The 225,245-nt window shown below is 37.5% G+C and carries 232 protein-coding genes, 1 other RNA gene and 1 pseudogene; 37 read left to right on the plus strand and 197 right to left on the minus strand.

Annotated elements, in window-relative coordinates; translation table 11 throughout:
- Positions 1-367 precede the first annotated feature (367 nt).
- The 9 genes from K9B36_RS09615 to K9B36_RS09655 all read right to left on the minus strand — a co-directional run bounded on the left by K9B36_RS09615 (position 368) and on the right by K9B36_RS09655 (position 11,059).
- Positions 368-1,567 (minus strand): toxic anion resistance protein, encoded by a 1,200-nt coding sequence (locus tag K9B36_RS09615; RefSeq protein WP_223701839.1) that lies wholly within the window; start codon positions 1,565-1,567, stop codon positions 368-370.
- A gap of 16 nt (positions 1,568-1,583) precedes the next feature.
- Positions 1,584-2,207 carry a 5-bromo-4-chloroindolyl phosphate hydrolysis family protein gene (locus K9B36_RS09620; protein WP_223701840.1) on the minus strand — a complete coding sequence of 208 codons (624 nt, stop codon included), beginning with the start codon at positions 2,205-2,207 and terminating at the stop codon, positions 1,584-1,586.
- Positions 2,208-2,390: 183 nt separating this feature from the next.
- On the minus strand, positions 2,391-3,806 hold the full coding sequence (locus tag K9B36_RS09625; RefSeq protein ID WP_223701841.1) for an NAD-dependent succinate-semialdehyde dehydrogenase: 1,416 nt from the start codon (positions 3,804-3,806) through the stop codon (positions 2,391-2,393).
- A 98-nt stretch (positions 3,807-3,904) separates the two neighbouring features.
- Positions 3,905-5,107: an MFS transporter gene (locus K9B36_RS09630; RefSeq protein WP_223701842.1), complete on the minus strand. Its 1,203-nt coding sequence runs from the start codon at positions 5,105-5,107 to the stop codon at positions 3,905-3,907.
- A gap of 212 nt (positions 5,108-5,319) precedes the next feature.
- A complete protein-coding gene (locus tag K9B36_RS09635; RefSeq protein ID WP_223701843.1) occupies positions 5,320-5,985 on the minus strand; it encodes a phosphatase PAP2 family protein in 666 nt (221 codons plus the stop codon).
- Between the two features lie 81 nt (positions 5,986-6,066).
- On the minus strand, positions 6,067-7,992 hold the full coding sequence (locus K9B36_RS09640) for a vWA domain-containing protein (RefSeq protein ID WP_223701844.1): 1,926 nt from the start codon (positions 7,990-7,992) through the stop codon (positions 6,067-6,069).
- Positions 7,993-8,002: 10 nt separating this feature from the next.
- Positions 8,003-8,866, minus strand: coding sequence for an ATP-binding protein (locus K9B36_RS09645; protein ID WP_223702063.1), 864 nt, complete (start codon positions 8,864-8,866; stop codon positions 8,003-8,005).
- A 156-nt stretch (positions 8,867-9,022) separates the two neighbouring features.
- Positions 9,023-9,805, minus strand: a complete 783-nt coding sequence (locus K9B36_RS09650; protein WP_223701845.1) for a TerC family protein — start codon at positions 9,803-9,805, stop codon at positions 9,023-9,025.
- A gap of 321 nt (positions 9,806-10,126) precedes the next feature.
- Positions 10,127-11,059 carry a YVTN family beta-propeller repeat protein gene (locus K9B36_RS09655; protein ID WP_223701846.1) on the minus strand — a complete coding sequence of 311 codons (933 nt, stop codon included), beginning with the start codon at positions 11,057-11,059 and terminating at the stop codon, positions 10,127-10,129.
- Between the two features lie 194 nt (positions 11,060-11,253).
- Here K9B36_RS09655 and K9B36_RS09660 point away from each other — a divergent pair, with 194 nt between their 5' ends.
- Both K9B36_RS09660 and K9B36_RS09665 read left to right on the plus strand, forming a co-directional pair.
- Complete coding sequence (locus K9B36_RS09660; protein ID WP_223701847.1) at positions 11,254-12,615, plus strand: MATE family efflux transporter; 1,362 nt, start codon at positions 11,254-11,256, stop codon at positions 12,613-12,615.
- Positions 12,616-12,726: 111 nt separating this feature from the next.
- Positions 12,727-13,113: a hypothetical protein gene (locus tag K9B36_RS09665; protein ID WP_223701848.1), complete on the plus strand. Its 387-nt coding sequence runs from the start codon at positions 12,727-12,729 to the stop codon at positions 13,111-13,113.
- Between the two features lie 942 nt (positions 13,114-14,055).
- On the opposite strand, the gene K9B36_RS09670 is transcribed toward K9B36_RS09665, so the two are convergent.
- Together K9B36_RS09670 and K9B36_RS17060 are read right to left on the minus strand one after the other, a co-directional pair.
- Entirely contained in the window at positions 14,056-14,559 is a 504-nt protein-coding gene (locus tag K9B36_RS09670) for a Type 1 glutamine amidotransferase-like domain-containing protein (protein WP_399201675.1), read from the minus strand.
- Positions 14,534-14,728, minus strand: coding sequence for a Type 1 glutamine amidotransferase-like domain-containing protein (locus K9B36_RS17060; protein WP_399201677.1), 195 nt, complete (start codon positions 14,726-14,728; stop codon positions 14,534-14,536). The genes K9B36_RS09670 and K9B36_RS17060 overlap by 26 nt, the downstream gene beginning before the upstream one ends.
- Positions 14,729-15,052: 324 nt before the next feature.
- On the opposite strand from K9B36_RS17060, the gene K9B36_RS09675 reads away from it, so the two are divergent.
- The gene (locus tag K9B36_RS09675; RefSeq protein ID WP_223701849.1) at positions 15,053-15,634 is read left to right on the plus strand and encodes a hypothetical protein; all 582 of its coding nucleotides are present in this window, start codon (positions 15,053-15,055) and stop codon (positions 15,632-15,634) included.
- A 135-nt stretch (positions 15,635-15,769) separates the two neighbouring features.
- On the opposite strand, the pseudogene K9B36_RS17090 reads toward K9B36_RS09675, so the two are convergent.
- The 20 genes and pseudogenes from K9B36_RS17090 to K9B36_RS09780 form a co-directional block, all read right to left on the minus strand.
- A pseudogene (locus tag K9B36_RS17090) lies at positions 15,770-16,194 on the minus strand (WapI family immunity protein).
- A gap of 88 nt (positions 16,195-16,282) precedes the next feature.
- Positions 16,283-16,726, minus strand: coding sequence for a hypothetical protein (locus tag K9B36_RS09690; RefSeq protein WP_223701852.1), 444 nt, complete (start codon positions 16,724-16,726; stop codon positions 16,283-16,285).
- A 133-nt stretch (positions 16,727-16,859) separates the two neighbouring features.
- Entirely contained in the window at positions 16,860-17,702 is an 843-nt protein-coding gene (locus K9B36_RS09695) for a tyrosine-type recombinase/integrase (RefSeq protein ID WP_223701853.1), read from the minus strand.
- 422 nt (positions 17,703-18,124) lie between these two features.
- Positions 18,125-19,870 carry a UvrD-helicase domain-containing protein gene (locus K9B36_RS09700; RefSeq protein ID WP_223701854.1) on the minus strand — a complete coding sequence of 582 codons (1,746 nt, stop codon included), beginning with the start codon at positions 19,868-19,870 and terminating at the stop codon, positions 18,125-18,127.
- Positions 19,867-21,915, minus strand: a complete 2,049-nt coding sequence (locus K9B36_RS09705) for an ATP-dependent nuclease (RefSeq protein WP_223701855.1) — start codon at positions 21,913-21,915, stop codon at positions 19,867-19,869. The genes K9B36_RS09700 and K9B36_RS09705 overlap by 4 nt, the downstream gene beginning before the upstream one ends.
- 407 nt (positions 21,916-22,322) lie before the next feature.
- Positions 22,323-23,474, minus strand: a complete 1,152-nt coding sequence (locus tag K9B36_RS09710) for a homogentisate 1,2-dioxygenase (protein WP_223701856.1) — start codon at positions 23,472-23,474, stop codon at positions 22,323-22,325.
- Positions 23,475-23,491: 17 nt separating this feature from the next.
- Entirely contained in the window at positions 23,492-24,403 is a 912-nt protein-coding gene (locus tag K9B36_RS09715) for a fumarylacetoacetate hydrolase family protein (RefSeq protein WP_223701857.1), read from the minus strand.
- Between the two features lie 22 nt (positions 24,404-24,425).
- On the minus strand, positions 24,426-25,034 hold the full coding sequence (locus tag K9B36_RS09720; RefSeq protein WP_223701858.1) for a flavin reductase family protein: 609 nt from the start codon (positions 25,032-25,034) through the stop codon (positions 24,426-24,428).
- Between the two features lie 6 nt (positions 25,035-25,040).
- Positions 25,041-26,135: a histidinol-phosphate transaminase gene (gene hisC, locus K9B36_RS09725; RefSeq protein WP_317889870.1), complete on the minus strand. Its 1,095-nt coding sequence runs from the start codon at positions 26,133-26,135 to the stop codon at positions 25,041-25,043.
- Between the two features lie 443 nt (positions 26,136-26,578).
- Entirely contained in the window at positions 26,579-27,697 is a 1,119-nt protein-coding gene (hppD, locus tag K9B36_RS09730; RefSeq protein ID WP_223701860.1) for a 4-hydroxyphenylpyruvate dioxygenase, read from the minus strand.
- Between the two features lie 120 nt (positions 27,698-27,817).
- The gene (gene lpdA, locus K9B36_RS09735; protein WP_223701861.1) at positions 27,818-29,251 is read right to left on the minus strand and encodes a dihydrolipoyl dehydrogenase; all 1,434 of its coding nucleotides are present in this window, start codon (positions 29,249-29,251) and stop codon (positions 27,818-27,820) included.
- Positions 29,252-30,487 carry a dihydrolipoamide acetyltransferase family protein gene (locus K9B36_RS09740; RefSeq protein WP_263399323.1) on the minus strand — a complete coding sequence of 412 codons (1,236 nt, stop codon included), beginning with the start codon at positions 30,485-30,487 and terminating at the stop codon, positions 29,252-29,254.
- An 11-nt stretch (positions 30,488-30,498) separates the two neighbouring features.
- Complete coding sequence (locus K9B36_RS09745) at positions 30,499-31,494, minus strand: alpha-ketoacid dehydrogenase subunit beta (protein WP_223701862.1); 996 nt, start codon at positions 31,492-31,494, stop codon at positions 30,499-30,501.
- Positions 31,494-32,561: a pyruvate dehydrogenase (acetyl-transferring) E1 component subunit alpha gene (pdhA, locus tag K9B36_RS09750; RefSeq protein ID WP_223701863.1), complete on the minus strand. Its 1,068-nt coding sequence runs from the start codon at positions 32,559-32,561 to the stop codon at positions 31,494-31,496. Before pdhA ends, K9B36_RS09745 begins: the two co-directional genes overlap by 1 nt.
- 18 nt (positions 32,562-32,579) lie before the next feature.
- The gene (locus K9B36_RS09755; protein WP_223702065.1) at positions 32,580-33,686 is read right to left on the minus strand and encodes a Leu/Phe/Val dehydrogenase; all 1,107 of its coding nucleotides are present in this window, start codon (positions 33,684-33,686) and stop codon (positions 32,580-32,582) included.
- Between the two features lie 49 nt (positions 33,687-33,735).
- Positions 33,736-34,146 carry a thioesterase family protein gene (locus K9B36_RS09760; RefSeq protein WP_223701864.1) on the minus strand — a complete coding sequence of 137 codons (411 nt, stop codon included), beginning with the start codon at positions 34,144-34,146 and terminating at the stop codon, positions 33,736-33,738.
- 231 nt (positions 34,147-34,377) lie between these two features.
- Entirely contained in the window at positions 34,378-35,172 is a 795-nt protein-coding gene (locus tag K9B36_RS09765) for an ABC transporter ATP-binding protein (RefSeq protein ID WP_223701865.1), read from the minus strand.
- Complete coding sequence (locus K9B36_RS09770) at positions 35,150-36,172, minus strand: ABC transporter permease (protein ID WP_223701866.1); 1,023 nt, start codon at positions 36,170-36,172, stop codon at positions 35,150-35,152. Before K9B36_RS09770 ends, K9B36_RS09765 begins: the two co-directional genes overlap by 23 nt.
- 35 nt (positions 36,173-36,207) lie before the next feature.
- Positions 36,208-37,206 carry an ABC transporter substrate-binding protein gene (locus tag K9B36_RS09775; RefSeq protein WP_223701867.1) on the minus strand — a complete coding sequence of 333 codons (999 nt, stop codon included), beginning with the start codon at positions 37,204-37,206 and terminating at the stop codon, positions 36,208-36,210.
- Positions 37,207-37,475: 269 nt separating this feature from the next.
- Positions 37,476-38,423, minus strand: coding sequence for an NAD(P)H-dependent flavin oxidoreductase (locus K9B36_RS09780; protein WP_223701868.1), 948 nt, complete (start codon positions 38,421-38,423; stop codon positions 37,476-37,478).
- A gap of 108 nt (positions 38,424-38,531) precedes the next feature.
- Between K9B36_RS09780 and K9B36_RS09785 the strand changes: the two genes are divergently transcribed.
- The gene (locus K9B36_RS09785; protein ID WP_223701869.1) at positions 38,532-39,044 is read left to right on the plus strand and encodes a gamma carbonic anhydrase family protein; all 513 of its coding nucleotides are present in this window, start codon (positions 38,532-38,534) and stop codon (positions 39,042-39,044) included.
- A gap of 413 nt (positions 39,045-39,457) precedes the next feature.
- Here K9B36_RS09785 and paaX read toward each other — a convergent pair whose 3' ends face one another.
- The 15 genes from paaX to K9B36_RS09860 form a co-directional block, all read right to left on the minus strand.
- Positions 39,458-40,333, minus strand: a complete 876-nt coding sequence (gene paaX / locus K9B36_RS09790) for a phenylacetic acid degradation operon negative regulatory protein PaaX (protein ID WP_223701870.1) — start codon at positions 40,331-40,333, stop codon at positions 39,458-39,460.
- 103 nt (positions 40,334-40,436) lie between these two features.
- The gene (locus K9B36_RS09795; protein ID WP_223701871.1) at positions 40,437-41,645 is read right to left on the minus strand and encodes an acetyl-CoA C-acyltransferase; all 1,209 of its coding nucleotides are present in this window, start codon (positions 41,643-41,645) and stop codon (positions 40,437-40,439) included.
- 16 nt (positions 41,646-41,661) lie between these two features.
- A complete protein-coding gene (locus K9B36_RS09800; RefSeq protein ID WP_223701872.1) occupies positions 41,662-42,516 on the minus strand; it encodes a 3-hydroxyacyl-CoA dehydrogenase in 855 nt (284 codons plus the stop codon).
- A 76-nt stretch (positions 42,517-42,592) separates the two neighbouring features.
- Entirely contained in the window at positions 42,593-44,110 is a 1,518-nt protein-coding gene (locus K9B36_RS09805) for an aldehyde dehydrogenase family protein (protein WP_223701873.1), read from the minus strand.
- A gap of 25 nt (positions 44,111-44,135) precedes the next feature.
- Positions 44,136-44,909, minus strand: coding sequence for an enoyl-CoA hydratase-related protein (locus K9B36_RS09810; protein WP_223701874.1), 774 nt, complete (start codon positions 44,907-44,909; stop codon positions 44,136-44,138).
- 11 nt (positions 44,910-44,920) lie between these two features.
- Entirely contained in the window at positions 44,921-45,700 is a 780-nt protein-coding gene (locus K9B36_RS09815; protein ID WP_223701875.1) for an enoyl-CoA hydratase/isomerase family protein, read from the minus strand.
- The gene (locus K9B36_RS09820) at positions 45,693-46,001 is read right to left on the minus strand and encodes an EthD family reductase (RefSeq protein ID WP_223701876.1); all 309 of its coding nucleotides are present in this window, start codon (positions 45,999-46,001) and stop codon (positions 45,693-45,695) included. Before K9B36_RS09820 ends, K9B36_RS09815 begins: the two co-directional genes overlap by 8 nt.
- A 140-nt stretch (positions 46,002-46,141) precedes the next feature.
- Positions 46,142-46,633 carry a 1,2-phenylacetyl-CoA epoxidase subunit PaaD gene (gene paaD, locus K9B36_RS09825; protein WP_223701877.1) on the minus strand — a complete coding sequence of 164 codons (492 nt, stop codon included), beginning with the start codon at positions 46,631-46,633 and terminating at the stop codon, positions 46,142-46,144.
- 74 nt (positions 46,634-46,707) lie between these two features.
- The gene (paaC, locus tag K9B36_RS09830; protein WP_223701878.1) at positions 46,708-47,529 is read right to left on the minus strand and encodes a 1,2-phenylacetyl-CoA epoxidase subunit PaaC; all 822 of its coding nucleotides are present in this window, start codon (positions 47,527-47,529) and stop codon (positions 46,708-46,710) included.
- The gene (gene paaB, locus K9B36_RS09835) at positions 47,526-47,873 is read right to left on the minus strand and encodes a 1,2-phenylacetyl-CoA epoxidase subunit PaaB (RefSeq protein ID WP_223701879.1); all 348 of its coding nucleotides are present in this window, start codon (positions 47,871-47,873) and stop codon (positions 47,526-47,528) included. Before paaB ends, paaC begins: the two co-directional genes overlap by 4 nt.
- A 15-nt stretch (positions 47,874-47,888) precedes the next feature.
- A complete protein-coding gene (gene paaA / locus K9B36_RS09840) occupies positions 47,889-48,857 on the minus strand; it encodes a 1,2-phenylacetyl-CoA epoxidase subunit PaaA (RefSeq protein ID WP_223701880.1) in 969 nt (322 codons plus the stop codon).
- 86 nt (positions 48,858-48,943) lie between these two features.
- Positions 48,944-50,260 carry a phenylacetate--CoA ligase family protein gene (locus K9B36_RS09845; protein ID WP_223701881.1) on the minus strand — a complete coding sequence of 439 codons (1,317 nt, stop codon included), beginning with the start codon at positions 50,258-50,260 and terminating at the stop codon, positions 48,944-48,946.
- Positions 50,261-51,694: 1,434 nt separating this feature from the next.
- Positions 51,695-52,360, minus strand: coding sequence for a bacillithiol biosynthesis deacetylase BshB2 (gene bshB2 / locus K9B36_RS09850; protein WP_223701882.1), 666 nt, complete (start codon positions 52,358-52,360; stop codon positions 51,695-51,697).
- Between the two features lie 34 nt (positions 52,361-52,394).
- A complete protein-coding gene (locus tag K9B36_RS09855) occupies positions 52,395-52,739 on the minus strand; it encodes a YojF family protein (RefSeq protein WP_223701883.1) in 345 nt (114 codons plus the stop codon).
- 271 nt (positions 52,740-53,010) lie between these two features.
- Positions 53,011-53,610 (minus strand): alpha/beta hydrolase, encoded by a 600-nt coding sequence (locus K9B36_RS09860; protein WP_223702066.1) that lies wholly within the window; start codon positions 53,608-53,610, stop codon positions 53,011-53,013.
- 250 nt (positions 53,611-53,860) lie between these two features.
- Here K9B36_RS09860 and K9B36_RS09865 point away from each other — a divergent pair, with 250 nt between their 5' ends.
- Complete coding sequence (locus tag K9B36_RS09865) at positions 53,861-54,358, plus strand: Hsp20/alpha crystallin family protein (RefSeq protein WP_223701884.1); 498 nt, start codon at positions 53,861-53,863, stop codon at positions 54,356-54,358.
- Positions 54,359-54,509: 151 nt separating this feature from the next.
- Here K9B36_RS09865 and K9B36_RS09870 read toward each other — a convergent pair whose 3' ends face one another.
- Positions 54,510-55,631, minus strand: coding sequence for a hypothetical protein (locus K9B36_RS09870; RefSeq protein WP_223701885.1), 1,122 nt, complete (start codon positions 55,629-55,631; stop codon positions 54,510-54,512).
- Positions 55,632-55,755: 124 nt separating this feature from the next.
- On the opposite strand from K9B36_RS09870, the gene K9B36_RS09875 reads away from it, so the two are divergent.
- Complete coding sequence (locus tag K9B36_RS09875) at positions 55,756-56,487, plus strand: ZIP family metal transporter (RefSeq protein ID WP_223701886.1); 732 nt, start codon at positions 55,756-55,758, stop codon at positions 56,485-56,487.
- Positions 56,488-56,526: 39 nt separating this feature from the next.
- On the opposite strand, the gene K9B36_RS09880 is transcribed toward K9B36_RS09875, so the two are convergent.
- The 3 genes from K9B36_RS09880 to deoD form a co-directional block, all read right to left on the minus strand.
- Positions 56,527-57,384, minus strand: coding sequence for a M15 family metallopeptidase (locus K9B36_RS09880; protein ID WP_223701887.1), 858 nt, complete (start codon positions 57,382-57,384; stop codon positions 56,527-56,529).
- A 162-nt stretch (positions 57,385-57,546) separates the two neighbouring features.
- A complete protein-coding gene (locus K9B36_RS09885; RefSeq protein WP_223701888.1) occupies positions 57,547-57,948 on the minus strand; it encodes a secondary thiamine-phosphate synthase enzyme YjbQ in 402 nt (133 codons plus the stop codon).
- Between the two features lie 60 nt (positions 57,949-58,008).
- Positions 58,009-58,713: a purine-nucleoside phosphorylase gene (deoD, locus tag K9B36_RS09890; protein ID WP_223701889.1), complete on the minus strand. Its 705-nt coding sequence runs from the start codon at positions 58,711-58,713 to the stop codon at positions 58,009-58,011.
- A 326-nt stretch (positions 58,714-59,039) separates the two neighbouring features.
- On the opposite strand from deoD, the gene K9B36_RS09895 reads away from it, so the two are divergent.
- Positions 59,040-59,183: a hypothetical protein gene (locus K9B36_RS09895; RefSeq protein WP_223701890.1), complete on the plus strand. Its 144-nt coding sequence runs from the start codon at positions 59,040-59,042 to the stop codon at positions 59,181-59,183.
- A 57-nt stretch (positions 59,184-59,240) separates the two neighbouring features.
- Here K9B36_RS09895 and K9B36_RS09900 read toward each other — a convergent pair whose 3' ends face one another.
- Positions 59,241-59,555 carry a hypothetical protein gene (locus tag K9B36_RS09900; RefSeq protein ID WP_223701891.1) on the minus strand — a complete coding sequence of 105 codons (315 nt, stop codon included), beginning with the start codon at positions 59,553-59,555 and terminating at the stop codon, positions 59,241-59,243.
- Positions 59,556-60,032: 477 nt separating this feature from the next.
- On the opposite strand from K9B36_RS09900, the gene K9B36_RS09905 reads away from it, so the two are divergent.
- On the plus strand, positions 60,033-61,178 hold the full coding sequence (locus K9B36_RS09905; protein ID WP_223701892.1) for a DUF2515 family protein: 1,146 nt from the start codon (positions 60,033-60,035) through the stop codon (positions 61,176-61,178).
- A gap of 110 nt (positions 61,179-61,288) precedes the next feature.
- Here K9B36_RS09905 and K9B36_RS09910 read toward each other — a convergent pair whose 3' ends face one another.
- Positions 61,289-61,462, minus strand: a complete 174-nt coding sequence (locus tag K9B36_RS09910) for a YozD family protein (RefSeq protein WP_223701893.1) — start codon at positions 61,460-61,462, stop codon at positions 61,289-61,291.
- Positions 61,463-61,652: 190 nt separating this feature from the next.
- On the opposite strand from K9B36_RS09910, the gene K9B36_RS09915 reads away from it, so the two are divergent.
- Positions 61,653-61,811, plus strand: coding sequence for a hypothetical protein (locus tag K9B36_RS09915; RefSeq protein WP_223701894.1), 159 nt, complete (start codon positions 61,653-61,655; stop codon positions 61,809-61,811).
- Here the strand turns inward: K9B36_RS09915 and K9B36_RS09920 are convergent.
- Positions 61,800-62,507, minus strand: coding sequence for a hypothetical protein (locus K9B36_RS09920; protein ID WP_223701895.1), 708 nt, complete (start codon positions 62,505-62,507; stop codon positions 61,800-61,802). The genes K9B36_RS09915 and K9B36_RS09920 overlap by 12 nt on opposite strands.
- Before the next feature lie 767 nt (positions 62,508-63,274).
- Here K9B36_RS09920 and K9B36_RS09925 point away from each other — a divergent pair.
- The gene (locus K9B36_RS09925; RefSeq protein WP_263399325.1) at positions 63,275-63,466 is read left to right on the plus strand and encodes a DUF6440 family protein; all 192 of its coding nucleotides are present in this window, start codon (positions 63,275-63,277) and stop codon (positions 63,464-63,466) included.
- Between the two features lie 190 nt (positions 63,467-63,656).
- Here the strand turns inward: K9B36_RS09925 and K9B36_RS09930 are convergent, their stop codons facing one another.
- The 9 genes from K9B36_RS09930 to K9B36_RS09970 all read right to left on the minus strand — a co-directional run bounded on the left by K9B36_RS09930 (position 63,657) and on the right by K9B36_RS09970 (position 71,252).
- Entirely contained in the window at positions 63,657-63,875 is a 219-nt protein-coding gene (locus K9B36_RS09930) for a YozE family protein (protein ID WP_223701896.1), read from the minus strand.
- Positions 63,876-64,050: 175 nt separating this feature from the next.
- Positions 64,051-64,776 (minus strand): polymer-forming cytoskeletal protein, encoded by a 726-nt coding sequence (locus tag K9B36_RS09935; RefSeq protein ID WP_223701897.1) that lies wholly within the window; start codon positions 64,774-64,776, stop codon positions 64,051-64,053.
- An 18-nt stretch (positions 64,777-64,794) separates the two neighbouring features.
- The gene (locus K9B36_RS09940) at positions 64,795-65,451 is read right to left on the minus strand and encodes a hypothetical protein (RefSeq protein WP_223701898.1); all 657 of its coding nucleotides are present in this window, start codon (positions 65,449-65,451) and stop codon (positions 64,795-64,797) included.
- Positions 65,452-66,087 (minus strand): YhbD family protein, encoded by a 636-nt coding sequence (locus K9B36_RS09945; protein ID WP_223701899.1) that lies wholly within the window; start codon positions 66,085-66,087, stop codon positions 65,452-65,454.
- Positions 66,088-66,325: 238 nt separating this feature from the next.
- Entirely contained in the window at positions 66,326-67,750 is a 1,425-nt protein-coding gene (locus tag K9B36_RS09950) for a DHA2 family efflux MFS transporter permease subunit (RefSeq protein ID WP_223701900.1), read from the minus strand.
- Positions 67,751-67,787: 37 nt separating this feature from the next.
- Positions 67,788-68,528, minus strand: a complete 741-nt coding sequence (nfsA, locus tag K9B36_RS09955; protein WP_223701901.1) for an oxygen-insensitive NADPH nitroreductase — start codon at positions 68,526-68,528, stop codon at positions 67,788-67,790.
- A gap of 17 nt (positions 68,529-68,545) precedes the next feature.
- Complete coding sequence (locus tag K9B36_RS09960; RefSeq protein WP_223701902.1) at positions 68,546-69,889, minus strand: NtaA/DmoA family FMN-dependent monooxygenase; 1,344 nt, start codon at positions 69,887-69,889, stop codon at positions 68,546-68,548.
- 177 nt (positions 69,890-70,066) lie between these two features.
- Positions 70,067-70,492: a MarR family winged helix-turn-helix transcriptional regulator gene (locus tag K9B36_RS09965; protein WP_223701903.1), complete on the minus strand. Its 426-nt coding sequence runs from the start codon at positions 70,490-70,492 to the stop codon at positions 70,067-70,069.
- A gap of 400 nt (positions 70,493-70,892) precedes the next feature.
- Entirely contained in the window at positions 70,893-71,252 is a 360-nt protein-coding gene (locus K9B36_RS09970) for a winged helix-turn-helix transcriptional regulator (RefSeq protein ID WP_223701904.1), read from the minus strand.
- A gap of 221 nt (positions 71,253-71,473) precedes the next feature.
- Between K9B36_RS09970 and K9B36_RS09975 the strand changes: the two genes are divergently transcribed.
- Both K9B36_RS09975 and K9B36_RS09980 read left to right on the plus strand, forming a co-directional pair.
- Positions 71,474-72,214 carry an NADPH-dependent F420 reductase gene (locus K9B36_RS09975; protein ID WP_223701905.1) on the plus strand — a complete coding sequence of 247 codons (741 nt, stop codon included), beginning with the start codon at positions 71,474-71,476 and terminating at the stop codon, positions 72,212-72,214.
- A gap of 820 nt (positions 72,215-73,034) precedes the next feature.
- Positions 73,035-74,057, plus strand: a complete 1,023-nt coding sequence (locus K9B36_RS09980; protein ID WP_223701906.1) for a DUF3231 family protein — start codon at positions 73,035-73,037, stop codon at positions 74,055-74,057.
- A gap of 1,124 nt (positions 74,058-75,181) precedes the next feature.
- Here the strand turns inward: K9B36_RS09980 and K9B36_RS09985 are convergent.
- From K9B36_RS09985 to msrA, 11 genes are all read right to left on the minus strand, one after another.
- Positions 75,182-75,466 carry a YokU family protein gene (locus K9B36_RS09985; RefSeq protein WP_223701907.1) on the minus strand — a complete coding sequence of 95 codons (285 nt, stop codon included), beginning with the start codon at positions 75,464-75,466 and terminating at the stop codon, positions 75,182-75,184.
- A 2-nt stretch (positions 75,467-75,468) separates the two neighbouring features.
- The gene (kamA, locus tag K9B36_RS09990) at positions 75,469-76,872 is read right to left on the minus strand and encodes a lysine 2,3-aminomutase (protein WP_223701908.1); all 1,404 of its coding nucleotides are present in this window, start codon (positions 76,870-76,872) and stop codon (positions 75,469-75,471) included.
- A gap of 356 nt (positions 76,873-77,228) precedes the next feature.
- Positions 77,229-78,632, minus strand: a complete 1,404-nt coding sequence (locus K9B36_RS09995; RefSeq protein ID WP_223702068.1) for a sigma-54 interaction domain-containing protein — start codon at positions 78,630-78,632, stop codon at positions 77,229-77,231.
- A gap of 36 nt (positions 78,633-78,668) precedes the next feature.
- Positions 78,669-79,535: a putative beta-lysine N-acetyltransferase gene (gene ablB, locus K9B36_RS10000; RefSeq protein WP_223701909.1), complete on the minus strand. Its 867-nt coding sequence runs from the start codon at positions 79,533-79,535 to the stop codon at positions 78,669-78,671.
- A 144-nt stretch (positions 79,536-79,679) separates the two neighbouring features.
- On the minus strand, positions 79,680-80,948 hold the full coding sequence (locus K9B36_RS10005) for a peptidase (RefSeq protein WP_223701910.1): 1,269 nt from the start codon (positions 80,946-80,948) through the stop codon (positions 79,680-79,682).
- A 47-nt stretch (positions 80,949-80,995) separates the two neighbouring features.
- Positions 80,996-81,649, minus strand: coding sequence for a 3-oxoacid CoA-transferase subunit B (locus K9B36_RS10010; protein WP_223701911.1), 654 nt, complete (start codon positions 81,647-81,649; stop codon positions 80,996-80,998).
- On the minus strand, positions 81,619-82,335 hold the full coding sequence (locus K9B36_RS10015) for a 3-oxoacid CoA-transferase subunit A (protein ID WP_223701912.1): 717 nt from the start codon (positions 82,333-82,335) through the stop codon (positions 81,619-81,621). The genes K9B36_RS10010 and K9B36_RS10015 overlap by 31 nt, the downstream gene beginning before the upstream one ends.
- 13 nt (positions 82,336-82,348) lie before the next feature.
- Positions 82,349-83,683: an aspartate aminotransferase family protein gene (locus K9B36_RS10020; RefSeq protein WP_223701913.1), complete on the minus strand. Its 1,335-nt coding sequence runs from the start codon at positions 83,681-83,683 to the stop codon at positions 82,349-82,351.
- Between the two features lie 246 nt (positions 83,684-83,929).
- Positions 83,930-84,076, minus strand: coding sequence for a YjcZ family sporulation protein (locus K9B36_RS10025; protein ID WP_223701914.1), 147 nt, complete (start codon positions 84,074-84,076; stop codon positions 83,930-83,932).
- Between the two features lie 123 nt (positions 84,077-84,199).
- On the minus strand, positions 84,200-85,684 hold the full coding sequence (locus K9B36_RS10030) for a methyl-accepting chemotaxis protein (RefSeq protein WP_223701915.1): 1,485 nt from the start codon (positions 85,682-85,684) through the stop codon (positions 84,200-84,202).
- A 160-nt stretch (positions 85,685-85,844) separates the two neighbouring features.
- Positions 85,845-86,813, minus strand: coding sequence for a peptide-methionine (S)-S-oxide reductase MsrA (msrA, locus tag K9B36_RS10035; protein WP_223701916.1), 969 nt, complete (start codon positions 86,811-86,813; stop codon positions 85,845-85,847).
- Positions 86,814-86,965: 152 nt separating this feature from the next.
- Between msrA and K9B36_RS10040 the strand changes: the two genes are divergently transcribed.
- A complete protein-coding gene (locus K9B36_RS10040) occupies positions 86,966-87,895 on the plus strand; it encodes a CobW family GTP-binding protein (RefSeq protein WP_223701917.1) in 930 nt (309 codons plus the stop codon).
- Positions 87,896-88,332: 437 nt separating this feature from the next.
- Here K9B36_RS10040 and K9B36_RS10045 read toward each other — a convergent pair whose 3' ends face one another.
- Complete coding sequence (locus tag K9B36_RS10045) at positions 88,333-88,548, minus strand: hypothetical protein (protein ID WP_223701918.1); 216 nt, start codon at positions 88,546-88,548, stop codon at positions 88,333-88,335.
- Positions 88,549-88,738: 190 nt separating this feature from the next.
- Here K9B36_RS10045 and K9B36_RS10050 point away from each other — a divergent pair, with 190 nt between their 5' ends.
- Positions 88,739-89,065, plus strand: a complete 327-nt coding sequence (locus tag K9B36_RS10050; protein ID WP_223701919.1) for a MerR family transcriptional regulator — start codon at positions 88,739-88,741, stop codon at positions 89,063-89,065.
- Positions 89,066-89,211: 146 nt separating this feature from the next.
- Positions 89,212-89,460 (plus strand): DNA alkylation repair protein, encoded by a 249-nt coding sequence (locus tag K9B36_RS10055; RefSeq protein ID WP_223701920.1) that lies wholly within the window; start codon positions 89,212-89,214, stop codon positions 89,458-89,460.
- Between the two features lie 63 nt (positions 89,461-89,523).
- Here the strand turns inward: K9B36_RS10055 and K9B36_RS10060 are convergent, their stop codons facing one another.
- Positions 89,524-90,318: an alpha/beta fold hydrolase gene (locus K9B36_RS10060; RefSeq protein WP_223701921.1), complete on the minus strand. Its 795-nt coding sequence runs from the start codon at positions 90,316-90,318 to the stop codon at positions 89,524-89,526.
- A 170-nt stretch (positions 90,319-90,488) separates the two neighbouring features.
- Between K9B36_RS10060 and K9B36_RS10065 the strand changes: the two genes are divergently transcribed.
- On the plus strand, positions 90,489-91,232 hold the full coding sequence (locus K9B36_RS10065) for a DUF4397 domain-containing protein (RefSeq protein WP_223701922.1): 744 nt from the start codon (positions 90,489-90,491) through the stop codon (positions 91,230-91,232).
- A 117-nt stretch (positions 91,233-91,349) separates the two neighbouring features.
- Here K9B36_RS10065 and K9B36_RS10070 read toward each other — a convergent pair whose 3' ends face one another.
- From K9B36_RS10070 to K9B36_RS10085, 4 genes are all read right to left on the minus strand, one after another.
- On the minus strand, positions 91,350-91,484 hold the full coding sequence (locus K9B36_RS10070; protein ID WP_223701923.1) for a YjcZ family sporulation protein: 135 nt from the start codon (positions 91,482-91,484) through the stop codon (positions 91,350-91,352).
- 45 nt (positions 91,485-91,529) lie between these two features.
- Positions 91,530-91,622, minus strand: a complete 93-nt coding sequence (locus K9B36_RS10075; protein WP_223701924.1) for a YjcZ family sporulation protein — start codon at positions 91,620-91,622, stop codon at positions 91,530-91,532.
- Positions 91,623-91,793: 171 nt separating this feature from the next.
- Positions 91,794-92,384 (minus strand): YpmS family protein, encoded by a 591-nt coding sequence (locus K9B36_RS10080; RefSeq protein ID WP_223701925.1) that lies wholly within the window; start codon positions 92,382-92,384, stop codon positions 91,794-91,796.
- Between the two features lie 11 nt (positions 92,385-92,395).
- On the minus strand, positions 92,396-93,316 hold the full coding sequence (locus K9B36_RS10085; protein ID WP_223701926.1) for an SGNH/GDSL hydrolase family protein: 921 nt from the start codon (positions 93,314-93,316) through the stop codon (positions 92,396-92,398).
- 181 nt (positions 93,317-93,497) lie between these two features.
- Between K9B36_RS10085 and K9B36_RS10090 the strand changes: the two genes are divergently transcribed.
- Positions 93,498-93,641 carry a hypothetical protein gene (locus tag K9B36_RS10090; RefSeq protein WP_223701927.1) on the plus strand — a complete coding sequence of 48 codons (144 nt, stop codon included), beginning with the start codon at positions 93,498-93,500 and terminating at the stop codon, positions 93,639-93,641.
- Positions 93,642-93,699: 58 nt separating this feature from the next.
- Here K9B36_RS10090 and K9B36_RS10095 read toward each other — a convergent pair whose 3' ends face one another.
- The 5 genes from K9B36_RS10095 to K9B36_RS10115 form a co-directional block, all read right to left on the minus strand.
- Positions 93,700-94,287, minus strand: a complete 588-nt coding sequence (locus K9B36_RS10095) for an SCO family protein (protein ID WP_223701928.1) — start codon at positions 94,285-94,287, stop codon at positions 93,700-93,702.
- Between the two features lie 534 nt (positions 94,288-94,821).
- Positions 94,822-95,958, minus strand: a complete 1,137-nt coding sequence (locus tag K9B36_RS10100) for a Ger(x)C family spore germination protein (protein ID WP_223701929.1) — start codon at positions 95,956-95,958, stop codon at positions 94,822-94,824.
- On the minus strand, positions 95,948-97,066 hold the full coding sequence (locus K9B36_RS10105) for a GerAB/ArcD/ProY family transporter (protein WP_223701930.1): 1,119 nt from the start codon (positions 97,064-97,066) through the stop codon (positions 95,948-95,950). Before K9B36_RS10105 ends, K9B36_RS10100 begins: the two co-directional genes overlap by 11 nt.
- Positions 97,067-97,078: 12 nt before the next feature.
- Complete coding sequence (locus K9B36_RS10110) at positions 97,079-98,554, minus strand: spore germination protein (protein ID WP_223701931.1); 1,476 nt, start codon at positions 98,552-98,554, stop codon at positions 97,079-97,081.
- 93 nt (positions 98,555-98,647) lie between these two features.
- A complete protein-coding gene (locus K9B36_RS10115) occupies positions 98,648-99,625 on the minus strand; it encodes a nucleoside hydrolase (RefSeq protein WP_223701932.1) in 978 nt (325 codons plus the stop codon).
- Positions 99,626-99,941: 316 nt separating this feature from the next.
- On the opposite strand from K9B36_RS10115, the gene K9B36_RS10120 reads away from it, so the two are divergent.
- Together K9B36_RS10120 and K9B36_RS10125 are read left to right on the plus strand one after the other, a co-directional pair.
- Positions 99,942-100,205, plus strand: a complete 264-nt coding sequence (locus K9B36_RS10120) for a hypothetical protein (RefSeq protein ID WP_223701933.1) — start codon at positions 99,942-99,944, stop codon at positions 100,203-100,205.
- A gap of 921 nt (positions 100,206-101,126) precedes the next feature.
- Positions 101,127-101,639: a PCYCGC domain-containing protein gene (locus K9B36_RS10125; RefSeq protein ID WP_223701934.1), complete on the plus strand. Its 513-nt coding sequence runs from the start codon at positions 101,127-101,129 to the stop codon at positions 101,637-101,639.
- A 205-nt stretch (positions 101,640-101,844) separates the two neighbouring features.
- Here K9B36_RS10125 and K9B36_RS10130 read toward each other — a convergent pair whose 3' ends face one another.
- The 15 genes from K9B36_RS10130 to K9B36_RS10200 form a co-directional block, all read right to left on the minus strand.
- Positions 101,845-102,687: a DegV family protein gene (locus K9B36_RS10130; RefSeq protein WP_223701935.1), complete on the minus strand. Its 843-nt coding sequence runs from the start codon at positions 102,685-102,687 to the stop codon at positions 101,845-101,847.
- 195 nt (positions 102,688-102,882) lie between these two features.
- Positions 102,883-103,134 carry a DUF2535 family protein gene (locus tag K9B36_RS10135; RefSeq protein WP_223701936.1) on the minus strand — a complete coding sequence of 84 codons (252 nt, stop codon included), beginning with the start codon at positions 103,132-103,134 and terminating at the stop codon, positions 102,883-102,885.
- Between the two features lie 91 nt (positions 103,135-103,225).
- Entirely contained in the window at positions 103,226-103,897 is a 672-nt protein-coding gene (locus K9B36_RS10140; protein WP_223701937.1) for an SOS response-associated peptidase, read from the minus strand.
- 17 nt (positions 103,898-103,914) lie between these two features.
- The gene (iadA, locus tag K9B36_RS10145) at positions 103,915-105,090 is read right to left on the minus strand and encodes a beta-aspartyl-peptidase (protein WP_223701938.1); all 1,176 of its coding nucleotides are present in this window, start codon (positions 105,088-105,090) and stop codon (positions 103,915-103,917) included.
- Between the two features lie 123 nt (positions 105,091-105,213).
- Entirely contained in the window at positions 105,214-105,924 is a 711-nt protein-coding gene (locus tag K9B36_RS10150) for a lysophospholipid acyltransferase family protein (protein WP_223701939.1), read from the minus strand.
- An 11-nt stretch (positions 105,925-105,935) separates the two neighbouring features.
- On the minus strand, positions 105,936-106,430 hold the full coding sequence (locus K9B36_RS10155) for a dihydrofolate reductase (RefSeq protein ID WP_223701940.1): 495 nt from the start codon (positions 106,428-106,430) through the stop codon (positions 105,936-105,938).
- Positions 106,427-107,221 carry a thymidylate synthase gene (locus K9B36_RS10160; protein WP_223701941.1) on the minus strand — a complete coding sequence of 265 codons (795 nt, stop codon included), beginning with the start codon at positions 107,219-107,221 and terminating at the stop codon, positions 106,427-106,429. Before K9B36_RS10160 ends, K9B36_RS10155 begins: the two co-directional genes overlap by 4 nt.
- A 106-nt stretch (positions 107,222-107,327) precedes the next feature.
- Positions 107,328-108,083 (minus strand): anthrax toxin lethal factor-related metalloendopeptidase, encoded by a 756-nt coding sequence (locus tag K9B36_RS10165; RefSeq protein WP_223701942.1) that lies wholly within the window; start codon positions 108,081-108,083, stop codon positions 107,328-107,330.
- Positions 108,084-108,629: 546 nt separating this feature from the next.
- Positions 108,630-109,220, minus strand: a complete 591-nt coding sequence (locus tag K9B36_RS10170; RefSeq protein WP_223701943.1) for a YpjP family protein — start codon at positions 109,218-109,220, stop codon at positions 108,630-108,632.
- A 407-nt stretch (positions 109,221-109,627) separates the two neighbouring features.
- Positions 109,628-109,762: a YuzL family protein gene (locus K9B36_RS10175; RefSeq protein ID WP_223701944.1), complete on the minus strand. Its 135-nt coding sequence runs from the start codon at positions 109,760-109,762 to the stop codon at positions 109,628-109,630.
- 74 nt (positions 109,763-109,836) lie between these two features.
- The gene (locus tag K9B36_RS10180) at positions 109,837-110,613 is read right to left on the minus strand and encodes a class I SAM-dependent methyltransferase (RefSeq protein WP_223701945.1); all 777 of its coding nucleotides are present in this window, start codon (positions 110,611-110,613) and stop codon (positions 109,837-109,839) included.
- Between the two features lie 76 nt (positions 110,614-110,689).
- Positions 110,690-111,124 carry a BrxA/BrxB family bacilliredoxin gene (locus K9B36_RS10185; RefSeq protein ID WP_223701946.1) on the minus strand — a complete coding sequence of 145 codons (435 nt, stop codon included), beginning with the start codon at positions 111,122-111,124 and terminating at the stop codon, positions 110,690-110,692.
- A gap of 15 nt (positions 111,125-111,139) precedes the next feature.
- Positions 111,140-112,261 carry a conserved virulence factor C family protein gene (locus tag K9B36_RS10190; protein ID WP_223701947.1) on the minus strand — a complete coding sequence of 374 codons (1,122 nt, stop codon included), beginning with the start codon at positions 112,259-112,261 and terminating at the stop codon, positions 111,140-111,142.
- 211 nt (positions 112,262-112,472) lie between these two features.
- A complete protein-coding gene (locus K9B36_RS10195) occupies positions 112,473-114,377 on the minus strand; it encodes an ABC-F family ATP-binding cassette domain-containing protein (protein ID WP_223701948.1) in 1,905 nt (634 codons plus the stop codon).
- A gap of 2 nt (positions 114,378-114,379) precedes the next feature.
- Entirely contained in the window at positions 114,380-115,009 is a 630-nt protein-coding gene (locus K9B36_RS10200; RefSeq protein WP_223701949.1) for an HD domain-containing protein, read from the minus strand.
- A gap of 220 nt (positions 115,010-115,229) precedes the next feature.
- Between K9B36_RS10200 and K9B36_RS10205 the strand changes: the two genes are divergently transcribed.
- Positions 115,230-115,472: a hypothetical protein gene (locus tag K9B36_RS10205; protein WP_223701950.1), complete on the plus strand. Its 243-nt coding sequence runs from the start codon at positions 115,230-115,232 to the stop codon at positions 115,470-115,472.
- 2 nt (positions 115,473-115,474) lie between these two features.
- Here K9B36_RS10205 and K9B36_RS10210 read toward each other — a convergent pair whose 3' ends face one another.
- From K9B36_RS10210 to K9B36_RS10235, 6 genes are all read right to left on the minus strand, one after another.
- A complete protein-coding gene (locus tag K9B36_RS10210) occupies positions 115,475-116,317 on the minus strand; it encodes a DegV family protein (RefSeq protein ID WP_223701951.1) in 843 nt (280 codons plus the stop codon).
- A 42-nt stretch (positions 116,318-116,359) separates the two neighbouring features.
- The gene (locus tag K9B36_RS10215; protein ID WP_223701952.1) at positions 116,360-117,220 is read right to left on the minus strand and encodes an amidohydrolase family protein; all 861 of its coding nucleotides are present in this window, start codon (positions 117,218-117,220) and stop codon (positions 116,360-116,362) included.
- A 151-nt stretch (positions 117,221-117,371) separates the two neighbouring features.
- Positions 117,372-117,848: a glutathione peroxidase gene (locus tag K9B36_RS10220; protein WP_223701953.1), complete on the minus strand. Its 477-nt coding sequence runs from the start codon at positions 117,846-117,848 to the stop codon at positions 117,372-117,374.
- A gap of 126 nt (positions 117,849-117,974) precedes the next feature.
- Positions 117,975-119,666 carry a formate--tetrahydrofolate ligase gene (locus tag K9B36_RS10225; protein WP_223701954.1) on the minus strand — a complete coding sequence of 564 codons (1,692 nt, stop codon included), beginning with the start codon at positions 119,664-119,666 and terminating at the stop codon, positions 117,975-117,977.
- Between the two features lie 232 nt (positions 119,667-119,898).
- Complete coding sequence (locus tag K9B36_RS10230; protein ID WP_223701955.1) at positions 119,899-120,597, minus strand: AIM24 family protein; 699 nt, start codon at positions 120,595-120,597, stop codon at positions 119,899-119,901.
- Between the two features lie 11 nt (positions 120,598-120,608).
- Positions 120,609-121,289 carry a class I SAM-dependent methyltransferase gene (locus K9B36_RS10235; protein WP_223701956.1) on the minus strand — a complete coding sequence of 227 codons (681 nt, stop codon included), beginning with the start codon at positions 121,287-121,289 and terminating at the stop codon, positions 120,609-120,611.
- A gap of 127 nt (positions 121,290-121,416) precedes the next feature.
- Between K9B36_RS10235 and K9B36_RS10240 the strand changes: the two genes are divergently transcribed.
- The 3 genes from K9B36_RS10240 to K9B36_RS10250 all read left to right on the plus strand — a co-directional run bounded on the left by K9B36_RS10240 (position 121,417) and on the right by K9B36_RS10250 (position 122,569).
- A complete protein-coding gene (locus K9B36_RS10240) occupies positions 121,417-121,647 on the plus strand; it encodes a DUF3892 domain-containing protein (protein ID WP_223701957.1) in 231 nt (76 codons plus the stop codon).
- Positions 121,648-121,660: 13 nt separating this feature from the next.
- Positions 121,661-121,804: a hypothetical protein gene (locus K9B36_RS10245; RefSeq protein ID WP_223701958.1), complete on the plus strand. Its 144-nt coding sequence runs from the start codon at positions 121,661-121,663 to the stop codon at positions 121,802-121,804.
- 153 nt (positions 121,805-121,957) lie between these two features.
- The gene (locus tag K9B36_RS10250; RefSeq protein ID WP_223701959.1) at positions 121,958-122,569 is read left to right on the plus strand and encodes an FMN-binding negative transcriptional regulator; all 612 of its coding nucleotides are present in this window, start codon (positions 121,958-121,960) and stop codon (positions 122,567-122,569) included.
- 770 nt (positions 122,570-123,339) lie between these two features.
- On the opposite strand, the gene K9B36_RS10255 is transcribed toward K9B36_RS10250, so the two are convergent.
- Together K9B36_RS10255 and K9B36_RS10260 are read right to left on the minus strand one after the other, a co-directional pair.
- Positions 123,340-125,514 (minus strand): DNA topoisomerase III, encoded by a 2,175-nt coding sequence (locus tag K9B36_RS10255; RefSeq protein ID WP_223701960.1) that lies wholly within the window; start codon positions 125,512-125,514, stop codon positions 123,340-123,342.
- A 96-nt stretch (positions 125,515-125,610) separates the two neighbouring features.
- Positions 125,611-125,859, minus strand: a complete 249-nt coding sequence (locus K9B36_RS10260; protein WP_223701961.1) for a hypothetical protein — start codon at positions 125,857-125,859, stop codon at positions 125,611-125,613.
- Positions 125,860-126,056: 197 nt separating this feature from the next.
- On the opposite strand from K9B36_RS10260, the gene cspD reads away from it, so the two are divergent.
- Together cspD and K9B36_RS10270 are read left to right on the plus strand one after the other, a co-directional pair.
- On the plus strand, positions 126,057-126,257 hold the full coding sequence (cspD, locus tag K9B36_RS10265) for a cold-shock protein CspD (protein ID WP_223701962.1): 201 nt from the start codon (positions 126,057-126,059) through the stop codon (positions 126,255-126,257).
- Positions 126,258-126,541: 284 nt separating this feature from the next.
- Positions 126,542-126,811 (plus strand): DUF2564 family protein, encoded by a 270-nt coding sequence (locus K9B36_RS10270; RefSeq protein WP_223701963.1) that lies wholly within the window; start codon positions 126,542-126,544, stop codon positions 126,809-126,811.
- A gap of 22 nt (positions 126,812-126,833) precedes the next feature.
- On the opposite strand, the gene K9B36_RS10275 is transcribed toward K9B36_RS10270, so the two are convergent.
- Together K9B36_RS10275 and K9B36_RS10280 are read right to left on the minus strand one after the other, a co-directional pair.
- Positions 126,834-127,022, minus strand: coding sequence for a zinc-finger domain-containing protein (locus K9B36_RS10275; protein WP_223701964.1), 189 nt, complete (start codon positions 127,020-127,022; stop codon positions 126,834-126,836).
- 17 nt (positions 127,023-127,039) lie between these two features.
- Positions 127,040-127,693 (minus strand): reverse transcriptase-like protein, encoded by a 654-nt coding sequence (locus tag K9B36_RS10280; protein WP_223701965.1) that lies wholly within the window; start codon positions 127,691-127,693, stop codon positions 127,040-127,042.
- A 185-nt stretch (positions 127,694-127,878) separates the two neighbouring features.
- On the opposite strand from K9B36_RS10280, the gene K9B36_RS10285 reads away from it, so the two are divergent.
- Positions 127,879-128,268 carry a reverse transcriptase-like protein gene (locus tag K9B36_RS10285; RefSeq protein ID WP_223701966.1) on the plus strand — a complete coding sequence of 130 codons (390 nt, stop codon included), beginning with the start codon at positions 127,879-127,881 and terminating at the stop codon, positions 128,266-128,268.
- Positions 128,269-128,297: 29 nt separating this feature from the next.
- Here the strand turns inward: K9B36_RS10285 and K9B36_RS10290 are convergent, their stop codons facing one another.
- Together K9B36_RS10290 and K9B36_RS10295 are read right to left on the minus strand one after the other, a co-directional pair.
- Complete coding sequence (locus tag K9B36_RS10290; RefSeq protein WP_223701967.1) at positions 128,298-128,570, minus strand: DUF6123 family protein; 273 nt, start codon at positions 128,568-128,570, stop codon at positions 128,298-128,300.
- Between the two features lie 61 nt (positions 128,571-128,631).
- On the minus strand, positions 128,632-129,123 hold the full coding sequence (locus K9B36_RS10295; RefSeq protein ID WP_223701968.1) for a divergent PAP2 family protein: 492 nt from the start codon (positions 129,121-129,123) through the stop codon (positions 128,632-128,634).
- A 100-nt stretch (positions 129,124-129,223) separates the two neighbouring features.
- Between K9B36_RS10295 and sspL the strand changes: the two genes are divergently transcribed.
- Positions 129,224-129,367, plus strand: coding sequence for a small, acid-soluble spore protein L (sspL, locus tag K9B36_RS10300; protein ID WP_223701969.1), 144 nt, complete (start codon positions 129,224-129,226; stop codon positions 129,365-129,367).
- A 221-nt stretch (positions 129,368-129,588) separates the two neighbouring features.
- On the opposite strand, the gene K9B36_RS10305 is transcribed toward sspL, so the two are convergent.
- From K9B36_RS10305 to K9B36_RS10345, 9 genes are all read right to left on the minus strand, one after another.
- Positions 129,589-130,461, minus strand: coding sequence for a 5'-3' exonuclease (locus tag K9B36_RS10305; protein WP_223701970.1), 873 nt, complete (start codon positions 130,459-130,461; stop codon positions 129,589-129,591).
- Positions 130,462-131,903: 1,442 nt separating this feature from the next.
- Positions 131,904-132,038 (minus strand): hypothetical protein, encoded by a 135-nt coding sequence (locus K9B36_RS16885; protein WP_263399326.1) that lies wholly within the window; start codon positions 132,036-132,038, stop codon positions 131,904-131,906.
- Positions 132,039-132,110: 72 nt separating this feature from the next.
- Positions 132,111-132,956, minus strand: a complete 846-nt coding sequence (locus K9B36_RS10310; protein WP_223701971.1) for a sulfurtransferase — start codon at positions 132,954-132,956, stop codon at positions 132,111-132,113.
- Positions 132,957-132,971: 15 nt separating this feature from the next.
- Positions 132,972-133,232, minus strand: coding sequence for a YpbS family protein (locus K9B36_RS10315; RefSeq protein ID WP_223701972.1), 261 nt, complete (start codon positions 133,230-133,232; stop codon positions 132,972-132,974).
- 210 nt (positions 133,233-133,442) lie between these two features.
- Positions 133,443-134,177 (minus strand): nucleotidyltransferase domain-containing protein, encoded by a 735-nt coding sequence (locus tag K9B36_RS10325; RefSeq protein ID WP_223701974.1) that lies wholly within the window; start codon positions 134,175-134,177, stop codon positions 133,443-133,445.
- A 12-nt stretch (positions 134,178-134,189) separates the two neighbouring features.
- On the minus strand, positions 134,190-137,885 hold the full coding sequence (locus tag K9B36_RS10330) for a dynamin family protein (RefSeq protein WP_223701975.1): 3,696 nt from the start codon (positions 137,883-137,885) through the stop codon (positions 134,190-134,192).
- A 431-nt stretch (positions 137,886-138,316) separates the two neighbouring features.
- The gene (locus tag K9B36_RS10335; RefSeq protein ID WP_223701976.1) at positions 138,317-138,883 is read right to left on the minus strand and encodes an isoprenylcysteine carboxyl methyltransferase family protein; all 567 of its coding nucleotides are present in this window, start codon (positions 138,881-138,883) and stop codon (positions 138,317-138,319) included.
- A gap of 4 nt (positions 138,884-138,887) precedes the next feature.
- Positions 138,888-139,967, minus strand: coding sequence for a type III polyketide synthase (locus K9B36_RS10340; protein WP_223701977.1), 1,080 nt, complete (start codon positions 139,965-139,967; stop codon positions 138,888-138,890).
- A 202-nt stretch (positions 139,968-140,169) separates the two neighbouring features.
- Positions 140,170-140,703 carry a GNAT family N-acetyltransferase gene (locus tag K9B36_RS10345; RefSeq protein WP_223701978.1) on the minus strand — a complete coding sequence of 178 codons (534 nt, stop codon included), beginning with the start codon at positions 140,701-140,703 and terminating at the stop codon, positions 140,170-140,172.
- A gap of 167 nt (positions 140,704-140,870) precedes the next feature.
- On the opposite strand from K9B36_RS10345, the gene K9B36_RS10350 reads away from it, so the two are divergent.
- Positions 140,871-141,329: a chemotaxis protein CheX gene (locus tag K9B36_RS10350; RefSeq protein ID WP_223701979.1), complete on the plus strand. Its 459-nt coding sequence runs from the start codon at positions 140,871-140,873 to the stop codon at positions 141,327-141,329.
- 132 nt (positions 141,330-141,461) lie between these two features.
- Here the strand turns inward: K9B36_RS10350 and K9B36_RS10355 are convergent, their stop codons facing one another.
- The 13 genes from K9B36_RS10355 to K9B36_RS10415 form a co-directional block, all read right to left on the minus strand.
- The gene (locus K9B36_RS10355) at positions 141,462-142,973 is read right to left on the minus strand and encodes a carboxypeptidase M32 (RefSeq protein WP_223701980.1); all 1,512 of its coding nucleotides are present in this window, start codon (positions 142,971-142,973) and stop codon (positions 141,462-141,464) included.
- Positions 142,974-143,107: 134 nt separating this feature from the next.
- On the minus strand, positions 143,108-145,039 hold the full coding sequence (locus K9B36_RS10360; protein WP_223701981.1) for an ATP-dependent DNA helicase: 1,932 nt from the start codon (positions 145,037-145,039) through the stop codon (positions 143,108-143,110).
- 1,225 nt (positions 145,040-146,264) lie between these two features.
- On the minus strand, positions 146,265-146,459 hold the full coding sequence (locus K9B36_RS10365; RefSeq protein WP_223701982.1) for a hypothetical protein: 195 nt from the start codon (positions 146,457-146,459) through the stop codon (positions 146,265-146,267).
- A 92-nt stretch (positions 146,460-146,551) separates the two neighbouring features.
- A complete protein-coding gene (locus tag K9B36_RS10370) occupies positions 146,552-146,743 on the minus strand; it encodes a hypothetical protein (protein WP_223702069.1) in 192 nt (63 codons plus the stop codon).
- A 68-nt stretch (positions 146,744-146,811) separates the two neighbouring features.
- A complete protein-coding gene (locus tag K9B36_RS10375; protein ID WP_223701983.1) occupies positions 146,812-147,957 on the minus strand; it encodes a THUMP domain-containing class I SAM-dependent RNA methyltransferase in 1,146 nt (381 codons plus the stop codon).
- 379 nt (positions 147,958-148,336) lie between these two features.
- Positions 148,337-148,728, minus strand: an RNA gene (gene rnpB, locus K9B36_RS10380) — RNase P RNA component class B.
- Positions 148,729-148,790: 62 nt separating this feature from the next.
- A complete protein-coding gene (gene gpsB / locus K9B36_RS10385; RefSeq protein ID WP_223701984.1) occupies positions 148,791-149,096 on the minus strand; it encodes a cell division regulator GpsB in 306 nt (101 codons plus the stop codon).
- A gap of 239 nt (positions 149,097-149,335) precedes the next feature.
- A complete protein-coding gene (locus K9B36_RS10390) occupies positions 149,336-149,902 on the minus strand; it encodes a DUF1273 domain-containing protein (protein ID WP_223701985.1) in 567 nt (188 codons plus the stop codon).
- A 358-nt stretch (positions 149,903-150,260) separates the two neighbouring features.
- Complete coding sequence (locus tag K9B36_RS10395) at positions 150,261-150,662, minus strand: spore coat protein (protein WP_223701986.1); 402 nt, start codon at positions 150,660-150,662, stop codon at positions 150,261-150,263.
- A 340-nt stretch (positions 150,663-151,002) separates the two neighbouring features.
- Entirely contained in the window at positions 151,003-152,274 is a 1,272-nt protein-coding gene (locus K9B36_RS10400) for a ribonuclease H-like domain-containing protein (RefSeq protein WP_223701987.1), read from the minus strand.
- A 13-nt stretch (positions 152,275-152,287) separates the two neighbouring features.
- Positions 152,288-154,555 carry a DEAD/DEAH box helicase gene (locus tag K9B36_RS10405; RefSeq protein ID WP_223701988.1) on the minus strand — a complete coding sequence of 756 codons (2,268 nt, stop codon included), beginning with the start codon at positions 154,553-154,555 and terminating at the stop codon, positions 152,288-152,290.
- Positions 154,556-154,717: 162 nt separating this feature from the next.
- On the minus strand, positions 154,718-154,924 hold the full coding sequence (locus K9B36_RS10410) for a cold-shock protein (protein WP_223701989.1): 207 nt from the start codon (positions 154,922-154,924) through the stop codon (positions 154,718-154,720).
- 191 nt (positions 154,925-155,115) lie between these two features.
- Positions 155,116-157,026, minus strand: coding sequence for a lysylphosphatidylglycerol synthase domain-containing protein (locus tag K9B36_RS10415; RefSeq protein WP_223701990.1), 1,911 nt, complete (start codon positions 157,024-157,026; stop codon positions 155,116-155,118).
- A 146-nt stretch (positions 157,027-157,172) separates the two neighbouring features.
- Between K9B36_RS10415 and K9B36_RS10420 the strand changes: the two genes are divergently transcribed.
- A complete protein-coding gene (locus K9B36_RS10420) occupies positions 157,173-157,649 on the plus strand; it encodes an Hsp20/alpha crystallin family protein (RefSeq protein WP_223701991.1) in 477 nt (158 codons plus the stop codon).
- A gap of 232 nt (positions 157,650-157,881) precedes the next feature.
- Here the strand turns inward: K9B36_RS10420 and K9B36_RS10425 are convergent, their stop codons facing one another.
- A complete protein-coding gene (locus K9B36_RS10425; RefSeq protein WP_223701992.1) occupies positions 157,882-158,031 on the minus strand; it encodes a hypothetical protein in 150 nt (49 codons plus the stop codon).
- A 173-nt stretch (positions 158,032-158,204) separates the two neighbouring features.
- Between K9B36_RS10425 and K9B36_RS10430 the strand changes: the two genes are divergently transcribed.
- Positions 158,205-158,390, plus strand: coding sequence for a hypothetical protein (locus K9B36_RS10430; RefSeq protein WP_223701993.1), 186 nt, complete (start codon positions 158,205-158,207; stop codon positions 158,388-158,390).
- Positions 158,383-158,631: a sigma-G-dependent sporulation-specific acid-soluble spore protein CsgA gene (locus tag K9B36_RS10435; RefSeq protein ID WP_223701994.1), complete on the plus strand. Its 249-nt coding sequence runs from the start codon at positions 158,383-158,385 to the stop codon at positions 158,629-158,631. The genes K9B36_RS10430 and K9B36_RS10435 overlap by 8 nt, the downstream gene beginning before the upstream one ends.
- Before the next feature lie 171 nt (positions 158,632-158,802).
- Here K9B36_RS10435 and K9B36_RS10440 read toward each other — a convergent pair whose 3' ends face one another.
- Positions 158,803-159,384: a YppG family protein gene (locus K9B36_RS10440; RefSeq protein ID WP_223701995.1), complete on the minus strand. Its 582-nt coding sequence runs from the start codon at positions 159,382-159,384 to the stop codon at positions 158,803-158,805.
- A gap of 286 nt (positions 159,385-159,670) precedes the next feature.
- Between K9B36_RS10440 and yppF the strand changes: the two genes are divergently transcribed.
- Complete coding sequence (gene yppF, locus K9B36_RS10445; RefSeq protein WP_223701996.1) at positions 159,671-159,865, plus strand: YppF family protein; 195 nt, start codon at positions 159,671-159,673, stop codon at positions 159,863-159,865.
- A gap of 100 nt (positions 159,866-159,965) precedes the next feature.
- A complete protein-coding gene (locus tag K9B36_RS10450) occupies positions 159,966-160,127 on the plus strand; it encodes a hypothetical protein (protein WP_223701997.1) in 162 nt (53 codons plus the stop codon).
- Positions 160,128-160,211: 84 nt separating this feature from the next.
- Here K9B36_RS10450 and K9B36_RS10455 read toward each other — a convergent pair whose 3' ends face one another.
- From K9B36_RS10455 to K9B36_RS10475, 5 genes are all read right to left on the minus strand, one after another.
- Positions 160,212-160,568, minus strand: a complete 357-nt coding sequence (locus tag K9B36_RS10455) for a YppE family protein (protein WP_223701998.1) — start codon at positions 160,566-160,568, stop codon at positions 160,212-160,214.
- 388 nt (positions 160,569-160,956) lie between these two features.
- Complete coding sequence (locus K9B36_RS10460; protein WP_223701999.1) at positions 160,957-161,484, minus strand: hypothetical protein; 528 nt, start codon at positions 161,482-161,484, stop codon at positions 160,957-160,959.
- A 109-nt stretch (positions 161,485-161,593) separates the two neighbouring features.
- The gene (locus K9B36_RS10465; RefSeq protein WP_223702000.1) at positions 161,594-162,118 is read right to left on the minus strand and encodes a GrpB family protein; all 525 of its coding nucleotides are present in this window, start codon (positions 162,116-162,118) and stop codon (positions 161,594-161,596) included.
- Positions 162,119-162,543: 425 nt separating this feature from the next.
- The gene (locus tag K9B36_RS10470) at positions 162,544-162,804 is read right to left on the minus strand and encodes a hypothetical protein (protein WP_223702001.1); all 261 of its coding nucleotides are present in this window, start codon (positions 162,802-162,804) and stop codon (positions 162,544-162,546) included.
- Positions 162,805-163,159: 355 nt separating this feature from the next.
- Positions 163,160-164,179, minus strand: coding sequence for a DUF2515 family protein (locus tag K9B36_RS10475; RefSeq protein ID WP_223702002.1), 1,020 nt, complete (start codon positions 164,177-164,179; stop codon positions 163,160-163,162).
- A gap of 98 nt (positions 164,180-164,277) precedes the next feature.
- Here K9B36_RS10475 and recU point away from each other — a divergent pair, with 98 nt between their 5' ends.
- Both recU and K9B36_RS10485 read left to right on the plus strand, forming a co-directional pair.
- On the plus strand, positions 164,278-164,877 hold the full coding sequence (gene recU, locus K9B36_RS10480; RefSeq protein WP_223702003.1) for a Holliday junction resolvase RecU: 600 nt from the start codon (positions 164,278-164,280) through the stop codon (positions 164,875-164,877).
- Between the two features lie 43 nt (positions 164,878-164,920).
- Positions 164,921-167,545 carry a transglycosylase domain-containing protein gene (locus K9B36_RS10485; protein ID WP_223702004.1) on the plus strand — a complete coding sequence of 875 codons (2,625 nt, stop codon included), beginning with the start codon at positions 164,921-164,923 and terminating at the stop codon, positions 167,543-167,545.
- A 174-nt stretch (positions 167,546-167,719) separates the two neighbouring features.
- On the opposite strand, the gene K9B36_RS10490 is transcribed toward K9B36_RS10485, so the two are convergent.
- The 19 genes from K9B36_RS10490 to K9B36_RS10580 form a co-directional block, all read right to left on the minus strand.
- Positions 167,720-168,229 (minus strand): YpoC family protein, encoded by a 510-nt coding sequence (locus K9B36_RS10490; RefSeq protein WP_223702005.1) that lies wholly within the window; start codon positions 168,227-168,229, stop codon positions 167,720-167,722.
- On the minus strand, positions 168,229-168,882 hold the full coding sequence (nth, locus tag K9B36_RS10495; protein ID WP_223702006.1) for an endonuclease III: 654 nt from the start codon (positions 168,880-168,882) through the stop codon (positions 168,229-168,231). The genes K9B36_RS10490 and nth overlap by 1 nt, the downstream gene beginning before the upstream one ends.
- Positions 168,883-168,965: 83 nt before the next feature.
- Positions 168,966-169,673 carry a DnaD domain-containing protein gene (locus K9B36_RS10500; protein WP_223702007.1) on the minus strand — a complete coding sequence of 236 codons (708 nt, stop codon included), beginning with the start codon at positions 169,671-169,673 and terminating at the stop codon, positions 168,966-168,968.
- Between the two features lie 215 nt (positions 169,674-169,888).
- Entirely contained in the window at positions 169,889-171,181 is a 1,293-nt protein-coding gene (gene asnS / locus K9B36_RS10505; protein WP_223702008.1) for an asparagine--tRNA ligase, read from the minus strand.
- A gap of 347 nt (positions 171,182-171,528) precedes the next feature.
- Entirely contained in the window at positions 171,529-172,716 is a 1,188-nt protein-coding gene (locus K9B36_RS10510; protein ID WP_223702009.1) for a pyridoxal phosphate-dependent aminotransferase, read from the minus strand.
- A 22-nt stretch (positions 172,717-172,738) separates the two neighbouring features.
- On the minus strand, positions 172,739-173,212 hold the full coding sequence (locus K9B36_RS10515; RefSeq protein ID WP_223702010.1) for a cell wall elongation regulator TseB-like domain-containing protein: 474 nt from the start codon (positions 173,210-173,212) through the stop codon (positions 172,739-172,741).
- Positions 173,213-173,225: 13 nt separating this feature from the next.
- The gene (locus K9B36_RS10520) at positions 173,226-173,396 is read right to left on the minus strand and encodes a YpmA family protein (protein ID WP_223702070.1); all 171 of its coding nucleotides are present in this window, start codon (positions 173,394-173,396) and stop codon (positions 173,226-173,228) included.
- 393 nt (positions 173,397-173,789) lie between these two features.
- Positions 173,790-174,629: a ComEC/Rec2 family competence protein gene (locus K9B36_RS10525; RefSeq protein ID WP_223702011.1), complete on the minus strand. Its 840-nt coding sequence runs from the start codon at positions 174,627-174,629 to the stop codon at positions 173,790-173,792.
- Positions 174,630-174,808: 179 nt separating this feature from the next.
- A complete protein-coding gene (locus K9B36_RS10530; RefSeq protein ID WP_223702012.1) occupies positions 174,809-177,406 on the minus strand; it encodes an exonuclease domain-containing protein in 2,598 nt (865 codons plus the stop codon).
- Positions 177,407-177,531: 125 nt separating this feature from the next.
- Positions 177,532-177,915: an aspartate 1-decarboxylase gene (panD, locus tag K9B36_RS10535; RefSeq protein ID WP_223702013.1), complete on the minus strand. Its 384-nt coding sequence runs from the start codon at positions 177,913-177,915 to the stop codon at positions 177,532-177,534.
- 141 nt (positions 177,916-178,056) lie between these two features.
- Entirely contained in the window at positions 178,057-178,899 is an 843-nt protein-coding gene (gene panC, locus K9B36_RS10540) for a pantoate--beta-alanine ligase (protein WP_223702014.1), read from the minus strand.
- Positions 178,899-179,735, minus strand: a complete 837-nt coding sequence (gene panB / locus K9B36_RS10545) for a 3-methyl-2-oxobutanoate hydroxymethyltransferase (protein ID WP_223702015.1) — start codon at positions 179,733-179,735, stop codon at positions 178,899-178,901. The genes panC and panB overlap by 1 nt, the downstream gene beginning before the upstream one ends.
- A gap of 377 nt (positions 179,736-180,112) precedes the next feature.
- A complete protein-coding gene (locus K9B36_RS10550; protein WP_223702016.1) occupies positions 180,113-181,099 on the minus strand; it encodes a biotin--[acetyl-CoA-carboxylase] ligase in 987 nt (328 codons plus the stop codon).
- A complete protein-coding gene (locus K9B36_RS10555) occupies positions 181,084-182,277 on the minus strand; it encodes a CCA tRNA nucleotidyltransferase (protein WP_223702017.1) in 1,194 nt (397 codons plus the stop codon). Before K9B36_RS10555 ends, K9B36_RS10550 begins: the two co-directional genes overlap by 16 nt.
- A gap of 189 nt (positions 182,278-182,466) precedes the next feature.
- Positions 182,467-183,615, minus strand: coding sequence for an N-acetyl-alpha-D-glucosaminyl L-malate synthase BshA (gene bshA / locus K9B36_RS10560; protein WP_223702018.1), 1,149 nt, complete (start codon positions 183,613-183,615; stop codon positions 182,467-182,469).
- Positions 183,616-184,326, minus strand: coding sequence for a bacillithiol biosynthesis deacetylase BshB1 (gene bshB1 / locus K9B36_RS10565; RefSeq protein ID WP_223702019.1), 711 nt, complete (start codon positions 184,324-184,326; stop codon positions 183,616-183,618).
- Entirely contained in the window at positions 184,310-184,738 is a 429-nt protein-coding gene (locus K9B36_RS10570; RefSeq protein ID WP_223702020.1) for a methylglyoxal synthase, read from the minus strand. Before K9B36_RS10570 ends, bshB1 begins: the two co-directional genes overlap by 17 nt.
- An 18-nt stretch (positions 184,739-184,756) precedes the next feature.
- Positions 184,757-185,560 carry a 4-hydroxy-tetrahydrodipicolinate reductase gene (gene dapB / locus K9B36_RS10575; RefSeq protein ID WP_223702021.1) on the minus strand — a complete coding sequence of 268 codons (804 nt, stop codon included), beginning with the start codon at positions 185,558-185,560 and terminating at the stop codon, positions 184,757-184,759.
- Positions 185,557-185,952, minus strand: a complete 396-nt coding sequence (locus K9B36_RS10580) for a nucleotide pyrophosphohydrolase (RefSeq protein WP_399201729.1) — start codon at positions 185,950-185,952, stop codon at positions 185,557-185,559. The genes dapB and K9B36_RS10580 overlap by 4 nt, the downstream gene beginning before the upstream one ends.
- Positions 185,953-186,046: 94 nt before the next feature.
- Here K9B36_RS10580 and K9B36_RS10585 point away from each other — a divergent pair, with 94 nt between their 5' ends.
- Positions 186,047-186,922 carry a YitT family protein gene (locus K9B36_RS10585; protein WP_223702023.1) on the plus strand — a complete coding sequence of 292 codons (876 nt, stop codon included), beginning with the start codon at positions 186,047-186,049 and terminating at the stop codon, positions 186,920-186,922.
- Positions 186,923-187,890: 968 nt separating this feature from the next.
- Here K9B36_RS10585 and K9B36_RS10590 read toward each other — a convergent pair.
- The 38 genes from K9B36_RS10590 to K9B36_RS10775 all read right to left on the minus strand — a co-directional run bounded on the left by K9B36_RS10590 (position 187,891) and on the right by K9B36_RS10775 (position 224,687).
- A complete protein-coding gene (locus K9B36_RS10590) occupies positions 187,891-188,565 on the minus strand; it encodes a zinc metallopeptidase (RefSeq protein WP_223702024.1) in 675 nt (224 codons plus the stop codon).
- A 293-nt stretch (positions 188,566-188,858) separates the two neighbouring features.
- Positions 188,859-189,653 (minus strand): sporulation protein YpjB, encoded by a 795-nt coding sequence (ypjB, locus tag K9B36_RS10595; RefSeq protein WP_223702025.1) that lies wholly within the window; start codon positions 189,651-189,653, stop codon positions 188,859-188,861.
- Between the two features lie 200 nt (positions 189,654-189,853).
- Positions 189,854-190,450: a DUF1405 domain-containing protein gene (locus K9B36_RS10600; protein ID WP_223702026.1), complete on the minus strand. Its 597-nt coding sequence runs from the start codon at positions 190,448-190,450 to the stop codon at positions 189,854-189,856.
- Positions 190,451-190,582: 132 nt separating this feature from the next.
- Positions 190,583-191,377, minus strand: a complete 795-nt coding sequence (locus tag K9B36_RS10605; RefSeq protein ID WP_223702027.1) for a menaquinol-cytochrome c reductase cytochrome b/c subunit — start codon at positions 191,375-191,377, stop codon at positions 190,583-190,585.
- A 37-nt stretch (positions 191,378-191,414) separates the two neighbouring features.
- A complete protein-coding gene (gene qcrB, locus K9B36_RS10610) occupies positions 191,415-192,089 on the minus strand; it encodes a menaquinol-cytochrome c reductase cytochrome b subunit (RefSeq protein WP_223702028.1) in 675 nt (224 codons plus the stop codon).
- Between the two features lie 3 nt (positions 192,090-192,092).
- Entirely contained in the window at positions 192,093-192,602 is a 510-nt protein-coding gene (locus K9B36_RS10615; RefSeq protein WP_223702029.1) for a QcrA and Rieske domain-containing protein, read from the minus strand.
- 322 nt (positions 192,603-192,924) lie between these two features.
- Positions 192,925-193,380: a YpiF family protein gene (locus K9B36_RS10620; RefSeq protein WP_223702030.1), complete on the minus strand. Its 456-nt coding sequence runs from the start codon at positions 193,378-193,380 to the stop codon at positions 192,925-192,927.
- A 293-nt stretch (positions 193,381-193,673) separates the two neighbouring features.
- Positions 193,674-194,210, minus strand: a complete 537-nt coding sequence (locus K9B36_RS10625) for a ReoY family proteolytic degradation factor (protein ID WP_223702031.1) — start codon at positions 194,208-194,210, stop codon at positions 193,674-193,676.
- Positions 194,211-194,241: 31 nt separating this feature from the next.
- A complete protein-coding gene (locus K9B36_RS10630; protein WP_223702032.1) occupies positions 194,242-195,501 on the minus strand; it encodes a tetratricopeptide repeat protein in 1,260 nt (419 codons plus the stop codon).
- A 93-nt stretch (positions 195,502-195,594) separates the two neighbouring features.
- Positions 195,595-196,488 (minus strand): hypothetical protein, encoded by an 894-nt coding sequence (locus K9B36_RS10635; RefSeq protein WP_223702033.1) that lies wholly within the window; start codon positions 196,486-196,488, stop codon positions 195,595-195,597.
- A 624-nt stretch (positions 196,489-197,112) separates the two neighbouring features.
- Positions 197,113-198,399 carry a 3-phosphoshikimate 1-carboxyvinyltransferase gene (gene aroA / locus K9B36_RS10640; protein ID WP_223702034.1) on the minus strand — a complete coding sequence of 429 codons (1,287 nt, stop codon included), beginning with the start codon at positions 198,397-198,399 and terminating at the stop codon, positions 197,113-197,115.
- 22 nt (positions 198,400-198,421) lie between these two features.
- Positions 198,422-199,531: a prephenate dehydrogenase gene (locus K9B36_RS10645; protein ID WP_223702035.1), complete on the minus strand. Its 1,110-nt coding sequence runs from the start codon at positions 199,529-199,531 to the stop codon at positions 198,422-198,424.
- A 56-nt stretch (positions 199,532-199,587) separates the two neighbouring features.
- The gene (gene hisC / locus K9B36_RS10650) at positions 199,588-200,682 is read right to left on the minus strand and encodes a histidinol-phosphate transaminase (protein WP_223702036.1); all 1,095 of its coding nucleotides are present in this window, start codon (positions 200,680-200,682) and stop codon (positions 199,588-199,590) included.
- Between the two features lie 9 nt (positions 200,683-200,691).
- Positions 200,692-201,501 carry a tryptophan synthase subunit alpha gene (gene trpA, locus K9B36_RS10655; protein WP_223702037.1) on the minus strand — a complete coding sequence of 270 codons (810 nt, stop codon included), beginning with the start codon at positions 201,499-201,501 and terminating at the stop codon, positions 200,692-200,694.
- Positions 201,485-202,693 (minus strand): tryptophan synthase subunit beta, encoded by a 1,209-nt coding sequence (gene trpB / locus K9B36_RS10660; protein WP_223702038.1) that lies wholly within the window; start codon positions 202,691-202,693, stop codon positions 201,485-201,487. Before trpB ends, trpA begins: the two co-directional genes overlap by 17 nt.
- A complete protein-coding gene (locus K9B36_RS10665; protein WP_223702039.1) occupies positions 202,668-203,333 on the minus strand; it encodes a phosphoribosylanthranilate isomerase in 666 nt (221 codons plus the stop codon). Before K9B36_RS10665 ends, trpB begins: the two co-directional genes overlap by 26 nt.
- The gene (gene trpC / locus K9B36_RS10670) at positions 203,326-204,090 is read right to left on the minus strand and encodes an indole-3-glycerol phosphate synthase TrpC (RefSeq protein WP_223702040.1); all 765 of its coding nucleotides are present in this window, start codon (positions 204,088-204,090) and stop codon (positions 203,326-203,328) included. The genes K9B36_RS10665 and trpC overlap by 8 nt, the downstream gene beginning before the upstream one ends.
- A complete protein-coding gene (trpD, locus tag K9B36_RS10675) occupies positions 204,080-205,105 on the minus strand; it encodes an anthranilate phosphoribosyltransferase (RefSeq protein ID WP_223702041.1) in 1,026 nt (341 codons plus the stop codon). Before trpD ends, trpC begins: the two co-directional genes overlap by 11 nt.
- On the minus strand, positions 205,098-206,609 hold the full coding sequence (trpE, locus tag K9B36_RS10680) for an anthranilate synthase component I (RefSeq protein WP_223702042.1): 1,512 nt from the start codon (positions 206,607-206,609) through the stop codon (positions 205,098-205,100). The genes trpD and trpE overlap by 8 nt, the downstream gene beginning before the upstream one ends.
- 317 nt (positions 206,610-206,926) lie before the next feature.
- A complete protein-coding gene (aroH, locus tag K9B36_RS10685) occupies positions 206,927-207,292 on the minus strand; it encodes a chorismate mutase (protein ID WP_223702043.1) in 366 nt (121 codons plus the stop codon).
- A 92-nt stretch (positions 207,293-207,384) separates the two neighbouring features.
- Positions 207,385-208,479: a 3-dehydroquinate synthase gene (gene aroB / locus K9B36_RS10690; protein ID WP_223702044.1), complete on the minus strand. Its 1,095-nt coding sequence runs from the start codon at positions 208,477-208,479 to the stop codon at positions 207,385-207,387.
- Complete coding sequence (gene aroC, locus K9B36_RS10695) at positions 208,463-209,635, minus strand: chorismate synthase (RefSeq protein WP_223702045.1); 1,173 nt, start codon at positions 209,633-209,635, stop codon at positions 208,463-208,465. The genes aroB and aroC overlap by 17 nt, the downstream gene beginning before the upstream one ends.
- A 243-nt stretch (positions 209,636-209,878) precedes the next feature.
- A complete protein-coding gene (locus tag K9B36_RS10700; protein ID WP_223702046.1) occupies positions 209,879-210,664 on the minus strand; it encodes a CheR family methyltransferase in 786 nt (261 codons plus the stop codon).
- A gap of 257 nt (positions 210,665-210,921) precedes the next feature.
- Positions 210,922-211,368 carry a nucleoside-diphosphate kinase gene (gene ndk, locus K9B36_RS10705; protein ID WP_223702047.1) on the minus strand — a complete coding sequence of 149 codons (447 nt, stop codon included), beginning with the start codon at positions 211,366-211,368 and terminating at the stop codon, positions 210,922-210,924.
- 110 nt (positions 211,369-211,478) lie between these two features.
- Positions 211,479-212,441: a heptaprenyl diphosphate synthase component II gene (gene hepT, locus K9B36_RS10710; protein WP_223702048.1), complete on the minus strand. Its 963-nt coding sequence runs from the start codon at positions 212,439-212,441 to the stop codon at positions 211,479-211,481.
- A gap of 18 nt (positions 212,442-212,459) precedes the next feature.
- Positions 212,460-213,173 carry a demethylmenaquinone methyltransferase gene (locus K9B36_RS10715; RefSeq protein WP_223702049.1) on the minus strand — a complete coding sequence of 238 codons (714 nt, stop codon included), beginning with the start codon at positions 213,171-213,173 and terminating at the stop codon, positions 212,460-212,462.
- Between the two features lie 5 nt (positions 213,174-213,178).
- Positions 213,179-214,009, minus strand: coding sequence for a heptaprenyl diphosphate synthase component 1 (locus K9B36_RS10720; RefSeq protein WP_223702050.1), 831 nt, complete (start codon positions 214,007-214,009; stop codon positions 213,179-213,181).
- A gap of 395 nt (positions 214,010-214,404) precedes the next feature.
- Positions 214,405-214,626, minus strand: a complete 222-nt coding sequence (gene mtrB / locus K9B36_RS10725) for a trp RNA-binding attenuation protein MtrB (RefSeq protein WP_223702051.1) — start codon at positions 214,624-214,626, stop codon at positions 214,405-214,407.
- A 28-nt stretch (positions 214,627-214,654) separates the two neighbouring features.
- A complete protein-coding gene (gene folE, locus K9B36_RS10730; protein ID WP_223702052.1) occupies positions 214,655-215,221 on the minus strand; it encodes a GTP cyclohydrolase I FolE in 567 nt (188 codons plus the stop codon).
- A 135-nt stretch (positions 215,222-215,356) separates the two neighbouring features.
- The gene (locus K9B36_RS10735; RefSeq protein WP_223702053.1) at positions 215,357-215,629 is read right to left on the minus strand and encodes an HU family DNA-binding protein; all 273 of its coding nucleotides are present in this window, start codon (positions 215,627-215,629) and stop codon (positions 215,357-215,359) included.
- A 428-nt stretch (positions 215,630-216,057) separates the two neighbouring features.
- Positions 216,058-217,536 (minus strand): stage IV sporulation protein A, encoded by a 1,479-nt coding sequence (gene spoIVA / locus K9B36_RS10740; protein WP_223702054.1) that lies wholly within the window; start codon positions 217,534-217,536, stop codon positions 216,058-216,060.
- A 248-nt stretch (positions 217,537-217,784) separates the two neighbouring features.
- Positions 217,785-218,513 (minus strand): hypothetical protein, encoded by a 729-nt coding sequence (locus K9B36_RS10745; RefSeq protein ID WP_223702055.1) that lies wholly within the window; start codon positions 218,511-218,513, stop codon positions 217,785-217,787.
- A gap of 230 nt (positions 218,514-218,743) precedes the next feature.
- On the minus strand, positions 218,744-218,947 hold the full coding sequence (locus K9B36_RS10750; RefSeq protein WP_223702056.1) for a DUF2768 domain-containing protein: 204 nt from the start codon (positions 218,945-218,947) through the stop codon (positions 218,744-218,746).
- Positions 218,948-220,216: 1,269 nt separating this feature from the next.
- The gene (locus tag K9B36_RS10755; RefSeq protein WP_223702057.1) at positions 220,217-221,257 is read right to left on the minus strand and encodes an NAD(P)H-dependent glycerol-3-phosphate dehydrogenase; all 1,041 of its coding nucleotides are present in this window, start codon (positions 221,255-221,257) and stop codon (positions 220,217-220,219) included.
- A 19-nt stretch (positions 221,258-221,276) separates the two neighbouring features.
- Positions 221,277-222,587: a ribosome biogenesis GTPase Der gene (gene der / locus K9B36_RS10760; protein WP_223702058.1), complete on the minus strand. Its 1,311-nt coding sequence runs from the start codon at positions 222,585-222,587 to the stop codon at positions 221,277-221,279.
- Positions 222,588-223,013: 426 nt separating this feature from the next.
- The gene (locus K9B36_RS10765; RefSeq protein WP_223702059.1) at positions 223,014-223,199 is read right to left on the minus strand and encodes a capping complex subunit for YIEGIA; all 186 of its coding nucleotides are present in this window, start codon (positions 223,197-223,199) and stop codon (positions 223,014-223,016) included.
- A gap of 1 nt (position 223,200) precedes the next feature.
- Entirely contained in the window at positions 223,201-224,085 is an 885-nt protein-coding gene (locus K9B36_RS10770) for a YIEGIA family protein (protein ID WP_223702060.1), read from the minus strand.
- Positions 224,082-224,687: a YphA family membrane protein gene (locus K9B36_RS10775; protein WP_223702061.1), complete on the minus strand. Its 606-nt coding sequence runs from the start codon at positions 224,685-224,687 to the stop codon at positions 224,082-224,084. Before K9B36_RS10775 ends, K9B36_RS10770 begins: the two co-directional genes overlap by 4 nt.
- A 122-nt stretch (positions 224,688-224,809) precedes the next feature.
- On the opposite strand from K9B36_RS10775, the gene K9B36_RS10780 reads away from it, so the two are divergent.
- Positions 224,810-224,944: a YpzI family protein gene (locus K9B36_RS10780; protein ID WP_223702062.1), complete on the plus strand. Its 135-nt coding sequence runs from the start codon at positions 224,810-224,812 to the stop codon at positions 224,942-224,944.
- The last annotated feature ends 301 nt before the right edge of the window (positions 224,945-225,245 follow it).

The following is a 225,245-nucleotide window of genomic DNA, read 5'->3' on the forward strand; positions in this document are numbered from 1 at the left end:
TCCATGGGCTTACCTGCTTTTCATGTACTTTCTTCGCCTTTATTGGTACATCATCCACCGGATCATCTGCTTTTCATGTACTTTCTTCGCCTTTGTTGGTACATCATCCAGAGGTTTCCCTGCTTTTCATGTACTAACTTCTCCCTTGTTGGTACATCATCCATCGGCTTCCCTACTTTTCATGTACCTACTTAACTCCCAAAGGTACAGAACCTTCAACTACCATGTTGGTCACTTTCCCGTAAATGTCACATAAGGGGTCGACTGGGCTGTCGTAGCATTAATTCTTACACTCTTTTGTTTACCAAAACAAAAAAGACTTGCGAAGGGTTTTGATAAATCCCTCTGCAGCCTTTTCTAGTATAGTCTAAGACTTCTTTTTCGCTTTTGATCGAATATCCAGGAGTTTGTTTTTCAATTCGTTTTCCATAAGAACAAGTTCTTGTTCGACTTGTTCGCGCTTTTGGCGGCCATCTTGTTGAATTTGTAACGTTTCTTCTAGAGTCTCAATTAAATTCTCCTGGGTTTTCTTTAAGGTTTCGATATCAACCAGTCCACGCTCGTTTTCTTTTGCTGCTGAAATAGTGTTTTGCTTTAACATCTCAGAGTTGCGAAGCAAAAGTTCGTTGGTTGTTTCTGAAACATTTCTTTGCGTGTCTACTGCTTTTTGCTGGTTGTATAATGAAACTGCAATAACTAATTGGTTCTTCCAAAGAGGAATAGCCGTTAGGATGGAGGACTGAATCCTTTCCACAAGTGTCTGATTTGTATGCTGAATCATTCGGATTTGTGGTGCCATTTGCAATGTTATTTGCCGGCTTATTTTTAAATCATGAGTTCTTTTTTGTAAACGGTCGGCAAATTGCATCATATCACTGACTGCTTGAACATCCATTTGGTTATTAGTGGATCGTGCTTTTTTCTCTAATTCAGGAACTAATATATTTTCAATGTCGTCCAATTTGTGTTCTGCCGCAGCAATATAAACATTTAGGGCTTGAAAGTAATCTTTATTTTTATCATAAAGAGATTCCAACATGATATTGTCGCGTTGCAGCACCTTTTTAAAGCTTTCGAGCTGATCGGCAATTTTATCGATTTCAAAGCCGATTTTTCGGTATTTGGCAAAAAGTTGATTAACGGAGTTATTTACTGAACCAAACAGTTTTCCAAAGAAACCCTTTTTCTGAGGTTCTAATTCTCCTGGTTTCACTTCTTTAATTTTCTTCATTAAATCGGATACTACTTCTCCCACAGGGCCGGCATCCTTAGCTTGAACATGTGAAAGAATGGAATTTGAGAAGCTTGATAGCTCGTTTTGAGCAGTAATACCATAGGAAGATATAGCTTGTTGATCGGTTGGATCAATTTGCTTCGCTATTTCCATCGCTCTTAATTTAAGATCTTCAGATAAAGTATCCATTACTTTCTCTTTATAGGGCGCTGCTTCTTTTTCTTGTTGTGGAGCAAGTTCATGTTCCAGTGTTGGAGTAGAAAAAGGATTATTCAAAAGATCATTTAAAGTATCTTGTTTCATTTTTTCTTCTAATTTTTCATCGTTTTTCATTATTTCACCTCATAAGCTACTTCTTTTCTATGGTAAGTGTATTTTGATTCATAAGTTTAATTTCTGTATTCAAGTTATGCATATCCCCCGAAAGAACCGTCATTAGTTCTTTTTCCATACTGCGTTCTAGCTGTTTTAGAGTATTCTCAGTTTCTCTTAAGGCAGCTGAAACTTCATGTGTGCGGACGGGCTGAGAAAGTAGGTGCACGTACTTTTCTGCAATAATAGCAGATGAATCGAGATGTTGTTGGATAAACTTTTGAGCGGTACGATATCGTATAGGTTCATTTTCTACCATTTTAATAACCTTTAAAGATATTTTGTAAAGCTTGGTTATATTTTGATATACAAAAATAGAACGAACTTTGAATCGAGTGCTATTCAACTTTTTGACTTTCACCTTGGCTTCTCTAATTTGTGCAAGAACATACTTTTTTTCTTCGCGCTCTATCTTGTCTATTTCATCATTGGGCAGTAATTTCCTTTTTAACAGAACATGACTAAGCAAGAAAACACCAGTAGCTCCAAGTAGTGCGAAGACTATTTGATTGCTTATGGCAAAGAAAATAAGAACAAACGTAACAATGGATATATTGGTGGAAGCAATAAAAATAAAAGCTTGTTTAAAAAATCGTTTCAACTCTCACCACTCCTTAGCCTGTTTTTCAGGCTTCCTTGGTATTGATACTATTTTATACGATTAGAATCGCAAAAGGTTTCATTTATACTCTTACTTCTATTATATATGATGAAAGCCATAAGAAAAAGCCTAACCATTAGTGAGTTTCACTAGGGAAAGGCTGGGAGATGAAAATTTAAGTTTCTAGATACCTATTGATACATATTTAACTTCAAGATATTCTTCTAAACCATGGTGCCCACCTTCGCGGCCAATTCCGCTTTCTTTTATTCCACCAAATGGTGCTTGTGCGGAAGATGGCGCTCCATCATTCACTCCTATAATTCCGTAATCTAATTTTTCCGACACTCGGTACACTCTTGCTATACTTTCTGTATAAAAATATGCGGCTAGACCATAAGGGGAATTGTTTGCTCTTTCTAGCACTTCTGTTTCTTCTTTAAATGTACTGATTGGTGCAACCGGACCAAATGTTTCTTCATGCATGCATAGCATATCATCCGTGACATTGGTGAGTACGGTAGGCTCAAAAAGCGTGTTATTGATCACTTCTCCTCCATATGATACAACCGCTCCCTTCTGCTTGGCATCCATTATATGATTTTGAACTTTTTCTAATGCATCACTGTCAATTAGTGGACCTATTTCTGTTCCTCTCTCCATTCCATTTCCTATTTTCAGCTTGGAAACTTCTTTAATAAATAGAGAGGTAAAGTCTTCTACTATATTTTCATGCACATATATTCTATTGGCACATATGCACGTTTGACCTGCATTACGAAATTTAGATGCTATTAAACCTTGAACAGCCTTTTTCAAGTTTGCATCTTCAAAAACTATAAATGGGGCGTGTCCGCCTAATTCCAATGATAGGTTTTTCACTGTATCTGAAGCCATTTTCATTAATTTCTTTCCTACTTCAGTAGAGCCGGTAAATGTCAGTTTTTTTACTTTTGTGCTGTTCATTAACGTTTTTCCAATCGTACTAGATTTCCCCGTGATTACCTGTAGAACACCTTTAGGAATCCCTGCTTCATGAGCATACTTTGCAAGTAGTAGCGCTGTTAGAGGTGTTTGGCCCGCAGGTTTTACAATGACAGTGCAACCTGCTGCCAAGGCTGGTGCTACCTTTCTTGTAATCATGGCTGCCGGAAAATTCCAAGGAGTAATAGCGGCCACCACACCCACCGGCTGCTTTTGAACCAAAAGTCTTTTATTAGAATGAGTTGCTGGTATTGTTTCGCCGTACACCCTTTTTCCCTCTTCCTTGTACCACTCAACAAAACTGTTCGCATACATAACCTCACCAAGTGCCTCTTTAAATGGTTTGCCCTGTTCTTTTGTCAATGTTTCGGCTATTTCTTTTTTATTTTCATCTAATAAGCGACACCATTTCTCTAAAAGCTCTGCTCTTTCATATGCAGTAGTTTCTCTCCATGTATGAAATGCTTCTGAAGCATAATCGATTACTTCATAAAGCTGGTCTTCCTCAATACTTGGAACGGTTGCTATGGCCTCCCCAGTTGCTGGGTTTATCACCTGTATTTCCTCTGATCCATCCTTCCATTCTCCATTTATGTACATTGAGTATTTCTCCATATTTCGCCCTCCTATTTTACTCACATTTCTATGCTGTTGATTATATATTCATTGTGCTTAATGTATTCCCCTTTTTTATAGCAAAAAAACACCTAGACTTAAGGTGTTTTTTGTACTGGAATTGCTATTTCCTGTCTTAAAATTTTAAAAGCATAAATGATAACCAATGTTAAGGAAAGAAACCCGAAAATCAACGCCATCACCTGTAATCCGATGGTATCAAGAAATAAACCAGTGCATAAGAGGACAACCTGAAATAAGACTCTGTCAAGCATATTTCGGAAGGAGAAAAATCTTCCGTGATATTCTTTTGGTATTTTTGTTTGGAAAATTGTCGCAGCGATAGGAAAAAAACACCCTACAGCCAAGCCAAAGACACCAAAGGAAATCAGTGACATCATTTTAATATCAGCAAAAAATAAAGAAAGATGTGCAACACCAATTAAACTTGCGAAAAGAAACATAAGCTGAATCATGTTTTGTTCATTGGAGATTTTTTTCACAGCGAACGCTCCAATCATAAAACAGACACCTTCCACAGTGTAAATTAAACTTTTAATCGTTTGATCATCTTGTATTTCGCTAATATTGATTACCATCAGATTGAAACCGCCAATAAATAATATCGGCACAATGGTCAGGATTAAAACAGTTAAGGCAATTGGAGTATCTTTGAGAACAGGTAAAACTTCTTTGAAGCTCCCCGAACCCTTTCCACCCTTTATTTGACCATTAGCTGTTTCTTCTTTAAAATCAAGAAGAAAAGTTAAGAGAAAGAGAACACCATAAGCTACCATCGATGCTAAATATAACGAGGTTAAACTCACTATAATTAACATTGCTCCTGCAAGAGCGGTACCTGCTATTCTGGAAACGGTGGATACATTCATATGGACACCGTTCATTTCCAAAAGATCTTTATCTGCTACAACTAACGGAATTGCGGTTTGTAATGCAGGAAAATAAAAGGCAGCTGAAATTTGGATAGTAATCATAAACAAGATCATTAAGAAGATGGACTGATATTCAATAGCTAAAAACATAAAACAAACACTGAACATTCGGCCAAGGCCCGAGTATAACATAACCTTCTTTTTGCTATATGAATCAATGATTTTACCAGCCCATGGCCCTACCAGTACACCAGCAAGTAAACCAACGAACAAGATAAGTGCTTTAGCGAAGTCTGAGGGTACGTGTGATTGCATGAACTCTAGATTTCCAATGATACCTGTCCATAGGCCAATGCCAGCGATAAACTCGCCCACCAAGATAATCCAGACATTTTTGTTTTTCCACATGGATGTGTACTCCGTTCTACTTTTAATAGGCTTTGAAAAGTTAATTAGTTGTTGAATGTGAATGTTCCAATACTAAATTCAAGAGGTAAAATTTCTGTGATATGCAATTATTTTAAGGAGAATTCCAACCACAAAATCGGTGATTTACAGAGCCATTTCAATAAGTAAAATCATACCATGCTCGAAAGCTTTTCGCTACACGAAATTTTATATTATTTAGCACGACTATATTCTATATGAGTTCTTTGATAACCAATTCCTTTTTCTCCATATAACTTAATCCAGACACCTATTAGTAAGGTAACCCAAGCAGCACCGGCAGTAAAACCAGCAAGTACGTCTAAAGGATAATGGACTCCTAAAGATATCCGGCTTAGTCCTATAAGTAGGATTAAGATTACTGTGAAAAAGGTTATAAATAATTTTATCTTATGGAACTTAGAGATTGCTATAAATAAAATTGCAATTATACTGTAAAAGGCAAAAGAATTCATGGAATGACCGCTTGGAAAACTGTAGAAGCTCGCGTACTCCAAATGCTCTAGACTTGGTCTGTCTCGAACATAAATACTTTTCAAGATTGTGTTAAATAACCTTACACCTAATAGATTTATCCATAGTAACATAATTGGATGATAATATTTCTTATACAATAAAAAAACAGTTAGAACAATCAAAGCTGGGTAAAAGAAATTTCTCGATCCTAAAAAGGAGAAAAAAATAAAAAATCCATCTACTTCTCCGTACCGGTACAAAGCTTCACCAATATTACCATCCAGATTCTCAACCCCCTTGAATGTAAGGCTAAAACCAATGGTAAAAAAGAACATACTTAATAAAAAGCTAGTAATAAACAGTTTCTTAGGCTGAAAAGTCAAATAAATTTCCTCCATTTCTGTAAAAAAAACTAACCCTGACTATGTAATGCTTCATAGTTAGCGTTAGCTTAAATGAAAAATTTATAAACTTTTCAACAATAGCTTTTTCAGTAGTGGAAATAAGACATCAGGTAGTTCTCCTATATCTGGTACGAGAATACTATATTTTCCATACATATTTTGGATCGTTTTTACCTGACTTTCTTCAATTTCCCCATTTGCCAAGAAAACATTGATTACTTCGATGCCTTTTTTCCTAGCCTCTGTTACTGCTTGATGGGTATCTACTATTCCATTTTGTTCGTAATTCATTGCTGCAGGTTCTCCATCAGAAAAGACCAACAAGAATTTTTGTTTTTCATTCCTAAGGCTCACTCTTTTTGCCATATGGCGGATTGCATAACCGTCTCGATTGTCCTCTTCAGGCTCTAATTGAAGAATTTGAGGACCGGAACTGCGTTCTCTACTAGAAGAGAAATCAATGACCGTTTTAAAATAATTCGGCTGGCTTATGGCCGTAGCATCATTCGTATCTTCCCAAAAACCTACTACTTCATGAGGAACATTTACTGATTTAAGTGCTTCATGAAACAGAGTGATTCCAAATTTCGTTTGTGTCATTTTGTCATGCATTGATGCAGAACAATCTACAAGCAAGGAAAATACAGCATCTATTTCTATAGAAGGGTTGTCTTTCTTATAAAACATTTTTGGATTATCCTCAATAAACCAAGGTAACAATTTTTTGCTTAAACGCCCAAAAGCTAAATCGCTTCTGGGAAGAATTTTCTTATGTTCTAATGTTTTTTGAATCAACTGCTTTAGTTTTTTCTGATAAGAAGAAACAAATAGCTTATATTCCTCATACTCTCTCTTATGTTCTAATGGGACAGGTGTAGGACTGAGAAAGATTGAATAGGCAAATTTATTTTCTTTGCCAAACTCAGTGGAAGTTCCGCCTTCTTTTTTCTCTTCCTCATGAACGGTGTCCATTGCTTCGAATTGGGAATAGTCGTTTTTCTTTGTTTGTTTACTTGCCCCCTGGACAACCCCCATTGCCTGATCTCCGTCTTCTCCTTCTCGCCCGCCTTCTCCCATCAGGTCCATTTTCGTACCTTGTTCCAAATCAAACTGTAAAAAACTGTTTGAATTAGCCTCAGATTCTCTGTGCCATGTCGGCATTTTTTCTTCATGTATGTCTTCCTCTGAGGATTTGTCCTTTTCTTTTTTATCATTATTCTTTAAAGGGCTTTTTCTTTTCAATTCATCAAAAGTCAAACCTTCACTCATTTCTTCAAACTCTGTGAAGTCCGGCAATTGAAAGTACATGTTCAGCATGTCTTTCTCGAGAAATTCTTCTAATACTTCTAGGATAATATTGCAAATCTTTTCAATACTATTTGTAGACTCGGCAAGATAGGCTTTGGATGCCTCCTCCCTAATGAAAGGAAGTGCCAGATCAATCGGTTCAGTTATATGTGGAATTTCCTCTAATGGGTTATCTGTTGTTAATAGTAAAAAGAGCAGATTGTACAATGCGTCACATGAAATATTTCGGTCTAAGTTTACTTTCAGCTGACTTCTAAAGTATTTTTGATATTCCGATCTTCTTGTCATAAAAGTAGCTATCATGCCAGGTCTTTCGCGTTTGCAGATTTCTTCAAGCCTCAAATCCTCTAATAGCATGAAAAGCTGACGGGCAAAGCTGCTTAGATTAGTATTCTTATGTTTTACCACATACCGTTTTACCACTGTAAAATCTGTATGTGGAATGGTTCCCACACTTCGCAAGTATACATCACTTTTTAATCCTTCTACCTTTTCATATGGCGGATGATTGTCCCAGAATAAACTGATAAACAACTTATTTTGGTAAGGATTATAGTAGGATTTATAGGCATAGTCAACTTCTAATTGCCCTTTTTTAGACAAAGAAACTGCCAAGTCTGCAAGCTCCATAAATAAAAACGAATCAATCTTTTTATCATTAAAGACAATTGGCCTCAATGTTTTTCCCTCATTTGAATAAAGTTTGCGCAACATTCATGATTGCTGCTTTTTCCCGTTCATCTTCTAGTTTTTCCACTATTCCTCGCTTGATCGCTCGAAGGGGTGGCAAATAGACGCTTAAGTCACAAGTATCTAATAAGGCTCTGACGGATGCGGCCTCTTCGGATAATTGTCCGTTTTTTACGAGTGCAATCAGATCTGAAGACAGGGTAACATATTTCATTAACATCTGCTGATCCTTTAAAAGTGATTGCTCCTTAAGCACCTGCAATAAAACTTCTCCCTGTATATATGGAACATCTATAACAACAAACCTATTTTTTAATGCTTCATTTAGTGGTACCGTCCCTACATATCCCTCATTTATTGCGGCAATTACACCAAAGTCCTTGTTTGCTGTGACTACCTCTCCTGTAAATGGATTGGTAATGGTTTTCCGGTAATCAAGCACACCATTTAGTATAGGGAGTGTTTCAGGCTTAGCCATGTTCACTTCATCAATATAAAGTAGGTGACCTTTTTTCATTGCTTCTATAACAGGGCCAGGTACAAACTCTATGGATGCTTTGCCCTCCACGTTCTGAATCGTTTTAAATCCCAATAATGCCTCTGCATCTAAATCCACCGAACAATTGATGCTATGCATTGGCTGATGAAAAATAGCTGACAACGTTTCAGCTAACTTTGTTTTTCCAGAACCTGTTGGTCCCTTTAGCAAAACGTTTTTCCCGAGCGACAAAGAAATTATTGCATCAAACAGCAGGCTATCATCAACAGCTGTGAAGCCTTTCTTGCCGATTAAGCTCGAATGAGTATGTGTTAACGCATTTTGATTAATTTTCTCTTGGACATTAATTGGCAAATTATTCATTGTAAACAAATTATTTAGCTCCTTTTATAAGCATTAAATGTATTATTATTTAGTATAAACATTAATTAGAAAAAAGCTGCTGACAGAGTTAGTCAACAGCTTTTTATTATAACAATATTTATTATAGTCTTAAAGGATTAAGGTTTGACGCATTGACTATTTTATACTGTCTACTTCTTTAATAACTTTGTTCTTACCTGATACAATCCAACCTCCTGCAGCAATCCCGATTAAGACAATCCAGAACATTGTCTTAAATAATGGGGAATGAGGGAAATGGTATGGTAATACTCCTACACTTGGATGTGCCAGGGTAAAAATCAAAAGCTTAAACCCTCCCCAACCTACAATAAGGAAAGCTGCTGTCTCTAAACTTGGGCGTTCTTTTAATAGTTTAACAAACAAGGTAGCAGCAAATCGCATGATAACTACCCCGATAAATCCACCAAGGAAGATGATGATAAACTGACCGCCATCAATACCTCCAATTTGAGGTAAATTAGTCTTTGGAAGTGTTAATGCTAAAGCAAATGCTGCAAGAATAGAATCCACTGCAAATGCAATGTCAGCAAGTTCTACTTTCAAAACAGTAAACCAAAATCCTGATTTTTTTTCTGGTTTGTCTAGTGCTGCTGCATGTTCTGCTCTTCTCACAACTATCTTCCGCCAAATATGATTTAATGCAATAAACAATAAGTATGCTGCACCTAGAGCTTGCACCTGCCATATAGTAACAATAAAAGAAATGACAAATAAAGACCCTAATCTAAATACAAGTGCACCTGCCAAACCATAAAATAAAGCGCGCTTTCTTTGTTCTTCTGGTAAGTGCTTAACCATGATGGCTAAAACCAATGCGTTATCCGCCGCAAGTATACCTTCAAGTCCAATGAGGACAAGGAGTACCCAGCCATATTCTAATAATAATTGAAGTTCCATCTCTTCTATTCTCCTCCTCATACAAAAGCTATTACCTAGGCAAAGGTCTTTTCATTAAGCTCTTTTCGTAAAGATTGTTGCTTTAAGCAACAATCTTTGCGAAAACAGCCTTTCATTAAACATAAAAAGACCTTTGCCTAGAACTGTCTCCAGTTCAGGCAAAGGTCTTGCTAACAACATGAAAGTTGCCAATAAAGCCGGTGACTATTTAAAGTCACGTAATGACGGCAATATTGTTTTCATAGCTACTCCCCTTTGACGGGCTTGTAAGTAATTTGGTATATTAATATATTCCTATTTTAGTGACAGACCAACAAACTGTCAAGCTAAATTTTCACCAACAGTTAGCAAGGCAATTCCATCTGGATGTATACCAGCTTTTATTTTATCGATTTCTTCTAATGTATTCATATCAATAATAGAAATGTCATTTGTTTTGTTATTTGCAACATAGGCTATTGTACCGTCCTTATTGAAAACAGTCCCTCCAGGCCATACTCCAACACGAATCCTTTTAATCTCCCAAGGCTGAACCGTTCCATTTAGTTTATGTTCCGTATCAATGATCGAAAGGTCTCCGGATTCTCTATTCGGGATCAGAGCAAACCTTCCATCTGGAGAAAAGACAAGCCTAACAGGAATACTACCAATCCGACGTTTAAATTTAATTTCATAGGTTTCTGTATCGATCACATACAGTGTTCCATCTTCTTGATTTGCAACGTATAGATCTTTTCCATTAGGATGTGCTGCCATTCCCTCTGGACCCTTTCCTACAGGAAAATGACTCAGTATCTCTTCCCTATCATTATCGATTACAGTCACATTATGACTTCCTATGTTCGGTATGTATACTTTGTTTCCGTCTGCCGACAGGGCTACCATATGTGAATGTTTCTGGTTGGTGGAAATAACTTTAGTAATTTCATCTGTTTTTGTGTTAATGATAAATACCTTTTCACTATAGGTAGAAGCCAAATATAACTTTTTACCATCCTGTGATAAACCTAAACCATGAGGAAACTGAAAATCCGGGTGTTCTATTCTTTTTTCTATTTCAAATGTTTCATTATTTAAGATATTTAACTTGTTACCTTGAGAGCATGTTATATACGTCTTCTTACCATCTTGGGACACTATAAGTTCATGGGGATTAAAATCTGTTTCTATTCTTCTGACCGTTTCCTTTGTTTCTGTTGAGATAACGGATACAGTATCTTCATCTTTATTTAACACTAATAAATATTCATTCATGCAAAAGTCACTTCCTTATAAGTTATCATCGTACCTTTTAAACTATATCATATTATTTAAAATACAAACATTATTCAGACTTTTATATAAGATATAACCTACCGGAACAATCCAAGTTAAACAAAGGAGCCTCCTTTAAAAAGGTGTGTTATAATCACATAGATTATGACTAAGCTGAAGGATTGTGGCGCAGAATGAACCAAGTTTTTACCTATCAAGAAAGAATCAAATTATTTATTAAAATTGTCATTCCTATACTGGTTACTCAACTTGGACTTTTTTCCATGAATTTATTTGATATTATGATGACAGGAAATGTGGGGCCGAGCGATCTAGCGGGTGTAGCGATAGGCTCCGGATTATGGGTACCCATTTACACAGGCTTAAGCGGTATACTTTTATCCATCACACCTATAATTGCGCATCTAGTAGGAGCAAAGAAAACAGAAAGTGTTCCTTTTTCAATTACTCAAGGGATGTATGTTGCACTTGCCATGAGTTTGATAGTGTTAGGATTAGGCGCTGTATTAGTTCAGCCTATTTTACAAGGAATGAATTTAGAGGAAGAAGTCCGCTATGTAGCTAAGTACTATCTGGTTGCATTAGGATTTGGAGTTATCCCTCTTTTTGGCTATACTGTCCTGCGCTGTTTCATTGATGCGCTTGGTCATACGAGAATTTCGATGATCATTACTCTCCTATCTCTTCCTATTAATATAGTTCTAAATTATATACTTATTTTCGGTAAGCTTGGACTGCCTGCTCTTGGTGGAATAGGATCAGGGATAGCATCTGCTATTACTTATTGGTTAATTATGCTAATCTCCTTGTATATCGTGCTAAAGAAGAGACCTTTTACTCAATTTCAACTCTTCCAAAAGCTATACCCTATATCCTTAAGCAAATGGAAAGAGATCCTTGTGATTGGAGTGCCAATCGGGTTGTCAATATTTTTTGAGACAAGCATTTTTTCTGCTGTTACGTTATTAATGAGCTCTTTTGATACAGTGACTATTGCATCTCATCAAGTGGCATTGAATTTTGCATCTTTACTCTATATGGTCCCACTTAGTATTTCGATGGCATTAACGATATTGGTCGGCTTCGAAATTGGTGCGAAAAGAATTAAGGATGCTAAACAATATACACTTATCGGGGTTATTGCAGCAGTGCTTCTTTCATCTGTATGTGCTATTTTGCTTTATATCTTCAGGTCTGAAGTAGCATCATTATATACAAAAGATCCAGAAGTGATAACATTAACGACTTCCTTCCTTCTTTATGCAATTTTCTTTCAACTTTCAGATGCAATTGCAGCTCCAATCCAGGGAGCATTGCGAGGATATAAAGACGTTAATATAACATTTCTATTAGCATTAGTGTCTTATTGGTTTATAGGTCTACCAGTTGGTTATCTGTTAGCCAATTATACGAGCTACGGAGCATTCGGTTATTGGATAGGACTAATCATTGGACTTGCTGCAGGTGCCATAGGCTTAACATGGCGCTTGTTAAAGATACAAAAAATCTATCAATTAAAAAACGCTGCAAACTAGTTTTTGCCTTTTGAATCAGAGTATTCTTATAGGAATATTTGAAGGAATATGTAGTTATTTGTCGAAAAAAGTAGAAAGATAATTAAACTACTTTTTTTGAGGAGAACTTATATGAATAAAGCTGATGCTACTAAAGTGTGTTCTGTACTCGATTATTTTCAAAGGGAATTTAATATATTAATGGAACTTCTATCTACTTACAACCACTCTGAATATGGAGAGAAAGCTACTATTCAAAACCATGTAAAAAAGCAATTCCAGCATATAAAAATTGAATTAAAGAAACAAATTAAAGTACTAATTGAATTTGATTCCAATATTTTAGTAGTGGACTACCTTCTTCCACCACTCTGTGTAGCCTTTGCATATTTGCAGGATGTTGGTCTAAATCGAATTAATCCAAATAGTATCCATAAGGTTTCTCAATTAACAGTTAAAGCGAATGATTATTTAACAAAATACTATGCTCAACTAAAAAATGAACATTTGCAAAAATGAATCCAATTACTGGTATTAGAATATGTGCTGCTCATTTGATTTTAAAAGACCAGTTTTCTCAACTTACTTTGAAAAAGGTAACATTTAAACCCATCCTTATATTTTTATTGAGGATGGGTCTTTCATTTACTCTAAAAAAATATATTCATTTCTTACGCCCAATTGCTGAATAATGTTGAAAAATGCGAAAGAGCTGCAATATATGGAACTTCAGTTATTTTACTAAAACACCTGATAGTTTAATTATACTTATCCTTTCGTGAGTAAATTGATATTAACAAACTTATGAAAAGACCTATCGTTAAAAAAATAAGTAACAAGGATGAATGAACATCGTTCCACATAAGTTTAATAATCGCAAACAATAGTATGGCAACTAAGTATGGAATAAACAATAATCTAAAATGTAATTTCTTTTCACTTTTTTCCACTAAAGAAACACCCCCATTTTTAAAAATATACACAGTCTTAAATTGAATTCTATTATTCTGTTAACCTATTACTGAATAAAGTTCAATCTGGACTCTTCCGCTAAACTGCCAATTACTTTATGTAGAAACCTTCATAATCTCTTCTTAATTTTAACATAGATATCCAATTTTCTTTTAAGTGGTGTTCCACTATCTGACCCTAAAAATAAAAAGAGCGCTGATCCCTGTTCTGGGATAGCGCCCGTCAGCTGCACAATGGTCTTCCTATTTATGTACTGATTTTTTGAGTCAACTAAGATACTCTCTCCATTCACTCCAAACTTTCATATAGCTACTAAAATCCTCAGGATGTACTTTAATGCATACACCAATACGGAAATACAGTTGAAAAATCACCTCATCTACAAGGCGTTCTTTTGTGAAAGGTGCATTGTCTTTCCATAGTGCAAATAATCGAAGCAGCGTTTCAATATTCAGGCTATCTGGAGATGAGCAGAAAGCATACGTAAAATCATATAACACTTAAGTATATTGTATTTATCTCATCTTCAATAATTTCACCATTTACACATTTAACAATATAAGATTTTGCTTTTGGTCTAGAGCTAACTGAATTAGATAGTGTTTCATTAACAAAATGAAGAGCTGCACCATCATCAACTGCGTATCCTTCTTTCATTTTTCCTTCTAAGACTAACTGGTGATATGAAGACCTTCTTTTATTCTCCCCATCATAATGCGGACATTTACTTCCCTTCAAAAAGCCTAAACATTCAAGTTTATACAACGGTGCATTTAAGGGGTCTGTTAATCCTTCTTCAAACCAACATATTGCACCAGCACTTAGTCCAGCAAGTATAATTCCTTTTTCATAAGCCTTTTTAAGAACTTGGTCCACTCCCCATTCCTTCCACAAAAGAAGCATATTTCTGGTATTTCCTCCTCCAACATAAATAATATCTTGCTCAAGAATAAATTTTTCTAAGTCTTTAAAATCCGGTAAAATCCGGTTCAAATAAAGATAAGTGTGAAGGAGTGCAAGGAAGAAGCTTAAATGCTTTATAAAATCTTTCTATATAATTTGATTGGTCTCCGCTAGCGGTTGGAACAAAACACACCTTGGGTAAGTCTTTTTTTATTTGAGCTAAAATATATTTATCAAGTAGTAGGTTTTCTGGTTCCATAGAAAAACCCCCACCACCCATTGCAATAATCTGTCTCAATCTTTCACCCCATCTGTATGAATTTCATAATAATTACAGTAATCATGATTTCCATACTCTTTTTTTATCGCTACTTAACTTAATACCAATTATTTCAAATCCATACCATTAACTCAATAATAATTTCACAAAAAAAGAAGCTTACATTGTTCCATATAAGCTCCAGATTGCTGAAGACTCGGACTCAAGATATCTCTTTTTTTCTAAGACTATTTGTAATATGCTTAAGAATAATTTATGTTATCATTTTAATATAAATATCAATAAAGGAGCCTATTTACTATTATGCAAACAATTCAAGCTAAGGTAGAAGTTACTCTTAATGATTGCGTGCAAATGATGAGACATAACCCTGCCACAAGGTTTGGTTACTGGTTGCTAGTTTTAAGTTTCCCTCTTCCTGGAATATTTGGTTATTATTTAGCAAGAGATGCTATTGTAGAATCAGCAACCAGTGCTAAACATCTTGCTAAACTTAACAATGATTATATTTTGCTTACAATTATTATAAGTATTGCTTGGCTTGCATTAATAATATTTTCGTGGAGATTTGTGGAAAAATATCTCGGGTCTACGATGTATGAAACTCACAAAAAGAAAAATGCTATGTTTCTCAATATACTTTTTGATAAGGACAGTCGAAAATTTATCTTTAATGGTAGGGATAAGGAAAAATATAAAAATAACCCTAAAATAAAAATTATTGCAACACCTGATAACTACATATTTTATTTAGGAAGAGGACTATATCCAGGTAAACTATTCCTGCCGAAAAATCGAGTTGAATCACAAACATTAATTACTCAAGAAATCATTCGTATATTAGATAAAGAAGAGAATATTTCAATTAAACATAAAAAAAAATGACATTGAATTGACGCTCTGAACAGAAGTAAAAAAGGTTCAGTTTTCAGTCTTAATTTAAATCCTGCTAATTCTTAAGAAAGGAAAGGAGCGATTCACTATGCAGCAATCGCTCCTAGATAATTGAATAACTAAGGCTTACCTATTTACTGGATATATTTTAATTATATCCTCTAATTCTTTAATCAAATTCTCTAGATAAGATTGGTTTGATACAAATTCGAATGTTAGTACTGCACCACTTCCTGCTGGATACCAAGTCTCTCCAGACCAATCAATATGCCCTAACTTATTCATTACACCTTCAAAATGTATAAAGCTATCTAAATTTTTCAAGATAGCTTTTCCCGATAAATGCTTATGCATCAACTTTAAGTCACTAACAAATCCCTAATATCATCTGTTCTTAAACTTGCATTAAAATCAACATAATACCCTGGAATTTCAACTTTCACATTTGAAATAACCCAATTCCCATCCCAATAATCGGAACTGTCTGGATGTTCACGACTTAACACTTCTATTTCTACTTTAGTTTTCTCTCCTAATAGTCGGAACTTCACTTTACCACCTCAAACTTTCAACCTTTTAACTTGAGTCCTTGTTGAATTGCCATTTTTTGTCTATATTTCCTATTTAGTGGAATAAGGCTTAATCTGCCTTATTAATGTAATTGTGTAATCTTTGATATTCATCTAAAGGAAATTCATAATTTACCCACGATTTTTTATACCCCTTTATCCCGTGCTTTTTTAACAATTTACTTATCGATTTAACAACAACAGTTAATAAATCATCTAATAAGCATTGTTCTTGAAATACAACTGCTTCATTTTTATTCACAATAGTTATAAATACATTTTTGTCATCTTGCGTCTCAAATTTCCAAACTGTTCTTTCAGGTTCTTGCTCCATAATAAAGGAACTTTTTTTCTGAGGATAAGGAACACATTTGGGAGTAATTATTAATAACGATTTTAACAAATCATTTAATGCATCCGTTAAATAACTTGCAATAAAATTAAACTTTTTATTATTTATTTTAAGATAGCCCCTTGCCCACCCAGTACCTGATAACTGATAATCAAATTCCATAAAATCCTCCACAGTTCCTTATTCAACAATCCTGCCCGATTGCTTAATACCAATTATTTCAAAAACAAGTGATAAACTCAATCTTTTATTTTCATTAAATATAAAAAATCACGCTCAATCTCGAACGTGATTTTTAAAAGTATTTGCTGTAGAGATCTTTTCGTAACTTCCCACTTAGCTGAGCATAAATTCTCGTTGTTTCGCTTTTTTCATGGCCTAATAAACTCTGTATTACTTCTAGGGGAGCCCCGTTGTTAATCATATGTGTAGCGTAGCTATGCCTTAGCTGATGTGGATGAATGCTCTTTTTAATCCCTGCTCCAGATGAAATACGCTTAATGATGTATCTTATTAAGTCGATACTCATTCTTCTCTTAGGTCTTCTCTCCGTTATGAACAAACACGGGTCCTGATCATCTCGCTCATCGAGATATCTCATCAACCACAAGGAGCAACGAGTATTAAAATAAACCTCCCGTTCTTTATTCCCTTTTCCATGAACGATGACCGAATTTGAGGCGAAATTGATATCATCACGATTAAGCTTAACAACTTCGCCAATACGGCAACCAGTTGAATAAAAGAATTCAAACAACGCATTCTCCATAGCATTTTGACAGGATTCACGTAGATGTTCAATTTCAAGTTCAGTGAGGAATTTTGGTATTCGTTTCCCTAGCTTAGGTTCTTTCAACTTAGCTGCAGGATTCTTTTTTATAAACCCTTCGTCATTTGCCCATTTAAATAATGACCTAATACATCGAACTCTATGCCCCAAACTAGAGGGTTTTAAATGTGTGCTTCCCTTGATCAAATATTCTTTTAACTGATCTGTGTTCAGTATGTTCAGGTCGATATCTCCAAAGTAGCGCAACAACATATTATATTGAAAACAATAGGTTTTTAATGTTAGCGGTGAATACCCCTCTATCTTTTTATCAAGCTGGTATTTCTCCCAAACTTGTGACAATAACATCTACACCACTCTCCTAGTTTACAAACCAATTAATCTTAAGAAAAGTATTGACTAGAAAAGTAGGTTTTATACGATTTTATTCAACAATCTAGTGGAATGGTTTAGTTTAGGATAGTACATAGAGGTTGGGAAACATAGGAAAAGGCGCTTTCGCTACTACTTAAAAGCGCCCGATTGCTGAAGATCTTTCTTCTAATTTAATAGTATCGTTGTACTGTGTAGTAAATGAGTTTGTTTATAAGTTTTTATTTTATTGACCCAGATTTTTTAAAGATCTCTATCTTTATTTTAACACCTTCATGGTCTAACGATTTTTTTAACTCATATACTTTTCTTTACTGATAATATTTACTTATTTTTATTTTCATGAATGTTTTTCCATTTTCCTTCTAAATAATTTTGTTAACGTTAGGTAACTAAATTCAAACTAATTCAGGTATTTTAGATAAGTCTTCCACTTTTATTTTATATTTTTCTTCTATTAACTTTTGATGTTTCTTTAGCAATTTAGAAAACACAATGAACAATCGACTTTCCGCTCGGCTCAATCCAACATAATAAATCCTATGTTCCTCATCATTTTCTAAATCAGGGTTGATTAGAAAATCCAACGAATTAGGGATTAATAAAACATTTTCAAATTCGTCACCTTTTGCTTTATGAATAGTACGATGATCACTAATGTCCTCTTTTAAATTTATGCATATTGAGAGATGTTTGTATGAATTAGTATTATAGAAATCTTTAGCCGCACCAGCTTTGAAACCAGCCATTGAAATATGTGGTTTCAAAATATTATAAAACTCCATAATCGCTTTAGATTCATAATTACTATACGTGTTTAATAATACCTGAATTAACGCAATAGATTTGTTAACTTGATCTTTCTCGGATAACCCCGTGAAAAGTACTTTCATTTTTTCTAATGCATTCTTATAATCACCAATCCGCGCAAATTCCACTGACTCTATAGAATTGATTATTATTTTTGGTCTATCCGGATTACTATCAGACTCTTGTAATTTAATTAAAAGTTTAGAATCTATTCCATCTAAAGAAACCATTGACTTCATTGCATTAGCTGTAGAATTATCTCTAGAAAGCGTATGGATTACGGTATCCTCTCCATACAAATCCTTAATTCTTTTATAAGCGTCTATATTATCCCCGATAAATAATACAGGCACATCCTCATCAATATATTTATATTTATCTTGCATAATATCTTTCCGAACAAGATTTAGTAAGTCAATAATTTGATTTGAACTACGCCTATTTTCTAGGATTTGATATTCTGCCATGTTGTCTAATTGGAAGTTATTAAATTCTTCTATATTTGCACCTTGAAAGGCATAAATAGACTGCGCTGGATCACCTATAACACCAACGATTGTTTCCTCTTTTGCTATCAACTTTACGATTTTTGATTGTATAGGGTTTGTATCTTGAACTTCATCTAAGAAGAAGTATGGAAATTTTGCTCTTAAAACTTTTAATATAAATGGATTTTTTGTAATTAATACATAACTAAAAAATAAAACATCATCGTGATCAATCCTACCTTTTGCCCAACTTAACTTTTTATAACATAGCAAATCATCTTCTAAGATTTCCGCTACTTTACTTATAGAACCAGCTTTATCTTTCTTGCCAACTAATTTCAAATACCCATCAGTATCAAACTTATACTCTAAATTCGAAAGCCACACCCATAAAGAGTTTTTCTTAACATCCATAAACAGTAATTGTCTTAACGAATTAGGCGGCTTCAATTCTGATACACGGCAATGATTTTCTAACCAATTTTCAACAGTAGAACGTCGAGGTAATACGGTATCATGTCCATTGACCTTTTCTACATTCACTTCAAATTCATCAGCAATTAGAAATAAATACGGCTTAATAACATGCTTATATAAAAAACTATGAATTGTCGATACTTCTACTCTATTGGCTATATTAGTACCAAGCCTTTTCAAAATCGTTTCAACAGCGATGTTTGTATATGTAACACAAGCTATTTTACGAGTCTTTTGTAATCTTAAAGAATTTTTAACTGTATTTTTTATATGGTTAACTAACCAATGCGTTTTTCCTGCACCTGGCCCGGCTGTAACTTTAAAATGTTGTTCTAACTCAATACAATCGCTAGATGAAATTGTAATCAATTTTCACACACCCATTCTATAGCTTCTTTAATATAGTCTGGGACAATAAAATCTATATAAGCGTCCGTACCTAATCTAGCCAAATTGCCTTCCAATATATATGCTAATTCTAAAGCATTAACACCTTTACCAACCGAATTTAAATATCTAGCAGCTATTAATGCAATTTTTTTATCAACCTCTGTCCAATTTAAATCGCCGTGTTTTAAGGCACCTATAATTCTAACGTTTTCTTTTGAATTACTTAATTGACTATAAAGCTCATCAATTCCTTTTCCTTCCTTAAATAGTTTCATCAAATTTTTTATTTCTTCCTTGTTTGACATTGAATCAGTTACTAATTCTTCAAGTGTTGCGTTGAAACGTGCTAAATCATATTCAAGGGTTTTACCCTGCATTCCATCTTGCAAATAGAATTTTATATTAGATGAACATTCTAATTCTAGCTGATTAATTTTATATTCGTATTTTTCAGGCTCTATATTCATCTCAAATGGATAGCATTTTTTATAAGATGGTTTTTCAGTTGTAATGTCTCTTCTTTCTGGATCCCTATCAGTAATACAAACTACTTTTCTATTAATTGCAGCTGAATTATTTGTGTTAAATAAATTTAAGAAATGATCAAAGTATTTTCCACCTACATTTATTACTGCAACATGATTATCCTCTAGAGACTTCCCTACATATTCGGCAAAAATGGACATTAACAATTGCTCCGCTAATCCTTCTACTAAAATAAGTTTTTCAGCAAAAAGCATATTAGATTTTGTAGCGTCTAAAAATCTTTGTACATACTTTTTACTTTCTTCATTAGTTCCAAAAACTTTACCTGGATAACTAACATGCGTATCACTACCGGCTTTATATAAACAAATTAATTCGTCTAGATTTAATGCTCCCGTTATATGAGTTGAATGGGTTGTTACAAATATTTGACGTACCTTTGTATCTTTTAAATTCTTTTTTAAAAACTTTAATAGCTGTCTTTGCATTGAAGGATGTAAATGCGCTTCTGGTTCTTCTATTACAAGCATCGGAAAGACTTTAGCGTTGTTTCCTAAATACGTTTCGCTCGCATTGACTTGCATTTTTGCCAATAATAAAGACATGAAAATCAAATTATTATATCCAAGTCCATTATGAGTTATAGGCAATTGAATTCCTGTTTGATACTCCACAATTAGTTTAAGCGCTGAATAAAGTTCAATATCGGTGATGCTACCTGCAAAATTTGGCTCTGCATTATCGAAGGATGCACCTATATCTTTTGAATAAGATAAAATTTGTTTCTTCCCTTCTAACATCCTTTCATTCAGTGATTCCATTAACTTCCTTGCTTGTTCTTCGAATTCCATTTTTTTATCTTTAATTTTTCGTTCTTTGTCCTCGTTATCTAAGCCTTCATTAGATTTAATATCAAAGTCCATAAAGAAGTCCAAAACGTTTTTTAACAGCGTATTTTTACCACTAAACATGTCCCTCTCGACATCCCTAATGGCATCTAAAAATTGAAAGTCGAACTTCTTCAAATACTCGCTATCTACTGTAATTTGATTTTCTAAATTTCCACCATAAATTTTGTATGTATATAAACGTAAAAAATTTCTATCGATAATCTCCCAAGCTTCTATTATAGAAGTTGAAGTAGATTGCATTCTTTCGTAATCTTCGTGGTATTTTAGTGGGAGACAAAATTCATAATGTATTTTTGCCTCATAAGGCTCTTCCAACTTAGTTAGCCATTGACTTACAATGACTAAGTCATCTCCCATTAGTTCTTCTTTGTCCTCTTGAGTAAGAGCGATTGAAATATTGACAATAGGGGGCTGTAGTTTCAATTCTTCTAACGAAATTGTTTTATTAAAGTCATCTATGGCTAAATTCTTTTTTATAGATGGATCAAATATCAATGCCATAGCTTTTAATAAATTGGATTTCCCGGCATTATTATGACCGATAATGACGTTTACACCATCGTTAAATTCAATTATATTGGACCTGAAATTCTTATAATTTTTAATTTCTATGTTAGAAATGTACATCCTTCTAACAACTCCTTTCTATTATTGATATTTATCTAATACTCCACTTCTATTATAAGATACATTGTAAATAAATGTTTATAAATAAAAGGAAGCACATCTTAGTTCTCTAAAACATGCTCCCCTAATATTGCTTATTATATTTTGCAAGCTTCGATTCATACGCATAGAGGCAACGGGACGGTTCTTGTTGTTTCGAAAACAGTAGAACCGTCCCATGCATTCTATATTTTTGGCACAGTATGGTTGTACTACACAATATAAGAATTACTCAACAATCTGGCCCGATTGTGGAAAAAAAGAAAAATAGAACTTTTATCTTTATCCTGAAATTTACTAATAACGAGAGATAAACCACAAAGAAAAATCAAGCTCTTGGCAGCTTGATTTTTTTCGCTTTTAATATTTTATTTTTCTTTCCACGTAAACATGTAATTTTTATCCTCTATCTTATGTGCCTTCTTGACAACCTTTAGTGGTTTAAAGGTGTCGATCATAACTGCCAGTTCCAATGTCTCCTTTTTTCCTATACTTGCTTCTGTTGTACCTGGATGTGGTCCATGTGGTATTCCAGAGGGATGAAGTGTAATGGATTCTTTTTCAATACCTTTGCGGCTCATAAAATTACCCTCTACATAGTATAGCAATTCATCGCTGTTGACATTGCTGTGATAGTAAGGAGCTGGAATTGCTTCTGGATGGTAGTCATATAGTCTAGGAACAAAAGAACACACTACAAAATTATGACCTTCGAATGTCTGATGTACAGGGGGTGGCTGATGAACACGACCGGTTATCGGTTCAAAATCTTCTATATTAAATACCCAAGGATATAAATAACCGTCCCAGCCGACAACATCTAATGGATGATGTCCAAGAACATGAGAATGCATGTATCCTCGGGACTTTGTCAGCACTTCAAACTCTCCCTTTTCATTGTAGGTTTCCAGCTTATCTGGCCCCCGCAGATCCCGTTCGCAAAATGGACTATGCTCTAACAGTTGACCATACTCATTTCGGTATCGCTTCGGAGTCGTAAGTTGGCTAAAGGATTCGATAAACAATACCTTTGTTTCTTCGGACGGCACAAATCGATAGATGGTGCCGATTGGAATGATTACATAGTCACCCGCTCGATAACTTAAGGTCCCGAACATTGTTTCTATTTTTCCAAATCCATAATGGATAAAAAGCATTTCATCTCCATCGCCATTGCGATAATAATTGGTCATTGCTTCTGTTACTAGCGCGGTCCCAATCAACAAATCACTATTTCCTAACAAGTATTCTCTTGCATCAATTGCATTTCCCTTTTTTTGAACAGCTTTAGTCATCAAGTGGCGATGGTTAAGTGCAGATTGTTCTTCATACTCAGGTAAGTAACTGTACAGCACCTCAGACTTAACAACCTCCGTCGGTAAATAATGATGATAGAGAATCGATTGTGAGCCTGAAAACCCTTTTGTACCCATTACTTGTTCGCGGTAAAGTGTGCCATCCTCTTTTTTAAACATCGTATGCCTTTTATGGGGGATACTTCCCATTTGACGATAATACATTTAACCACCTCATAACATTATTTAATAGTGTTCACTAATGACCCTAACCCTGTTATTTCAAGCTCTACTTTGTCTCCTGACTCTAACCATCGATGTGTTTCTGTACCGAGCTCCAATATACAGCCCGTTCCAACCGTACCCGAGCCTATTACCTCACCAGGATATAAAGTAACCCCAGCGGATGCCCGCTCAATCATTTTATTAAAAGAATAATAGATTTGCTGAAAATTTCCTTCAGAAAGCAACTTGCCATTGACCGATGCCTTCATCGTTATATTATATTTGCCATCCTTTTTGTAAGCTTCCAATTCATCCTTTGTTATAATTGCAGGACCTAGAGAGGTCGCAAAATCCTTGCCTTTTGCAGGTCCTAAACCTACCTTCATTTCTTTTGCTTGAAGGTCCCTTGCACTCCAGTCGTTCATAATGCAATAACCGAAGATATAAGAATCTGCATCTTCAGCTGATATATCCTTTCCTTCTTTGCCTATAATACAGGCAATTTCCAGTTCATAGTCAAGAGACTGGCATTGATCAGGTACTGAAATAATATCGTCTGGTCCTTTAATTGCCAGATGATTTGTAAAGTAAAATACAGGAAATTCATACCACTCCGGTACTACCTCTAACCCTCTTCTTGCTCTGGCTGTCTTTACATGATCTTCAAAAGCGTAGAAATCACGTATACTGACAGGTCTCGGGATTGGAGCTAAAAGGCGCACTTCACTTAGCGGATATTTTCCTAACGGATTCTCCAAAGCGTTTAACTTTTCAATTAAACTTGAATAGTCTTCATGCTTGACGATAAATGCTAGGAGATCTGCTGGAAGTTCTCCTTCTGAAGCTTCGTACATATCGATAACAAAATCACCGTCCAGCCACCCTGCCCTTTGTTCGCCACCTTTTCTTTTAAAAGTAATATATTTCACAGAATACTCACTCCCTTTTCGATTATTTTCGAAGGAGCTCAAACATATCAGTTGTCGCTCTGGTGTACATACTTCCTGCCATTCTTCCTACAGGATTCAGCTTTTCCATATTTATTTTTCCATCAAAATAAAGGTCGTCTGCAACATGAATCATTTCAACTTTACCGATAACGAGGCTACCAGATCCAGGCTCTTCTCCAAAATGTAAGACCTGATGTAATGTGCATTCTAGTTGAACATGACTCTCTTTAATCCTTGGTGAGGAGATAGCTTGGCTGCTCACTTTTGTAAAACCTGCTTCAGTAAATTCGTCAACTTGCATTGGAAATTCAGTCGCAGTGATATTCATTTTATCGACGATTTCCTCGCTTACAATATTAATAACAAATTCCCTTGTACTTTCTATATTAAGAAGTGTGTCTTTTTTAGATCCATCACTTCCTCTTCTCATAGGAGAAAAACAAACTAGCATTGGATCTGCACTAATAGCCGTAAAGAAGCTGAATGGAGCGATATTTGCTATTCCTTCGTTATTTAATGAAGAAACTAGCGCAATCGGTCTTGGCAGGATGGAACCTACTAATAATTTATATGCATCTTTCCATTCAAGACTGCTTGGTTGTACATTCACAATCGATCACCTACACTTTGCTGCGATTTTTAGAGATTGAATAAAGTGTTGATTGTCTTCCATGGAACCTATTGTCACTCTTATCGATTCCGGATATCCTAAAACAGACCCAGAGCGGACTAAAATACCAAATTTTAATAATTCATCTCTTATTTGATCAGCATTTTCATTCATATGTATCATCAAAAAATTTGCTTGTGTTGGAAAAAAAGTATAGCCCAATGCCGTTAATTCTTCCTCTAAAAACAAACGACCTTCTTCGTTACGTGCCACACAGTCATTTCGAAATTTCTGATCTTCCAGTGCAGCGATAGCAGCCTCTTGTGCCATCTTATTTACATTGAAAACCTCTTTTACTTTTGTTAATTCAGTTTTAATAGAGGAATCCATCAATCCATAACCAATCCTTAAACCAGCAAGACCATATACTTTAGAAAATGTTCTTAAAATTACCAGATTGCTATAAATTTTTAATAGTGGAAGCGACTGTAAATAACCCGGGCTTGTTGCATACTCGTAATATGCTTCATCAAGAACTATTAATATATGATCTGGAACTTGATCAATAAATCTAGCTAACGTCTTCGAGTCCACTATGGTACCTGTAGGATTATTAGGATTACAAACAAAAATTATTTTTGTCTTTTCCGTAATAGCCGCAAACATACCCTCCAAGTCATGAACACCGTTCTTAAGTGGAACTAGAACTGGGTTCCCACCCTCAATAGTGACATTGGTTTTGTACCTAGGAAAGGTGATTTGAGCCATGATCGCTTCATCTTCTGTATTCAAGTAAGCTTTAATCAATAGTCGAATAATTTCATCTGAGCCGTTTCCTATAAAAAGGTGATCAGGATTAATTTCAAGAAAATCTGCCAGTTTGGAAGTAAGAATTTTAGCAGAACCGTCCGGGTAGGTATATAGATATTCTAAGCTATTCATCAAATGGTGCTTTACCTGTTCTGAGCATCCAAATACATTCTCAATTTCTGATAAATTCCTAATACGTGACAAACCGAGTTCTTGTTGAATATCCTCCATGCTTTTACTCAAAGGATAGGCAGTTACCATCTGAAGAATATTTTTACTTTGTACTTTCACCGCCAAAATCCCCCCATTAAATAATTTAAGTCATAACTGAAAAAAGTTTAGTTTCTTTTTCAACTCCCTGTTCCTTTCCGTTCTAGGTGATCGCTTTCCGCGGGGCGGTGCGGGAGCCTCCTCGGCTGCGCCTGCGGGGTCTCCCGTCTACCGCTATCGCCCGCAGGAGTCGATCACCTGCCACTCCAATACACAGGGTGGACCACTCTATATGATGCAATTATTAATATTCTTTCTGAAGAAAATTTTTTACATATATTCTACTCTGAAAATAGCAAGGGTACTCTTTTAACTCCGTACTGTTTCCCTTTCCGGTGTTCGCATTTCTAAAGGCTTTCAGGAAGGGTCTCCTAAGCACAGCGATGTAACCTTTTATTAAAAAGAGCCTAGCGTTTTAAAAAAAGAGAGGCAGTGGCTATCTACCTCTCTTAACTAAAGTGACCCTATAAATTCCCTCTTAATTCCTGTTCTCTTTCAATGGATTGGAACAATGCTTTGAAGTTTCCTTCTCCAAATCCTTTGGCGCCTTTACGTTGTATCACTTCAATGAATAGTGTCGGACGGTCTACAATAGGTTTAGTGAAGATTTGAAGTAAATATCCTTCATCATCTCGGTCTACAAGAATACTTAATTCTCGCAGCTTTGAAATTTCTTCATCAATTTCTCCTACTCTCTCTGACAGCATTTCATAATATGTGTCAGGAGTATTAAGGAATTCTACACCGTTTTCTTTCAGTTTACTTACCGTCTGGACAATATCTTCTGTCAGTATCGCGATATGCTGTACACCTGCTCCATTATAGAATTCAAGGTATTCTTCGATTTGAGACTTTCTTTTCCCTTCTGCTGGCTCATTGATTGGAAACTTGATTCGTCCACCATTATGCATAACTTTGGACATTAAAGCGGAATATTCCGTGTTGATATCTTTATCTGTAAAATGAGTCATTTCTTTAAAGCCCATTACTTTTTCATAATAAGCAACCCATTCTTCCATTTTTTCCACATTTCCTACAACATGGTCAATTCCGATAATTCCGGCATCCTTAACAAGTGTAGTAGTTTTATATGCCTTAAATCCAGGCATGAACACACCCTTATAATTTTTACGTTCTACTAGAGTATGTATGGTATCACCATAAGTACCTATTACTGCTTTTTTGAGTGTTCCTTGTTCATCAGTTAAATCCTGTGGAGGTTGTATAGCTATTGCTCCTCTTTCTACTGCAACATTGTAAGCCTTTTCAACATCATCCACTAAAAGAGCAATGTCTTTGACTCCGTCTCCGTGTTTTTTTACGAATTCGGATATTTTTGTATCTTGCTTTAAAGAGCCCGTAAGCACAAGACGGACATTTCGCTGCTTTAATACGTATGATACAGTTTCTCTATTACCTGTTTCCAAGCCAGAGTATGCAATTGGCTCAAAACCAAAAGTAGTAGTGAAAAAATGAGCTGCTTGCTTGGCGTTGCCCGTATAGATTTCTAGATAATCCACATCTCTGACAGGGAAGAAATCTTCAACCTGATTTTGATTTTGCATGGTCTTTTCAACGTTCATTTAGTTTCCCTCCAAATATACTGAAATATATTTCTATTCTGAATTCACTATAATCTATTCGTTCCATTATTAGCAAGAGTTCCATTTAAAGCTAGAATGCTTTGACGCATCAAAGGATAGTTATATAGATACTTTCTGTTTTTTGGTTACCGGTGCTTTGTGAATCGCTTGTGATGATAAATCCTCTACTGACTCTAAAAGACTTTCATTTATGCTAGGATGCGGGTAAAGAGGAAATAATAAATCTTCTTCTCTTCCCACCATTTCAAGAGCCAAGCTTCCAGAAGAAATAAGCTCCATCGCACCGGATCCCATTATATGAATGCCAAGAATGATACTTGAACCTTCTTCACTGATTGTTTTTACAAAGCCTTCTTTTTGTCCAAGTATCGAGGCATAGCCACTTGTCTTTAACGTGGATTCTCCTACCTTTATTTCATATCCTGCTTCTTTAGCTTGTTCTTCCGTTAATCCGATGGAGGCAATAGGTGGGATGGTATGCACCACTCTCGGGACAAAAGTATGATTATACTCTGATGAAATTCCTGCCAGGCTTTCCGCTGCAACTTTCCCCTGCTTTATCGCCTTCACTGCTAGAGTAGGACCAGCAGTTGCATCACCAATAGCATATATATGGGCTTGATTAGTCTGACAAGCATTATTAATTTTAATCCATCCATTTTGATCAGTCTCAATTCCTGCCCTTGTCATGCCTAAGTCTTCAAAATTCATCTCATTTTCAGAAGCGATAAAAAAATGGGAAGCCTGCATAACGTTTGTTTCTTCATTAGCAATCTTTAACTCGATTTCCCAACTTGCTCCATTAAAAGATGCATTTTCAACTGTTGCTCCCTTAATCAACTTTATCTTTTGCTTCTTTAGTTGTCTTGTTAACTCTTTTGTGATGGAAGAATCAAATGTAAAAGATTCATGATTAAAAGGTAAAATAATCGTTACCTCGGAACCCAATTTACGAAAGCTCATTGCAGCTTCAAGTGTAATATCATCTGATCCAAAAAGAACTAGATGAGATGGCATTTCTTCCAACTTCCATATCGATGTAACCGTTAAATGGTTATCTTTTATATCAAGCAAAGGCTTTTTCTGGCAGCCTGTGGCGATAATTGCATGCTTAAATCTATAGGTATCATACTGATGACCACTTTCTACCCCAAGCTTTTCAGAGGATATAAAAGTAGCGTTTCCTTTTACAACTTCGATTCTATTTGCTTTACAGAGGGCTTTTATTCCTTCCTTTAATTGACGAATCGTCGTTTCTTTGTACTCCTGGAGAGTAGCAAGATTAAAGGTTGCTTGACTTGTATCTATTCCCATATTTTTCATTGGGGTTAGTTGGTGAAACTGTTGTGCAGCTGCGGTGTGGACTTTAGAGGGAATACAGCCCTCATTTAAACAGACTCCACCTAGTTCATCCTTTTCAATAAGGGTCACTTGTAGTCCCAATTGTGCTGCACGAATAGCTGCATGGTATCCACCAGGTCCGCCACCGATGATAATTAAATCTCTTTCTTGCGTTAATTCCCCTACTACCATTTACACCAGCTCCAACAAGATTAATTTAGGCTCTTCGAGTAACTCTGTTAGTCGGTTCGTAAAGGCAACAGCTGTTCCTCCATCCACTACCCGATGATCAAAGGACATGGAAATATTCATGATCGACCTGATTACAATCTCATCCTGATCATTCACAACAGGACGCTTTTTCGTTTTATGGAAAGAGATTAATCCCACTTCCGGTTGATTTATAATGGGAGTCGCTCCGATACTGCCACCAAGCGGGCCTACATTGCTAATGGTAAAAGTTCCCCCAGAAATATCGGCTAACACAAGTTTGTTGTCCTGCGCCTTTTGAGTGAGCCGTTTTAGTTCACCATGTATCTCCTTTAATGATTTACGTTCAACATTTTTAACCACAGGAACAATCAGACCTTCACTTGTATCAATCGCGACTCCAATATGATGCTCATCAATAAGTTCAATCAATGAATCCTTCTCATTCAAGCGAGAGTTAAAAATCGGAAACTCCTTTAAAGTAATGGAGATTGCTTTTACAAATAATGCAGTTGCAGAAACACTCTCCTCCTTCGCTTTCCATAGATTACGGATTTCAATTATGTTTGTAACATCAATTTCTTCAAAATGGGTGCAATGTGGAATCGTAACAAGGGATTGTGCCATTTTATTAGCTATCTGTTTTCTTCGACCTTTAAAAGGGATAGTCGTGGTTTTAACATTTGGTTCGCCTGATTCCACCTCTTGCTTGTTGAAAGCTGGCTCTTGTGTTTGCGAATGACTATTTGTGGAAAAAGATAGAACATCTTCGTCTGTTATTCTCCCAGCTGGTCCTGTTCCTTGTACCTGCTCGATATTAACTCCATTTTCCCTTGCTAGCTTTCTAGTATATGGAGATGCCATAATTCTTTTTACTTGTTTCTCTTCTTGTGAGTGAAGGACTTTGCTCTGGGTGCTTTCTATTGTACTTATTCCTGCTTGCTCTTTGGTGGCAGCCGCTTCCTGTGTTGCGCTGATAGAAGAGTCTGTTTCTAAGAGAAAGATAGTCGTACCTACACTTATCGTTTGACCTTCAGCAACTTTAATTTCCTTAATGATACCTGAGTATGGTGCAGGAATTTCAGCAGTCATTTTATCTGTTTGAACCTCTACCAACGGTTCGTCTGAGTTAACATGGTCCCCAGGTTTGACGAAAAAAGATAAAATATCTGCTTGTGTCATCCCTTCCCCTATATCATGAAGTTTTACTTCTATCATTTTTATTCCTCCTAAAACTTCATTACTCTTTCAATTGCAGCAATTATTCTTTTGCTTGTTGGCAGGTAATAGTCTTCAAACCCGAAATATGGAACAGGAACATCAAATCCTGTAACACGTTCTACAGGAGCTTTTTGAAATAAAAAGGATGTATCATTGATAATAGCCATAACATCACCACTTACACTTGTTGCAGCATGAGCTTCATGGACGACAATGGTTCTTCCAGTTTTTTGAACAGATTCTGAAATAATGTCTTTATCGATTGGATATAAGCTGCGCAGGTCTATGACTTCACAGCTTATTCCCTTCGTTTCCATTTGCTTTGCTGCCTCTAAAGCAACCGGAATCATGGCACCCCAGGCGATAATTGACACATCGTCACCTTCTTTACAGCGTTTACCTTTGCCTATTTCCACTGTATATTTTCCTTCGGGAACTTCCTCTCTTACAGATCGGTAGCAGCGCATCGGCTCAAGAAACAACACAGGATCTGGATCTTCTATTGCTGCTATCATAAGTCCTTTAGCATCATAAGGGTTTGAAGGGCAAACTACTTTAATTCCAGGCATATGTGTAAAAATGGCTTCGGTGCTATCAGAATGAATTTCCGGAGCTCTAACCCCCGCCCCATAAGGTGCACGGATGACCATCGGAGCTGTGAAATGCCCCATTGTTCTGGCTCTTAAACGGGAGGCATGTGTCATAATCTGTTCGTATGCCGGATAAATAAATCCCAAAAATTGAATTTCCACAACCGGCCGAAAACCATTGATTGCCATACCGATTGCTGCTCCTACAAAGCCGGCTTCGCTTAAAGGTGTATCGATTACTCGGTCTTCCCCAAACTTTTCTTGTAGTCCCTCTGTTGCCCGGAACACTCCGCCGTTTAGGCCAATGTCTTCCCCCATCAGCAGAACATTTTCATCTGCCGCTAACATTGTATCAAGACCGTCTGTAATGGCCTGTACCATCGTTAATGTGTTTGTCTTTACTGCCGTCTGCATTAGTTTTCACCTCTTAACACATGAAGAAGATCCTGCTTTTGCTGTTCTATTCCCCATGTTGGTTTTTCAAAGACATAATCGAACATATCAGCTGGATTTGCTTTCGGAAACTTCTCCATTTCCGCAATTGCCGCATCTATCTCTTCTGAAGCCTCTAGCAGCCACGCTTCTTTTTTTGTTTCGTCATACCAGCCATTGTTCTTCATTAATCTTTCTAGCCGAAGTATAGGATCGGTTTCTTTTTTCCTTGCTTCACTTTCAGATTGATTACGATATTTAGTTGGATCATCCGCTGTTGTGTGTGCTCCATATCTCCATGTAACTGCCTCGATAAGTGTAGGACCTTCCCCATTTCTTGCACGTTCTAAAGCTTGCATAGTATAAAAATACACTGCGAATATATCATTCCCATCAATTCGATATCCTGGAATATCATAGGCTAGTGATTTTTGTGCGATAGTAGAAGTTTTCATCTGTTTTGACATTGGGACAGAAATCGCAAAAAAATTATTTTGATTAAAAAAGACGACAGGGGCATTTAACACGCTCGCAAAATTCAGCCCTTCATGAAAGTCACCTTCTGAAGTTGCTCCATCTCCGAAGTAAACAATACTCGCATTTTTCGTGCCTTTTCTCTTCTCGGCGTAAGCTGCTCCTACTGCATGCGGAAGCTGTGTTGCAATCGGGATTCCAGGAGGAAATACTTTTTTCCCTTTTTCCGGAATGCATCCTTCGTTTCTGCCATTCCAAAACAAAAGTATATTACGAATGGAATGACCAAAAGTCATCGTTGCACCATGGTCACGGTAGGATGGGAACAACCAATCATCCTGTTCTAATGCAAGAGCTGAGCCAACCTGTGCAGCCTCTTGCCCTTCGTATGGAGCATAAGTTCCAATACGACCTTGCCGCTGTAAACTTATCGCCTTTTTATCAAAAGTACGAATCCGTAACATATTTTTATAAAAAGCATCTGCTAGTTCTTTTGTAATTTGGGATTGGTATTCCTCCATTACAAGATTTCCGTTCACATCCACCATTTGTTTGATTGGAAAATCATTTTCCATCCTATTCCCCTCCATCTGTTAAACTCGGACAGACCATTTTGGACGTTTCGAGTGGGTAAAGAAGCTATTGCGTCTAGTTCGGTTTGCGAGACGTTGTTCACAAAAATTATCCGCCGCTTCGACTGTAGTAATATTCAATTTCTCCGCTTCCCTATATACATCCATTAGAGAGTTATATATCGCTTTCGTTTTTCTTAGAACTCTTTCTTTGTTAGGTTCATAGAGTTCATCGGCCACCTGAATCAATCCGCCCGCATTCACGATATAATCTGGTGCATAGAGGATTCCTTTTTTCTGAAGCATTGCACCGTGGTGAGTTTCAATTAACTGATTATTCGCAGAACCTACAACTGCTTTTACCTTCAACTGTTCAATCGTATTATCATTAATGATCCCGCCCAGAGCACATGGTACAAATACATCCGCTTCTACTGAATATATTTCATCTCCACTTACTACTTTAATGCCAGCACCCAATTCTTTTGCTTTAAGGACAAGTTCATTTATTGCTGTTTCATTTATATCAGATACAACTAGATCTGCTCCGGCGTGAAGAAGCTGCTCAGCAACTTTTGATCCTACTTTTCCTAATCCTTGAATGGCATAAGTTTTACCGTAAAGGTTTTTTGAACCCCATATTGTAAGATTGGTAGCTTCTATACCGTAAATGACACCTTGAGCTGTTGGTACAGAAGAGTCTCCGCTACCACCATATACTTCGTCCACTCCAACAATACAATTGGTTTCCTTTAATGAATGAACAAAATCCTCTGGTACAGTTCCCATATCAGTGCCTGTATAAAAGCGTCCATTTAAAGATTCTACAAATTGTCCAAACGCACGGAATAATTCAGGAGATTTGTCTTTCGTGGGATCACCAATTATAACTGCCTTGCCTCCACCAAAATCTACGTCGGCTGCCGCACATTTATATGTCATTCCTTTTGAAAGACGTAAAACATCGAACAGAGCTGCATCTACAGATTCGTAAGGTTGCATCCGGCATCCGCCTAATGCAGGACCGAGTGTAGTATTATGTATAGCAATAATGGCTTTTAAACCTGTGTCAGGATCGTTACAAAAAACTACCTGCTGATGATTTTGAATTTTATCAAACATTTCCATTCCCTCCACCCCAGAAGTAAGCGTTTTCAATTCTGTCATCTTTATCACCCTAGTTCTCTCGTATTTGTGAACTATTACTTATTAATCTGCTTATTTTACTTTTTGTAAGTACTATTTGTGTAACTTCACCAGTACCGACTGTCTTTTCAGAATCATTCACATGAACCTCAGTTTTTAACACATTTTGATTACATGATATTACTTTCGCTTGAATTTCTAACATGCTGCCTTCTGGTGCAGGAGATACATGATTTACAGTAACTTTCGCTCCCATTCCTTCTTCCTCTTCCTTTAAATAGGGAAGAAGAAGCTGCCTGGAAACCCATTCCATATGATAAACCATCATAGCAGTAGAATAGACGGGGTGTACCACTTCACCTTCAAATTGGGCAAACATTTCCTTTGTTACTTTTACATTCATACTAAATTTCATTCCTACTGTTAGACCAGGCTTCATCATATTTCACCCCAAAACGTATAACGTTTATTTAACGCTATAATAACATTACGTTAAATGAACAGTCAATGAATTGTAACAATTTTTTAAATAATCATTTCATTCGGTTAATTGAATATTAAAGAGACGGTCCGCTACCGTGTAAATCACTGATACCTTGTTTTTAACACATGATATTTTGAGCCCAAAAAAAGGAACAGGACGGATGAATATCCGCTCTCTATTCCTGTAAGATTACGATAATAACGCGCGATCGTTAGCCATTTGTTGACCTCTAATACGCTGAAATTCCTTTAGCAGCGTTTCGATTGTTAAAGATTTCTTGTCTTCTTCTTCTACTTCTAAAATAATTTGCCCTTTATCCATCATAATTAATCGATTACCGAGGTCCAAAGCCTGTTGCATATTATGGGTAACCATCAGTGTCGTTAATCCTGTATCCGCAACTATTTGCTTTGTGATGTTAGTTATTAACTCTGCACGCGAGGGATCTAAAGCTGCAGTATGTTCATCTAATAAAAGAATCGATGGCTCTGTGAAGGTTGCCATCAAAAGGGAGAGCGCCTGTCTTTCTCCCCCGGATAATAAGCCAACTTTTGCCGTTAACCTGCTTTCTAAACCAAGATGCAAAGAGGATAATACTTCTTTAAAATACTCTCTTCTTTGCTTCGTAACTCCTCTTCTTAATGAACGGGTTTTGTTCCTAGAATAGGCCATTGCAAGATTTTCTTCAATGGTCATAGAAGGTGCTGTTCCTGCCATCGGATCCTGAAAAACTCTTCCTATAAATCTTGCTCGTTTATGCTCTGACATGTAAGTCACATTTTTTCCATCTATCTCAACATTTCCAGTATCAGGTGTAATCACTCCTGATATCATGTTCATTAATGTTGATTTTCCCGCACCATTACTGCCAATAATTGTAACAAAATCCCCTTTTTTCAAGGTAAGGTTTACGTTGTCCAATGCATTCTTCTCATCTAAAGTACCTTCATTGAAAACTTTATTAATCTGAGTTAAGTGAAGCACGCCGTTCATCCTTTCCACTTGGAGGATCAAAAGATTGGAGTTGTATCATTTTTTTCTTTTTACGTTTTCTTTCCCTGTAACTTTCCATTACTTTCGGAGTTATTAGCGCAATAATAACAATGGTAGCTGTGATTATTTTCATGTCCCCTGTTTCGAGAAACTCGACCCGAAGAGCAAGTGTGATAACGATCCGATAGATAATTGCTCCACCGATTACAGCAAGTGTAGTCCTTGCAATGGATTTTGTTCCAAACAAAGCCTCACCAATAATAACGGAGGCAAGTCCAATAATAATCATTCCGATACCCATACCAACATCTGCAAATCCTCCGTGTTGAGCAATCAGAGCACCAGAGAAAGCAACCATTGCATTGGATACACCTAAACCGAGAATCACCAATCCATTGGTGTTTGCCGAGAAACTTCGAATCATTCGCTTGTTGTCACCTGTTGCTCTTATCGCCAGCCCGATTTCGGTTTTTAAGAACCAATCTGTTAAGAATTTAATAATCAAGGTAACAATTATCATGACAAAAATGACGCCCCATGTTCGTGGAGCATAGTCTCCTATACCGATAGCAACAAAAATATTATTAAGGAAGCTATCTATACCTGTACTACTCCACCATTCGCGCAAATGGGTGAAGAAAGTGTCTGTGTTCAGCATGGGGATATTCGATTTTCCCATAATTCTTAAATTAATAGAATATAAGGCAATCATCATTAATATTCCAGATAAAAGGGCATTTATTTTTCCAAAAGTATGTAATGCTCCTGTTATACATCCTGCTAAAAAACCAGCTAGCATCGCAACGACAGTGGCTAATACAGGATTTACTCCATTGACTATCATTGTTGCTGCAACAGCAGCTCCTGTTACAAAACTACCATCTACGGTTAGATCCGGAAAATCAAGGACCCTAAAGGATAGGTACACCCCTAGGGCCATGATTGCGTAGATGATTCCTAACTCAAATGAACCAAAAAGAGCGGTAATCATAAAGAATCATCTCCTTGTTATATTGAACTTACTTTTTATTCGCCATCAAAAAACTCAGCAATATCAGACCAAGAATCTTTCACTTCTACTCCTTGTGATTCGGCAGCCTTCTTATTAATGACTAGCTTAAAGTTTTGTGGATAAGCTACTGGAATTTCAGATGCCTTTTTTTCTCCCTTCAGGATTTGAACAGCCATAAGTCCTGTTTCATAACCTAAGTCGGAATAGCTGAATCCGCTTGCTGCCACAGCTCCTAGTTCCATAGAGTCAAGCTCTCCTGCAAAAAGAGGGATTTTCTCATCATTTGCTACCCCTACCACTGTTTGGAAAGCAGAAACAACAGTATTATCAGTAGGAATGTAAATTGCATCCACTCTTCCTATCATTGATTCTGCAGCTTGTTTCACTTCTGCAGAGTTAGAAACAGAAGCTTCTACTAGTGTTGCACCCTTTGCTTCTGCTACTTCTTTGATGCTTTCCACTTGAACAACAGAATTCTGTTCGCCGGCGTTGTACAATACTCCTATTGTTTTAACTCCCAATTCCTCGATCATAAAATCAATGGTGCTTGAAAGCGCTTCTGGATGCGTATCAGATGTACCTGTAATATTCTCACCTGGCTTATCAAAAGACTCTACCAGATCTGCACCGACAGGATCTGTTACGGACGTAAAGACAATCGGAATCTCTTTTGTTGCCTGCAAGGCACTTTGCGCACTTGGAGTTGAGTTGGCAAAGATTAAATCAACTTCATCTGCGACAAAATTTCCTGCGATTGTTTGGCTATTGCTCATTTCTCCTTGCGCTATTTGTACATCAAACTCGAGATTTTCACCCTCTATGTACCCATTCTCCTCAAGGGCCTTTTTAAAGCCTTCAAACGCTGCATCCAACGATGGATGCTCCACTATCTGAGTTACTCCTATGACTACCTTTTCCTCTCCACCGTCACCAGAGGTGTTAGAGCCGCAACCCACGAGAAGCATAAAACAGGCAGCTAGTAGAAAAGCAGACTTCCAATTAATTTTTTTCATAAATATCCCCCTTTGTTTTATTCAAAAGCAAGATTGATAGGTATACCAATATGCTTTTAAAACGAAATCACTGAAAACGTTTTCAATATCACGTGTTGTAATGCAAAAATTGCATTTCGTATTTTCAACGTTATATTAACACTCCTTTTTATTTAGTGTCAATATATTCTAAAAATTTAATATATTTTGTTTTTAAAAATAAATTCATTACTTTCAAATGAAAATATTATTTTTTGCAAAATAAAAAACTTCTTTTAGAAAGAAGTTTTTTATATGAGATGAGTAGCTCTCTGTAGTTCACTTTTTGCTTCATGAATAATATTTTCGAATAATTCTTTTACGCTTGGAATCGTTGTAATCAAACTGGAAATCTGTCCACCATTGAGAAAGCCTTCTTGGAGCTTCCCTTCTAATGCACCAAATTTATGCTGATTTTCAGTAGTTAGGCTGTTGAACTCCTCTAGACTGATACCCTCTGCCTCTTTTTGCAGAAGATATTCTGCATAAGGAGTTCTTAAAACTCGTCTGACTCTCCCAACTGTTCGACCAACTATGACGGTTCCTTTATCATCCGCTGTGACAATTGTATTTTTATATGCTTCATGGACGGGTGCTTCTTTCGTCGCAATCAGGCGTGTCCCCATCTGAACTCCTGATGCCCCAAGAGCGAGTGCTGCGGCTAATCCCTTGCCATCCGCAATTCCACCAGCCGCTGCTATAGGAACAGTCACACTTTCAGCGATTTGTGGTATTAAAGCGAAGGTTGTCGTTTCCAAATTTGAGTTAATCCCTGCAGCTTCATATCCTTCTGCTACGATAATATCTGCCCCTGCCTTTTCTGCCTTCACAGCTTGCTTAGGAGAAGCAACTACACAGATTACGTTAACTCCATGCTCCTTTAATTTTGGAATATAAGGAGAAGGATTACCAGCTGATAAGGAAACAGTTGAAATTTTATATTTAACAACCAATGAAAGAACCTCTTTGACATAAGGAGAAACGCTTAAAGCTATATTTATTGCGAAAGGTTTATTGGTTAGTTTCTTAGTTTCTTTAATTATTTCCTCTACTTCATCTGGAAGCATCGTTCCTGCACCAATCGTTCCTAACCCGCCAGCATTGGAAACAGCTGCAGTCAGCGGTGCATTACTTATATTTCCCATACCACCTTGAATGATTGGAACCCGTATTCCTAAAAGATCTACTAATTTATTCATCTATTATTCCACCCTTCGTAAAAATAATGTTATACTAATTTTAATATTTAGACAACATCAAGAAAAGGTTCACTGTTAAAATTATTAGTTAGAAAGGGGAAATTTTATATGCTATATCGCTATGGTGGAAAAGCACCAAAAGTGGACGATTCCGTTTATATTGCACCAGGGGCTCATCTAATTGGGGATGTAACGGTGGAGGAAGAATCAACTGTTTGGTTCAACGCCGTGCTTAGAGGAGATGAAGGGCCCATACATATTGGTAAAAGATGCAGTATCCAAGATAATGTTACAGGTCACTTATATGAAGGCTTTCCTCTTACTATCGAAGACGAGGTAACCGTTGGGCATAACGCAATCCTTCATGGTTGTACCATAAAAAAACGTTGTATCATCGGAATGGGAGCTACCATATTGGATGGAGCAGAAATTGGGGAAGAAAGTATCATCGGCGCCAACACATTAATACCTTCCGGGAAAAAGATCCCTCCCCGTTCCCTTGTCGTAGGATCGCCAGGAAAAGTAATCCGTGAAATAACAGACAAAGATGTCGAGCTTATCCAATTATCCATTGACACCTATGTACAAAAAGGAAAAGAATATAAAGCGGAATTAACTTAACCTGTTTTAAACCATTTATCTTGGAAAAGGTTTTTTATTGAATGTCAGATCTTCTAATAGTTAATGCAGCGCCGCAAACTTCTGCGGGAGTTAGAAGATTAGATTTGATAATAGTACTTCCCCAGCTGATGATTGGAGCAAAAGGCGTAGACTCCGCGTCCGGCCGCGGTAGGCTGGAGACCCCGCAGGCCTAGCCGAGGAGGCTCCAGCACCGCCCAGCAGAAAGCGTAGCCTTTTGCGGAAATCAACAGCGGTGTATAGTCCTTTAAAACTTAACTCACCCTCCCCGCAGTTCACTTCGCCTATAGCAGAAATACAGAAGTAAACATATGGGCTAAATCAAAATAAAAAGAAGAGAAAAGGTTCTATCACAATCCCTCTCTTCTTTTTCAATTAGCTAAAAGCTCTCCACATTATTCCAACATATATGGATGATCCATCACATCATACTTTTTATCTTTAAAGCTCAGCTCATTTCCATCTTCAAATACTCCCTCAAAAAAGCGGGAAGCAGGTTCTGCCAGCTCTTTATAGTAATCACTGAATAAAGAAGCTGCATGCCCTCCAAGCCACATCTCCGGTAACAATTCCTCAGGAAGACCAGGATCTACGAAAAGAAACTTCCTATACTCATGCACAAGCTTCGTTCTTTCTACAAAGCATTCTGCATCTGTCATTTGCCCTTTTTGAAGCTTGCTTTTATCAATCGTGTATTTTTGACTGTACACCTGTATAAATTCCTGATACTTTCCGTTGATTTCTTGAAGATCCCAGCTTTTAACTACAAGTCTATTATTTTCATGCGGGCCTTTGTAATCGGAAACGAAAAAGTCAACATATTCTTCTATTCTATACTTGGCTATAAGATCTTGAACCTGTTTCTCCAATGCATTTGGAGAAATCCAACAGCTATTGGAGAGTGTCCCAAAGCCACTCCATACCAGCTCTTTTCTAAGCTCATCCCGCACACTGCGAATTTCTTCTGGAATAGAATACATAAGAATACGCCATTGTCCGTCCCAGCTATCTGACTTTAACTTGAAAATCCGCTTTGCTGCTTCTTCGATTCTTTTTACACCTTGCTCCGTAAGAAAATAATAACTTTTATTTCCCTTTTTCTCAGCCTGCACCCAGCCTTGTTTATTCATTCGCGAAATAGCCGCTCGGACTGCTTGGTCATTATGACCAAACTCTTTTAGCAGGCGGATTAAGCTTCCAATCCATATTTTATTGCCGTAGTGCCTTATATAGTCGCCATATATGGTGAAAATCATCGACCTTGTGTTCATTGCCTACATCCTCTTTCTATCTGAAAAATCTCTTCTTATTACACTTTTTTCATTTTATCAGATTAACGCGTTATAGGAAACAAAAAAACCATAGAGAGCTTCCCTATGGTTTTTCAAAACGTTCAACAATGGTCGCAACTCCTTGCCCAACTCCTACGCACATCGTTGCAAGTCCAAACCGAAGTTCTCTTTTGTTCATTTCATGTACCAGGGTGGTTAGAATTCTAGCTCCACTTGCACCCAGAGGATGACCAAAGGCAATTGCCCCGCCATTTACATTTACAATATCAGGGTCTAATCTAAGCTGACGGATGCATTCTATTGATTGAGAAGCAAAGGCTTCATTTAGTTCGATCAGGTCCAAGTCTTCTACCGATAACTTTGCTCTTTGAAGCGCTTTTCGTGTTGCGAAAATCGGTCCAATTCCCATAATGGACGGGGTGAGTCCAGCTGATGCGGAAGTCACATACCTTGCCAGCGGTGTTAAGTTTAATTCTTGTGCTTTTTCAGCACTCATTAATAGAAGCGCAGATGCTCCATCGTTTACGCCAGATGCGTTACCTGCTGTAACCGATCCATCGTGAAAGAGCGGGCGAAGACTTTCTAATTTTTCTAGAGTAGTCTCGGGTCGCGGATGCTCATCTCGATCTACCACAATTTCATTTCCTTTTCGGTCGTGATAAATGACAGGTATTAATTCCTCCGCAAAGCGATTCGATTGGATTGCTTTTTGAGCCTTTTGCTGGCTATTATAGGCAAATAAATCTTGATCTGCTCGAGTAATATTAAATTCTTTTGCGACATTCTCTGCCGTTTGAGGCATTGTATCAACGCCAAATTGTTTTTCCAGCTTTTTGTTAACAAACCTCCACCCAATCGTGGTATCGATCAGCTCCATGTTTCCACGAGGGTATTCTATCTCTGGTTTTCCCATGACAAAAGGAGCTCTTGTCATGCTTTCTGTGCCCCCTGCAATGAAAATATCGCCTTCACCTGCAATAATGGCTCTTGCTGCAAAATTAACTGCATCCAGCCCAGAACCACATAAGCGGTTTATCGTAGTTCCTCCTACTTCCACAGGCAACCCAGCCAATAGTCCAGACATTCTTGCCACATTGCGATTATCTTCACCTGCCTGATTAGCATTGCCGAAAACGACTTCTTCAATCTCTTGAGGAAGGACAGCCGGGTTTCTTTTGATTAGCGCTTTAATAACTATGGCTCCAAGATCATCAGGACGGATTGATTTTAAAGCTCCTTTATATCTACCAATCGGTGTCCGGCATGCATCTACTATTACTACTTCTCTCAAAAGCTCCACCTTCTTTCTATTCGCTTACCGTATAATCATAAACGCCTTTTCCACTTTTTCTGCCAAGCCTTCCCGCCTTCACATATTTCTCCAAAAGTGGAGCAGGACGGTATTTCTCTCCAAGCTTTTCATGAAGATATTTTAAATTATTTAAGCGTGTATCAAGTCCTACAAGATCACCCAGTTCAAAGGGACCCATCGGATAATTCAAACCAAGCTTTATCGCTTTATCAATTTCCTCAGGTGTTCCAACACCTTCCTGAAGCATATAAAATGCTTCATTTCCTACCAGAGCGCTGATTCTACTTGTAACAAAACCGGGAAATTCATTGACTACAACCGTTTCTTTGCCCATTTTTTCCGAAATCGACCGGATACTATTTGCCGTTTCATCACTTGTCTCTAAGCCTCTAACGATTTCTACCAGCTTCATTTTATGTACAGGGTTAAAGAAATGCATTGCAATTACTTTATCAGGACGAGAGGTGAAACTTCCTATTTCAGTTGGGCTCATAGTAGATGTATTGGAAGCAAATAGACAATGAGAAGGAGAAAGACGGTCTATCCGCTCAAATACAGATTTTTTAATGTCGATATTTTCAGGTACCGCTTCAATGATAAGATCCGCATCTTTAACTACCTCTTCTAAGTTAATAGAATAGTAAAGGTTTTCTTTAATTAGAGAAGCGGTGGTTTCCGATATCTTCCCTTTTTCCAGCCCCTTGTTAACAATAAGTTGTACTTCTTTTCTGGCACTGTCTAATTGTTCTTCTTTCACATCTACCACTGTTGTGGAAAAGCCGCCAAGTGCACTTACATACGCAATACCTCTTCCCATAACCCCTGATCCAATTACAACAATATTCTTCATCTTGTTCACGCCTCTCCTTAGTTCCATTGTAAAAAAAAGCAAAGGGAGCTCTACCCTTTGCTTTTCGATTTTATACTCACACACCAAATGGATTTAATGGACGATTGCCAAAATAGGAAACAATACTCTTCGTTTCTGTGTAAAGATCCAATGTCTCAATACAAAGTTCACGACCGAAACCTGATTGCTTATAGCCACCAAAAGGTGTTCCAGGGAATGCTGAGAACGGGCAATTGACCATCACAATACCTGCTTGAATTTGCTTTGATACCCTTGTTGCGCGAGCATAATCTGTTGTCCAGATAGCGGAACCTAAACCATATTCACTATCATTTGCCAGTCTGATAGCTTCTTTCTCATCACTGAACGGCATCACAACAACCACTGGTCCAAAGATTTCTTCTTTAACGACTTTCATGTCATGGTTAACACCTGTAATGATAGTTGGTTCATACCAAAAGCCGTTTTCGTACCCTTCCACATTAGCAACCTTTCCACCAAGAGCGATGGTAGCTCCTTCTTCTTTTGCAGATTGCACGTATCCATCGATGACATCTAGTTGCCCTTTATTAATAATCGCTCCGATATGGGTTTCCTTTGCAAAAGGATTACCAAGAGAAAGCTTTTTCGCTTTTTCCACAAATTTCTCCATGAAAGATTCATAGATATCCTCGTGAACATATAAACGAGAACGTGCTTCACAAGACTGCCCTGTGTTATAGAAAATACCAAATAAAGAACCGTCTACCGCCGCATCGATATCGGCATCGTTAAATACTAGACTCGGAGATTTGCCACCAAGTTCAAGAGTTACTCGCTTAAGCGTTTGAGATGCTTTTGCCATAATATCTTTCCCAATAGGGGTGGATCCTGTGAATGCTACTTTATCCACATTAGGATGCTCAACTAAATAGTTTCCTACCTCCGAGCCAGCTCCCGGAATAACATTGACAACTCCTTCAGGAACCCCTGCTTCGATACATATTTCACCTAGGACGATGGCTGTAAGAGGTGTTAGTGTTGCTGGCTTCACCACTACCGAACAACCTACCGCTATAGCAGGAGCCACTTTCCATGCTGCCATCATTAAAGGATAGTTCCATGGGATAATTTGTGCACAAACACCTACAGGTTCTTTTTCAGTAATGTTCTGAAATTGACCTGGTACATTGTTGACCGCTCCACGGTGACCAACAATAGCGCCTGCGTAAAATTCAAAGTCCTCGATAGCTTGCATAACTTGACCTTGAGCTGCAGAAAGAGACTTCCCTGTATCAAGAATCTCCAATTCTACTAGCTCATTGAATCTTGACCGCATAATAGAAGCGATTTTATTCAATGTTCTTGCACGTTTATTTAAAGGGAATAGCTTCCATTTACCTTTATCGAATGCATGACGCGCTGCTTCGACTGCTTTTTCTGCATCTTCTTTTGATGCTTTAGCAATCGTTGCAACGGGTTCACCTGTAGCAGGATTATAGGTTGTGAATGTTTCGCCGCTGCTGCTATCCATTCTTTGCCCATTAATAATTAGCTGATATGCTTCACGCTTCATTTCAAGCTGTTCTAATTTTGCCTCTTTCACTGTTCCCATCTTCTTTCATCCCCTTTTCCAAAAATTATTTTCCTTCAAAGACTGCTTTGCGCTTCTCGATAAACGAAGTTACACCTTCTTTATGATCAGCAGTTAGACCTGCAATTCTTTGGCCATTTGCTTCTTGCTCGAGGTATTCGTCATAATCCATTTCCCAGCTTGCCTTTATAGAACGTTTAATCAGTCCAACCGCTTTAGTAGGCATGCTAGCTAATCTTTCTGCGAATTCTCTTACTTCTTGGTCCCAATTTTCCTGACTGATAACTTTTGTTGCAAGACCCAGTTCCTTTGCTTCCTGGGGACGAATTTTTTCTCCCAGAATAGCAATCTCTAATGCTTTTGCGGTTCCTATTAATTTTGGAAGAAAATACAGATTTCCGGAGTCCGGTATTAACCCTACGTGGATAAAAGCTTGAACAAAACTAGCTTTTTCAGAGACGAGACGAAAGTCACACGCTAGCGCGAGACTGAAACCAGCCCCTGCTGCTACACCATTAACGGCTGCTATTACTGGTTTTTCGAAACGTGCAAGCTCTTTCATCATCGGACCATAACGGTTTCTGAGTACCTCTCCATGGTCCATGTTTTCATCCACTTCTGAAAGATCCTGGCCAGATGAAAAGGCTCTGCCTTCTCCTGTTATAACGAGAGATCTAACATCCTGATCTAAGCCAGCCTGCTTAATGGCCTTTTGAATTTCTTTGTTCATTTGTTCTGTAAATGCATTTAAATTATTTGGTCTGTTTAAAGTAATCCACGCTACACGATTCTCTATGGAGTAGGTTATTGTTTCAAACATAGCATTCCCCCCTATTCTCCTTCAAAGTTAGGCTTTCGTTTCTCTTGAAACGCCCGCATTCCTTCTTTTTGATCTTTAGAAGCAAATAAAAGATAGAAATTCTTTCTTTCATATTGCATCCCTTCATAGATGGAGTAGTCTACTGCCTTTAAAACTGACTCTTTTATTAAACGAAGGGAAAGAGGTGCTTGTTTAGCTATCTTGTTTGCAAACTTCATCGTTTCTTCCTGCAGCAGTTCTTTCGAGACAACACGATTGATGACACCGTAGTGCAAAGCTTCTTTTGCACTCATTCTTTCGCCAGTCAGGAGCCACTCCATTGCTTTTGATTTGCCCATCAATTTTGTCAATCTCTGAGTACCCCCAGCTCCTGGCATAACACCAAGGCTGATTTCCGGAAACCCGAATTCAGCGTCATGTGCTGCGAATAAAATGTCACAGCATAAAGCTAATTCAAAGCCTCCGCCCAGTGCAAAGCCTTGGACTGCACCTATTATTGGCTTTTTAACCCATGCAAGGCGATCCCAATCAGTAAATTGGTTTAACAGTTCCAGTTCGATAGCAGTTGCATTTGACATTTCATCAATATCTGCTCCGGCTGCAAAGGCTCTACCATTCCCTGAAAGAACAATAACTTTCACATTATCATCCCGGTCAAAATCCTCTATCGCTCTCACAATTTCAGCAACCATCGGACGGTTTATCGCGTTTAATACTTTGGGACGATTTAATGCAACGACCCCAATCGAACCTTGAGTCGAAACTTCAATTAATTCGTACCTATTATTCATTCACTTCTTCACCAATCATCAGTGTTACCAGATCACCGGCAAAGCTCATTAAATCTTTGCCTGATGCTTTAGCTTCATCTGTTCTCATAGCCTGTTTCAGTGCATCATGGCTATCATAGTACATTTCACACATTAGATAATATTTTCCTTCCCCACCCATCGGACTGCCTACCACTTTTGTTACTTCCATTTTGCGAAGACCAGGAATCTTTTGAGTTATTGGTCCATGAGTTTCAAAATAATACTGATCAAATGCCTCTTTGTTTTCAGGGTGCTTGTAAAGTGCGATTAGTTTTACCATTTAATATCTCTCCTTTTATATGTAGTAAGCCTAAAAGAATAGTTTCTCTTAAGCTTTTAAAACTAGATTCACATAAGACTATTTCATATTCATTGTTCTACTTCTTTGTAATTTGTAACAAATGAGCTTTACAATTGAGCTTACATTAAAGTAGATACTGGTTTCATTGCCTCAAATGGATTTTTGCACCCTTTGCAGTATAAAATGCTGCGACAGGCTGTCGGACCGAAAATATTCTCCAATGTAGTATACGTAGAGCCACAAAAAGGACAATCAACATGCCACTTGCCCGATTCATCCATAACAGGTGGTGGCGCAATACCAAATTCCTTTAGTTTTGCTCTGCCTACTTCAGAAACCCGATCCGATGTCCATGGGGGCTGATAGATAAATTCCACTTCTATTTTATGAAAGAGTGATAGACTAGCTATCGCTTTTTTTACATTACTTTTTATAATATCCAGTGCAGGACACCCCATAAAGGTTGGCAGCATCTTTACTATTACACTATTTTTTGTTACATTAACCTCTTCTACCATTCCTAACTCAACGACACTGACAGAATCGATTTCGGGGTCTTTTACTGATTGGAGTTGTTCCCATACTCTTTGTTGTATTTCTTTTTCCAGCATGTTTTCATCATTCCTTTGTTTTGAGTAAAGGGCTCCCTCAATATTGTACGCGGTTTCTCTTTTTCTATTACCTTCTACCAGGTTGCATTCACGTTACTGCTGTATACTTCACTTAAAGTTAGAAGAGCTGCATCCAAATCTTTTGTGTGCTCCCCTTTTCTTCCATCTCCATTTTTCATTCCCATCTGATCTGGAAACTTGAAATCCACACTTTCAAAAACATCTGTCATAGAAGAGACAAATCTCTGGCGAATGAACTCTTCTGATTCAATCAAGCCATATTCTGATATGCGGACTGCATCTGGTCCTAGAGATAACACTCCATTGAAGTCCTCCATTACCAACGTTATAGCAGCTTTCATTTTATTTTTCGCGATTGTATTTGCTGTACATAACTGGGTAAACCACGTTTTCCAGTGAAGCTGGTGATAGTAAAGCTCCATATTTACTTTTACAGCTACATGTTTTAAAGGTTCATAGGATGAGTTTTTAAGAGACTCTATTTTTATTTTCTTAGCTTGTGTGTAGAAATAATGTCTAACTACTGTAAAAGCCCAGTCATATTCTGGTTCAGATAGGTAGGTTCCAGGCCCGTTCACTTTTTCTAAAAGAACGGCATTTACCCGGTTCTCAGCCTTTCTCGCATGTGCAAGGGCATCCACTTCTCCACATCCGAGGTCTTCTAACAGCTGATAAAACATCGTTGCATGACCCATTGTATCTTGATTAATAGAAGAAAATGCAACGTCTTCTTCAATATGAGGGGCAAGACCTAGCCATTCAGATCCTCTGAAAGCAATCATAAAATCGTCATCGGCAAGCTGAAACAACAGCTGTGTTAAAGCTTTATAATACTCATTATCTTTTTTTGCCTCTTCAACGGTTGTAATCGTCATTCCTTTAGTTTCCCTCCCCACGACATAATCTCTTTTTCATCTAACATTCCTTGCTCATAGTGGCGCCATTTCTTTTTTAAATACCCATATCCCTTTGTGTTTCGATATTCTTTGTTATCCAGTCTTTGTAAGCTTTCACGCTCTTCTTGTGTCATTTTTCTCATATTCGAGCGTTTTACAACCCATATATCCACAACCGGCTCTCTTCTCATAAAGTTTTCCTGAGCCATTACTAACGCCAATTCTTCGTTTGGTGCCAGTAAGCTAAATTGATATTGCATTGGAGATGTAGGAGTTCTCTTGCTAAACACTTCGAATTCCTGGTAAAATCCCTTACTGCTCAATCCTGCTCCCCCTTTTTACCCTGCATTCATATCGGAGCTTAAAGCTTCGCGAACCCATGCATTGTTTTCATGTGCTATCACTCGAAGGCGAAGGCGCTCTTTTGATTTAGGACCATTATTCTTAATGATTTCTTTAAACCGGCTCCAGTCCGGCTGTTGATAAATCCATTTTTGCTCTTGTTCACTATAGTGCATGGTTTGATCAGGAATAGTTAAGCCCAAAGATAGTACTCGAGGCACATATTTCGTAAAGAAATCTTGTCGCAGCTCTTCATTGCTTTTTGTTCTAATCTTGTATTTCATGGTTATATCCTGCTTGGATGTTCCAGTGGTAGAGGCATCAGCAGGTCCGAAGAACATTAACAATGCTTCCCACCAGCGGTTAATGGAATCCTGGATCATCGCTCGCTGCTCTTCTGTTCCTTCAGCGAGTGCCATAATAATTGCCTCTCCATGTTGAGCGTGAAAAACTTCTTCAGCACAGATTCGTTTTAAGGCACGGGCATAAGGTCCGTACGACGCACTTAACATATTGGTTTGTGAGATGATGGCAGCTCCATCAACCAGCCATCCAATTAATCCGGCATCTCCCCAAGTTGGAGCTTCCATATGAAAGACATTATGAAACTTTAAATCTCCTGAAAAAAGATCTTGCATAATATCTTCTCGTGTCTTGCCATATGGTACCATCAGATCTTCTGTAACTCTGAGTAAAAGTTGGCCATGACCCATTTCATCCTGGACTTTTGCCATAATCCCAAGTTTTCTTTTTAAAGTAGGAGCTTTTGGAACCCACTCTTTCTCTGGAAGCGCTCCCATAATTTCGCTGATTGCATGCATACTTATTAATTTAATCAGCGTTTTTCGATATTCCTCAGGCATCCAATCGTCTGCCTCAATCTTTTCATCTGCATTAATGCGAGCGATGAAATGCTCATATTTTTCCTCTTCCGTTAAGCGGTCAAACGAAATATCGTTTGTCATGTTACCGCCTCCTATTTCTATAACGTTTATTTAACGACATTATAATATAATGTTATATATTAATCAACTCTGAAATTTCTGATTTTTCATACTGGTACTCGTTTATCTATTATTCTTACCGCTTTTCCCTCTGAACGGGGAATAGAACCGGGCAGCACTACCTTTGCACGAACAGCTATAAAACAATTGTCTTTTATTACTTGCTCCAACTGATTTGCGAGTGCGACTCTCATTTTTTCGATCAATAACTCACCTGCTCCATTAACCTCCTTTTCTTTCATTTCTACCATAATTTCCAGACTATCTAGATTCTTTTCCTTTGATAACAACAATTGATAATGAGGGGCAAGTTCTTCTATTGTTAGTATTTGATGCTCTATTTCAGATGGAAAAACATTCACTCCACGGATAATGATCATGTCATCCACCCTGCCTTTTATCCGTGACATCTTCATGGTCGTTCTGCCACACACACACTTTTCTTTCCAAATTGACGCTATATCTCCTGTACGATACCGAATAATCGGTAAAGCCTCTTTAGTTAAACTAGTAAAAACCAGTTCTCCATCTTCTCCTTCTGGAAGATTTCTTTTCGTTTTGGGATCAATTACTTCTACGAGGAAATGATCTTCGGCTATATGCAATCCATCTTGTGCCTCATGGCATTCCTGTGCTACTCCCGGTCCAAGCACTTCACTTAAACCGTAAATATCACATGCTTTAATATTCAGTTTATTTTCCAAGATTCTTCTCATCTTCTCAGACCATGGTTCAGCTCCGAAGATTCCATATTTTAAGGATGTGGTTGACGGAATAATACCCAACTCCTCCATCTTTTCGATAATAGTCAATACATAAGAAGGTGTACCGCAAATAACAGTAGGCTTAAAATCGTCAATCAGTTGAACTTGTCGAAAAGTATTTCCCCCTGAAACAGGTACTGTAATCATTCCTAACCGCTCACTCCCATAGTGTAACCCGAGTCCTCCTGTGAAAAGACCATATCCATAAGCATTATGAAGAATTTCACCTGGCTTTCCCCCACCAATCGAGATAGCTCTTGCAACCAGGTCACTCCACATATCAATGTCTGCTTTTGTATAAGCGACAACAGTCGGCTTGCCACTTGTCCCGGAAGAAGCATGAAGTCGAACTATTCTTTTCCTGTTTACTGCAAAAAGTCCATAAGGATAATTGTCTCTTAAGTCTTGCTTGGTGGTAAAAGGTAGATTCTGAAGGTCTTGAAGTGTGGAAATATCATTAGGAGTGATAAGATGTTTCTTAAATATCCTTTGATAGAAAGGGACATTCTGATGAACATGTTTGACTGTCTGTTTTAAACGGTCTAATTGAATTTTTTCCATTATAGACTGTGGAGCTGTTTCGATCTCATGAAGTATCAAAATATCACCAACCTTTTTTGTTTTAAGTTAAGTGGTGCTTCCAGAATAATCCTTAGCATTTCTCTCAGTTAACAACTTAGAACAATATTCATCAGCCAAATGTTTTAATTGAACTTAGAAAAAAATCAAATTAATATAACGAAATTTCTCCGCCAGAAAATTTTTATGTAATATAGTATATTCACAATTAAAATAACGTTCCACTACTAAAAAGTCAAGATATTATCAGAAAATTTCTTTAATTATAGAAGATAAAAAGCCCGGCAGACCGTCAGTCTCTTCAAATTTAGTCGCTTATACGTATTTAGGTTTCATATGATATAAAAAAAGCAAGTTAGTAGAAAAAGTAATAGATTGTATTTTATTTTGTAATGCTTAGAAAATCCAAGCTGGGTTATTAGCGAGTTAGGTGTCATTCTTCAAGTATCTTGCTTTTTATTTACTTATTTTGCTCTGGAAGATACATCATCCGGGTCCTTCAGCACTTTTTATTTACTTACTTTGCTCGAGAATGTACATCATCCGGCGCTAACTCTCCTTTTCATGTACTTACTTTGCTCGGGAATGTACATCATCCGTTGCCTTCTCCCCTTTTCATGTACTTACTTTGCTCGAGAATGTACATCATCCGTTGCCTTCTCCGCTTTTCATGTACTTACTTTGCTCGGGAATGTACATCATCCGCGGACTTCTCGCCTTTTCATGTACTTACTTTGCTCGAGAATGTACATCATCCGGTGCCTTCTCCGCTTTTCATGTACTTACTTTGCTCGAGAATGTACATCATCCGGTGCCTTCTCCGCTTTTCATGTACTTACTTTGCTCGAGAATGTACATCATCCGGTGCCTTCTCCGCTTTTCATGTACTTACTTTGCTCGAGAATGTACATCATCCGGTGCCTTCTCCGCTTTTCATGTACTTACTTTGCCTGGGAATGTACATCATCCGACGACTTCTCCCCCTTTTCATGTACTTACTTTGCTCGAGAATGTACATCATCCGGCGGGGTGTCTCCTTTTCATGTACTTACTTTGCTCGAGAATGTACTTCATCCGTTGCCTGATCCCCTGTTAATGTAATTACTTTGCCTGTGAATGTTCATGATCGTACTATTTCTCAGCTTTTCTTGTACTTACTTTGCTCGAGAATGTACATCATCCGGCGGGGTGTCTCCTTTTCATGTACTTACTTTGCTCGAGAATGTACATCATCCGGCGGGGTGTCTCCTTTTCATGTACTTACTTTGCCTGGGAATGTACATCATCCGGCGACTTCTCTCCTTTTCATGTACTTACTTTGCCTTTCTTGATACATCATCCGGACCTTTTACCACTTTTCATGTACTTACGTTCCTCTATTAAAACGTTTTATAATTTCCAAACAACAAAAAAACTGCCAAGATCAGTCATCTCAGCAGTTCTTACCTTTTCCTATTACACTTCAAAAGTCCAAAAAGTCTCTCTATACAACCATTCCTCAATTTCAGGTGAACTATCTTTTAATTGCTGCTCCATCAGTTCTACCCATCCGCTTGTCTGCGACTTGTGGGCTTTTATTGCTTTTAATTTCTCTTCTGCAACGGATTTGATATCTATTTCGACGTCTGGCTTTCCAATAAGATCGACACTATTTTTCAAAATAGCCTTGCCATATATCGTTGGCCTATCACTTTTCGGTAGACGAGATACAGCAATTGCGACCGCATTACTCATTGCATCATGATCTGGATGAACTCCATGCTTTGGATAGAATGTCAAAATAAGACTTGGTTTTAATTCATGCAAGGCTTTCTCGATAATATCTGCTAAAAATTCCTCATCTTCAAATTCTAACGTTTTATCATGCAGCCCTAGCATTCTTAAATCATCAATACCCATAACTTTGCAAGCATCTATCAGTTCCTTTTCTCTAACTTCTGGTAGTGTTTCACGATTTGCAAACATAGGGTTGCCAAAATTCCTGCCCATTTGCCCTAGTGTTCCACAAAGATATGTAACAGGAACCCCACTTTGGGTAAAGAGTTTTATCGTCCCTGATGAACTAAAAGCCTCGTCATCGGGGTGCGGGAATACCACTAACACATGTTTTTCTGCGAGCATTTCAATCTCTCCTTTTTCACAAGAGTAAAGAAGCCTAGTTAAAAGGTTCTTTACTTATTTGAAGCGCTACGGCCAATTTTCCTTCCGGATTTAAACCTGCTAATAGCAACCTGTCGTTTTCATCAATTTCAAAATGCGTTACTCCTTCTGCGTATACCCAGCCGAACTCCAATTTCAAGCCGATACGATATGGGTTGACGCCCCTAATCTTTCCGTGCTCATACTTTAACTGAACATTTCTTATAAAAGCACCAACTGCCAATCCTGTATTATGATGACCGGCATAGGCCCCATTTGTTGTTTCAAGATGTAGATAAACATCTGTTTTGGCAAGCTTATCTAATTGCGCCTGCACTTTAATTTGATCAATAAGCTTCATGTCTTCCTCCTACACCTTATTTTCCTACCTATAATTATTCCTATCTACATTTTATAATAACTGGCGGATAATACGAAATGGTTTGCATTATCTTTCTTTCTTGATATAGGGTTAATGTGCTTGGCGGATCTCCCAGATTATCGCTATCTCCCCGTTTGAATGTCCGCATTTTGCTACAATCATCGCTGGAATAGCGTTATTATCTACACACAACTTTAACACAGCCTAGATAAAAAGGAATGACCATATCTTAGTCACTCCTTCCTTGGGATTATTTATGAAATAGCTCGTACCATTTTTTTGATGCTGCTACTTCGGCATGGGTAAGTTGGTGTCCTTGGTTTTCCCACTGGACCTCAACCTGAGCTCCTGCATTGGAAAGTAGTTGTTGTAACTCTTCCGTTTCTGATGCTGGACAAATCGGGTCATTTTTCCCTGCTCCAATGAATATTGGGGTGGAACTTAAATCAGGTAGCGTTATTCCTCGTCTAGGTACCATTGGATGATAAAGGATGGCTCCTTTTAAACTATCTTTGTAATGAAATAGTAGGCTCCCTGCAATATTGGCACCATTAGAATAGCCGACAGCCACAACATTTTTCCGATCAAACTGATAGTTACTTGCAGCATCACTGATAAACTGTTGTAATTCCTCTGTTCGGAAAATTAAATCTTCTTCATCAAAAACTCCCTCTGAGAGTCTTTTGAAAAATCGGGGCATGCCATTCTCAGACACGTTTCCTCTTACACTTAAAATAGAGGCTTCCGAATCAATCATATTTGCTATCGGTAATAGGTCCTCTTCTGTTCCCCCTGTTCCATGAAGAAGTAATAAAACGTTATCTGATCCCTTTTTATAAATATGTTTCATGTTCATTTCCAATTCCTCCCTCGGTTTACTCATTGATAGTTAAAGTTGTTATCTTGAATTCGAGATAGTTTCAGTATAGTAAAACTTACTTTATGAGTCAAGGTTCAGCACTGTCTGCCATAAGAGAGTAAGTTTAATTAACCTTTGAGGGCAAGAATGAATAAAATATACAAAAAGTCTGTGTTTATTTAAGCTGCATATTTTCGTTAATGACTATTAAAAAAATATCTAAAAATAAAGGAGAGTCTATATGTTTCCATGGAGCAAAATGTTTCCATTTCCTAAAGAATATATGAAAGATGATATTTTCAAGCAAACTGATGTGGAAGGGATGATGAATAAAGCAATGAAAAACAAAATCCCTGCACCACACCAAATGCTCGATTCTACCAATTTTTTTGAACAATCTTTTGATATGCTAAATAGAATTCAATCCAAAAAAAAGAAACACAAAAAAACAGGATTTGATGCCAATGTTTTCGAAACTCATGAAGATGTGATTATCCGCTTTCCACTTTCACCGGAGGAAAAAATCCTAGAATTGAAAACGACTCATGATACTACTACTTGCTATATTGAAAATGTTCCTCACAATGGAAATAAACAATCAATCAAATTGCCATGTACTGTAAAATCTAACGGAACAAAAGCAATTTATAAAAATGGGATAGTGGAGATTAAAATCCCCAAAGAAACCAATATTCCTCTAACTAAAATACCTATTGAAATACTCAAACATAAAAAATAGAAGCATGTCCTTTTTTGCAGCTACTTATTCTATTCCTTGTTGTTTTCACACTACACAGGAAGCTGCCAAAGCCTCCCGGAAGAATGCGAAATCAAAAGATGAAGATTAACTCCGCTGGGATACCAAAACCTTAGTAAAAGAACCAATTTATTTAAAACTGTTCTATTAATTTTTCAAGGTCAATGGTCCAGGGTTCTTCAATTGATGGACGCTCAATTGTAAAGAGTACATCCTTTTTTACTGTACCAGTATTTTTATCGATATAAAGTTCGATTGGCAGCTGTACAGATAGCTCTGTATTAAATTTTTCATTTTCTGGTAAATCTGACAGCCTTTTTATGACGTGGATTTCTTCCAGTTTTTGAGCTTCTTTTTCCAGTAAGATACGATTTTTATCATCGAGTATGGAAGATAAAATAAACCAGTCATGCTGATGAATAGCAATAATCGTTGCATCTACAATTTCTGTCGGGGTTAATTTTTGTGTATGATCCAGCCATTCTCCAGATGCTTTTTTAATCATGATGGAATGCGCATGGTCCATTTTTTTGGATTTATGAGTAATGCTATCCTGAAAATGGATACAAAAGTGTCCTGGAAAACCATTTCTTATTGCCCCTTGACCATGTGGCATACCATGCATAGAAGCAGCAAACTTCTTATCTTCTGTGAGAATTAGAATCGCTTTGCGGTCCCAGCTCCACGATCCATGGTAAATTTCTTTCATTTTATCTGTATCTTTTTTAGTGAGTGGCTGAACATCCGCATGGTAAGAGCCCGCTCTTCTTTGTACGTTAAAAGAAGATCCAGAATCTAAATCCAAGACAGTGAATTTGCTGTATCTTGGTAGGATTTCATTGGCATCTTTCCATAAAAGAATCTCCCCATAATGATTCGTTCGCAGCTTTTTCATGTCTTTAGAAAGCTGCTTATTTATTTTGCCAGGAACCTGTACTAACAGTTTTTTGCTTTTTATATCATAAATATTGAGCTGATGGTCTATAGCAAATATAGAACCATTATTCATATAAAGATAAGTATCTGTTGGAGGAATAGGGTAGTTAATATTTCCCCATTCTCCCTTTTCGATGTGTTTAAGAATACTTTTAGGGGCTGCACTAGAAGTAAAATAACCTGAATGCATGGAAGTTTGAATCCTGTATTCCCCATTAAGTTTTTTTCCGTATGCTAAAGCAACGTTATTCGGACATAGCATCGTCAATGTGAGAAGGATAATCATTAAACGATGGACGGATATACTAAACCTCTTCACCTCTAAGCCTCCTTTGACTGAAATTAGTACCTTTATCTATTTTGTCAAGAATTGAAAAAAGTATGTTCTGTTTTTTTTCGTGCACATTAGTAATAGAGTTCTTGAATGGAAAAGGGGAATTGTTGTGGTACAAGCTATATTTTGGGGGGCTGTTGCAGGAATTGCTTTAATTCTAGGTGCCGTAATTGGTCTCTTTGTTCCTTTACCAACGAAGCTAACCGGCTTTATCATGGCATTCGGTACAGGTGTCCTGATAGGTGCCGCGTCCTTTGAACTGTTGGGAGATATCGATATTCAAACAGGCTACAGTTTTGTTATCTTTGGCTTTCTTATCGGTGCTCTTATGTTTACTTTTGCTGAATTTTTGATTAGTAAAAAAGGCGGGAAAGAACGAAAACTTAGCAATGGCAATAAAAATAGCCATTCCGGGATGGCTATTTTCATTGGCTCTATTATGGATTCCATTCCTGAATCGATTATTATTGGGGTTTCTTTAATAAAAGACAATTCAATAAGTTCTGTTATCGTTATCGCCATTTTTATAAGCAATATTCCTGAAGCACTATCAAGTTCAGTAGGGCTGAAAAAGGATGGCTATAGTACTAAGAAAATCATGTTTTTATGGTTTATCGTTTTTGTTCTGACGTCTTTAAGCTCCTTTTTAGGGTATATCACCTTCAAAGAATTAAGTGAAGAATATATGTACTTAATTAACGGTTTTGCCGCAGGAGGAATAATTGCGATGGTAGCTTCCACTATGATGCCGGAAGCCTTTGAGGAAGGCGGACCAATCGTGGGACTACTTTGTGCCCTTGGGCTCCTTTGTTCTTACATTCTATCTAGTGGAATCATATAAAAGGCCCTGCCGGTTTTAAAAAAGCAGGGCCTTTAAATGTTATTGCTTAATGGCTCGGTCAAAAAATTCTTCAAGGGTCAAATCTTCTTCATAAATGTAAGTCGCCACTTCTTTTCCCACATACCTTAAATGCCATGGCTCATATTCATACCCTGTTATCACTTTCTTGTCTTTAGGATAACGAATGATAAACCCGTATTTGCCGGCATTATCATTTAGCCATTTCCCTTCCGGTGTTTCTCCAAATTGTTCAGTTAAATCAAGGGCAGCTGATCTGCTTGAAACATCCATTGCCAAACCAGTTTGATGCTCACTGTGACCTGGAATAGCCGATACTGCATTGGTTTTTTCTTCGCCCCATTTTTTCAAATAGCTATTATATATTCCATATTGTGTTTCATAAGACCGGTAACCGGAAACGGCAAATAATTCTATATTCTCCTCACTTGCTGCTGCAAATAACTCTTCAAGAGCGCGAGCGGCTTCTTCCCTTAAATACTTTTTGTCATAATCTCCATCAAATGAAAAACTGACATCTGGAATAACCAAATCATCCGGCACATAGTCTGCTGGGAGGGATTGTTCCTTATTTACCACTAATAATATATTGTCCGTATTTTCAATGACTTTTTCTTTATTTAGTACCGTGAAAAATGGTTCTTCCAAAAGATATTCATCCTCATTTGGTTCTGTTTCTTCTTGGTCAGGTTTGTTGACTTCTGTTGGCTTTTCTTCCGGTTCTAAGTTTTCTTCCGGTGGCTGATCCTGATTTGCTTCTTCATTTATTTGATCTGAAGAAGAGGATTCCCAAAACTTCCAGTTTATATCTTTCACCTGATTAGAGCAGCCGCTTAGCAAAGAGATGCTTATAAGAGCTAAAACAAATTTATATTTCATGTCAAATCACCTTTAATCTTTTCTTATGAATTTACCAGATGCCAAAAATAAATGCTTCACCAATTAGGGAAGCATACATTAAATAGTTTACCATTAATTTATTCTCTCGTAAAAATATTTCAAAGAATTGAACAGGACGATTAAAAATTTGTGACTTTTTTCCTAATCCTCTATAATTTTCACATGTACTGTTCTTTTTCTAGGGCCATCAAACTCACAAAAGAAAATACCTTGCCATTGACCTAATAATAATGCTCCATTTTGGATAATCACTTGCTGGGAACTGCCTACTGTTATTGCTTTTAAGTGAGCAGCCGTGTTTCCTTCCATATGCAAATATTTTGGATGTTCCCATGGATATACCTCATGAAACCTCATTTGAACATCCGAAACCACATCTGGATCGGCATTTTCATTTATGGTAATACCAGCAGTTGTATGTGGACAATATACAAGAACTATACCATTTTCCACATCTGCTTTTCGGATCGTATCTGATACTAATCCGGTAATATCCTGCCATTCATCTTGTTTGTTCGTTGATAACTCTAATGAAATTAGCACTTATCTCCACTCCTTTTGGATACAAAAAGCCCTTTTAATAAAAAGGGCTTTTTTAAAAACTTATTTTTTTATAACTGCTTCAAGGGCAACTTCCATCATGTCACTGAAGGTTGTTTGGCGTTCTTCAGAAGTTGTTTCTTCACCAGTCAAAATGTGATCGCTGACAGTTAATACGGATAAAGCCTTTCTTCCGTACTTGGCTGCTAAAGTATAAAGCGCTGCGGATTCCATTTCGATAGCTAGGATGCCGTATTTTGCCCATTTTTCCAGCTCGCCGTTTTCATTATAAAACATATCCGCTGTAAAAACGTTTCCGACTTTAAGGTTTAATCCTTTTTCAACCCCTACATCATATGCTTTCTTTAATAGTTCAAAGTTAGCAGTTGGAGCATAATCTACCCCACCAAATGTTAAACGGTTCATTTGTGAATCTGTTGAAGCGCTCATTGCTAAAATAACATCACGGACTTTTACATCCTTTTGTATAGCTCCACAAGTCCCAACACGGATTAAGTTTTGAACATTATATTCGTTCATCAGTTCATTAATATATATTGATATCGACGGAACACCCATCCCCGTCCCTTGCACAGAAATCCGCTCACCTTTATATGTTCCTGTATAACCTAACATGCCTCTGACTTCATTATAACAAACGGCATCCTCCAAAAAAGTTTCCGCAATGTATTTTGCACGCAGCGGATCTCCTGGAAGAAGTATCGTTTCAGCTATTTCACCTTGTTTTGCTCCGATATGTACACTCATTGTGTTACCTCCTATAGTACCTGCTTTTTTTAGGCTGAACTTTATGGTAAAAGCCTTTTTGTAACAAACAATACTATACCATATCTTTCCCGTGATTCAAAAGAACACCTGAAAATCCTTGAATGCTTTTGGATTTTCAGCAAAACCTAATAGGGAATCAATTTGGTTTACAGAAAGGAGAAATCACAAGTGAAAAAGAAACTTCGTCAAGCGGTGGAACATGCTAATGCTACAAATACCACAAAGAAAAAAACCGCTCAACCAGGCTCCCCTAAAAAGGATAAATTACAAAGTTGAAAAATATAATTTAAAAGGTGGCGTACGCAATGGGTAAAAAACATCGAAACCGAATTAACGGACAAAAGAAAAACAACCACATTTCCCCTGACGCAATTGAAGCAGAACAAATTGCACATAAAAAAGAGCACTCTGCTAAAAAGCGCAAGAACGGGCCTGGAGATAATCTTTAATAGCTTGGATTAGAATAAATGGGCAGTACAAAAGACTGCCCATTTTTTTCGATGAAATTAACGTACTTGAACCCTATTTATCTTTTTCCAGCCGCCAAACTCCAAACGGTAATAACTAATTCCAAAAGTTCCTTCATCGATCATAATAACGTCCCCTGTACCGATAAACCTTCCAGCATATTCAGGTGGAATATCATCCGTCACATTAAACTTTCTATACACTTTATTAATGAGTTCCTCATGGTTATTTGCTCCCATGGTTAAACGGAATACTGGAGCATATCCTTTTGACTCTCCATAATTCGGTGTTTGCATGATGGTGACATCGTAATCTCCTGAACCAATTTTCATCATCCTTTTAATTGCCAACATCCTCTTTCACCCCTTAACCATATCTATACCTTATTAATTAGAAATTTACTGTGTCGATTCCTTCATCAGATTTTAGAAAGTTTTGTCGAATAGAAAATTCAGGCGAAAAAATTCACTTCTAACCTTTATAAATAAGTAGCTTTACCTCTATTTATTATAAAATTCAGAATTTATTTGATAAGTGCTGTTAAAGATGAGTGTAGTTAAACGTGCTTCTCTAGCTGATGATTGGAGCAAAGGCGTAGACTCCTGCGGGAGGTAGCGGTAGGCTGGAGACCCGGCAGGCTAGCCGAGGAGGCTCCAGCACCGCCCCGCAAAAAGCGTAGCCTTTAGCGTAAATCAACAGCGGTGATGAAAAATCCATGTTATAAATAGCGTGGCAAGAAAGAACAGAAAGCCCTGAACTTTAAAAAAATAACTTCTTCTACCACTAACATCTTTTCTTTCTATTTTAATACACTTAAGTGAGGTGGTGGTATGTTTTTTAATTGGTTTGGTTCAAAATATTCTAAAACGGAAGAAAAACACCAAGAGCAAATCAAAGTTCTTTCCTCAAACGATGCAGATTACTTGCTGCGAAGCTGGTTAAGTCCCACTCACAAGGTAAGTCTTTCCCATAAAGAAAAAGAGATTCTTTTGGACATAAGCAACAAGACCATCAGCCATAACAAGAACAACCTTACACGAACTCAAGCATATTTGAATTTGTATGGTAATAACCCTGAATTGCATTGGTCATATTTAGCACATATGGTATCAAGAAATGCTGGTTGGAATATGACAGATTTAAAAGGTAAAAGCATATCTAAGCTTCTTTCCTACGATCGCTTAGAGGTTTTTTTTAGCTTTTTGGAAAAAGCAAATTATGTAATTTTCAATGATGCTTTTCCACAGCTATTGATTTATGAAAAAGGAAAAATAGAGAGTAAAGATTACACCTATTTACTTCCGCATTTAGGTGTTTCAGATTTTATGCTTCCAGTATGGCGGTTGTTTATGGAACAGAAAGTCAAAAACTCTCCATTTTTAACTGTCTCACTCATAATTAACGAGCAAAATTTATTAGAAACTCAAGTAATGTTAAATCCTTTTTATCAGAAAAAAGTAGTTCAATCCCTTACTTTCCATTTACAAGAAATGATGGGCTTTACTCAAATTCTCTTCCCATATGTGGATGGAGAATCTCTTCAGTTAACTGGCAGCACGATTGCGCAATTTGATGAAGTAGCTTCGAGAATAAAAGTCGGAAAGAAATTATACAGGCTTCTATTTGGCAATAAAGATGTCCATGAGGGTGCTCTTTCTTTTGCAAAGAGCAACATTCACACAGGTTCAAGAGAGGATTATTTTCCTAGCGTTTTTTCAGCCTCAAAAAACACAAAGAAAATTTTTAGTCCTAATCTTGAAGATGCCTGGCCCACTTATAAACATAAACCGGCGAAGAAATTGCAAGACGATTGGTTTAATCCGTCTGCTTCAAGAATTTTTTTGGACTTTTATCGTTTACCTTTCCGTGAGCAGATTACAGATATGAAAAAGCCACATATTTATAATGTTATTCAAGTTTCGGGATTAAGCGAGCTGCAAAGCTTAATCCCGGAAATAGAAAAACGGCGGGAATAGCTCCCGCCGTTCATGTGACATTTTTTAATAATCCTCAGAAGAAGCTGACTTTCCAGCCTCCCTGATTTGCCCTTTTAATCAAGAGGGGCAGAATGAGCGCATGGCAATATTTATTCTACATCCATTTCTTCATCAATAATGCACTTTTCTAACAGATATTCAAACATGATATCCGCTAGATCATCAATCTCACTCTCCGCTGGAACATAACCTCGCCTTACCAGCTCATTGTAAAAGAACTCGGCTATTTCTTCTGTATCAATAACTACCTCGATTTCTTTCACAATATCACCCCTTTTTTAAAGGTTTATGTACTTCTTTCTAGATATATGTCTTACATTCTATAATAATCCATCTCCCTATAATTTTACCAGTATTGTTGTAAAAATAATAAAAAAAGTCATAAATACCTTAATGAGACATAGGTTTAAGTATATTGGACAAACAACATAACATGCCTAAGGAGGAAATGAAATGAGAGACTTTTTTTCGAATTTAGAAAAGTATGGAGAAGAAGAAGTACTTTTACCGATTTTAGATAAAATTAGTGAAAATCTTGTAAAAGTGGCGACGATTATTGGAATCCCATTTGTATTGTTATTACTTCTACAATTCTCCTTTTTACTTTTCTAATTGCTTGGGATTTTTACTATCCAGGTACTTTTTTAGATTTTTAACAACTAGGTTCATGACTTTCTTGTACTCTTCATCACCGAATAATTCATAAAGAGCTTTATAATCATTATACACATCTAATAATCCATCAATGATACGTTGATATTCTTTATTAAACTCTTCTTTCTTAAAATAATTGTTTGAACCTGTCATGGGGTTATACAACTCCAAACTTGTATTTTCTTTATTGAACATATAGGACAGACCCAGTTTATGAATAAAAACTTCCGCATGTTCATGGTGTACAATCATGGTTAACTCTTCTTCTCCTGCCTCTAACCATTCCCCATCTGAGAGTCTGGTTAATTCATAGATGATATCTTCCCAAGAGTCTTCTTTATAGCGCCAGATTTCTGTTCGTAATCCCACTATTTTGAAAAGTTCTTTACCATATCCGATTACTTGGACAATGTCTCCTATAAAATAAAGGTATTCGATATCCAATCGTTCTGTCACTAGAACTTTTCCTTCATATTCAGAGACAAATGCCAACGTTTCTTCTTGATAAAGCCCCTCACTTGAATTAACTTCATAAACGAAAGTCCCATCTATTAATTTCAGATCTGTGACTTTTCCGACAGTTCCATAGATTGTGATTACAACAATATCACCGATTTGATATTTTGGTTTGTTCGGTTTCCTTTTCTTTCCCATATCGATTCTCTCCAATTAAACCAGTGTTTTTTGTTAGTACTGTATTGTATGCAAGTAGTATAAGAATCGCTAAAATGAAATTGGAAAAAGCTTTATTGGTGTTTTTTGAAGATGCGCCAAGGGGGACTCGTTAAACTCCGCTATTGATTTCCACAAAATGCTACGCGTCCACGGGGCGATGCTGAAGCCTCCTCGGCTGCACGCCTGCGGGGTCTCCAGTCTATCGCTTTCTCTCCGTTGTAGTCTCCGCCTTTTGCTCCAATCATCGCTGGAATAGCGTTATTATCTACACACAACTTTAACAGAGTCTAAAATAAAGAACCTGCCGTCAAACTCCCTGTAGCTTTCCGTTCTAGGTGATGGCTTTTCTATGGGCGGTTCGGGAGCCTCTCACAACTGCACTTAATGGGACTTGATGCTTCTGATGTTTGTCGTCAGTCCAAATCTGAAGGTTAGGTTCGTATAAGCGAGCTTTATCACAACTTAAAATCGCAATTACCACCACTGTCTTAAAAGATGAATAAAACGTTTTAACAGGGTGGCAATTAAATATTGAGACAATTATATAACTTGGTTTTAAGTAGTGGAAAGTATCAACAGCTGAGATAGGAAGACTTTAATTTGTAAGGAAGCTTGGTGAAAAATACAGAAAATTTATGGTAAAATTGGGTTATCTGATTCACGATAATGTATTGATTTGGTTCAAATGATAGAATTATAAATAGGTTCTAGAATTTATTATAATTTCACTTAAAGGGAGGGTTTTTATGTTTGGAAGAAAAAAAGAGGAAGACAACCGTTTTTATATAAAAATGGAAGAGAATATACCTTTACTAGGGAAAATAACCATTCTCGTAGACAGTAAAACCGGTGTGAATTATATTCAGTCATGGGTTGGTTCAGGTAGTGGTATCACTCCTTTACTAGATGAAGATGGAAAGGTTATTGTGGATAGGTGACCTTGCTTCAAAGATTATTCCACTACACTGACAATGAAGTCATTAACGTAAAAAAAGAACTTCTAAAATTAGAAGTTCTCTTTTCTACCTCCCAATATCCTATCTTTATAAGTGCCTTAGAATAAGCTGAATCACAAACCTGAAAAAAGGAGAGGTTCACAATCTTTGCGCCCCGCTTCTACCAAAACCTCTAAACATCCTCTCGGTAAAGCTCCCATGCCTCATCAAAAGTGGACATGCTGGAAAGATATTGACCATTCAATTCAAGATAGCTACTTATTTCATGATAATCACATGAATTCTTCGGAAAGCTATGGTCATCGTATGCATGATTGGAAAATATACTTATATCACTTTTCTTCAATGCATGACGATATTTCAACAAATAATGATAAAAAGACTTTCTCATGACTACACACACCTATTCAAACAACTATTTTATTTTCCCATTTTACATGAAAAAAGGAATAATGTTAAGAACGAAGGTGTATTCTGATCTTTTAGATAGTCTAATTCAACGTGCCTTGCTGCTTAGGGTACTTAAAAGAAGATTATCCTAGAATCTACCTAATCTCACCAATTTTTTAAAGTTTCTCAGATTTTCCTACAACAGCTTTTTCTGATATTTTTAGATCACTGTTATACTCAATCAATTCAATTTCACATCCAGGACCAACTTCTACTGTATTTCCACGAACAACTTTAGCCTTTGTATATTCTAGTTTAACTACATCTCCTTCAATGATGTTTGCAGTTAAATCTTTGCTCAGCGTTTTAATCAACTTATCTAAATGTAGAATTGGCTGCCGATTTCTTCTTACAGTAATTACCTCTCCTCCGATTTCTTTTACGGATGATTTTCCATGTAACGTTATTTCAACGTGATCTGCATTTAACAATCCATCAATGGTAAAAGCTCCATTTAGATTTGCTTTCTCCACTTCACAATCTCCAGATACCTTAATAATTCCTTCGAGGAGAAGGGTGTCGCCCTTTATAGATTGCTTCACTCGTGTTTGTCCCTTTATTTCTATTTTTCGAAAAAATGCATTTTCGTCTACCACTAAATCCCCATGCACCTCCACTTCGTCAGAAGATAAATTTCCATGTACTTTTGTACTTCCATTGATAACTGCATTCTCCGACATAATATCACCATTTATTTTTGCCGATCCATTACACTCAAAATTCTTACATTCTATATCACCATGAATTACTCCATGGCCATTAATTTCAACCTGAACGTAGGAGCCACCACCTGTTTCACTGTGCCCAGATAAAATTAAATCTCCTTTTGATTCTTGAACCATAATAAAATCCCCCTTATATTAAATTCGATTAACTTTAATAATGTTTTTTGAATTCTTTTCTTTGTTTGTAAAGGTAGATCTATATTCTACTTTTTCGATGTAGCAACATGGACCTATTGTAATATCATTACCTCTTACAATCTTTGCTGTGGTATGTTCTAGATAAATGTTATCTCCTTCAATTACCTCTGCTTCTAAAGTGTAGGATTGCTTCAAGAAGCTTCTACTTTTAATAATTATCTTCTCTCCACCAATTTCTCTTACCTTGCTAGGAGCAACCAGTAAGTTAACCTGTAAATCACCTACATTAAACAACCCAGGAATATTTAATCCCCCTTTAAGATTCATTATTTCTAGCTCCACATCTCCAGCCCCGTTTAGAAACCCTCTCATATCAAGCATATTTGTTTTCATCGACTTACTAACATTAAGCTCACCTATCACTTTTATTCGATTACAAATTAACTCTCCATCTACACTCAAAGCACCTGTTACATGCACTTGACCCATTTGAGCATTTCCTTTTATATGGTAATCCCCAATAATCTTTGTTTCTTTGGACCAAACATCATCAGAAATTTCCCCTTTTCCAATAACTTTAATTTTTTCGTAATCTCCACCAGGATAGCTTCCTTCTCCTATTACTTTTAAATTTTTACTTTTTTCCTTTGACATTTAAAAACCCCCTGTTACTAAGGAATTCATTAGTTTATCCATTTCTGTTTCAATGTTCAGTGATACAGCCATTTTAGTTTTTTCATCAACATATAAGTCATCGGAATTTGCAACAAGCAACACTGTTACAACACCCATTTTTCTTAATACAATTAAAGATGTACGCTTTTCCTCTAGCTTAGGAAAGTGGTCATGTAGTGTTTGAATAATTTGCATTCCTTCTTCCCATCCAACTTCTCCAGTCTCCAAAGATTTATCTAAAAGATAAATATATAGCGAAGTTCTAAAGGTAATCGTATCAAGTTCACCAAATTGCTTTTCAAAGATTGAGATAGCACCGGACGAAACAATGTTTCGCTCTATAAAGTTTTTCTTAGTTATGTTTAGGTCCTTCTTCTTTGGAGATAAAGCATGTGCTAATTGGTCTAATGATAAAGTATCCTTCAATTCTTTAATTCTATTAATTCTTTCAATCATCTTATTTCTTGGAAAAAATGTTTCTTGCCCTGTAAATGTTGATTTTCTAATAAACCAATCGTCCGGTATTAACTTTTTTCTTTTCCAACGATAGAGCTGTCCGTATGTAATGCCCGTTTGCTCTAATAAATCTTTCTTCGAGATTAATATTTCATCCATTAAACTCACTCCTTAAACCCAACGTAACATAACACTGTTACGTTGTAAAGCTATCCTTTTACTTTTTACTACTATTAAATTACTACTAATTGATAAACAGGAACATTATTTTAACACCAAGGTTAAACAACCTCTATTTATCGGGTATATAACAAGAAAAACACCTGGAAAAGATAAATACACAGGGTCAACTTATATATTAATTTTCTAAGAGACCCTGTTGTTATTTATAATAGCATCAATGCGCTGAATACCTCTCCTCGTGGTTGACTACCCGGCGAATAAAGAATGCTAAGATCAAGCCAATCAATGCAATGAGCATCGTGAACCAAAACACACTTTGTGATCCTGCCGTAATCGCGTTTGCTATTTCGGTCAGCTGAGTAGGATCGGAGGAGCTATGCAAGTATTTCTCCGTCCTACCAGTAAGGATACTGATTGCGATCGCTATACCAATCGCGCCTGCAACCTGCTGCAGTGTGTTTAAGACTGCCGTACCATGCGGGTATAATTCCGGCGGTAATTGATTTAGTCCGTTCGTTTGAGCAGGCATCCAAACCATAGCTACTCCCACCATGAGGCCTATATGCAAAGCAACGATAAAGGCTACTGAAGAAACCGGGGATAGGGTTGTAAAGAACCATAACATCACTGTAACGAGAATGAGGCCGGGAGTAACGAGCCATTTCGGTCCATACTTATCAAATAAACGCCCCACTAGTGGTGATAGGATACCGTTCAACGCGCTGCCCGGTAAAAGCATGAGGCCGGCGATGAAAACAGATAATCCTGCACCAGTTTGCAGAAACATCGGCAGAATAATCATGCTTGACATAATAATCATCATACAAGACAGTACTAGAAGCATCCCAATAACATACATCGGATACTTGAAAACCCTCAGATTTAACATGGGTTCGTGCATAAAGTTCTGCCTTAGTATGAACAATACCAGAGAGATAAGTCCAACGACGATAACAATCATGCCGCTCCAACCTTCAACTCCTTCGCCCGCCTTACTGAAGCCATAGACAACTCCTCCGAAACCGATTGTTGACAATAAAACAGATAGCAGATCGATTCTAGGCTTAGTGACATCCGTAACGTTTTCCAAGTACTTTAGACCTATTAACAACCCTAAAACTAAAAGTGGCAGCGATAACCAGAAGATGTAATGCCATGTTACATATTGGATTAATAGACCACCTATGGTCGGTCCGGTTGCTGGAGCGAACATGATAACAAGCCCAACAAATCCCATGGCAGCCCCCCGCTTTTCAGGCGGATAGATGACAAGAACAGTATTAAACATGAGTGGAAGCAACAAGCCCATGCCAACGGCCTGTAAAACTCGGCCAATCATTAACATTTCAAAACTAAACGCGAGCGCTGCAATCAATGTACCTAAAATTAAACTGATGAGAGAAGCTACGAACAGCTGCCTCGTCGTAAACATTTGCAACAGTAACCCGCTCATTGGCATTAAAATGCCGAGTGTTAGTAAGAACCCAGTTGTTAACCAATGTGCGGTTGTGGCCGAAATTTGGAACACTTCCATTAAGTTAGTCATTGCAATATTGAGAGCAGTTTCGCTGAACATACCGACGAAACCGCACATAAGTAGTGCTGCCATAATGGCACGCGTATTGTATTGATTCTTCATTTTTATCTCCTTGTAAATTCATTAAATTAATAACAATTTATTTTTTAGCAAATCCTTGTTTGTTTAAATACTCGAGCATGAAGGGCAACTTGCTTCTTTCAAGATGATCCTCAATATGATCTTTCCAGCCCTTTACTTTCTTTACTGTGAAAGGAGCTTTAACAGGTCGATTTTGGTAATATTCACGCATCTGTTGGTCATAAGTTGCTAATTTTTCTTCATTTAAAGGTTGATATTGATTATCAAACATGACCATCGATTGAGGCAAACGTGGTTTTAGTTCAGGCTTCTCTCCAGCAGGATGTCCTATACATAGCCCCACTAAAGGAATCACATACTTTGGTAAATTTAATACCTCGCTTAATTCTGAAATATTAGCCCTTACTCCGCCGATAAAGACACCACCGAGTCCCATTGATTCTGCTGCAGTTAAAGCATTTTGAGCCATGAGCCCAGCATCGAAAGTACCTATTAATAAGTATTCAATATAGACAAGGTCTACGTTGGGAGCAATTTCATGATTTCGATTAAAATCTGCACAAAAAATCCAAAACTCTGCTGCTTCTTCGATATACGGTTGATTTACAGAGAGTTGCATCACTTTTTTTCGAAGATTTCGGTCTGTAATCCTAATAATAGAAACCACCTGCAGAAGGCTGAAAGATGACGTTTGATTAGCTGCCTTAAAAATTGCATCCCTTTGTTCCTCTGTCAGTGGTTGATTTGTAAAAGAACGAATGGATGTATGATCTTGAAGCAATTCAAGAGTTTTATTCATTTGAATCCTCTCCTCTATTATTTATTGTTATCTTTCAGTCTACCGTATTGATAAGGAACTCCCATATTCTCACGTAGTGTTTTTCCTTCATAATCCTTGTGAAACAAACCACGGTCCTTCAAAATTGGGACAACATGTTCCACAAAATCAGCAACTCCATCATAGGCTATATCCGGAACAACCGAGAAGCCGTCACATGCACCAGCCAAAAACCATTCTTCCAAGAAATCAGCAACTTGTACTGGGGTACCTGCCACGACTGGATGGTAGTTAATGACACCATGCGCAAGAACATCTCGAATGGATAGACCATTTTGCAGCAGTTCTAAAGCTCTGTGGGAACGTGGATCCATAGGGTTGGCGTATGCTTTTTTCAACATGTCAGTTGCTAAAGGTTGATCAATATCTAACGAATTCACCGATAGTGGTAAACCAACCATTGAACCAAGGTAACTTACCCGACTTGGAATCTCTTCAGAATTAAAACTCATAAGTTGTCTTCGACGTTCTAAACCTTCTTCTTCAGTTGAACCTATGGAAAACATAAAACCTGCATACATCTTGATGTCATCCGGATTTCTGCCAAAACGAGCTGCACTTTGTCGAATTGCTTGCCTATGTTCACTAGCAGACTTAATGTCATAAGGATTAGCGTAAACCCCAGAAGCGTACCTCCCCGCCAATTCCAGTCCTTCTTCTCCTCCACCTGCTTGGAAAATAACTGGCTGGCCTTGCTCAGAGGGCGGGATAGGCAAAGGACCACGAGATGCATAATATTGCCCTTCAAGATTGATAGGCTGAATTTTGTCCATGTCGCCAAATTTTCCTCCTTCTGCATCTAACGTCCACGCATCATGTTCCCAACTCCCCCATAATGCTTGAACAATTTGGATGAATTCATGTGCCATGTCATAACGTTCTTTTCGACTGGCAACTTTAGTACCAAAATTTGCTGCCGCTAATGGCTCGGATGTGGTGACAGCATTCCATCCTACTCGTCCATTACTTATAACATCGAGTGCTTTGAATTGACGTGCTATGTTGTATGGATAATTAAAAGTCGTTGATAGTGTAGCAACAAGACCAATATGTTTCGTTTCTCTAGCTACAGCCATTAGTGCTAACATAGGATCCATAGGAAAACTAGGAGTATGAGGACCCAAATCAACCGTTAACGCAGGAGTATCCGCGATAAAGATCATTTGAAATTTTCCTTTTTCAGCCACTTTAGCCCCCTCCACATACCTATCCATATTTGTGTAGGCTGCTGGATCTGTACCCGGCATTCTCCAAGCGCTGAATTCAGCTCCATATCCAGAAACCATTTGTAATGCTAGTTGCATCTCTTTTCTTTTTTCCATGTATCTCTTCTCCTTTATTTTAAAACAACTCCAAGTAACAAATGAGCCGTAGTATATTACAGTAGATTTGAAGTCAGAAAGTAGTTAGCTTGCTAACTAATTCAGTTGACTTTATAACCTTTTTAGGATATAGAAACTATTTATATTTAGCTTGCTAACTATCAACGTAGAGAAAACTTAGAACAAGTTTCTCTCCATACGCTTCATAAGATCCCTTAAGATTAAGAGTTCTTCCGGTGATATTGAATGGAGTAATTTTGCTTGCTGCTGTTTCCATTTGAGATCAACTGGTTCCTCTATGTTTTTGCCCTTGTCCGTTAGATAAATTCGCATTACCCTTGCATCTTGTTCATCACGTTTTCGATATATGAATCCATTTAACTCCAGCGATTTAACCATATTTGTTACCGTAGGCGGTTCGCATTTTAAATGTTCACATAGTTGCATTTGTGTTATTCCATCACCTAACCACAAACGAGCGAGTAATCTGTCCTGACCTACATGAAGATTAAGTTCTCTTAAATTTTCGTTATAGTCTCTGCGCATTTTAGATGATACTTTATCTAATGTCTCACGAATATCGCATCCGACGTTATCGTTCATAGGTATGCCTCCACTACTGAATTTTACTTAGCAAGCTAACTATATCACAGTTAAAAATTAGCTGTCCATCTAACTTAAGAGACAGGCTGAAATTATCTAGAACGGACGACAAAAGGATGGGTCCATGCATTTACATCATCTGTTAAACACTGATATGTCCGGATTCTGTATATTACACGTTTTGCCTACCAACTTGATGTATGGAGCAATTTTGTTACAGACTCTAGAATAAAACCAATTCTCAATTTTTAAAAGAGGGCAATAAAAATTGCCATAGTACATTTTTTTGTACCTAATAGCTTGGTCATTATAAAAAAGCTGCCACAATGACAGCCCCGACCTTAAACCATTTTGTTGTGAATTAGCGATAAATTGTAAACAATGAATGTGTGAGCTTTGGTCAGTCTGCCTGCTCTCCAAACTTCTTCCCGTACTCTTCCATCAAATCAATAATAGGGATTAATTCTTCCCCTTTTGAGGTTAGTGAATACTCTACACGAGGAGGAACCTCTGGAAAAACTTTGCGATTAATTAAACCATCTGTTTCCAGTTCTCGAAGTTGCTTTGTAAGAGACCCTTGTGAAATATCCCATAAAAAGGCTTTAATTTCACTATAGCGGCGCTCTTTGGTCTTTAAATACCATAGAATTACATATTTCCAACGTCCGGAGAGGATATTTTGGGTATATGCAATGCCATAAAATTCTCTTTGTTCCTTTATACACTCTTTATCAAATCCATCCTTACATATCCTAGACACCTTCTTCACCTACTTTCTACTGTTAAGTACATGAAAATGTACTACGTCAATTTTTATTGCCTACTTCAAAAAGATGAGAAATGATTATATTCTAGTATATGTAACATAAATACTCAATACATTTATATTATCTTATATATGTTTACTGTTTGATAAACATATGTTTGTGTAACTTTAGCTAAATAATTCTTTTATATACAAATACTTTTGGAGGAACAATCATGAGATTTGGAATTATAGGTGCTGGACCAATTGGATCAATTATTTCGAAAAAATTAGTTAAGAATGGACATGATGTCAAAATCGCAGATGCACGAGGGATTGAACGTTTAGAAGGAAAAAAGCTTGCTGGAACACCTGTGCATGTAGAGGATGCAATTAAAAATATTGAAGTTCTTATCATATCTCTTCCCGCTAAAGTGCTGCCAAGCATTCGGAACATTATCAATCAAGTCGGGGAAGAAGTAATCATTGTAGATACTTCAAATTATTATCCTTTTAGAGACGGTAAAATTGAAGAAATCGAAAACGGGATGGTTGAAAGTGTTTGGGTTTCAAATCAATTAGACAGACCTATCATTAAAGCTTTTAACAATTTATTAGCCTATACTTTAGAAAATGAAGGAACATCCGAAGATTCTAGTGGACGAATTGCCATGACAGTTGCCGGTGATAATCTATCACAAAAACAAGTAATCATGGGCGTGGTAAACGAGCTAGGCTTCGACGCAGTAGACAGTGGTTCTTTAAGTGATTCTTGGAGACAACAGCCAGGAACTCCCGCTTACTGCACAGAGCTAACGAAAGACGAACTTACGAAAGCGTTGAAAAAGGCAAATAAAGAAAAAGCTCCAATACTACGAGATAAGGTTATGGAAAGGTTTGAAGAGCTCTTTGCAGAAAAAAAGGCATTTTCACATAAGGATATTGTTAACATAAACAGAGAAATATACAATTCATAAAAACAAAAGGTGCACTCAGTTAGCCTTTTTGTATAGCCATATAAAAGTGCTTCCAATCCGATTTAAACCTTTAGTGTAACAGAGGTTGTTATTGCGCAGTATTCGTCTACTATGTAATAAGAGAGTTCCTCCACAATCCGGCCATAGAATAAAAATGAGCGCTGATCCTTGTTCCAAGATCGCGCCCTTTAATGTAAGAACCAATGAGTTTTTTTCTGGTTTAGTTCAATGAGAACTATCCAGCTTTCTTAAGAACTCTTTAGTTATATGAAGGAATTTATCATTTTTAGTCTCCCAAAGTTCATGTCTTGAATCTACTGATTCAACAACTTCTACATTTTTTTGAAGATATATCTTATACTTTTCATCTCAATATCTTTTAAGAGAGAACCTTCAGTTCCGCAATTAATAATTAATACGGGAATACTGATTTAAGATAACTCACCGTAGACGTCAATGGTTTTTGATTTTTTTTTGAGTTCCTTTAACAACATGGGTCATTGCTTTTTTGATGTAGCTACGACTAAGAATTCTTGCTGACCAAACTTGTGGTATCGCTGGATATTTTGCAGGATGAACTTAGATAACTAGAAAGCAAATTTTATAGAATACAGGACTTCCATGGAATTGACATTAAACAATGTTCACGAACTTTACTAAGTAATATTAGCTTTAAGTACGTCACTTCACAGAGAGGCTACAATTTATCTTTTGTCTAACTTTATTTTTCCTCCATTTTCTTCTAATACAACTCATATTTTATTTAATTTAGGGTAAGTTATTCACATAAACTTAAATTCTATATTGGAGGATAAAGGGAATGAAGATTGATGGAAAAATAATTCGATTGACTTCAGCAGAGATAACTCATCTATGGAATACTTACCTGAATGATAGCGGGAATATTTGTCATTTAGAACACGAATTGCATAATGCTGAAGATGAACAAATAAAACCTATGATTCAACATGCTTTAGCTATATCAAAATCACATATCAAAAAAGTAACAGAACTATTGCATAAAGAAGGTTACCCTGTTCCACACGGTTTCAAATTAGACGAAGATGTTCAAGTTACCTCTCCTAAATTATTTTCTGATGTTTATTCATTGCTTGCTATTAACCAATTAGGAAAAATCGGGTTGAACGCATATAGTATGGCATTACCTGTTGCTGTGAGAGAAGATGTTTATACTTTTTTTAGTGACTGTTTGCGTGAGTCAGATGATATTATTAAGAAATCCAACGATCTATTGTTATCAAAGGGACTATATATCAAGTCACCATATCTTCCTATCCCTGAAAACTTCGATTTTGTGGAGAAGAAAAGCTTTCTTGCAGGGTACTTTGGAGAAAAAAGACCATTAACTGGAACTGAAATCACGAACCTTTACACTAATTTCCAAAGAAATGCACTAGGGTCCGCCGCTATGATTGGGTATAGTCAGGTTGCAGATAACGATGATGTAACTGAATTTATTTTAAGAGGTAAAAAAATTGCACAAAAGCATTGCGAGATATTTGGGTCTTATTTAAACGAAAATGACCTTCCTAGTCCTATGAGATGGGATACAGAAGTTACAGATTCAACCACATACACATTTTCTGACAGAAAGATGATGTTTTATTGTACAGCCTTAACTGCAATGAGTGTTGGTTTTTACGGAGCTAGTATATCAATGAGTCCTAGAAGAGATATTGGAATCATGTACAGCAGACTTATAGGAGAAATCTTAAAATATGCAGATGATGGGGCTAAAATAATGATTAAATATGGGTGGTTAGAAGAGCCACCACGGGCACTTGACCGTGATGAAATAGCAAAGAAAAATAAGGGATTTTAATAAATCGGAAGTAAAGAAATGGTCAATCAAAACAAACGTGAGAAGACGCCTCATAGAGCGAATATTACAGCTCCTGAGATTGGTTCTATTTAACTCTGATAGATTTTCTCGGATTATTTGTTTACCATTGGACTTTACTTTCTTCGCCAAAATAATCCAATCTTTTAACATCATCTTGTATTAAAAATTATTAATATAGTATAAAACTTTCGAAGTACAAAAATACAGCTAATTAACACAATACATTTTTAACATACTTTTCCAATCGAATGGATGATTATTTACATCTCCTCTAATTCAAGGATTCTCCTCGTGAGCGACTGTACAGTGGCTGCTGTAGCTTTGAAATAAAGTTTGATCAATAGGATGCTGCAAACTTGATTTTTATTATAAAAGAAACCAAAGTATTTTGAAAATGGATTGATCAAAATGCGTGGGTTTTAGTTTGGTCTGATTTTAGTTTTTTTATAAAAAAGTTTGATCATTTCGTTATGTTGTTACTCCTCAATCGCGTCCGATTGTTGAATAAGTTTTTTGTGTGTCGATATGTGTCGAATGGCCTTTATATTGCTTCAAATGGACGATAAAATAAAAAAGTGGCTCATAAATTTAAAAGTTGGACGATAAACTGAAAAGTTGGATTATAAAACAAAAAGTTGGATCAAATAATTTTTATGGGCAGGATAATCAGACCAAAGTACGGCTTCCTCCCTGACTTCATAGAGTTTTTTACCGAATTGATAGCCAAAAGTATAGTAATCAACCTCCAATTACCTGAAGAACTTGGAGAATTCAACGAATCTTCACCATAAATTTGACTATCCATATAAAGCGCATAGCTTATTCCATTATCTGGCCCGATTGCTGAATAAGGAATAGTTCTCGATTCTCCAGAATACTGCGCGTTACTTTAAGTACATTTTTCATAATATTTACTAAATTTGACGATTCTTATTGCAATTAGTCAGTAATAGTCAGTAACAATACTTAAAACTAAAAATTCCCGTCATGGCGTCCTGTTTCTTTTGTTTTTAAGTTGTTATTTAAAAAGAAAAAGTAGTTCAATCAAGAATACAAAATTTTTTGTACTCCAAACTTGAACTACTCATCGCTCTTTTCACTTTTTATTTATTAGTAAAGTTAAAATAATTATACTTAAGCCACCTCGGTGTAGCTTTGAACTCTGCATAGTCTAAAACATCTGGAAGTTTCCTAGTGTCGATCAGGAGGAGATGTTCTTCTATTTCCTCAATTACCTTTTCGGTCTGATAGGTCATCTTACACTCTATACACTGAATACAAGGGGTATTTGTTAGAGTCATAGCTCTTGAACCATCAGGCAATTCCCAATACACTGTGTTGTATGCTTCTAGAGCTTCGGAAGAGTTACACCATTCACAGACTGGCATTCTTATTCCTCCTTCGCTTTTTGCGTTTTCTTTTGCTCAGCTTCAAATTTCTTTTGTTTCAGTTCATCCCGCTTTTCACGCTTATCCTTTAATGAAGAGTGGTCTGGGTTTTTACTATATTCTTGTCTCCGTTTGAGTCGGTTAATTCCTTCGGGAACGAGGTTAAACTGCTCATCATTCATTAACCCTGCTATTCCTGCAACTGATTTCATTTTATCTACATTTCCATATACTTCTTTAAAATAATCATCCGCTCGACCAGGTACATAATTCTCCGGTTCTGGGTATGTGGTGATTACCCCCTCAAAATTCCTCAATACTACTTTTTCAGGACTCTGAGAAATGAGATAATTCGGCTGCAAAGCAATTTTCCCTCCCCCACCAGGAGCATCGCAAACGAAGGTCGGAACGGCGTACCCAGAAGTATGACCTCTTAAGCCTTCAATAATTTCTAACCCTTTGGAAACAGGAGCACGGAAATGTCCTATTCCTTCTGAAAGGTCACACTGGTAGATATAATATGGTCTGACTCTAATTTTAACAAGGTCATGCATCAGCTTTTTCATAATTGGAACGCTATCATTTATTCCTGCCAAAATAACTGCCTGGTTCCCGACTGGAACTCCAGCGTTAACAAGCATTTCACAGGCAAGCTTTGATTCCTCGGTAATTTCTATCGAAGTATTAAAATGAGTGTTTAACCAAACCGGATGATACTTCTTTAAGATTTTACACAAATTCTCAGTAATTCTTTGTGGAAACACGACAGGAGCCCGGGTACCAATTCTTATTATCTCAAGATGTGGAATCGCACGCAGGTTTTTCAAGATGTATTCAAGTACTTGATCATTAATAAGCAGGCCGTCTCCTCCTGAAATTAAACAGTCTCTTACTTGATCGTTTTCTGCGATATAGGCAATTGCAGCATCTAATTGTTTTTTCGGGACACCCATTCCTATTTGCCCTGAGAATCTTCTTCTTGTGCAATATCGGCAATACATTGAACATTGGTTTGTCACTAAAAAGAGCACACGATCTGGGTAGCGATGTGTTAAACCAGGTACGGGAGAATCTTCATCTTCATAGAGGGGGTCCTCTAAGTCATACTTTGTTTTGTAAATTTCTTTGGAAATCGGAACAGATTGCATTCTGATAGGGCATCTATGATCATCTGGATTCATCAGGGACGCATAATAAGGCGTAATATTTAATGGAATGGTTTTAGTGGATATTTTTACACCTTCTTCTTCCTCCGGTGTTAAGTTAATGACCTTTTTTAAATCTTCTAACGTTCGAATAGTGTTGGTCAATTGCCATATCCAATCATTCCACTTCTCTTCTGTCACATCTTTCCACAGCTTGATATCCTTCCAGTGGCGTTTGGGTTTATATAAATCCATTCTCATGTTATCTCCTCCCTTTACCTTGCTCTTGCAATAACTGTGCCAACTGATCAAGTTGCCTAGTTATTACTTATATATGTAAAGAGAGCCTATTCTGCTATTTTTTGTTTCATTTAAGAATATTAGAATTGCCCTTTTTTCGGCACTAGGGAACTAACAAAATAGGCTATATTAAACGCCGCTGATGATTTCCACAAAAGGCTACGCGTTCCAAGGGGCGGTGCTGGAGCCTCCTCGGCAAGCCTGCGGGGTCGCAAGTATTCCGCTATCGCCCGTTGGAGTCTCCGCCTTCTGCTCCAATCATCGCTTGGGAAGTACTATTATCAACGGTTATCTTTAACAGAGAAAAAATAAAAAGGCTACTCCGTTTCTTGTATTTTTTTGATTTTATATTGTAAAGTTTGTCTAGGAATTGCTAAAAGTCTCGCTGCCTTTTGGACATTTCCATCGGTTTGTTCTAGTACATCTTCTATAAGCTGTTTTTCTGTTTCATATATTGCTTGCCTCAATGTTGTTGGTTTTTTTTCTTTATGGGAGGAGTTCTCATGGAGGAGTTTGCTAGGAATATCTTGTTCAGTTATTACTCTCTCTTTTGATTTGACCAAGATAAACTCTATTGCGTTTTTCAACTCCCTTACATTACCTGGCCATGGATATGAAGTGAATTTCTTCACCACTGAATCAGACAATACCTTAAAAGTCTGATTATCTTCTTTGGATTGATCCGAAAGAGTGGCTAGAAAGTGGTTTGCTAATACTAGTATGTCGTTAGGACGATCCCTCAGTGGAGGAAGAGAAATGGAACAGGTATTTAATCTGTAAAAGAGGTCTTCCCTTAATTTTTTTTGACTTACACAAACTTCAGGGGATTCATTCATTGCTGTAATAATTCGTACGTTTACCTTATATGTTGTAATTCCTCCTACTCTCCGGAAAGTGCCATCTTCTAACACTCGCAATAATTTAGCTTGCAAAAGTAACGGCATCGAATTTAGTTCATCCAAGAACAAGGTGCCACCATTAGCGAGTTCGAACAATCCTGCTTTCTCCACTGCTCCAGTATAGCTTCCTTTATCCGTACCAAAAAGGATACTTTCAAGTAAAGTTTCTGGAATGGCTCCGCAATTCTGGGCTATAAAAGGGAATTTACTTCGTAAAGAGGCAGCATGGATTCCTTGGGCGATGATTTCCTTTCCAGTCCCGGTTTCTCCATAAATAATGACAGGAAGAGTCGAGGATGCAAAAAGCTTTGCTTCCTCGACTATAAGCTTACAATCTGCGTTTTCTGTAATAAAATCTTCTAAAGTAAAGCTGACTTCAAGTGGATGCTTAGAAGTAAGCTTATTTTTTATATAGAGTTTAGACTGTAGATCAATTAGCTTGTTAGCAAGAGCCGTGACTTGACTATAATTTTTTGCGATTTCCAGAGCCCCTAGTATTTCCTTTCCAAGTAGAAGTGGAATGGTTGTATTAATGGTTTCCACCAGTTCACCGTTCTTATTTTCGAAGCATTGGTTTTGTTGATAAATTGCTTTTTTTGTTTGTAGCACTCTCAGCAAAGTGCTTGTGTGCTCTGTTAAGGAGGGAAACACTTGCAAAATATGTTTTCCCATTACTTCATTTACCTTCAGACCATCATGCTCTGAAGCTACCCTGTTATAGTAGATCGTTACTCCATTAGGATCAACAGCGTGAATTGCTTCATCTATACCATCTAAAATTGCACCAAGCATTTCCTTTGAAAGAAGAGGGTTAGACACCATCATTGCACCACCTGCCTATTTTTCGGCACCCTTTGCTCACTTTTCAGCAGCCGGGTTAGATAAATCTTTAAACCATACATTCATATCTTCTATTTTATCAAAAATATAACAGTTATTTTTCAAACGACCAGTGTAGGAATACGCTAAGTTATGGAGTACCATGTTCATCCCGAAAGACAAAGCTCTTGCTATTGAATAGCAGCAAAACACCTGATTTTCGCTAAGCTCTTTTTCCAAGCTTTCGATAAGATAGTACATGTATCCTCCCTTACGATAGGTTGGCAGAGTTGCACAATCTGTAATTTCAGCATTTCCATATCTTCTATTTACCTCTGCGGATGCTGCGGCTATTATGTTGCCTTCTTCTTCTATAAGATGGAAAATTGAATCTCCTAGGATTTGATCTTTTATATAGTTCGGATCTTCAATTGGGACAGGGTAGATAGGAAAAACATTAGCATAAAAGCTTGCTAAATTATTCGCATCACTGATCGTTGCTTTTCTTAAACGTAATGAGGATGGGAGGTGTTGACGGGTGGTGCGTTTCTTTAGGCGTACTTCTTCCATAATCAGGTCTTCCTTCAGCCACTTGTCGCTAAGATAGCGGGATTGATCCTGGTATTTGCATAGAAAATAGACTTCTGAACCTGAATAATAATTGGGGAGGACAGCTTCTAATGCATATCCCAATTTGATAAAATGCAGCAAATTTTCTTTTCTGCTCTTTACTATTGTTTTTTTAACATATTCCTCCATTTGCAGTTTTTCTATTAAATCTGCAACCTTTCCTATATCCCCTTGGAAGTCTTCAATCTTCAGGCGTTCATTAAAGAAATCTTTCGAGCCCACCAGCTGAAAAGAGTTATTTTTCACATTTAATTTTTCTCCATATGCTTTCTTCATTTTTCATCCCCCCTTCCTAAAAAGTTCGATCTTAGCCTCCCATATCCTCTTCTTTTTAATACTTTTTAAAGGCTGGCTCTAGAGCTGGTGCAAGATAGTAAAAAAAGAACCGTGTTGCATTCCGCATTCACGATTCATTCTATATTATTCCTCCACTTCACACCAATCTAATAGGGTTAGCGCAAAGATTTCAGCAGAAGTAAGCAAATTTTCTATGAGTATATATTCGTTTGGATGATGCGCAACTTCAGTTGTTCCTGGTCCAAATACGACCGTTGGAATATTTGCGACTTGAGTGAACAGGCCTCCGTCTGTTCCCCACGGTGAGGCTTCAATGCGCGCTTCTTCTTTTGTCACCAGCTTGTAATTCTTTTTTATAAGTTCTACAAAAGGATGATCCACACGGATGGCACCTGGAAGCCACTGGGCACCATACCATTGTAAATCTACTGGATGATTTAGAAACCATTCATCCTCATTTTGTAAACTGTTTAAGGTATCTTCCATTTCTTGTTTAACTAGTGGTAAGGATTCTTCGGGTCCAACCCCGATTCTTCCTTCTAACGTGATGAGATCAGGTACAGATGACGGCCACGATCCTCCTTCAATTTTCCCCAGATTTATTGGAAGAGGTATCGGAATGTTTGCGTATAATGGGTCTTTGACACGCTCATTCCTAATACGCTCAAGCTTTTGAATTTTATCGATTACGATGAGACTCTTCTCTAAGGCACTTACTCCTTCATATCTTGTGCCTCCATGCGCTGACTTTCCTTTCACTTTTAATCGAAACCACATGGATCCTTGCTGCTTAGGAAATATTTTAAGATTGGTTGGTTCGGGAATTAAAGCGGCATTTGCTTTGTAACCTCGTAAAATCGCTGCTAATGTTCCTGCTCCACCACTTTCTTCTTCAATGACACTTTGAAATATCACATCTCCTTTTAGCTTTATCCCAACAGACTGTAAAGCATCGATTGCAAGCAACATGGCCACATTGCCGCCTTTCATATCTGTTGTCCCTCTTCCATAAATTTTGCCGTTTTCTATTTTCCCTTCATATGGGTCACAGTCCCATTGGTTTATTTCTCCTTCAGGAACAACATCTATATGCCCGTTAAGAATGATGGAATGTCCGCCGCCAGTTCCTCTCCAGACGGCTACAACATTAGGAGAATCAGAGAAATATTCTCTTGTGGAAACAAAGTTTTCGTGTTCTTTTAATTTTTTGCCATTAGGTTCCCATATATCAATTTCCAGCCCCATCCCTCTACATGCCTCAATTACGACTGCTTGTGCAGAACTTTCGTTTCCTTGTACGCTTTTTTCTTGTACAAGACGACGTAATAGGACTATCGCTTTTCCTTTGTTCTTTGCAATCCATTTTTTTATTTCATTTGTCTTGTTTTTCATTTCATTTCCCCCCTTCGAAAGTGAAAAGCAAGATATTTTATCTATAACTATTTGAAGTCAGAAGAAAGAGTAAAGGTTGCATTCGTCCTTCTCTTTACCATATCAAGAGTTGTTCCTGGCATCAGCTCTTGTAAAATCAGACCACTCCTAGTTACCTCCATGACAGCCATATCTGTTATAATCAGATTTACGCACGATGGAGTTGTAATAGGAAGTGTACACTTCGAAAGGATTTTTGGTTCGCCATACTTATCACAATGGTTCATAAGGACAATTACTTTTTTTGCTTTTTGCGATAGCTCCATTGCTCCGCCCATACCTGGTACCCGTTTGCCAGGTACTATCCAATTAGCTAAGTCTCCTTCTTCACTAACTTGGAGCGATCCAAGAATCGTAACATCTAACTTTCCGCGTCTTATCATTCCAAAAGCTACCGAACTATCAAAATAAGAAGCTCCTTTTTCTACGGTAACTGGATAGCCCGCTGCATTACAGAGATTCTCATCTTCTTCTCCATTAATCGGACTAGAACCCATTCCTAACACTCCATTTTCAGCATGAAACATGACGTGGATGCCTTTGGGAAGAAAGTTTGGCACAAGGGAGGGTATTCCTATTCCTAAATTAACTACCATCCCATTTTTTATTTCTCTAGCAGCTCTTTTTGCAATTAAGTTCCGTATGTTTCCTCCCACACCCATTTCCAATTCACCCCTTCGCTTTGTATCATATAGTCCACGTATACTCCAGGCGTAATGATTTCTTCTGGGTCTAACATTCCTAGTGGGACAAATTCTTCCACTTCTACGATAGTCAGGTTACCAGCCATCGCAACGAGTGGATTAGTATTGCGGGCACTTTTATCGAACACCAAATTCCCGTAAGGATCCGCCTTTTTTGCATAGACAATCGAAATATCAGCCGTAAGCGCTGTCTCAAGAACATAATCTATCTCTCCAAGGGTAATGATTTTTTTACCGTTTGTTACTACATCACTCGATATTCCTACATCTACTAAGACTCCCCCGAGCCCCACACCGCCAGCTCTTATTCGTTCTGCTAAGGTTCCTTGAGGATTAAATTCCACCTCAAGCTTCCCTTCTGTCATTAATTGACCAGCCATGGGATTAGAACCGATATGAGATGCAATTAATTTTTTCGCTCTCTCACCACATACGATTGGGCCAATTCCAATGGTAGGAAATCCTGCATCATTTCCTATTAAGGTTAGCTCTCTTGCTCCCGAATGAAGAATCATATCTACTAATGTGGGAGGTGTTCCTACTCCGCCAAATCCACCGAACATAATGGAAACCTCATCTTTAAAAAGTGACATTATATCGGTGTGTTTTTTAATTTTCATAAATGCATTTGGAAGATTTTCCATCAGTAAGCACTCCTTACAATTCTGCTGTTAGTTCGCTAAGTGTTTTTTCGAAAATTAGAATAAGCTCATCAATCTCCTCATTAGTAACAGTTAGCGGAGGGCTTACAATAATAGCGTCTCCTCCAACTCCCTCTATTCCAGCTGATGCAGGGTATAGGAGAAGTCCGTTTTTTTGTGCTTTATCAATTAATCTTAATGTGATTGCTTTCTCATTTGAAAATGGATACTTTGTCATATGATCTGTTACAATTTCTATCCCAAGAAGTAAACCTTTCCCTCTTACCTCTCCGATAATAGAATAGGATTGTTGTAATTGTTCTAACTTTTCTTTAAGATACTCCCCTACTATTCTTGCATTTTCCACTAAATTTTCTTTTTCTATATATTCCAGGACTGCTAATGCTACTGCGGCTGACTGGGGATTTGCACTATAGGTATGACCGCTCATTATTACTTTAGAACCCATTAAAATGGTCTCTATAATCGTGTTGCTTACTAGTGTAGCTGCAATGGGAGTGTAACCGGCACTCATTCCTTTTCCTATACAGATAATGTCGGGGATAACACCCCAATGCTCCATTGCAAACATCTTCCCCGTTCTCCCTATCCCTGTCATCACTTCATCTGCAATGAATAAAATATCATGCTTGGTACAAATTTCTTTTATTTTTTGGTAGTAACCTTCAGGAGGTGTGATGGCTGCGGCTGCGGCGCCTACTATTGGTTCTGCTACAAATGCTGCGATGTTTTCTGGTCCAAATTCCATTATCGCTCTTTCCAAATCCCATGCACATTTGAGCTGACAGTTAGGGTATTCCAATTTAAAAGGACATCGATAACAGTATGGCGGCTCCACGATCGGTGATTTCTCTAATAAGTTCTCGAAACGGACCCTTCTATCGGCATGGCCTGAGAGAGAAAGTGCGCCTAACGTTATTCCATGATAGCTCTTCCATCGGGAGATTATTTTATTTTTATCCTGTTTCCCTTTTTCCTGCCAATATTGAATAGCAACCTTCATCGCTGTTTCGACCGATTCTGTTCCACTATTAACAAAAAATGACCAATTAACCTCACCGGGTGCTATGCTCATTAATTTTTTCGCCAAATTTTCAGCAGGTACGCTACTGAACTGGGAACGGTAAACGAAGGAAACTTTTCCTGCCTGTTCTGACATTGCATCAATTACTGCTTGTACATGGTGCCCGATGCTTGCTGTAACTGCCCCAGAAGATCCATCAAGGTACTTTTTTCCAGTGGTATCATATAAATAAACTCCATTTCCATGACTAATTATGGGATAGTCTTTATCCAAAAGAGGCTTAATTAGGTAAGATTGATAATTCATAAACGATTACTCCTTTCTGTTATAGTTTGTAACCGTTTATCATTAGATTAAGTGCTTAGTAGTATAAGTCTATGATGGTATGAACAAATACTTTCTTATTAAGTATCATTGAGTTTTTTAGACGAGCTTGCCAATAAAACAACAGCCGCGTTTAACAGACCAAAAAAAAAATATCAACCGAGGGAAAATCTCGGTTGATACCTTCTTACGTTACCCTGATTTTATTCAATACTCTACTGTTTAAACTTACTTACAATAACAAGCGCCAACAATGATTAAAAGAATGAATAAAACAACAATCAATACAAATGTATTGCCGTTCCCACCATAAGCAGGTGCCACATTCGTTGGATAATCACAAGGTCCACAAGTGTAGTAACAATAGTCGTGCATAAACATCACTCCTGTTTTGTATTTACACTTGTAGACTATGAAGTGGGTAGTTGTCTTGTATGTGCGTTTGCCCATTTTTGAGAAAAATACCTAGAAATTGTGAAAATCATAAAGTAAAAAATTTCACTTCTTCTTTTCCATTTCCTCGATAAGAGTAAGCATGTTTTGTAAGATCTTTTCAATATGAGTATTTTCGTCTGTTAATTGTTCAATGTTGGCACTTATTTCTTCAAGTCCAGCAGTAGCTTCTTCCATAAGTGCTGCTACTTCGCTTGTATGGCTATCGGTGTTGGTGGTTTTCTCTTTTACCTGCTGAGCAAAATCGTGAAAATGCTTTACTTTCAAAAGCAAACTCTCGAGCGTCTCGCCAATTTGAATGAAGCTGCCATTTACACGGTCTGTTGATTCCAGATTAGTATCCATTTTAGCATTATTTTGCTGAAGGCGTTGTAGAACTTCTTCTTTCGTCTGATGCAGGGAGGTGAGGTTTTCCGTAATTTCTTTTGTTGTCTCGCCTGTAAGACTGGCTAGTTTTCTGATCTCATCAGCAACCACGGCAAACCCTCGACCTGCTTCGCCAGCTCTTGCAGCTTCAATGGAGGCATTAAGCGCAAGTAAATTAGTTTGTTCTGTTATATTTTTTATGTGCTGTGTTAAATGATTCGTATCATCAATTTTTTCTGTTAGAATTTGAAAAACAGCGTCTACTTGTTTTACATCTTTCGAAAAGCTACTCATATTCTCCTGAAGGTCAGTCGACAATTTCTTTCCTTCCACTGCAGTCTGCCTAGATGAACCTGTTTCCTCATGAAGACTATTGGACTGGCTAACGATGTCATCCATTAATTCGGTTACATTGTTAGTAAGTTCAGCAATTCCACTTATCTGATCTGTTTGCCGTTGACTTCCAATGGACAATTCTTGCAACGTTAAGGATATTTCACGCTGGGATCGGATGTTCACACTCAAGCGTTCATGAATTTTCTCCACACTTTCCATCAAGTTCATCGCGTCCTTGCGAAATAACTGTTGCTTCTGTTCTCTTATCTGGTCATCATACTCGATAGTTTTTACAATACTTTCAAACTGGTTAAATAGTTTTTTTCCGATTGTAACTTGAACACCTGTTATTACAAACAATAAGATGAAAAGTAACATAACGTTTCCTAGCTGGTCCTCTGTTAGCAGATTACCATTCAAGAAAGAAACTACTGAATACACGAAAAGAATGATACTACATATTCCGCCAATAATAAAAACTAACCGATCAAAATAAACCGTAGCAATTATTAATACAAAAAAAGGTAAAATAAAACCAGACAAGGAGGCTCCTCGATTAACTAGAATGAGAAAAAACACAAGAAATGTAACTACCACAGCAAAGTATGGCACAAATCGATGAATGCTCGCTTTCCATTTTGTTAGGAAGAATAAGACCACACCTAAAATCAAGGCAGTCAGTAGAGAAAAGGTAATAAAAGGTGAAGCCATAACTATTACATTGACAATAAAACCTGCAGCATAGGAAAAGATAACGACAAAAAACATTAACTTGTTTTTATTGATTAAGTCTTGAAACTTTAACTCTTTGACACTAAAAATTGACATTAGAATCCCCCACTCCATTAGCCTAAATATTTATCTATCAGCTAATAGTTATAATTCGTCGCATTATAGATAAATCCTGCAACAAATGGGGAATTTTGTTGTAATTTGGCAAAAAATGAAACCCTTATCGGGTTCCATTTAATTTACTTCATTTAATTTGTTATTCTTTTATTTCAAAAAGTGGTAAGTATTGGCCATACCCTTCTTTATCTAGTTCCTGAACAGGTATAAAGCGTAGCGCGGCAGAATTAATGCAATACCTCATTCCACCTTTTTCAGATGGACCATCGTCAAATAAATGTCCTAAATGAGAGTCAGCTGTTTTGCTTCTGACCTCTGTTCGTACCATATGATGACTAACATCCATTTCTTCTTTTATCACTTGTGTTTCAATTGGCTTTGTAAAGCTTGGCCAACCACACCCTGCATCGTACTTATCAAGGGAGCTGAATAAAGGTTCTCCAGAAATAATATCTACATAGATACCTTCTTCTGTATGGTTCCAAAATTCATTTTTAAACGGTGGCTCGGTTCCGTTGTTTTGTGTCACTTCGTACTGCATAGGAGAGAGCTTTTCCAATGCATTTTTATCGGGCGACTTCCAGTTTTCTTTAATAAATTTGGCTCTTCCTGAACCTGATTGGTACATCTTATAACGAAATGGGTTCTTTTTATAATAATCCTGATGATATTCCTCTGCTGCATAAAAAGCGACTGCAGGGAGGATTTGCGTAACGATAGGTTTATTAAATCTACCACTGTCCTCGAGCTGTTGCTTAGATAACTCCGCTAATTCCTTTTGTTCCTCTGTATGGTAGAAAATCGCTGTTCGATAAGATTCCCCTCTGTCATGGAACTGTCCACCCGCATCTGTCGGATCAATTTGAGACCAAAATACTTCTAATAACTTACTGTAAGTAAAGCTTTCTGGATTAAAGGTTATTTGAACTGCTTCATAGTGTCCAGTTGTATTGGAACAAACTTCCTTATAGGTTGGGTTCTCTGTTTTGCCACCGGTATAGCCTGAGATGACTTCTTCAATACCTTCATATTCATGAAAAGGTTTGACCATACACCAAAAGCAGCCGCCTGCAAAAGTAGCTTTCTCTAACTGATTAGTTTTCTCCATTATTTTTCCCACCTTTAATGTGTAAAGATACTGAAATTATAACAACTCTCACCCTCTTTTCCTAATTTAATGAATTGTTTTCCCTCAATGATTAAGTTATTTTATGATAATATAAGGTTAATAATAGTTGATTGTACTCATAGGAGGTTCACATGAGCAAAAAAGTAGAAGTATATATTTTGGCAGGATTTTTAGGAAGCGGGAAAACAACTCTCCTTACCCAAATGCTAGAACAGGAGCAAAAAAACAACAGAAATGTAGCAGTTATAATGAATGAACTAGGAAAGGTGTCTATAGATTCCGATTCAGTTCCGGAAAGTTTACCCCTTGCTGAGTTATTTGATGGTTGTATTTGCTGTACCATCCAAGAAAAGCTTGAGTCAACCATGCAGGGATTATTGCAAGACAAAACATTGGATGCCATTTATATTGAAACAACAGGTGCAGCTCATCCTATAGAAGTATTAGATACGGTTCTTTCTCCTATCTTTGCCAATCAATTGTCACATGCCAGAATTATTACTCTGTTAGATGTACTAAGGTGGAAAGAGAAGGACTCACTTTCTATTCAGGTAAAACAACTGATAAGAGAACAAGTGAAACATGCTGATTTACTTTTGTTAAATAAAACAGATCTTTTAAGCGAATCAGAAGTTTCCTCTATTCTCTTTGAGTTGCAATCTATAAATCCATACGCAAAATCAATCTTAACAAGCTTTGCTAAAATCGGTGAAAATAGTTGGAGAGATATAAAGCAGGTAGAAAAAAGTAGTCACAGTAAAATTCATGCCACAGAGAATTTGCATCTAAAGACATTTGTTTATCAATTTCATTCTTCAATTGATCTTGACAGCTTTGAGGATTGGTTACGCGGGCTTCCGGATACCATTTATCGGATTAAAGGGTACCTTTCATTTGAGCATACTTCTGGCTTGTATTTATTCCAATATTCATATGGAACCCCTCTTTATTTAAAGGAACCAATAAAAGTTCCTATGAATCTGGTCGTGATTGGCGAAAATCTCAATGTCGATATACTTTCCCAACAGCTTCAGAAACTGGAAAAAAGGAAAGAAAGCTAACTCGTGTTTCAGAGTTAGCTTTTTAGTTTCGTTTTATCCCATCGTAGTACTTCTATTGCACCCTCGCTCTCTGTGTATTTGTGCTTATACCAATAATCTTTAAAAATGGCTGTTTTCGCATTGATTGTAGCTATTGTGTAGTTTTTTTAGCCTGGGGGGTTTTAAAATAACTTTGAAAGGTAAATGAATTTCAGGAGTTGTTAGATGCATTTGGAAATTTGTTAGATGATAGAAAAATTAGTGTTAGATGAAACCACAAATCATGTCTGATTGACTAAAAAATTTCCCCAGCTATCGAATTTTGACCCGAAATAATCCTCTAACCTGAATATATTAACTATAATCAGTCATAATTACGAGCATTTTTACCTAAATGGGGGGGAATAGACATCCGCCTCAATTGTTCCGGGCAGACACCTATATAAAAAAAGGCTGTTTTACTTTTTATAAGGGATGTTTTTGTATCGATTGTTGCTTTTGATACTATCATGGTTTTTTTGCTCTTTATTTACAATTGAAGTATATTCTCCTTTCAATTCACTGAGAGTATAAGAGGAAAGAGAATCTAAATCAAGCTGGTGTCCTCCATCTATCAGTTTTTGAATATAAAAATTTCGCACATCTTGAATTGCACTCTTTAATAATTTAGCCACAGAACCTCACCTCTCGTTTTCTATAGTCTATAATATTTCACTTCTAATTTCTTATAGTATGTTAGGTGATTTAACATTATTTTTTATATTTTTTGAAAGCTTGTAAGAAAACCTAACAAATCTAAAGAAGAAAGCGACCCATTTGTACTATAATGAAGGTAACGAGTGGAAGGATAGGATGTGTAAAGTAATGAATCAGGATGATTCAACATCGATCAAAGAAAAAAAGGTTATTTCTATTGGCACTGTTCGTGAACTTACAGGTTTATCTGAAAGACAAATTCGTTATTATGAAGAACGTAAGCTCATTTTCCCAGCCAGAAGTGGGTCAGGAATTAGAAAATATTCGTTCTCAGATGTAGAGAGACTTATGGAAATTGCTAATCAAATGGAAGAAGGGGTACAAACCCATGAAATTAGAAGAGAATGGAAAAAGAAAGAAAAGGAAAATAATGATTGGAAGAAAAACATGCTAAAAGGACAGCTTCAAGCACATTTTAAAAATAACAAACAGTAAGGGATTTTATCTATTTAGATTTAATCCCTTTTTTTGTATCAATCAAATGTCATAACTCTCAAAAAATAATTGCACTTTCTCTTCCCATCGAAGAATAACTTCTATGAATTAGCGAAAAATAAGAAAAAGGAGGTAAGTTCAAGTTTATGACATCACCTTACTTGTGTCCCAATTGCAAGACAAATCGATCTCGTTTCAATATTATTGAGCAGGTTGTGAAATCAGTAAAGTTAGACCCTCATTCAGGGGAAGTGGTTAATGAATATGCTTCCGGTTCACTGGATCCTTTTCATATTCCCTACAAAGGGCCAGCATATAAAATACAGTGTGCAGCATGCGGTCTAATCGAAGAAGAACAAACATTTATTAAAAGAGCGGAATATCAAAAAGGATAAAGAGCCTTATGACTCTTTATCCTTCTTCTCTTATTAAATGGGTGAGTTCAAATCGTTCAGCTTTTATTTTTGATTCATAAAATCGGTAATTGCTTGCATTAAAGCATTCGGTTCCTCAAGCATGCTCATATGGCCTGAATCAGCCAAGAGAACTTGTTGTACGTTGGGACCTTCAACAACAAATGTTTTTTCTTGGGGGATGATTTGATCTCCTTTACCTGCGACTAGGAGAATTGGACATTTAGCTTCTTTCAGGACATGCTGCCGATCGATTCTATTTTTCATAGCATCTAATGCGCCCTCCGCACCATTTACAGTTGTGTTGCAACCAATTTTCTTGACATGCTCCATTTCTTCACTGAGCTTATCCTTATTTTCTTTAGCAAAAAGCTTTAGCGATAATTCTTCAATAAAGCCCTTCATCCCTTCTTCATTTATCTTCTTTATTGCAATATCCCGTCCTGCTTTGGCTTCTTCACTATCTGGTGCTCCAGTAGAATGAATTAGTCCAATTGCTCTTATCAATTCAGGATGTTTATCCAATAAGGCCAGAGCGACATACCCACCCAACGAGTGACCTAAAACTGTGGCTTCTTCTATTTCCAATTGTAATAAAAGCTGCTGTATATCTTTTGCCATATCCTCTATTGTAAACGATTCCTCTGAATCTGCTGATTTTCCGTGGCCGCGCAAGTCAATTGCTATGATTCTATAGAAGGATGATAAGTCCTGCACAATGTATTTCCAATATTCATGTGATCCACAAAAGCCATGTAATAAAACAATCGGTTTGCCTACACCTTTATCTTCATAGTATAAAGAAATATTCTGTTGAATTGTCTTTTCATATTCAGCCATGTTTTCAGCTCCTTTGTATATTCACGTGGCATCCTTAATTGGTACTATCTTTTAACTTACCACATTTTCAAAATACTAAACAGAAAACACTATTTATTTAAACAAGATAGACAATTGCCCAAGTGTATCTGCATATCTTTTTATCATGTAAATTAATTGGGGGGAAAAGAATGTCTGCTTATAAAGAATTTTATGAAAGACTGATTTCCTATCAAATCAAGGCTGACATTTACAAATATAAAAATCCAGAAAAGCATCTTTATTTTTATCAAAAACAATACATGGCGTTATACCACCATTGGATGAATACAAACACTAGAAACCATAAGCCGATTGAATATGGGAAGTTACGTTTCTTGCATGCAGCTCCTGATTCACCTGCGTTAGATGTTTATATAAATAATGAGCTTGTGCATCGAGATTTTCATTATACAAATAGTAGCATGTATATAAAAATTCCTTATGGAACCTACCATATATATATCACTTTGAAGGAGGATTCCAGTAATTCAATCTTATCGAAAACAATTGAGATTAGGGAGAATTTATCGTGCACACTGGCAGTTGTAGGATTAAAGGAGAGCCTCGATTTAATTAGTGTCTCTGATGATGAATTTGTCCCACCTGGAGAATCAAAGATACGTGTATTGCACTTATCACCAAATACTCCCTCACTGGATATAGCTGTCCTAAAAGGGGATGTCCTTTTTTCACAGCTGGCTTTTAGTGAAGTTACAGATTATCTTCCATTAACACCTATGACAGTTGATCTGGAACTACGCATAGCTGGTACGAAAGAAGTTATTCTTCCACTCAGGCGTGTTAATGTTAAGCCAAATACATCGTATACCATTATAGCTACAGGCTTATTAAATCAAACCCCTAACTTGGAACCAGTTTTTTTGATTCCTTAGAACACAACTTATTGATTTGACTACACAATATGCGATTTGTTAGTACATCGTATATAGATAACAATGAAACAAAAAAATGCTCAATCATTTAAGATTGAGCATTTCTTCTTCAGCTAATTAGCACCAAGCAGCGCCAACAATGATCAATAGAATAAACAATACCACGATTAATACGAAAGAACTTCCAGCACCAGGGTAACCTGCACCTGCTACTTGGCCGTATCCGTAATTTCCGCAACCACACCAACTCATAGCTGTCACCTCCTCTACAGAGCATGTATTTTAATTAAAAGTTGTTTAAAAACTTAATATTCCAGCACCAACAATCACAAGTAAGATAAATAGAACCACTATTAGTGCAAATCCGGATCCGTATCCAGGATCACCCATGCTGTACACCTCCCCCTCTTTCTAATACATAATGTATTCATCTATAGACTAAAGGGAAAGGCAGATGCCCAGTTCCAAAAAAATTAGGTGTTTTATCTAGTGCTATAAAGAAAAACACACAAAAAAAGACGTAAAGTTGTCATTTCCAACTTACGCCTTTTTCCTATTATATTATTCTTCAACAGGGACAAGTAGTTTAAATTCGATTTCATCATTTTCCAAATTAAACTTGGTAAACTGTACTTTTGTATCACTTTGTAGTTCAAGTTCATTAAGCGCAACATAAATACTTTGATCACTCGGAACAATTCTTACCCAAGGAGGTAAAGGGTAATTATCTCCTACATACTTCAAAACCATTGAAACTGGTACTTGCAGCCTGCCGACGGACATCGAATCTTGTTTAAGTCTAACATCCCCATTTTCTTGGACTTCAGGTATGAATGTCATAGTTAAAGGAATATCTCTTTCAAACACTGTCATGGCACCTTTTAGTTCAACTCGATCTGTTAATCTTACTTCATAATTCAAAGGCCTTCTCGTTTCCTTTTCTAAATAAAAACGAATTAGCTCATTTAAATCTTCTTTATCTGATTGGATAGTAAAAGCTACTCTCTCGCGATCATCTGCTCTTTCTGTAAATTTGAATTTTGAATGATCTGGAACCATTACAAGAAATAAAGCTATCAAAGCAATCAAAATATTTAATGTAAACAAGGTGATAAATGCACTTTTCCAATTCAATAGCACTTTCTTAACCATAATTCCTCCTATTATTCCCTTTCTAACATCTCAAAATCAGCATCTAACAAATTTTCTTGGTTATATATTATGATGTTTTTTACGATTTCATCTCCTATTAAACGATACCCTTTATCATTCGGATGAAACTGATCGTCACCAAGCAAATATTCTGCTGAATCAATAAAGATATCCTGTATAGGAATAAAAGCTGTCTTTGAATAGTTCGCTAATACTGCAGCACTTGTACCATTCCAGTTTTCAACAACTTGGTTCATTTCCGGTATGTCTTTAAAAAACTCATGAAAAGGGTTAAAGACACCTACTAAATAAATGGTGCTATCGGGGTTTAGTTCTCTTACCTCTGTTAGCACGGTTGTTAGTCTTTCAGCATATTCAACCTGCTCTTTTTCAAATAATTTGAAATTAAGATCTAAGAAATTTTCTCTTATGACTTTCATTAAATCATTTCCGCCCACCGTGATAAAGATTACATCAGCTAATTGTAATGATTCCTGCACTTCAGGTTTTTTCAGTCGATTAAGTAAGTGACTTGTTCTATTCCCTCTCACTCCTAAATTTGTGACAGAAACATTTTCAATTAAAGGCTTACTTGCATAATGCTCTTTTACAAAGGAAGTAAACCCACCATTTCCCGTATTATCTCCTACTCCTTGCGTCAGCGAATCTCCAAAGAAAACAAGTTTAAAGGATCGATCAAAAAACTCATCTGAGACTTCTTCTTTTTCATCCAATATCGTTTGCTTTGGTTGATTTTCTGATTTTTTCTCTCTATTAAAGAAAAGAACACCTTCAAATAACTCTTTATTGTTCTGAATTTCCCGTCTTTCTTTCGCTTTTTCAAGCACTATACTAGAGGAATTTTCTGAACTGCAACTAGCCATACTACCTATAAGAAGGGCTAAGAACCCGAGTATTATTATTTTTTTCATCACACATTCTCCTCATTAAGTGTAGATTTAACGTTGGAGACCATCTCACCAAAATGGCTTTCACAGATGTTTTTCCTGTTAGAATTATTTGTAGCCTTTTTATCATTATATACGCTTCGCATTAATGAAGTAAGCTTTTTATACTTAACAATAATAAATGAAGAAGAAAAGGGTGTTAACAATGGATAATACAACAAAAAAAGAAGAAGGTCAAAGGGAAATACTTGCATGTAATGAGGAAATATCAAAAGAACTTTTTTCAAAAGAATTACACATAATTGTAACAGATGGAGTTCGTAACAGTATGGATAAGCAAGAAAACTAAAGTCTGTTTTAAAATCTGGCTGAATTTATCCGTTAAAAGGATAAATCAACCAGCTTTTTTATTCTTGTCCTTGTAAAATCGTGATGTGATCGATAATCTCTTCATAAGGTACATCAAGGCCATCGTAGCTTTTTACAATAATACCTTCTTGATTGATCAGGTAAATACTTGTGCCATGGACAACTTCTCCCCCATTTTTAGGCTTAGCAACAATGGTTTTGAAGTTTTTGGGTCCAAACTCCTCAATTTCCTCTTGTGAATATCCAGTAAGAAAATCCCATGTTGTATAATCTGCCTCAAAACGGTCGCCGAACTCTTTTAAAATTTCAGGTGAATCAACCTCCGGATCTACAGAAAAGGAAAGATATTGGACATCTAGCCCCTCTTCCTGTGACATTCTCTGCAACTTAGCCATATTAGCTGTCATTGGGGAACATACCGTTGTACATGTAGTAAATATTAAAGAGGCTACAGTAATATTCCCTTTAACATCTTCCAAGCTATAAGGTTCCTCATCTTGGTTAATATAATTAAATTCACTCAATTCCCAGTCTGTTTGTTCAGGGATACCTTGTGTATTGCCACAAGCAGCTAAAGATAAAACCAAGACAATCAAAACACTTAAAAATTTATAGTTTGCTTTCATGTATTTCACCTTCTCTATGTATGTCATTCTTTCACTTCAAATACTACCATTAAATTCAAATGGATAAAAGAATCACCATAATATGTTCATAAAAATAACTTATTTAAAATGACTCGATTTATCGTTAATGACGGGAGAATGCGCTTATAATATTAGGCACTAACAAAGGTAAAATCCTATTTTAAAGATTTCAGTTCTCATCCAACTTGTAACAGATCGGTTCAAGCTACCACCCAAAAAGGTCGATCTTTCAAATATCTATTATTTGAATTCCACCGTATGACTTTTTGCACTCACCTTCTTTAATTCCCCACTAAATCCCATGCCAGGTACGAGAACAAAAGCGTAAGGTGCCTGCTTAGAGACGTACAAACTGGACTGAGTTGAGAGAATCAGCAACACGAACGATGTTGAGCTTATCGATAGGAGGCGAGGGAAGTTTGATAGTCTCTGGCGTCTAGAGCTCAACGAAAAATTATCCACAACCGTAACTTTTATAATTTCCTAAACTAAAAAAAGAAGGCAATTAGCCTCCTAATCCATTACTCCTGTACGTAGAACAACTGTCTTGACGCTTACATTAAATTTTGCTTTCGAATATATTTCTCTCCATTCCTCTTTAGAAAAATTTCTATATCCTACTTTTGCTCGATAACGGTTTCCAAATCCAACGGGATCTACTCCAAGCTCTTGACATTCTTTAATGAGCCCTTCAATAGACTTTTTCATTTCTTTCGCGATAGCCTTCTCCACCGCCTTTAACGCTTCAGGATTTCCTAAGTCATAGTCCTCAGTAATTTCTTGCATTCGGGTCAGTATATCTACAGAAATAGTGTAGGTAGGTACCTCTTCAATATTCAATGCAATTTCAGCTTCACTTTCTAAATGGTCTAAAGAAACATACACCGTTTCAACTTCATCTGACTTCTTTTCTTTATCTAATATATATTTTTCAATAGCAACTGTTGGAAGGGATAATTCAATTCCACCTGCTTGGAATGGATTCATTAAAAGTTTCAAGTAAAATGATTTTTTCGTATCAATTGTTGCTATCATACGGTCATCTTTTAGTAATGCTGTACCTTTTACTGCTATGGTATCGTCCATAAATTGAATATAGGGAAGAACCGGGTCCATACCTTCACTATAGAAGCACTGCATAAACTCGTGTAATGTAGGAGAAATTAGTGACTCCGATTCGACGTTTTGTCTAATCAAATCATACATGAAAGTTCCTGCATTTGATATATCCTCAGATTCTTGAGATTGTGTGAACAGTTCATATGCAGTATTGTTGGTTATAGCTAAATAGGACATCGTTCCTACTTCTGAGTCCCTTGATAAGGTGTCAATATAAGAAATGATACCTTCCTCTGCGAGTTTTTGACCATAAACAGCAACCCTTAATTGACCTGAAACTAACTTTCTACTTGAAGTTAAATTTTCCTTTTGGCGAACTCCCTTGCTTGTATTCGCAAAGCTGGAAACCATCTTCGTATTGTTAGGATGTAATGGATCAAATTCATAATAAACAATAGAACCACGAATTAAATCTTCCTCTTTGTCATACCCCACTGCAGTGATTAGACCCAATTCTTCTAACGGTTTTTGTTGAAGGCATCCAGTTAATAAAATAATAGTACTTAGGAGATACACTATTTTACGATGCATTTTCGGTATTCCTCCTTGAGACTATTTTATTTCGGATTACTACTACTAAAAATAAAAGTAAGGTATAGACGAAAACCAACCAAAAACCTACAACTCCAACGTAATCAACATAGAGGTTATTTTCCACTCTTCTATTAAAAATCAAACTAAGCCCTATCATCATGATGCTAACAATTGCTACAAGTCTCCTTTGCTTTATGCCGAATATCTTCTTAAGTCCCCGTGTCGCAGCCCACATCATAAATAAAGTATTAGGTAAAATAATTACGAGCCACATGGATACTGCAAAAAACTCGAACCTTTCAAGATTGGGAAACTGAATTATCTTAAACAATGATAGTGTAGCCCAGATCGTCTTTTCCAATTGTTCTCCGCTATAATATCCAATTGCAACGATTGTCAGTAACAATATTAAAAAGAACGAGCCGAACACTGCAATCTGAGCAAAAAAATGAACCTTATCTTTATTTCTAATGTACGGATAAACAAAAAATAATATTTCCAAACCTAAAACAGTAAAAGAAGTTTTATATGCTCCTTTCAGAATGTCTTTTGGAGATGCCTCTAATATCGGCAAGAAGTTTGTCCAATCCATATACCTTATAGGCTCATAAATTAATAACACCAACCAAATTGCTAAGAAAAAGGTAATAAAACTAACACCTGCTATTGTTCTAATCCCGCCATACACTCCATATATTGTTAAAATAAGGATAAAAGTTGAAATTATCCATGATTTCATATCGGGAAATATCCAAGCTTGGACTATTTCGGTATAACCAATAATAATTGAGAGCAACGCAGCCAAAATATAAAGAATATATAGCATATTTAAAACATTACCAAAGAATTTCCCAAAAAGATTTACATGAATATCAAATAAATCTTTATCTTTGTAACTTCTCAGAATATAACAAATTGAGAATATGATTACCGTCATTCCGATGTAACTTACTAGGATGGAAATCCAGGCATCTTGTTTTGATTCAAAGAAAATGACCCTTTGAACCCCTGCTATCCCTACTCCCATCTGATTGGTGTGAACGATAAAAAATATTAAAAATGCCGGTAATAGGATACTTTTCTTTTTTAACGTTGGAGTGTTCATCTTTTGACCACCCTATTCATCAATATCATTAGAGTATTTTTCATAAAAGCCCAAAAAGCTCTTGTTTTTTTCCGTTTTTTTATTTGGATTCACTGGAAGCCTTACAAGGGTATTCTTAACCTTTTCAAAATTCAAAGGGTAGACAGGTTGTAAATAAGGTTTGCCTGCACTTGTTAATCGCAAAAAGTGAATTAGAAGGAAACATAGCCCGATTACAATTCCCACTCCTCCCCAAAGACCCGCAAGTATTAAGATAGGGAATCTTGTTACACGTATAGCAGTACCCATTAAATAGCTTGGAGCAGTAAAAGAGCCCAAAGCACTTAGAGCTACTACAATAATTAGAATATTGCTTGTAAACCCTGCTTCAACGGCAGCTTGTCCTAAGACAATACCGCCAACAATACCCATTGTTTGACCAACTTTAGTTGGTAATCTTGCACCCGCTTCTCTTAAAAGTTCAATCATAATTTCTAATAAGAAAGCTTCAAGAATAGGAGAAAATGGCACTTTGGATCGTGATTCACCTAAAGAAACGATAAGAGTCGAAGGGATCATTTCATAATGATAAGTAATAACTGCAACATAAGCGGGAGTCAGCAGGACGGATAAGAACATCGTCAAGTAGCGCAAACCGCGAATAAAACTCCCCATATTCCATCGCATATATACATCTTCTGTTGATTCAAAAAAATTAAAAAAAGATACTGGACCTAACAAAACCATAGGACTTCTATCGGCAAATACAGCAATTAGTCCGCGATCCAGGCTATATCTTACCCTATCAGGCAATTCTGTTTGTAAATATTGAGGAAATATGGAATAGTTATTATCCTCAATCATTTGTGCTAGGACGGAAGTATCAAGTACCTCATCTATTTCCAGATTAGAGATTTTCTTTTTAATATAATTAACAGAATCTTCGTCTGCTAGATCTTTTATATAAACAACCCTTATTTCTGTTTCATTTTTTTTGCCTATAACAATACTTTCAGTACACAAATTCTCTGACAATATATTTTGTCTGACTATACTTATATTCGTACTTAAGGACTCGGTAAATGAGATCTTAGGTCCAAAGACAAGCGACTCGGTTTCCGCTTTTTCGATGCTGCGCTCTACTTTTTTCGAAGCATTTACAAGTAGCTGATCATCTTCTCCTTCTTTAAGGATTAAAACAAATCCCTCCAATAGATTTTTCGCTATTTCATCTCCATCACTGGTAAGCAAACTATCAGGGGTTAACAACCTACTTCGAAGTTTTTTAAAATCCACGTCATTTTTTTTCAATAATTCTACAGTAGGCGTTAGGATAAATTGATTGAAAGCCGTACTATCAATTAAGTTTTTCATATAAATAAAATATAATGTAGATTCTTGCATCGGAAGTTCATAATAAAATAAATCAGGACTATTTTGCACTTTATCTGATATGTACTTTTTAATCTCATCAACATTCATATTGGAAATTGATAATTTCGTTTTCATGTTTAACACCCCACTTCTCACTATATCTATATAATGATAGGGTAGCCATTTATGGTGAAATTATGAAAAGTCCTCTTTGAAGGAAGAGATAAATTAATTATTATTATTAATTAATTCTGTAGTTAACACTTCTATCACTCGGTTTATGAACAATGGGTAATCAAATTCTATGGCAATCCGATGCACAGAATCTTCTGATAATTGCACAAACGACCGGAAATCACCAATCGTTTGCCCAAAGGCACTTCCAAAGGAAGTAACTACTCTGACAGGTTTATAGGTATAAGTTATGTTTGATTCATTGAAGACTGCCCACAATGTTAACACATCATGTAAAGGAGATCCTGAAATAGCTGGATTTTGAGATTTGTAAAATTGCCAATAATAATCCATCATTGGTTTTATAATAAGTCCCAATGCATTATTAGCTTTCCGGTTTACTTCATCAATATAATTGACCATTTCAGATGTCAGGACAGCTCTTTGAGTTACATTAAGTGGAAATATTGTCATGTTTTTTGCGTAATTAAATACTATATTCGCTGCATAAGGATCACCATAGATATTAGCTTCGGCAACGGGAGTAACATTACCAGGAAAATTAAATGCTCCGCCCATTATGAATATTTCTTTAACCTTGTCAACAGTTTCTGGATACAAAATGAATGATGTAGCTAGCGAGGTAAGTCGCCCTACACAGATAATTGTTAAATCTTTATTGTATTTCTCAATAACGTCATATACTTGATGAAAATTCTCAAATATATTTTCATTCCCATCTTCCACTGCCTGGCTTGGTATATACGCCCCAAATCCTTCTGGCCCGTGTATTTCCGGATAGTAAATAGGCGTTCCTCCGATTAACGGTCTTTCCGCACCCACGATAAGTGGAACATCATACCTACCTGTTAGTTGCTGTAGGTATCTTGCATTTCTAATTGCTATCTTTTTCTCCACATTTCCGTATTCAGCAACAATTCCTACCAATTCAACATTATCTTCGAAATTCGCATAAATCACCGCCATAATATCATCAATTCCAAAGTCAGCAAATAATAATACTTTCTTCAAACGATCTCCTCCTACTTGAACTTCCAGTGACTGTTTCATAGCCTGGTTTCGCACTGATTGTGGCTTCTGCGTAAGTTAGTTACCCCCGTTTTGTAACTATTACTTCTTTACTCTTTTCCTGTTTAAATTTCTATGTTAAACACCCCTAAGGATTCTGCTAATGTTGTATAGAGTGGCAAAAATCCAAATGAAGTTTTAAAACAGGGTTCAGTATCAATCTTTATGAAAAGAGCCTTTTAAAACCAAGACAAACGTACAAGCAACCCAGTCCAAGAGTGAATAGTCTATTAAGAATTTAAATGTTAGGAGGATGAAGATGTCACAATATTATCATCAATGTCGACGTTATCAAGGTCAAGTAGTGACAGTTAAATGTAGAGACGGTTCTTCACATCACGGAAGAATTGTAAGAGTGTCTCCAAGTCATGTATATATCCAATCCAATAACAGAGGCGGACTAGGTGGATTTGGAATGGGCTTTTATGGTGGTTATGGCGGGTACTATGGTGGTTATAGACCCTACGCTGTACCACTCGCATTCGTTACAGGAATAGTACTAGGCGGACTACTATTCTGGTAAAACGAAAAGCGGAACCGGCTCGGTCAGCTCCGACAAGCATATGACAGTTTCCGCAAGAGGTCGCTCTTTGACCTCTGGAGGAAAATGACTTATGACTCGAGGAGCTAGCCGGTGTAGCTAGACAACGAAAAGCGAAACCGGCTCGTTCAGCTCCGACAAGCATATGACGGGTTTCGCAAGAGGTCGCTCTTTGACCTCTGGAGAAAAACGGCTTATGACTCGAGGAGCTAGCCGGTGTAGCTAGACAAGAAAAGCGAAACCGGCTCGTTTAGCTCCGACAAGCATAAGACGGGTTTCGCAAGAGGTCGCTCTTTGACCTCTGGAGAAACACGGCTGAGGACTCGAGGAGCTAGCCGGTGTCGCTAGACAAGAAAAGCGAAACCGGCTCGTTTAGCTCCGATAAGCATAAGACGGGTTTCGCAAGAGGTCGCTCTTTGACCTCTGGAGTAAAACGGCTTTTGACTCGAGGAGCTAGCCGGTGTAGCTAGTCAAGAAAAGCGAAACCGGCTCGTTTAGCTCCGATAAGCATAAGACGGGTTTCGCAAGAGGTCGCTCTATGACCTCTGGAGAAAAACGGCTTGTGACTCGAGGAGCTAGCCGGTGTAGCTAGACAATGAAAAGCGAAACCGGCTCGTTTAGCTCCGACAAGCATAAGACGGGTTTCGCAAGAGGTCGCTCTTTGACCTCTGGAGAAAAACGGCTTATGACTCGAGGAGCTAGCCGGTGTAGCTAGACAATGAAAAGCGAAACCGGCTCGTTTAGCTCCGACAATAGAAGTAGGAAGGAAATATATAATTCCTTTTGTAAAGAATGTTGCTTAAAGCAAGTAAGTATACATCTCGTTCACAAACCTGTTAAATAATAATCGTTGCAAATGTGCTATAGTTATATGGTATAGTTTATGTGAACGAGGTGTGTAATATGAAAATAATGGTATTACCTATTATAACCATGCTATTCCTAGCGGGATGTTCTAATGATTCGCAGTCAACGACAAACGAGCAATCACAGAATGAAGAATCTCATCAGCATGAAAAACCCTCTTTTTACCAAGGGGATATTAGAGAAGAGACAAGCTCTGTTTCAGAGTTGCCGTCTTTTTTAAATAATAAATCAGAAGAAATAAACTTAATCTATTCTGCGGCTGCCCAGCATCAGGAGCTTTTAGAGCATATACCCTGCTACTGTGGGTGTGGAACGTCGGTTGGACATAAAAGCAGTTTTGAATGCTTTGTGCATGAAGTTAATGAAGATGGAACAATTGAATGGGATGACCATGGTACACGATGTGGCGTATGCCTAGAAATAGCTGCTACTTCCGTCCTGGAGTACAAGGAAGGCAAGTCTATAAAGGAAATCAGAACATTGATAGATGATCTCTATAAGGAGGGCTTTTCTACTCCTACGCCCACTCCAATGCCGCCCTCAGATTAAATTTAATACAGAATCTGAGAATATTTTTGAGAAACTGTTGTACTAAAAAGAGTATTGAAAGAATGGTTCCGATAGCCTTTAAATTGAATGTACTTCCTTACCTACTCAGGTCCTGAAAGAAATAAAACGAAAAGACTGTAGGCAGATTCGATATCCATCGAGATTGCCTACAGTCTTAATTTTTAGCATATTTTATTTTATTTTCTTATTCCGCAAAATACATCAACGCTAATGCGCCTGGTCCTGTGTGAGTAGAGATGACAGGTGTGGTAAAGGAAATTTGTGTGTCTTCAAATCCAGATACCTCTTTTAGGGAATCTTTTAAGGTTTCTGCAAGCTTTAAACATCCTGCATGGGCAATTCCAACACTTTTAACTGTTTTTCCTGCAACATCTTCTTTAAATTGTTTGGTAAAAAATTTGATCACTTGTGAGTGGCTTCGAACTTTGTTAACAGGTGTGTATACTCCATCTGCAAGAGAAGCAATCGGCTTTATGTTAAGCATTGAGCCTAATAGAGCCTTCCCTCGACCAATGCGGCCACCTTTTACTAAGTTCTCTAATGTATCTACCATAATATAGAGATCGGTATTATCACGAATTGATTCAATTCTATCGAGTATTTCCTCAACTGACTTTCCGTTCTTCGCCATTTTTGCAGCTTCTACCACTTGAAAAGAAAGGGCAAAGGAAATAAAACGAGAGTCTATTACGGTCACATCTGCTTCAGATATTTGCGCCGCACTTTCCGCTGAAGAAACCGTACCACTCATCCCTCCAGTCATATGGATAGATAAGATTTTGCTTCCATTTTTCCCTAATTCATTATAAGTTTCTACAAACGTACCAACTGAAGGTTGGGAACTCTTAGGCAGTTCTTTGGAAGTTTTCATTTTTCCCATAAATTCATCCGGCTTAATGCCAAACCTGTCTATGTATGAATTCCCATCGATAAGAATGGATAAAGGTACTATTTTAATGTCTAATTCATCAATAATGGATTGATCGATATCCAGTGTAGAATCTGTTACTATTTTTACATTTGTCATAAATTCACTTCCCCAATATAGCCTTATATTTTATTATACCTACATCTTTCGCTTGTTCAAACAAAATTATCATAATTTTTCATATGTAAATTGGTTTTGTCACAGATTTTGTCACAGAATGTTTTAATTCTGTATTAATGCAAAAAAAATAACAGGGATATTTTTTCCCTGTCCATATTATCACATAGTGCTGGTTTAAGCATTACTTTTTAAAATGTCTGTCTTAACTACTTTACAATAATCTGGCCACTTTAATACTTTTTGAAGATACTCTCGAAAGGAATAGACTGGTTTCGGTTCTTTCTCTGATAGTATTTTCGATAAAAAAGCTTGAAGCCTTACACGAACCATAAAGTGATATGTGCTATCGTCCTCCAGTACTGGAATTTCAATGACTTTTACCTTCTGTCCCTTTTCAACCGTGAACTCTAGGCTTTTCCATAGCAAAATATCAATCCTCTTTTTTCACCCGATTACATTTATTATACCCGAAATTTCTATAAAAATGCTACTCTTTCTTTAGACAAAAAGCAACATTTTACAGGGGCTCAATACAGCTGGAATAATTGTTTTTTGGGGAATTTATCTCGGACGAAACAAGATAGGATTCCATTAAATTCTCGTCAAAAGGAGTTAGTAGCGATGCTAATTGGGAAAGGTCCTTTTGTTTCTGTTCAATCCACATACTTTCGTGTTCTTTCTTTAATATTGCTGGCATTCGGTTATGTACCTTATCCACTAGGCTATTGGGGATGGTTGTAATGACTGTACAACTTACAATTTCTTCTTCACCTTTATTCCATCGATCCCATAGTCCCGCAAAAGCAAATGGTTCACCATTTTTCATTACAAACCTGACCGGTTGTTTTTTTCCCTCCACCAGCTTCCACTCATAAAAGCTATCTGCTATAATGAGGCATCTCCTTCTTTCTAAAAGATTGCGAAAGCTTACTTTTTCCTGTAAGGTTTCTGCCCTTGCATTGATCATTTTACTTCCGATACGCTTGTCCTTTGACCAACTTGGGATAAGTCCCCATTGCAAAAAGCCCGCCCTTTTTTTACCAAAAGTAGATCCTTCCACTAATGAAAGGACCTGTTGAGCAGGAGCGACATTATAACTTATTTCGTAATCTAGACTTTGAATATTTTCTATAAAAAATCGTTCTTCTAGTTTATGTAGTTCTGTAGTTAAGGAAAACCTTCCACACATATGGATTACCTCCTTTTTTATTCTTCAAATGTACCTTTCACTAGTACTTTTCCATTTAGGACCATTACCTTTCCTTTGGCAATCACGGTCTGAATGTTTAAGGTATCTTGGTCTAATATAACAAGATCTGCGTCTTTTCCAATTGAAATAGTCCCTTTATTTCCAAGCTTTAATATTTTTGCCGGATTCTGAGTAATTACTCTTATAGCAATTTCAAGTGGAATGTTTTCTTCGAGAACAGCCTTTCTAACTGCTTGATATAATGAACGTACTTGTCCGACCTGAAGTCCAATAAGCTCCCCTGTTTTGTTAAATTCCGGTAGGCTCGCTTGTCCGTCTGAAGTAAAGGTGATCTGATCGATTGGAACACCTGAATCAAGCATCTCTTTAAGACCATGGTTGCAAGTGACTTCCCCATTATCAAGAAAATTCTGAACCGTACTTGTTGTAAAATCCACATAGCCGCCTCTTTTTGCGTAGCCTATTCCTGCCTCAAATAGACCTCTATTTCTATTAATGTGAGTGGGATAGAATTGACTAATAGGAATATCCGTTTCGTCCACTACCCTTTCTATTAATGATAGCTTCGTCGGACTATCTCCTACGTGAATATTTACAATTCCTCCTTTACCAGAAAGCATTCCTCCAACCCTTGCACTTGCAGCTATTTTGGCTATTTCATTTAATGTAGGTTGTGAAGAACGGTGATCAGCTATCGCGATTTCTCCCACACCGATAATCTTATCGATAAGAATAAGGTCATTCTCAATTGTATCTGTTAAAGTTTTTACTGGAACTTGATAAGATCCTGTGTGCACAAAGCACGTTATCCCTTCCTCTTCTAACCCACGAGCCTTTGCGACAAGGTTTCCCATTGTTCTTGTTGTTCCATCCGTTCCAAGCACACCTACAATGGTCGTTATGCCACTAGTCGTAGCGTCTGTTAACTTCAGTTCCGGTGTTCGCGTATGATAGCTACCTTCTCCACCTCCACCGGTGATGTGAACATGACTATCAATAAAGCCTGGAACTAGTAATTTTCCAGTACCGTCTATAACTTCTACATTCTTATAATTAGTTTGAAGAGTAATCTCTTTCTCTATTGCTCCTATTTTGCTTCCAATAAGTAAAACGTCTTGTGTTCCAAGATTTTCAGGCGCATACATTTGAATATTTTTAATAACTTTTATCATATTTTCATCCCCTTTAGTACTTAATATATCAAACAAGCACATATTGGCAAACACCTTAGAATAATCTTCATATGAAGAAAGAAGCCACTCCAAAGGCTTGGCTTCTTTTTAAAAGGCTTAAGTTTATAAATTGTTTTGAATCATCTTTTGAACTGTAATATTTAGCTCGTTTGCATCAATTTTATCATCTTCTGAAAAGAAAATCGGGTCTCCTATTGTAATGGTAACATTACTTGGTTTAAAGCCGAATTTACTTTCTTCCATAATTTTATAGGAACCAGAGATGGAAATCGGGACAACAGGCACTCTGCTCTCAGTAGCAAGCTTTAAGCCACCCTTCTTGAATTCTCCCATTGACTCCCCTTTGCTTCGAGTGCCTTCAGGAAAAATCACTAGGGAATGGCCTTTTTTTAAGGTCGCAATGCCATCGCGTATGGATTGAACTGCTTTTCTTCTATCACTTCGATCAATAAACACACAATTCATCGCTTCCATCCATCTAGGTATAAATGGAATTTTTTTTACCTCTACTTTTGAAATAAATCCTAAAGGCTTTTCCAGGAAGCCAATCAAAATGGGAACATCAAAGTTTCCCTGATGATTGCTAACAAATAGAACTGCACCTTTTGGGATTTTCTCTTCCCCGATAACATTAATATTAGACCCAGTTATTTCTACTAATCGCTTAGCCCAGGTTTTTGGTTTTTGATGAATTATAGCATCTCTTTTTTCTGTTGGTATGTCCGAGTCTAAATTTTTCACTCTTTTAATGGTTGGCAGGCTATACAATAAATAACCAAAAAAGAAGACAAACCACCAAGCTGTTCTTATCATTCTTTTCTCCCCTAAGCAGTAGATTCTACTCTTTTATATACTTTAAAATAATAATCATATGGGTTGCTTTCATTTTTAACTCCCTTTTCACTTGAAAGCAACTCCCATTCACCATTAACTAATGAAGGGAAATAGGTATCTCCATCAAACTCTTCGTCAATATAAGTTAGATATAAGGTGTTCGCAAAAGGAAGTGCTTGCTTGTATATTTCCCCTCCGCCCATGACGAAAATTTCTTCTTCAATTGAAATCCAGTCTTTTAGCATATCCATGGATGTAACCGTTTCACAGCCATCTATCATTACCCTGCTGTCTCTGGTCAGTATGATATTTTTTCTATTCGGAAGCGGTTTTCCGATAGATTCGAAAGTTTTTCTTCCCATCACAACCGTCGATCCTGTTGTCACTCTCTTAAAATAAGCAAGGTCCGCAGGTATCCTCCATGGCATCTTATTACCATTTCCAATTAGCCCATTTCTATCGGTTGCTACAATAACAGAAATCATACACTTACAACCCCTTTAATAAGTGGATGCGGGTCATAGCCTACCAGGTTAAAATCCTCAAATTTAAAGTCAAATATAGAAGTGACCTCTTTGTTGATTTCCATTCTCGGCAATTGCTTAGGTTCTCTGCTAAGCTGTAATTTGACTTGTTCGATATGATTGGAATAGATATGGGCATCACCCAGAGTATGAACAAAATCACCAGGTTCGAGGTCACATACCTGCGCTATCATCATTGTTAATAAAGCATAGGATGCGATATTAAATGGCACCCCAAGGAAAACATCAGCAGATCTCTGATATAACTGGCACGACAACTTTCCTTCTGCAACATAGAACTGAAACATTGTATGACACGGAGGAAGAGCCATAGAGTCTACGTTAGCAACATTCCATGCTGATACTATCATTCTTCTAGAATCCGGGGTGTTTTTTATCTGATCAATCACTTTGGTAATTTGGTCTATTGATTGACCATCAGGTGTTGGCCATGATCTCCATTGAAATCCGTAGACAGGGCCAAGGTCGCCATTTTCATCCGCCCATTCGTTCCAAATGCGGACGCCATTCTCCTGGAGGTATTTGACGTTCGTATCGCCACTGAGAAACCAAAGTAACTCATGGATAATTGATTTAAGGTGTATTTTTTTTGTGGTAACTAAAGGGAACCCTTCACTAAGGTTATAGCGCATTTGATACCCAAATGTGCTTAACGTGCCTGTACCAGTTCTATCTTCTTTTTTTGTTCCATTATGTAAAATATGTTGACTAAGATCTAAATATTGCTTCATTTCTTCACCTCATATGCTATAATCGACCTTTCTATTCTACCATATTAAAGCAGTAGGCAGTTGATTTGACTCATGAAAAAAAGCATTCCTTATAAAGGAAAATGCTTTAATGACGGATTTCTGTGAGAAGTATTTCTTTCGTGATAGGAGCAACCTCAAGATTTTTTAAGAAAAGGAACGTCTTGGGTGCATTTTTAGCTATTTCAAATCGAGACTTTTCATTTAAATAATACATCGCAAATACCTCTGCAAAGTACTCCTCAGGAAAATGCAAAAAATATTGCTTTTCAGGGAATAGGAGGTGCGCTTCCTCTTTCCAAATACTTAAATAGGTTTGGTTTAAACGCACATTTCCCAAAACATACCGATCGATAGAATGAGCAAGCTCGTGCAACTCCAAATTAGCCGAGCCGTGACCCATGCCTTTGTTACTGTGACCTATTTTTGCTAATACCAGCTTTGATCCTCCAATACCGGGTACATTCTCCCAGTTAGATCCTTTCGCACTGTAGCCCCGTGGTTTATCACCTTGTAGATGTTCAAAGCCTTGAACATCTGTCAGATTGCCCTTAAAAAGATAAAGGTGAACATTCTGATTAACAAGGACATTTAAAATTGGAGCAGGTATTTTGGACACTCGATGAATCATCTGCGCTGCTTCCTCTTCGGAAAATTCGCTAGCAGGAAGATACACTAAGCTGTTCATTAACTCTCGGTTAGGAAGCTCACTAAGGTAGCTTTCAAGTAAAGGAGAATGATAGCTTTTAAGTTGAATAGCATCAATACTTGCATAAACTTTCCAATAGACTGGAAATATGGTAAATGTTAATAAAATTGCGACAGCCAAAACACGTCTATTCATATTCCATCGCCCTCTCATGCTGTAAAATCTGAGTTGCTCCAGCCCTAAAATTCTAATTTTCTGATAATATAAATCTACTATATCATTTTTCCTTTGTAATTTAAATGATATTTTTGTAAAAAAGGTTTAATAAAGAGTTAAAAAGGGTAATAAAATATTTCCAATTTGGTCGATGAAAAAGTAGGAAGCTAAACTTAAATTTCAAAAAAAGGCTCTGCAAAACACCACCGTTGATTTCCGCAAAAGATAACCGTTCCACGTTGCGGTGGCGGTGGCGGAGCCTCCACCTCTGCGCCTGCTTCGGGGATCTCTAGCCTGCCACCCCGGACGTGGAGTTTCGGGCATTATGCTCTAATTATCGCTAGAGAAGTACTATTATCAACACTAATCTTTAACAAAGCCAAAAAAAGCAGGTAAATTCGGTTTGGAATTTACCTGCTTTTTATAATGTTTAATAATTTATTTGGAATAAGTAGAAAAAGTAGAACAGCTTGCTCATAAGAGTAGATCCACTTATGTTTAGGCTTATTTAAAAACTTACTCCACCTAACTTAACCATTTGGGTGGCATGTTTTTGGCCCAAAAGATGGAGCCTAGTACATGGTGCTCCTGAAACTGATCGTGGTAAGTGTGGTAGTGAAAATTAAACCAATATCCTTCTTTCGGCGGGTTGTCTTTTCTTACATGAAAGCGAACGACATCTTGCCCCGAAACAGTATGATAGATGTGAAAGATCTTTTCACTGTCTCCACCTGTAGGTGATTCGGATATGGTTAAATTGCTTAGATCCTCTGTTGGGTGTTCTAGTGCAAGGGTTGTAATTACCTCTTCCATTTTAGGGAATATAACATCTTGAAATTCGTCTTCTATTACTGGAGCTATTTTTGTACCGAATTTCGTCATGCTCTGAAGTTTCGCTTGTTCTACTGCGAAAGTTAAGAACGCTTCTTGGGTAACTTGATTATCAATAGATTCATATATTCCTGATGCAAAACTATCAATTTCATTGTCTTTTATATCACTGAAATTCGTATCATCAGAAGTTTCATCGGCAAATAAATAGGCAGGTGGTGAAACAGTACCGAACGTCAACGCAGTTATGAGGACAACTAAAGATTTCTTTAACCATTTCGGCATGGTAATCTACCTTTCTTTTATGTAGATATGTTGATTTTGAAAGCAATTCTAGTATATCATAAATGTAAGAAAATTATATCAATTCAAGGTTTATTTATAAATTATGATTCCTTTTTCCTAATTCTTTGAGAACTTTTATAATGTTAATATATTTTAGTTCATTTATTTAGCTTTTTTTGTTAATATTAAGAAAAGCGTTATCAAAGTACATATAAAATTACGCTAAACGAATCGAATTGCAATTAAAGTGCTTAATGGAGGTTGTATAAATGGCTGATGTATTATTAATCATCACTTCTTTTGTAACATTGGGAATTTTAACTTATTTATGTGTAGCTGATTGAAAAAAAGAACTCGTGTGGTAGCTGATACCTGCACGAGTTCTTTTTATTGATTGTGTTCTTTATTTAGCTGCGCTTCGTACTTTTTCTACTTGAATCACGTGGAGAGCCGTCGACTTTACTGTAACTAGTAGTACCTTGACCTTCTAGTTCTGGAGAGGATAAACCTACACTTCCTGGTTTTTTTCTTGGTTTACTCATATACCTTAACCTCCTACTATAAATTCTACAGCAAGAAATCTGCTGTATTTTCAATATTAGGATGCCCAACACAATTAAATTTTCTCCCAAAACCCGTAATGAAATTTGGCTGTCTTGCGTTTAATTGTTTTAAAACCGTGCTGTTGAAACCGCTCACTTTGCCACTGATCTTTTAGGACCACTCGTTTGTTCGCAACCCTTTTGGCTTCTGTTATCGCATATTCCTGTATATCCTCATAATGAACCACTCTTCTTATAGACTTTATCCCGGAGGATTCCTCTATCTTTTTTTCGAACATTGGGTCAAAATAGACGACATCATAGCTGTTGTTTGGAAGCTTAATTAAAATATCCAGATGATTTCCTTGAATAACTTCTATTCGTTGCATGGCATTCTGTGTTTTTTCATTTTCCATTTTCCACATCTTTAAGCCTGTTTGGACAAGGTAAGCAAGAAATCGATTCTCTTCTATTCCCGTTACTCTTCCATTATCACCTGTTGCGAGACTGGCGATTATACTGTCAGAGCCAAGGCCAAGTGTGCAATCTAAAAAACGCATCCCTGTTTTCAAACCGGTAGCTTGTAAAAAAGGCTCGATTTCTCCTGCATACCACCTTTTTGCTCGAAATGCCGCACTGTTAGGATGAAAAAAGATAGGGTTCTCCTGACCAATTTGATACCATTCAAACCGGACTTTCCCTATAACTAAAATATCCTCATTGTATTCTAACTGCAGCATCGGTATAGATTTTTTATTACGGGGAAAATAAGCTACATTCAAATCATTTGCAACTTGAGTAGCAAAATTTATCATCGCATTATCGCTTCTACCTGCTGTAGTGACAATCATAATATTTCTCCTTGAGCATCTATTAAATTTAAAAGGATGCGCACCTTCATGTACACATCCTTTGATTCATATCTTTCTAACAGTTTTTCTCAAATGCTTCTTGAAGATTTGTCATAATATTTTCCATCGAATTTCCTTCGATATCATGACGATGGATAAAATGAACCACTTCTTTCCCCTTTAGTATTGCCATTGAAGGAGAGGATGGTGGGATATCCCCAAAAGCTTCTCTCATCTTACTTGTAGCTTCTTTATCTTGACCTGCAAAAACGGTGACAAGATGATCAGGTGCTTTTTCTCCCTGCAAGATAGCTTGCGTTGCTGACGGACGTGCTAACCCTGCAGCACAACCACAAACAGAATTCACAACAACTAAAGTTGTTCCTTCTACCGTTTCAAAGAAAGATTCGACTGCTTCACTTGTTCTTAACTCCTGAAATCCTGCTCTTGTTAACTCATCTCTCATTGGTTTTACTAATTGCTGCATGTATTCTTCATAAGCCATCGACATTATTATTTCCTCCTCCTAATTGTTACGTTCAGTCATTTGCTTCCAGACAGAACCTTTTGCTTCTTCTCCACCTTCGATACGTTGGATTGCCATTTTTACTTGCATGCTAACTTCAAATTCCTGATCATCTTCCGCTTCGTGGAGTGCAGCTAAGGCACTCTCATCTCCCACCTCATATAAGAACATTGCCGCTCTCCAGCGAACAAGCTTATTTTTATCTTTTAATGCGTCAATCATAGCAGGCATTGCTGCTTTATCTCCTAAATCAGAGAGGCAATCTCCAGCCGTTCTTCTGACCGTAACCGACTTGTCTTGGAGGGCTTTAGTTAGGTAAGAGAGTATATCTGATTCTTCCAGCATCCCAAAATAAACCGTAGCCAAACGGCGAATCGAGCCCTTTTCATCTTCAAGCGCTTTTGCTAGTACAGGAATATCCTCTTCTGTCGGATCCATCTGATCCAGGGCTGCAAATCTCTTAGACCAATCAGGGTCCTCAAGCATCTCCATTGTTACTTTATAGCGTTGCTTAGGCTTGATTGCATTATCCTGTTGCCCTGCAGCTTGCTGTTTCACCATTTTCTGTAATCTTTCTTCCGTATATGTAGCAGAAATTTCTTCTACTATTTCATTACCTACTGCATCCAGCTCTCCATAACGTACACCGTGTTCTTTCCATTCACGTTCTAAAACAACATTATCCTGATTAGCTTGTGCAGTTAAAATAGTATTCATAAACCGTTCAGGTAAACCCACACGTTTTTCTTGTTCTCCATCAGTTAGCTTCACTTGCATCGGAATACCCTGGAATATTTGAAGAAAAACCTTTACTTCCCCGAAGCCTGCATAAGGACTACCACCTTTGTCTGCACTGTTTTCTTCTGTTTCTCCAAAGGCTTTTCTCACATCCGCTAGAATCCCTTTCCAATCAAAACGGGCATTACGCTCTACTGCAAGAAAATCTGCAACATGATAGACACCTTTGACCCCATCAATTTGTAAGATTTCCTGAACGATTTCTGGTGCTTGAGAACTATTGTTCAGTGAATAATTATTCCTTGCCCCTGCAGGTAATTCTTCGCTTAGAATGACTTTCATTGTATTCGGACTTGGGGTAGGTTCAATTGCTTTTATTTTCATGAGAATCACTCCTTTTCAAGGCTATGTTTAACAACGCTGTTGATTTCCGTAAAAGGCTGCTCTTTCCGTTGGGCGGTACTGGAGCCTTTTACTCCAACTATCAGCTAGAGAGACACTATTACCAAAACTTATCTTTAACTTGAATATAAACGAAATAATCATCTCTTGTTTAATGGTAGCACAAGAATATGTCTCTTTAAATTAATTAGTTTTAATCTTGGGCATTTATCTTTTCCACTTTTTCACAGAGTTCTTCCCATCTTTTCATCAGTTCTTGTAGCAGCTCGTTATTATCTTCCTGTTCTTTTAACCTCTTGCTTACTTGCTCGTAATCGCTTCCCGCTTTTGCGATTTCGCTTTCGATTGTTTCGAGTTTTTCTTCCACCAGCATAATTCTTTCCTCTATAGTCTCCCAATCCTTTTGTTCCTGGTAACTCAGCTTTAGAGATTTGGACTTTGAGCGAGACAGCTGATTTTCTTTCACAGACTGCTCTAACTGTTTTTCTTCCTGACGCTTACGTTGCTGATCCATAACGTAATCAGAATACTCGCCAAAAATACGTTTTAATGTTCCTTTACCTTCTAGAATTACAAGTTCATCTACTACTTTATCAAGAAAATAACGATCATGGGATACAGTAATAACCACACCAGGAAATTCTTCTAAGTAAGCTTCTAGAATAGTCAATGTTTCCGTATCTAAATCATTGGTGGGCTCATCTAGTAGCAGTACATTGGGTTGGGACATTAAGATTCTAAGCAAATAAAGTCTTTTTCGCTCTCCGCCCGATAATTTTCTTATTGGTGTACCATGCGATGAAGAAGGAAACAAAAAGCGTTCTAACAGCTGCGAAGCACTTATATGGCCACCATCCTCGCTTTTAATAACTTCCGCTTCTTCTTTGACATACTCAATCATTCGTTGGTCTAAATTCATTTCTTCCTGTTCTTGCGTATAATAACCAACTTTAACCGTAACTCCGGTATCAAGTTCCCCGTGATCTGGCTTTATCTTACCAACTAGAAGATTCAATAGACTAGACTTTCCTACTCCATTAGGTCCTACAATACCAATCCGATCTTTTTGTTTAATTAACAGGTTAGCATGGTCTAAAATAATTTTTTCGCCAAACTGAAGACTTACTTCTTTAAGTTCCATCACTTTTTTCCCAAGTCTTGCTGAACCTGTTATCAGCTCTAAGTCTGCCGAACCAGTAGAGGAAGATACCTTTTCATCAAGATCTTCAAAACGCTTAATTCTAGCTTTTTGCTTAGTGGTTCTAGCCTTCGCGCCTTTTCTCATCCATTCAAGCTCTTGACGGTATAGGCTCTTTTGCTTTGCTTCCGTTTTTTCCATATCTTCAAGTCTTATCGCCTTCGCTTCAAGATAATCACCATAGTTACCATTGTAGGAATATAGTGCTCCGTTATGAAGTTCAAAGATTTTGTTGCTTACTCGATCAAGAAAGTACCGATCATGTGTTACTAGGAGAACTGCTCCTCGATATTTATTTAAGTAATCCTCCAACCATTCAATTGCTTCAAAATCAAGATGATTGGTAGGCTCATCTAAAATCAGCAAATCCGCTGACTCGATAAGGGTTTGCGCTAGGGCTACTCGTTTTTTCTGTCCACCTGAAAGGTTTCCTATAGTAAGACTGACGTCATTCATACCAAGCTTGTTCAAAATTGCTTTTGAATCGGCGCTTGCATCCCAGGCTTGCAGCTGATCCATTTGCTGCTGTAGGGTTGTTAACTCCTCATGAAGTTCTTCCTTGGTAGGATCTTCTTGCACTTGAGTTAAACAAGCTTCGTACTTTTTTATCGTTGTATTCATCTGGCTATCTTTACTAAAGATTTGTTCCATAACCGTCAATTCATCACTCAGTTCTGGCTGTTGTGGCAAAAAACCGATGCTATAGTCGTTTGAAGTGGTTATAGTTCCGTTGTCTGTTGTCTCGATACCAGCAATTATTTTAAGAAGAGTAGACTTTCCTGTGCCGTTGACCCCAATCAAGCCTACTCGTTCTTTTTCCTGGATACTAAAAGATACAGAATGTAGTAGAACTTTCTCTACATATGTTTTAGATAGGTTATCCCCAATTAGCATTTTCATCGTTAAATTTCATTCCATTCTTTCATAAATTGTTCAACAAAATTCTCCATATATTTATGACGCTCTTCTGCAATTTCTTTTGCTGCTTTTGTATGTAAAGTTTCTTTTAACAAGAAAAGTTTTTCGTGGAAATGATTGATTGCTGTTGATTTCTCTTTGCGGTATTGTTCATAACTCATGGAATCACGCACAGGAATATCAGGATCGTACATTGCTTGGCTTTTGGCACCTGAATACATAAATGTACGTGCAATGCCGACTGCACCAATAGCATCGAGTCTATCTGCATCCTGAACAATGCGACTTTCCATACATTGTAGATCGAGACCATTTCCACCCTTGTATCCTATATTCTCAATAATATGGATCATGTCCTCTATATATTTTTCCTGCATCCCAAGGTTTCGTAATAAGCTAACCACTTCTTGATGTGCCTCATCTTTATCTAATATCAGTTTGTCATCGATAACATCATGAAGGAGAGCGATTAATTCTACCTTCAAAGAATCTACATCTTCCTGCTTGGCTATATGTAAAGCGAGCTTTCTAACTCTAAAAATATGATGCCAATCATGACCGGTTGTGTCATCTTGGAACTTCGAACGTACAAACGCTTCCACTGTTTCTATCACTAATTTGGTCCCCTTTTTAATCTGTAACTTTTTTATCTGCTTCTATTTTAACATGTCTTCCTTAATTTCTATAATAAAGAGGGTCGGATCTCTCTCTCACCTTCTTCAAATGGGGACATATACATGTTAAGAGAGCAGGGCTTTTAGCTATAAAAAAAGCTAACTGCAATTGAGGATCTTTTTATCTCATTTGCAATCAGCCGTATAGGAGGTTAGTTAGATGCTGTACCGAAATCATTCGAAAATTGGCACTGCATGGATAGGTACTCATGTTATTGTTATTCGTTGCAACTTTCTGACAGATGAACTTCTCTCCATTTATAAAAGTGATCATGCACCCATAGAGCCAGTAAGTCCTTCATGCACAGAAACACTTTCTCGCCTAATGAGTATTGGCTATCAATTGAATGGTGCTTTTCCTTTAAATACCTCTGATATCCAATACGTATTAATTTATAAGTAAACTTACTCGTTATACCAAGAGATACCAAGCGTGTCTACCCCTGCATGAACAGCTACGGAAGTTGCAAGTGGATAAGAATTTATCGGAATGTGAGGATATTTTCTCCTAAGATCCTCTACCAATTCATTTGCTTGCTCTACATTTGTCCCACATAGTACAAATAATTCTTTAATAGTAGAGTTTGCATTAGCTTCTTCTAAATACCCTAATATCTTTGACAACGCTTTCTTTTCTGTACGTACCTTTTCAAAGACAGAAAGTTTTCCATCCTCTATTCTAATAATAGGTTTAATTTGCAAAATACTACCTAAAAGTTTTTGTACTCCAGACATCCTCCCACTTCTATGAAGCTGTTCTAGGCTTCCTATTAGAACATAGATGTCACATTTATCAGATAGGTCATTTAACAAATCGAGTGTTTCTTCTAATGTGCTTCCGGACTCATAATGTTCGATCCCTCTTTTCACCATTGCTGAAATAGGGAAAGAAATAACCTTCGAATCTACTGTATGAACAGGAATCTCCACAAGGTCCTTTGCTTGCATACTAGAAGAAACTGTACCGCTCAGGTGACTCGAAAGATGAACGGAGATAATTCTGTCATAAGACTCAGCAAGTTTATTGTAGAGCTCCACAAAGGCGCCAACTGAGGGCTGGGATGTTTTAGGTGGTATCGGGCTTGATATTAGCTTTGTGTAAAAGTCCTCCAGTGATAAGGTTACCCCATCCAAATACTCCTCTCCATCAAAATATACGTTCATCGGTATGCTGTAAACGTCAGGGTGATTAGTCAACATCACGTCCAAAAAAGCCGTACTATCAGTAACCCATGCAATCTTCTCCATCGTTATTCCCCCAATTTCATTTCATGTATTAATTATTCTATTTTAGTCATCTTCTAAAATTCCTTTTAACTTCGGAAAAACCTTTATAGCGGTGTCATAAAAGACAGCCTGATGAAAAGTCTCTGGAATAATTTCTTTAATGAAATTACTATATGCTTTCACACCTACAAGCGGCCAGTCCGTTCCAAACATCAATTTTTCATAATGATCACAGTAATCTAAAGCATGTAAAAGATGGTTCAAAAATCGCGAACGTTTATGGCGGTCTATTTCTTCCTCCGTACCTACAATGAGTCCTGAGAGATCCGCAAACATATTTCGATTTTTATACACTACTTCAGCCCCATCTAACACCCATGGATCACCAAAATGGGCCATCACAAAGGTCACTTCTCTATGCGCAACTGCCACTTCGTCAAGTGTTAAAGGGTGCGAGTATTTTAATAATCCTCTTTCTGAATATGTATCTCCTGTGTGAAATACAACAGGAACATTATACTTTGTTGCAAGCTGATAGACAGGCTTATACACCTCATCGTACGCATAAAATGGATAATAGCCTAAATATATTTTCATCCCCGCTACATTTGGTTTTTGTATGTCCTCTTCCAACATCCTTATATTCTCTTCATTCATCTTAAAAGGGTTTATTCCCACACAATATATTAAATTTCTGGGAATAGCCTCTGATAAATCAAGGCCCATGGGAGTTTCACTCTGATAATCCGGAAAACCATTGTGTATTGTTTCGGTAACTCCCATTGCTACCCCGCCTACCACATGATTCTCTTTCCATTCTTTTAGGAGCCCCTCATAGGTATAGGATAGGTGGGATAGTCGAGTTGCTGTATCCTGAAAACTTCCTATTCTTGAAAAGTGAACATGTGCGTCTATTATTTTCACCGTTTCACTCCTTTCTTACAATAGTAGTATTACTATTTATTCGATAACAATAAAGAAAATCCTTTCTTAAAAAACAAAAAAGGATTTTTCTTTATGCTACGTATTAATAGAGTTTAAAAGCAAATCAATTGTAAACATTAAGCGAAATTTATTATAGTAAGTTTTCAATATCACTTTTCATTTTTAAAGGTGATGTTGCAGATGCCACTCGTTCTACCACTTCTCCATTACGATCTACTAAGAATTTCGTAAAATTCCACTTTACCGCTTTGGAACCTAACAAGCCTTTGGCATTCTCTTTTAGATATTCAAAAAGTGGATGCGTATCCTCCCCATTCACGTCAACTTTTGCAAACATCGGAAAGGAAACACCATAATTCAACTGACAAAAATCATTAATGTCTTCTTCGTTTCCTGGCTCCTGATTACCAAACTGATTACAAGGAAAACCCAAAACAACAAATTTTTGATTTTGGTATTCTTTATAGAGTTTTTCCAGTTCCTCAAATTGAGGAGTAAACCCACATTTGCTTGCAGTATTCACTACAAGAATTACATGATCGCGATACTCACTAAGTGGTATCTCCTTACCCATTATATTTTTTGCAGAATAATCGTAAATTCCCAAACCTCTCACCTCTTTTTTCTTCTATTATGAAGGGGTTTAGCCTTCTTTGTCTATTTTAGATATGCTTTTTTTGCGCTTTTTGCATCGTGCCATGCATTTTGAAAAGAGCTAAACAAAAAGAGCCTTTTAAAATAACCCAACAGCCTTTCCTTCTTCATCCACATCCATTCCTAATGCTGCAGGCTGTTTAGGAAGACCTGGCATTGTCATGATGTTGCCGGTAAGAGCAACGATAAAACCTGCACCGACTGAAGGCTTCAACTCTCTGATGGTTATAATAAAATCTTCTGGCCTTCCAAGCTTGGTCGCATCGTCCGATAGCGAGTATTGAGTTTTTGCCATACAAATTGGAAGTTTGCTCCAACCTTCGCCAACAATTTGCTGTAGCTGCTTTTTAGCTGCGGGCAAAAGATCAATCCCCTTTGCTCCATAAACTTCTTTTGCAATTACTTCTAATTTATTTTCAAGAGAATCCTCCATTTGATAGAGCGGGGTGAAAACAGTCTTCTTATTTTCAATTTGCGAGAGAACTTGTTTAGCTAGGTCAAGTCCACCCTCTCCACCTTTTTCCCAGACTTGTGTCAATGACATAGAGATTTCATTTTGTTTGCACCACTCTTTAACAAACTGAACTTCCGTTTCTGTGTCAGTTACAAATTCATTTAAAGCCACAACAAAAGGCAATCCGAACTTGTCGATCGTTTCTACATGTTTTTTCAAGTTGGCAATACCCTTGGTCAGTGCCTCTACGTTTTCATCTTTTAACCTATCTTTTGGTACACCTCCGTGCATTTTCAATGCTCTTATTGTAGCAACAATAACGACTGCTTCTGGACTGAAGCCTAATGCTGGGGTTTTGATATGGAGGAATTTTTCCGCTCCTAGATCCGCACCAAATCCTGCTTCGGTAACCACATAGTCTCCAAGCTTTGCAGCCATCTGTGTTGCAATGACGCTATTACAACCGTGTGCAATATTCGCAAAAGGTCCACCATGTATGATGGCTGGTGTATGTTCCAATGTTTGAACCAAGTTTGGTTGACATGCATCTTTTAAAAGTAAAGTAAGTGCGCCTTCCACTTTAAGTTCTTTTACCGTTATTGGTTTTTTCTGTACATCATAAGCAACAACTATTCTGGCTAAACGTTGCTTTAAATCTTTAAGATCCTTGGCTAAGCAAAAAACTGCCATTATTTCAGAAGCAACAGTAATATCAAAGCCATCTTCTCTAGGTACTCCTTGAAAGGGACCACCTAAACCGACAACCACCTTCCGTAGTGCTCGATCATTTAAATCCATTACCCTTTTCCAACTGATTCTTCTTGTGTCAATTTGAAGGGCATTTCCTTGGTGAATATGATTGTCAATCATTGCTGCCAATGCATTGTTAGCTGTTGTAATCGCGTGGATATCCCCTGTGAAATGCAGATTAATATCTTCCATTGGGAGAACCTGTGAATAGCCACCACCAGTGGCACCGCCCTTCATGCCCATAGTTGGACCTAATGATGGTTCTCTCATTGCAATAACCGATTTTTTTCCTAGCTTCTTTAGTGCCTGTCCCAGTCCTACCGTAACTGTAGATTTCCCTTCACCCGCTGGTGTTGGATTAATAGCTGTTACAAGGATGACTTTGCCATTTTCTTTATTATGTAGCCTTTCTAACATATTCAAAGATAATTTAGCTTTGTATCGACCGTATAATTCCAACTCTTCTTCTTGTATATCTAAATCATCTGCTATTTCATGGATCTTTTTCATCGTTGCTTGTTGTGCAATCTCTATATCAGACGGCACAACCTTTTTAGTGTTCTTCATCTCTTTACCTCCTGCAAATATCAATACTTTCTTATAATGGTTATTGTACCACTTTTATCCTTGCCTATTAGTACTGAGAGTTTATTATGTAGGTGAAGAAGAAATGTGGGTATTACATTGGTCTTTAACCATTCATCTAAGCCATTACATATAAAAAGACACCTAATGGTGCCTTTTTACTGTATTGTAGTTTATGAAAGGGCTAGGTTAAACGCCGCTGTTAATTTCCGCTTTACCCTTGATTTCCTTCAGCGAAAACTACTTCCTCAAATGGCTGTACGACAACAAAGCCGCTTCCGGAGAATTTCATTTGAACGGATTCTCCACTTCCTCGTCCAAAGAAGGTTTTCAACTGGATGTCTGTAACAAATTCTGGCTCCAGATTTCCGGACCACGCAACGGTAGCATTAGGATCAGTGAAGATTGGTTTACCCGGGTGCACCATTAATGTAAGTGGTTCATAATGGGAAGTGAAAGCAACTAAGCCTTCTCCTTCCAGCCTTACATTAAATAATCCGCCTGCCATCATTCCTGCTATTCTTCTCATCAACTTTATGTCCCAATCTAGTCCTTTTTGAAATGCCAGCAAGTCATTACCGTTAATAAAGATACTTTCCCCTTCAAGGTCTAATACTGTAATTTTCTTTCCTTGGTCGGCAACATACAGTTTTCCTGTTCCTGTAGCTTTCATTAACTGTGATCCTTCGCCCGTGAATGCTTTTTTTACAAGTCTCCCTAAGCCATGCTCCAGAATACCTTCACGTTCAAATTTTATTTTTCCATCATAGGAAATCATCGAACCCATTTTCGTCCATACTTCGCCGTCTAAGTTAATCTCTAAGATTCTTTCTGTTTCCAATTCAAATAAACCTTGTCCTTTATCCTCTTGTCTGCTTTTTTGAACAAACTGTTCAATGGAGTACTTTGACATAACTATTCCCCCTATTTTTTTTGTAGCATAAATAACCACATAAATGTCAGCGCTTGCTTTAGATGACGTGGCAACGCTGAGTCATCAATCTTTTTTGCTTCCTCTTTATATACGGGCATCCCATCCAAAAGTTCCCACCCGTTTTCCTGAGCTAACTGCTCAAACTCCCACGGCATCATGGTATTACATATCGCTTTTTGATCATAAAGCCTTGGAAAGCTATTAGCACGTGGTCCAGCTGTCGGACCTAACAAACCGAGAAAAAGAATTCCCTTTTCTTTAGTAATACGGCGAAACTCATCAAGCACATCGAGAGGGTGCTCCACCCATTCTATAGAGTTTATTGCCATGATAGCATCCACATTCTCATTTTCAATAGGCAATTTTGTTAAGTCCCCCTGTTTAAAGATGATATTAGGGTGATCTCTTTTTTCGATCGCCCTATTTATCATCTTTTCAGCAATGTCAATACCTGTGACCTTGTAATTATTCTCTGCCAGTAAGTAGGATCCAAATCCATCTCCGCACCCTGCATCTAGAATAGATGAACCTGCTTGGAGTCTATCTTTTATAAAAGGAATAATGGTACTCCGGCTCCCTTTCAGCCACATATTTTCACTATTTTGATGCCAGTAATCGGCCCTTTCATTCCATTGCTTTTCTGTTTCCTTGTTCCAATTAAAAGTTTTCAAATTTTTAACCTACCTTTCTCAATTTAGTTTACTTCTCTATGTTTCTGTGATATTCCTCTACTCCTGCTAAAGAATATTTATGCTTTTTTTGAAAATAATAATCTTGAGTAGAAGAAGGAGGTGTGCGATGTTGAGCGAAACCTTTGTAGCAGTTCAAAAAAACGGCGATGGGGATATTGTGAAGTTTAAAACATCGTCAGGTCAAGTCCTTTCCTATGAAGAGGCAATTCAATATGTTAATCAAGGAGCAGTCCTCGGGGCTAACGTTTTTAAGGGAAAAGACGGAGAAATGTATATTCGCGGCAATGCAGACGGTGACCCTACCAACAATTTAGATCAGTTACCTACTTTTTCTTAAGGAGCGGTTTATAATGACAAAGAAAAATAATCATGGCGGCAGCAAGAATCAAAATAGTCCAACTGGCGGCAGCATCACGCACAGTGAGAAAATCCCAGGCGATAATAGTAAAGGAAATAAGCGCAATAAAGATCAGTCAGATAAGACCGAGCTTTAACTTAATTACAATGAATAAGTAAGCATGCGGCTTGATTGCCGCATGCTTTTTTAATGTTAGTTTAGTGTCACGTCCCAAGTCAAATAAACACCCCTCCCCCTTATTTTGATTTATAATATATATTAACTTGGAAATTAAAGAGGTGACGCCCATATGTACATACCAAGACAATTCAAAAACGACAACCAAAAGGAAATAATTGAGTTTATCGAACAGCACAGCTTTGGGATTTTGTTTTCTGAGCATGATGGCGAACAAAAAGCAACACACCTTCCTTTTATTATAAAAGAGATAGATAATAATGTAGTGCTTTACACACACATGGCAAAAGCGAATCCACAGTGGAAATCGCTTAAAGGTAAATCAGCCTTGGCAGTATTCACCGGGCCTCATGCATATATTTCCGCTTCCTGGTATGAGGAACCGAATAGCGTTTCTACCTGGAACTATGTAAGTGCCCATGTATATGGAAAAATAGAAATTATAACAGACCCCCACCCATTAAAAGAAATCTTGAAGCTTGCTACTGATTTTTATGAAAGGGATTTTTCCTACCCTTGGAAAGTGGAAGACAACCTCGAAACAGTAGAAAGTATGTTAAACGGGATTGTTGGAATTAAACTCGAAGTAGAAAAACTAGAAGGAAAATGGAAGCTGAATCAGCACCACACAACCGAAAAAAAGAATAAGGTTATCAAGCAGTTGAAAAACCAAACTTCCTACAACTCACAGGATATTGCTAGATTGATGGAAGAACAAAAATAGAAATTTAGTTGGATTTGGATGAGATGACCAGGATTATGAAAAACCGGGCTAAAATTCTCGGTTTTTTTTGGCTCAGTCACTTATAAATAAAAGAGTAAATCGGTGAAAAGAGTGCGTTGTCTTGTATTAAGCCTATGTCTTGTACTAGTTCCTCGGTTTCTGGTACATCATTCTGCTCCGAGCTTGCTTTTCATGTACCTGTTTCTCATTTTCTGGTACATCAAGCTACACCGACCTTACTTTTCATGTACCTGTTTCTCGGTTTCTGGTACATCCAGCTACACCCCGCGTACTTTTCATGTACCTGTTGCTCGGTTTCTGGTACATCATTCTGCTCCGAGCTTGCTTTTCATGTACCGGTTTCTCATTTTCTGGTACATCAAGCTACACCGACCTTACTTTTCATGTACCTGTTTCTCGGTTTCTGGTACATCAAGCTACACCAACCTTACTTTTCATGTACCTGTTTCTCGGTTTCTGGTACATCATTCTACACCAAGCTTGCTTTTCATGTACTGTTTCTCGGTTTCTAGTACATCATTCTACAACAAGCTTGATTTTCATGTACCTATTCCGCGGTTTTTGGTACATCATCTTACACCAAGCTTGCTTTTCATGTACCTGCAAATCAACAGCGGCGTTTAACAAGCCTTTAACTTAAAAAGCTATTCTAAATTTAATGCGAAAAGAGCCTAAATAAATACTAAATAAAAAAATGCTCAAAGTATCATTACCTCTGAGCATTTTTTATTGTGATTTAGTTTTCCTAATCATTTTTTCTCAAATAGAAATTGGACTTTATCCTCTTTCCACTCTAAAGCTGCATTAAAGACTTTCTCTCCCTTTTTGAATCCTTTAATTTCGTCCGTTCTTCCTGCTGTTAATAGTTTTTTTGCATTGGTAGCAGAAATCGATTTTCCTAAGATTTTTTTGGAGATGGTGAAATTACATTTGGAGGTACTGTAGTTTGAACAGCCATAAAATGTCCCTTTGTCCACTATTTCTCCATCACATTTTTTGCATTTACCTATTTTTGTTCCAGTGGATGCACGGCCTTTTCTGTTGCCATATTCTCGTTTGAACTCACTAAGGTCCATGCCGTCAAAGGACCATGCTTCACTTTGGTTTTTAGCGTCTTCTATTAATTTCATAGATAGCTTCCTTGCCTGCTCCATAAATTCTTCAGGGGAAGCTTTTCCTTCGCCGATTTCGTGCAGACGCTGTTCCCATTTGGCGGTCATTTCGGGACTGGCAAGTATGCTTGGCCCAATTGATTGAATCAAGACCTTTCCTTTATTGGTGGCGAAAACCTGATTTTTTTTCACTTCAATATATTTACGGTCTTTTAACACTCCTATAATGCCCGCTCGCGTCGCCTCTGTACCTAAACCTTCTGTTTTTTTCAGAACCTTGGTCAGTTCTCCGTCATCGAGATGCTTTCCTGCGGTCTTCATTACTGTTATAAGTTGACCTTCTGTGTATCTTTTGGGAGGCTGGGTTTTCCCTTCTTTTACATTTACTTCTTGTACAATTCCCTTTTCGCCGTCCTGTAAAGAAGGAAGGTCTTGTTCTTCTGCGTCACTTTCCTTCTCTTTTTTGTTACCATAGATCACTTTCCGCCACCCTGACTGTACCTCTTCTTTGCCTTTCGAAAGGAACGAGGCTCGTTCTTCAACAAGTGTATGTATGGTTGTATAGTCAAAGATAGCCTTCTCATAATGAGCTGAAATAAGTCGTTTCACAATTAGAGAATAAATTTTTTCCTCTTCTCCGGACATTTTAGCCGGATTTGTGACTTGTTCTGTTGGAATGATTGCATAGTGATCGGTAACTTTCTTCTCGTTTACTACACGTTTGTTCGTCATAACCGAATTAAAAGGCAATGGAAAATATTCTTTGAAAGCCTCGAACTGACTTAGTTTCTCCAAGGTTTCCGGAAACATGGCTGCTTCTTCTCTTGTAACAAAACTCGAGTCAGACCTTGGATAGGATATAATTCCTTTTACATAGAGCTTTTGGGCAATCTCCAAGGTCTTTTGTGGCGAAAACTTATACAAGCTATTTGCTGTTGCCTGTAAAGATGAAAGATTAAAAAGGAAAGGCGGCTGAAATTCCTTGCGTTCTTTTTCAATTGTATCAATTCTTGCTGAGCTTCCCTTACAAAATTGAACGATTTTTTTGGCAAGCTCGGGATCCTCAAGTCTTGATTCTCCATCTTTATGCCATTTTCCATTGTAATTCTTTCCGTCAATATTAAACGTGGCAAGAACTTCCCAAAAAGGTTTAGCTTGAAAGTTTTCAATCTCCAGTTCACGCTGCACAATTAACGCAAGAGTCGGTGTTTGTACTCGACCAGTTGAGAACACATCGGATACTCCCTTTTGTTGTAACAATAGTGTATAGGCTCTTGAAGCATTCATCCCTACAAGCCAGTCGGCACAAGAGCGGCTTAAGGCTTCATAATAAATATTTCTGGTTTCTTGTTCTTCTAACAAGTTCTCAAAACCATTTTTTACCGAGTTTGGCGTCAGAGAAGAAATCCATAAGCGTTTTAATGGCTTAGAGCATTTAGCAACCGTAAGAATGATTCGAATGATTGCCTCTCCTTCCCTTTCTGCATCACCAGCCATTATAATTTCAGTCACTTCTCTCCGGTGAACAAGTTCTTTCACTGTTTTAAATTGCTTCCATTTTGATTTTGTTACTTTGTGTTGGAATCTATCGGGTAATATAGGGAGGGTTTGCAAGGACCAGCGCTTCCATGAGGCATCATATTCTTCTGGCGATAGTAGTTCACATAAATGGCCAACCGCCCATGTAAGAAATGCACCTTCAGGAAATAAGGGTTGTGGAGGTATTACGACATAACCATCCTTCTTTTGAAAGGAAAAAGGGGCAGCAAGCTTTAATCCTTGATCAGGTTTTTCGGCAATAATTAATTTCACAACATGTTCCACTCCACTCTAAACAAAATAAAGGCAGGAAAAGAGCGACCTCTTTTCCTACCACTATTATAAAAGCAAAACACTTGTTTGTATAGATTAGAGTTCGATAATATTTTGTGCAGGTACGATATTTAAAATTGTAATCAATGGATAGGCACTTTGTTGTGTTTCGCCTACAATCCAAAACTGGTCATCCACAACAACGGCAAATGACTCCATATGGTAGATAACATCTATGGCATCTACTAAGGTTTCATAAATACGTTGTTCCGTTAAGGAGTATAGCCTTATGTTTGGTTTAATACGCAGAATAACTTCCTTACCTAGATAGTTGGTGCGTAGCATCGCTCTTCCCCCTTTTTATTTAACTTATGAAAAATCCTGAGGGTTAGCACTCTTTCCTTACAAGATTCTTGACCTTCATTGGGTAATTAATGTATAGTGGAAGTGTCATTTAACCGCTTTCTAATTTTAGAAAGGGTAAGATGATAATCTACTTTTAATGCACTAGATGTGCGCTATTTTTAGGAGGAAAATGAATAATGCAAAACGGTAAAGTAAAATGGTTTAACAATGAAAAAGGTTTCGGTTTTATCGAAGTTGAAGGTGGCGAAGATGTATTCGTACACTTCTCTGCAATCCAAGGAGATGGCTTCAAGTCTTTAGAAGAAGGACAAGAAGTTTCTTTCGAGATCGTTGAAGGCAGTCGCGGACCACAAGCTGAAAACGTAACGAAACTATAAAAATAAGTACAACCCCATAAAAACGTAAAAGAAAGAGGCTGGTTAAGCCTCTTTTTTTTACGTTTTTTTGTAAAGGATAAGTGGGTAGGTCTGTCACTGTATTTTTATGACCTACTAACCAGAAACAATGAGGAAATTTTCCATATAAGCAAGAAAAGAACACGGAATTTACGATTGTAAAGGGTAGTGAAACATACGCAGAAAAAACAGGCTTCGGAAAAATTTCTACGGGATGCATATCTTCTTTTATAATTACCGATTCTAACATAAGAGGAGGGATAACGATGGACAATTATTCGGACGATATTCACACAGGATATAATGATCTTAAGCAAGTGGAAGTTTCCATTCAATCGGCAGAAAAAATGGTAGGTTTTGCGACCATGAGCTTAGATCCCGAAACAATGGAGCATGCTGCGCGCGCCATTTCAAATGCAAGAAGTTTATTGAATGAGGCAAAAAGCCAAGGTACAGGGTTGGATACCGATTTTCTTCAAAACGCGGAACAGACACTAGCACAAACAGAACATCAGCTTTCCGAAGCACAAAAATAACCGCCTGTTATGGCGGTTATTTTTATTTTCTATGAACAAGTTGATCGCCAAGTTTCTTTATTTCAGCACCTACTGTACACTCACTTATACAAAAAGACTGTGCATGGTTCTTCCCATAGTCTTTTCGCAATGTTTGCTTGACTAAGCATTCTGTACAATATGTGTCTAAAATCTCACCAACTTCCATAAGTATCTTTTTACGATTGATCATGTGTTTCACTCCTATAATTATAAAAGCAAATTGCTTTCAATGGGCGTCCCTTCGAGCGCTTGCTTTGCCAGGCGATCTGCTTCTTCGTTTTCTTTTCGTTGAACAGGTTCGTAGATAGCTTTTATCTTTAAAGCCTTTAGTTTTTCTTCTATTTTATCCAACCATCGATTAAAAAGTTCGTCATAACATGGCCATTCTCCAGATAATTGATTAAGCACCACTAGTGAATCCCCTTTGAAGGTAACATCCATGGCTTTTATTCCCAGATGCTCAAGTTGTTGAACCAGATAATAAAAAGCTGCATACTCTGCTTCGTTGTTAGATTCGAGTTCTTCTAAGCGCGCATTAATTCGATATCGATAATCTTTTTTATTCTGATTATAATAGACTACATTTCCAATTCCGGCAAGCTTAGTTTGCACATCATATCCACCATCAAAATAAGCAATAACATCTGAAATACCTGTCTCACTTTGTTTGATCCACTTTAGGATTTCTTTTTTGGTCCACTCTTCCCCTTTTAAATCAAAGAAATATATTTGTTTTGCTCTCCCCGTCTTTTCCATATCCTCAGCAAGTCTTAATGCAAGCCTACTGTCCATTTCTTCGCTTCTAAAAATGGTTTCGATATGCCTCGGGGTATGATAATGCCATTCCACCGTTACTTTCATAGCCTTTATGCTCCTCTTCATCACATATTGAATGATCCTACCAACCCTTTACCCTGTATAAGAAGCCAGTAACCTTACTTACTTTTTTCTCTTTCCATACGATGAGTTGTTGTGTATTCTTATCTTATCACGAGAGGCCCTGAATTATGATGGGAACTATTATCTTAGGTAGGAGAGAGAAAAGAATGATTGAAGTATATATTGATGGCGCGAGTGCTGGAGATCCCGGACCATCTGGAGCAGGTGTTTTTATCAAAGGACATGGAGGAGCAGAACAATATTCAATACCACTTGGAACTATGTCCAATCACGAAGCAGAGTTTCATGCCCTGATTCAGGCTCTTATTATTTGTAAAAAACAGAATTACAGAATAGTTTCTTTTCGAACAGACTCACAGGCGGTGGAAGGCGCTATTGAAAAAGGACATGCGAAAAAACCAGCCTACCGCGCCCTCCTTAAAGATGCACAAGATTTAATTGGTGATTTTGACTTGTTCTTCATTAAATGGATACCTAGTAAGCAAAATAAAGTTGCAGACGAACTCGCACGTAAAGCTATCCATAAAAATAAATAAAGGACTTTCCATGTAACATGAAAGTCCTTCTAGATGATGTTTTTTTCCCTTGCCAGTTGAAATGCAGAGTCCTTTGTTTGAATATTTTCTGTTTTCAACATTTCTAACAAAGAAACAAAAAAACTGCCGTCAAACTGTTTTTGTGCTTTTAGAGTAATCTCTATAGCAATGTTTACTAAATAGTCGGAACTGTCCGTGTAATTTTTTCCAAATTCTATGAATCCAATAGAATCTTCTCTAAAAATAAAGCCTTTTGCGGTAAGCTGTTGAAGGTACTCTTCTGTACTTAATGTATTTTTCATTAAAATCCATCCTTATGCATTCAATCCCTTCTATAATCTTACCGCAAAATTTGTCGTATGCCTACCAAAGTTTTTCCAACCATGGTGTTTTTTTCTTGGTTGGCAGAAATAAAGCACCTAGTAAGCCTAGAGTTATGCCAAATAAAGATCCACCAATTACCTCTTGGGGCTGGTGCCCTAGACGTTCTTCCAATCTTTTTTCAATCTTGTCATGAACATTTTCATCCGGCTTTCCTTCGAGCCTGTCCAGCTGTTCAGCTAAGTCATTTACAGCGAGCGTAATTTCCCCCGTCTGCCTTCTAACCCCTTGAGCGTCATACATCACAATCAAACCAAATATAGCAGAAAGAGCAAAATCAATGGTTCTAAATCCTCTTTTTACAGCAATAAATGCCGCTAATGCCGAGACTCCTGCTGAATGGGAGCTTGGCATTCCACCTGTTTCAAAAAATGTGGACCATTCCCATCTTCCCGTCCGTGCATATTTAATTGGGATTTTTAAGCTTTGTGCAACGATTATAGCAGCTAATGCAATTTTTAAAGCTTTGTTCACTCTCAATCACCTCCCCATTAGTTTTCAAAATGTGGGGAGCTTATATGCAACATATTTTCCTTACAAAAAGGAAAGCTAAGGAAACAGGGGGGTGAAAATAATGAGCAGCAGAAACAAATCAGCAAATAGAGGGAAGAAAGCACCCGGTGTTAACCCGCAAGGCTATGGTCAAGACGCGGAATTTACAGAAGAGCCTAAATCACAACTTGAGAACAACGCTAAAAAGAGTAATACAAAAAGGTAAGGATCTCTTTTAAAAACTGTTTTCGCATGGATTGTTACTTTTACGTAAGTTGGCACCACTCGCAATCGTGCTCTTTTCCTGTTAAGTGGTAAAAGCCCGAAAATACATTGCACTAAAGCAAAGCTAATACAAATCTAACCAAAAAATAAAGAGAAGATTTTCATCTTCTCTTTACCCAAACGATGAGCTATATGAATCTAACTTGAAGCAGCTACTTTTAGTTAACAGACCTTATTCACAAAACTATGCAGACTTGTAAACTCAAGTTCTTCAAATTTAGTCCATACCTTTTCACGGTCAATCGAAATGCTCGCATCATGAAGCTCACATGTTACAGGCACATCACATTTGATGGTTGCTAGTTCGCGGGACAGGTGAAGTAAATCCAAACCGTCTTCAAACTTTTTCTGCTGACTTTTAGTAAGGGTGTGCATATTTTCTAAAATTCCTTCTATCGTATGAAATTCCATCAATAATTTTGATGCAGTTTTCTCTCCAATACCTTTCACACCAGGATAATTATCACTGCTATCACCCATAATAGCTTTCAGGTCAATTAGTTGCTTTGGTGTAAGACCTTTTTTACCATAGAAGCCATCTTCATCTAGCACTTCGTAGTTACCATAACCTTTTAGTAACAAGGCAACGGTCACATTTTGAGTGATCAGCTGCAGCACGTCCTGGTCGCCAGTTAAAATAATAACTTCAGCATCCTTACTATACTGTTCTGCAAGTGTTCCAAGACAATCATCGGCCTCATAACCTGCCAGTCCAATATTTGGGATATCAAAAGCCGACACTACTTCTTTAACAAGTTCAAATTGAGGGATTAATTCTTGTGGAGCTGCCGGTCGATTTGCTTTATATTCATCGAACATTTCAGTACGGAAGGTTTTGCTTCCCATATCCCAACAGCAAACGACATGTGTTGGTTGAAATGCTTCCATAGAAGAAATCATATGCTTAACAAATCCTTGTACGGCATTTGTAGGGGTACCACTTGAAGTATACATAAAACGATTATAAACAGATGTAGCAAAAAAAGAACGGAATAACAAAGCCATGCCATCTATTAATAAAACTTTTTTATTCATTAGATTTTCTCCTCTCGTTGTTGCGCAATTGATTATATCATATTTTTAGCGGCTTTATAAGGGTAGGATTATGGAATAAAAGGAAGGGGTAACTTCTAGGACTTATTGGTTTTATACTATTATTTTTAGAATCGGCTTTCTTGACCTTACTTTGCCTTTGTTGGTACATCATCCGGGGGCTTTCTTGCTTTTCATGTACTTACTTTGCTCGGGAATGTACATCACCCGCTGACTTCTCCCCTTTTCATGTACTTACTTTGCCTGGGAATGTACATCATCCGCTGACTTCTCCCCTTTTCATGTACTTACTTTGCCCGGGAATGTACATCATCCCGCGATTTCTCTCATTTTCATGTACTTACTTTGCCCGGGAATGTACATCATCCGCTCACTTCTCACCTTTTCATGTACTTACTTTGCTCGGAAATGTACATCTTCCGCTGACTTCTCCCCTTTTCATGGACTTACTTTGCCCGGGAATGTACATCTTCCGCTGACTTCTCCCCTTTTCATGGACTTACTTTGCCCGGGAATGTACATCTTCCGCTGACTTCTCCCCTTTTCATGGACTTACTTTGCCCGGGAATGTACATCTTCCGCTGACTTCTCCCCTTTTCATGGACTTACTTTGCCCGGGAATGTACATCTTCCGCTGACTTCTCCCCTTTTCATGTACTTACTTTGCCCGGGAATGTACATCATCCCACACCAACTCTCCTTTTCATGTACTTACTTTGCTCGGGAATGTACATCATCCGCTGACTTCTCCCCTTTTCATGTACTTACTTTGCCCGGGAATGTACATCATCCCGCGATTTCTCTCATTTTCATGTACTTACTTTGCCCGGGAATGTACATCATCCCGCGATTTCTCTCATTTTCATGTACTTACTTTGCCCGGGAATGTACATCATCCGGCGACTTCTCTCATTTTCATGTACTTACTTTGCCCGGGAATGTACATCATCCCGCGATTTCTCTCATTTTCATGTACTTACTTTGCCCGGGAATGTACATCATCCGCTGACTTCTCCCCTTTTCATGTACTTACTTTGCCCGGGAATGTACATCATCCCGCACCAACTCTCCTTTTCATGTACTTACTTTGCTCGGGAATGTACATCATCCCGCACCAACTCTCCTTTTCATGTACTTACTTTGCTCGGAAATGTACATCATCCGCTGACTTCTCCCCTTTTCATGTACTTACTTTGCTCGGACATGTACATCATCCGCTGACTTCTCCCCTTTTCATGTACTTACTTTGCTCGGACATGTACATCATCCGCTGACTTCTCCCCTTTTCATGTACTTACTTCCCCCCTTGTAGATACATTATCCACGGGCGCTCCTGCCCTTTCATGTACTTACTTCCTGCACTCTTGTGAAAAGCCATCAAAAAAAAGCCTGACCTCCTCCTGTAAGAAGTGGTCAGGCTTTTTCTAATGATTTTTCTTGTTTGTCATTTTCGCTGCTTCATATTCGGCATAGGAACCAAACTCTGAATCCATTGTTCCTTTTTGTTTAGCGTTATTATTACGTTGTGCGTTTGCATTTCCTTTTTTTGTACGACCCATCGTAAAACCCCCTATCACAATTTGGTCCTTTTTAGCTTGTGATGGGAAGGGTCATTTAATGAAAGGTAATATTTATCTATTTTCACATGATTCAATAGGATTTTCATCACAGCTGATCCAATCACTCCAACTGCCAGAGTAAAGCTTAACATTAGAAAATCCTGCTTCTTTTAAAGCGAGAATGTTGGGGCATGCAGTGACACCAGACCCGCAATAGACAATAACTTCCTTATTTTTATCGAGTTCGGCAAAACGATCGGCCAATTCCTGCTGGTTTTTCCATCGGCCTGAATCATTAATATTCTCCATCCAGAAATAATGAAGTGCACCTGGAATATGTCCGGCTTTATTATCGATTGGTTCTTCTATACCTTTGTATCTTTTTTCTTCCCTGGAATCAATAAGATAGCTGTCCCTTTGTTCAAAAGATTGCATTTTATCAATAATATATGGAGCCGAAACTACCATGTCCTTTTGCAGCTTTAGAGTAAACGCTCCTTTTTTACCTGAGGGTGGCACGGTGGACTCAAGGGGATATCCAAGACGTTTCCATTCTTGAAATCCACCATTGAGTACATAGGAATTTTTATGCCCATAGTAATTCAAAAGCCACCAAAGTCTTGAGGCCATCGAACTATTCTGATCGTCGTACAATACGACCGTTATATCATCCGTTACACCTGCCATCTCCAATTTCTCCTTAAGAAGCTGAGTGTCAGGTAAAGGATGCCTGCCGCCATGTTTCTGCTTTTCTCCGGAAAGATCATGAACTAAATCAAAATAGTAGGCATTGGGTAAATGTTCACTTAAATAGCTTTCGCGTCCTTTGTGTGGAGCATTCAGGTCGAAGCGGCAGTCAATAATAACAAGCTGCTCGAGATTATCCTTAACCCAATTTGGTTCGACAATTAATCGCATGATTTCCTCCTCGAATTATTTATTGCTATTGAATACATATTCCTCTACCATTTCTTTTGTAACGAGCTTTCGTTGAGGTGCAATCCCCTTTTTTGCTAATTCATTTATTCTGCTAGTTACATTATTGATTTTCTCCGTTGTATACGGTTGGTTTTGCTTGCATTTAAGAATTGCTTCTTCAATATAAGTTTCTCTTTGTTGCTCTAGATTTAAAAAAGTTGATACAATTTGGTTCTGTTTTTTGGAATGCTCACTAATAGCCTTATGTACGCTCATTGCTGTTCTCCTCCCAGACAATTCCTTGTCTTTTCATTAATTGTAGTACTTTCTCCTTAGGCTTCCAACAGTTAAATTTATAATGCGGTTTTGTTTCAAAACCTAAGCGGCTGCATCTGTAAACGTTATGTGTGTTTAATTTTATTACCTGATAATGCTGACACGCTGCACATACTTGAAAGCGATTTGAAATTGTCATATTCTCACCCTTTAGTTTATGCCAAGCTGCCTGTAAAAAAGATCGTTAAGATGTTCAAAGGCTGGCCTTGTACTTGGCAACAGACTTACTTCTTTTTCTATCTCTTGCAAGTATACAGAAATCTTGTTTAAAAGGCTGTTTAAACCTTTATTATTGTGTAAATCGCAATACTTTGCGGAAAGAATTTGCTGCAGCTCTGTTTTATCAAAAACAGAACTACTCTCTGCCAAGGATGTTACATTTATGGAAGGCGGAGAGAAAACTAATAACTTTTCTACCATCAAGGTTGCTCTAAGGGCGTGAAAAAGAAATGTAGGGTCACCTTTTTTATCAAAAAGTTTGTGATTTCTTCTTGCCATATTCCAATAATGCTCCGCAAGTGTTCTTGTTGAAAATTCACTTGTAACCCCCTTTAGATTTTCAAAAAAAGCAGGCTCTTTGATATAACAGATTGGGGATTGCATCCATTCATATAAACTAGGGTTTGATTTTAGTGCAAGAGTTAGTGCTTTTTGCACATCCCAGCCCTGAATATCCCATTTACTGTTAAAATAAGTGATGGTATCTTCATCCCTTTTAAGTGAAAGATAACGCTTTAAAGGAGAAACATAAATCATACGAATGTCATAGTCACTATCACTGGTTGCCACACCATAGGCTCTGCTTCCTGCTTCACAGGCATAAAGTATCTTAATTTTATAATCCTGTTCCATCTGTTCTAAGAGCGTGTGAACCGCTTGTGTCATCTTGTAATCATCCTACCTTTTAAGTAGTTGCATTTTTTCACGAACTGCTTGAAGCTCTTCGACGTTACTAGTGTCGCTTAGTACTGCTTGCATCCCTCTGAAGTACTCTTCTAGCTGCTGCTTTAAATCAGATTTTACTTGAACAAAGGAATGTTGCAGTTCTGTTTGATAATGGGAATCCAGTTCTTGCACATTCACCTCCAAATATTGATCCATTAAAGGAGTAATTTGGATTTCAAGAAACTCTTGCAGTTTTTGCTTATCATTTTTCTCGAAGAATGCTTTGGCATTGCGGTAATAACTTATTGCTTGTTTTTCTGCTTTTATGGACATAGAAGGAAATTCTGCTTCCACTTTCATAGACTGGATGTTCTCTACATCTAGTTGTGAAAAAGATAGCTGCTCTTCTATTTTTTTCATCTGTATTTCTACCTCTTCCTGCCACTTATTTAATGAACTGCTCAAGTAATTTTCTAAGCGTACAGTAGTGGCACGAACCTCTTGGGAAAGATTGAGGGAAATGTCCGATAGGAATTCGTTAACACAAAGAATGAGTTGTTCTTTGATATTTCTCCCATCATCTCTTAAGACAGAAGGGTTAAAAGCTTCTTTAAAAAAGTCAGAGAAACGCAGCAATGTTCTGTGTTTAACATAATAAAGCAGTTCCTTCACTTCTTTCGATAACAGTGTCTGGTAACTTCCTATTGAATACTCAGAGAGAACATGTTCTATTTTCACTTTATTTTGAAGAAGTAGTTCTCGTTTTGCCTCCTTCTCTTCTTTTCCCAATCTGGATTCTTTTATATAGTTTTCTAACAAAGCGTCCGCTCGGTTTATCTCAAGGTTTGCAGCATGTATACTCATACTCACAAGGTCATGCTGAATAAAATGTAAAAACTCCTTTTCAAATATGCCCATAAGGGAGTTAGGTAAGAAAGCATGGGTAAAGCTTTTTCCTTCTTTTTCTTTTAATGCAAGCAGACTTGACACAGGAAATAGACGTGGATTCCTAATTCCGTATAGCATTAATTGTTCCTCTACATAAGAACATACCAGCTCTAGTTCATCCTCATTCTGAGCAAGATCAGCAGCATTTACTAAAAAGAACATTTTATCAAGCGAGAATGCATCTTTTATGCGACCAAGTTGAATCAAAAATTCTCGGTCTGCCTTAGAGAAAGCATGTTGATAGTAGGTAACAAAAAGAATAGCATCAGCATTTTTTATATATTCAAAGGCGACATCTGTATGCCGTGCATTAATGGAATCAGCACCTGGAGTATCTACAAGTGTTAACCCTTCTTGGGTCAGAGGACAATCATAGAATACTTCAATCCATTCAACGAAACATGACTTCTCCTCTTCTGCTACATATCCCGGGAACTCTTCAAGGGAAACCATCAAAAGCGAACCTAAATGAGTTTCCATCTGGTCCCATCCACTATTAAAAGCTTTTAGAAAGTGGAAATGCGGCTTTATGTTGGCAGGCAGCTCTTTCTGAGCATTTTTTTGGATGATTTTTTTTATTGCAGTATTTGCCTCTTCCATTGTTCCGATACTGCTATTAAAGAACGATAAAGCCTGTTGCACATCCAGAAGGAGCTGTTCGCTTGTTTTCATTTGAATACATACTGTACCATGCGGACGCTCTGGAGTAACAGGTGAAATTTTATTGATGGAAGCCGTTGTAGGATTAGGTGATACAGGTAAGATGTTTTCCCCAAGCAGGGCATTTGCAAAGGATGACTTACCAGCACTAAACGCACCGAAAAGTGCAACAGTAAAGGATTGATCTTCTAATTTATTCGCACGTTTCTTCAGATCCTCTATAACTGTCTGAAATCCATGTAAATCTTTCATATAGGTTGCTGCTTGGTTAAGTACTTTGGACATATATTTGGGATGTAGTAATTCCTGCTGCTGGGAGAGTGGAGCCTCTGCTTTTTTCTCTTCTGCAGACATACTACCGCTAATTCTCTCCTTTTTTACGGAAAGATTAGCCCCGTTGATTTGGGTATAGACCCTTTTTAAATACTGCTCCATAAGGTCTGGTTGAGAAGAAATTTCCGATACTTCTTCGGATGATTGCTCATAGAGAACAGCAAATAAATGATCCAGGGTTTCTTCTATGCTCATTTTAATATGGCTTATTTTTTGATATGCCTGATGCTGCCCTTCAAGAATCTCAATTTCACTTTTAGTTTTTTGATTTTTTTGTAGCAGAAGCTCATCTAACTGTACAAAAACTTTTTCCATGAACTGTTGTACTTTTTTGCGATAATCTAATTTCACTGCCTGGGCAAGCTCTTTTGTGTATTGAAGTACAGCCTCTCCTGTGGCACCCGCTCCAAATTTAACTTGTCCTGCGACAAACTCTTCGTTAATCTCCAACGTAATACTTTGTACCTGCTCAAAAACCGTAGGATGATATAAGTCATTTTCTTTTAAAAAGGTATAAATATGTTCATGGACGAACTTCTCAATTTGCGTTCCAACACGTTCTGTTAAATCTTCCATGAGCACAGATAATCTAGCTTCTTTTTCTTCCAAAGTCTTTTTTCCTGAAAATAGCAGGCCAACTTTGAAGCCCTTTTGCTGGGATTCCAAGTACTTTTGAGCAAGCTCCCTCATTTCGAATGGGGTGATATTGGCATTCTCTAAAATACGGTTCGTTTCGTTTATAAAGTTTTCTTTCTTTTCCTTACCTTCTGCTTCTACCTTGTGCCACTCTTCTTTCTTCACCTTAAGTTCAGAAGTAATACCGGCAAAGTCTGACTGTGAATCCTCCACTATTGCAGTAAGCTGTTCTAGCTCTTCTTCATGACAATCCATCAGCCATTTTTTATGCTCTTCTACTATATGATGTAGTGCACTTTCAACTGTAATCGGTAATAATCTTTTCTTTTCATCTATTAATAACTGAATCGTTTCTTTAACAATCTTCACATCATTTAGAGGATGGGACTCTTCCATTAGACTTGTATAATAAAGACTTACAGGCTCGATTCCCCAGTCAGCAAAAGATTCTTGAATTCTTTTCTGATACGTTTCGAAAGCTATCTCTTCTTCACGATGCTTATCTATTTGATTAACAACTAAGTAAATCTTCTTTTCTTTATCCTGTAATTCTTTTATGAATTTAAGATTCACTTCCGATTGGACATGATTGTAATCCATCACATAGAAAATTACATCTGCTAGGTGAAGTGCCGATTCAGTAGAAACACGGTGGGCGTCATCAGTTGAATCAACGCCGGGTGTATCTAATACGATTAAATCATCCGGTAAGTTGGTAAAAGGATACTGATAGGATACTGACTCCACCTGGTCGCCATCTTTACAGTAAGCTTTCACATTTTCAAACAAAACTGGGGGAAGGATTTCTAATGCCTCTCCCTCAAAAAAGTATACGTGTGCCCTTTCTTCTCCCTTTTGAATCTTAACTACATTTGCTGAAGTGGGAATTGGGCTTGCCGGAAGGATGGATTCCTGCAAAATCTCATTGATAAATGATGATTTACCAGCAGAAAAGTGACCGCAAAAAGCAATGGTAAGATCTTGATCGATAACTTTCTGTGCTAATTCCGCTACCTTTCTTGCACTCGTGTGGTCGCCTTTATTATGTAATTCTTTTAAAATAATAGTCGTTTTTGTAAAAAGTTGTTTATAGGTTTGTTGTTTTCGCTCTATTGGTTTATTTATACCCATCATTAATTCCCCTTGGATGTCATGGTCTAGTTCTTATCTTTCTATTCTACTTTAAAAATAAGCCCTATTGCTACTACAATCCTAAAAAATCCTTTAGAGCTTACCAATCGTTGAAAAAAAGTACAAAAAAAGACCCGATGCTCTTGCTTAGCAAACGGATCTTGTTATGTATTTCAAAGGTAGTATGAAGATACTACCCACCTCGCTTTAAATAGGCGAGCGCCAAAAAAACAGTTACTGATTAACGACTTTATAAATTCTTATTTTGCTTGTTTTGGTTCACAAGTATGTTGTAGTACTACTTTTAAAAGAATGGAATAGGCAACAATCGTTGTACCTGCAAAAAGAAATGTCATGGTCGGGCCATCTCCCTTATTGAAATTGATAATTATTATCATCTTATCAGATTTTCTTTTAATTGACAATGACTATCATTCAATATTTTTATTTAATTTAGGTCGAAATCTGCTTTTTTCTTGTATATAGTCCGAATAGTTCTTTGTCGTCTCTGATAAGGCTGCTTCTTCAATTGGAATTCTAATGGATAGCATCCACATATTTAATACAGTGAAAATCAATGCCGTTACATAAGCTTGAAATAAGATGGGAATTAAAATAATTTCTAATCCGACAATAAAATAGTTTGGATGCCTCAAAAAGCGGTATGGCCCTTTTTGAATTACTACCGCATCAGGAACAATCAGAATTTTGGTGTTCCAATACTTTCCTAGTGATCGGATAGCCCAAATTCTGAGCAACTGTGTGGCTATAAAAAGCAAAAGAATAGAGGACCAAACGGGACTAATCTCTTTATTGAAAATAAGTACCTCTAGTAAAAAACTCATCAAAAAAGAAGTATGTAACAGCAACATGTAAGTGTAATGACTGCTTCCAAATTCTAAGGCGCCTTGATCTTTCATCCATTTTTCGTTTTTCCTAGCTATCCTCAGTTCTCCTAATCTTTGCATGACTATAAATAGATAAAAAACAGTAAACATTTTCTCACTCCCACTTTAATAGGACCAGTTCCGAGCTGAAGCCAGGACCCAGAGCTCCTGCGAGTCCTATATCCCCTTTTTTTGCTTCCTGTTCCATAATTTCTTTTAAAACATATAGGACAGTAACAGAGGACATATTTCCAAAATTCTTTAACACATTTAAAGAAGTTTGGAGCTTAGACTGTTCCATTTCCAGACAAGCTTCATAGGCGTCTAAAACCTTCTTACCACCTGGGTGAAGAACAAAATGATTTAAGTCACTTTTTTCTATTCTATGAACGTTTAAAAATCGCTGCACATTTGGTGATAACCAATTTAAAATTATTTCAGGGATGTCCCGCGAAAAAACGACAAATAACCCATCATTTTTAATTTCCCAGCCCATAACATCTTCAGAATCCTCCATCAATGTCGATTGAGTGCCTTGTATGCTGGGGTAAGAACAATCTCCTTCAATTATCACTTCGTCTCCGCCCACAAGCACACTGGCGATTCCATCTGCAAAGAGAGAAGTTCCTATAAGATTACTTTTGGAAAGATCACCTTTCTGAAAGGTTAAACTGCAAAGCTCCACACATAAAATTAATACCTTTGCTTTTGGAAAGGCTTTACAATATTCATAGGCCCTTGAAAGGCCTGCTGCTCCTCCAGCACAACCAAGACCCCATATTGGAATTCTTTTGGTATATGGAGTAATCGGCAGGATATTCATAATTCTTGCTTCCACACTAGGGGTTGACATTCCGGTAGTGGATATGTAAAAAATTGCTTCTATTTCTTCATATGGAACTACGGTTGGCAGCGTTTTCGTATTGGATAAACATGCTTTTATCGCTTCAACTCCATAAGATACTGCTTCTGTAATATAGAGATTATTTTTCTCTTCAAAGGAATGAGCTTCTTGAAACCATTCAATATTATTAACAAAGTGACGTTTTTCGATTTGTCCGTTTTGAAAGACCGTTAAAAGCCTGTTGATATCTTTGAAAGAGTTTCCGAATAGTTCTTTCGCAAATTCCACTGCAGAATCTTGGGAAATCGAATATTTGGGAATAGCAGTACCGACCGACAATATTTTTGGCATGAACAAGCACCTCAGTAAGTTAAGTACTGTTACTTTTCTCCAAACAAACACTTAATATACTAATTCTGGATTTCGTTATACAAAAAAAAAAGCTTTCCCCATAAAGAAGGAAAGCTAAAACGTTTTAAAGGAGTTGTTGTGTTGTTGTGCAGTCTTTATTATAACTAAGAATAGCTTTTTTATCATTATAAATTATTGGAAACTAATTTTTATAAAATTTGGCCATCCATATTTCGTCTACATATTCCCCATTTATAAAGGCTTGGTCTTTTTGGGTGCCTTCTTCATGAAAGCCGTATTTTTTATATAATTGGAATGCTATTTTATTAGATGAAAAAACAGTCAAACATAGCTTACGAATATTCTGTTCGCACCACATATCCGTATAATCCATGATTTTCTTCCCTATGCCAAGTCCTTGGGCTTCTTGTGCGAGCCATGTTCGAAACAGACCTGTATGACGTTTCATAATTATTTCTCCCTTAATTACTCTCCCGATTCCTACTACTCTTCCTTCCCGTTCCACTCCCACATACATGTTCCCTTTTTTAATCATTTCTTGTATAAATTCCCTCTCCTCTTCCACAGAGCGGGGGACATCTTTTTGAATATATTCACCAGCAGCAATAATACTTGCTACTGCTGTTACGATATCTTCTGCATCCTCTTGTACTAATGGTCGAAGTTTTACTGTGGAGCCGTCTTTTGCTGTGAATTCTAATAATAAATCAAACATGATGTTCCTCCTCAATTTCTTCCTGAGAAAAAAATACTAATACATCTTCTTATATTCTTCAACAAATTTAACTCAAACTAAGAAATTTGTAGAAAATTGTTGAAAAATAATATTTTTTATATGATATGATAAAAAAGTACTATTTATTTTAGTTAAGGAGGTACAATATGTCCCCTATAGAGAGTTTAAATCAAGTGTTTGACAGGACAATTGATTCAGTCAAATCTGTGATTCCGATTGACTTAACATGTGAGCAACCGAGGATACATACCGAAAACTTAACTAATATTTCATTAGGTGTTCTCATTATGTTAACTGGGGACATTCGTGGTCAACTTCTTATACAAGGAGAACGATCGGTTTTTCAGCAAATTGCAACATCGATGTTCGGCATGGAATTAGAGGGTGATATGCTTCATTCGTTTACAGGGGAACTCGGGAATATGATTGCAGGTAATCTGTCTTCTTACATTGCTCAAAGTGGCATCAACATGGATATCACTCCTCCCAACGTAATAATGGAGCAGCAAAAAGAATTTCAATTTCACCATCGTCTTCAATCACCTATTCTTTTTAAAGAAAATGGAAGTATGCAAATTATTATAGAGCTAGAACCGGCCTCGTAATATTTCTTTTGCCCATAATATGGGCTTTTTTTATGTATTTTTTTACCAACCTTACCGAAAGTGTATTCATTTATTCTCACCAATCTAAAAAGAAGCTAAACCCTAGTAACATGGTTTAACTTCTCTATAACATTATAAATTGTAGATTTCAATATATTTCTCTTCTAAATAGTGAATCAAATGATTTACATTCAGTTCTTCCCCTGTTACATCTTTTAAGATCTCCAGTGGTTTTTTCATTTTTCCATGCTGATGTATTTTCTCCTTTAGCCAGTCCTTTACAGGTCCAAGATTTCCTGTTTCAATAAGCTCATCAAAATTCGGAAGATCTTTCAGCATAGCTTGCTTGAACTGGGCCGCATACATATAACCTAACGCATAGGATGGAAAATAGCCGAAGCTCCCACCAGACCAATGAACATCCTGCAACACTCCTTCTGCATCATTCGAAGGAGTAATCCCTAAATAACTTTCATATTTATCATTCCATGCTTTAGGAAGATCGCTCACTTGTAATTCATCATTGAATAGTGCTTTTTCCAGCTCATAACGAATCATGATATGTAATGCATACGTAAGTTCATCTGCTTCAATTCTAATTAGGGATGGTTTTGCTTCGTTTATAGCAAGATAGAATTCTTCTACTTTTATCTCATCATAAGCTCCATTTGCATAACGTTGAAGTGAAGGATAATGACGCTTCCAAAAGGCAAAGTTCCTCCCTACAAAATTTTCGTAAAATAAAGATTGAGATTCATGTATTCCCATTGAAGTTCCAGTACATAACCCCGTACCAAGTAGCTCTTCTGAAATATTTTGTTCATAAAGAGCGTGGCCACATTCATGGATTGTACCAAATACTGCGGTTCGGAAATCTTTTTCATCATATTTAGTTGTCACACGAACATCGCCGGGGTTTAAACCCACAGCAAATGGATGAACAGTTTCGTCCAATCTTCCAGAATCAAAATCATACTGTAATTCTTTCAATACCTCTAAGCTGAAATTGTGCTGATTCTCCTTTGGAAAGGGTACAAGTAAGTCGGAAGATCTAGGATGCACAGAAGAAGATTGAATTTTTTTAACCAGTGGTACAATGCGGTCTTTTAACTGACCAAACACCTCATCCAGTTTTTCCACTGTCATACCAGGCTCATACATATCAAGTAACGTATTATATTTATTGTTTTCATAACCCCAATATTCAATGAATCTTTTATTAAAATCCACTAGTTTTTCAAGGTAAGGCTGAAGTAGACTGAAATCTGCTTTCTCTTTGGCTTCTTCCCATACAGACTCCGCTTTAGAGCTTAGGACTACATATTCCTGATATTCTTTTGCTGGAATCTTTTTATTCTGATCATAATTTTTCTTACTTTCCAAAAGTGAAGTTTGAGTTACCTTATTTAATGTCTCGAACACTTCTTTATTTAATAATTGCGTAAGAAATGCCGCCATATCTTCAGAAACAGACATATGAAATACTTCAGCAGACAACACGCCAATCACATTGGATCGTCGGTCTACACCCTTCTTAGGAGCTCCGGTTCGTAAATCCCAAAAGATAAGGGATAATGCTTCCTTATAACTTTCCATTTTTGTCATATGCTCTAAATATTGTTTTTCTAATTTACTTGTATCCATGACAACAATCCCCCACTCATCTTTAGACTATGTTTAACGATACACAATTTTCACACTAGTTGGCAACCTTTAATTAAATTCCAAACAGAAAAAAGCATTCTGCTTATAGCAAAATGCTTCTTTTAGAGTATCCATTATTGGGATACAGGTGCAGTTGGAAGTGTGTTAATAAGCTGATCCTTCACCCTTTGTGGTAATTCAGAAGGAACGAATATAGTAATCTCTCCCTTGTCATCTGAAGAACGTATAAGTCTACCTATTCCTTGTCTTAGACGAAGCAGCATATAAGGCACATCCAATTGTGTAAACGGATCCTCTAATCCTTTTCTTTTAGCTGCAAAAACAGGATCATTTGGAGGGAAAGGCAAAGACCAGATTATGACATTGGATAACGATGGTCCTGGTATATCAAGGCCTTCCCATAGATGATAGGCGCATAGTATAGAATTCTCATCATTTTGGAATTCCGATACAAGCACACTGATTTCTTTTTCCCCTTCATATAAAAAGCGATAATCTGTATTATGAGTGTTATCATTTTTAAATTGCTGCAATTCCATTTTTGATGAAAATAGTATAAGAGTACTTCCATTAGTCCGCTCAATCGCCTTCATTGTAAAATTGTATTGACTTTCAAAGGCTGATGTCGCTTCGAGCTCCACTAAATGTAATTTCATATTCTCTTCATAATCGAATGGAGAATTTATGGAAAATGATAAGTACTCACTTATCCCTAAGGATGTAGCTAAATAATCAAAGGAATTATTATCAGATAGTGTGGCAGAGGAAAAGATAAATGGAATCTTTTTAGAAAACACACTTTCTTTTAATACTTCTTCAACTGTTTTTGGCATAACAACTAGGGTAAGGTCATTTTTGGAATGTTCAGCCCATGTAATTACATCTTCATGAGATAAAAGAAGCTTCAATAGGAATTCGATGGAGTCAAGATATTCTTCCACAATATGAAGCTGATAATGATCGACCGTATGAAGCTCACCTTCATATACTAGTTGATTACCCATTTCTTCTATCATCGCTAACAGGTTCTTTGCATCGTTAACAAGCGAGGAATTTATCAAAATATCCTTCCGCTCAGAACCTTCATTTGTGCTTAAGCATTCTTCTAGCGTATCAAAGAATCGTTCATTTGCTTCAATGGCCTCTTCTACTAGCAAGGAAAATTCTTCTCTTAAGTCATTTCCTAAAAGTCTTGTTAAAATCTCTTCAACTGTATGTTTTTTAACCTTATATGTTAATGCCTTTTGTGCAGCAAATTCCAATAGATGACCTTCGTCAAATACTACGGTTGAAGCTTCTGGTAAAAGTGGTAACTGACCTTCTCTTTTACGTTTCTCTACTGTCCAAACATGCTCCATGTAAAAATCATGAGAACAAATAATTAAGTCTGTTGATTTTCGATAATGCTCTCTCGACAAGGTTTGTCCACATCGATGGCGCTTTTGACAACTAAAGCAATCTTGAAAACTATCCCAGCCGATTAGATCCCATTCTTCATCATTAAGTTTTGCGTAATCTTTACGATCACCGTATGGAAAAAAAGACTGCATCGCAGCTGATTTATTTACAAAGTTCGGCAATGATTCATGGACGTCATCAATATTATCGATATCATAATGGTCCAACGCATAGTCCAGCTTGTTTAAACAAAGATACTGATCAGGTGACTTTGCTAATCTAACATCAAATGCCACATCTAATATTCCAGAAAGCTTGGCAATATCGCCTTCCTTTTTCACCAACTGTTCGATCAGTGATTCATCGGCACAGGTTATAATAGCAGGTTTGCCAATATACCTTGCATAACAGATTGCATATAAAAGATACACCATCGTCTTGCCCGTCCCAACTCCCGCTTCTGAGAAAATGACCTTTTTCTCTTTAAAAGCTCGTTCTAGTTGAAAGGCCATAAAAATCTGTTCATCACGTAGCTCAAATCCCGCTTCTGGTAAGATGTCATAAAACACATCTCCTATCCATTCATTCAAACGATCAAAAAAAGAATCACCTTTATTCATTGTAAAAGGCAGACGATTGTTGTTCATGTTTTGTACCTCCGGAAAAAGTTTGCATCTGACCATTATTGATTAAAAGAGTTGGTTTTGTCAAGTTTTTAGGTAGGGTTTCACTTAAAGGCTAATCTGAAATAGGTAGAGTTCTGTCAAAACTCCCTGTTCCTTTCCGTTTCAGGTGATCGCTTTCCGCGGGGCGGTGCAGAAGCCTCCTCGGCTTCGCCTGCGGGGTCTCCTGTCTACCGCTATCGCCCGCAGGAGTCGATCACCTTCCACTTCAATACACAGGGGGGAAGACTTTATATTTTAGGGAATTATCGAGTTTAATCATATTGCAAAATCTCTAAGCACACCGCTGATAACAGGTAGGTTACTTTTAAATCTCCCTGTTCCTTTCCGTTGCAGGTGATCGCTTTCCGTGGGGCGGTGCGGGAGAGCCTCCTCGGCTACGCCTGTGGGGTCTCCCGTCTACAAGCGGCCGGACGCCGGAGTCGAGCACCTTCCACTTCAATACACAGGGGGGAAGACTTTAGATGTGATGACCTTCTTTACATTGATCATTAAGGTTTTCACTTGGGGGGCTTGCCTGAAAATAGGTAGGTAGTTTTTTCAACCCCTGTTCCTTTCCGTTTCAGGTGATCGCTTTCCGCGGGGCGGTGCGGGAGCCTCCTCGGCTACGCCTGTGGGGTCTCCCGTCTACAAGCGGCCGGACGCCGGAGTCGAGCACCTGCCACTCCAATACACAGGGGAGATCACTTTAGAGATATGGGCATTTTCTAGCTTGATTATAGTGGTTCGTTTTTATATAGAATTCTAAGTTTTATTTAGTGTGAGACTGTTTAAAAGACCTACGAAGACCACCCATTGAACTTTTGCTTCCTAGCTGTGAATCGGAACGAAAGGCGGAGACTCCTGCGGGAGATGGTGCATTGGGAAGACCCCGCAGGCGATTAGCCGAGGAGGCTTCCCTAGCACCCCGCGGACGCGAAGTCTTTCGTGGAGAGTAACAGCGGTGTTCAAAGAGACCTATAAAAGTTCCTTGTACTAGCGCATGTCTCATTATGAGATTCCTTGAAATAGAAAGGTTTCCCCAATCTTTAACTACGGATTTCTATTTCAACTGAGCAAAATTGACTATAAGATCCTAGCTGTTGAGCGGAACGAAACCCCGAGACTCCTACGGGGAGGTATTGCTTAGGGAGAATAACATAGCTAAATAAATCAAATGAAAAAACTTCCCAGCCTTGTGGGAAGTCTTTTAATCTCTTATACCGAAGTTTATTAAATCTTTATCCACATTTGTTGCGTGCAGCATAGCTTTGTTATAGTCTTCCAACGCTACGTTTAATCGTTCGACTCCATCACTTTCGAGGGGATTTTCATTTACCAACTGTTGGTAACACTTCTCCAAAGCTTTGGATATTTTCATAAAATCATCAACATGTAACGGCATAGATCTTTCCCTCCATAATATAGATAAGAGTATTCTATGCCTTCATGTTTTAAAATATTCTTCCACTTAAAATGTTCTACGCGATGCCAGTATTATTTTTCGCTAGAGGAACGATCTTTGGTATTTTCTTTGTCTTCCTCTTCTTCAGCTTCATATTTGATGTCTTCCAAGGGCAATTCATCAATAGGCATTACAAGCTGATCACGCTTTTTTTGCTTTTTCTCATTTTCTTTAAAGGCATTTTCTTTGTCATTTCGATGCTGCAACTCTTTGTCTTTATCCATTTTTTTCAACGAAATCACTCCTTACTTACTAATTCCCGAGGATTATCGTTGTTAAACGTTAATTATTTTTAGAGATTTTTAGGCGGACGCTTTCCCCAGTATTGGTAGAAATCCGTTTTAATGAAACCGTTAAATAGTTTGCGTTTTTTTGTTGCTTTTCTACCGTAAAGACTTTCAAACCCCTCGTGGGAGGTTAGCATATAGATGGACCATGTATCCAAGCTGGCAAAAGCTTTGCCCATCTCTTTATACATTTTCTCTACTTCAGGGCGTTCACCAAGACGTTCCCCATATGGAGGATTACCGATGATGACACCATATTCCTTATCTGTAGTAAAATCACTAACTTGCATTTGCTTGAAGGTAATGAGTTCCCCGAGCCCTGCTTCAAACGCATTTTCTTTTGCCATACTAATCATACGATGATCAATATCATAGCCAGATATATCAAGTTTTTGATCATAGTTCGCCTTATCTTCCACTTCCTGACGTGCTTTTTCCCAGGTCTTCTCACCAACCCAATCCCAATCTTCTGAAACAAAATCACGGTTAAATCCTGGTGCAATATTTTGACCAATTAATGCAGCCTCAATGGGAATGGTCCCTGACCCACAGAAAGGATCTACAAAAGGTTTGTCCGGCTTCCAATTGGTTAAAAGAACAAGAGAAGCTGCAAGCGTTTCTTTTAATGGCGCTTCCCCCTGATCTGCTCTATACCCCCGTTTGTGTAGCCCGATTCCAGAGGCATCAATGGATAGTTGTACCATATCCTTTAAGATAGCTACTTCTATTTTATAGACAGCACCTTTTTCATCCAACCATGCGGACTGAATACCATAGTGCGCTTTTATTTTTTCTACCACAGCTTTTTTTACGATAGCCTGACAATTTGGTACACTTGCCAGCTGAGACTTTACAGATTTTCCGGTTACAGGAAACTCTGCATCCTCTGGCAAATAGTCCCCCCATGGTAAGGATTTTGTTTGTTCAAAGAGCTCTTCAAAAGATGTTGCTTTAAACTCTCCTACCACTATTTTGATTCGATCAGCTGTACGAAGCCACAAATTTGCACGGCAAATGGCAAGAGGATCTCCATAAAATATTACCTTTCCATTGTCTACTGTACATTCATAGCCAAGATCCTTTACTTCATTTGCCACAAGTGCTTCTAAACCCATGGCTGCAGTTGCAATCAATTTGTATTTGTTTTTCATTTTCTTTTCACCCTAACTATTGTAATCAAACTTACCTATGTATTATAACGTTTATGTATAGTGTTCCCAACAACTAAAGAAGGAAACTTTTTTTTACTATCATCAAAAGTCCGAAGCGCCAGCTTAGATGTAAAAACTGAAACGAGCATTACCATATAAAGGAAACACGCAGAGTGCTAGCAACTCGATGAAGACCTTATTATAAAGAAGTTGATGAAAGTTTGTTAATATCTGGTGCCAGGAGCTGGACGCTGCATACCTTTGAAGTAAATTACCTATAACTGATACAATTTACAATTAATAAAAACTCTCCTGAATCCAGGAGAGCTTATTTCAACGTTTATGATTAATAATAAGATGCGACATTCTATCAATAGTGATCTGTAAGCCATGTTCTGTTCCTTTGTACTACAAACGGATTGCTCCTTGTACTCGGGTGGTAACCATCTGTCTACAGATAATAAAAATTAGCTGTCCTTCTCATTCGTTCGAATTCCGGAGAGAAGATGCCCCTACCATTGTTTGGGTTTCTCGCTCGAGGGGTTTACCTCGTTCCACTCTTACAATTTCTTGTAAGACTACGTCACTGTGGCACTTTCAAGGTATTCACACCATATCCAAAGGACTTAGGTGATTTCCCTGCCGTTAGCCTAGTAAGAAACCAAGCTACCCTAGCTTATTTATTCGCTAGGCACGAACACTACAGGCATCACAGCCTGTGCGAGCATGGACTTTCCTCTACAGTAAAAACTGTAGCGGTTACCCAATCACTATTGATGTCAGCAAAGTATAGTATAGCCAAATATGAAGATGATTGCAACTGGTATTATTTGTTATTCGTACAATTTACTGCCAAACACATGTTTTTCTAAATTAGAAAGTCTTCGAAGAATATCAAAATTAGTTGAGCCGGTGTTTGTGTTCGTTGATTGTTGTTTTTTGCCGGATTCTTCTACTTGTCTTTTCAATTTAGCATTTTCCTGCAAGAGCATTTCGTACTCTTGGTGGAATGTTTCATAGTCCTTGATCACTACATCTAAAAACTTATCAACATCTTCAGCCTTATAGCCTCTCATGCCTGATTTGAATTCTTTTTCCAAGATCTCTTTAGCCGTTAATTTAATTTTATCTGATAGCATAAGTTCCTCACCTCAATGCTCTAGTGCCATTTTCTCTATTAATATTTTTTCAGAAAAATGGCCCTTTGTCAATTTTTCTTTATTGTTTTTGTTAATTTATTGCTGTTGGGAATGTGGAATACGGCTTTTGAGTTGCCTCATAGGTCTTCCTAACGCCACTTCTCCACAGAAGATTTCTTGCCTTGGAATATTGTCATATTTAAGGAAACTAACTGATAAAGGCGACAATATTTATTGTATTACCAATCATCCTGTTGATTTAATTGTTCTTCCTCTACAACAAGTTGCAACTCATAGTCATCAATCATAAAGATGGGATAGCTTTGGTTTGCTGCTTTGTTCTTTGCTATATCAATTATATATTGAGGATTACCCTGCCTCTCTTCATCATAAACAACTAACAAACCATCTGATTTATCAACCAGAAATTGATTTTTTAATCGTAGCTGAAGAGGAGATTCATACTTTTTTTTTGTTATAGAATCGATATGGTTAGCTTGTGATAAAATAAGCTCATAATACTCCTTATTTGTTTCACTCCAATTTTCTTCCTGTTCCAAGAAGGGGGTAAAGATAGCGACCTTTAATTCTTCGTAGGATTCTTGAAGTTCATATACGACCTCAGCCCCCCACAATTCCACACCCAGTTGTCCGCTGATGACAATCCATTCTAACTCATGCCCCTCTTCTAGTAAAGAAACAATCCGTTTATGTAATGCCTTTTTAATATAATGTATTGCTGGGTCATTCTTTTTAAATACTTGCAATTCTTGTGGTTTATAACCGGTAACTACTAGCACTTTCATTAAAACACCTCATAATTTCGGGCTTTGCATCAAAAGAGGTAATAGCGTAAAGATACCTTATATAATAAATAATGAAAATAAAAAAGAGCCTACCTTAATAATAAGTATGATTGCTAAAAAGCGCAAGTGACACAGTTGTATAGCAAGTATAAAAATCATGACTTTTCACCTTATGCTATCTTTCTCGTTAAAGAGTAACACTTTCGATAATTATTTAAGAAGAAACCAAGGTTGCGAAGGATCGCATAAAGTTAGGCGTAACCTAAATGGATACCAAAACAGCAAACAGAAAAAGGAACTGGCGCTAACCAGTTCCCGTATATTATCAGAGTAACGTAAAATTACTTTTCAATAGTGCTTATCTGCCATAAGGCTTACAGTGACCAGGCATCCCAGCGCCATATCCCATTCCAGGAGCTCCAGGACCTTGTGACGCTCCCATTACTTGAGGTCCTCCAGGCATTCCCATTCCGGGGCCATATCCCATTCCAGGGCCTTGTGACGCTCCCATTACTTGACCGGGTCCAGCACCCATTCCAGGGGCTCCAGGGCCACAGTTAAAGTTTTGATGGGAAACTGAGTCAACCATCGATTCTGTATGTGGGAAATAATGTTTATGTTGGTACATTTCATTGTTCACATACGTTGTGTGGGATGGATGGATATGTGGCACCTCAGTTGTTGAATACAAGTTTTTCACACAGCACTTTGTTGGGTGAACAATCGGTGACAACATATTTGGTCTGTTACAATTATGCATAATACGATCTCCTTTCCATTTGTTTTTTCTCTTTACATTAACAAACTATGAAAGAAGGGAGATACATGTACTAAGACAAACACCTATTTTACGTAGATTTACCTTTTTGCCTAGAGAGTTTTAAAGCAAAATGGTATAAATATCGTCTTTAAGATTAGTAAAAACAAAAAGGGTCAGACCTATAACAACAAAAAACAAACATAATATTAATCTAGACAACGCTCTCTCTCCCATGCTTTTCCTTTGTAAAATAAACATTTACAATAGTTAATTTTACATGGTAAACCTGCCGTTTACAACACATTATTGTGAGTTTAAACGACAATTTCCGAGAAAATTTTCATTTGTTTATTTTTTTTTGCAACCGTGAGATTCTTTTCTCGAATTGGTAATTCTGAGGACTGGATTTTTCAATTGAATACACCTGTTTTTCTTTCCAAAATCCCCATGCCTCTTCCGCGAATCCTAGAGCCTTTGGGTAGTCTTTGACTTGGTGTTCAAATAACTTGGAAAGTTCTATTCCCACAATTTCTTTTTTAGTATTCTGCTTATGATGATACGATTGCAGAAAAAGATCTTGTGCTTGCTGGAATTTTTGCTTCTTTTTTTTCAGTAAGCCTAATTTATAACATGCCTCCCATGAATCTTCTAGAATGTTTTCATACAATGATGCCGCGGTTTCCTTTTCCCCTAACGAGTCGAACCATCTTCCTATTTCATATTCCTCTTTTTGGTTTCTCGTTTCCGCTTCCACCTGCAAGAGCTTCGAAAGGTGTGTATATAATGTGATTAGTGTAAGAACATCCCACTCATTATGCTTTAAAACCCCTTTTATACCTTGGAGCTCATTTGTTTTTACAAAATCAAAGTAAATCATTGGGGCTAAAAAGCCTGGTATGTCATCTTCTCTCAAAATTCCTAGTATTTCTTTTTCTACGTTCGCCAACCGGACCGACTCTAATTTTTCTTTCCAAAGCCTTCTTGCTGCATGCAAAAGGTCATAGTGACCAAATAAGGGAAGCTTTGGGACATGTTCTCGTATTAGAGTGTGCCGGGTTTTCACCTGCGGCCAATCAAATGCTTTTCCGTTATAGGTTACTAATGTTGTATAATCCACCTCTTGAAGAAAGCTTTGGTATAAGGCTACCTCATTGCCCGGTCCTGGTAGAAGATGCTGTCTGACTATAACCTTATCTTCCATTATTCTTGCATAGCCTAGAAGAAATATAGTTGTACCTGTACCTCCGCTTAGGCCAGTTGTTTCTGTATCAAAAAAGAATAAGTCCTTTGGGTGATGACCTTTTGCTGTTAAAGGATGTGTTACATCTGTGTTTTGCCACATTTCCACAACAGGCAAAAGCTCCCCTAATGTATAAATGCCATGCTTAAAGTCAAGTGGATATGTTACCTCTCGGATAAGACAATATTCTTCATTAAAAAAGAATGGTTTCACTCCATAAGCTTCCCATTCGTCTGCTTTTGGAAGCGTCCTGTTTTTTAGTGCTTCCGCTGTATTTACAGAGTTCTTTATCTCTTGACTATCCTGAGTGCCGCTTTCGGACTCCTGCTTTAAATGTTTTTTCATTCTATTAAGTTTATTTTTCATCGACATAAAGATTCATCCTTTACACAAGTCGTTCCAATAGCTGTAGGGAAAGCTTTTTCATATCCTCTTCCATATAATCTGCTCCTATACAAGATGGGCAGCCCGAATGACATGGACAACTCACAATCAGTTCACTTGCACGATGAAGCAGTTCGCTAATCTTTTCATATATTTTCTCACTTAAACCAACTCCACCAGGATAGCGGTCATAAAAATAGATCACAGACAGCTCATCGTGTGTTGATTTTACTTGTGGAACTACTTGTAAGTCCATAGGCTCACACATCAATAATAAAGGTGCCACATACTTTAATGCATGAGATAGTCCAAGCAGACTCTTTTCCAGTTCGTCTGGCCCCAGCGAGCTTGATATCTCTTTATTCATGGTTATCCATGTTGCATTCGTATGAAGCTCCTCTTCCGGTAAATGAATAGGACCAGAACCGATGTTCTCATGCGTTTCAAACTTTATCTTTTTAAAGATAGTTGCCATCGCCTTAACAGAAACATCTCCATACGAAATGCTTCCTGCAGTGTACTCACTTCTTTTATCCTCTTCAAGCACATCCAGTGATACAGCTAGGTTAGCATCAGTGAAATAATCTACATTAACCTCTCTGACAAACGCCTTTTTTTCCTCCCAGTCAAGTTTTTCTACTTGAAATTGGATTCCTTGATGGAGGTAGATTGCTTCATCATGAAGAAGTGTCATCGCACTGAATCTGTCCATTTCCCCTATTACCTTATTTGCTGGCTCCACTGTTTGGTCAATGATGATAACATTTTCTTGGGATGCTGAACGCAGGCTGATATTATGGGCAGGAAAAGCATCATTCATCCAATGCCATTTTCCGGCATTCTCGTGCAATACTCTTTCTTCTGTTAAATAGTCTAAAATATCCTCAAGTTCCACTCCATCAAATGTATCTCCCTTCTTGAAGGGTAGTTCATAAGCTGCACACTTTACATGATCCACAAGAATCACAAGGTTGTTTGGATTAATTCTTGCTGATTCGGGACTGCTTTTTAGGAAAAATTCAGGATGCTGAATAACATATTGATCAAGCGGACTTGAGCTCGCCACCATGACAATGACAGCTTCTCCCTGCCTTCTTCCAGCTCGTCCAGCTTGCTGCCAGGCACTTGCGATGGTTCCCGGGTAACCTGTCATAATGCATACTTGCAGTTGACCGATATCCACCCCTAGTTCGAGAGCATTTGTGCTTACTACACCATAAATCTCTCCATTTCGTAGGCCTCTTTCAATTTCCCGTCGTTGAGTAGGCAGATAACCGCCCCGATAACCTTGGATTGATTTTTTTCCGAGCTGATCTTTCACCAGATTCTGCAAGTAGGTTAAAAGTATCTCCACTCTGACACGGCTTTTTGCAAACACAATCGTTTGGATTTTTTCTTGTAAAAATCCACTGGCGAGCTTTCTCACTTCAAGTGTTGCACTACGACGAATATTTAATGGCTTATTAACAATCGGCGGGTTGTAAAAAACGATATGCTTTTTACTAGAAGGTGCTCCATTGTTGTTAATGAGCTCGAAAGCTTCCCCTGTCAACTCCTGAGCTAGTTCTTTTGGATTGGCAATAGTAGCAGACGTACATATAAAAGTAGGATCACTGCCGTAAAAACGACAGATTCTTTTTAATCGGCGAATCACATTTGCAACATGACTTCCAAACACCCCTCGATATGTATGAAGCTCATCGATGACGATATATTCCAAGTTCTCAAACAGAGAGACCCATTTTGTATGATGAGGCAAAATAGCAGAATGTAGCATATCAGGATTCGTAATAACTATATGCCCAGCTTTTCGAACCTTTTGACGAATAGCGGGAGCTGTATCCCCATCATATGTATAACTATTAATAGGAACACCCATTTGGGTAATAATTTCATTCAATTCACTTTTCTGATCTTGTGCAAGCGCCTTGGTAGGAAATAAATAAAGCGCCCTGCTTTCCGTACTATTAACGATTTTTTGTAAGACAGGCAAATTATAACAGAGGGTTTTCCCTGACGCAGTGGGGGTCACTGCGACAAAATGCTTTTTATGAAATGCTGCCTGAAAAGCTGCAGCTTGGTGGGTATATAACGAAGAGATGCCCCTCGTCGTTAGCGCAGCTAGGAGACGCTCATCTATTTTCTCTGGAAAAGGAACTGATTGCGCCTCTTTTTGGGGAACGGTCTCCCAATGTATAATATTTTCAGCAATCGTTTTTTCCGTTTTCATCCAATGTATGACTTCTTGAATATCTTTTCTCCACTTCATACCTTCACCTCTTTATCTACTTTCTATTTTATCGAATAGGCGTTCGGTTCGTAAAGGGGCATTTCCTGGTTATTTTTTCATAATACACCTTTGCAGAAGATCGTGGCTAAAAATAAAATAACCAAGCCCCGATGATCGGGCTTGGTTATTTTTGTAGTTTAATTACATTTTTTGATTTTGACTGTGATTATTAACAACTGCAATAACCTTAGTGGATTGTTTCATACCACATTTGCATAGTGGACAAGATGGAGTTTCACTGCTTTTAAAGTTATCTCGCATCCAGCCATTACAATCTTCCGCTTCACATTCCCAAATCTTCGTTTCGTCGGTTACAACTTCTTCTACTTCTCTTCTTCCAAAAGCCATAGTACCACTCTCCTATCTTTTGAGGTGGGGCGTAGTAAATCCACACTAATATACTGTTAGTATTCCAAATTACGAGGAAATCATAATATGTTTTTAAATAAAAAAGCTACTCGATGGCGAAAAAGAAGAATCATCCTCACCTAGAATCATTTCCAATTTTTATTATATCATATATCAATAGAAATGGCTATCTATCTTACCACTAGTTTAGTGTAATGTACAAGCCACTTTAATGAACTTTTCGCTACAATTTGCGGGATATTACTAGAAACTGCAACCTTTTGTCCTTTTTCTTCGTAAATGAGAAAGTTGTTCCCTATCAAATATTCCTTTTCATCCTCTTTTAGCGGAATCATAAGAGCATAACCATACAGGTCAATTTCCGCTTCAAATTGTTTAAGTAGCGGGATTGTATCTTTTTTTAAAACTAATGTAGAATCAACAATCATTAAATCCATCCATTTTTGATAATAGATCTTCCCTAAGCTTGAAGTATATACATATATAGGTTTTGAAAGAGCTGAATCATGTTGTGTCTTTTCATTTTTAATTGAAATGGGAATAAATAGAGATGCAGATTTTTTATTACGCTTCCAATACAAACCTAAATATAATAGGAGGATAGAAACCAACACTCCTATTATCACATCTTTCAGCAATGCTTGAGGATGTAATGAGAAGAAATCTTGCAATCTTTGCGGTACTATTTTTTGTAGATAGACAATCTGGATAGAGCCTAGCAAAACATAAAGAGTAGAAATGCTAATTAAAATAAAACCATCAATAATTATTTTGGCTATTGTATATTGACTTGCTATACGATAAAACAATCCTTTGGAACCAAACAAGAGAATCATGGCAATAATTAGTATTACAACCTCCCAGATATGAAACCCTTTTGAAAGGCTGACAATAGTTCCTATCACAAGAATAAAAAAGGTAAATGAATAGGCTCTTTTTACCTTATCATCAATAGCACGAGCTAATACTAAGAGAGTAATTCCTATTGCGATAGAGAATTGTTGAGTGATTTGCATTAATTCCATCGACATAAATTGATTAGCGAGTTTAACCCTTTCGATTATTAATGGTACTACAGGGAAAAGTAGTAGCAACACTCCCACTATTACAATCCATAAAGTTAGAATTCTGTGGCATAAAAGCGAAAACGCATATTGATTGGGCAAGAGATGTTTCCATAATCTTTCCCTTGTAAGATATTGTACTAAAAAGATACTGCTTAGTAAGAAAGGAACCACATAATAAACAAAGCGGTAAAGCAATAAAAGAGCTATGGCTTTTTCTTCCGAAATACCGTAACTTGAGATCCCGATAAGAATGACAAAATCGAATGCTCCCACTCCGCCAGGAACCATACTTAACGCCCCTGCGATTGCGGCAAGGAAAAATAAAACGAAAATAGAAACTAAAGGAATTTCGGCTCCTAATTTATTTGCTATTTGAGAAAATAAAAATGCTGCAAAAAGCCATTCTAATACACTAATTCCTACAAGCAACATTTGTGATTTATTATTCAAGCTTTTGGTAAAATAACTTATTGCAACGATAACAACTCCATAACCACACATAAATAGCAAAGGTAGCTTCAACATAGGGTAGTCTTTTAACACGATTGGAGAAATCCATTCCATAATAAGTACGATCCAAGAAAATAAGGATAATCCTATCAACATATAAGGAAGAATTAAGGTCACCCTTTTAATTAATATAGGCATACTGTGAATATTCTTCCGATAAAAAACAGTACGTAAACCTACTCCTGCAAATCCGCCAAATCCAAGGAAATTAGCATAAGAATTAGCAGAAAATCCTTGAAGCAGTAGTTTCCTTTTAGAAATAGCCATTCTTAACTCTTTTGTAATAAAAGCATCGTAAAAAATCATAGTAGATACAGCAAGGATACCTAGTAGCATAATCCAAATAAAGGAAAAGATGCCTATTTCCTGCACCTTTGAGCTAACTAGTACAAAATCAATTGTTTGTATTTGTTTTTTCCCTTCTATGTAGAGGACAATTAAAATCGTGAGTGGAAGAATAACTTTAAGAACTTTTATGAAATAAATGTTTTTCAATAATTGCATGAGCCTACTTCCCTTATTTACTTTATGTCTTTCCCTTTATCCCAAAAGTAACATAGATTTCTTAAGCTTTCCATCCAATATTTCCGGAACCTCCCTGCCCCTCTAATACATATAGATATATATCATGATTTGAAAGGGGTATCTCCATGAAGGATAAACAATCAGAGCCAACTTCAAAAAATAACAATACTCGTCCCGGCCAACCAAATATACTAAATTCCATTGATTCATTTTTCACAAACTCTCCATTAAAAGGCTTGCTGCAACAGGTGGATGGTTATTTTGGTCAAACATTCTCAAGCGAAACATTACCGATTGAAACGATGGAAACAGACAACGAATTTATTATTCTCAGCAGGTTAGCTGGTATAAAAAAAGAGCAAATCACAATAGAAACTTATGATCGGTACATTACCATCTCAGTTAACCACGAGGAGACAATAGAAGCGACTGATAAAGATTTGACCACCTTTTCCAAAAGCTACACGTCCAATCAAGCAAGCCGCAGCATTCCGATTCCTTCTTATGTTAAAATCGGTGAGTTACAGGCAAGTTATCGTGACGGACTCCTAAAAATTCGATTGCCGAAAAAAGACAAAAAACAAGTTAAAATACAGGATTAAAAATTAAATCAGAACGAGGATAGGACAAAACTAAAAAACTCTTACAAAAGACGAATAATTTAAGTACCGGCTCTAAAACCGCTATTGATTTCCGTGCAAGACTTCGCTTTAGTAGCCTAAAAACTAAACGTATATCTGAAAACATTAAAAAACCCGGACTAATTTGATCTTAAAACTCAAATTAGTTCGGGTTTTCCTTAGTCTCGACCACTTTTATCCCAGCCATGTTCACTTAATTTTTATGAGTTTTGCTGCCATATTTCGGGTTTTCTTCTGGTGTATTGTCTTGTTGAATACTCGAAAAATCTTTAGCCGTATCTACATTCCTTTTGTTGTTAGGATATTTGTTTTTACGTTCTCGGTTATCATTTCTATTCGTCATAAAACAGCCTCCTATAGCTTATTAATACATAAAATTCAACTCTATATATCATTTGCACTGTAGCACTTTTTTATTAATGGAAAATATTTAGCTTTCCTATTTCGTTAAGTGCGATGAGTACCTCACATAGTTTTCTTTTATATACAAATGATAACAACAGGAGGTGGTTTCACATGACAAAATATAGGAAAGTATACGCAAATCCTACTCCATCACCAACCCTGGTCATACAGACAAATTTGGATGAAAAGGAAAAAGTAAAAAATCCTTATTATAGCTCTTCTTTAAATGATGAAGAAGAAGAAAAGCTAGATAACTTTTTCTTTGAAGGTAAAGCAAAAGGAGATTATCATGAATAAAGCATTAGGATATCTTCAGGAGGTGCTTTCATCCTACCCTGATGATCAGAATCTTAACCGTCAAATAGTTCATAGGATTAAACATTATTCTGAAGATAACTTAACAGCTTTCATTTATTCTTTAAGCGAAGAAGAAGTACAATTTCTCAATGAATCACTCCCTGACGAAATGAAACACGCCTTACAGTCGGAGGATTTTCTAAGGTTGCAGCAACTAAATGAGGTTTATGAATTATTGTAGAGGCTTAGACTCCATGACTGTCCAGCGGAAATCAATAGCCGTGTTTAACTGGCAAGGAAGGCGTGTTTTCTTAAAGGGTTGTGCTTAAAAGGTCGCTTCGAAAAGCTAGGCAACGTTCAAAATCTTACCTGTTATAGTCAAAAATAAAAGATGCCTTTTAATGAGGCATCTTTATGCTTTAAAGGTTGCTGCTAAACCTTTAACCATATTGTTAAGTTGATTAACGGTATTCATCATTTGTCCTGCTGTATCCATCATCTTTTTCATGTCCACATTCCCATCTTGCCCCTTAAATTGGTTCATAAATGTTTGTGTCTGAGTGGTTGATGCCTTTTTCGGTTGATTTTGTGTTGGATAAGGATTCATAAAAGGCGTTTGTTGGAACATGTTCATTTGGGAAGAAAATCCATTAGGAGGTATTCCCATTCCTCCACCTGTACTCTGCTGCGTGCCATTATATCCGTTCAAAGGAAAGGCACCGTTTTGAAAAGGCATTCCTTGAACAGGAAACCCTTGAAAAGGATTGGCTTGATTACTTTGTGTAGTCTGGGGTGAAATCATATCAGGGTATCCTTCCCCTTGGTTTGTCATATTCATCATTCCGTTGTAAGGAATACCCTGCCACATCCCCTGGTAGACTCCTTCATTACCAAATGGTAGCATTCCCTGCATATTATAGGGCAACTGATTTAAAAATGACATATTTCTGCTATATGATAAATGTCTAGGTCTGCCAAACATTCTCCTAAACAATAGGATCCCTCCTCTTTTCTAGCTATACATAATATATGACACCACCCTTCATATGTGCCTATCCAAGGAAAAGCCATGAGGCTAGAATTGATTAACTTTGTGAAGGATATCGTGGGCTTAGCAGAAGGTCCGCTTCTCAACTCGGAGACCATTCTAATAGCTCAACTCAACAAGCAAAATATTCATATTTTGTCCCATTTTGTCGGAAGTTTCATTTTTTCAAAAACAAGAAAAATTAATATTTCATGGTAAAATAAAAACAACTTCAAAGTGGGGGGATGTTTTGGTGGTACTAGAAGAACTTCGTCATAAATTTGTTACTTGTAAAAGCTATGAACCAATTGAAGAAAATGAGTTAATGGATTTTGCTAGGCAGCTTTATTTGCGGGAAGAATTATCTATAGGACAATTTCGCACCGTAATTAAAGAATTAGAACGAATAGGTGCAGTTCCGCCAAAAACCTTAGAAGAGATATCATAATACTTACATTTAACTGGAGATTCTATTATAGAATCTCTTTTTTTGTAATACCGTTCCTAAAATGAGGAATAATAACAGGGAACAAAAGGAGGTTGTTATAATGAGTCGAGGTAAAAATTTTGAGTATAAGAAAAAAGGTCATGAGCCAACCATTTCAGCGACACCTGCTGAAAAGAAGGTTTTTGAAAAAGTTGAGTATGCAATAGAGCCTGTTGCTAGCGAAGGCGATCGTCCTGTCACGATCAAGGTAGATAAAGAATAGTGAAAAATGAAAACGCTTGACATTTTCGATACTAGACCGTAATAGATATGGTCCTTATCGGTAAATGCAAGCGTTTTTCCCATCTTACTGTTTTTTTGTAAGAATATCGTTAAGTACATACCTTATGGATTGAATCATTCCCTTAAACCTTTTTTCACGGGTATCAGGATAAAAGCATTGAACTGATACATGTTTTACATTTTCCACGGTGCTGTCTATTTGCTGAGTGTGGATATATTTTGGAGATTCTTTTTTGATCCAGTCTGTCGTTTTTTCTTCCCAATCTTGCAGGGTATAATATATCTTATCTGCAAAGGGCTTTACTTGTTGGAAAAAATCCGGGGTATTTTGTGCTTTTTTTGTTTCTTCGTATATCTTCTCGATTTTTTCTAAATACACCACTATTTTTTGTGATAATTCTATTACTTCATCGCTATTCATCTTACTCACCTCTAGCAATAGATATTATCATAAAAGCCGTTAAATTTAAATTGAGGATGGGACAAAACTAAAAAGACTCTTACAAAAGACGAATAATTTTAGTGCCGGCTCTAAACCCGCTATTGATTTCCGTGCAAGACTTCGCTTTCCGCGGGTAGCCCGTGAGCCTCCTCGGCTTTGCCTGCGGGGTCTCACATAGTCTACTCTTCTAAGCAAGAGTCTCCGTCTTGCACTCCAATCAAACGCTATAGTGAATTAAATACTAAACTTATATTTAAAAACACAAAGCTAAAACACTTTTGTCCCAACCTCTTTTTTTAGTAAATTATTGACGGCTTATTAATAAAAGCTCCTAGTTTGCTGAATAAGCAATCTTATTAAAGAATACTTATTTCACCTCTGACTCAATGGTTGTAAATATTCTTGAATAAACATCTTTTATATTAGTTTCATTTTCAGTATCATTGTATAATCCGTAACCCCAATATTTATATGTATCCTTTTTTTTACTCAAAATGCCTGTTGCATATGTTTGATCTTCAATATTAGGAACTTGTTCATAGGTCATATCTTCGTATATAAATGGTAGATATGATTTTTTTGACTGAAAGAAGAAAACAGGTACTCCTAACTCACTATACACTTTTGCATATTGCTTTTCTCCTGCTTGAATCAGGTGTTCCTTCATAATGAAAATAGCATCGAACTCAGTTGAAATGCTTTTAACATCTGATTCTAATTTATCAAAGGTTATACTTTGAAAATTAATATTTTGCTCCCTTACTTCAGATGCTTCACCTAATACACCAATGTTCAATCTGTCTCCCTCGTAAATTGGTGATTCAACTTGATCTTTTTCATTACACCCCACTAAAAGCACCAAAAGACTAATAAATCCCATCAGAAACTTTTTCACTGTCAATCCCCCCCTAACAAATGTACATCAATAACTGCATTAATATTTATATTTATTTCATTTAAACCCGCTTATGTAGCTATCGCTCCTATTTAGCAGAAGATAGAAGTTACATCTTTTTTATAATATCATCCACAAACTGTTTCTTTTCATCTGTATAAGAACGTTCATCGTTAGGGTATTTTGCTGCTAAATACGTCTTGAGCGACTCGTATTCTTTAGCAACTGACGGGTTTGTATTTAAATAATCTCTGAAGAAAATATGTTCGTTCCACCAACTACCTTCATACTCAACAACGTGAAGAATATGTGTCTTGGTTAAGTTTTCTAAGTCAGTAAACTTAGCAAAAACCTCTTTCCCATCAATTTGAACTTTGGATAAATGATAATATCCAGCTTCTTTTAATTTTTCCTTATTAAACTTTTCAACATCCTTTAATGACTTTACACCTACAAGTATATCTATAATAGGTTTGGCTTCAATCCCCTTAACTGCTGTACTGCCAAATTGTTGAATATCCTTTGTCTTGTCCCCAATAATCTTCTCCAATAAGGATTTTTCTTTATCAAATAACCTCTTCCAATTATCGGAATGGTTAACTAAAATCACTTCACCTTTGTTAACGCCTAACATTTAATTCCCCCTAATATCATCTTCAATTATCCTGCCCTTTAATTGAATATCCAATATTTACAATTGTATCATAAAACTCCTTGTAAGAAGGATTTAATAGTAGTTCCTGAGTGGAACAGGATGTGAAATGGTAAGTATTTTAACACCCTAATTATCAACACGTATTTAAGTTGGACAATAATTATTGTACGCTTGCTGATTAGGGTGCTGGTCGGTGTGTACAAAAATGAGTATAATCATTGATTTAACAATAATAAAAGCAGGTCTAATTCGTATGCGAATTAGCCTGCTATTTATTAAGCTTTTTGTTATTTTCCCTCCCTAAACGGAAACCCTTAAGAAATGCTAGGGGGTATATTTTAAATTCTTGTTGATTCTTTTTTCAAAATGGAAATACATTCTGGATTTATTTTGAATGCTCTAATTTATACAGAAAAAGCATTTTGGTGATTAAATGCGATTCTTTGTTGGCCATATTCCATCTTTTGGTTTTTTTGTTCGTTCATTACTTTTTCTACTTCGTCAAGAGTATTGTGTAAACGCAAAATTTGATCTTTCATTACTTGTTCCATTTCTTCTCTTTCAATAATCAATGTATTGGACATTGTAACTTCAAGCACATCCATCTGTAGCATCATATCTTCGAACAACTTTGTAACATCATTACGGGACACAACATTGGACATATTAATCCCCTCCATACTTTATTACTCTTCTTTTTCGCCACTTTTCCTCCACTCCCTTCTCGTGTGACAAAACTAGAAGTATTTCGGCAAAGAAAGTGGATATCTGCATATTCTTTCATCTATTTCGAATGAAATATTTACGTTTGGTAAAAATAAAGATGCTACCAAAAGAAAAGGAAAAGGAGGAATAATGATGGATAAACATGACAGTAAACAACAAAAGCAACAAAAACAACAAAATCGGAAGACAGAGGAAAACGAACCTGGACGCCAAGACAAAAAATTGGATGGACCTAACCGACCGTCTACATAATAGATAAAAGGTTAGTGCTGATGATATTAGCACTAACCTTTTTTAGAGCCAATTCTTCCATGCAATAAGACCATGAAGTTGATGCTGTTTGTGAATAAACCATTTTGTCACATCGGTATGTTTCTCCACACCTGTCACAATCGGTCGTGACCACGTCTCTACCTGCTTCCCTCTTATAAATATCCAATCCTTTTCAAAATTTGCATGATGCTTTATAACTGGATAGACACACCTTAAAAAAGGAGTTTCTCTGTATAAACCATAACTCATATATTTTTCATAATCGTACCTTCCCCCTGTATGCTCCGTTCTTAAAGAAAACTCATGGAACGCTTGGTAATGTTCCTTTGAAAAAAGAAGTGAAGCTAACTTTTTCCCCAATTCTATTCGATTCGAGAGCTTCTGAAAACCATGAACCGAGTAACCATAGAGCTTTCCATTAATTGTAGGAAAAACAACACAACTGAAATGACCTAAGTCTTGAAAGGAGAAGACCATCGTTTTAAATACTTTCTTTTTTAATGCATGATTTTGTAGAACTGGGTACTGTATAAGATTTTGTTCGTTAATAATTAACGATGTAACCAGTCGCTCTTCGTCCCTTTCCAACCAAAACTTTTCCCACTCATACTCCATAAAACAGGAAACATTGAATATCTTTAATAGATGGAAAAATGGTTTATTATAATAAGAAGAAAGTTCATATAATAGTAGTTGGGGATAGGCATCTTGGAAGATCATCCAGTTTGCAAGTTCATAGGTATAAAATATAGGAAAACGCTGTTTTTCATCCAGCGCTAATGTGAACCACCTTCCTTTTAAATCTGTCATATTCCACCCAGCATTTCGAGAAACCATGCTTGCTAAAAAGGCCCATTTAACTTCCTTGTGCTTCTCAAAGTAAGCGGCATATGCCTTTGTTCGGGAGATATTGTCAAGATTATGTTTTACTGTATTTTTTTTTATACTAGTGATAAAATTATTTTCTTGAGAGGAATAGATATAGTTTTTTCTTCTTTCCTCAATAATTCTATAAGCATCTCGTGATTTTACTGTCTTCAATCTTTTTCCTCCTTGAAGAAGATTTGGATAGGTAATAATCAATGGGCTTCACCTATTTTTTCTAGATAAGGTTAGTTTTCGTCTACAGGGGGAATTTTATGAATATCCGATATCCTAACGGAAAAATCTTTCAGTCCACCTCTTCCACTTCTGCTAAAAAGAAAGCTCCTGTTCTTTATGGAAATAGAGGAATGACGTTAGAAGAGGACTTGCATGAATCTAATTTGTACTATCTGCATCATCAAATGGCGGTTGTGCACAAAAAACCAACTCCTATCCAAATTGTTGACGTTCATTACCCTAAACGAAGTGCCGCCGTCATTAAAGAAGCTTATTTCAAACAGGCCTCAACAACCGATTTTAATGGTGTGTATAATGGTAGGTATATTGATTTTGAAGCAAAAGAAACGAAGAATAAAACTTCCTTTCCACTTCAAAATTTTCACGAGCACCAAATACAACATATGCAACAAGTAGTGAAACAAAATGGAATCTGTTTCGTCATATTATTGTTCCAAGTTTTTAATGAAGTATATTTGTTGCCAGCAGAAAAATTATTTTATTACTGGGAGAGAAAAGAATCAGGGCAAAGAAAATCTATGACAAAACAAGAGGTGGAGCAAGACGGACACTTGATTCCTCTGGGGTTTCAACCAAGAATTGATTATATTAAAGTAGTAGACAAGCTCTATTGCTAAACCCCTTTCCCGCGGTATAAGTAAAGAAAGGCAGGTCATATACATGGCTGATAATTACCAATCAAGAGAAGAAAGACGAAAAGCGCTTCAACAGCAAAAGGAAGCTAAAAATGGATCTAAAACAAAAAAAGGCAAAAGTATAGTCAAAAAAATATTCTTAACCTTTCTTATTATTGGTATTGTAGGATTGCTAACGGGTATCGCCACATTTGCTTACTATGTTAAAGATACACCGCCGCTTGATGAAACATTGTTAAAGGTTCCTGTTCCCTCAAAAGTCTATGATCAAAACGGAGAATTGGCTGCTGAGATTGGCGGGCATGAATCTCGAGAATATGTGGAATATGATGAGATACCACAACTTGTAGAAGATGCATTTCTAGCAACAGAGGATGTTCGTTTTTTTGAGCATAGCGGAGTTGACTACCGCCGCCTAGCAGGTGCTGTCCTTGCAAACGTTACAAGAGGATTTGGTGCTGAGGGTGGAAGTACTATTACCCAGCAGCTCGTTAAACTATCTTTCTTGTCAACAGATAAAACATTAAAAAGAAAGTCTCAAGAGTTTTACTTATCATACGAGCTGGAATCTCGCTTTTCAAAGGAAGAAATTCTAGAAATGTACTTAAATAGAATTTATTTTTCTAATTATTCTTATGGAATTGCAAAAGCCGCAAAAAATTATTATGGAAAGAATTTGGATGAATTAGAGCTGCACGAAGCTGCCCTATTGGCAGGACTTCCTCAGAGTCCAAACAATTATAATCCTCTAACAAATCCTGAGAACGCTGAAAAACGACGAAATATAGTATTAAGTTTAATGGTTAACCATGGAAAGATAACGCAGGAGCAAGCGGATGAAGCAAAAGCAACACCAATTGACGCTACCCTTGCAACAGATGTTGAAAAGACAAATTTCTCTAATAAATATAATGCTTTCATGGATCGGGTTATTGAAGAAATTTCCGAACAAGTAGGAGATGTAGATCCACAAGCAGACGGGCTTGAAATCTATACTACTTTGGATGTGGATGCACAAGAGCATGTAGAATACCTCTTATCAGATGAAAGCAATATAGCACATCTGGATAATGAAGATTACCAGGCAGGAATTGCCCTAATAGATACTCAAACCGGTGAGATACGAGCACTAGGTGGAGGGCGCAATCACGTGAAAACGGGCCTAAACTATGCTACAGATATACGTGTGCAACCTGGATCGGCAATAAAACCCATTTTAGATTATGGTCCTGCAATTGAGCATTTGGATTGGTCCACCTATCATCAAATTAATGATGAAGACATTACCTATACTAATGGAGCCCCCATCAAAAACTGGGATAATCAGTATAAAGGATTTATGAGTATACGTGAACATTTAGCAGATTCACGCAATATTCCTGCATTAAAAGCCTTTCAAGAGGTTGGAGCAGATAATGCACGGGATTTTGCAGTAAAACTAGGCATTACTTTGGGGGAAGATATACCCGAGTCATATTCTATCGGAGGATTTAATCGAGGTGTTTCCCCACTTCAACTAGCGGGAGCCTATGCACCATTTGGAAATAGCGGTGTTTTCACAGAACCATTTGCTGTAACAAAAGTTGTATTCCAAAATGGCTCAAGTGTAAATCTTAATAAAGAACCTCAAGTGGTAATGAAGGATTCCACGGCATTCATGATTACCGACATGTTAAAAACATCTGTTAGAACCGGTTTAGCAAGAGCAGCAAATGTTTCTGGTTTGAATATAGCAGGAAAATCCGGTACTACCAACTTTGATACTGCTGATCTTGAAAGATTTAATATTCCCGAAGCAGCAGCTCCTAGTACGTGGTTCGCAGGCTACACCCCTTCTTATACAGCAGCTGTTTGGACAGGGTTTAATAATTTAGGAGAGAATAATTACTTAAGACCAATTTCAGGTGATGTTCGAGACCAATATTTATCTCGCGAAATTTTCCGGCAACTGATGGAGCATATTTCGACCTCGGAGGAAGATAAAGCAGACTTCCCAGTTCCAAACAGCGTGGTAAGGGTAGGAATTGAAAAAGGTTCCAATCCTCCTCTAAAAGCTGGAGAGTTTACACCAAATGAGATGATAACCAATGAGTATTTTGTAAAAGGTACAGAACCGACAGAGGTCTCAACTGAGTACGATAAACTGGATAGTCCATCCAATTTTACAGCGACCTTTGACCAGGAAGAAAATAAAATTCTCCTTAATTGGGATTATTCTGAAGAGCAACTGGAAGATGTGAGTTTTGATATTAAGGTAGCGGTAAACGAAGGATCACCACAACCTCTTACAGTTTCTAAAAACCTTAGTTTAGAAATAGAAAGCCCTGATCCTGGTGCGACGTTTACATTTGAAATTACAGCAATACTAGATGATAATGCTGAAACCCGCAGTGACCCTGTTACTCAATCTATCCAAATTCCTGAAATCGTAGAAGATGAGGAAGAAGTTATTCCTGAACTCCCTCCTACAGATGAAGAAGACGGTGAGGAAGGTGACGGTGATGATGGAGCCGGCGGTGATGGCGAAGGCGACGATGATGCAGGAGAAGATGAAAATCAAGACGATGGCAATGATGAAGACGATGACGAAGATGGTGAAGGTAGCGACCAAAATCGTGGCCAAAACAACAATAATAATGATGATGATTAACAGAATATAAAAGTAGCGCTACTCAGTTTGTAGACAAAAGGGTTTCGGAATGGTCACATTCCGAAACCCTTTTTTAAGATATAGTGTTTTTTATCAGGTGGAAAGATATAAAAGCACCAAAAAAACTGTAGACAACCTTGAAGTACCTCAAGATTGTCTACAGTCTGATTAGCGCTATTTTTTTAAATTTTCAACAGCTTGCATTTTGTAAAAAAGCTTCTGAATCTCATTGATTAGTTGTTGAATTTGGATAAAAGCAGGATACTTTTCTGGCTGACTCATAACAAAATCTAAACGTTCTTCAAGATTAATTGGTTTTAATCGTAACGCCTTCACGTCCTTCTGCCATTTTGCTAACTCACTAACTGGTTGACCATTCATCCAGAAGAGACTTTGGATGAATATGGCAATTACTTGTGTCATATGTTTTTTTACTTGATGCCGTTCCCTGCTCTTATGAAGAATAACAAGGCTGGCTTCATACTCTTTCCATGCCAAAAAAAGCATTGGAACAGATCTTAACTTATCTTTCCATGGCTGCCAGGTTGTAAAAACTCCCAGCGAGTAGGCTATATCAAATTTAAAGGGAGATGATACTATATCTTGCTCATGAATGTTGGAGAAATCGAGGGTAGCACCTTTTTGATAGTATAGTGGATGAAGAAACACAGCGGGAATGTTCATCAAACTGCCTTCTTCTTTAATCTCTTTTTACCCTCTCTGCACATCTCTAGCAAGGGACAACTCTCACATTGGGGAGATTGAGCCTTACAATGGTACCTGCCAAAGAAAATCAATCGATGATGAGTATCTGACCATTTATCCATCGGGATTTTCTTCATAAGCGTTCTCTCTACCTCTAATACACTATCCTTCCACTTACAGATTCCTAGCCTTTTACTAACTCGTTCAACATGTGTATCAACCGCGATAGCTGGAACCCCAAATGCCACAGAAACTACTACGTTTGCTGTTTTTCTGCCTACACCAGGTAATTTAACGAGCTCGTCCCTATCTTTAGGAACTTCTCCATTGTATTCATCTAGTAACAGTTGAGATAAATTACGGATGTTTTTTGCTTTGTTTCTAAATAACCCTATTGATCTAATATCTTGCTGCAATTCTTCTAATGAAACAGCCAAAAAATCTTCGGGTGATTTATACTTTTCAAACAAATTTTTTGTGACTTTATTAACCAATGCATCTGTACACTGTGCCGAAAGTGCAACCGCAATAACCAATTCAAAAGGATTTTTATGAACCAGTTCACAATGGGCATCTGGAAACATTTCACCCATCACTTCAACCACGTGATTTACCTGTTTTAAATTTAACATCTAACTGTTCAACCTTCCTTTTCCCGCTTTAACCTCTTAAAAAAAGGAAACCGCAAAATTTTCACGTTTTCCAAAAGGTCTAATTAATCTAGCCAGTTGTAAAATGGCACGGTATTTTTGTGCTGTTTGTTTGCAGCAGTTTGCTGTTGTTTTAACGGCTGCTGTGTTTTGCGGAACTTTTTCCCATATTCGTTAGCCTGATTCAATGTTTTAATTCCGTTCTTTTTCCACTCGAATAAAATACGATCAATGTATCGAAAATTCAACTTTCCGGAAATTACAGCTTCTCTTAACGCAGCCTTAATAATGGTTGGATCATGATGATCCTGGTCCATCCACATTCCAAGTGACTCACATTCAAACGGTGATAAAGGTCTACCAAACTCTTTTTCAAACACAGTATATAAATTCATTTCTTGATCTCTAATTTCATGTAAATCTGCTTGTTTTGAATGATCCATCATGAAGTACATCATTTTTTCCCATAATGGCTGAAGAGAATATCTTTCATACTTTATCGCATTTTCGTCCATTTCGTCACTGATGGATAAATATCCTTTTTGCAATAAATGGCGCAAAATTTCCATGCACTCTGTGGGATCTACCGTCATTTTATCAGCTATTTCCAGCGGAGTAGGGAAAATCTTCCCACTTTCCAAAAATGAATGAACATGCAAAATAAGTAAAAACTCTTTTTCATTTAACCCGAGCTTTACATAATTGTTTAATAAATAAGCTGGAATGGAAATATTACCTTCTTCCAAAAATTCTATAAATAGTTCTTTTTTCATTAGGAGACACCTCTTGAATAAGTATAACAAATTTATGAGAATACTTCATAGGAAATATAATCAAGAAATAACTTTTCAAAGCTCCATTCACATCGACTTTAATTTTTGTTATGGGGCAATTCTACAGAGAAAACAATAGTAAAGAAGGATAATAACAGTCGAAATAAAAGAGTAATCAACCGCTGTTATAGCAGGTGATTACTCTGGTCATTTGCTTAAGGGTATAAGCGGTTTAAAAGTCTTGGGAAGGGAATAGCTTCACGAACGTGTTCTGTGCCGCTTATCCAGGCTACTGTACGCTCTAGGCCCAGTCCAAAACCTGAATGAGGCACAGAGCCGTATTGGCGAAGTTCTAAGTACCATTTATAAGCATCTGAATCAAGGTTATGTTCCTCTAATCTTTGTTTTAAAAGTTCATAATCATGAATTCTTTCTGAACCACCAATAATCTCTCCATAGCCTTCTGGAGCAATTAAATCCGCACATAATACTACATCATCACGCTCTGGATGTGGCTGCATATAGAAAGGCTTAATACCGGTTGGATAATGTGTGATAAAAACCGGCATTTCATAACTTTCTGCAATGGCAGTTTCATGAGGAGCTCCAAAGTCTTCGCCCCATTTAATATCATCAAAACCTTTATCATTTAAAAATTTAATGGCATCATCATAAGTGATACGAGGAAATGGTGCCTTGATTTTTTCAAGTTTGGATAAATCTCTATCCAATATCCCTAATTCTAGCCTGCAGTTTCTAAGTACTGCTTGTACAATATAAGCAACATATTCTTCTTGCACTTTTAAGCAATCCTCAAATTCCATGAATGCCATTTCAGGCTCAATCATCCAAAATTCGATAAGATGTCGGCGAGTTTTTGATTTTTCCGCACGGAAAGTAGGTCCAAATGAAAATACCTTACCTAATGCCATCGCAGCTGCTTCCATATAAAGCTGGCCACTTTGTGAAAGGTATGCATCTTCATCAAAATATTTTGTCGCAAATAACTCAGATGTTCCTTCAGGAGCACTACCTGTAAGTATAGGCGGATCAATTTTCACAAAACCATTTTCATTATAAAACTCATATGTTGCACGAATGACTTCATTACGTATTTTCATAATTGCATGTTGTTTCTTAGAACGGAGCCATAGATGACGGTTGTCCATAAGAAATTCTGTACCATGATTCTTTGGTGTGATAGGATAATCAACGGCTTCATGGATTACTTCAATACCGGTTACGCCTAATTCATATCCAAATGGAGATCTTTCGTCTTCTCTTACTATTCCTTTAACATACACAGAAGTCTCCTGTGTCACGCTTTTAGCACTTTGGAAAACTTCTTCTGCAACTTCTGCTTTTACTACGACTCCTTGGATAAATCCCGTTCCGTCACGTAATTGCAAGAAGGCTATTTTTCCACTGGAGCGTTTGTTGGCAATCCATGCTCCAATTGTAACTTCTTCGTTTACAAACTTATGTACTTCTTTTATCGTCGTTTTCACTTTTAATTTCCCTCCAGCACTATTCTTCCTAAAAAACAAAACTTTAATATACTTTAAAAATCTTTATTCGTTATGTACATAAGCTATATTATACAAGCCATAAATTATGGAAGCAAACACTTTCCACTCAAAATTAAGGCTTTGTAAAACTTCGCTGTTGATTTACTCAAAAGGCTACTCGTTCCACGGGGCGGTGCTGGAGCCTCCTCGGCTAGTCTGTGGGGTCGCAAGTATTCCGCTATTTCCCGTTGGAGTCTCCGCCTTTTGCTCCAATCATCGCTGGAATAGCGTTATAATCAGCATTCAAATTTAACAGGCCATTATTAAAAAAGGAAAAGCTAAGCTTATCACTTAGCTATTGTTTTTTTCATAAAGTTTGCTATTCTGTCCACTGCTTCTTCTAGTTGCTCTAGGCTTGTGGCATAGGATAAACGAACATAATCAGCAGCACCAAATCCAGAGCCAGGAACTAAAGCAACTTTTTCTTCCTCAAGTAATGCCTTTACTAAACTGTCTACATTATCAAAACCGGCTAATTTCGCTGCTTCTATTGCATTCGGAAATAGGTAGAACGCACCTTGTGGCTTTAAGCAATGGAAGCCGGGGATTTTATTGAGCTTTTCAAATATAATGGTTAACCTTTCTTCAAATGCATGACGCATTTCTTCTACAGCGTCTTGCGCTCCTTGATAAGCAGCGATAGTCGCGTACTGTGCAATCGAGGTTGGATTGGAAGTACTGTGACTTGCCAAGTTAGTCATTGCTTTAATAATGGTTTGATTTCCTGCAGCATATCCGATTCTCCATCCTGTCATCGAATGTGATTTGGATACCCCATTAATAATAATGGTTTGCTCTTTAAGTTCAGGTGAAAGCTGTGCAATGGAAATATGTTCGTTTCCATCATAAAGAAGCTTTTCATAAATTTCATCTGAGACAATCAGGACATTGTTTTCTAAACAAACTTTTCCAAGATCTAAAAGTTCTTTTGTTGTATATATCATTCCTGTAGGATTGCTTGGCGAATTTATAATAATTGCTTTTGTTTTTGGTGTAAGAACTTCTTTAAGCTGCTCTGGTGTAATTTTGAATTGATTTTGCTCTTTTCCTTCCACATATATAGGCTTCCCTTCTGCAAGTTTCACTTGTTCCGGGTAACTAACCCAATATGGGGTTGGAATCACCACCTCGTCGTCCTTATCGAGTATCACTTGGAACAGAGTATATAAGGCATGCTTTGCCCCACTGCATACAATGATTTCCGAAGGGTTATATGCCAACTTCTGATCTCGTTCCAGTTTTTTTATTATTTCTTTTTTCAAAGATGGTAAGCCACCTGATGGGGTGTATTTTGTAAACCCTTCATCCATTGCTTTCTTTGCTGCGTCCAGAATATGGTCAGGAGTATTAAAATCCGGCTCTCCAGCTCCTAAACCTATAACATCATGACCAGCATCTTTTAACTCCTTTGCCTTTGCTGTGATTTCAAGCGTAGTTGATGGCGTTAATGTTGAAACTCTTTGCGCTAAATTCATATCTGCTTTCCTCCTACAATGATTAGAAAGTAATACGCTGATAATAAACTCCATTCTCGAATTCAATGTAATAGAGGTTATAACGATCATTCTCATCTTTAAATTTAATTTCCCATAACGGTTCTTCATCTTCCATTGCAAGTGATACAGAAATTATCTTTTTGGGTGTCCGGTCTGTATCTAAAAAATTTAATACATCCTCTTTTGCTATACCTTCTTTGGCCGGTTTTGATAAAACAATTTCCTTCTTATCATTAAACCAGAGGATATGCTCTTCATTATCTTCATTCAATCCTACAATAATTGTATAGGAAGACGTCCCATTATAATTGTAAAAGTTCGTTATGGTGTGTAGTCCTTTTTGCTGTTGAGCAATCTGACTGACTTCCTTTTCATTTTCGCGAATTGGTGACATGGCTGTTTGATAAATCGCTACCAGTTGCCATATAATAATGATGATTACAATTGTAAGTATTATTAACATCCATTTTTTCAAACTAATCACTTCTTTATGTACGATATATGGTAAATATGGCTTTTTCTTTATTTTCTTTATCTAATGCCAATCCAAACATAAGGTTTTCCCTTTTTAATGACCTGTTAAGTGCGTCAACGATTTTATATAGATCGGAAGTATATTCTACTTTAACTGTAGAGACTACTTCAATTTTACTTTCCATCCCAAAATCCTCCTGAATCTTGCAATTATTGTTACTCATACTGACCACCATTGTAGGTAAGAATATTAGTACTGAATCACCTATAGTGTTCAAACACATTATAACAGTAACTATTCAGTTTAGTACAATATATGTACTGGTAAAACCATTAAATTTCCTCCTATCCTACACCATTATTATTGGGTGAATCCCTTTCCGGCAAAGGATTCACCTTTTTTTTATCCTCTTTTTTAAAGGCTGTTTTCGCATTGATTGTTGCTTTTACGTAAGAGGGTACTATACGTTACAATCGTTCTTGTCGTGCTCTTTTCCAATTAAATTAAAAATTACCCTTAATTTCAAGTGAATCGGACAGTAAGAAATCCAATTGCAGATTTTTTACGGGCTTATTCTTTATGATATTTGATGAAAGGTGTTTAGTGTTAGAGTGATTACTTGGTAATCATGATCACTCAATTTAATAGTGACATTTCCTATCTGTGCTGTTTGATAAATATCAAGCCATGTTTCATGAAGTCTTTCGACAACTTCTCCCACTCCTGAACCTTTTCCATTCTTAAATATTATGGCTATTTGAGGGTCACAACTTTCTAAAAAAGCTTCGGAGGTTCCATACTTATTGGCAAAATCTCCGACCTTTAAAATATTGACGACGCTTAAGTCTATTTCCTTTATTAAACGCTTTTCCACCATGCTGTTCGCACTGCTCATAAATAAAAGAAATGTTCCTTTGTATTCGAAAAGAATATCCATTACTACATTATTCTCATCACCGGAAATACCTTCATTAATCACCTTACTTTGGAGATCTTCCGCCAATTCCGCTCTTTTTCCTTTTTCCCAGTAAATTGGAGTTCCTATGTTTTTATTGTTTTTCATACCTTTTGGAAAAATAAAATGCTCTACTTCATAATTTTCCTTGATACTTTCTAAATTCCCGATATATTCAGGCTCAGTACTTGTAATAACCAGGTAGCTTATTTCATTTACCCCATATACTTCTAAATTATTTAAAATTTCTTCTTCTGATTTAGGAGAACCAGTATTAATTAGGATTGTTTCTTCAGCAGGGGTTTGAATTAATGTGCTTTCTCCATCAATTAAATCGAAAAACGTGAATGCAATCTCCTCTTCTTTTAACTGTAGGTCAACCTTTTCCACTTCATTAGGTATAATGGGTTGCAAAAAGCCTACATTGAAAATCAAAATACTTATAACTAAAATGTTCCACATCTACCTCATCCTTTTACTATTAGAGCTAGGTTAAAGCAAGTATTAAATTCCCTATTTATGCACTAGATAGGAGCATAAGGAGGATACACCGACCTTTAGGTAACCCTACGTGGATTACCTAATGGTCCATTCCAAGGGTAAGCGAAAATGATTGATACTGTATTAAAGTATCTAGATTTTCAGCTATTCATACGGTTTAGTAACGAAAAAAAAGAATCTTTTTTTACAATTGCATTGGGGATAGCTTCCAAGAATTGATCCCCATATCTTTTTTCAATTACCCTTTTATCAAAAATAAATATATCCTTTTGTCCTTTACCTTCTAGAAAAGAAGCGATCATTTTTTTAAATCGGATAACAGCTATCGGCAGGGATACATCGGTAAAGGAATTTCTCCCCTGTTTTTCTACTCGATCAATCTTTGAAGCCATTACAGGTTCGTCCATCGCCTTAAATGGCAAGCGTATAAGCACAAGTGTATCGATTTGTTCTTTTTTAATCGAAACTTCTTCTAAAAAGCTGTTTGTTACAAGAAGAATTGCCTGGTCGAAATTAGCGGCAGCTTTAAGGATTTTTTGTTTCCCTCCACTGATACTGCTTTGACTTACTATTATCGTTTCATTAGAAGAAGGGGAATTTTTCAACTCATTATACACGGACGAGAGCATTTCGATAGATGAAAATGCAACTAAAACTCTGCCTCCTTTGAGTGTATGCAATTCGCGAATTTGCAAAGCAGCTGTTTGAATGAATTTTTCATTTTTTCCTTTTGAAATTATGGGCATATCAGCTGGAATGTATACACTGGGTAACATCCTGCTTGAATCAGGCACTCTTATTGATGTTGGATAAAAATCAGTTAATCCCAGTTCTTCCACTATGAAATCGAAGCTTTGATTCACACTTAACGCAGGGGAAATAAAAATCACACTACTTTTTACTTGATAGAATTTTTCCGCCAAACTTAACGAAATATCCAATGGTTCCTCTAAAATTGTTACCGAGTTTTTAGCGCCTCGTACATTCACTTCAAACCAGGTTAGTCTACTTTTGTCAGGAACAAAGAGCAACGAATAAAAAGTATCTCTCATTGTCTTTAAAACAACCGATTCTTGCTCAATAGCGTCTTTAGCATCATCAATTACCCTTTGGCCATTTTCCGTTAATTCCAATGCATGAATTACGTCTGTCAGCTTCATATAAAGACGCTGAGCAGCTTCCTGGACCGCCAGCCACGTGGGACCCTTTTCCCTAAGAATATCATAACGATAGGAAATTCTAGAGGACATGGTTTTGGTTTTGGATAAACTATATCCCCTCAATATTCTAAACATTTCATCAAGTTCCTCTTTAGCCTGTTGTACTAATGGGTTATCAGAAAGTTTAGAAAGAGTAAAGTAAAGATCAAGATAGCTTATTTCCTTCCCAAGAAACCTACTTACGTTTTGGTAAAAAACATTCGCGTCATCTACAATAAAGTAGTCGCAAGCCTTTAATACGTCAGGTTTCCAAATCTCCTTGGCCAAAAAAGAATGATTGGTGAAAATAAGCTTCGAGGATTGAAACTTTTTCATTGCCTGTTGATAAAAGCAATATGAACCTTGATTGCTTTTTGATTTTACCGTGCAGTTTATGGATTCCCAAAGCAACCGACCGCCAGAAGAAAGAGACAGTTCTTCCATATCTCCTGTAAGGGTCTCAGTAAGCCATACGAGAATTTGAGACTTAGTCAGCACTGCATCATAATTATCCTCTTGCTGCTCGAGAGTTTTTAGAAAAAGAGGCAAACTTAAATAAAAATATTTCCCTTTAATTGCTGATGTATGATAGGAAATATCTATATTAAGCTTATGTAGATCAGATAAAAGTTCTTGGATTTTAGTCCCTGTATCTGAACTAAACGAACTGATCACTACTTTTTGCTCTGTGTCCAATGCAAATAATAGTGCACCTAATAAATAATGTTCACCCAATCCTGATAAATCAAGAGACATTTCAAGTAGACCATGTTGACGAGCCTTGAATAATGTATTCACGTCCTTGACTGCAGCACTTTCTTCCTTTTTTAAAAACAGAAGGATCTTTTCCTTCGTCTGTTCTGCACTGATAGGAGAGCTAGTAGAAAACTGTCTTAATGCAACTCTGTTTTCGTATATATAATAGTCCTTCGAGTCTACCAAAGATGACTCATTAAAAAGTATGTAAATATCGCTTTTCATATTGTGCGAAAGCTTATTTAACTGCCTGTTTGTAAGGGAAGGTAATGTACGAATTTTCTCCAATAAGTTTAAAAATATTATCGCAGTAACCTCAGCATCACTGTCAGCTCGATGCGGATTATCATGATTTAATTGATAAAACTCCGCCAAATCATTTAATTTGTAGCTTTTTTGTGTTGGCAGAAGTATTCTTGCCAGCTCAACAGTATCGATGGTATTCCCAGAGAATGCGCTGTACCCGTTTGTTACCAATTCATGCTGTAAAAAAGACAAATCAAATGGAACATTGTGTGCCACTAAAGCCGCGCCTTCTAACATTTCAGATAGCATTGGAGCGATTTGCCCAAAAGTTGGGGCCTTTTTAACCATGGTATTATTAATACATGTTAATTGTTCAATAAAAGGAGGAATCCTGCAGTTCGGATTCACAAAGCTAGCAAATCTTTCTATTATTTCGCCATCCTCAATTAAAACAGCGCCCACTTGTATAATTTTATCTTGTTTTTTGGGAGAATTCCCTGTCGTTTCCAAATCCAGGACGACATATCGCTGTTTCATTTATTCACACCTCATTACTTCTCTCTTCTGCCTATAAACAAAGTATCATAGTCCGCACTTTAAAAAAATATCTTTTTATCATTTTCTCCATTATTCGAAAAGAAAAACCCCCTCAAATGAGGGAGTTACAATATAGTCGCTGCTGGTTCTGTACCAAGCATTTCTACAATTTCATTATACTCGTTCATTACTGCAACTTTAGGTTGATGATGTTTCACCTGCTCCTCACTGATAAGACAGTAGGAGATTACAATTATTACATCTCCTTTTTGTACAAGCCTTGCTGCAGCTCCATTAAGGCAAAATTCTTTTCCACCTCTTGTACCAGGTATAATATACGTTTCAAATCGAGCGCCATTGTTATTATTTACAATTTGAACCTTTTCATTAGCTGCAAGCCCCACAGAATCTAGTATATCTTCATCTATAGTAATACTTCCTACATAGTTTAAATTGGCATCTGTAACACGTGCACGGTGGATTTTTGCATTCATAAGTGTTCGAAACATTTCAGTGCTCCCCTTTTTGGTTTAGGCTATTTTCATTACCGCTGTAGTCTTTCATGCTAGCATGCTTTATCCGGCGTATGGACCTACCAGCGGCATGAGACTGTGTGAGATTCAAGTTAATTTCTTATCGAAAAGATGGTATTAAAAGACAATGTTGTCAATCAGTCTTGCCTTACTATATTTAGCAGCAACTGCGATTATCAAGCTTTCTTGTTTCTTTGTATCTGTCACTTTTGCTAAAGTGGGATACGATAAAATCTCAAGATATTCTAGCTGAGCTTGCGTATTTTCATTAATCCATTTGGCCACAAATTGTGTAACATTATCAATTTCCTCGCCCTTTAGAATTTTATCCTTACCAAGGAGCAATGCTCTATAGAGAGAAGGTGCCTCTGTTCTTTCTTCTTCTGTTAAATAAACATTTCGAGAGCTCTTCGCCAGTCCATCATGTTCTCTAACTGTATTTACCCTAACTAAATTGATTAGAAGATGATAGTCAGTAATCAATCCTTCTAATACCGCGACCTGTTGAGCATCTTTCATTCCAAAATAAACATTATGTGGCATAACAATTTGAAAAAGCTTCATGACAACCGTTGCTACCCCATCAAAATGACCCGGACGATTTTTTCCACACAAAACGTCTACCCGCTTTTCTACTTTGATCAAAGTGGCTCGTTCGCTTTTGTACATCTCCTCTGTGGCTGGATAAAAGAGATAATCTACTTTTAGCTTTCTTGCAATCGTTTCGTCCCTTTTTATATCTCTTGGATAGGCATCAAAATCTTCATTTGGTCCAAATTGGAGCGGATTTACAAAAATACTCAAGACCACTACATCATTTTGTTGTTTCGCCTCTTTTATTAAAGTTTCATGTCCTTCATGCAAAAAACCCATCGTTGGAACAAATCCAATCGTTTTATGAGCCTGTCGAAGCTCTTGGCTTACCTTTTGCATTTCGGCAATTGAATGAAAAATTTTCACTATTTTTTGCCCCCATATAATCTTTGCAAAGTTTCTTCTTTCATCGTAAAGCTTTGCTCTAGTTTAGGAAACTGTATATTTTTCACTTCTTTTGCGTAATCCGACAACCCATCTTTTATAAGCGCTTGCACATCCACATAGGATTTTACAAATTTAGGCACTCTGTCCACCCCATATGTGACAACATCATGAAATACTAGTACCTGGCCGTCTGTGCCTTCCCCTGCTCCTATCCCAATCGTTGGAATGGAGAGTTGTGCGGTGATTTCCTGTGCAAGCTGTAAGGGTACACATTCAAGTACAAGCGCCATGGCACCTGCTTTTTCTATTTGTTTTGCATCTTCTATCATTTTCTGAGCGCTTTCCACATCTTTACCTTGCACTTTATATCCACCAAGAACACCCACCGATTGAGGGGTAAGTCCTAAATGACCTACAACTGGAACACCACAAAGAGTCAAGGAACGTATCACATTAATTACTTCATCGGCCCCTTCCACTTTTAACGCATGAGCTCCTGAATCCTGAATAATTCTTTTGGCATTAGAAAGAGTATTCTCCATTGAAAGATGGTAGGACATAAAGGGCATGTCTGTCACTATAAAGGTGGATTTAGCTCCACGTTTAACTGCTTTTGTATGATGAATCATGTCTTCTACCGTTACCGGTACCGTGGAATCATAACCCAACACTACCATTCCAAGTGAATCACCCACGAGGATAACATCCACTCCTGCTTCTTCTGCTAGCTTCGCAGAAGGATAATCATAAGCCGTTAACATGACGATTTTATCTTGCTCTTGCTTCATCTTTAAAAAATCAGTTGCTGTTTTCACATTCTTTCCTCCTCTTTTTGAGGACAGGAAATGAACGCCGACCGGACAAAAAAACCTTCTTTCAGCAGAAAGAAGGAAGGTTAATTTTACACATAAATGCAAAATGAAAATTAATCGGTGTAGTTCAATCCCTCTGTCCTAGTCCTTTGGATCAAGGCAGATATTTGGTTGTTAAAGTTTCGCTTTTCATTCTATACGATAATAGCTTTATCTTACTGCGTATATCACTAGGTGCAGTTCTTTTAGGATACTGCCCACGTTACCATTATAAAAGATGATTCTAAAAGAAGCCAACGTTTTTATTTTTGACAGTTTACGTATACTTCGTTGCATTTGTGTTAGCATTTTGTATTTGCTAAGAGCTGATGGCAAGAAGCTTATTTATTGTCTAATTCAATATCTGCAGAGTGGATATAGCTTATTTTGCCATCTTCTCCCTCGAGCATGAGAACACCGTCTTCTGTAATTCCTTTTGCTGTTCCAGTAAGAGTTCCTGTAATAGTTCTTGCAATGATTTTTTTGCCAATGCTAATGGCATATGACTCCCATAATAATTTTATCGGGTAAAATCCATGCTCCAAGTATATTTGATATAAATTTTCAAATTTTAGTAAAACCATTTGAATAAGTTCTGCACGATTTATCGGTTTTTTAAGCTCAATGGAGAGGGAAGTAGCAATTGTGTGAAGCTCTTCGGGAAAATGCTCCAGTTGTTGATTTACATTAATTCCTATTCCGATGATAACCGAGTTAATCTTATCCGCTTCTGCCTGCATCTCAGTTAATATTCCGACAGTTTTCTTTTTATTAAGTAATATATCATTCGGCCACTTGATGTCCGGTCTTAGAGAGGTTACTTCTTCGATTGCTTGTGATATTGCAACGGCTGTTAAAAGTGTTAGCTGCGGTGCTTTTGCAGGAGGAAGATTGGGTCTTAAAATTAAGCTCATCCACACCCCTGTATATTTTGGAGAAAACCATTCGCGATTCAATCTTCCTCTTCCTGAGGTCTGTTCTTCTGCCACCACCAAGGTTCCTTCGAGTGCTCCATCATGGGCAAGCTGATGGGCAATCTTTTGTGTAGAGCCTACAGATTCTTCAAAATGTATCACTCTGCCTAGGTTTAGAGTTTTTAACCCCAACGATATTTCATTGGAACTAATTTTTTCTGGTATTTTAGTAATACGATACCCTTTTCTTCTAATAGCCTCTAATTCGTAGCCTGCTTGCCTTAATTCTTCAATATGCTTCCAAACTGCTGTTCGTGAACAACCGAGTTCCTCACTTATTTTCTGTCCTGATAGGAATTCACCATTTGACTTAGTGAACATTTTTAAAAGCTTTGTTCTTATTTCTGTTGCCAAGATCTTACCCACTCCTTTAAAACAGATGCTTCATTAACTAGACTACCAAGTAAAATTTCTTGTTCTATTTCCTGAAGGACCTCTGCGATCCATTTTCCCGGCTTTCGGTTTAAACATTCGACAAGGTCATTGCCATTTAATTCAATGTCCCGCAAAGAATAGATGGGTAATTTGTCGTATAGTTGTTTTATGTATAGGTATGACTCAGGCTTGTCCATCTCCACTAAAACCAAAACTTGATGAGCCGCTATAGTAGACTTCCAGCCTGCATGATAAATAAGTGCTTGATGCCAATCTTCCTTTAGGAAGCGATTGATAACGAAAATGTTATCTTTTACAGCTTTAGAGAGTTTCTTAGGTAGTTTCCAAGCGTCCAGGAAGGCTTCTACATCTTTAATCTGAAGAATATAAGCAATGGCCGTCCATAGCAATTCCCTTTCATTAACAACAGTAGGAGAAAGGATACTTAATTTTAACAGTTCATCTTTTTTATTTTCTAAAAATGGCAAATAGCGATAAATACCAGATTCAACTAGTAGATGCAAACTGCTATTTAAGCCCTGACCTTTTAAGAGCTTTTCAAACTCAACAGTTTTTCTTTCTACAGAAACATCTTGAAGAAAATGGGCATAGTCTTTCACAGCCTGGAAGGTATCTTGATGAATGGAAAACGATAATTGGGAGCTAAAACGTAGTGCTCTTAACATTCTAAGGGCGTCTTCATGAAAGCGTTCAGAGGCCTCACCTACTGTTTGTATTAGCTTCCCTTTAATCGCATCCTTTCCAGAGTATGGATCAATTATGGTTCCATCTTTCGTCATTGCAATGGCATTCATTGTAAAGTCACGGCGCTTTAAGTCTTCCTCTAAGTTTGTAACAAAGGTAACCACATCAGGTCTTCTTTTATCAGAATAAGTTCCATCGGCACGAAAGGTGGTCACTTCATATGTATTTTCCTCTTCAACTACAATAATCGTTCCATGTTCTGCTCCAACATCAATTGTTTTAGGGAAAAGTGCTTGTATCTGTTTTGGAAAAGCGGAGGTAGCAATATCAATGTCGCCTATTTCCCTGTCCATTAGGTAGTCCCGAACAGACCCACCTACAAAAAGGGCCTCATGACCATGTTTTTCGAGAGTCGATATTATAGGTATTGCATGTTTGAAAGCTTGATTCATCTTTCCCCTCCACTCTATTACATCCATTCTGTAACATTTGATATGTTGGGCAATTGATTTCTGTCCAATCCAGTTATTAGAGGAGGCTATGTTGGTATACCACTGGAAATTCTTGATTAGATACTGCCCAAGCAGCTACCGTTCTTTTTCACATTCAGAGAATGGAAAACGATCCAGCACGATGCATTATCACGATTTTGCCGTAAGGTGCTTTTCTTGTATTAAATTCCAATATAATTCTTCGTATTGGTTTACAATATTTCTAGAACTGAAGAGATCTCTTACTCTTTTGATTGAGTTCTCAGAAAAACTTTGGTGTAGGTCGCTATTTCCTAAAATTGAAATAGCCTGTTTTGCTATATTTTCTACATCTCCCAATTCACTTAAGTATCCTGTCTCTCCATGAGCAATAACTTCAGGAATTCCTCCAACGTTTGTGCCAACGGAAGGCACACCACACGCCATTGCTTCTAACAATACAAGACCAAAACTTTCTTTTTGCGATAATAATAGCATCAAATCACTTATGGAATATAGGTCCTCGACGTTTTCCTGTTTTCCAAGGAAAAGAACTTTCTCTGAAATACCAAGCTCTTTCACAAGCCTGCATACGACAGAAATCTCAGGTCCGTCCCCTACTAATAATAGCTTCGAGGGGATATCCTTTTGTATAAGATGAAAAGAACGGACAACATCGGTTACTCTTTTTACTTGTCTAAAGTTAGAAACATGAATGATTACTTTATCCTCAGCAGAGATACCGTACTGTTCTTTTAACTCTCCTGTATCTTTTTTACAATAGACACGTTCATCAATAAAATTATAAACTGTTTGGATGTCCTTTTTTGGTTGCAGTAAATCATAGGTTTGCTGTACTAGTGACTCAGAAACTGCTGTGACGACATCAGAACCCTCAATTCCAAACTTAATCATGTCATTTAATGATGGGTCAGAGCCTAAGACCGTAATATCTGTACCGTGGAGAGTGGTAACGATTTTCAAGTGTTCTCCTACCATTTTTTTTGCAAGATAGGCACAGACAGCGTGCGGAATTGCATAATGTACATGGAGAAGATCCAAGTCCTCCCGTTTTGCTACCTCCGCCATTTTACTAGCTAGAGCCAAGTCGTAAGGTGGGTATTGGAATACTGAATAGTGGTTAACCTGTACCTCATGATAATAGATATTGCTATAAACCTTTTTTAATCTGAATGGCATACTTGAAGATATAAAATGAATTTCATGCCCTTTTTCTGCTAATAGCTTCCCAAGTTCGGTTGCAATGACACCAGATCCCCCAACAGTAGGATAGCAAGTGATACCAATTTTTAATTTCAATTAAATCCCACCTAGTAAATCATAGTTTATGACTAAGGGTGCTTTCGCGAAGAAACCTTCTGCATATTGTGTTCCGATTTGTCTACCATATGCTCTTTCTCTGCTAATGACGCCTTCAATATATCCGTTGGTTAACGGAGTATCTATGCTATCTTCTTTCTTCTCGAACTGACTTGCATAGGAGAGAAGCGCCTGCTTTTTCTTTTCGATTTGACTACTTATATCTATGTAGAATTGAGCTTGGTGCATACCGTTAATCATATAAAAATAAAGGTTATGAACTTTGTGTGCACCGAGCTCCGCTGGATCCTGATATTTTCTAATACCTGATGAGAAGACAGCTTCCTCCACTAATAGAGCACAATTACCGTGATCTGGATGTCGATCTTGAGAATAAGGTGCAAAAACAAGCTTCGGTTTATAACGGCGGATCACAGAAACTATTTCAAGAATATAGTCCTCCTTATTATACAACCCGCGATCTGGCAGAGAAAGCTGAATGCGGGAATCTAAATCAAGCACCTTACTTGCTGCTTTCGCTTCTTCTTGACGAATAGTCTTTGTTCCATTTGAAGAAAGCTCTGCATAAGTTAAGTCACATATCCCGATTTTATAACCCTGTTCTTTATATTTAGCCAACGTACCAGCCATCCCTATTTCTACATCATCCGGGTGTGCCCCAAATGCTAGAATATCAAGATTTTGACTCATTTTTCTCGCCTTCTTTATCATGAATAACGTTTCTCCAGTTTAATTCGCCACGTTTTAATCCATTTATTAAGATCTCCGCCGTTCCCATATTTGTTGCTAGGGGAATGGAGTATACATCACATAATCGCAGGAGGGCAGTAACGTCCGGTTCATGAGGCTGGGCAGTTAGTGGATCACGGAAAAATATTACCATATCCATCTTATTTTGGGCGATTAATGCACCTATCTCCTGATCTCCTCCCAGTGGTCCAGATTGAAATCGGTGAACAGGTAAACCGGTGGCCTCGGCAATTCGTAAGCCAGTAGTTCCCGTTGCAAAAAGCTCATGCTGCTGTAATGTCTGCTGATAGGCTGTCACAAATTGTATCATATCCGGTTTTTTCTTATCATGTGAAATTAATGCGATCTTCACTTAGTTCCCCACCTCTCACTATTCAATGATATTTTCAAGCCCATATACTAAAACATCCAATGTCATAACCGTTTCTACCGCCAGCTTAACTCCTGACATAAAGGAGGCACGGTTATAAGAATCATGTTTAATTGTCAAAGACTGCCCTTCTCCACCAAACATAACCTCTTGATGTGCTACAAGTCCTGGTAAACGGACACTATGAATGCGAATACCATCCTTTGTTTGTGCGCCTCTTGCACCCTCAAGTTGCTCCACTTCATCAGGATTTCCTTGTTGTTTCGCTTTTCTTGTACTAGAAATCAATTCAGCAGTTTTAAGCGCAGTGCCGGACGGTGCATCAAGCTTCCGATCATGATGAAGTTCAATGATTTCCACATCTTCTAAATGCTTGGCAGCCATCTGAGCAAACTTCATCATAAGAATTGCTCCTACTGCAAAGTTAGGCGCGATAATAACACCTGTCTTCTTTTCCTCGGCAAGCTCTGTTAATTCCGCCAACTCTACTTCATTAAATCCTGTTGTCCCAACAACCGGTCGAACACCATATTCTAATGCAAGCTTGGTGTGTATTTTACCTATTTCTGGTGTTGTTAGGTCAATTAGGACGTCTGCAGCCACTGATTGAAAACATTTTCTAGGATCAGAATAAACGAGGGCATCAATCGCTGGAAATCCTTCTATTTCTGCAATCTTCTTGCCGTCATTCATTCTATCGATACATGCCACTAATTCAAAATGCTCTGTTCTATGTATTAATTCAACTGCTTCTTTTCCCATTCTGCCACGCGGGCCCGCCAAGATTATCTTTATTGTTTTCACTCTGATTCTTCTCCTTTTTCTTCCAACCTAGTCCATCTATCTTTATCTCTAGTGTGAAATTTTTTCATCACTCTTTCATGCGCTTCTTGAAGATCTATATCTAAGGAATTGGCAAAACATATAAGAACAAAGAGAACGTCCCCCATTTCCTCTTCTACTGTTTTTTCTTTCTCAGTATGTTTTTTGGGTTTTTCTCCATAATAATGATTAATTTCTCGGGATAACTCCCCTACTTCTTCCGTCATTCTTGCGAGCATCGTAAGCGGACTAAAATATCCTTCTTTAAATTGGGAAATATATTCGTCCACCTCTTGCTGCATCTGTTTCATCGTTTTTTTACTCATTATAACACCCCACCTATTCATGTTAGCTAAAACCTTATCATTTGACAAATAATTAAGACCCTTCGAAGCATTTACTTATGATCTACTATTCCATTATAATGAAGTGGTTGCAAAATTGACTAGTTTTTTGGAGGACATCAAATTGTTTAAAGGTATAAAACTTACTAATATTTTCTTTATTTTAATCGGATCTGCTATTTTTGCATTTGGCCTTGTGAACTTTAATATGCAAAACAACTTAGCCGAAGGGGGATTTACCGGAATAACCCTTCTATTATTTTTCCTGTTTAATTTAGATCCATCCTATACAAATCTAATCTTAAACATCCCTATTTTTTTTATTGGTTGGAAATTACTTGGACGAAATACTTTTATCTACACAATTATTGGTACGATTAGTGTTTCCATATTCCTATGGATATTCCAACGTGTGCCTTTAATGTTTCCCCCGCTTGAAGACGATCTGACTTTAGCTGCTTTATTTGCCGGTGTATTTATTGGTATTGGGTTAGGAATAATCTTCCGATATGGAGGGACGACCGGAGGAGTAGATATTATTGCCAGACTGGCACATAAGTACATTGGCTGGAGCATGGGTAAGGCCATGTTTGTGTTTGATGCGGTTGTAATTATTGTTTCACTAATTATGTATTTAACCTATCAGGAAGCAATGTATACACTTGTCGCTGTATTCGTGGCTGCCCGTGTAATTGATTTCATGCAAGAAGGGGCATATGCCGCAAAAGGGACTACTATCATCTCTGACAAACACGAAGATATCGCATTAAAAATAAACCAAGAAATGGACAGAGGAGTAACAATACTGCATGGAAAAGGATCTTTTTCAAAATTAGAAAGAAATATCCTTTACTGTGTAGTTGCAAAAAACGAACTAGTTAAACTTAAAAACGTCATCACATCCGTTGACCCACATGCATTCGTTGCCGTAAGTGACGTCCATGATGTGCTTGGTGAAGGCTTTACCCTTGATGAAAATAAAAACCCAGTTGAGAGGTAATAGGAAGAACCGGGCATAAACCGCCCGGTCCTTTTTTTAGTTTATTCGTTATTTCCATTCTGGCAAGAGTGTTTTAAACGCAACCTCATTTATTTACCTGTTCTTTTATGTGCATTCTAAGCTTCTGTAGGCTTGGTACATTATTCTTCGGGTTTCTTTGCTTTTATTGTACTTACTTCATCCTTTTAGGTACATCATCCATGCGTTTCCCTGCTTTTCATGTACTTACTTCACTCTGTTAGGTACATCATCCATCGGTTCATCTGCTTTTCATGTCCTTACTTTGCCTCTTGTTGGTCCATCATCCATCGGTTCATCTGCTTTTCATGTACTTACTTCACTCTTTTAGGTACATCATCCATGCGTTTCCCTGCTTTTCATGTACTTACTTCACTCTTTTAGGTACATCATCCATCGGTTCATCTGCTTTTCATGTACTTACTTTGCCTCTTGTTGGTACATCATCCATCGGTTCATCTGCTTTTCATGTACTTACTTTGCTCTTTTAGGTACATCATCCATGCGTTTCCCTGCTTTTCATGTACTTACTTCACTCTTTGAGGTACATCATCCATCGGTTCATCTGCTTTTCATGTACTTCCTTTGCTCTTTTAGGTACATCATCCATGCGTTTCCCTGCTTTTCATGTACTTACTTCACTCTTTGAGGTACATCATCCATCGGTTCATCTGCTTTTCATGTACTTACTTTGCTCTTTTAGGTACATCATCCATGCGCTTCCCTGCTTTTCAGGTACTTACTTCTTATTTGTACATCATCCTACGTGCTCTTTGCTTTCATCTACTTGTTTATCCCTAAATTTCTTACTCTTAAAGAGCACAGTTTTTTGAAAAAAGTAAAAAACAGGAAGAGGATCATCCTGTTCCTGTTTTCTTTATAAACAATCCCTTTTTCCAATTGTTTTTCATATATTGTTTTGTTGAATTATTCTTATCACACAAGGTCAACTACTCTCTATTTCCTAAATAGATCAGTATGAACCTTGCAAGCTCTGCTACAGCTACAGCAGCCGCTGCAACATACGTTAAGGCAGCAGCATTTAACACTTTTTTCGTATTTCGTTCCTCATTATTATTTATAATACCCAAGGAAACTACTTGGTCCATTGCCCTATTAGATGCATCAAATTCCACAGGTAGGGTTACTAGCTGGAAAAGGACCGCAGCAGACATAAAAATAATACCAACCAATATCAAATTATTAACTCCAAAAATCAATCCTGCAAAGATAATAAAGAACGACATATTTGAACCTAGACTCGCTAGTGGTACTAATGAGTGCCGAAGCCGCAAAAAGGCATACTGTTGCTCATCTTGTATAGCGTGACCAACTTCATGAGCCGCAATGGCCGCCCCAGCTATTGAATTTCCATGAAAGTTATGGGAAGATAAGCGGACTTTTTTGCTTCTTGGATCATAATGATCCGTTAGCACCCCTCTTGTTTCTTCCACCTGCACATCGTACATTCCGTTTTCGCTTAATATTCTCCTAGCCACTTCCTCTCCAGTTAAACCAGACGAAGAAGGAACATTTGAATATTTTTTATAAGCACTTTTCACTCTCGATTGGGCCCAAAGCGGAACAACAAGGAGAATAGCAAAGTAAATTAAATAAAGTCCCATAAGCAAAACCTCCATGTTGCTTTACAGATGATTATAAACATCAAACAGTAAATGCTATCACTTATAGAATTTAGATAAACCGCCTTTTTTATTCTTTGCTATGTATATAGGTTTCAGTTTAATACCGCCGGTCCTCTCCACGAAAGGCTTCATGTCCGCGGGGCGCGGTAGACGTGCGTCCACGCAGGCATAGCATGGGAGACTCTCGCATCTCCCATGGATGAAAGTTTAAATAGTGCCCTCTATATTATCAGGAATAGTGGAATAGTATTCTTACTTACCCCATCTCAACTTCATTCTTTTCCCTTTTTACGCATTGCAATTTTTCTATCCGCCTCATATTTTCTCCAACCAACATAAGAAAGAGTAAAAAAGATAATACTGCCGGTGGAAATCATTACCCAAATTAAGGATGGATCCGCTTCGTCCTCCTTCAAATTTTCAAATAATGATTTAAAGTCTGCTTCCATAACAGCGAGTTGATCCATACTTTGCATACTTAAAAGCTCATTTTGATTTTCACTTAAGTACTCAATATGAGCATCCACTTTGCGGATAGTTTCAGGCTTTACATCCATTCTTAAGCTCGGATGAATCAGATCATAATGTAAAAGGAGACGATGGTATGAATTATGGTATGAATCACTATCCCTCATCTCAATGGTATCTTTCAATTGATGAAAGGTTGTAAGGAGAGGAACCTCCATTTCCGTCCAGATGGGTTGGTGTTCAGAGGTAAAGGCATCTACAACGAGCCGAAACCTTGTCATCGCTCTGACCTTCCCCTCGTGTGGTAGAGCATCATCTGTTATAGCCTCTACTGATTGGTTGTGGACGATGGTGATTAGTTGAATCTGATCCATCGGAATATCGCGTTCAGTAAGCATTACCTTAGAAAATTCCTCGAAAAAGATTTCCAATAAGTTGTTCGCTTCTACATACTTTTCATTTTTCGCCAATTGAAGCGCATCATCCGTTATATTATTTAACCTTAAAGGATGTCTGTCTGTATGAGAATGTGCATAAAAACTTAGTGGGAAAATTAGTAATAATAAAAGAAAAATGACAAAAATCTTTTTACCTTTCATCGCTTGTCCCTCCTATATTCTCTTGTAAATATTATGAGAAAGTGGACAAGGTTAGAACTTTAATTAAGGCTCTTTTATAGATTGCCTGTGTTAAACGTGTTGATTTCCACAGATGGCTACGCGTTCCACGGGGCGGTCCTGGAGCCTCCTCGGCTACGCCTGCGGGATAAAAGCATCAATCTATAGGTAGATAGCCTAAATTAATCAAGAGCCAATTTTTGGCGACCTTTTCTTATAGAAAAGTAATAGGCAACACCTATAGAAAAAACACTGAGCCAAAAAGTAAAATACCCGATCTGAGGCATATACTTTATTAAACTACCGTACCACGGCATCATTTTAAACACATAATCGATAACGTCATTATGTAAAGTCCAAACCGCTGCTATTACTAAATGCCAGATTGTGAAACGGTAATAAGGACTGTATAATATACCCTGTACAGCCATGGCACCATGTGAAAAAATTAACATATAACCTTCTATCGGTAGATATCCCGTTTCTAATAGTGTAAGTATATTCATCACTACTGCCCATATCCCATATTTCACTAGAGTGACAATCGCCAAAGCTTCAAAAAGCTTGAAATTCTTCTTCAATATAAATCCTATTAAAACAAATACGAAAAATAGACTTGCGGTAGGGCTATCAGGAACAAAAATCAAAAAAATGGCGGGGGTATCTTTTAATTGCACACCGTACCAAATGTACCCATAGATTGTTCCTAGAACATTGATGATGAGAACGCTCCAGAGCATAAAAGGGGTTTTTAATAGATAAATAAACCAATTAAGCATTAATATTCCTCACTTTGTATCAGACTTTACCTACTTTTTTCTAGGTAGAAGAATAGTAAATAGAGCCTTTTTATTCAAACTTCATATGTATTAATTAGTATACAAAAAAACTGGCTAAAATAGCCAGTTTTCTTATTCTGCTTCTGCAGCTTGTTCATTCATTTCAACTAAGTATTCACCAAGAATTTGTGCTTCTTCATCTGTTCCTTTGAAAATACCACCGGCCATTTCACCGATACCATTTTTTGCTATGTCGATATACTCTTCAACAGTATAATCAGGATTGTCCAGTAAGTTTGCACCTACACCTGGAGTCCCTTGAAGGTTAGTCGCATGGCAAGATAAACATGTTTGTTCAGTTAGTATTTGGTAGCCTTCAGCAGTTTCATCGATTTCAATAGCAAGTTCTTCTCTAATTTCCCCTTGCTTTTCTGCAGCTTCCCAGTCATGAGAATCTACAGACTGCCAAGTTAAAAAGAAGATGGAAGCAATACCCAATAACATTAAACCGGTTGCAACTGGGCGCTTGCTTGCGCGACGTTCTGGTCCACGATCAAGGAACGGAGCGAGTAAAAGAGCTCCAAATGCCAGACCTGGCATTACCAATGCACCAATCACCGTAAAGTCTCCAGCAGCATATCGATATTTAAGCAATTCGTATAAGAATAAAAAGTACCAGTCTGGTAATGGAATATATCCAGTATCAGTTGGATCTGCGATACGTTGAAGAGGCGGCTCATGCGCTACTGTCAAGCATAGGAACGCGATTAAGAAAACCGCACCTACCATCCATTCTTTCAGCAGGAAGTTTGGCCAGAACGCTTCCGTTTTACCAGGAAACTCCGAATAGTCTTTTGGAATATTAGGTTTCCGAACTGCAGGTACACGGGAGTCGCCAACAAACTTCATACCTTTTCCTCTATGCATATATGTTCCCCTCCTTTGTTATCCTAAATATTGAATCTTATAGCGGTCCTGAAATACCTTGTTTACGAATCATGACAAAGTGAGCTCCCATTAAACCAAATAGAGCTGCAGGCAAGAAAAATACATGAATCGCAAAGAAACGGGTCAGTGTTTGTGCACCAACGATATCCGGGTGTCCCGCAAGCAACGTTTTCACTGCATCCCCTATAATAGGTGTCGCTGCTGCAATCTCCAAACCTACTTTTGTAGCAAATAACGCTTTCATATCCCAAGGTAATAAGTAACCTGTAAAACCAAGACCTAACATGACGAAGAAGATAAGCACTCCTACCACCCAGTTAAGTTCACGCGGTTTTTTATATGCACCTTGGAAGAAAACACGCAGTGTATGTAAGAACATCATTACGATAACAAGACTTGCTCCCCAGTGATGCATTCCGCGTACGATTTGACCGAACGCTACTTCATTTTGCAAATAATAAACAGATTCCCAGGCATTTTTGATATCTGGAACATAGTACATAGTTAAAAACATTCCGGATAGAACTTGAATAACTGTTATAAAGAATGTTAATCCACCAAAACAGTAAACAAAAGCTGAGAAGTGATGCGCTGGGTTTACGTGCTCTGGAACTTCATGATCTGCAATATCCCGCCACATCGGCGTAATATCTAATCGTTCGTCAACCCAATCATAAATCTTATTTAACAATTATTACGCCTCCCCTTTAGGTGTTGCTCTACCCAAGTACACTGATCCTTCTCTCACTTCATGCGGATATACATCTAGTGGAGCGACTGGTGGAGTGTTAGGTACATTGTCACCATTTTTTTCGTATAAGCCATAATGACATGGACAGAAGAATTTGTCAGGATTTGCTGGATCTGAAGCCCAGTTTACTGTACAGCCAAGATGCTTACATACTGGAGATAAAGCAACTATATTGCCGTCTTCATTTTTGTAAATCCAAGCTGTTCTTGGTTCTTCCGATTCATACCATGCATCAACTTGATTGACTTTGTAGTTGAAACTTTGTGGTTCATTAGTCAGATCTGCTTCTTCACAAACATAAACCATGTCTTGATCCTCTCCAGCTTTTAACACTGGGTCAATTGCAAAACGAACCATTGGCATTAGCATTCCTGCTGCCATGAATCCGCCTACACCAGTAAGGGTATAGTTTAAAAATTGACGTCTTGACACACGATGGTTTTTTTCACTCATTGTTTTTCCCCCCTCTATAGAAAAAACTAAGTCCAAACGGACGGTAGATTATAGCACATAGAAAACTAGGACATTCTCATGATATATCAATCTTAGCTCAAGGTCAATAATCTCCTTTACTGAAATAATGTCAAGGTTGTGACTTATTTTGTACATAAATTAATTTTCTTATAGAATTATATTGCTTTTTTAGTTAAATTAAATTTTTCTGGTCTAATTTAGGCATTTAGCACGTAATTTTGTTGCCTGAACCTGTTGTTATAACCATTAACTATCATGCTCTCTTATCAAAATTTGCTTTTATGAACATAGCTTAATATTATTATTGCCATTTTTGGATGAACATTGGCAACAGCTGATTCATTTGATCTTGCACTATTTTCATTTTGTATTTCTCTTCCATGTCTTCTAAGGGAATTGCAGGCAACCAAAGTAACTTACCTTCCAACTCTTCTTCACTCTTGGTCCAACTACTGTCTGAGGTTAGGAGAAAAACATGTTTCATCTCTTTTTTAATATGATGAATATATTCATTTACGCTTTGCAGCTTCGTTTCCGGTGAGTTGTTATGATAATAAGAATAAGAAGGTAGTAAGAGTACTCTGCCTTTAAACTGCCGTTCTAACTCTAAGCTTAGTATGGATATGTACTCTCCATGAGATGCTGAATTTTTTATTTCATCATCTTTAAAGCTTATCGAGATTAATGGAATAATAGCAGTGTCAATGTATTCTTTTGCTTGTACATATTGTGCAATATCTTTACTTGTCCATTTCATAATTGTCCACTCATTTCAAATTTATTTTGCAAAAATATAGGTATATTATGTATTTATGATAATCTTCTTATAAGTTTTTCTCATGTGTTCAAAGGTTTTCTCGTCTATATTGCTCATGCCGAAAAGCTAAAATATATAATCAGCATTGCTAATTTAATATAAGTTTATTATGGTGAAAGGTCAAATGATTCTGTCCATAAAAGAGAACAGTTCTATGGTTTATTGTGAGCACCCTGTTGGCAAAATAAAAAGACCTTGCTTCTATTTATAAAGAAGCAAGGCCAGATTTCACGCTATAATTTCCGCAATTGATTGGAAAGAATCTTAAAAGCTTCCTCATCTTGGCGATCTAAAGCCTCATCAATAAGTGTCAAAAGTTTATCTTTTTGAAAGGTTAGTATGGACTGTTCCAAAAAGCGCTCTGCAACAATCCGGTCTTTTTCATTTGTTTGAATTGTTTTGGGCATATACGGATTTTCCTCTTGTACGGCTGCATATTGAGGAGAATGATATACAGAGCGGAAGTTCAGCTGAATATAGATATCTTCTTCTCTATTGAGGCGAATGTCATGAAACGACTTTTCAGCATCAGTTGTCATTACATTTTCCTTATAGAAACGAAAGGGAACCTCTTCTACACAATGTGTGGACATAATGATCCCTCTTGGACAATATTGAGCCTGCTCAACAAAGTGAACCTTTCTCATCAACTGATCATGACTCATTAAATAATTTAAAATCCATACACATTCTCTTCTTTTCAACTGATAGTTACCTAAAAACCACCTTATAAAGTCTTTCTTCTCGTTGACAGATACAGGGGTAGCCACTCCTATCGTCCCTCCTCTGCGTAAATGATCGCTATTCATCTAAATTCGTGTATACATCCTGAAGTTCCATATTGGTCGGGTCAAGTTGAATCAGTTTTTCAAATAATACTTTAGCTTCCTCTCTTTTACCTTCTTCTAGCAAAAAGTATGCATAGTCATAAAGGAAGCCACTGTCATCTTTAAAAGAAGTATATGCTTGACGGTAGTGGTTTAATGCATCAGAATAATTTTCTAATTTTTGGTTGGCAACCGCTAAATCCCAGTCAAACTGCGGGTCTGTCTCGCCAAACTTGATTAGTTCCTGCAGACAATCCACAACGTCTTCATATTGCTCTTCTTGTAGAAAGATTTTTGTTAAAGTTATAGCCGCTTCAATATACCCTGGATCAATCGCAATTGCTTCCCTAAGTAATTTTTCTGCCTCGTTGGTGTTATTTTGCTTTAGAGCAACTTTTGCTGCAAAAACTTGCAGCTCTTTATTGTATTCGTTTACAACCAAACCTTCTTTTGCAGCACCTAGGCTTTCTTGCAATAATCCTTCTTGTTCATATGCCTTTGCTAGATATAAATATAAAGAAGAATATTCATAATCTAATTGTTTGACCTCGTTTAATTTTTCGATAGCGGTCTTATAATATCCTGCTTGCAAGGCTGTAAAACCATATTGAAACAGTACGTCAATTTTCAACTCTTTTTGCAAGGCTGTGTCGAAATACGGAATAGCCTCTTCAAATTGCCCTGTTGCACTATAGCATTCCGCTAACCTTTCCTCTAGGTCAAACTCTATTTCTTTCCTATGTGGAACGACAGCCTTATAATAAGGAATCGCTTTTTTGTAGTCACCTTGTGATAGGTTAATTTCTCCTAAAGCAAGGTCAATAATCGGTTCTGATGGAGAGATCTTTTTTGCCATAAGCAGCTTGTTTTCACTGACCTCATACAACCCTTGTGCCTGATAAAGATCTGCAAGAAGTAGAAGTCCTTGTATATACCCTTCTTCTTCCTCCTCGATATTTTCAAGTAACGCCATCGCTTCATCTTCTTCATCAAGGTCTATATATACCTCTGCCAATGAAAGAATCAAGTCTGGTTCATTTGGATAGTGATACAATAAACCCTTTAATAGCTCTTTTGACTCTTCAAGCATTCCTAGTTGTTGGTAAATTTGTGCGGTGTGAAACAAGTCTTCTTCATTAAAAGCAGATTGATTATCTCTTAAAATATTTAGTCCTTGTTCTACATCCCCGTTGTCTATTAGTGTTAGTGCCTTTTCAATTACTTGGTGTGACAAAACAATACTTCCTTTCCTATCTGAAATGCATAAAAAACCTGAAGCTGAATAAACCTCAACAAAAAAACAGCTTCTGCAAGCATTTGCAACCTATTATTGTAAAAAGTGACCTGGAATAGTTACAGTACATTCATTGCCAAAACCAGGTCGGAATATAATTTTTTCTCCTGCCTTCACAATGCTTCCTCGATGTACCGTAACTTCTGGAATATGACTATCATAATCCAGATCTTCTATTGTTTCAATAATTCGGTCTTCCGGATAAAAGTAAAGGTTATAGTTTAATTCGCCACCTACACGTAAATCTCCTTTAGTTGGGTAGATTCCTAGCAGCATTAATATCTTCAGACTCAGTACTTGCCCGTCATAAGGACATTCTGGCAGATGAGATAAATTTTGGTCCCTCATATTGGTTTTCCATCTTTTCATAATCGCTTTGCTATTTGGAGGCTTACCCTTAAGACAAGGTATGAAGGTGATAGGAAATTGGAAGAGTGCATCCTTGATCCAGCCCCATGGTACACTTTGGAGACCGGATTCATCCTCAATTTCCAGAAAAACGGCAGGGATTTTATATCTTTTACATTGCCTGATAAAGGATGGTGTAAGTTTTTTTAATGGTATTCGAACAGCAAAATAATAATCTATTGGACTATTTAGCATCCGCGCCCTTGCTTCTTTGAGCTTTTCTGGCAGTTCTCGTTCTTTCTTAATCGTAAAAACCGAAAGAAGCGTTGTACAGCCTTTACGTAAATAATTTTCTGTTAGATACAATTTAAATTGTGGGAAAGCCATAGGAGGCAGTTCATCGACAACCATTACATGCCCAGGTGTCATTACATAAGGAGATAAATTCATGCGCATCGTTCGTGTAGAGGGGATTGATTCTTTCATGAAACGTATCGAATTATTTTTCACATGCAGGGAACTAGTTTTAAAGGCTTTAAAATTTTTAACGATGTTTGCATCTTCTATTATATACTCCATAGCACCACCCTGATATTACGTCTTAAGACAAGCTATGCTGCGACAAGCCATAATATGAGTGGATTTTATTTAAACCTAAGACTCTGTTAAACGCCGCTATTGATTTCCGCAAAAGGCTACGCGTTCCCCCGGGCGGTGCTGGAGCCTCCTCGGCTGCGCCTGCGGGGTCACAAGTATTCCGCGGCCGGGCGTGGAGTCTCCGCCTATTGCTCCAATCGTCGCTGAAATAGCGTTATTATCANCCCGGGCGGTGCTGGAGCCTCCTCGGCTGCGCCTGCGGGGTCACAAGTATTCCGCGGCCGGGCGTGGAGTCTCCGCCTATTGCTCCAATCGTCGCTGAAATAGCGTTATTATCAACACGCAACAATAGCTGAGCCAAACCTAAAGATTTGATCTGCAGCTACTTTCAACTATTTCTTATCAGTGCACCAACTAGCAAAGCAATGCTACTCTGTACAACCGGAATAAGACTGATATATGAACTTAAAGTTCGGTTCTTCTGCTCGATATTAGATTATGTTTTTTCAATAAAAAAGACAGGAAGGGTCCTCTGCCTGTTCCTGTCTTTCCTTATTAGCAAGATAGACTTTACGATTAAATTCTGTCTATTGCACCAAACTTCGTTTAACCAAGCAAGCTTTCTAAATCCTCAAAAAAGGTGGGATAAGAAACGGCAATAGCTTCAGCATTCTTTATACTCGTTTCCCCTTTTGCAACAAGACCTGCAACAGCCGCCATCATACCTATTCGATGATCACCGTAGCTGTCTAACTCGCAGCCGTGTAGCTTGGTCCCGCCTTTTATAATCATTCCATCCTCTGTAGCAGTTATATTGGCACCTAATTTTGTAAGCTCGTTTACTACTGTATCGATTCTGTTTGTTTCTTTCACCTTCAACTCTTCTGCATCTTTAATAACAGTTGTCCCTTCAGCCTGTGTTGCCATTAGAGCAATGATTGGAATTTCATCGATAAGCCTAGGAATAATGTCCCCGGAAACTTCAAACGCTTTTAAGGTAGATGATTCAACCGTTATATCCGCATAAGGTTCTGGAACATCGTCCACTATATTAGTATAAGAAATTTCAGCTCCCATCCCTTGTAAAACATCCAATATTCCTGTTCTAGTAATATTCAGGCCGACTCTCTTTACTGTCACTTTACTGTTCGGTGCAACCGCTCCTGCGACAAGGAAGAATGCTGCGGAAGAGATGTCGCCTGGTACAACAATATGTATGTCAGAAGTTAGCTTTTGATGGCCCTCTATAGACACCTTACAGCCATCCTCAATCAAATGCACTCCAAATGCTTTTAACATTCTTTCTGTATGATCTCTTGATTTAAAAGGCTCCTCCACCGTTGTTTTGCCTTTCGCTTGTAACCCTGCCAGTAGAATGGCAGATTTCACTTGAGCGCTTGCTACGGGAGAGTGATATTCTATTCCACTAAGTTCCCCGCCTTGAATGGAAATGGGCGTGAAATTTCCATCCTGATTACCTTGTATTCTCGCCCCCATTTGTCTAAGCGGGTTTGTTACCCTCTTCATCGGTCGCTTTGCAATTGATTCATCTCCAATAAGTACTGAATGAAACGGAAGACCAGATAAAATTCCCATCATTAATCTTGCTGTCGTCCCTGAGTTACCAACATCTAAGAGCGTACTAGATTCTTTCAAACCCTCTAACCCTTTTCCATAAATGGTAACTATGGAACCTTCACGCTCGATTTGAACACCTAACTTTTCAAAACAATTTATGGTACTTAAACAGTCTTCACCTGGTAAGAAATTCTCTACCGTTGTTTTACCGTTTGCCATGCTACCAAACATTATCGTCCGGTGGGAAATTGATTTATCTCCTGGAATGTTAATTGTCCCATTTAATCCAGATGTATGATGCTCGATTTTCTTCATCTTCCCTTCACTCCCCTTGAAATTAAACTATGTAGGTTTCATAAGAAGTGTAGTTGCTTAAGCAAGCTACAGCCTTTTGCCTGTCTTCTTCGGTTTGGAAACTTAAACGTAATACCCCATAGATTTCTTCCCGTGTTTCCATGATTCTTATGTTAGTTATACTTATTTGCTCTTTTGCCAAAAAGCCGGTTATCTCTGAAATAACCCCTGGAAAGTCAGGCACGTCTACGTAAAGATCGTAAAATGATGGAATGGCCCCCTTGGCTTTTACAGGAAGTTCATCTCGGAACTGTTTAGCTGATTGAAAATAATCCAGCAATTTTTCCTCTTTACTTTCTTTAATGTTCTTCTTAACCTCTATCATATGCTCAAGCCAACTGTCTAACAGTTCTAACAATGTTTCCTTATTATGTATTAAAATGTCCTTCCACATCGTTGGGTTGCTAGAAGCTATCCTCGTAATATCCCGGAACCCGCCTGCGGCTAACCTGGTAACAAAAGGGCTAGTTTGTTGTAACATGCTTGCTTGATGCACGAGCCCAGCAGCAACAATATGGGGGAAATGACTGATTACTCCTGCCACCAAATCATGTTCTTTCGCAGTCATGATGACAAAGTTAGCTCTCGTTCCATGCAGCCACTGTTTTAAAGTTTCAACGGATTCACTATTTTCTTGTGGCTCTGATGGAGTTAAGACATAAAAAGCATTTTCAAATAGGTGCGCCTTAGCTGCAGTTACTCCACTTTTATGAGAACCTGCCATCGGGTGACCACCGATAAAAGTAACATTTTCCTGCCTGAAAAGTTTTGTAGCTCGTTCCACTATCTTTTCTTTCGTGCTTCCGACATCAGTAATTAAAACTGGTTTGGTAAAGAAAAGAGCACTTAAGTTTTCTACTACCACATTCGCCTGCATAACAGGAACAGCAATAAGGATTAGATCCGCATCCATTGCTGCATTTTCATAACTAAGGCAATAATCATCTATTACCTTTAAAGACCTTGCAAGTTTTGCTTGCTGTGCATTAATGTCATATCCGATAATGGTGGCGTTTGGATACTCTTTTTTTATTGCCAAGGCGACAGAACCGCCTATTAATCCCAGACCTATTATTAATACATTTCCGTTCACTAGTTTTCACCACCTGATCCTCTTTATAAGTAAATAGAGAGGATAAGTCCTCTCTATTACATTGCTTGTTTTAGTTGATATTCTTTTAACAAGGAAATTATCTCTTCGTTCTGGTCTTGTTTTCCGATTGTAATTCTTAAAGAGGTTGGAAAGCCCAATGCTTTTCCTGACCGGACAATATAGCCTTTGGTAAGAAGATAATGAAACACAATGTCTGCATCTGTTTTAAAATCGATCAGGATAAAATTTCCTTCTGAAGGGTAATAAGCGAGATTCATTTCTTGGCAAAAGGAATAGAATTGATCTAACCCTTCTTTGTTTTTCTGCACGCATTCTTTTATGAATTCTTGATCCAGCACCCCCGCTGTAGCGGCAACCTGGGCAATGGAATTGGTATTGAACGGTTCTCTTACAGGCTCTATACGATTGATTAATTCTTCATTAGCCACTCCATAACCTATTCGGAAGCTCGCCAAACCATAAGCTTTCGAGAAAGTTCTTGTGATTAGCAGGTTGGGATAACTGTCTAAGAGCTTCAACGTATCAGGATAATCTTCTGCGGTTACATATTCATAATAGGCTTCGTCCAACACAACAAGGCAAGTTGCTGGTACTTTTTGCAGAAAATCTGATAATTTCAGTTCATTTATATATGTCCCAGTTGGGTTGTTTGGACTGCATAACCACACAATAGCAGTGTTCCCATCAATCTGGTCTAACATTTGCTGTAATTGGTGATATCCATCCTTTAGTGGTACCTCTCTAACCTCTGCCCCTTCAATAATTGCATTGTGCTTATATTGAGGGAAGGTTGGAGTAGCCATTATTGTGTTTTTGCCACTATCCAATAAAGCACGGCAAACAATTTGAATAACTTCGTCTGAGCCGTTTCCAAAGATAAGTTGCTGTTCTGAAACATCTAAATGAGAGGCAAGAGTAGTTCTTAATTGCCTTGCATACCCATCTGGATATGCTGCCGCTTTTTCCATTTGAAGAAGAATTGCATTTGTCACATTTTTTGAACAGCCAAAAGGGTTTTCATTCGATGCCAGCTTAATTATTTTGTCCAGTCCTAACTCTCGTTTCACTTCTTCCATTGTTTTTCCAGGCTGGTAAGGAGTTAATGATAATAGTTGTTTTTTTATGTCCATCCCTTATGATCACCTTTCTGATAAAATCGGAGAAATCAGTTCTTCAATTTGTTGTTTTAAATTACCTAAAGCTTTTTCTTCATCTAGTTTAAATGATTCTTGTGATTTTTCAATCATTTTAATTAATGTACTTCCTACAACAAAGCCGTCACAATGCGGCTTAAGCTTTTCAATCTGTTCTTTACTTGAAATTCCAAAGCCTACAGCAGTAGGAACCGAACTTATTTTTTTTACTTCTTCTAGAAAGGAATACAATGTATCAGAAAATTCATTTCGTTCTCCTGTCACCCCTAATGAGGAGATGCAATAAAGAAATCCTTGAGCATGCCTTGAAATAGCTGTTATTCTCTTTTGGGATGTCGGTGCAACAAGGGAAATGTACGTTACTTGGTGCTCTTCGCACTTATTTCGCAACTCTTCACTTTCTTCAAACGGCAAATCAGGAATTAATAGTCCATCCACTTCATTTTCTTGCGCTAAAGCGAAAAAGGATTCTTCTCCTAATTGTAACACAGGATTATAGTACGTAAAGAGAACGATAGGTATTTTTAAACCTCTTTTTCTCATTTCCCCAGCTAACATCATTGTTTTTTTTATGGTCATCTTCTGCTCTAATGCCCGCTTTGATGCTCGCTGAATGACTGGACCATCTGCTAAAGGATCAGAGTATGGGACACCTAATTCGAGAATGGAAGCGCCAGCCTCTTCTAATAATAGAGCAATCTTTATTGTGAGCTCTGGTGTGGGATCACCTGACATAATAAAGGGTATGAATAATTTATCGTGCATCGGCAAACGGATTTCAAACGTGGGTAGCATAATCTCCCTCCATTCTTTTAATTAATGTGTCTACATCTTTATCTCCTCTCCCAGAAAGACATACAAGGATAGTTTGCTCTTTAGTCATTGTTGCGGCTTCAGAAAAAGCAATTGATAGAGCGTGAGCTGATTCTATGGCTGGAATGATTCCTTCTTCTTTTGCTAATAACGCTAGGGCATCGAGTGCCTCTTGATCTGTTACACTGCGGTATTCTACTTTTTCGGTCTCCTTTAAATAGGCATGCTCAGGTCCGATTCCTGGATAATCCAAGCCTGCTGAAATCGAGTAAGGCTCTGTAATCTGTCCATTCTCGTCTTGTAACAAATACGTAAGAGAGCCGTGGATAACGCCTTTAGATCCTTTTGAAAGAGTTGCTGCATGATGAGGAGTATCAATCCCCTTACCTGCCGCTTCCACTCCAATCATTTTTACACTTTCTTCTATAAAAGGGGCAAACATTCCGATTGCATTAGATCCTCCACCAACACAAGCGATAATTTTGTCTGGAAGCTTGCCTTCTCGACTGATAAATTGATGTTTCGCTTCTTCTCCAATAACTTTTTGAAACTCTCGAACCATATAGGGATACGGATGCGGTCCCACTACTGAGCCAATCATATAAAAGTGATCCTCGCAATGCTGCACCCAATATCTGATTGCTTCATTTGTTGCATCTTTTAGCGTCATATTTCCACTTAGTGCAGGAACCACTTCGGCACCTAAAAGCTTCATACGGAACACATTCAGCGATTGCCGCTCTATATCTTCTTGTCCCATGAACACCTTACACTCCAGCCCAAACTTAGCTGCTACAGTTGCAGCAGCCACTCCATGTTGCCCGGCTCCTGTTTCGGCAATAATTTTAGTTTTACCGAGCCTTTTGGCAAGCAAAGCCTGACCTATTGCATTATTTATTTTATGGGCACCTGTGTGATTCAGATCTTCTCTTTTTAAATAGATTTTGGCTCCCCCGAGACGATGGGAGAGGTTTTCAGCCAACGTTAAACCTGTCGGCCTGCCGGAATACTCTTTAAGATAATAATGATATTCTTCTAAAAACGCTCTATCCTTTAATGCTGCAGTTAATCCAGATTCTAATTCTTCAAGAGGGAGCATTAATGTTTCTGGCACATATTTTCCGCCGAACTCTCCATATCTTCCAAAACTATCTGGTGTTTGAGTTTTTGTCATGGTCGCTCACCCTGCTTTCTATTTTATTGATTTTCTCGGCACTTTTCTTATACTCATGCTCGATGCCACTCGAGATATCAATTCCATCCGGTTGATAGAATAATAGTTCAGATAAATTATCAGGGTTAATGCCCCCAGCGACTATACAGAGAGCATCATATTCCTTTGCCTGCTTTTGATAGCGAGGAAGATAGCTCCAGTCAAATGCCTGCCCGGTTCCTCCGTATGATTCTCCCACCTTCTTATCAATAACATAGCCCTCCACAAGTCCACGGTACCTCTGCATTTTTTGGATGCTTGTGTCATTTTCATGGTGAATCACTTTCCAGATTGATGCACCTGTCCTTGTTTGAAGTTCCTTAACGAATACCGGACTTTCGTCACCATGCAGTTGAATAATGGAAAGTGGAATACTCTCAGTAACACTGGCGATTTCTTTTATTGACTGATTAACAAATATCCCAACAAGCTTTTTGGATACCGGTGTTTCTTGCGCTATCCAAGAACCAACCTCTTCTACCTTCACTTGTCTTTTGCTTTTAGCAAATACAAAACCAATGTAATCGGCGTTGGACTTGCATGCTAGTTGATAATCATCGAGTGATTGATTGCCACAGAATTTCAAGAGCGTTTTAGACATAATTTTCCTCTCCAAAAAGCCTTTTCACTCCATCGCTTGGAGAAGAGTCTCTCATAAAAGCTTCTCCTACAAGAATCGCATTAGCACCATAAGACTTAACTGCCTCCAAGTCCTTGTTTGTAAGGATTCCACTTTCACTGACTAACAGAGAGCTGCTTGGAATATGTGCCGCTAACTCTTTTGTTGTAAGAATATTTGTTTCAAAGGTTTGAAGATTACGGTTATTTACCCCGATTATCGCCGGAGTAAAGGTTTGTAAGAGTTTAGAAAGTCTTTCCAGACTGTGAACCTCCACTAAGAGATCTAACCCTGATTCCTTAGCCTCATGATAAAGGCGCGCCAGTTTCTCATCTGGCAATATTTCTGCAATTAAAAGAATTGCGTCTGCTCCAATTCTTACACTTTCTTGAACTTGTATGGAATCAATAATAAAGTCTTTTCGTAAAACAGGTAAATCTGTTGTTTGCTTTATGATTGTTAGATCATGTCTGGAGCCTTTAAAATACTTTTGATCTGTTAGAACCGAAACAGCATCTACTCCCACTTTTACATAATGGGCACCAATTTCTACAGGAGCAAAACTCTCTTTTAGAATTCCTTTTGATGGCGACGCTTTTTTCATTTCTGCTATAAGACCAATCGACCTTTTGGGCTGCTTTAGTGCTTCATAAAAAGAATAGCGTTGGACTTTTTCATGAGGAGGGAGTGTTAACGAATTTATTTCCTTTATTTTAGTTTGGACAATTTTAGTTAGCATGCTCATTCACTCCTTTTTTTTGCAAGTCTTGTAAAAATCTATAGGCTGTTTTTGATGCTATCAAATGAGAAGCAAGCTTTACACCTTCATGCAAGCTACTCGCACTTCCTGAGACATATAATGCAGCTCCAGCATTCAAGGCAACAATATTCTTTGCGCTATCTGTCGCTTTATTTTGTAAAATCAGCTGTATCAGTTTGGCACTTTGTGAGCTGTTGGATACTTGAATATCTGTTAAATCTCCTCTTTTAAATCCAAAATCTTCCGGCTCTATTGTATAAGAAGAAAGTTCCCCTTTCTTTACTTCCACAACGTGAGTTTCTGCGGTAATGGTTATCTCATCTAGACCGTCACTTCCTGCAACGATCATCACATGCTCAGATCCTAATCTTTTTAAAACTTCCGCCATTTTCATTGCGTATTCTACCGAAAAAACTCCAATCACCTGCTTTTTACAACGGACGGGGTTTGCTAATGGCCCTAAAAGATTAAATACTGTTCGAAAGCCTACTTCCTTCCGTGGACCTAACGCATGCTTCATCGCTTCATGATAGATTGGTGCAAAAAGGAAACTCATACCCTTTTGTGTAAGGTTTCTCTCTGCTTCTTCCAATGACTGTTGCACAGGCAATTGGAGATGCTCTAAAACATCAGCACTACCACTTAACGAACTCACCGCTCTGTTGCCATGCTTCGCAACTTTTGCTCCACCGCTTGAGGCAACAAGTGCTGCAGCAGTACTGATATTAAAAGTAGATGCCCCATCTCCGCCTGTACCACATGTATCGATGAGACGAGGATGTTCATAAGAGATTTCCCTCATATGAGTTCTCATCGCTTTGGTAAATCCAATCATTTCATCTACTGTTTCTCCTCGAAATCTAAGAATGGAAATAAAACTTGCAATTTGACTGGAGGTTGCCTCACCCTTCATTATAAAATCCATGGCATTTTCCGCTTCTGCTATAGTAAGAAGCTTTCCATCAATAAGTTTTGTTAAATATTTTTTAAACACGAAGAGAACCTCCTGTCTTTTTTGTGAAAAGTGTATTGGCAATTTGCATCGTTTCGATTAGTGCAGCAGCTTTATTTATTGTTTCCTCCCATTCCAATTCAGGAACAGAATCTGCCACAATGCCCGCACCTGCTTGTATATAAAATAGCTCCTGTTTTTTTTGTATCGTACGAATGGTAATACAAGAATCTATATTCCCATCAAACCCGATATAGCATATTGCTCCTGCATAAGTGTTCCTCGGCGTGGATTCGAGTTCTTGAAGAATCTGCATCGCTCTGACCTTCGGAGCACCTGATACGGTACCCGCCGGAAAGGAAGCAATAAGAGCCTCCACAGGCGAGAACTGTGGTGAAAGTTCACCTCTTACGATGGAAATTAAATGCATGACTTTAGAAAAGTAAACAAGTTGTTTGATTGTTGGTGTATGAACCGACCCATAACTTGCGACTCTTCCAATATCATTTCTAGCTAAATCAACTAACATAAAATGTTCTGCCTGTTCTTTCTCATCTTGCATCAGGTCTTCAGCTAGTTTTTTATCTTCCTCTCCATCCACCCCTCTTTTTCTCGTTCCGGCAATAGGATGAATTTCAAGGTGGTTATCCTTTATTTGGATTAACCGTTCCGGGGAGCTTCCTATCAGTTCCATCTCCTCGAACTTTAAATAAAACAAATAAGGGGATGGATTTTGTTTCCGTAGTACCCGATAAACATCAAAGCCCTCCAACTCTGCACTCATTTCAAAACGTTGAGACAGAACACATTGAAAGATATCTCCAGCCGTAATATAGTCTTTAATTTTTTTTACATGGTTTATAAAATTGGCTTTGGTATAGTTCGACCGAACCGTTAGATCTTCTGCAGAATGATTTTTCCCCAACAGCTTCTCGCCATTTTCTCTTTTCCGTATCAGGGTGCTATAAATCGAAAGGGTTGTCTTAGCTTTCTTATAGTTGTCAACCAGCTGTTCGAATGTTTCCTTTCCATCAAGCCGCACATAGTGAATAAAATGAATCTCGTTTTTTTTATGGTCTACCACAATAATGGTTTCACAATATAACAAGTGAACGGTATCTTCTCCTCTGTATTGAGAGTGTAGCGGAACTTTCTCAATGGTTGAGATAAAGTCATAACTAAGGTATCCGACAGCTCCTCCTGCAAATCCTAAATTCTTTTCCACTGTTTGAACCTGCAAGAGATTATTTGCATACTCCACCACATCGTGCAGGCTTTTCGAGGCGTAAATTTGTTTTCCGGATGCCTCTAATCTAATGTTCGTGTTATAACCTTTTATTTTCATAAATGGGTTGAGTCCTATAAAAGAATACCTGGACCAATCGGAATCAGGCTCCTTGCTTTCCAAAATATAAACAGCATCTTCTTTAAGCGCTTGGAAAATGGAGACAGGAGTGACGGTATCACAAAAAAATGTTTCAATAATGGGTATCGTTTTGAATTGGGTGCTTTTTTCTAAAAAAACCGCAAACTCAGAAGTGTGCATCAATATCTTCCTCCATTTTTTAAAATGGAGAATGAGCTAATGCTAAGAGGTATAATTCGAATGAGGAAAAAAACAAAAACCCAAAGACGTGGATAGTCTTTGGGTAGATTTAATAAATACATTCTAACCTCAGCTAAACTCACTCATTCTCAGCTATTCTCATCTCAACTTTTTGAAAAGCCTCTGCTTTCCATTCAAAGGTACTTCGGATGGCTTCAATGCCATCTGCTAAACTAAACTCTGACTCTTAAATTAATATGAAACCTCAATCTTTCCTTGATAGTACTATATGATAGAACATTCATAATTGTCAACCATTAAGGAGCTGTTAGATCTGGTCTAAGGCTCCGCGCTTCATGAAGGTAAATATGTTTGACATTTTTTTGTGAAACGTCAGTATTTACTGTCATCATTACTCTTATGCAAAAAGGAAGAGCATCAGGAACGGCGATTTCCTTCGTGCACATAACCGGTACATAATCCCAACCAACAATTTTTCTTAGTGCTTTGGCAGGGAAACAGGCTGTTATATCAGCCGTCACAGAAATTAGAACCTGAGCCACTTGGTCAGCGGCAATTTCGTTGGTGTTTATCATAGAAAGTAAAAGCTCTTCTGTTTTTGCAATAACCTCTATTTCTGTGTTCTCTTTGATTGTTGTCGCCCCTCTTACTCCTCTTATCACCTAATCCCCCCCAATGGTAAAAAGCTTTTTCGCATTTGATAGTTCCATTTAACTTAGTTGATACAAACAACCCGTTACATTCATTGTTAAGCCTAGTAAAAAGCTTTTATCTTTTTAAGTACTAGTTCATCTGGCACGGATTCTACTATCACGGAACCGACAGATCGAATTAATACCATATGTATATGTCCGTTTTTTGTTTTTTTATCTTTTTTCATCCAGTTTAAAATATTTTCAGGCAGAATATCGGAGCGGATGCTCGTTGGGAAGCCAAAACGTTGCCATAATTCTCTTAGCTCATTAGATAAATTCAGCTTAGGGGATAGGTCTTCACTAATTTCCGTAGCAAAAAGCATTCCAAGAGCGACCGCGTCTCCATGAGTAATGTTGCCATAGCCATAAGCTGCTTCTATCGCATGACCGAGCGTATGACCGAAATTTAAAATGGCGCGCATCCCTATTTCAATTTCATCATTTGACACAACTTCCGCCTTCGTACTTATCCCTTTTTCTATACAGTACCGCAGCTTCTCTTCATCAAGTGCAGAGATAGTAGGAATGTTTTGTACTATCCAATAAAAAAACTCTTTATCCCAAATGAGCGCATGCTTTACCACTTCAGCAAAACCGGAGCGTAATTCCATCTCAGGTAAGCTAACCAAAAAATCTGTATCATAGATTACTGATTCCGGCTGATAAAAGGAACCAATCATATTCTTGCCTAGTGGATGATTTATGGCAACTTTGCCGCCTACCGCACTATCATGTGCAAGGAGGGTAGTCGGCATTTGAATGAACCTGATCCCCCTCATAAAGGTGGCTGCAACAAAGCCAGCAATATCCCCCACCACACCTCCGCCTAATGCGAGAACGATAGAATTTCTATCTAACCCCTTTTCAAGAGCAAAGGTTTGAATTTTATAATATTCCTCAAACGACTTTGCGCTCTCTCCATTCTTAAGTATATAACTTGTTACCCTGAATTCAGGTTCAAGTAATTCCCTAACTTCGGATAAATAGAGATCGGCTACCAAGTCATCCGTCACGATCAAAATGGTACCAGGATAGGTTTTAAGGGACTTTAAAATTTTGACTAGTTGCTTGGAGGCCTCTTTTCCAATAAGTACAGAATATGTTTTGGATTTCGCTTTGACTTCAACTTCCTTTAAATCAAAATTCTGCTGCATGCTTACGCATCCTTTGAATATTCTCTTTTATTAAGTCCATCCGGTCCTGGCCAAACTGCTCTACCAAAGCGCAGGCCACTTCCCATGCCACTACGGCCTCTGCTACTACACTTGCTGCCGGCACTGCACAGCTATCAGAACGTTCGATGCTTGCCTGAAACGGTTCTTTTGTCTCGATATCAACACTTTGTAATGGTTTATAAAGTGTCGGGATTGGCTTCATCACTCCTCGGATCACAATCGGCATTCCTGTTGTCATACCGCCTTCAAAGCCACCTAAATTATTGGACAAACGATAATAGCCCCGCTCCTTGCTCCATGCAATTTCATCATGCACCTTACTGCCCGGAAGACGTGCTGCTTCAAAGCCTACTCCAAACTCGACTCCCTTAAAGGCATTAATACTCATCACAGCAGCAGCCAGTTTTGCATCAAGCTTGCGATCGTAGTGGACATAGCTTCCTACTCCAGCTGGCATTCCTTCTACAATCACTTCTACAACCCCACCTATGGAGTCTCCATTCTTTTTCGCGCTATCGATGGCATCCATCATTTCTTGTTCAACATTTTTATCAAAACTCCGCACGGGAGAAGCTTCCGTTTTTTCTTTTAGTTCTTTTAGACTGGTAATTTCAGGAGGGTTTGCTTTAATTCCGCCAATTTCCGTTACATGTCCTGCAACAGTAATACCCAATTCCGCTAGAAACTTGCGAGCCACAGCACCAGCTGCCACTCTTACGGTTGTTTCGCGAGCGGATGACCGTTCGAGTACATTCCTCATATCGCGATGACCATATTTGATTGCTCCGTTCAAATCAGCATGACCAGGTCGTGGACGAGTGATTTTCCGCTTGATTTCCTCTTGATCTTGGTCCGGCTGTGGTTCCACTCCCATGATCGTGGTCCAATGCTTCCAATCATTATTTTCTACTACCAAGGTAATAGGAGATCCCAATGTCTCGCCAAAGCGAACACCACTTAAAATTTCTACCGTATCCTTTTCAATCTGCATTCTTCTGCCTCGGCCATGGCCTTTCTGTCTTCTTGCCAAATCCTCGTTAATATCCTCGGCAGTTAATCTCAACCCTGCGGGGATTCCCTCTAATATGGTGGTTAATTGTGGACCGTGCGATTCTCCTGCAGTTAAATATCTCATTTTACGAAGCAACTCCTTTATCCCTTTAAAGCTTTTAAGCATCTAAGTGTTAATGTTATGTAATACTATATCATAAGTTTAGCCTAGAGTGGAATAAAAAAAAAGCTTAAAGACAGTCACCATGTCCTTAAGCTTAGAATTTATATTTAGTGATTATCATTGATGAGAGAACATACTCCAGAAGTATCTTTAGAGATGCGCGAGATTTTTATTTGACAATCCCTCAAACACTAGAACATCTGATTACATTTTTTTATAGAAGAATGTATCTAAAACTTCAAATCCATACTTGGCAGGTTGAAAAATTTGTTCTGTACTTCCTACAAACAGTATGCCACCCTTCTTAAGGGCATCGCTAAATTTATGATACAATTGCACCTTGGCTTCCTCGGTAAAATAAATCAATACATTCCGGCAAACGATTAAATCATGGTTCGCTTCAAATGTATCAGCCAAAAGGTTCTGCTTTTTGAAAACAACGGTTTTCTTTATATCCTCTTTTACTTTATATACACCGCTATCTTTAATGAAATAGCGTTTTCTCATCATTTCAGGCACTTCTTGTAACGATCTTTCTTGGTAGGTTGCAAGCTTTGCTCTTGCAATCGCATTTTCATCTAGATCTGTTGCGTTTATTTTAATTTCCGACAACGGAAGGAAATTAGACAGCAACATAGCTAAAGTGTAAGGCTCCTCCCCTGTAGAACATGCTGCACTCCATACTTTCAATTTATTTTCTTTTTGTAAAAGGGTAGGAAGTAGTTGTTTTTCTAAGATCTCCCACCGTTTATAGTTTCGATAAAATTCCGAAACGTTTATGGTCATCCGATCTAAAAATTCGTACAACTCCTCTTTATTTGTATCTAGCAATCTATAGTATTCCTTAAAACTAGACAATCCCTTTTTCTCGAATAAAGAGGTAAGCCTGCGCTTCATTTGTGCCTCTTTATATAACGAAAGGTCAATTCCTGTTTTAATTTTTATATTCACGATAAATTGCTCATAATCGTCCCTAATCATTATAGTCATCTACTTTCTCTTAGTGTCTCTAGATAAAGTATATAATAGATTTTGTTAAAAAGGAGGAAAATTTTTCTTGAATGTTTTCGCATGGTTACATTAGGGGTACCCGAATCCCTCATCCCACTTCACTCAAGCGTCTCCAAAACGAAAAGCAACCGTATGTTCAACTGTAATAAACGAGACCATAAAACAAAAACACTCCTGAATGTGTACTTTCTACACGTTCAGAAGCGTTTCTTTAATACAGTTAAGCGGTTACAAAATTAATAAACCCAATTATTAACGTCTTTATTGTATTCTATTAATCCTTCTCCATTAAAGAAAAGACCTATTTCACGTTCTGCACTTTCAGGTGAGTCAGATCCATGAATGATATTTTTGCCTACAGTTACTCCAAATTCTCCACGAAGTGTACCAGGCGCAGCATCTTTCGGATTGGTAGCACCCATCATTTGGCGAGCTGTTGCAATAACATTTTCACCTTGCCATACCATTGCAAATACAGGACCAGAAGTAATAAAGTCTACTAGTTCACCAAAGAATGGACGCTCTTTGTGTTCACCATAATGCTCTTGTGCCAATTCAGCAGGAATTTGCATTAACTTAGCTCCAACAAGTTGGAATCCTTTTTTTTCAAAACGAGAAACGATTTCCCCAATAAGGTTACGTTGTACACCATCAGGTTTTACCATTAAGAATGTTTTTTCCATAATAATTTCTCCACCCCATTAAAGAATATGTAAGGTTAGGACTTTGCCCTAACCTACCAAAATATATCATGGTTTCCCTAGTTTCGCAACTCAAAAGATGGTGAATTATCTTAATACTTCCTTTTGCCAATAAATTTTGCTACATTGTTAAAGGTTCGTTTAGCAATTCCATTTGGGAGCTTATCAAGTTCTTTAAATGCTTTATCCAAATAACGATCGCTTAATAGGATGGAACGTTCTATCGCACCAGAAATTTTAATAAGTTCTATTACTTCTCTTATTTCATCTGTTGAACTACGCTCGTGAATACGTCTTATCTTTTCATTCAAATGAGGATTTTCCATAGCATAGAGGACAGGCAGTGTTATGTTACCTTGCCACAAGTCACCACCAGCCGGTTTTCCTAATTGTTCTTCTGTTCCAGTAAAATCAAGTATATCATCTGTAATCTGAAAAGACATGCCGACATAATATCCAAACCAAAACAGACTTTTATGGATTGTTTCCGGCGCATTTGCTGAAACCGCACCTAATTGACAGCTGGCAGCAATCAAAAGAGCCGTTTTTCGTTTGATTCTTCTAAGGTAAATTCGTAAATTTTGATCATAGTCATACTTGTCGCGTATTTGCTCGATCTCACCCTTACTTAACTCAACAATGGTATTAGACAAAATTTTGTGCGCTTCAATGTTTTCTACCATCGTCATAAGCTCCAATGATCTGGCAAAGATATAATCTCCTGTATACATGGCAATCCGGTTATCCCATTTTGCTTTAATGGTTTGCCTGCCACGTCTCAGTTCTGCGTCATCTATTACATCATCATGTACGAGTGAGGCCATATGAATCAATTCCAATGACACGGCTATGTATTTAATCTTATGGATGTCATATTCTCCAAACTTTGCTGCTAATAGAACAAACACCGGTCTGATACGCTTTCCGCCTGCTTGCAATAAATGCATAGAGGCTTCCTGCAGAAGAGCACGCTCCGACTGGATGGTTTTCTCTAATTCATCTTCAATTACTTGTAAGTCGGTATTTAAAAAAGAATACATCATCTTTAATTTCATGTAGGTCACCTTTACAAACTATTTTCGAGGCTTTATTCCTAAATGCATGGCAGCAACTCCGCCTGTGTACGGCTTCACCTGAACGGGTTGGAAACCTACCTTTTCATACATTTCTTTTAATTCTTTCATCCCTGGGAAATCTTTTGCAGATTCATGTAGCCAGGCATACTCATTATAGCTTTTAGCGAAAACTTTCCCTAGCATCGGCATTACATATTGAAAATATAGAAAGTACATTTGTCGAAACCCAATTAGGGTTGGTTGTGATGTTTCCAAGCAAACTACTTTTCCGCCAGGTTTAACCACTCGGTACATTTCCTTTAATACTTGAAAATAATCTGGTACATTACGGAGTCCGAACCCTATCGTTACATAATCAAAAGTATTATCTTCAAAAGGTAGGGCCATAGCATTTCCATGAATGAGTTCTAGATTTTCCAATGATAATTTTTTCACTTTCTCTTTTCCAATCGAAAGCATGTTTTCACTGAAATCTAATCCAATGACTTTTCCATTAACACCAACAGCCTCTGCCATCGAAATTGTCCAGTCTCCTGTTCCACAACAAACATCCAAAGCTGTAGCACCTTTTTGAACTGCCATTCGCTTCATAGTGTCTTTTCTCCAGGCAACATGTCTTTGGAAACTAATAACAGAGTTCATTTTGTCATAGTTTTTATATATCTTTTCAAAAACTCCATGAACCTTTTCCTCTTTTGATGGATGCTGCATTGTTTTTACCCTTCTTCCACAAACGTATTAGTTGTAAATGAGACCTCATATAATAATTCTTGAATCCGAGTTTTTAATAATTCATTCATGTTCGGAACGGACGTTGCTAATTGATCTATCGTTTTCCTTATATGTTCAATATAACGATCTATCAAAAATAGCATATGCTTTTCTTGATCCAACGATGGTTCTAATTTCCCCAACTGGCTTTTCGAAAATGAAATTATAGTCAGCGCGTCAAACAAAAAAGAGGATTTGTGAACACTGAATTTTTTTCGCTCAGAGATCAAGCGCTTTAATAATAAAAAATTGACTGTCAGTTCTTTAAAAGTAGAGTCAGAAAAGAATTGGGACACCGAATAAACGAGTGATGATTCTATTTTTCCAATACTATCCATTAAATTATCCATTCCATCAAAGTCTTTTTGGTAATAAGCAATCTTGTGCTCGTTAACCTGCTTAATAGAATTGGCAAGTGTTTTGATCATTTTAATATCATCTACATAAGCCAAAAGACGATAATGCAAGCCGCTATAGTAGTCACCAGCCAATACAGTAAGTTGACGATTTTTACTATTATCAGTTTTCATTTTATCGAGTTTGGCATTAGTGACCAAGTCGTGTGTATCAAGGGCGATTTGCACAAGCATGGTTGAGAGAATATATTGTTCTTTTTTTTCATTTGATAATTCGATGGGTTCTAGCGCCGAATAAAGAAGTAGAAGTTTGTCCTCATCAATTACCGGAAATTCAATATGTTTCATTAGATATGGATGTGAAATTATTTCAAGTAATTGTTCTTTTATGGAAGATATATGTATTTGAATATGACTCACTAAAGATCACCCTTGTTCCCTTTTCTAACTTTATATGAAAGGCTATACTTCGAGTTTGTATACAATCAAGATTCACTACTTGACTAAGCTTACTAAATGAATAGACTTTCGTATAACATGTTCCTTTAAATAGACAAAGCTAATTATAGCACATTAGTGAGGCATGTTGTCGAAAATGACTTTCTTTTCTTAGTTTAACCTGTTTAAGTTATTAAAACCACTTTACTATACCTATCGTGAAAAGGAATGTGTTGAAGGAAAGGTGGTTGTGCTTGTCTGAGCAGTTTTTAGTTGACTAGCTCAGTCACTATCTCCTCGAGACATAAGGCGGTTTCAGTAAGGTGCCATAGAACGACCTCTTACTGAAACCGCCTTATGAATGTTTAATATGATCTTTATTCTGTGTCCATTTCGCCGTGTGCAGATTGGACAAGTGCTTTTCCTCTAATTTTGATGGCTGAGGTATGTTCTGTGAATTGCGCAATCATTATTTCACCTTTGTCCAACTTTTCAGAGTGATGAAAGCGAGTGTCCGTTCCACGTGTTAACCCGATAACGCTTACTCCATCTTCTTTGGCTTTGATGACAATAAATTCACTTGAATTTGTTTTACTCATGCTAACCCTCCGCTTTCACTAAATATTTCTAGCTTCTAATTAACGATAACACTTCTGCCCTTGCTGCTGGATCTTTTTCTAAAACTCCTCGCACAGCAGATGTAATGGTAAGTGCACCTGGCTTTTTAACTCCTCGCATGGTCATACACATATGTTCTGCTTCCACAACCACCATGACACCATGCGGCTCTAGCGATTCTACCATGGAGTCTGCAATAGTTGACGTAATTCTTTCTTGTAGCTGAGGACGTTTCGCCACAGCCTCCACCGCGCGAGCCAGTTTACTCAGCCCTGTTACCTTTCCGCCTTTTGGAATGTATGCTACATGTGCTTTTCCGAAAAAAGGAACTAAATGGTGTTCACACATGGAGAAAAAGGTAATGTCCTTAATCAGAACAAGTTCTTCATGCGCCTCACCAAATATAGTTTTGAAATGTTCCTTCGGGTCTTCGTTCAACCCCGAAAAAACTTCTGAATACATTTTTGCAACTCGTTTTGGTGTGTCTAATAAACCTTCGCGATTCGGATCTTCCCCAATCGCTTCAAGTATCATACGGACTGCTTGTTCGATTTGTACTGTATTTATCTGTGTCATCTCTATTTTCCTCCTACATAACTACATATAACTATAATGTGATTCTAGCATAAGTTTTTTAAATAAAGCAAAAAGAAAGAGACGCAAAACATGCGCCTCTCAATGATTTTGTTCATTTGACTATGTAGCTGTTAATTATTTAACAGCATCCTTAAGTGCTTTACCAGGTTTGAAAGCTGGTACTTTGCTTGCAGCGATTTCGATCTCTTCCCCAGTTTGTGGGTTACGACCTTTACGTGCTGCGCGCTCACGTACTTCAAAGTTACCAAATCCGATTAACTGTACTTTGTCACCGTTTTTAAGTGCTTCTTGAATTGTATCGAAAACAGCATCAACTGCTTTCGTAGCGTCTTTTTTAGAAAGTTCACTAGCTTCAGCAACTGCATTGATTAAATCTGTCTTGTTCATGCCATTCACCTCCTCCCAAAGGAGTTTATCACTATATTAGACCAAAAGAAAGATTTGGCCTAGTAAAAGCCTAAGTACTAACATTACTTCACAGTTTCCTGGAATTATATACATCCAAGCACGGTAAATCTTGTAACAAGGCTTATATTAAACCATTGTTCACTAGATTTCAACAAATTTCTCACAAAAAAGTGAATTTAAAGGAATTATTCACCATTTTAGAGAAGTTTTTCTGGAAAGATTCTGTTAGTAGATTAACATATGAAATCCCGCTAATCAAGCCATATCCCCCATAACACAAAAACAAGCTCCCCATTTGTGTATGATACCACATTCGGGAAGCTGACAAACCTCTATGACAAATTTCATCAAAATCTTAATAAATAAGTTTTTAAAGATTTTATAACTAGAAGCCCCATTCTATATTATTATAGAATGATGGCAATTAAACCGCCAGAGCCTTCATTTATAATTCTCTCCAAGGTTTCTTTTAGTTTATATCTGGCATTTTCAGGCATTAGCGATATTTTTGCGTGGATGCCTTCTCGCACTATGGAGCTCAGGGAACGTCCAAAGATATCAGAATTCCAGATTGAAAGCGGATCATCCTCGAAATCCTGCATCAAGTAACGGACAAGTTCTTCGCTTTGTTTTTCCGTTCCGATGATCGGAGCGAACTCTGATTCCACGTCTACTTTAATCATATGAATAGACGGGGCGACTGCCTTTAGCCTGACACCAAATCTTGAGCCTTGTCGAATAATTTCCGGTTCTTCTAGACTCATGTCACTTAGAGCAGGAGAAGCTATACCATAGCCTGTTTGCTTTACCATTTTTAATGCATCAGATACTTGATCATACTCAGCTTTTGCATAAGCAAAATCTTGCATTAATTGCAATAGATGATCTTTCCCTCTTATTTCTACCCCTACTACTTCTTTAAGAATATGATCATATAAATCATCTGGAGCATATAGGTCAATTTCAGCAATTCCCTGACCCATTTCAATACCAGCTAAACCCGCTCGATCGATAAATTCATATTCACTGAATTGTCCTACCACCCTGTCCACGTCACGTAATCTTTTAATATCCTTTACCGTATCCTTCACAGCTTCTTGATAGCTTTCACGTAGCCAGTGATTTTCTTTCAAGACCATCACCCAGCTAGGTAGATTAACATTTACTTCAAGAACAGGGAATTCAAATAACGCTTCACGTAACACACTATATACATCTGACTCCCTCATGCTCTCTACACTCATAGCAACGACAGGAATATCATACTTTTCACTAAGCTCTCTTTTTAGTGATTCTGTATCCGGGTGATGTGGTTGAACAGTATTGATGACCATAATAAACGGTTTGCCGACTTCTTTAAGCTCTTCTACTACTCTTTCCTCCGCTTCGATATAATCTCTGCGTGGAATTTCACCTATCGAACCATCTGTCGCGATAACTACTCCTATCGTAGAATGCTCCTGAATAACTTTTCTTGTTCCAATTTCAGCCGCTTCATGAAATGGGATTGGTTCTTCAAACCAAGGGGTATTGATCATCCTTGGTCCATTTTCATCTTCATACCCTTTGGCACCTGGAACTGTATAACCTACACAGTCTACCAGACGAATATTTACATCAAGGCCTTCATCCACTCTAACCTTTACCGCCTGATTAGGAACAAATTTTGGCTCTGTTGTCATGATGGTTCTTCCTGCTGCACTTTGCGGAAGTTCATCTTGCGCTCTTGCTTTATCCGCTTCATTACCGATATTCGGCAGAACCACTAGCTCCATGAATCGCTTAATGAATGTTGATTTCCCTGTACGAACAGCGCCTACTACACCTAAGTATATATCGCCGCCTGTACGTTCAGCGATATCTTTGAAAATATCTACTTTTTCCAAGTGATTCCCTCCCGACATTTATCTTGGGATATTCATTTTCTAGTAAGATTCTAATCTATGACACTATATGTGTATGATGTTGTCCTAATTAAATATGACTACTTTTAGAAAATAAATCCCTGCTTCGTTTTATTTAGACAAAAATATTGTTAGCGATTTTCAGTGGAGGGTTTGAAAATGAATGAAAATCTCAAATAAAAAACCCTTCTTTAGAATGTATTCTCTAAAAAAGGGTTCATGACAAATTATTAGTCAATTTTTGAAATTATAGGTTCATTGTTATCATCTAACGTGTAAGGTAATGAATACGCTGGTACAAACACAGAGTTTTTTACCAATATTTCACGAACATCATCGCCTTGTTTAAAACTATGTTCATTATTTTGCAAGAACTCATAAATATCCATAGAGTAGTCAACCATCACTTCACCTTGATCATTTAAAATGTATGGAAGATTTTTATCAGAATAAGGACTTTGAGCATAAGGCTCCTCGTCGTATCCGAGTTTCTCCCAATCCACCCTAAACGCATGGTTATTTATTACTTCTTTTATCGGGGCAAACCCTTTGGAACCTTTATAAACAGATATTCTCGTATTCAACTCTCGGATTTCTTCTGCAATTCTCAGGTCTATTAGTTTGACTGTAGGATTTTCTTCCACATCCACTAGAACATAATAATAAACGCCGCCACTTTCATATGCAGTTCCAGGCGGTTCTTGAAGATACCTAGGAGACAACTTATTAAAATCAATCGGGTATTTCTGATAGATTGGTGTATCCATATCTCTTTCTTTTATTGGAAGCAGTCCACCACTCGCTTCCTGAAACTGATCTACTGAGGATTGAACTGCTTCTAGTTGATCGAGATAGGGAACTTGATTTTCTTTTAAACGATCCTGTGGATACATGCAACCTGTAAGTAACATGCCAATTGCAGTTATACCCATTAGGAGGATGAACCTATTAAATCTCATAAAATTCTCCATCCTTTTCACTGATTTCTTCAATTTTGGCTGTTTCGCACTAATTGTCGTTGGTACAACCCGTTAAATCGTTGCTGTCGTGCTCTTTTCCTGTTTAACTTAAAAAGTAACTCTTAATTTTGTGTGCGTAGGACATAAAAAATCCAATTACCGATTTTTTATGGGCTTATAGCAACAATCTTTCCGAAAAGAGACTTATGAAGAGAGCCTTGATTTTGCAGTTATTCTGGTACCGGTCCACTAAATACGACAAAAAAGATGATTAGTCCAGCTAGTACAATTAATAAGAACGCTATCGCATTTAATATTAATCTTAAGATATTATTTTTTACTTTAAATCTAGTAAAATAAACAGTTAGTACCGATATAATCATAAAGCCCATCGCTACAAAAGAAATCCACATTTTCATGAGTGCAGGTGACATTCTCATCTCTCCTTTTCCGTCAAATATTATAGCACATAATAACCGTGAAAAAAAACTCCATAGAAAGTAAGACAAAGCCTGTGACGGTACAAGTCACAATATGGACAAAATTAAGATTTTTAAAAATAGCTTTGTTAAACGCTGCTGTTGATTTCCGCTAAAGGCTACGCGTTCACAGGGCGGTGCTGGAGCCTTCTCGGCAAGCCAACGGGGTCTCCCAGTTCTTGTCCTCCGTATTTTACTCCAATCATTGCTGGATAGCGTTATTTTCAACATTTGACACTAACAGAGCCTTAAATATTGGCCCCCTCCACAGTCTTTCCATCTTTTGCGGTAATCAACAGTGAGGCTTGACAGAACCAAACAAAAAAAAGCTGAAGTAAACGGGGCCGTTTAACTTCAGCTTATACAAAGACTAAATATCCCAATCCCACAGCTCAAACAGTGATATTCTCATTCTCATCATATGCGGCATTTACTTGTATGCATCGCCAAATGCCTATTTATTATAAATAAAGCTTGTAGAAATTATGGATTCTTGTTAAAAATACCGAAGCACCCTTCCATAGATTCTTCTTTATAACATATGCAAAAATAATTTGTTGGTGTTAGTTTAGGCTCTTTTCTTAAAGATTGTTCTATTGGCCCGTAAAAAATCGACAATTGGATTTTTTACTGTACGATCCATTCAAGATTAAATGTAATTTCTAAATTTAAAAGAAAAAGAACACGACAGCAACGAGAGGGACCTGCTAACGTAAAAGCAACAACCGATGCGAAAACAGACTTAATAAAAAGTAAAATTGCCTTTTTTAGATAGGTGTCTGCCCCGAATAATTGGGGAGGACGTCTATTTTTTCCCATTTAGGTCAAACATGCTCGTGGTTATGAGAATTATAGCTAATATTTTCAGATTATAGGCTTATTTTTGGTCAAAATTCGATAGATGGGGAAATTTTTTAGTCAATCTGACAAAATTTGTGGTTTCATCTAACAATTATTTGTCTATCATCTAACAACTTTCGAGATTTATCTAACAACTTTTGAAATTCTTCTAACACATTTTAAAATTCATCTAACAACTTTCAATTTTCATTTACCAACTTCCAAATGTATCTACTAACTCCTGAGATTCATCTGCCTTTAAAAGTTAACCTAAAAACTCCCTAGGCTAAAACAAACTACACAATAGCAACAATCTTTGCGAAAACAACCAAATGAAAAGAGCACGACATAAACGGTTCCGCCAATGCAAAAAACTCCTCTTCTTTAAGAAGAGAAGCGATCACCCAATAATTGAGCGAGGTCATCAAGTTCTGTTGTTTTGTTACGGTTCATTAATTCGTCCACAGCATCTTTTGGATTCACATGATCAAATAAAACATGATATAGTGATGACGTTAAAGGCATCTTCACTTGAAGCTTTTGTGATAGCTGGTAAGCGGCTTTTGTTGTCCGAACACCTTCTACCACCATGCCCATATTTTCTAGAACTTCTTCAAGCTTCATGCCTTTCCCTAGCATATTTCCTGCTCTCCAATTTCTACTATGAACACTTGTGCATGTAACAATCAGATCACCCATACCAGTCAAACCAAGGAATGTTAACGGATTAGCTCCCAAGCGGCTACCAAGTCTTGCAATCTCAGCAAGCCCCCTTGTTATAAGCGCTGCCTTAGCATTATCTCCATATCCGAGTCCATCGGTGATCCCTGCAGCAAGTGCAATAATATTTTTAAGTGAGCCGCCAATCTCTACACCAACTACGTCACTATTCGTGTACACACGGAAATGTTGATTAATAAACAAGTCCTGTACTTTTTCGGCCGCCTCTAAGCTAGTCGAAGCCGCCGTGACCGTGGTAGGCTGTTTTTTGCTTACTTCTTCGGCATGACTTGGTCCGGATAGGACCACTACCGCTTCTCGAAGATTTGCCGGCAACTCCTCTTCTATCACTTCTGACACACGTAAATGGGTATCAGGTTCAATTCCCTTACTTACATGTACGAAAAGATGAGGGGTATCGATATATTGCTTCACGTCCTGACAGACTTCTCTCATCGCTTTTGTTGGAACCGCAAGTATAATTGCATCTACATTCGCGACAGACTCTTGCATCGAGGAAAATCCAACAATGGAATCTGATAATATAATATCTTTTAAATATTTGTTGTTTGTATGATTTACGTTAATTTCATCAATCTGATCTTTTTTGTGTCCCCAAAGACGAACTTCATGTCCGTTATCTGCTAACACCATAGCCAAAGCGGTACCCCAACTTCCAGCCCCAAGAACAGCTACCTTCTTCACCAGATCACTCCCTCTCCTTTTACTTCCGTGGACGTGCAATCAGTCTGATAGGTGTTCCTTCAAAACCAAAAGCATCACGAATTCGGTTCTCTAAGAATCGCTTGTAAGAGAAATGCATTAACTCCGGATCGTTTACAAAAATAACAAATGTCGGTGGCTTAACTGCTACCTGTGTAGCATAGTAAATTTTCAATCTTTGGCCTTTATCGGTCGGCGTCGGATTCATTGCTACTGCATCCATAATAACATCATTCAATACCGTGGTCACCACCCGCATGGAGTGATTTTCGCTTGCTAGATCTATTTTAGGAAGTAGCGTGTGGACACGTTTTTTGGTTTTGGCAGATAGAAAAACAACTGGTGCGTAGTCTAAGAACAAGAAATGGTCTTTTATTTTTCGCTCAAACGTTTTCATTGTTTTATCGTCTTTATCCACAACATCCCACTTATTTACCACAATAACAATTGCACGTCCAGCTTCATGAGCATAGCCAGCAATTTTTTTATCCTGTTCAATAATGCCTTCTTCCCCATCAATTACAATTAAGGAAACATCTGATCGCTCAATCGCTCGCAATGCTCGCAATACGCTATATTTCTCCGTGGTTTCGTACACTTTACCCTTTTTACGCATACCTGCAGTGTCGATTATCACATATTCTTTTTCATCGTATTTATAAGGAGTATCAATGGCATCACGAGTCGTACCAGCAATGTCACTTACAATAACACGATCCTCTCCTAGCAAGGCATTTACTAGAGAAGATTTTCCGACATTTGGACGGCCTATCAAGGAAAACTTAATAGTGTCCTCATCATATTCCACTTCCTCTTTATTAGGAAAATTATGAATAACAAGGTCCAATAGATCCCCTATTCCTAAGCCATGGGAACCGGAAATAGGAACTGGCTCTCCGAATCCTAGTGCATAAAAATCATAAAGGGTATCTCTCATATCCGGATTGTCGATTTTATTAACAGCAACTACAACCGGCTTCTTGGAACGATATAAAATCTTTGCAACTTCTTCATCAGCTGTAGTTACCCCTTCACGACCATTAGTCAGAAAAATAATAACATCGGCTTCGTTTATAGCTATTTCAGCCTGTTCTCGTATTTGCGTCATGAACGGAGCATCACTAATCTCGATACCACCAGTATCAATAATATTAAAATATTGATTTAACCATTCACCTGAACTATAGATACGATCTCTCGTTACACCCGGAACATCTTCCACAATGGAAATTCTTTCTCCTACTATTCGATTGAATATTGTAGATTTTCCTACATTTGGTCTACCGACTATTGCAACAGTTGGTTTTGGCATCAAAAACAACCTCCCAATTTCTAAAAGTATATGTAAAAATTCTTTATCATTCCGATGAAGAAACTCTACTTATCGTTGATTTTTATTAGTCTTTACAAAAATAAAAAAAGTTAATGCTATTTGTTATACTTTGCTCTATTAAAGATGAGTGTTATGATAGTGCTTTTCCTATTGAAGCTTGGAGCAAAACGCGTAGACTCGACGGAAAAGCAGTAGGTAGGAGACCCTTGGAAGCAAGCCCAGTCTTGCCCTAGCACCGCCATGTGTGTAGCTTCTCGGCTGCTGCGCGAATCTAACGACGTTAACACAACCTTAACCTTAATAAAAGAAACCCTTCATAAATTAGAAGGGCCTAACTAGATAAGTTTAACATTATTAAAACTAATAAGGAAGTCTGACTTTTTCTCCTATAACCATACTTTCGCCTTAATGCTTTACAATCACATATAATTCTTCCCCTAAACCATGTGCAATTCCATCAAGGATCGCTTCCAAATTTGCAGCAACGAATTCCATTTCTTCTTTAGTCTTACAAGTGAAAATTGGGGCACCTCCAGTTATTTTAGAGGAATCGGTTGTGATAACAGCCAGAATATATTTACTCAATTCCATGCTATTTCACCTTCTTTTTTAAATTTTTTGTTGGCATTCTAATTGCATTCTCCAATGTAGGAACTTGACCTAATATAGTAAGTGCGACTTCCATGTCTGATTCCTGAGGGAGAACAAATATCCCCACCCTCCCATCATCAAGGTCCCTTTTAGCTAATGGTACAAGAGCCGGAGTCCCAGAGTCCCGGTAAACCCCCAAAGCTGTCGACATGTCATGAAGAATTGCCTGCCTTTGACCGAGATTGGCTATAGTGGTTCTTGCATTAAAATTTTTCGGAGTTAAAATAAAGCCCATTCCATATTTCAGCACTTCCTTCTGCCTTTCAGGTAGTCCTATGTTCATAATATAGATATTATCTACATACAAGCCCGCTCCCTTGAAGTATGGCTTCACATATTCTATCTCCACTATATCCTTCAACTGTCCTCCTGTCATTAGTCGATGTGAAAGGAACAGGGCACTAATCCCCACTATCAGACCTACCCACCAGTTCGCTACAAGATAGGCCATCGTAGATAAGAACGAAGTAATCATAACGAGGTAATTTCTACCCTCAAATGCAATGGCTATACCTTCTATATACGTGCTTCCTCGAGGTACTAAGTCATATCCGTCCAATTCTGTAAGGGTGTTTCTCTCCATATTCCTTACATCCCGAAATTGAGATGCGGCAAGCGCCAAAAATGTGATAGCCGCAAATTCTTCTTCCATTATGGCGGGAACTGCTATGGTACCCAGTCCAGCTGCTATAAAAGCAAGAGAAAGGTGAATAATCTTTCCATGGAGATATGTAGGATACTGCCGATAATCTGTTTTTAACATGTATATTCTTGTAGCAAGACCTATAATTACGCCAAAAAGAATCGGGTATGTGTATTCATTCATCCTTGTTTCTCCTTTACTCGCTTTTGTATGAGGGAATCCAAGAAAACAGTGATAGTTTCAAAACTAATCCACAAGGTTAGTCCTGCTACTGACATCGCTAATACATCAAGAAATTCAAAAGCTCCAATTAAAGAATACTGAAATACTGTATCTAGCACAAAATTAGATAATATTTCACCTAACATAATCCCAGTTAGAAGATACACATAGCGTTCCTCTCTTGATTTAAATAATAGCAAAGCTAAATATAAGAGGATAAAAGACAACATCCATATACGATTAAAAATAATCCAGACAGGGTCGTAAATCTCGAACAACTTAAAACAAACATAGGCAAGCGAAATAGTGCAAATGGAAAAGTATTGCAGCAAGTATTGCCCCTTTAATACTTTCACAAGACATACGAAAGTAGTAAGAAAAAGAATAACAAAGGAAATACTAATTTGGAAACCTATTATTGTTATAAAAGAACTTGATCCAGCAATAATAGATAATATTAAAATTGACAAAAGAAAACGTTGTGAATTTTTCGGAAAGAAAAACGTCACAACAATCCAACTAATCCAACTTAAAAAATAAAAATAATGTCCTTCAAAAACCACTTACCATCCCTTCCTCTCTCCCCTCATTATGTCTAAAAAGACAAAAAGTTAGTCATATCAACCGTATCTTTTTACAAAACATGAGAACAATAAAAAGGAAATTAATTTTTGAGGTGATGATGATGGGAAAAGATAGACAAGAAAGAAAACTAAAAAAAGAAAAGCGAACTGAATCAGACCGAGACCAAGCCCTAACCTACCCAGGGGCAACAAAGATGGAAGCACCAGAAGCAGCAAGAAAAAGAAACCAACACTAACCGAAATGCTGAAGCGGCTCGTTCAGCTCCGATAAGCATAAGGCATTTCACGCAAGAGGTCGCTCTTGACCTCTGGAGGGAAAGGACTTATGACTCGAGGAGCTAGCCGCTGAAGCTGGACAACACCGAAATGCTGAAGCGGCTCGTTCAGCTCCGACAAGCATAAGGCCTTTCACGCAAGAGGTCGCTCTTGACCTCGGGAGGGAAAGGACTTATGACTCGAGGAGCTAGCCGCTGAAGCTGGACAACACCGAAATGCTGAAGGCGCCCGCTTTGCGACGTACAAACTGGACCAAACCGT

It is taken from the genome of Sutcliffiella deserti (genome assembly GCF_020037475.1).
GTDB lineage: Bacteria > Bacillota > Bacilli > Bacillales > Bacillaceae_I > Sutcliffiella_A > Sutcliffiella_A deserti.

Coding starts and splice junctions, on each gene's coding strand:
- K9B36_RS09800 (WP_223701872.1), bottom strand. CDS start 42,516: ATGAAGAATATTGTTGTAATTGGATCAGGGGTTATGGGAAGAGGTATT.
- K9B36_RS10190 (WP_223701947.1), bottom strand. CDS start 112,261: ATGAAAATAAAAGCAATTGAACCTACCCCAAGTCCGAATACAATGAAA.
- K9B36_RS10635 (WP_223702033.1), bottom strand. CDS start 196,488: ATGGAGTATATAATAGAAGATGCAAACATCGTTAAAAATTTTAAAGCC.
- K9B36_RS10615 (WP_223702029.1), bottom strand. CDS start 192,602: ATGAGTGAAAAAAACCATCGTGTGTCAAGACGTCAATTTTTAAACTAT.
- K9B36_RS09645 (WP_223702063.1), bottom strand. CDS start 8,866: ATGAATAATTTGCCAATTAATGTCCAAGAGAAAATTAATCAAAATGCG.
- K9B36_RS10305 (WP_223701970.1), bottom strand. CDS start 130,461: ATGAATAAAAAAGTTTTATTAATAGATGGCATGGCTTTGTTATTCCGT.
- K9B36_RS09820 (WP_223701876.1), bottom strand. CDS start 46,001: ATGGTAAAACTAATCGCACTTTACAAGCACCCTGAAAACAAAGAGGCA.
- hepT (WP_223702048.1), bottom strand. CDS start 212,441: ATGAAATTAAAGATGATGTATTCTTTTTTAAATACCGACTTACAAGTA.
- der (WP_223702058.1), bottom strand. CDS start 222,587: ATGCCAAAACCAACTGTTGCAATAGTCGGTAGACCAAATGTAGGAAAA.
- K9B36_RS09925 (WP_263399325.1), top strand. CDS start 63,275: ATGTTTGGAAGAAAAAAAGAGGAAGACAACCGTTTTTATATAAAAATG.
- K9B36_RS10140 (WP_223701937.1), bottom strand. CDS start 103,897: ATGTGTGGAAGGTTTTCCTTAACTACAGAACTACATAAACTAGAAGAA.
- lpdA (WP_223701861.1), bottom strand. CDS start 29,251: ATGGTAGTAGGGGAATTAACGCAAGAAAGAGATTTAATTATCATCGGT.
- K9B36_RS10525 (WP_223702011.1), bottom strand. CDS start 174,629: ATGTGGAACATTTTAGTTATAAGTATTTTGATTTTCAATGTAGGCTTT.
- K9B36_RS10210 (WP_223701951.1), bottom strand. CDS start 116,317: ATGGAGAAGATTGCATGGGTTACTGATAGTACGGCTTTTTTGGACGTG.
- K9B36_RS10310 (WP_223701971.1), bottom strand. CDS start 132,956: ATGCGATTAATTGTCGAACCAAATTGGGTTAAGGATAATCTCGAGCAG.
- K9B36_RS09920 (WP_223701895.1), bottom strand. CDS start 62,507: ATGGGAAAGAAAAGGAAACCGAACAAACCAAAATATCAAATCGGTGAT.
- K9B36_RS10250 (WP_223701959.1), top strand. CDS start 121,958: ATGTACATACCAAGACAATTCAAAAACGACAACCAAAAGGAAATAATT.
- K9B36_RS10205 (WP_223701950.1), top strand. CDS start 115,230: ATGCTGTACCGAAATCATTCGAAAATTGGCACTGCATGGATAGGTACT.
- K9B36_RS10130 (WP_223701935.1), bottom strand. CDS start 102,687: ATGACAAATGTAAAAATAGTAACAGATTCTACACTGGATATCGATCAA.
- K9B36_RS10715 (WP_223702049.1), bottom strand. CDS start 213,173: ATGCAGCATCCATCAAAAGAGGAAAAGGTTCATGGAGTTTTTGAAAAG.
- K9B36_RS10390 (WP_223701985.1), bottom strand. CDS start 149,902: ATGAAAGTGCTAGTAGTTACCGGTTATAAACCACAAGAATTGCAAGTA.
- paaC (WP_223701878.1), bottom strand. CDS start 47,529: ATGACGATTACAACCGTTGAAGAGGCAAAAAAAGATAATGAGTATTAT.
- K9B36_RS09760 (WP_223701864.1), bottom strand. CDS start 34,146: ATGATGAAGCCTGGTCTAACAGTAGGAATGAAATTTAGTATGAATGTA.
- trpA (WP_223702037.1), bottom strand. CDS start 201,501: ATGCTACCCACGTTTGAAATCCGTTTGCCGATGCACGATAAATTATTC.
- K9B36_RS09615 (WP_223701839.1), bottom strand. CDS start 1,567: ATGAAAAACGATGAAAAATTAGAAGAAAAAATGAAACAAGATACTTTA.
- K9B36_RS10100 (WP_223701929.1), bottom strand. CDS start 95,958: ATGCATCGTAAAATAGTGTATCTCCTAAGTACTATTATTTTATTAACT.
- K9B36_RS09660 (WP_223701847.1), top strand. CDS start 11,254: ATGAACCAAGTTTTTACCTATCAAGAAAGAATCAAATTATTTATTAAA.
- cspD (WP_223701962.1), top strand. CDS start 126,057: ATGCAAAACGGTAAAGTAAAATGGTTTAACAATGAAAAAGGTTTCGGT.
- K9B36_RS10605 (WP_223702027.1), bottom strand. CDS start 191,377: ATGCATAGAGGAAAAGGTATGAAGTTTGTTGGCGACTCCCGTGTACCT.
- K9B36_RS10330 (WP_223701975.1), bottom strand. CDS start 137,885: ATGGGTATAAATAAACCAATAGAGCGAAAACAACAAACCTATAAACAA.
- K9B36_RS09810 (WP_223701874.1), bottom strand. CDS start 44,909: ATGTTTGAAACAATAACCTACTCCATAGAGAATCGTGTAGCGTGGATT.
- trpB (WP_223702038.1), bottom strand. CDS start 202,693: ATGACAAAAACTCAAACACCAGATAGTTTTGGAAGATATGGAGAGTTC.
- iadA (WP_223701938.1), bottom strand. CDS start 105,090: ATGATAAAAGTTATTAAAAATATTCAAATGTATGCGCCTGAAAATCTT.
- K9B36_RS10415 (WP_223701990.1), bottom strand. CDS start 157,026: ATGCAATTATTGAAAAACATTTATTTCATAAAAGTTCTTAAAGTTATT.
- K9B36_RS10520 (WP_223702070.1), bottom strand. CDS start 173,396: ATGGAAAGTAAAATTGAAGTAGTCTCTACAGTTAAAGTAGAATATACT.
- K9B36_RS10245 (WP_223701958.1), top strand. CDS start 121,661: ATGACAAAGAAAAATAATCATGGCGGCAGCAAGAATCAAAATAGTCCA.
- deoD (WP_223701889.1), bottom strand. CDS start 58,713: ATGAGTGTACATATCGGAGCAAAACAAGGTGAAATAGCTGAAACGATA.
- K9B36_RS10080 (WP_223701925.1), bottom strand. CDS start 92,384: ATGGTTAAGAAAGTGCTATTGAATTGGAAAAGTGCATTTATCACCTTG.
- K9B36_RS09930 (WP_223701896.1), bottom strand. CDS start 63,875: ATGAGAAAGTCTTTTTATCATTATTTGTTGAAATATCGTCATGCATTG.
- K9B36_RS10360 (WP_223701981.1), bottom strand. CDS start 145,039: ATGAACAACAATCGTCTGCCTTTTACAATGAATAAAGGTGATTCTTTT.
- K9B36_RS09880 (WP_223701887.1), bottom strand. CDS start 57,384: ATGAAATATAAATTTGTTTTAGCTCTTATAAGCATCTCTTTGCTAAGC.
- K9B36_RS09815 (WP_223701875.1), bottom strand. CDS start 45,700: ATGAATAATAGGTACGAATTAATTGAAGTTTCGACTCAAGGTTCGATT.
- K9B36_RS10070 (WP_223701923.1), bottom strand. CDS start 91,484: ATGAGTTGGTGTGGTTGCGGAAATTACGGATACGGCCAAGTAGCAGGT.
- K9B36_RS16885 (WP_263399326.1), bottom strand. CDS start 132,038: ATGGGTCGTACAAAAAAAGGAAATGCAAACGCACAACGTAATAATAAC.
- K9B36_RS10600 (WP_223702026.1), bottom strand. CDS start 190,450: ATGCTTAATTGGTTTATTTATCTATTAAAAACCCCTTTTATGCTCTGG.
- K9B36_RS10355 (WP_223701980.1), bottom strand. CDS start 142,973: ATGGATACAAGTAAATTAGAAAAACAATATTTAGAGCATATGACAAAA.
- K9B36_RS09860 (WP_223702066.1), bottom strand. CDS start 53,610: ATGAAACATATTTATAAAAAGGGATCAGATAACGTTTTATTACTTCTT.
- K9B36_RS10120 (WP_223701933.1), top strand. CDS start 99,942: ATGTCACAATATTATCATCAATGTCGACGTTATCAAGGTCAAGTAGTG.
- K9B36_RS10020 (WP_223701913.1), bottom strand. CDS start 83,683: ATGAATTATCAATCTTACCTAATTAAGCCTCTTTTGGATAAAGACTAT.
- K9B36_RS10770 (WP_223702060.1), bottom strand. CDS start 224,085: ATGAATGAATACACATACCCGATTCTTTTTGGCGTAATTATAGGTCTT.
- K9B36_RS10425 (WP_223701992.1), bottom strand. CDS start 158,031: ATGACGAATAGAAATGATAACCGAGAACGTAAAAACAAATATCCTAAC.
- folE (WP_223702052.1), bottom strand. CDS start 215,221: ATGACACAGATAAATACAGTACAAATCGAACAAGCAGTCCGTATGATA.
- K9B36_RS10400 (WP_223701987.1), bottom strand. CDS start 152,274: ATGTCGATGAAAAATAAACTTAATAGAATGAAAAAACATTTAAAGCAG.
- K9B36_RS10470 (WP_223702001.1), bottom strand. CDS start 162,804: ATGTCCAATGTTGTGTCCCGTAATGATGTTACAAAGTTGTTCGAAGAT.
- K9B36_RS10285 (WP_223701966.1), top strand. CDS start 127,879: ATGATTGAAGTATATATTGATGGCGCGAGTGCTGGAGATCCCGGACCA.
- K9B36_RS10325 (WP_223701974.1), bottom strand. CDS start 134,177: ATGACACAAGCGGTTCACACGCTCTTAGAACAGATGGAACAGGATTAT.
- pdhA (WP_223701863.1), bottom strand. CDS start 32,561: ATGGAAAATGATTTTCCAATCAAACAAATGGTGGATGTGAACGGAAAT.
- hisC (WP_223702036.1), bottom strand. CDS start 200,682: ATGGACATAAAAAAACAACTATTATCATTAACTCCTTACCAGCCTGGA.
- K9B36_RS10110 (WP_223701931.1), bottom strand. CDS start 98,554: ATGAAAACGAAATTATCAATTTCCAATATGAATGTTGATGAGATTAAA.
- K9B36_RS10090 (WP_223701927.1), top strand. CDS start 93,498: ATGGATAATACAACAAAAAAAGAAGAAGGTCAAAGGGAAATACTTGCA.
- K9B36_RS10040 (WP_223701917.1), top strand. CDS start 86,966: ATGAGCAAAAAAGTAGAAGTATATATTTTGGCAGGATTTTTAGGAAGC.
- K9B36_RS10780 (WP_223702062.1), top strand. CDS start 224,810: ATGGGAAAAGATAGACAAGAAAGAAAACTAAAAAAAGAAAAGCGAACT.
- K9B36_RS09960 (WP_223701902.1), bottom strand. CDS start 69,889: ATGGAAAAAAGAAAAGAGATGCAACTAGCATTACAAATGGTTTCTGGA.
- mtrB (WP_223702051.1), bottom strand. CDS start 214,626: ATGAGTAAAACAAATTCAAGTGAATTTATTGTCATCAAAGCCAAAGAA.
- panD (WP_223702013.1), bottom strand. CDS start 177,915: ATGTTTCGAACACTTATGAATGCAAAAATCCACCGTGCACGTGTTACA.
- K9B36_RS10315 (WP_223701972.1), bottom strand. CDS start 133,232: ATGAGCGTACATAAGGCTATTAGTGAGCATTCCAAAAAACAGAACCAA.
- K9B36_RS09965 (WP_223701903.1), bottom strand. CDS start 70,492: ATGAACGATAACGTCGGATGCGATATTCGTGAGACATTAGATAAAGTA.
- K9B36_RS10555 (WP_223702017.1), bottom strand. CDS start 182,277: ATGAATCAAGCTTTCAAACATGCAATACCTATAATATCGACTCTCGAA.
- K9B36_RS09655 (WP_223701846.1), bottom strand. CDS start 11,059: ATGAATGAATATTTATTAGTGTTAAATAAAGATGAAGATACTGTATCC.
- K9B36_RS10030 (WP_223701915.1), bottom strand. CDS start 85,684: ATGTCAATTTTTAGTGTCAAAGAGTTAAAGTTTCAAGACTTAATCAAT.
- K9B36_RS10420 (WP_223701991.1), top strand. CDS start 157,173: ATGAAGGATAAACAATCAGAGCCAACTTCAAAAAATAACAATACTCGT.
- K9B36_RS09900 (WP_223701891.1), bottom strand. CDS start 59,555: ATGTTGGCAATTAAAAGGATGATGAAAATTGGTTCAGGAGATTACGAT.
- aroC (WP_223702045.1), bottom strand. CDS start 209,635: ATGAGATATTTAACTGCAGGAGAATCGCACGGTCCACAATTAACCACC.
- K9B36_RS09980 (WP_223701906.1), top strand. CDS start 73,035: ATGAAGATTGATGGAAAAATAATTCGATTGACTTCAGCAGAGATAACT.
- K9B36_RS10055 (WP_223701920.1), top strand. CDS start 89,212: ATGACATCACCTTACTTGTGTCCCAATTGCAAGACAAATCGATCTCGT.
- K9B36_RS10365 (WP_223701982.1), bottom strand. CDS start 146,459: ATGCCGTTACATGTTGATGATTTTATGAAAATATCCAAAGCTTTGGAG.
- K9B36_RS09865 (WP_223701884.1), top strand. CDS start 53,861: ATGTTTCCATGGAGCAAAATGTTTCCATTTCCTAAAGAATATATGAAA.
- K9B36_RS10455 (WP_223701998.1), bottom strand. CDS start 160,568: ATGAATAGCGATGAAGTAATAGAATTATCACAAAAAATAGTGGTGTAT.
- paaA (WP_223701880.1), bottom strand. CDS start 48,857: ATGACAAACGATATTTCGTTTGACCGCTTAACGGAAGAGGAAAAATAT.
- K9B36_RS10700 (WP_223702046.1), bottom strand. CDS start 210,664: ATGACTATAATGATTAGGGACGATTATGAGCAATTTATCGTGAATATA.
- K9B36_RS10025 (WP_223701914.1), bottom strand. CDS start 84,076: ATGCACGACTATTGTTACTACACTTGTGGACCTTGTGATTATCCAACG.
- K9B36_RS09950 (WP_223701900.1), bottom strand. CDS start 67,750: ATGAAGAATCAATACAATACGCGTGCCATTATGGCAGCACTACTTATG.
- K9B36_RS09770 (WP_223701866.1), bottom strand. CDS start 36,172: ATGATTACCGCTCTTTTTGGTTCATTTGAGTTAGGAATCATCTACGCA.
- K9B36_RS10340 (WP_223701977.1), bottom strand. CDS start 139,967: ATGCCAAAAATATTGTCGGTCGGTACTGCTATTCCCAAATATTCGATT.
- K9B36_RS09940 (WP_223701898.1), bottom strand. CDS start 65,451: ATGTCAAAGGAAAAAAGTAAAAATTTAAAAGTAATAGGAGAAGGAAGC.
- K9B36_RS10155 (WP_223701940.1), bottom strand. CDS start 106,430: ATGATTTCTGTTATTGTAGCAACCGATAGAAATGGGCTAATTGGAAAT.
- K9B36_RS10280 (WP_223701965.1), bottom strand. CDS start 127,693: ATGAAAGTAACGGTGGAATGGCATTATCATACCCCGAGGCATATCGAA.
- K9B36_RS10750 (WP_223702056.1), bottom strand. CDS start 218,947: ATGTCACCTGCACTCATGAAAATGTGGATTTCTTTTGTAGCGATGGGC.
- K9B36_RS10015 (WP_223701912.1), bottom strand. CDS start 82,335: ATGGAAAATCTTCCAAATGCATTTATGAAAATTAAAAAACACACCGAT.
- K9B36_RS09805 (WP_223701873.1), bottom strand. CDS start 44,110: ATGGGAACAGTGAAAGAGGCAAAATTAGAACAGCTTGAAATGAAGCGT.
- K9B36_RS09625 (WP_223701841.1), bottom strand. CDS start 3,806: ATGGAGAAATACTCAATGTACATAAATGGAGAATGGAAGGATGGATCA.
- K9B36_RS10410 (WP_223701989.1), bottom strand. CDS start 154,924: ATGGCTTTTGGAAGAAGAGAAGTAGAAGAAGTTGTAACCGACGAAACG.
- K9B36_RS10010 (WP_223701911.1), bottom strand. CDS start 81,649: ATGGGTGTGGGAGGAAACATACGGAACTTAATTGCAAAAAGAGCTGCT.
- K9B36_RS09695 (WP_223701853.1), bottom strand. CDS start 17,702: ATGTTATTGTCACAAGTTTGGGAGAAATACCAGCTTGATAAAAAGATA.
- K9B36_RS10125 (WP_223701934.1), top strand. CDS start 101,127: ATGAAAATAATGGTATTACCTATTATAACCATGCTATTCCTAGCGGGA.
- K9B36_RS10165 (WP_223701942.1), bottom strand. CDS start 108,083: ATGAATAGACGTGTTTTGGCTGTCGCAATTTTATTAACATTTACCATA.
- K9B36_RS09705 (WP_223701855.1), bottom strand. CDS start 21,915: ATGTACATTTCTAACATAGAAATTAAAAATTATAAGAATTTCAGGTCC.
- K9B36_RS10175 (WP_223701944.1), bottom strand. CDS start 109,762: ATGAGTAAACCAAGAAAAAAACCAGGAAGTGTAGGTTTATCCTCTCCA.
- K9B36_RS10765 (WP_223702059.1), bottom strand. CDS start 223,199: ATGGAATTGAGTAAATATATTCTGGCTGTTATCACAACCGATTCCTCT.
- K9B36_RS09710 (WP_223701856.1), bottom strand. CDS start 23,474: ATGTATTATCGTCAAATGGGAAGTATCCCCCATAAAAGGCATACGATG.
- K9B36_RS10085 (WP_223701926.1), bottom strand. CDS start 93,316: ATGAAAAAAATAATAATACTCGGGTTCTTAGCCCTTCTTATAGGTAGT.
- K9B36_RS10335 (WP_223701976.1), bottom strand. CDS start 138,883: ATGTTTACTGTTTTTTATCTATTTATAGTCATGCAAAGATTAGGAGAA.
- K9B36_RS10105 (WP_223701930.1), bottom strand. CDS start 97,066: ATGAACACTCCAACGTTAAAAAAGAAAAGTATCCTATTACCGGCATTT.
- trpE (WP_223702042.1), bottom strand. CDS start 206,609: ATGCACACTTCTGAGTTTGCGGTTTTTTTAGAAAAAAGCACCCAATTC.
- K9B36_RS10160 (WP_223701941.1), bottom strand. CDS start 107,221: ATGAAGCAATATTTAGATCTTAGTCAACATATTTTACATAATGGAACA.
- nth (WP_223702006.1), bottom strand. CDS start 168,882: ATGTTAAATTTAAAACAGGTAAATCACGTGGTTGAAGTGATGGGTGAA.
- K9B36_RS09995 (WP_223702068.1), bottom strand. CDS start 78,632: ATGGTGTCTAACCCTCTTCTTTCAAAGGAAATGCTTGGTGCAATTTTA.
- K9B36_RS10450 (WP_223701997.1), top strand. CDS start 159,966: ATGAGTCGAGGTAAAAATTTTGAGTATAAGAAAAAAGGTCATGAGCCA.
- K9B36_RS10490 (WP_223702005.1), bottom strand. CDS start 168,229: ATGAACATTCCCGCTGTGTTTCTTCATCCACTATACTATCAAAAAGGT.
- gpsB (WP_223701984.1), bottom strand. CDS start 149,096: ATGCTATCAGATAAAATTAAATTAACGGCTAAAGAGATCTTGGAAAAA.
- ndk (WP_223702047.1), bottom strand. CDS start 211,368: ATGGAAAAAACATTCTTAATGGTAAAACCTGATGGTGTACAACGTAAC.
- K9B36_RS09855 (WP_223701883.1), bottom strand. CDS start 52,739: ATGAAGCTTATTGATCAAATTAAAGTGCAGGCGCAATTAGATAAGCTT.
- K9B36_RS09975 (WP_223701905.1), top strand. CDS start 71,474: ATGAGATTTGGAATTATAGGTGCTGGACCAATTGGATCAATTATTTCG.
- K9B36_RS10075 (WP_223701924.1), bottom strand. CDS start 91,622: ATGGGTGATCCTGGATACGGATCCGGATTTGCACTAATAGTGGTTCTA.
- K9B36_RS10395 (WP_223701986.1), bottom strand. CDS start 150,662: ATGCATAATTGTAACAGACCAAATATGTTGTCACCGATTGTTCACCCA.
- K9B36_RS09915 (WP_223701894.1), top strand. CDS start 61,653: ATGAGAGACTTTTTTTCGAATTTAGAAAAGTATGGAGAAGAAGAAGTA.
- kamA (WP_223701908.1), bottom strand. CDS start 76,872: ATGAGAATGGATTTATATAAACCCAAACGCCACTGGAAGGATATCAAG.
- ablB (WP_223701909.1), bottom strand. CDS start 79,535: ATGAAGAAAGCATATGGAGAAAAATTAAATGTGAAAAATAACTCTTTT.
- aroB (WP_223702044.1), bottom strand. CDS start 208,479: ATGCAGCAGAATTTTGATTTAAAGGAAGTTGAAGTCAAAGCGAAATCC.
- K9B36_RS10095 (WP_223701928.1), bottom strand. CDS start 94,287: ATGAAAGCAAACTATAAATTTTTAAGTGTTTTGATTGTCTTGGTTTTA.
- K9B36_RS10005 (WP_223701910.1), bottom strand. CDS start 80,948: ATGAAAAACAAGACAAATGAAATAAAAAAATGGATTGCAAAGAACAAA.
- K9B36_RS09945 (WP_223701899.1), bottom strand. CDS start 66,087: ATGGATGAAATATTAATCTCGAAGAAAGATTTATTAGAGCAAACGGGC.
- K9B36_RS10290 (WP_223701967.1), bottom strand. CDS start 128,570: ATGAAAAATACATTAAGTACAGAAGAGTACCTTCAACAGCTTACCGCA.
- K9B36_RS10270 (WP_223701963.1), top strand. CDS start 126,542: ATGGACAATTATTCGGACGATATTCACACAGGATATAATGATCTTAAG.
- msrA (WP_223701916.1), bottom strand. CDS start 86,813: ATGGAGAAAACTAATCAGTTAGAGAAAGCTACTTTTGCAGGCGGCTGC.
- K9B36_RS09780 (WP_223701868.1), bottom strand. CDS start 38,423: ATGAATAAATTAGTAGATCTTTTAGGAATACGGGTTCCAATCATTCAA.
- K9B36_RS10240 (WP_223701957.1), top strand. CDS start 121,417: ATGTTGAGCGAAACCTTTGTAGCAGTTCAAAAAAACGGCGATGGGGAT.
- K9B36_RS10065 (WP_223701922.1), top strand. CDS start 90,489: ATGTCTGCTTATAAAGAATTTTATGAAAGACTGATTTCCTATCAAATC.
- K9B36_RS10260 (WP_223701961.1), bottom strand. CDS start 125,859: ATGCTACGCACCAACTATCTAGGTAAGGAAGTTATTCTGCGTATTAAA.
- K9B36_RS10745 (WP_223702055.1), bottom strand. CDS start 218,513: ATGAGATTTAATAGGTTCATCCTCCTAATGGGTATAACTGCAATTGGC.
- K9B36_RS09675 (WP_223701849.1), top strand. CDS start 15,053: ATGCAAACAATTCAAGCTAAGGTAGAAGTTACTCTTAATGATTGCGTG.
- K9B36_RS10150 (WP_223701939.1), bottom strand. CDS start 105,924: ATGATAAGAACAGCTTGGTGGTTTGTCTTCTTTTTTGGTTATTTATTG.
- K9B36_RS10500 (WP_223702007.1), bottom strand. CDS start 169,673: ATGAAAAAAGAACTATTTATAGAATTTTTGGAAGAAGGTAATATTTCC.
- hppD (WP_223701860.1), bottom strand. CDS start 27,697: ATGAACGTTGAAAAGACCATGCAAAATCAAAATCAGGTTGAAGATTTC.
- K9B36_RS10735 (WP_223702053.1), bottom strand. CDS start 215,629: ATGAACAAGACAGATTTAATCAATGCAGTTGCTGAAGCTAGTGAACTT.
- K9B36_RS10435 (WP_223701994.1), top strand. CDS start 158,383: ATGAATAAAGCATTAGGATATCTTCAGGAGGTGCTTTCATCCTACCCT.
- K9B36_RS10345 (WP_223701978.1), bottom strand. CDS start 140,703: ATGTTTGATTTATTATTAGAATTCACAGCAAAAGACGGCTCCACAGTA.
- K9B36_RS09740 (WP_263399323.1), bottom strand. CDS start 30,487: ATGATAGAAGTAAAACTTCATGATATAGGGGAAGGGATGACACAAGCA.
- K9B36_RS09895 (WP_223701890.1), top strand. CDS start 59,040: ATGGGTAAAAAACATCGAAACCGAATTAACGGACAAAAGAAAAACAAC.
- K9B36_RS09665 (WP_223701848.1), top strand. CDS start 12,727: ATGAATAAAGCTGATGCTACTAAAGTGTGTTCTGTACTCGATTATTTT.
- K9B36_RS10050 (WP_223701919.1), top strand. CDS start 88,739: ATGAATCAGGATGATTCAACATCGATCAAAGAAAAAAAGGTTATTTCT.
- K9B36_RS09985 (WP_223701907.1), bottom strand. CDS start 75,466: ATGCCAGTCTGTGAATGGTGTAACTCTTCCGAAGCTCTAGAAGCATAC.
- sspL (WP_223701969.1), top strand. CDS start 129,224: ATGAGCAGCAGAAACAAATCAGCAAATAGAGGGAAGAAAGCACCCGGT.
- nfsA (WP_223701901.1), bottom strand. CDS start 68,528: ATGAATAAAACTCTTGAATTGCTTCAAGATCATACATCCATTCGTTCT.
- K9B36_RS10375 (WP_223701983.1), bottom strand. CDS start 147,957: ATGAAAAACAAATACAAATTGATTGCAACTGCAGCCATGGGTTTAGAA.
- K9B36_RS09755 (WP_223702065.1), bottom strand. CDS start 33,686: ATGGAAATGTTTGATAAAATTCAAAATCATCAGCAGGTAGTTTTTTGT.
- K9B36_RS10195 (WP_223701948.1), bottom strand. CDS start 114,377: ATGAAAATGCTAATTGGGGATAACCTATCTAAAACATATGTAGAGAAA.
- ypjB (WP_223702025.1), bottom strand. CDS start 189,653: ATGAAAGGTAAAAAGATTTTTGTCATTTTTCTTTTATTATTACTAATT.
- K9B36_RS09775 (WP_223701867.1), bottom strand. CDS start 37,206: ATGAAAAAAATTAATTGGAAGTCTGCTTTTCTACTAGCTGCCTGTTTT.
- K9B36_RS09935 (WP_223701897.1), bottom strand. CDS start 64,776: ATGGTTCAAGAATCAAAAGGAGATTTAATTTTATCTGGGCACAGTGAA.
- K9B36_RS10465 (WP_223702000.1), bottom strand. CDS start 162,118: ATGTTAGGCGTTAACAAAGGTGAAGTGATTTTAGTTAACCATTCCGAT.
- K9B36_RS10530 (WP_223702012.1), bottom strand. CDS start 177,406: ATGAAACAGCGATATGTCGTCCTGGATTTGGAAACGACAGGGAATTCT.
- K9B36_RS09630 (WP_223701842.1), bottom strand. CDS start 5,107: ATGTGGAAAAACAAAAATGTCTGGATTATCTTGGTGGGCGAGTTTATC.
- K9B36_RS09785 (WP_223701869.1), top strand. CDS start 38,532: ATGCTATATCGCTATGGTGGAAAAGCACCAAAAGTGGACGATTCCGTT.
- trpC (WP_223702040.1), bottom strand. CDS start 204,090: ATGCTAACTAAAATTGTCCAAACTAAAATAAAGGAAATAAATTCGTTA.
- K9B36_RS10510 (WP_223702009.1), bottom strand. CDS start 172,716: ATGAATTTAGCGCAAAGAGTTTCAACATTAACGCCATCAACTACGCTT.
- K9B36_RS10185 (WP_223701946.1), bottom strand. CDS start 111,124: ATGTCGATGGCTTATGAAGAATACATGCAGCAATTAGTAAAACCAATG.
- bshB1 (WP_223702019.1), bottom strand. CDS start 184,326: ATGAGTCAAAATCTTGATATTCTAGCATTTGGGGCACACCCGGATGAT.
- K9B36_RS10370 (WP_223702069.1), bottom strand. CDS start 146,743: ATGGATAAAGACAAAGAGTTGCAGCATCGAAATGACAAAGAAAATGCC.
- bshB2 (WP_223701882.1), bottom strand. CDS start 52,360: ATGCTCGCAGAAAAACATGTGTTAGTGGTATTCCCGCACCCCGATGAC.
- K9B36_RS10230 (WP_223701955.1), bottom strand. CDS start 120,597: ATGTCAAAGTACTCCATTGAACAGTTTGTTCAAAAAAGCAGACAAGAG.
- K9B36_RS10665 (WP_223702039.1), bottom strand. CDS start 203,333: ATGTCTAAAACGCTCTTGAAATTCTGTGGCAATCAATCACTCGATGAT.
- paaD (WP_223701877.1), bottom strand. CDS start 46,633: ATGCTGGAAAAAGAAATACAACAAAGAGTATGGGAACAACTCCAATCA.
- K9B36_RS09745 (WP_223701862.1), bottom strand. CDS start 31,494: ATGCAGACGGCAGTAAAGACAAACACATTAACGATGGTACAGGCCATT.
- K9B36_RS17060 (WP_399201677.1), bottom strand. CDS start 14,728: ATGGAACCAGAAAACCTACTACTTGATAAATATATTTTAGCTCAAATA.
- aroA (WP_223702034.1), bottom strand. CDS start 198,399: ATGAAGAAAATCGAGCATCATACATCTGGATTAAATGGGACAATTAAC.
- K9B36_RS10405 (WP_223701988.1), bottom strand. CDS start 154,555: ATGAAGTGGAGAAAAGATATTCAAGAAGTCATACATTGGATGAAAACG.
- K9B36_RS09650 (WP_223701845.1), bottom strand. CDS start 9,805: ATGGAACTTCAATTATTATTAGAATATGGCTGGGTACTCCTTGTCCTC.
- K9B36_RS10180 (WP_223701945.1), bottom strand. CDS start 110,613: ATGATTGTCACTACAGCAGGTAGAAGCGATAATGCGATGATAAATTTT.
- K9B36_RS10225 (WP_223701954.1), bottom strand. CDS start 119,666: ATGAAGAACACTAAAAAGGTTGTGCCGTCTGATATAGAGATTGCACAA.
- K9B36_RS09905 (WP_223701892.1), top strand. CDS start 60,033: ATGTTTTTTAATTGGTTTGGTTCAAAATATTCTAAAACGGAAGAAAAA.
- K9B36_RS10590 (WP_223702024.1), bottom strand. CDS start 188,565: ATGGGACTTTATTTAATTTACTTTGCTATTCTCCTTGTTGTTCCGCTT.
- K9B36_RS10485 (WP_223702004.1), top strand. CDS start 164,921: ATGGCTGATAATTACCAATCAAGAGAAGAAAGACGAAAAGCGCTTCAA.
- K9B36_RS10275 (WP_223701964.1), bottom strand. CDS start 127,022: ATGATCAATCGTAAAAAGATACTTATGGAAGTTGGTGAGATTTTAGAC.
- recU (WP_223702003.1), top strand. CDS start 164,278: ATGAATATCCGATATCCTAACGGAAAAATCTTTCAGTCCACCTCTTCC.
- paaX (WP_223701870.1), bottom strand. CDS start 40,333: ATGAACACAAGGTCGATGATTTTCACCATATATGGCGACTATATAAGG.
- K9B36_RS10430 (WP_223701993.1), top strand. CDS start 158,205: ATGACAAAATATAGGAAAGTATACGCAAATCCTACTCCATCACCAACC.
- K9B36_RS10620 (WP_223702030.1), bottom strand. CDS start 193,380: ATGAAATGGACAAGTAAAGATATTGCACAATATGTACAAGCAAAAGAA.
- K9B36_RS10170 (WP_223701943.1), bottom strand. CDS start 109,220: ATGCCGAAATGGTTAAAGAAATCTTTAGTTGTCCTCATAACTGCGTTG.
- K9B36_RS09690 (WP_223701852.1), bottom strand. CDS start 16,726: ATGGAATTTGATTATCAGTTATCAGGTACTGGGTGGGCAAGGGGCTAT.
- K9B36_RS10350 (WP_223701979.1), top strand. CDS start 140,871: ATGTCCCCTATAGAGAGTTTAAATCAAGTGTTTGACAGGACAATTGAT.
- K9B36_RS10060 (WP_223701921.1), bottom strand. CDS start 90,318: ATGGCTGAATATGAAAAGACAATTCAACAGAATATTTCTTTATACTAT.